Raw genomic sequence first — 230,686 nt, 5'->3', positions numbered from 1 at the left:
CACCGGTGTGGTGGCGGCCGTGGCCGGCTTCCTGGCGTCTCACAATTGTTTGATCACCGAAGCGCAGCATTACGACGATCCGATCTCGGACACCTCGTTCATGCGCACGGTGTTTCACGACAACGGCCAGGGCACGCCGCCGCTGCAGCAACTGGACGAAGACTTCGCCCGCTCGGTCGCGCAGCGTTTCGGAATGCGCTGGAAGTTTCATGAGGCGCGGCGCAAGTGCCGCGCGGTACTGGCGGTGTCCAAACACGGGCACTGTCTCAACAGCATGTTGCATCGGTGGAGCACCGGCACCCTGCCCATCGAGGTGGTGGCCGTGGTCTCCAATCATCAGGACATGCGCAGCCTGAGCGAATGGCACGGTGTGCCTTATCACTATCTGCCGGTGCTCGACGGCCGCAAGGCCGAACAGGAACGGCGCATCATCGAGCTGTTCGAGAAAGTGGATGGCGAGCTGCTGGTGCTGGCGCGTTACATGCAGATTCTCACGCCTACCGCCTGCGAATATTTCGCTGGTCGCGCCATCAACATTCATCATTCATTTCTGCCGGGCTTCAAGGGCGCGAAGGCCTATCACCAGGCGCACGCGCGCGGCGTGAAGCTGATCGGCGCCACGGCGCACTACGTAACCACGGATCTGGACGAAGGTCCGATCATCGAGCAGGAAGTGGCGCGCGTGGATCACACCATGACGCCGGAAGAGCTGGTGAGCATCGGCGCGGATCTCGAAAGCGTCGTGTTGAATCGCGCCGTGAAGTGGCACGCCGAGCGCCGCGTGTTCGCCAACGGCAACAAGACAGTGGTATTGAAGTGACAGCGAAGATCATCGACGGCAAGGCCATCGCCAGAAAGCTGCGAGCCGAATATCACGGTCGCGTCGATGTGCTGCGCTCTCGTCACAACGTCACGCCGGCGCTGGCCGTCATTCTGGTCGGCGACAATCCCGCGTCACAATCCTACGTTCGCAACAAGATTGCCGGCTGCAAGGAAGTCGGCATTCGCTCCGAGCTGATCGAGCTGCCCACGACGGTCGGCGAGACCGAATTGCTGGATCACATCGAGCGCCTCAACAACGACGCGAGCATCCACGGCATCCTGGTGCAGTTGCCGCTGCCCGCGCACATCAAGGTGTCGAGCGTGCTGGAGCGGATCTCGGTGGAGAAAGACGTCGACGGCTTCCATCTCTACAACATGGGCGGCCTGGTCACTGGCAACACCGTGTTCTCGCCATGCACGCCCTATGGTGTGCAGAAGATCCTGGAGCACGAGAACATTCCGGTCGAGGGCCGCAACGTGGTCGTGGTCGGCGCCAGCAACATCGTCGGCAAGCCCACTGCGCTGATGTTGATGCAGCAGGATGCGACCGTGGTCATTTGTCACAAGAAGACGGTGGACCTCGGCAACTTCACGCTGCTGGCCGACATCCTGGTGGTCGCGGCCGGCGTGCCGAATCTGATCGTGCCGCAGATCGTGAAGACCGGCGCGGTGGTCATCGACGTGGGCTTCAATCGTCTGCCGGACGGCCGCATCGTCGGCGACGTCGATTTCGACGGCGTCAAAGAAAAAGCTTCGTACATCACGCCGGTGCCGGGGGGCGTCGGTCAGATGACGGTGACCATGCTCCTGCACAACACGATTCTGTCTGCCGAGCGAGCGGCGAGTGCGACCACATCGCCCTTTCGTCGGCGCGCCTGACCGCGCGCGGTCCGAAATATCACGCTATCAAAGCGACGCGGCGGAATAAGAGTGCCGCGAGTTGCGAGCCCATGGCGCTCGCGACAAAGACCATGCGCCGGTTGTCGGTGAGCTTGCCCAACCAGTCGAACGCGCCGCCGTCGATCAATGGCACGGGGTTGCCGTCCGGTGTTCCCGCATCGAGCATGAATCGCAACCCGTCATAGTAGCGATGCTCGAGTGTTTGCAATGTCGCCGGGATCTCCGGCACTGCGCTGGCGATGCGCTCGGCAATATGTCGGCGCTCGGGGGTGGCGAGCAAGCGAAGAGAGCGATCCGGGAATTGATATCCATGCTTTTCCAACCGGTCGAGCGCCCCGATGTGGGTGCGTATGTGCTCGATCAAAGCTTCAGCGACGAAGCCGTGATCCTTGCGTTCGTGCGCCGCCGAGGCCAGACAAAACATGCGGAAGTGCGCCGCGAATCCCGGACGCTTCGGCACAGGTTGCGCGCGTACGCAACGATGACTGGTGGTGAGTTTCACCACCGCGCCTGGCGCGCTTCGCAGTCGCCGGGCGCATTCCAGTGCGAGCACGTTGGTGGGATCGGAGACGATCTCGCTGCCGCGCGCCGTGGAAACAATCCGATTCTGGCTGGTCAGCGCGACTGAGGAGCATGCGGCCAACGGGGCGAGCGGCGACAGCTCCAGCGCCTCGAAATTCGCGGCAGCCGCGAGCAGATGCGCGTCCAGCGTGTTCAGCGTGCGCTGATCGATTGCGCACGGTTGCACGAAGCGATCGCTCTCCCATTGCTGGCGAACCATCGCTGGGCTGCGCTGTGCAGCCCTGCGCTCGAACACGTCGAGCAACAGCGACCACAGCGCGGTTGGCGCCAGGTCTTCGGCCAACGCCTGACGCACACTGGCGTCGATGTCCACACGGGCGATCGTGCTCATGAGCGCCAGGGTAAGGCTTCGCGACCGCTGGCGCGAGTGGCGCGCATCGCGGACAATCGGCCGATCACAAGCTTCGAGATGGGATATGCGACTCTCAGCCTACGCGATCGCGTTCCTCGCCCTGGCGCTGCCGTTGGGCGCAGCGCATGCGGCCTGCACGCGGCCGGACACCAAGCTGGTCATTCCGGACGGCGCTGCCGCCACCGAAGAGGAGATGAAGACGGCGACCCAGGGCCTGCTGCAGCTCGATAAGGACGTGGGCGAGTATCTGCGCTGTATCAAGGGCGACGCGAGCCAGGCACAGGTGGGCAAGGACGAGCAGACGCGCCAGAAAATCCTCGAGGAATATGTCGCCTCGCATAACTCCGCCGCAGATGAATTGGCGGGGCTGGCGGCCTGCTTCAATGCTCAGCTGGAAACTTATCGCAGCACCAAGGGTGGCGCTGGCGGCAAGACCGCGGATTGCTCCACTCACATGGCGGCAGCGAAGAATCGAACACCTGCGCCGCCTGCACCCGCGGCGGGCGGCACGCCTGCGCCCAGCCCCATCGTGAAGGAGGCCGACGGTCATTCGTTCGAAGTGCAGGGTGGCCGTTGGAGCTACACGTTGATTCGCGACGAGACGCCGCGGTACTGCGGCGCTGACAAGACCGACAAGCCGTGTTTGAAGCGCACGGTGTTCGTCACCAACGGCTCGGAGCAGGAGCTCGAGTGCAAGGCCTATATCCAGTACGAAGGCACGGACGCACAGGGCCGTCAGAAAACCGAAGCGCAGGCCGTGGTGCTCAAGCAGACGCTGCGCGCGGTGGTGTCGAGCATGGCGGAGCAGGGTGTGAATGCTTCGACCTTCGAAGCGGACTGCAAGCCGCGTCCGCCGTTGCCGCCGCTCAATACCAAAGAGGGTTGCAAGTACGAAGTGGTGAAGACCATCAACATTTCGGACTTCTATCCGCAGGAATCGCGTCAGCTGGACGAGCAGGGGCCGGTGGTGGTCGAGTTCACCGTGCCGGGCAAGGCCGGCAATCCCACCGAGGCAAAAGTGGTGGCGAGCAGCCTGTCACCGCGCCTGGACGAAGCCGCGGTCAAAGCAGTGAGCGCCATGGTCATGAGCAGCGCCTGCAGGAACCAGCGCTATCGTCTGCGATTGAATTTCCAGCTGGAAGAATAGCGCTCAACGCAGCGCCAGCAGCCACGCGATCCCGACGATCGCAAGGCTGCATGCGCCGGTGGCCAACTGCAGCGCGCGAGATTCGAAACGTTGCTCGGGAATCTTCCCGAGCAGCAGACCTAGCAAACAGCCGCTCGCGAAGCCAGTCACGTGCGCGACCACGTCGGTGCGCTCGCCGCCCGCGCCAAGAAAGCCGAGCAGGATCACGCCGGCGATCAGCGGTCCGAAACGTTTGGCCCAACGCAGGTGGACGCTGCTTTCGAGCATCCAGGCGTAGGCGCTGAGCATGCCCAGCGCCGCGAACACCGCGGTCGAGGCGCCGATTGAGTTTTGTTCCACCGGCATCCAGAGCGCGTCCAGCGCATTGCCCATCATCGCGCCGAGCAGAATGCCGCCCCACGCGACTCCACCGCCCACGGCGCGGGAGGCGAGGAAGCCAAGCACGACACCGAACAGTAGATTGCTCAACAAATGTCCGACGTCGGCGTGCAACGTCAGGGCGGTCACGACGCGCCACCATTCCTGTGAGCTGGGGATCGCGCCATTCAGCGAGCCCACGGCCAGCCAGTCGAAACCGAACGATTGGCGGCCGGCCACATAAGCCACCGCGATCATCACCAGCGCGTAAAGCACCGAGCCATGCCAGGCGCGCGGTCGGGGCTTCGGGACTTTCATGGGCAGGGCGGGCGCGACGGCCTCCTGAGCTACCTCGCGCAAGTGATGGCGGGCGAGGTCGGCCGAGTCCTCCGGCACCACCACGACGAACATGCCGCCGCGGACTACGGTCCAGGAGTGAATACCCACCGCCGACAGGATCAGCGTCTGCTGGTCGCAGTCGGGCATTCGCAGGGAGCGAAAAACCTCGACGAGGTTCGGAGGCGCGTCTGCTTGCGTCATGCGTGTCGTGGTTTTTCGGGCACAGACGGCAGGGGTGGGGGCGATCCCCGGCGATTCCAAGGCCGGCTGCTCCCCGGCGTCCTGGCACGGAGCCTGAACTAACATAGAGTTGACCAAAATCGCCTAATCGATAAACTCTATGTTATGCCAAGCACCCCTCAAGCCCTGCAGACCCTGCCGCCCGCGGCCGCCCAGGCATTGCGCGCTCTGGGTGAAAACCTGGCCATCGCCCGGGTTCGACGCCGGGAATCGCAACGTGTCTGGGCCAAGCGTCTGGGCATTTCGGTGCCGACCTTGATCCGGATGGAGCGCGGCGACGCCGGCGTCAGCGCGGGCATCTATGTGACCGCACTGTGGCTGATGGGGCGGGTGAATGCACTGCCGGCCATTGCCGCGCCGGCCGAGGATAAGGGCGCGCTGGAAAGCGACGTTCGCGGGGCGCTCAAACGTCGAGCGGTGCGTTCGGCGGCGTCGGTCGAAGCGCGCCTGGCACGTGGCGCGAGCAAAAGCGGGAAGCAGGTGCGCTCGTGAACGCCGCTCGCAAGCCCATCGCTTACAAACCGACCGACCAGTTGTTTCTTTGGCTGGTGACTCAGCCAACGCGGCCGGTGTTCATCGGCGAATTGCATTTGGTGCGAACCACGCGCGGCGTGTCTCTGCGCTATGCGCCGGAATGGCTCCAGCACGGCTTCCCGTTGAGCGAAGATCTGCCGCTGATCGATGACGAGTTGCTGCCGACCGAGTCGGGCATCGCCATCGGCGCGGTCGACGATGCGCGTCCGGATCGTTGGGGCGAGCGCGTCATTCGCTTTCTCGACAAGCCGCCGCGGTTGTCGGTGCTCGAATATTTGTATTTCGCCGGCGACGATCGCTTCGGGGCGCTCGGCGTGTCGACATCCGCCGATGAATATCGCCCGCGCACGCTCGGGCCGCTGCCGGCGCTGGACGATACCGACACCATTCACGATCTGATCCGCAAGGTGCAGGACAACGAGCCGGTGCCCGAAGCGCAGAAGCGTCTGATCTCTCCGGGCGTGACGTTGGGCGGCGCGCGTCCGAAGGCGCTCATCGATATTGCCGGGGAACAGTGGGTGATCAAGTTCGCCGACGGCGAGCCGGCGGATACTCCGCTGGTCGAGCATGCGTCCATGCTGCTCGCGCAGAAAGCAAACATTCGGGTTGCGCCGACTCAGGCGGTGCGGTTGACGGACGGGCACGCTGTCGCGATCAAACGTTTCGATCGTGAGCACGGGAGGCGGTTGCACTGCTTATCGGCATGCGTGGCGTTGCGAGCAGCGGGTGAACGCTTCGGCTACCCCGAGCTGGCGCAACTGCTGCGTCGTCGCGGCGTGGTGGAAGGCGGCCAGAACGAACGTGACATGCACGAATTGTTTCGTCGCATGGTGTTCAACATTCTGATCGATAACACCGACGATCACGAAAAGAACCACGCGTTGATCGCCACCGACGCGCAACAGTATCGGTTGTCCCCGGCCTACGATGTGCTGCCTTCCGGGCAGGCGCTGGGCTTTCAGCAGATGCGGGTGGGCGAGGAGGAGGCCGATTCGACGCTGGCGAATGCGCTGTCGATGGCGGCGATGTTCTCGCTGAAGAAGGATGCTGCGATCAACCAGGTGCGTGAGGTGGTCGCGGTCGTGAATGACTGGCAGAAGCACTACGCGGAGTGTGGCGTCACGCGAGGCGATATCGAGCTGTATGCCGAGCAGATCGATCGGCCGTTCCTGTTGGAGCAGCGGCGCGAGTTCACCTGAGGCGGCTCGACCATTGACGACTTTTCATGACAGCGTCGGCTCGGGCGGGGAACATGCGGTCGCCTCGTTCGTCCAACCAGTACGCCCCCGAGGCAGTCCGGCTCAGGATGTGGAGATTTTCTATGCGTGTCGCAGCCAGTGGATCGAAAGCATCGTTGATCGCCGCTGTGTGCGGCGGCTTGTTGCTGCCGCTCGCGAGCCGTGCGGCCGAGGATTCAGCGCCGGTTCAGGCGACCTGGAAGACGCAGGAGATTCGCTACAACTACACCGGCTTCACCACGGCCTACGATTGCGATGCTTTCGAGTCCAAGCTCGAAAGAATCCTGCGTGCACTGGGCGCGCACGAGCAAACGCGCGTTCTGGCGCAAGGCTGTTTCGCCAACCGCCCGACGCGCAACTTCTTCGTTACCATCACCACCGCATCGCCCGTGACGCTCGCCGATGCTCCCAAAACGGAAGCAAACACCAGCCGCGAGAAGTTGCTCAAGCGCCTGGGCGTGGCTTCTGCCAGGCTCGATGAAACATTCCCGGCCGAATGGAAAACCATCCAGCTGTCACGCGACCGCAAGCTGGACCTGGAGCCCGGCGACTGCGAGCTCATGCAGGGCCTGCGCGACCATGTACTGCCAAAGCTCTCGGTGAAGATCGTCACCGACCGCGTCAGCTGCATCCCCCGTCAACTGACGACCCAAACCCCCGAGCTGACCGTCTCCGCTCTGGTCGCCCTCCCCAAACCCGACGCCCCCGCTGGCAAGCCGCAGAGCTGAGTGACATCCTTCGCAGCGGGGTCATGGGAGGGCTCACATGCGATTGCGCCTTGTCATATTACTTTGCGGCGGCCTGCTGACGCCGCTGGCGAGCGGTGCCGACGACAACCCGGAAGCGATACAGGCGACCTGGAAGGAACAGGAACTGCGCCACCTGTTTACAGTCGTGGAGCGCGGTGTGGCTTACGAGTGTCTCAGCCTGGGGCAGCGCTTGAAGGAGATGCTGATCGATCTGGGGGCTCACCAGAGCACTCAGGTCCGGGTGCAAGGCTGCAGCGGAGGGGCATCGTCGGAACTCATGTTCACGATTGCCACCGCGACACCCGTGCCGCTGGCAGAAGCGCCGCCGAGGAGCGAACGAAGCGAAAAAGTGCTCAAGCGCATGAGAGTGAACGCCGAGCAGCTCGATGAAACATTTCCGGCGGCATGGCGCAGCGTTGAACTGTCGCGCTACGCGAAATTGGGCGCGGGGGATTGCGAGCTGATGCGCGATCTGCGGAACAATTTGCTGCCAAAGCTCGGCGCCAAAATCGAGAGCGGCCAGATCGATTGCAGGCGTACGGACGGCCGCCTGTCGTCTCGCGATCTGACGGTGTCGGTGCTCGCGCCGTTGGAGGCGCCTGATGTCCCGTCGCCCTGATCGGCCGGGCCCGTCCCGACCGATCAGTTCCGAACAGAAGCCTCAGCCAACCAGCTCGATCACTTCCTGTTTCTGAGCGGCCGAGAGCAGTGGGCCGAAGCCGGCCTTGAGGTTGTCGCTCTGGCGGTCGGGCTTGCCGGTGGCGGGAATCACCGCGGTGACGGCGTCGTGGCTCAGGCAGAATTTCAGGAACATCTGCGCCCAGGAAGTCACGCCGACTTCCTTGGCCCAGCCTGGCAGCGCTTTGCCCTTCACCTGGTTGAACAGCTTGCCGTCGTTGAAGTTGCGATTGGCGAGCACGGCGATGCCCAACTCCTTGGCCATCGGGAACAGGCGACGCTCGGCGCCGCGATTGGTGACCGAGTAGTTGATCTGCAGAAAGTCCGGCTTGGTTTCCTGCACGACGTCGGCGAGCTGGTCGTGCGCGGAATCGAGATAGTGAGTGATGCCGGTGTACTTCACCTTGCCTTGTTCCTTGAGCTCGCGCGCCAGCGCCAGCTGGGTTTTCCAGTCCCCGAGATTGTGCACCTGGAGCAGCTCGACTTTGTCCGTGCGCAGAGTCTTGAGCGACTTCTGAAACTGCGCGAGGCCCTTGTCACGGCCGACCACGCCGGACAGCTTGGTGGCGATGAACGCCTTGGGGCGCAGCTTGGCGTCGGCCAGCAGTGGGCCGAGCACTTCTTCGGCATTGCTGTAGGTGGGCGCGGTGTCGATCAGCGTCGCGCCGCCGTCGAAAAAGCGCTTCAACACTTCTTTGAGCGCCTGATATTCCGGACCGCCCGGCGTCACTTCGAAACTGCCCGAGGTGCCCATGCCGATGGCCGGCACGGTTTCGCCGCTGGAGGGAATCGTCCTGTGCAACATCCTGCCCTCGCTTGCCGCCCGAGCCACCGACAGCCAGGTCGACCCCAGCAGCGCCGATCCGGCGAGCGCAGCGGAGGACTGACCGATGAACTGGCGACGTGTAGTCATTGCAATTTCTCCTTGAGGAGTCGACCGGAGTGGGGCCGACACGTTACTGAGCTTGCCGCGCCCGGCGCAACCGCAGCTGCGACGAGTCGGCCTTGCAGTGCGCCGACCGGCGTGTCGCGCCGGTCGGCTCCATACATCTGCCCGGGGATCAGCTGGCGGGTTGCTGCTTCAGAAAGCGCTCCAGCCAGCGATGCACTTCGACAAAGAACTGCCGGCTGTTCTCGCCATTCAGGATCCAGTGGTTCTCGTCGGGGAAGATCAACAGACGGCTCTCGACCTGCTGACGCTGCAGCACGTTCCAATATTCCAGCGTGTTGTTGAGCGGCACGCGGAAGTCACGCTCGCCCACCGTCACCAGCACGGGCGTTTTCCATTGCGACGCATAGCGAATCGGATTTTGTTTGTTCCAGTCCACGCCTTGCTGCCACGGCGGACCGCCCATGTTCTTTTCGCGCGGATAGTTGATATCGCTGGTGGCCCACTGACTTTCCAGATTGACCAGGCCCGCGTGGCTGACCAGGCAGCGATAGCGATCGGTGCTCGCCTGCATCCAGTTGGCAAGGTGGCCGCCGTAGCTGGCGCCGCCGGCGCACTGGCGGGCGCCATCGATGAACGAATAGCGCGCAATCGCTTCGTCCGCGGCCTGGTTGATCTCCAGTGCCGGGCCTTCCAGCGGATCGCCTTGAATGCCGCGGGAGAACTCGGCGCCGAAGCCGGTCGAGCCGGTGTAGTTGGTCAGCAGCACCACATAGCCTGGCGCGGCGAGCAGGTGATAGTTCCAGCGCAGGAAGAAAGTGTCGCGCCACATGGTGTGCGGACCGCCGTGCATCAGCACCAGCAGTGGATATTTCCTGGCAGGATCGAAGCCCGGCGGGCGCACGATCATGTTATGAATGCGCGCGCCGCGTTTGCTGTCGAACCAGAAGTGTTCCAGCGGCGCCATGTCGAGCGCGGCGACTTTGTCGGTGGAGAATCGAGTCAGTGCGCGATGGCTGCCGCCTTGCGGATCGATGCGCACGATTTCCGCCGGGCTGACGGCGCTGTCGTAGCTCGCGATCAGCAGGGGCGAGCCAGCTTTATCCGCGCCGACCAGGTTGCTGTACATGCCAGCCTGCATGTCGAACGCCAGTTTGGCTTCGCCGCCGGAGTTCTTGCCCCGGAACACTTTCACGTGACCGGCGTCCTCGCCGAGCAAATAAACGTCGCGATTGTTGGGCGCGATCACGAAAGCGAGCGCATCTCGATCCGCCGGCAGAGTGATATCGGCGCGAGGCTGCAGCGAAGGCCACTCGAACACGCCCACATGAGTCGGGCTGAATACATATGTGTCGCGCACCTCACGGAACGCATACAGGGTGCGGCCATCGGGGCTGAACTTCGCCTCGCTCCAGCTATCGCCGCCCTTGAGCTCGTCGTTGCCAGTGAGCCGACGCGGCTCGCCGCCATCCACCGACACCTGCCACAGCTCGGTATTGGTGTAATCGAAGGCGCCGCGATGGGCGTTGCGGCTGGCGGTGAAGATCAGGCTGTCGCCATCGGGCGCCCAGACGAGATCCAGCTCGCTGGAGCTCTGTGAGCTGCGGCCTGCAAAACCCGGCTGCTTGATCAGTTGGGTGCCGGCGAACAGATCGCGCGCATCGTTCACGCCCACCGTCTGCACGAATGCATGCGGCTGGCGATTCTCCGGCAGCCAGGTGTCCCAGGCGCGAATCGGAAAACCGTCGTAGGCGCGCATCTTATATTTGCGCGCCTTCTCTTCGCCGACGATGCGTTTGCTGTCCTCGTCGTTGCGCGCCTCCGGCGGCACGTCGCTGGTGAAGGCGATCTTGCGTCCGTCGGGTGAGAACTTCGGCAACCGCGCGCCGGTGCTCAGTGTGGTCGCGCGCAATGCCTCGCCGCCCGCGGCGATATCGAGGACATAAATCTGATTGACTTCATCGCCGTCGCGCTTGGTCGAGAAGGCGATGCGCTTGCTATCCGGGCTCCACGCAACGCCGGATTCCGCGGGGCGGGTTTGGGTCAGGCGCCGCGCCGGCGTCTTGCCGTCCGTCGCCACGATCCATAAATCGCTGTTCTGCTGATCGCTGTTGTATGCGGGCTCGGTCACGCTGAAGACGGCCTGCTTGCCATCGGGACTGACGGCGGGCGCGCCAACTCGTGGCAGCAGCCAGAGGTCCTCGTGCGTGACGACGCGGCGTTCGGCGGCGAACGCGGTCGTTCCGATCATGGACGCAAGCGCGAACGCCGTCATGGCAAGCGCGCGTGAGATAAAAGAAGTGCTCACTAGCAACGGCTCCTTCTCGATGGGTGGCGAAGGTACTCTCGGGTAACTCGAGCTGCCCATGATACCGGTCGTTGCTGCAGTTGCGCAGGAGTTCGTCAATTTCGGCAGGAAGGGTGCGGTGGCAGATACGGCGTTGTCAGATATGCAGGGAATCACGCAATATTCGGCCCGCTGCGCACCGACGCGAACCCGATTGGGAGGTTCGGTGCGAAGTTTCGCGGTAGATATGTTGTTTGCCGCTGGAAGTCACGGGCGCGGGGCAGCTCACAGGGAAGCCGACGCACCGTCGCGTGAGATCGAGGCCCCATCATGGAAGTGCTCCTGAGGCAGCTGCGCAGCCTTAAGAAACTACTACGCCGGCGTGGCGCCACGCCGGACCAGGCGGAAGATCTGGTCCAGGAAGCCGTTCTGCGGCTGCATGCCTATACCCGTCAGGGCGGGCAGATCCAGAATCAGGAAGCCTTTCTCACCCGGACCGCGCTCAACCTTGCGGTCGATCAGCATCGCCACGCCCGGCTCGACAGCTACGAGAGCGAGCCGGTTGAAAATCTCGACCTGCCCGATCTGCAGCCCTCGCCAGATGAGGTTTTCGCCGCCGAGCAACGTCTGATGAAGATGCGGGAGGCGCTCGATCGCGCCAACCCTCGAACCCGAGAAGTATTCTTCATGCATCGTCTCTACGGTTTCAGCCACGCCGAGATCGCGCGCCGCCTGGGGATCAGCGTCAGCGCCGTGGAGAAACATGTTGCGAGCGCCGTCACCCTGCTGGCGATGGAGCGGCAGAGAGAATGACCGCCACCGACTCGCAAAGGGGCAAGCCCGTGCCTGCTGAGCTGTTGGCCGAAGCCGGCGTCTGGATCGCCAAGCTGCATGGCGATTCGCGCGGCCGTGCGCTAGAGAACGGCTTTCGCCGCTGGTTGCTCGCGCACCCGGACAATGCTCGCGCATTCGAGATCGCCACCACGGTCTGGGACGAGGCGGAACACTTGCGTCAGGTGGTGCCGTTCCGACCGGTTGCGCGAGTCGAGCGACGCTCGATGTGGCGTCCAATCGCCGCGACACTGGCCTGCGCGATGCTGTTGGTGATGGTCGGTGTCATCTGGTTCCAATATGCCGGCGTGATCTCCACTCAAGTGGGCGAGCAGCGCCAACTGGTGCTTCAGGATGGCACGCGAGTCTTTCTGAACACCGACACTGCCATCAAGGTGAAGTACGACCAGCGACAGCGGCGGGTCGAGCTGCGTCGGGGCGAGGCGCTGTTCAACGTCGCCAAGCAGAGCGACTGGCCGTTCGTCGTGGTGGCGGGCGATCGGCAGGTAAAAGCGCTTGGCACCCAGTTCGTGGTTCGCAGAGATGCGCAGCGTCTCGCGGTCACTTTGGTGGAAGGCAGCGTCGCGGTTTCGCCGGTGCGGCCCGCCATGGCCGAACTGATGCAACCGATGATTCAGCCGCCCGCGCCGATCGAACAAACACCCACGATGTCGGCGGATCGCAATACTGGCGAAGTCACGTTGACACCGGGCCAGCGCCTCACGTTCACCGCCGGCGCGCCGACACGGCTCGATACGCCTGCCGTGGAGAAGGCCACCGCGTGGCGCCGTGGCCAGGTGATTCTCGACGACACGCCGTTGCGTGCGGCTGCCGCCGAGATGAACAGATATAACGAGTCCAAGCTGGTCATCGAGCAGCCCGAAGCGGCCGAGCTATTGATCAATGGGTTGTTTCAAGCGGGCGACTCCAGCCATTTCGCCAATGCCGTGGCGCAAGCCTATGGGCTCACAGTGATCCAGCGGGGCAATGAAATAGTGATTTCCGGCAAACCGGTTCAGTGAGGATGCAGTGGTGGCTTTTTGCCGCTGTGGTTTTTTCGCACTGAGGTTTTATAAGAGCTACAACGTCGAATAACCGACGTGTGTCAAAAATCCTGACGTTCGATTCCCTCGAATAGCTCGGGAGTATGGGGACCGCGGGGCTAAACTGGTTAGGAGACCACCTTGAGCACCAATAGTCGGAAGGTTCGTGCCGTTTCTCGTTTTTCGCCGGCTGGAACGCTGGCGGCGAGCGTACTGGCCATTCTCGCAACGGCGGCGGACGCGCAGGCAGTGACCCAATGGGACCTGCCCGGCCAACCGCTGGCGAAATCGCTTAGAGATATTGCGGCACAATCAGAAAGTAACATCATCTTCGACAAGAAGCTGGTCAGCGGCCAGCAGGCCCGGCCGCTGAAGATCAAAGCCAGCGCCGAAGAAGCTTTGAGCCAGGTGCTGGAAGGCACCGGCCTGACCTTTCGTCAGCTGGACGACAAGACCGTGACCATCCAGCTGGCGAGCACCGATCCGATGGCCACCACCAGCGCTGCCTATAACAGCGATGGTCGCATCCGTCTGGCGCAAGCGCAGACCTCACCAAGCGGGCAGGGCGAGCGGCAGCCTCGTACGATCGAAGGCCGAACGCTGCTCGACATCGAAGAAATCATCGTCACGGGTACCAACATCCGCGGTATCGAGAACAACACTGCGCCCATCACCGTGCTCTCGCGTGAATACATCAACGCGACCGGTTACAGCACCGTGAGCAAGCTGCTGGAGTCGGTGACCCAGAACTTCGCGCTGGCGAATCAGAGCGGTCAGGTCACGCCGGGCGTGACGGTTACCCGCGAGCAGGGCTCGAGCATCAATCTGCGTGGTATCGGTGAAGGCACCACGTTGGTGTTGTTGAACGGTCGACGCATCGCTCCGGGCTATCGCTCGGCAGCGGTGGATATTTCCGCCCTGCCGTTGTCCGCCATCGAGCGCGTCGAAATTCTGCCGGACGGCGCGTCGGCGCTGTACGGCTCGGACGCAGTCGGCGGTGTGGTGAACTTCATTCTGCGCGAAGATTTCGAAGGCGCCGAGACGCGGCTGCGCGCCGGTGTGGCTGACGGCGTAGACGAGTACCGCGCCAGCCAGGCGCTGGGCAATGCCTGGGAATCGGGCAATGCGCTGGTCTCTGTCGAATATCTGCAACGCGATCGACTCGCCTCCGCCGATCGGGATTTCATCGGGGCCAACTCGCTGATCGATACCCTGCTGCCGGAGACCGAGCAATACTCGGCGATGTTCACGGGTAAACAGCAGATCGGCAGCTCGTTAAGCGTGTTCGCCGATGCCTTGTACACCAGGCGAGACACCGAGGGCACCGGTCGCAGAACCTTCGCGGAATCCGTCTCTAACGAGAACGATCAGATCGCCACCACTCTCGGCGTGGATTGGAGCGTGGCTGGCGATTGGAATATCCAGTTGTCGGCAGGTTACAACGAAAATACTACCGACCAGGTCAGCAACGCCCGGGTGCAGGCGATCCCAACCTTACCGATCAATGTCACGGTCAGCGAGTATTCATTTGATTCGCAAATCGCAGAACTTAAGGCCGACGGCTCGTTGTTCTCCCTGCCGGGAGGCAAGGTAAGCATGGCTATCGGCGCGGCCTACCGCACCGAGAATTATGAAGAGACGATCCGCCGGTTGCCGAACACGCCACTGTCGGCGCAAGACGTCGACCAGGACGTTACCAGCGCTTACGGCGAAGTGTACGTGCCGTTGTTCAGCGAGGCCAACGCTGTGACCGGCGTACAAAGCCTGGAATTGTCGCTGGCGGGTCGCTACGACGATTACTCGACCGCCGGCTCGTCGTTCGATCCGCAGGCTGGTCTCATGTGGGAACCGGTCAAGGGGCTGCGCCTGCGCGCACGCTATGGCACCTCATATAAGGCGCCCAACCTGGTCGACTACAGCCTGGCCAGCAATAGCGCGCTGGCGCTTGCTGGCAATATTCCCGGCCTGGGGCCCACGCGCGTCCTGTCGGTCAACGGCATCGCGGTCGATTCCTTGCGCCCGCAGGAGTCCGAAAGCTCCTCGTTCGGTCTGGAATTCACGCCCGAGGGCGTTGCCGGGCTGTCCGTGTCGCTCAACTACTACAAGATCCGCTACACCGGTTTGATCGCAAACCCTGGGGCGGTACTGACGCTGTTGTCGGATCTGAATGCATTCAGCGACTTGCTCATCTTCAACCCAAGCGTCGATCAAGTGAACCAGTTCATCGCCATTGGCCAGTTGGGACAGGGTTTCGCCTCGCTGATCCCGAACTTCACGCCGGATCAGGTCGACGTAATCGTCGATGGTCGGCGCCGCAACCTAAGCGTAGTGAGCAGCAACGGCATCGACCTCGCGACCGAATATAACTTCAACGTGGGCGCGAACCGATTCTTCATCGGCTTGGGTGGCACTTACGTGCTCAACCGGGACCAGCAGGTCACGGCTAACAGCGCGGAGATCGACACAGCGGACACTATCTACAACCCGCCAAGCTACCGCGCCCGTGGTTTCGTCACCTGGCAGCGACAGGGGGTTGCCGCCAACATGTTCGTCAACCACGTCGACAGTTATGTCGACAACCGGGCCACGACGCCGGTGGCGAACTCGAAGGTCGATTCGCTCACCACGGTCGATCTGCGGCTCTCTTATGACTTTTCCAACAAGTTCAGCAGTGGCTTCCTGTCGGGGTTCAGCGTGGCGTTGAGCGCGCAGAACGTCCTCGATGAGGATCCGCCGTCGGTGTTCATAACGCCGACCAGCTCCACTTTCGATCTGGGCTTCGACCCGGTGAATGCTGATCCACTGGGACGGCTGATTTCGTTGGAGTTCGTCAAGACATGGTGAGTCTGACCTAACTGGTGTATCGGGGTGGGGGCAGTGGGGGCTTTCGTGAGAAGGCCCCCGATTTCTGTCCGAGGTCGAGAATAGATGAAGTTCTCCTTGCGTCGCGTCTTGCTCGTGGCTGCGGCATTGTTTGCAGCCCATACTTCCGCCCATCAGACGCTGACGATTCCCGAGGTGCCAGCAGGCACGCCGCGCACCGTTACGCCCGATGACTTTGCGAAGCTTCGCACCGCGGAGCGATTCAGCCTCTCGCCCGACGGTAAGCGGTTCGCGCTGCTGGTTCGGCAGGGGGATGCAACTGCGAACGAATATCGCAGGGCCTGGTATGTCGGCAGCGTGCAGGGTGGCGCGCTCACCCAGGTGGGCGATGGTGGCGAGACTCGCCTGTCGAGGGCCGGTCTGACCGGCCGATCCACCGGCACGTTCGAACGCCCGGACGCGCGTTGGTCGCCCGACGGCCGCTGGCTGGCGTACACGCGATTGCAAGACGGAGAGATTCAGTTGTGGCGCGGCGCTGTCGATGCCCGCTTCGAGCAACAAGTCACGCACAACGCAGCGGACGTTCGTGAGTTCGAGTGGAGTGAGGACGGTCGATCGCTCTACTTCACCGTTGGGGCTACCCGCGCCGAAGAGCAAGCGATCACGCAAGCCAGGGAACGTGCAGGCTATCGCTACGATCAGGATCTGCATTCCATCGCGGATCTGATGCTGCCCCGGTTGCGGCATGCGCCGCCGAACTCGGCCACGACACTGTGGACTGTGACGTTCGACGGGCATGACGAGCAACTCGCAAGCGACGCGGACCGTGCCGCGTTCGAGCAGGCTCGCGGCCGAGCCGATCCCACGGGGGGTGTCCCAGTGGGTGCGATCAAAGCCGGCACCACGGTGATGCAAACGGAGCGCACTGACGGCGCGCGAGCGTGGTTGGTTCGGTCGGACGAACATTCGCGCTCGCTCCGCGTGCATGCTTCATTACCAAACAAAACATCGGAGGATATCCAGTGCGCGGCGTCGGAATGCTCTGGTTACATCGAAAGGATCTGGTGGGTTGGCAACCGGGTGTTGTTCTGGCGCCGTGAAGGAATCCGTTGGGGAACGCAGGGCATCTATACGTGGGATCCGACGCGTGGCGCCGTGAGGACGGTATTGCGGGCACCGGACGATGTTTATACGCAATGCGAGCTGGGCGCGCACAAGCGTCTTGTCTGCATGCGCGAAACGCCGACGCTGCCGAGCCATCTGGCAGCGATCGACGTTGCCTCCGGGCGCATCGCGGTAGTGGCCGATATCAACCCGGAGTTTCGGAACATTCGCCTGGGCAAGGTGGAACGCGTCGAGTGGGACACGCCGAGCTTCCCCTGGAGCGAGCCCGGTCAGCCGCTGCACGGCTTTTATGAATCGCGCGCCTCCGGCTACATCTTTTATCCCCCCGGCTTCGACGCCAATGAAAAATATCCGGTGTACATCAATCCTTATGCCAGCAACGGCTTCATGAACATCACCAACCAAGAGACGCCGTCGCATGCTCTGGCGGCGCGCGGCATGGTGGTGTTGGGCGCCAGTTTTCCGCTGCAGCTGCCGCTCAATCCCAGGCAGGAAGCGCTCAGATTGGCCAACTCCGCGGAGCTGGATTTCCCTCATACCAGCATGTGCGCGGAATCCACTTTGCGAGCACTCGACAGCGTCATTGCTCGAGGCATCGTCGACGAGCGACGCATAGGCATCGGCGGAGTCAGCCAAGGCGCAATTACCTCGATGTTCATCGCGCACCGGCACGATCGCGTGGCGGCGATCGCCATCTCCGGCGGGATCTGGTCGCAGCTGGACTATTACGTCGCGACCAGCGCTTTGCCAAAGCTCGCTGGCGGCATTGCATGGTGGACCAAGCCGGAAGGAGAGGGCATGAACATGTGGCGCGGGATCGATGCTGCCGACAATGTCGCGAAAATTACGGCGCCTATTCTGATGAACGCGCCGGCGGCCGAGATGCTCAACCTGGTACGCCTGGTCAAACATCTAAATGAGGCCGGCAAACCCTACGACGCTTACGTATTCCGCGACGAGACGCACACCAAGTGGCAGCCCGCGCACCTTCATGCCATCGTGCAGCGGAACCTGGACTGGTTCGACTTCTGGTTGCGCGACCGCGAGGATCCCGATCCCGCCAAGGTCGAGCAATACGAGCGTTGGCGCAAATTGAAAGACCAGCAGCAGCTGAGCCGCGCGAATCGGAGCTCTCAGGAAACGGCGTTGCGATAGCGCGCCGCGGTTGCCGTGCCGACCTGCTTCCACTGCTGCATCCAAATCTCGGCGGCGAGATAGGATAGCAACGTCGATGCGACGATCTGCGTGGAAGGATCGTCCAGGGCGAGGCACTCTTCGAGCTTGCGACGATCCAGATACCCATCGTTCACCAGATGGCCGTCCAGCAATTGATCGCGCAACAACCCTCGGTGCTTATGAACCACGTTCTGATAGAACGCCGATCCCGAACCCTTGGCGGTGCGTTTGCGAATCTCCTCGGGCAGGACGTCTCTGAAGGCATGCCGCGCCAGCCCGCGGCTCGTGGCGCCTTTCAAGGAGGTGTAGCTGGGAATCCGCAACGCGACTTCCCACACCGGCTGAGCGTCGAGGGGATCGATATCGTCGGCGAGGCCGCGGGTGTGAACGACGAATTCGTGGTAGGCAGTCGAAGCGATTGCGTTCGCAAGCATCTGCGTTCCGGGAGGCAGCGCAGCCGTCGCAACATGTTGAGCCTCGCGTAAGGTTTGCTCGCTGTGCGCCATCTGCGTGGCCAGTTCCGAGTTCAGCAGCGTCGTTCGCCAGAACGTATGGAAGCGCGACACGTAGCGGCGGCGTAGTAGCCCGTGCGACACGGTCTTTTGCAGCACCGTCCAAAGCGATTCCTTGCTGAGGGTTGAACTGGCGAGCAGATGCCGCCACAACGCAGGCCTTAGGCCATGCCGGCGCGCGTAGTCGATCGACGCCACGGGCTGGGTGGTGGCCAGGAACACTGTGTCGCCCGACTGCCCGGAGAAGAACGCTTCGGCGCCGTGATTCCGGACCATTTCCATTCGGGTATCGTCCATCTCCATGGACGCGAAGTACATGAGCGGTCTGAGTCGCAGCGGGATGGCGCTCAGTCGCTGCATGTTCAGCTCCGGGCTTCTTTTTCTTTCCACCAGGGGCACACCCCAGCGTTGCGCGACCAGCCGTGCGTAGCGCCGCTCATCGCCATGGCTGACGATGGCGCGGACCTTTTCGATCGTCGCCCGATCCATGCCCAGCAAATGAACCTGCTGTTGAGCGTCGCTGTCTTCGATCGCCAGATTGCAGAATGTCAGCTGTGGCTTGGCGGGCGCGTGCGCCAGGCATCCCGCCACGATCGAAGAATCCAGCCCGCCCGAAAGACGATGCGTAATGTTGCGATAGCAGGATGCCCATGCATTCACGGTGCTTTGTACCGCCGAGCGTAGCGCCAGCTCTGCCTCTTCGGGTCGTTCGAAGTTCGGCGCGCTGGCCACAGCTACTGGGTCCCAAATGCGTGTGCGAGTGCGGGCTTGCTCATGCAGAGTGAGGCATTCGCCTGCGGGCAGTGGCTCGACGTTCTCGATGGCCGTCGCCTCGCGCGCGAGACTGAGCGAATACAGCCAGCGTGACAGATGATCTCGATCGATGGAGAAGGGACCGGGCAGGCAATGCAGCGCATCTTCGATGTCGGCGAAGAACACGTCGACGCCGCGGTAAGTCGTGCTGTAGCACGGCAGGGTGCCGGTCGGGTCGCGAAACACATGATGCTTGCGAGCGGCATCGTCATGAACGATGGCGAGGTAGGTGCCCCAATAGCGCTCGACAACGCGACGTCCGCCGCTGCGGACGACTCGCAGCGCTTCGTCGGCATCGAATTGGGCCTGGCGAGGCACTTCGGCCTCGGTATGACTTTCGAACAGCTTTCCAAAAATCACACCACCATTGCGATCGAGTCGGTAGACGCTAGCGGTCCTGCGCGCATCGGTTCGGAATAGCTTGATGCCAGTGCCTTCGTAAGCGAGGTTCCATGTCGCCGGGGCGGAGGTGCTCAGCGCATTAACCGTGCGGGCGCTTTCGAGGTTCCGCGAATTCCATACGAATGCGAGATAGCGGTACATGGATGTTCCTTATCCGGTGCGGGCTGCGCGCGCGGCGATCAAATCACCATGACCGGCGTGTAAGCGACCGCGTCCTCGGCTTCTTCGTTGAATGTGTATTGCTGATGTTGAACCCAGCAATGCGCGGCCCAGGGCTCCAGGCGGACCGCGAACACCCAGGTTGGATGGATATCGTACTTCGCCAGAAAGTGCAGCAACGCCAGGGAGTCGAACAAGCACAGGTAATTCGCCGGAAACAATCCGCGCAGCTTCAAGAACGCCGCAGTGAGAGCTCTCGCGCGCGTCATGTCGATCGGTCTACTCGCGCGTTTCTCTTTGCGCCGTGCCACGGACATCACGGTGGCTTCGATCGATCGCCAGCGCAGGCTGAGCTTGGCTGCGCTGCAGGCCACGAAGAAGTTCACAATCTGGCCGAGCGTCACCGAGGTATCCAGCAGCGTTTCCTGATCGACTAGATTGTCCACTGCGACTTCGATCTGCGTCGGTGCGATCGCTCTGCCGCTGCCGTCGTTGGTCAGCAGACCGCCTTTCACAAGTTCGTTCAATGCATCGCTCAATTGCTGCTCTGGCAACGATGGTGCATCCGGCCGCGTCGAGGACAGTGCTCGCAAAGCCGTAGCGGCGGCGCCATTCACCAGCATGTAGTCGTCTTGTTTCAGGTCGAGGAACACGAAGGCGTCGCCGCGCTGGCAGAAGTGTACGTGGGGAGGCAGGAAGTATCCGCTCATCGCTGGACTCGTCGGCGTCGGTGGGAAGCAAGAGACGCATGACCCTTGCGGGTCATGCGCCCTTCAACCGAGCATCATCCCGTGACTGAGTCACCGGAACGACGCAAGGCAATTAGAGCGAGAACTGCGGAACATCCGCGATCTCAGTGAAGATAGAGTCCTTGCCGGTACGAGTGGCTTCGGAAACTTTGCCGAGCTTGATCATGTTAGTACTCCTTTGGTTTGTTGAACCGCCATCCGTGACGATGGCGGGGAGGAGGTTGGTCGCAGCGGTAGCCGACCTCAAGCCGAACATGTCCCGCCTGGTGCTTGCGACGCTGTTTGGCGCGACTGTGGTGGAATGGATTGCGTGCTGCGAAACAATCTCGACGGCAGATGCATCTTGGCATCGATTCTCGCGAATATCCAAGTGTCGCCAGCGTGTTGAGCGCGTTGACTTCAGCCTGCTCAAGCGCGGCCCGCGACGGCTCGATGAGCAGCTGCGGGCGGCAGCTTCGACCTGTAGGGAGCTTGCGGTCGAATCGCTATGCAGCGGGTGACAGAGCTGGATTGTTGGATTTGAGCTTGCGCCGGCCGGCTCGACGTCATGTCGTGAACGAACATGCTATCGTCTGACGCGCCTGCCCACAGGAAGTCACGAGCAAGGCAAGCAACACGGAGGAACGCATGTCAGCCGAGCCCGTCACAGCCGATGTCACCGAGCAACTGCCGCCGGGCCTGCGCGATTGGATGACGCTCGAGCGCTTGCATCTATACAAGCCCGATCTTTTTCAGAATTCAAAGCGCGATCCATCGTTCGACATTCGTTATCTGCCGCAGCACTCGCAGGCGTTTCGATTGCCCAGTTACTGGGTTCCCCGCCGTCGTTTGCATGTGCTGGGCGCGCCAGCTTCCGAGGCCATGGCCTTGGTCTCGGGTTCGTCTTCGGACGAGCGGGTGCTGTTTCCTGTTCATCCTTCAGCTCTCGAGGATTTTCATCCGTGGCTGCGCGAAGTCGATGCCCGCGATGCGGCGGCGGAAGGTTTGCGGATCTGGGCGCTGCCGACATCGAGTATCCGCACGCTGCTGGCCTGGCCGGAGGGAGGCGGCGAACGAGCCGTGTTCGTCAAAACTTCGCTGCATACGGCGATGTTTCGCGACCGCCGAATCACTCGTATCGGGGTCGGACGTGCGGTCGGGTTGAACACAGTCGTTGCACAAGCACGCGAGCAACTGCCGAGCAAGCTGCATGTTCTATCCGAGGTATTCGGTTTCTCACCTCGTCATCGACTGGATAGCGGAGCGTTGGTCCGACTGGCGCCGCCGGAAGTCAGCGATGGTCGTACGCGACTCGCGCCGTTGTTTTCATTGCTGGGCGGCCACGACGGGCGCACTCCATTGCTACTGACGATGCTCGAGCGCACGGACGCGACGCCCGTGGAGTTCGTCGATCGTGTGTTGTGCGCCTGGTTCGCGCCGCTGTGGGCAGAGCTGACCTTCGGTCACGGCATCATTCTGGAATCGCATGGCCAGGATTTGATGCTGGCGCTGTCCGCGGATGGCGTTGCCACCGGTGATCTTTATTACCGCGATCTGGAAGGGCTGCAGATCGATTGGGAGTTGCGCCGTCATCTGGGCTGGCCGACGCCGGAGCTGCCGAATGCCTGGGGCTGGCGGGAGACCTACGGCACCTGGAGCCACCGGTACTCCGATTTCCTTTGGTATAAGTGGCGAACCAGTCTGTTCGCCTTCCTTCGTCTGGTGCTGGTCGAGACGGAGGAGACGCTGCGAGGGTGGTACGACCGCGGTCTGGTGCGTGGTCCCAAGTGCGCCGAGGGCGAGCTCACAACGCTCTTTTCACATCACTTATTCACGGCCCTCGAGCGGCAGTTCAATGTGTCTCTGGGCCCGCGCTACGACCTGCTGCCGTCGCTGAATCGCTTTCTGATCACGCTGGTCGAGCTGCGAAAACTCAAGTGCCCAGTGAACTCATCTGTGAACCCATAAGAAAGACCGGTACTCCGGCCGAGTAGCTCCTTTCCTACACTCACGATTTCCCGCGTGCGCTGAGGTTTTTCGCCCGCTGGCACGTCTGAATAAGAGGTCACCCTCACAGGAATGACCCGCGAGCCCAAACTTTGTAGTCAGGATGGCACGCACCCGCAGTGAACCTACAGACACAACGCGCAGCAGCAAGGTCCGGCCCTATGAGCACGGCACGAGCCAGCAGTACTCCTTCTGTATCCATGTCCAGTCTGGCCGGCCGTGTGATCGCGAGTATCTCCAATGCCACTCGACAGGAGCTGTGCCGGCATGCGAGCGCGAATGCCTTACAACTGCGTGAGGCCCTCGAGGCGCTGTTCGTCAGCCGCGTCGGCAGTCAGCCGGGCGTCGAGCGACTGCGCTTCCTTTTCTTCGCGGCGCCGCTGGTGCGACGCCTGGTGATCGGCACGGCCAATCTGAACGGCCGGATCGGCGGCACGGACATCACCTTCGCCGACGTGAAGTCCTGGCTGGAATGGCTGGATTCCATGGATCCCTTGTGCGCCCGGATGATCGACCTGCGTTACTTCGCGGGCGTCAACGTCAAGGAGACGGCCACTTTGCTGGACCTGCCCCCCGAGGCGGTCATACGCGAGCTGCGCTTCGCCCGCGCCTGGCTGCGGATCAAAGTGAGCCCGGACGAGACCGCCTAGCCGGAATCCTCGAGTTTCAACACTGGGCCTCCCGTTCGCGTTGAGGGAGGCCCATTTTTCCGCTTGCAATCGTTCCTGGCGGGAGCATGTAGGGATGCTCCTGGCCGTTTCTTTGGAGTGAGCGCTTGCGACGCGGATTCCTGACGATGCTGGCCGTGCTTGGCCTGCTGCACGTGTATATCGGCCTGAGGCTGTTGCCCGATCTGTCGATCGGCATTACAGGTCAGGCAATCGGTGCGTTGCTGCTGGTGGCTTCGTGGGCACTGATTCCGTCGGTGCTGAGGCGATCCAGGCGCGGTGGCGCGGATGCGCTCCTGTGGACGGCGCTGATCGCCATGGGGCTGTTTTCTTCCCTGTTCGTGTTCACGCTGCTGCGTGATCTTTCATTGCTGATCGCTGCCCTGATCGTTCCGACGGAGCTCACCAACAAGGTTCAGAACGTCACGGCTTGGATCGTTGTCGGCGCCGCGGTCTTTGCCACAGCGATTGGGTATCTCAATGCGAGGCGTGTCGCGCGAGTCGTTCACGTCGATGTGCCAATCCCCGATCTGCCGGCGGCGCTGCATGGATTCTCAATCGCGCAGATCAGTGACATTCACGTCGGGCCGACCATACGACGCAACTACGTCGAAGGCATCGTTGCCGCAGTGAACGGGCTCGAAGCCGATGCCATCGCTATCACTGGCGATCTGGTGGACGGCAGCGTGAGGGAGTTGGCGTCGCACGTGGCACCGCTCGCTCAGCTGCGAGCGAAGTACGGAACGTTCTTTGTCACAGGCAATCACGAGTACTACTCCGGTGAGCGCGCGTGGACGAACGAGCTGCGGCGGCTCGGCATGCGAGTGCTGATGAACGAGCACGTGGTCGTCGATCATGGTGATGCCAGATTGGTGATAGCGGGTGTGACGGACTACAGCGCGCATCACTTCGACCCGGTGAACCGCAGTGATCCAGCGGTTGCGCTTGCCGATGCACCGACAGATGCGGGAGCGAAGATTCTGCTCGCCCATCAGCCGCGTTCTGCGCCGGCAGCGGCAGCGGCCGGTTTCGATCTGCAACTTTCCGGGCACACGCATGGCGGGCAGTTCTGGCCGTGGAATTTCTTCGTGCGTTTTCAGCAGCCGTTTACGGCAGGGCTGGATCGACTGGGCTCGCTGTGGATTTATACGAGCCGAGGGACGGGCTATTGGGGTCCACCGAAACGTTTCGGCGCGCCGTCGGAGATTACTAGAATTCGTTTAGTCTGCGCCTGAGGAAGCCCCGGACTATATACGCACACGGAGGAGGAGAGATTCGGGAAGGGCCTCGGCGAAGCGGCGGCTTTCAACTGCTCATCGTCGACTGTCGGATCGCCAGGCGAGCGGGGATGGTGTGACTTTGCACGGGTTCTTCACGGATGAGGGCGAGCAGACTTTCCACCAGTAACGTTGCGGCTGCTTTTGTATCTTGTTGTACGGTGGTGAGGCTGGGGTTGGTGAAGCTGGCGATGGGAATATCATCGAAGCCAGCGACCGCGACATCCTGCGGAACTCGAAGGCCGCGATCCGCGAGTGCGCGCATGGCGCCGATGGCGATCAAGTCGCTCGCGCAGAACAACGCGTCGAACTCGATACCTCGTTCGATGAGTTCAGTCACCGCGTCATATCCCGACCGCTCGGTTGTGAACGCGTCGATCTGTAACTCCGCTCGCACTGAACAGCCAGCGCCCTCGAGCGTCTGCGAATATCCCTTGTAGCGCTCCAGAAACTCCGGGTAATGCGCCGATGCATGCCCGATGAACGCGATGTTTCTTCGGCCTTGTTCGAGCAGATGCCGGGTCATGTCGCGACCGCCCTGAAGGTTGTCGCAGCCGATGCTGACGCCCGGCTGGCCCGGCAGCACTACGCCCCAGCGCACGAAGTGCGTGCCTTGCTCCACCAACAACTCCAGCCGCGACACATATTCCAGATAGTCGCCGTAGCCGAGCAGGATCAGCCCGTCGGCCTTCTTGCTGTCCTCGTATTCCACGTGCCAGTTGCTCGAGAGCTGCTGAAACGAAATGAGCAGGTCGTAGCCCTGCACCGCGCAGGCACGGGTCAGCGAGCCGAGCATGGACAGAAAGAACGGATTGATCAGCGAGTCGTCCAGGGTCGGATCTTCGAAGAACAGCAGCGCCAGGGTGCCCGACTGCTGGTTGCGCAGGTTGGATGCGTTCTTGTCGACCTTGTAGTTGAGCTCGTGGGCGATCTGCAGGATGCGCTGCCGGGTCTGCTCGTTCACCGTGGGGCTGCCCCGCAGGGCGCGCGACACAGTGGGTTGAGACACGCCGGCCAGGTAGGCGATGTCGAACGAGGTGGCTTTGCCTTTGTTGCGCATCAGGCTCCCCGGCCCTGCTTGCTTCCGGGGAGCAGTTTACTGGTTCCGGCGCCGGGCTGCCGAAACCGCGGCGTTATGTCGCGCGCTGGCCGCCGATCCAGGTTTCGAGCACGTTGATGCCTGCGTCGACCAGCACCAGGTCGGCGCGGTAGCCGGGCTCGATGCGACCCAGTTCGTAATCCAGGCCGAGGAAGGTGGCCGGATACAGGCTGGCCATCCGAGACGCCTGCGGCAGGTCCACCTCGAGCATTTCCAGGGAGTTGCGCACGGCGGTCGCCATGTCGATGTCGGAGCCCGCGAGCCGCCCTTGTTCGTCGACCAGCATGTTGTCGTAAACCGAGATCGGCCGACCCTGCAGCCTGAAGGACTTGTTCGGCGCGCCTACCGTGGGCATTGCATCCGTGACGAGCATGAAACGATCCCGCCGCTTGCTGCGCATGGCGATTCTCAGCACGACCGGATCGACGTGGTGTCCATCGACGATGATGCCGCACCAACTGCCATCGTCATCGAGTGCGGCGCCGACCGCGCCCGGCTCGCGGCCCGTGAGTTGCGACATCGCGTTGAACAGATGCGTGAACCCAGTGAGGCCATGGTCGAGCGCCGTACGGATTTCTTCGTAAGTGCCATTGGTGTGGCCGGCGGAGACGATGACGCCCGAATCGCCGAGTTTGCGAATGATCTGCGGCGTGGTCCGTTCCGGGGCGAGCGTGACCAGCGTCTTGCCGCCCCGTAAAGACGTGAGCAACCCAAGCGCATCTTCATCGAGCCAGCGCAGCTTGGTTTCGTCGTGCACGCCCTTGCGGGCCTCGTTCAAGAACGGCCCTTCGATATGAATGCCAAGCACGCCTGGAACGCCGATTTCGATCGCATCCTGCGCGGCGCGCACGGCGCGCGAGACGACGTGGAGATCGTCGCTGATCAGCGTGGGCAGATAACCGGTCGTGCCGAAACGTCGGTGCGCGCGACCGATCTCTCGAATCGAGTCGACGCTCGGATCGTCGTTGAACAGCACACCCCCGCCGCCGTTGACCTGCACATCGATGAAGCCCGGCAGCAGCGTTTGGCCGAGCATGTCGAAGGTCTCGTCCGCGCTCCAGCGCGAATTGCTTGGAACGATCTGCTGGATCCGCGCGCCCTCGATCAGCACGACTTGATCTTCGACCCATCCCGAGTCGCGGAGAATGCGTCCATTGACCAGCGCCAAGGTCATTACAAAGTCTCGGTCACTTTGTTCAGATGCGGTGGACGATCCGGGTCGAGACCGCGTGCGGGCGCGAGTGACGCAACCATCCGATAGAAACTTTGCACCATCAGCAACGGCTCGATCACCGCGTGCGAGGCGATCGTCGGCAGCGCAATCGCATCCGGCACCTTTGGGCCGGCGAGCAGCACATCCGCGCCGCGCTGAACGAATTCGGTCGCGAGCTTTTCGATGCCGGCGCGGCTCTCATCGTTTTGCGACAGCATCAGCACGGGGAACCCGCGGCCGACCAGCGCCATCGGGCCATGTTTGACTTCGGCCGTACTGAACGCTTCGGCATGCAGGCCGCAGGTTTCTTTGAACTTCAGCGCCGCCTCTTGCGCGACGCCCAGCCCATAGCCGCGGCCGAGCACGAACAGGTTGTTGGCTTGCTGCAAGACGGGCAGCGCTGCGCGCCAATCCAGATCCCAGGCTTGTGCCAGCTGTTCCGGCGCGCGCATCAGCGAGCCGAGCAATGTTTGATCCGTCGTCCAGCAGGCCACCAGATGCACGATGGCGCTGAGCGAAGCGATATAGGACTTGGTCGCGGCGACGCTGGTCTCCGGGCCTGCATGCAGCGGCAGCGAGTGGTCCGCCAATTGCGTGAGCGGCGAGTCAGGCGTGTTGCACAACGCGATGACGCACGCGCCGTTTCGTTTGGCGTTCTCGGCCGAGGCGAGCAGATCGGGGCTCTTGCCCGATTGTGAGATCACCAGAAACACCACGCCGCGCATGTCAGGTTGCGCATCGTAGAGCGAGCTCAGGGAAGGTGCAGCCGATGTAGTCAGTAGCTTGGTGTGCGATTCGATCAGGTACTTGGCGAAGGTGGCCGCATGATCCGAGCTGCCGCGCGCGCAAGTGACAACTGCGCGAGGATTCATTTCTCGCAACAGCGCGCCGATGCGACGGCTGATGTCGGCATTGTTTTCCAACTGACCGCGCACCACCTTGGGTGCCTGCGCGGCTTCAAGGTACATCCGACTGTCCATGCCCGTGGTCATGACGATGCGTTGAGCTCGGCGACGAAATCATAGATATCGCCGCGGTAGAACGATTGTGAGAACTCGACGGCGCGGCCGTCCTTGAGAAAGCCGACGCGCTCGACCAGCAGGCCCGCATCTTTCTCCTGTGCTTTCAACAGCTGCGCCTGCTCGGCAGTCAGCAATACGGCGCGCAATCTCTGCAGCGCTCGCACCGGCCGATTGCCAGTGCGTTCCAAGGCTTCGTACAACGATGTTTCCACCGACTCCACCGAGGGCAGGCAGTCGGCCAGTACGGTCGCGTACTCGAGCGCCATCGGCGCGTCGTCGGCATACCGGATTCGGCTGAAACGATAGACCGGAGTGCCCGGGCTGGAGCGCAAGGTCAGCGACTCGCCAGGAGTCACGGCGCCAGCGGCGCGATCGAGCCAAACGCTGCGAGGCTTGCGTCCGCGTGCGCGCATGTCTTCAGAGAACGAAGTCAACTTGGCGAAATTTTTCTCGACCCGGTTGGTGACGAACGTGCCCGAGCCTTGCTTGCGAATCAGCAAGCCTTCTTCCACCAGGCCGTCGATGGCCTTGCGCACCGTGATGCGGGAAACGTTCAGTTCCTCGGCCAGGTCGCGCTCCGGCGGCAAGGCGTCGTCCGCTCCCAGGACGCGGTTTTCGATGGCCACCCGGAGCTTGCGTTGCAACTGCTGATACAGCGGCAGGGTGCTGGCTTCGTCGAGTGGCTGCAGGTGCTCGGACAGCGGCGTCAATGCCCTCTCCTCAAGGTACGGCGTGCGGGGCTGTTGTGTTCGGTTGTGGGGCAGCAAGATGCCATTGGAATGCTACCAATGCAATACCAATGACCAGACAACAGTTCATCGGATCGTGCTTAACTCACTGGAAATACGGCCGAAAACTCACCTAAACAAAAATGGTATTGACGGGGCTTGGCATTTCGGCCGGACTGGTACTATATTGGACCCATATTGGTCCGATCAAAAACATCACAGGGGTAGGGAGCATGAGCAAGAAACGCACGACTCTGATCGGTGCCGCGGTCTCGCTGGCGTTATTCCAGCACGTCGCGGAGGCGCAAAACCAATCGACGGAGGGCGCCGGCATCGAGGAGGTGGTCGTCTCGGGCATTCGCGGCAGCTTGCGACAGTCGGTGGAGACCAAGCGCGAATCCAGCGCCATTGTCGACGCCATCTCGGCCGAGGACATGGGCAAGTTCCCCGACAAGAACGCCGCCGAATCGTTGTCTCACGTGCCCGGCATCAATATCGATCGTCAGTTCGGCCAGGGCGAGCGCGTCAGCATCCGTGGCACGGACCCGGCGTTGAATCGCACCCTGCTCAATGGCCAGACGGTGGCCTCGGCCGATTGGTTCATCCTGGACTCGCCCGGCCGCACCTTCAATTACACGCTGCTTGCGCCCGAGATCGTCGAACGCATCGAGGTTTATAAGAGCCCCGAGGCGCGCATCGACGAAGGCAGCATCGGCGGCACGGTGATCCTGCATTCTCGCCGGCCGATCGATTTGCCCGCCGGTACGCTGCGCACGTCGCTCGACTATGCATACAACGATCGCGCCGAAGAGGGCGCGCCGAACTACTCGGCGTTGTATAGCTGGAAGAACGACGCCGACACCTTTGGTGTCCTGATCACGGCGCTGCAGTCCGAAGAGGAACTGACCCGCCATGGCATCGAGACGTTCAGTTATCCGACCGCGGGCGCGGCCGGTGTTCCTTCCAGCGTCGTGTCCGATCCCGATGCAGTGTTCCCCAACGCGATCAACTCGGCGCTGTTCGTGCAGGAGCGTAAGCGCACCAGCGGCACGCTTGGCGTGCAGTTGAAGCCGAGCGATAGCTTCGAGCTGAATCTCACCGGTCTGTTCGTCAACGCCGAGTACGACAATTACAACCAGAGCCGCTACGCGTTCTTCGGTCACGGGTTGTCGGCGCCGAACATGACGCGTGCCACGGTCCAGAATGGCTTGATCACGTCCGCCGATTTCTCCAACGGCCTGACGTTGCTGGATGCCATCTCGCGGCGTTCGGAAGTCGAAACATATGCTGTCGACCTCAAGGCCGACTGGCGCGGCGATGGCTGGAGCGGCAGTGCGACCATCGGCACCACCGAAGCGGACGGCGGCACCCAGCAGCAATATTTCTTGGAGTACGAGGCGGTAGGCGGCTTCAGTTACGACATCGGCAACGAGCGCGCCTCGGTCACGTTCGCCAACGATCCGACCAATCCCGCTTCCATGCCGGGCATCGGCTTCGGCCAGTCGCGCCAGCAGCCGACGCACGATGAAGAGCAATACGTGCAGGTCGACTTCACGCGAGAGCTCAACTGGGGCCCAATCAAGCAGTGGCAGTTCGGCGCCAAGTATCGCGAGCACAAGACCGATCAGCAGGCGCGTCTCGGCAACATCGCCGGCAGCGCCCTGGCAGGGCTGGGCCTGGCCGACTTCGCCGGTGGCCTCACCCCAGGAAACATGCTCAGCGGTGCGGATGCGAACTCCGGGTTGGAGCGCTGGCGGACCGTGGATCGCAGCGCCTTGGAGAACTTCGTAGCGGGCGCGCCCCTGGTCAATCCGTTCACCTCGCCGCCGACCCCGCTGGGTGTGGGCGTGTTCACCGAGTTCCCCAACGCCGCGTTCAACGTGGAAGAGGAAATCACCAGCGCTTACACGCAGTTCAACTTCAACGGTGAAGGTTTCCGCGGCAACCTCGGTCTGCGTTACGTGATGACCGATCAGCTCAGCCGCGGCTCGACCGGCATTGGTGGCGGCGTGTTCGTGCCGAACTCGTTCTCGAGCGACTACAACGATTTCCTGCCGAGCTTTAACTTCGCGATGGACGTGGCGGATGACGTGGTGGTGCGCTTGTCGGCTTCACGCACGTTGGCTCGCGCCAACTTCGCCGATCTCGCCTCGTTCCTGGAGCTGGACAACACCACCAACTCCGGCAACGGCGGCAATCCCAACCTCGATCCCTATCGCGCCAGCAACTTCGACGTGTCGGCCGAATGGTATCTGGGCGAAGAAGGCCTGCTCGCGATGACGTTGTTCTATAAGGATGTGCGTTCCTTCATCGTGCGTCAGTCCTCGCCCGAGCAGCAGTTCGACACCAACTCGGGCCAGATCGAAACGTTCGATGTCTCGCGTCCGCGCAACGGCGCCGGTGGCGAGATCCAGGGCTCGGAGCTCACTTATCAGACGCGGCTGTGGGGCGACTTCGGCCTGCAGGCCAACTACACCTATGCCGACGGCAGCACGGATGAAGGTTTGCAGCTTCCGTTCAGCTCCAAGCACACCATCAATCTCACGCCGTACTACGACAACGGCACCATCAACGCCCGTCTCACCTACGGCTGGCGTTCCAAGTACTTCCGTGAGATCGGTCGCAACGGGGTGGCGGTCACAACCGACGAATACGCGCAGCTCGACGGCTCGTTCGGCTGGCGTGTGACCGACAACATCGAGCTGACGGCGCAGGTGCTGAACATGCTGGACGAGACTCACTACGAGTACGCCGGCGAGGAAAGCAGACTGCTGAACCTCTACAAGAACGGCCGCCGGTACTTCGCCGGCGTGCGCTTCGCCCTGTAAGCGACGGCCGGGCCGCGGATCTCCGCGGCCCGGATCCGGGCTCGTGATGGCAAGACCCTCGCGCACGTCCTGCTGCGCGCAGTAAAGTCGTGCCAGTTCATCCCGGTTCATCCATGAGCGGACCGCGTCGGCGCCGCCCCTAGCCGAAGTATTCACGTATGGACCAAACGGCTGCTGCGAAGCGAACTGTCATCGGGCTGCTGGCCGCCCTCATGCTGGCTGGCTGCGGTGACTCTCCGAAGTCGCCTTCACGCGCGTCGGCGCTCGTCTCCGTGATTCCTGCGCCCAGCAAAATCGAGCAGCGCGCCGGTGAGTTCGTCCTCGATGACGAGACGCGCCTGGAGTTTGGCGATGGCGTGGAGGGTGAGCGGCTCGGCGGCTATTTGATCGATCTGGTGCAGCGGACTCATGGCGGCGGTCTGAACGCCGGGGCTGGCGAGGTGGGCAACAATCCTGGCGCCAAAGCCATTCGTTTCGAGCTGTCCGCCGATGGGAGTGGGGGCGAACGATATTCGCTTGTTTCATCTCCCGAGCGAGTCGTGATTTCCGCCGGCGATTCACGTGGCCTGTTCTATGGTGCAGTGACGCTGTGGCAGCTCATGAGCAAGCGCGATGGCGGCCTCGTGTTGCCCGTTGTGACGATCGAGGATTCGCCACGCTTCAGCTGGCGGGGTTTGATGCTCGACTCGGCGCGCCACTACCAGCCGCCGGAGTTCATTCGCAAATTCATCGATGTCATGGCGCTGCATAAGTTCAATGTGCTGCATTGGCATTTGACCGACGATCAAGCCTGGCGACTGGAGATCAAGAAATATCCGCGTCTCACTGAAGTCGGTGCGTGGCGCGTGCCGGCCGGCGCAGCTCCTGCGGCCGATATCGATCCCGGCACCGGCAAGCCTCGCCTGTACGGCGGTTTTTATTCGCAGGAGGAGGTGCGGGAGATCGTCGCCTATGCGAAAGACCGAAATATCACCATCGTTCCAGAAATCGACATGCCGGGACATGCGAGCGCCGCCATCGCGGCGTATCCGCAGCTGGCGGTGATCGATCGACCCTCTACGCAGGTGCCCGCGGATTGGGGTGTCTATCCCAATCTGTTCAACGTCGAAGAAAGCACGTTCCAGTTTCTGCAGGACGTGCTGGCGGAGGTGATCGCGCTGTTCCCGAGTGAATACATTCACGTCGGCGGCGACGAAGCGGTCAAGGATCAATGGAAAGCGTCCGCTCGCGTGCAGGCTCGCATGCGCGAGCTCGGGCTGAAAGACGAGCATGAAATGCAGAGCTATTTCATCAAGCGCATGGAAACGTTTTTGAGCAGCCAGGGCCGCCGCTTGATCGGATGGGATGAGATTCTCGAGGGCGGCCTTCCGCCGAAAGCCACGGTGATGTCGTGGCGAGGCATCGACGGTGCGGTGGCTGCGGCGACGGCGGGGCACGACACAGTGTTGTCGCCTCAGCCGACGTTATATTTCGACCGCCGTCCGGTAGATCTGCCCACGCTGCCAGGTCGCGCGAGCGTAGTGACAACCGAGGAGGTGTACGCCTTCGATCCCGTGCCGGCGGCTTTGAATGAAGAGCAGCGCAAGCACATTCTCGGCGTGCAGGCGAATATTTGGGTCGAGCACATCCGCACGCTCGAGCGGGTTGAACTCATGACTTTCCCGCGCGCTGCCGCGCTCGCCGAGGTGGCGTGGTCGCCGGTGAAGGATTGGGCCAGCTTCTCAGCGCGCTTGCCGGCGCAGCTCGAACGTTATAGAGCGCTCGACGTGCGCTATGCAGAAGCGCTGCCGCCGCGCTCTCTCGATCCTTTCCGACGTAGCAGTCACGAGTTGGCGTTGTGCAGCGACAAGATTCGTTTGTCGCTGGAAGACGATGCGCCGGTGACGGGCGACCGCGCGGTGTTCCTGGTGGATATCCTGGATCCGTGCTGGGTGTTCAAGGACGCGGATCTTTCCAAAGTGCAATCTTTGGTCGCGGCCGTGGGCCAGGTGCCGTTCAATTTCCAGATTGGAGACGCGGTGAAGCAGATCCCGCTGCCTCCGCCCGCGACCGCGGCTGGCGAGCTGGAAGTGCGCATCGGGGATTGCAAAGGCGAGCGCATTGCCGTGTTGCCGTTGGCGCCGGCGGTCGGGAACCATGCGGTGACTACGTTGCCTCCGGCGCAGATCACGCCGCGCGAGGGTAAGCACGATCTGTGTTTCACGTTCACTCGTAAGAGCATCGATCCCACCTGGGTGATCGATTCGATTGCGTTGCAGACCACCACCGCGGCAGCTACCGAATGAACCACAGCGATCTTACCGATATGACTGTCGAGCGGGAGCCCTCCGCATGCTGACGCTGCATTCACCGTTGAGTGGCTGGTGCGCGCCGCTCGATGAAACGCCGGATGAGGTGTTCGCTCAACGATTGCTTGGCGACGGTGTCGCCATCGATCCCACCGGCGACACTCTGCATGCGCCCTGCGATGGCGAGATCGTTTCGGTAGCGGCTTCGAAGCACGCCGTTGCTGTGCGCGCGGATATCGGCGCGGAGATTCTTTTGCACGTCGGTATCGACACCGTAGCGCTGAATGGCGAGGGATTCGAGGCGCTCGTGCAACCCGGCGAGCGCGTGCGGCAAGGTCAGCCGCTGCTGAAGTTCAATCTCGACGTTCTGGCGCGCGGCGCGAAGAGTTTGATCACGCCGATGCTTATCACTAACGGCGACCGGTTCTCCATTGCTGACGCCTGCGTTGGCTTGGCCGTTGAGGTGGGCGATGCGCTGTTCAAGGTGGTGAGTGAGGCTGGTGATACGGCGTCCGCGTCGACCGGCGGCGCAGGTCAGGAGCAGGCGTTGACCTTTGTGGTCCCATTGGCGCATGGGATTCATGCGCGGCCGGCGGCAGTCATCGCCAACTTCGCGAAGGCACAAGCGACTGAGATCAGCGTTTTGGCGCACGGACGGACAGCGAATGCGCGCAGCGCGGTGTCGCTGATGGCCCTCGGCCTCAAGCACGGCGATGAGATGACGCTCATCGCAAACGGCGCGGGCGCTCGCGCTACGCTCGAGCACCTGAAACAACTGGTGCTCGGCATAACCGAAGCCCCGCATGCGGCTGACACCCCACCGGGCGACGGGGCCAAGTCGGCGCGCTCGCCTGCGGCAGGTTATTCCGGCGCGCAGGACCCTGCTCAAGCTCTCGGCAAGCGGGGACAAATGGGCGTGCAGGATCCCAGCCAAACTCGGGCCGCGAAGGAAGGGTTTGCCGGGCGAGAAGCGAACGATTCGCCGCCGGCGACGAGCGGGCGCTTGCGCGGTGTGATCGCCAGTCGCGGACTGGCGGTCGGCCGAGCAGTCACATTGAAGGCAGCGGAGATCGCCGTGGTCGAGGCCGGTCGCGGCATCGGTCACGAGAGCGCCGAGTTCGAGCGCGCGCGCGATGAAGTTCGCGCGCGTCTGAATCAACTCGCACAGCACTCGCAGGGCGCCGCCAAGGACGTCATCACCGCTCATCTCGAGTTCATCGACGACTGGGAACTAGTTGCCTCCGCTCGTCGCACCATCTCTCGCGGCAAGAGCGCTGCCTTCGCCTGGCGTCGCGCCGTGCGCGACAGCGCGGATACACTGCGTTCGCTCGGCGATCCCCGTATGGCCGAGCGCGTCGATGACTTGATCGATCTCGAGTCGCAAGTGCTCCTAGCGCTGAATGGTGAAGCGCCAACCGCCATCCCGGCTCTGCCGGAACGCGCCATCCTGGTGGCCGAAGATCTCAAACCGTCGCAACTCGTTTCGCTGGACGCCACCAAGCTGGCAGGCATTTGCCTCGCCGCAGGCGGCCCCACATCGCACGTGGCGATTCTGGCTGCCGCGATGGGCGTTCCGGCGCTGGTCGCATTGGGGCCAGGCGCGTTGGCGGTTGAAGACGGCGCATGGCTGGTGCTCGATGCCGAGCAAGGCAACTTGAGCATCTCGCCCGATCAAATCGCACTCGCCGCGGCGGAGCAAACATTGGCGCAGCGACGCCAGCGCCAACAGACCGAGCGCGCCGCCGCTCACGTGGATTGTCGAACGGCAGATGGCGTGCGCATCGAAGTGTTCGCCAATCTGGCGTCCATCGCCGAAGCGCAAGTCGCCGTCGCGCACGGCGCGGAAGGATGCGGGCTGCTGCGCACCGAGTTTCTGTTCCTCGAGCGCGATTCGGCGCCCAGCGAGGAAGAACAGCTTCAGCAGTACCAAGGCATCGCTGGCGCACTTGAGGGTCGGCCTTTGGTCATCCGCACGTTGGATATCGGGGGCGACAAACCCATTCCTTATCTGCCGCTGCCCGCAGAAGAGAACCCAGCGCTGGGCCTCCGTGGCGTGCGCACCAGCTTGTGGCGGCCCGATCTGTTACGAGTGCAATTGCGCGCCATCCTGAGAGTGCACCCGGTCGAGCAATGCCGCGTGCTGCTGCCCATGATCACGGACCCGGCAGAAATCCGCGCCGTTCGACGCATGCTCGACGAAGTGCGTCGTGAGTTGAGCATCAACGAGCCAGTGCAGGTCGGTGCGATGGTCGAAACGCCATCATCGGCCGTCATCGCCGCGCGCATCGTGCGCGAGGTGGATTTCCTTTCCATCGGCACCAACGACCTCACGCAGTACACCTTGGCGATGGATCGCGGCCACGCCGAGTTGGCGCATCGAATCGACGGCCTGCACCCCGCGGTCTTGAATCTGATCGCGATGACGGTCGACGCGGCGGACGAGCAGGACAAATTGGTGGCGGTCTGTGGCGGACTCGCGTCCGAGCCCGCGGCGGTTCCGATCCTTATCGGGCTGGGCGTGCGTGAGTTGTCCGTAGTCCCGACGTTGGTGCCACAGCTGAAAAGTTTGATCCGCACGCTCACCGTCGAGGCCTGCCGCTCACTGGCTCAGCGCGCGTTGAGTCTGGATACAGCTGAAGCGGTGCGCGCGTTGGCAAATGAAACCATGACTCCGGCCCGCGGCTTACTACCGGCGCAGTGAAAGCCGCGCGCAGCGCAAGAAACAAACAAGTTTGCAGGGGGCTCGCATGAAAAACGTGATCACCGGCTTGCAGTCGATCGGTCGCGCGCTGATGCTGCCGATCGCGGTACTGCCTGTGGCCGCCTTGCTGCTACGGCTCGGGCAGCAGGACTTGCTCGACATTCCCGCCGTCGCAGCTGCCGGCGACGCCATCTTCTCCAATCTCGGTCTGTTGTTTGCCATCGGCGTGGCCGTGGGCCTTGCGCGTGAGAATCACGGTGCGGCCGGGCTCGCCAGCGTGGTCGGCTATCTGGTGACCACCAAAGGCGCGGAAGTCTTGATTGCCATACCGCCGGAAGTCACCGCCGGGCTCGTAGGGCAGGCTCGCGATTTCGCCATCGATGCGTTTCGCGAACGAGAGTTGGGCAAGTTGAGCGTGCCGGCGGGTCTGCTGTCCGGCCTGATCGCGGGCTGGCTGTACAACCGTTACAGCGATATCCGCTTGCCGAGCTATCTCTCGTTCTTCGGCGGGCGACGCTTCGTGCCTATCGCCAGCGGCACGGCCGGCATCGTGCTCGCGTTGGCATTCGGCTACGGCTGGCCCATCCTCGAGCGGGGCATGGATGCGGCGAGCGGAGCGGTGCTCGCATCCGACTCCATCGGATTGTTTGCCTATGGCGTGTTGAATCGCGTGCTGATCGTGACCGGCCTGCATCACATCCTGAACAACGTCGCATGGTTCTTGATCGGTGACTATCAAGGCGTGACCGGCGATCTGAAACGTTTCTTCGCGGGCGACCCCACCGCGGGTGCGTTCATGTCCGGATTCTTCCCGGTGATGATGTTCGGTCTGCCGGCGGCGTGTCTCGCCATGTATCGAACGGCGTTGCCGGAACGGCGCAAGGCAGTCGGCGGCATGTTGTTTTCCATGGCGCTCACGTCCTTTCTCACCGGCGTGACCGAGCCCATCGAATTCTCTTTCATGTTTCTTGCCCCGGTGCTGTACGCCATACATGCGGTGCTGACCGGCGTGGCCATGGCGGCAATGGATCTGTTCGAGGTGCGGCTCGGCTTCGGCTTTTCGGCCGGCCTGTTCGACTATCTGCTGAACTTTTCCAAGGCGACGCAGCCGCTGTGGCTGGCGCCCATCGGGCTGGCGTACTTCGCGTTGTACTACGGTTTGTTCCGGTTTTTCATTGTGCGCTTCAATCTCGCAACGCCGGGCCGCGAGAGCGAAGAAGCAGGTAGCTCGCGTGTAGACGCCAGCACGCAGGATGATTCCATACAAGGCTGGATTCGTGCGCTTGGTGGCGCGGGCAATCTCGTCGCCGTCGATGCGTGCACCACGCGGCTCAGGCTTTCGATTGCGGATCAGAAGGCGGTGAATGAGTCGGCGCTCAAAGCGCTCGGCGCTCGCGGCTTTGTGCGACCCTCGCAACAAACGTTGCAAGTCGTGGTCGGGCCGATCGCCGATCAATTGGCCTCTTCGATTCGTGCCGGTCTGAGACTGCCGGCGAATGTTCCTGCGTCATCAGCAACGCACGCCGCGACCCCCGCGCCGGTGAGCTCGGCTGGCGCAGTGTCCGCTGCGCAGCTGCTACAAACATTGGGGGGCTTCAAAAATATTCGCGACGTGCGAGCAGCGGCCAGCCGCTTGTGCTTCACGCTGCACGATGATGCAGCCGTGTCCGCTGAGCTTGCGCAACTTGCGGGAATTCGCGGAGTTGCGAGGCCGATGGCCCAAAGTATTCACGTTCTCGTTGGCCCTGCGGCTACGGGTGTGCTCGCTGATTTAGACCGCATGCGAGCGGGATGACTGCGTTGTCGGCGCGCGGCCCGCGAGGGTAGCTTCGGGAGGTCGCCCCGAGGGCAGATTTGCCGCAGTTGCTTTTAGTTCACCGAGCAGGGTAAAAAGCACACCGAAGGCCAACAGGGGAATGACGCCGGGGTCGCAGAACTCCAGTGCGTAATTAAAAATGTGCGTCCGGGACGGCGGCATGGCGCAAGCCATGCCACCGACTCGGATGCTTTTATTTTGCCCGGCTTCCCCTCAGCCCCGCACCTTCCCTTCGCTTTCGTTCGCTCACAGGCAGTTCCCCGCCGCCGCGCTCTCTGGCATGCTGACAACGTTGTCACATCCAACGACAGCAATGCTCATCAATCCGGGGGAATCAAAACGATGAATGCCGATGACGGCCGAGCGCCGAGCTACATGCCTGCACTGGTGGTGCTGACCTCGTTGTTCTTCATGTGGGGCTTCATCACTTCGCTGAACGACATTCTGATCCCGCACCTGAAAGCGATTTTCACGCTCAGTTATGTCCAGGCGATGCTGATCCAGTTCAGTTTTTTCGGGGCCTATTTCGTGATGTCGGTGCCCTCGGGCTATCTGGTGGAAAAGCTCGGCTATCGCAGCGGCATCATCATCGGGCTCGCCACTGCGGGGGTGGGCTGCCTGGGCTTTTATCCGGCCGCCTCGATGCAGTCGTATCCGCTGTTTCTGGCGGCCTTGTTTGTATTGGCTTCGGGCATCACCCTGCTGCAAGTGGCCGCCAATCCCTACGTGACGGTGCTCGGGCCCAGCGCGACGGCGGCGAGTCGGCTCAATCTCACGCAGGCTTTCAATTCGCTGGGCACCACGGTGGGCCCATTTCTGGGCTCGATCTTCATCCTGACGGCGGCGGTGAGCGCGGCCGCGCCGGTCGATACGGCCAAAGAGATCGAAACCGTGCAGGGTCCTTACCTGATCCTCGCCGGCCTGTTGTTCGCCATTGCCATCGTGTTCTCGCGATTCAAGCTGCCCGTGGTCAAGGGCACGGATGCGACCACCGCGAGCGCCGATGAGCACGATGTTCCCAGCGTCTGGAAGCACTCGCACCTGGTGCTCGGGGCGGTCGCCATCTTCATGTATGTGGGCGCGGAAGTTGCGATCGGCAGTTTCCTCGTGAACTTCATGGCGCAGCCCGAGGTGGGTGGCCTGCCGGAGCATGTGGCGGGTGGCTATCTGTCGTTGTACTGGGGTGGCGCCATGGTGGGTCGTTTCATCGGCGCGGCCGTGCTTCGCAAGGTCAAGCCAGGTCATGTGCTGGCGTTCAACTCGGCCTGCGCGATTGCGCTGCTGCTGATTGCGATGGCCACCGCGGGCAAGGTGGCGATGTGGGCGGTGCTGGGCATCGGCCTGTTCAACTCCATCATGTTTCCCACCATCTTCACTCTCGGCGTGGCCAAGCTGGGTCGACACACCGGCGAAGGCTCGGGCGTGCTATGCATGGCCATCGTCGGCGGCGCCATCGTGCCGGTGATCCAGGGTTACTTCGCCGACACCATGAGCCTGCTCTCGTCGTTCTTCGTGCCGGCGCTGTGCTACGCCTACATCGTGTTCTACGGCTTGAAGGGCCACGTGGTCCGCAGCGTGCGCGATGCAGACATTTCGGCAAACAACTCGGCGGATCGGGCGCGCGCCAATATGTGACGGCTTTCTCAGGCTGATTCATCAACAGTCGAGCCACCGAGACATCGGGCGCAGCCAGCGTCCGATCTCGGTGGCGGGATCTACGCCTGCGTGAGAGACTGCCGCCGCGAAGAAAACCCCGCACGGGCAAGTAATGACGGAAGGCAACTGGCAGCGCGTAGCAGGACGCACGCATCAGCGAGGATTCATCGACGGCGCACTGCCGATGCTCGTGAAGCGAGCGGTGGTTGCGCAAGCTGTTCTCATTCTCGTCGCGTTGTGGAGCTATGCCACCTGGCGGGTGTACAGCGACAAGGCCGAGACGCTCGAATCCGCACGCCACGAGCTGCGAGCCCTCGCCGCCGGCATGTACGTTCATTTGCAGGCGGTGCTGAACGACAGCCTCGGCGCGGCGCGCACCGCGGCCCAGAACATCGAGGCCAACGGCGGCATTCATGCGACCCCGCCGGAAACCGCGGCCGAGTTGCTGGCGCGTGAGCTCAGCGTTGGCGAGTATGTGCGCGCGTTGTTCGTGATGACGCCGAATCGATTCGTCGCCGCCGTCCGCAATCGCGACGTGCAGATGCTCGAAGCGCCACCGGCCTGGCTGCAAGCGGCGATAGCAGACAAGCGCAGCGTGTTCATCGGCAACACCATCGAAGATCCCATCCAATCCGATCAGCGCGCCTTCCCCATCGCCGTGCGCACCATCGATCGTTCAGGCGCCACGGTGTGGGCCGGCGCCTTGCTCGGGGTCGACGCACTGGATCAGCTGTACGAAACGATGGCGATCCGCGACGGCGCGCTGAGCGTGACCTCGACCAGCGGCGATCTGTTGTTACGAGTGCCGATGCCGAGCATGGCCCACAACGGTCGGATCAACGTCAGCGACAGCGAGGTCTTCAAGGGCGCCATCGAGCTGGCAGCGGAGGGCGGCTTCCTCGAGGCGCCCAGCCCGTTCGCCAACGGCACCTGGATCTACGCCATCCGTCGCCTCAACGATTATCGCCTCGCCGTCTCGGCCAGCCGCGAAAAGGAAGCGGTGCTGCAGTCCTGGCACGACCGCACGCGCGGGCTCACAGTCGTGCTGGTCGGCATCTCGGTGCTGTTCATCGGCTTGAGCGTGCTGCTACGTCACTTCATCAATCGCCTGGAACGCGCCAACACCAATCTCGGGCAGCTCAATGCCGAACTGGAAAGCCGGGTTGCCGCGCGCACCAACGAGTTGCAGGAAGCCAATCATCAGCTGGCGCTGACCAACGAAGAGCTGGAAGCGTTCACCGCCTCGGCCTCGCACGATCTGCGCTCGCCGCTCGGAACGATCGCAGGCCAGGCCGGACTTCTCAGGGACGATCTGCTCAGGGACGATCTGGCGAGAGCGAAGCCCGATGTGATCGCTCAGCGCATCGATCGCATTCAATCCAATGTCACGCGCTCTTCGGAAATCATCGACGGCCTGCTGTCGCTGGCGCGCGTCTCGCGACAGGAGCTGTTGAACGAACGGGTCGACATTTCGGCGTTGGCGCGCACCCTGGTCGAGGACCTGCGCCAGCAATATCCCAAGCATCGGGTGGACTGCAGCGTCGAGTCGAACCTGGTGGTGAACGCCGATCCGCGCCTGATGAAGATTCTGTTCGGCAATCTGCTGGGCAATGCCTGGAAGTACACCAGCCGCACGCACAACGCTCGCGTCGAAGTGAGCTGCACGCAAGCCACGGGCGGCGTCGTGTTCTCGGTGCGTGACAACGGTGCGGGCTTCGATATGTCCCGCTCGCAGCGGCTGTTCGAACCGTTCCAGCGTCTGCATAGCACGGCCGACTTTCCCGGCGTGGGCATCGGCCTGGCCATCGTGGCGCGCATCGTGCGTCGCTATGGCGGGAAGATCACGGTCGACAGCGAGCCGGGCCGCGGCGCCATCTTCCGCTTCACTCTGCCAGCCGCGGTGGTGAGCTCCAGGGAAGTCGTCACGGCAATGACCAGCCACGACGGCCGGTGCTAAGGTGAGACTCCAAACAACGGAGTCCGCCGCTCGATGCTCAATCCGTCTGCCTCGCCACCGCGCATCGTCGGGATCGGCGGCACGACCAAGCCAGGTTCCTCGACCGAAAAGTGCCTGCTGGCCTGTCTGGCCGCGGCCGAGCGCCTGGGTGCGCAGGTCCAAGTCATCGCCGGCGCGCAGCTCGCAGAGTTGCCGTTGTATTCGCCGGAGGAGCCGGCCCGAACACCCGAGCAGCAGCAGTTCGTGGCTACCGTGCGCGACGCCGATGGGCTGATCCTGGCCACACCCGCCTATCACGCCGGCATGTCCGGGTTGCTGAAGAACGCCATCGATTTGCTCGAGGACCTGCGCGACGAGCCACGACCCTACCTCGATGGTCGCGCGGTCGGCTGCATTGTGACGGCGTATGGATGGCAGGGTGCAGGGACGACACTGACTTCTGTGCGCACCATCGTGCACGCTCTGCGCGGTTGGCCTACCCCACTCGGGGTAACCCTGAACACAGCGCTGCCTCTTTTCGATGCCGCAGGCGTTTGCATCGATGCGCGCAGCCAGACTCAGTTCGAGATGCTGGCCGCGCAAGTTGTTGGCTTCGCACGGCGTTTTGCCGCATAAATTCCGCAAGGCCGGCGCGAGCATTAAAGGTTTATCAGTTACCCCCGCGACTGCGTAAGGGCGGGTACCATGGCGTCTCACTCCTGCGACAAGACAACGGAAGATTCCATGCCCGATCGAGGTTCCCGCCCGCTGCAGTGGGCCCTGTGCGCGATGCTCGTGATCGCCGTCGCAGGTTGCTCGCGTGAACAGGCAGGCGCGGGCCGCGGCGGTGGGCCGGAAGTCATCGATGTCGTCACAGCCGAAGCCCTCATCAAACCGCTCGGCATCGAGATCGAGGCGGTGGGTACGGCCCGCGCCAATGAATCCGTCGAAGTCACATCCAAGGCGTCGAACACCATCAGTGCGATTCGTTTCGAGGAAGGCGATCGTGTGCGCCGGGGCCAGGTGCTGGTGGAACTCGACAACGCCGAGGAGCGCGCGGCGCTGGCTGAAGCGGAGGCCGCGCTCGCCGAAAGCCAGAACAATTTCAAGCGCAGCCGGGATCTCTACACCAGCAAGGCGTTGTCGGTCTCACAGCTCGATCTGATCGAGGCGACGTTGAAAGGCAATCAAGCGCGCGTCGATGTGGCCAAGGCGCGGCTGGCCGACACCATCATTCGCGCCAGCTTCGACGGCAACACCGGTTTCCGTCGGGTCAGTGTCGGCAGTCTGGTGAGCCCGGGCACGGTGATCACCACGCTCGACGACACTTCGGTGATCAAGCTCGACTTCACGGTCCCGGAAACCTATCTGTATGTATTGGACAAAGGCCTGGCGGTCAGGGCAGCGACCGCGGGGCTGCCGGGACGCGAGTTCACTGGCAAAGTCGCCCAGATCGATTCGCGCATCGATCCGGTGAGCCGCTCCATCGCCGTGCGCGCCGAACTGCCGAATCCCAAGGGCGAGCTGCGGCCGGGCATGTTCATGACGGTGAGGATGCAGGGCCAGGAGACGCCGGCGCTGCTGGTGCCCGAAGCGGCCATCGTGCCCGAGCAGGGCCGTACCTTCGTGTTCGTCGTCGAGAATGGCGAGGCGGTGCGCCGGGAGGTGAAGCTCGGCAAGCGTCGGCCAGGCGAAGTGGAAGTCCTCGAAGGTTTGAAGGAACACGAGCGCGTGGTGGTTGAAGGCACCCAGAACCTGCGCGATGGCGGGCCGGTGCGCGAGCAGCAGCAACAGTCGCAAGCCCAGGCCGAACAGACGAGTTCCTGACCATGAAGCTGTCCGAGCTGTCGGTTCGCCGCCCGGTCTTCGCGACCGTCATCAGTCTGTTGCTGATCATCTTCGGCCTGGTGTCGCTGCAACGCCTGGCGGTTCGCGAATATCCCGACATCGATCGGCCGGTGGTGTCGGTCACCACCACCTATACGGGCGCCTCGGCCGCGGTCATCGAGACCAAGATCACCCAGGTGATCGAAGATTCGGTCGCCGGCATCGAGGGCATTCTCAAGATCGAGTCCGACAGCGAGGACGAGCGCTCCTCGGTGCGCATCGAGTTCGACGTGGATCGCGAGATCGACGGCGCGGCCAACGACGTGCGCGATCGAGTGGCGCGAGTGCTGGGCAATCTGCCGGAAGAAGCGGACCCGCCGGAGGTGCTCAAAGCCGATGCGGGCTCGGACCCGGTCATGTACATCCTGTTCAGCTCCGACAACATGTCGGTGCTGGAAGTGACCGACTACGCCGAGCGCAATCTGATCGACCGACTCTCTACGGTGCCCGGCGTGGCGCGCGTTTCCATCAACGGCGCACGGCGCTACTCGATGCGTATCTGGCTGGATCGCCAGGCGCTGGCGGCGCGCCAGTTGACGGTGACCGACGTCGAGGACGCGCTACGACGTGAGAACGTCGAGTTGCCCGCGGGACGTATCGAATCCAAAACGCGCGAGTTCACGCTCCGCACCCTGGTCGGCCTGGACGATGAACAGGACTTTCGCGATCTCGTGATCGCGCGCGGCTCCGACGGTCATTTGATTCGTTTGAGCGAAGTCGCGAAGGTGCAGCTGGCGGCGGAGAACGATCGCGCCACAGCTCGCTTCGATGGCGAGGCCGGCGTTTCGATGGCGGTGGAGGCTCAGTCGAAAGCGAACACGCTGGACATCGTGCGCGGCGTTCGAGCCGAGATCGATCGTTTGCAGGACACCTTGCCGCGCGGCGCGAAGTTGCAGGTCGGCGTGGACAACGGCATTGCCATCGAAGCGGCGCTGCGTGAGGTGATCATCGCGGTCGTGTTCGCACTGTTGTCGGTGCTGCTGGTGATCTATGCGTTCCTGGGCAGCCTGCGCGCGACACTGATCCCGGCCGTGACCATTCCGGTATCCATCATCGCCTCGTTCACGGTGATGTATGCCTTGGGCTACTCGGTGAACGTGCTCACCTTGCTCGGCCTGGTGCTGGCCATCGGTCTGGTGGTGGACGACGCCATCGTGGTGCTCGAGAACGTGCATCGTCGCACCGAGATGGGCGAGCCGCCGCTGGTTGCTGCGGTTACTGGAAGTAGCGAGATCGGTTTCGCGGTTATTGCCACGACCTTGACGCTCGCGGCCGTGTTCATTCCGATCTCATTCCTGCCGGGCGATCTGGGACGTTTGTTCAGCGAATTCGGCTTCACTCTGGCGGCGTCGGTGTTGTTCTCGGCGCTGGTCGCACTGACGCTCACGCCGATGCTGGCCTCCAAGCTGCCCGAGCTGCATCGCAATCGCTTCGCCCAGGGCGTGGATCGCTTCTTCCGCCGGCTCTCCGAAGTTTATGACCGACGCCTGCGCTCGCTGATTCGCCGTCCCTGGCTGATCGTCGGCGCAGTCGGTGGCCTGGTGGTGTTGGGCGCAGTGACATTCCGCTCGGTGCCGTCGGAGTTCACGCCGCTGGCCGATTCGGGTCGCGCCAGCGTCAGCATCGAAGCGCCGGAAGGCACCAGCTTCGATCACATGTATCAGTACGCTCTGAAGCTCGAAGCCATCGCACTCAAGGAACAGCAGACGCACGGCGATATCGAACACATCCTGCTGCGAGTGCCGGGCGCCGGCGGCGGCCAGGTGCGCACGGGCGATGTGAACTCGGCGCGTGTCTTCATGATGCTTACCGACTGGCACGATCGAAAGCGCTCGGCGCGCGAGATTCAGGACGCGATCGTGAGCCAGGCGCAGCAGGCGATGCCCGGCGTGCGCGCCATGGCCAATCAATTCGGCAGCCTCGGTCGGCGCGGTTCGGGTCGCCCATTCGAGGCCGTGCTGGGCGGTCCGGATTATGAGTCGCTGGCGGTCTGGTCGAACAAGATGCTGGACCTGGCGCGCCAGTATCCGGGCCTGCGCAATGTCGACAACAGTTACAAAGAGCGCAAGCCGCAGTTGCGTGTCTCGATCGATCGCAGCCGCGCGGCGGAGTTGGGCGTTTCGTTGCAAGTGGTCGGACGCACCCTCGAGACTGTGCTCGGCTCGCGCATCGTCACGACGTATGTCGATCGCGGTCGCGAGTACAACGTCATCCTGCAAGCCAGCGATGATGCGCGCGAGACCATCACCGATCTAACAAACATTCGTGTGCGTTCGGCGCGCGGCGATACGCTGATTCCATTGTCGAACGTGGTGCAGGTCGAGGAGACGGCCGGCGCCGTGCAGTTGCCGCGTTTCAATCGACTGCGCTCGGTGGAAATCCGCGGCGATCTCGCGCCGGGTTATACCCTGGGTGATGCGATCGAGTGGTTCCAAGAGACTGCCGCGCGCGAGTTGCCTCCCGAAGCGGTGGTGATGTGGGACGGCGAGTCCGAGCAGTACCTGCGCGCCGGCGAGCAAATGTATCTGACGTTCTTCTTCGCGCTGGCCGTTGTGTTCCTGGTGCTGGCGGCGCAGTTCGAAAGCTTCGTGCATCCGGCCATCATCATGGTGACGGTGCCGCTGGCGCTGCTCGGCGCGGTGTTCGGCCTCAAACTGTATGGCCAGAGCATCAACATCTTCAGTCAGATCGCCGTGGTGATGCTGATCGGTATCGCGGCGAAGAACGGTGTGCTCATCGTCGAGTTCGCCAATCAGCTGCGAGATCGCGGCGTGGAGTTCACCGAGGCCGTGGTGAAGGCGGCCGAAACGCGGCTGCGGCCGGTGCTCATGACCAGCTTGTGTACGGCGTTCGGCGCGCTGCCTCTGTTGTTTGCTACGGGCGCCGGCTCCGAGCAGCGCATTCCTATCGGCATCGTGGTGTTCTACGGCACCATCGTTTCGGTGTTCCTGACGTTGTTCGCGGTGCCGGCGGTTTATTCCATTTTTGCCCGGCGCACCAAGTCGCCCGAGCATGTCAGCCGCATGCTGGATCGAATGCTGGGCCAGCACCGGCCGTCGGCCGGGACCGGCTCGGTTCATCCACTGCACAACGAGCCTCATGAGCGCCACTAGCACCGAGTTCTGCCAACACCTCGAGCACGGCATCACGGTCATCGACACCGGCTTCGTCCGGCCTCGCTTCGATGCCGCTTATTTGATCGTAGAGAACGGTCACGCGGCATATATCGATACTGGCCCGAACGCTGCCGTGCCTCGCTTGCTGGCCGCACTGGAGGCGGTGGGCCTGGAGCGAAGCGCCGTGGACTACGTGATTCCGACGCATGTGCATCTGGACCACGCAGGCGGCGCGGGGTTGCTGATGCGAGAGCTGCCGAACGCGAGGATGCTGATTCATCCCCGGGGCGCGCGTCACATGATCGATCCCACGGTGCTCATGGAAGGAGTGCGCGCCGTGTATGGGGTCGAGGTGGCGAATCGTGATTACGGCGAGCTCGTGCCGGTGCCGGAGGAGCGGGTGACCACGACCAGCGATGGGATGGTTGTTTCCTTGGGCGGACGGCCGCTGCGCTTCATGGATACGCCGGGTCACGCGAAACATCACCACTGCATATGGGATGAGGCGAGCCAGGGCTGGTTTACGGGCGACACTTTCGGCCTTGCCTATCCCGAGCTGCACACGCCTCGCGGGCCCTACGTGGTGCCTGCAACCGCGCCAATTCAGTTCGATCCAAAGGCGCTGCATGAGTCGGTGGCACGGCTGCTCGCTCAGCGGCCGGCGTTGATGTATCTGACCCACTACGGCGCGGTGGGCAATCCGGAAGCCCTGGCAGTGCAGTTTCTGGCGCAGGTGGATGCCATGGTCGACGCCGCACGGGAGCTGTCGCGGGTGGCGGATCGGCATGAGCAATTGAGACGGGCGTTCGCCGACATCTATATCGCCGAGCTGCGTCGCTGCGGGTCGACCTTGCCGGAATCTTTCCTACGCGAAGCGCTGGCGACCGATATCGAGCTGAACGCCCAAGGGTTGGGTGCCTGGCTCGACAAACAATGATGTAAGAAAAATACGCTCGACCTGAGCAAACATCGATGTCAGGAAACATCGTTCGCCCATTATTCAGGATCTGCCTGAAGGTAATGCGCGCGGATTCGTGATCCACTGCGCTGATTGTCGCAGAGCGTCTCCCGCATTCTGCGCGTGCCGCCCCTTCGTCGTGGATTCAGCAATGTCTGCAGAATTGATGCCCATTATCGCCTTCCTCTCGGGCGCCATGGTCGCGGCGATTTTGTCGTCGTTGAGCGTGTCGCGCGCCGCCAGGTTGCAGCAGGAGATTTTGAAACGAGGCCAGGTCGCCCATGGCCGCGTCCTGCATGTCTGGCGTCCCAAGCTGTGGGGCGCTTTCACGCGCATCTATTTCGAATTCGAGCCGGTCGGCATCGAAGGCACAGTGCGCGGTTGTCATGTCGACCGTCGCGCGGCCGGCGAATTGCGCGCCTCTTTGCCGGCGGTCGGAGCGACTGTGTCCGTGCGTTATTTACCGGACCAGCCGCAGCAGGCGGTCATCGCACGTCTGGTGTCCCGATTTACTGACTAAATCGACCGGCCGTTACGGAACCAACCCCCAGGCCCCCTCATTTCGTCGCTGACACTGGTTACGACGCCCCGGAGGAGGGTCTTATGGGTATTCTCGTTTGGTTGATCGTCGGCGGCGTGGTTGGCTGGCTGGCCAGCATCATCATGCGCACCGATGCACAGCAAGGTGTGTTGTTGAACGTGATCGTGGGCATCGTCGGCGCGTTGCTGGCGGGGTTCATTGTTTCGCCGATGGTCGGCGTAGGAACCATCAACGAGGGCATCTCGCTCGCGACCTTCCTGGTCTCGTTGCTGGGCGCTGTCATCTTGCTGGCCATCGTCAACTTGTTCCGTCGCGGTAGCGTGCGTTAAGCGCATTCTTCCGGGTCGAAATGCAAACGGGCCGGGCTTGTTAGCCCGGCCTTTTTATTGGGGCGCTGCTTCGTTGACGGGTCTACGGAGTTGGGTGTGCGGCCTCCGCTGCTCTTGGTGGCGTTAAGAGGCGTCGAGGCGAAGAACCGATTCCCCCTTCGGCACGGAGGGACTAGTGAGCACACACATAGTCGGCTTTCCTTTTCCGGAAAGCCCGCCGCAGGCGAAAGATAAAAATATCTATTCCCCCTCCCGAGCACGGGAGGGGGTTAGGGGGTGGGTCTTCGAACGAAAACGAAAATCAGCGAAAGTTCAAGGAGCGGGCTGAGAGCCCGAGGCAGGCTTGGATTTATAACGTTCGAACCACGCCAAAATCGCGCTCGCCTTGGCGGCCGACTGCGAGGGGCGGGCGGTGAAGCCGCCGTGGGAGGCGCCGGGGACTTTGACCAGGCCGGTGGGGACGCCCGCGAGCTGCAACGCTTGATAGTACTGCTCGGAATCGGAGAGCGGCGTGCGGAAGTCCTGATCGCCGACCACCACCAGGGTAGGGGTCTTCACCGAGCCAACCAGAGACAGCGGCGACCGCGACCAGTACGCATCCGGATCCTCCCAAGGCATCTTGTCGAACCAGTACTTGGGCATGAACGTGGCGATGTCCGTGGTCAGCACGGTGGACGCCCAGTTGATCACCGGCTTCTGCGTGGCCGCCGCCTTGAAGCGGTTCGTCTTGCCGACGATCCAGGCGGTGAGCACGCCGCCGCCGGAGCCGCCGGTGACGAACAGATTGTTCGGATCGACGAAGCCCTGCGCGATGGCTGCATCGACGCAGCTGATCAGATCGTCGTAATCGTTGCCGGGATATTTGTGATGGATCAGGTTGGCGAATTCGTCGCCATACGACGTCGAGCCACGCGGATTGGTGTACAACACCACGTAACCCGCCGCGGCGTACAACTGATTGTCGGTGGAGAACACCGGGCCATAAGCCGCGAACGGTCCGCCGTGAATCTCCAGGATCAGCGGATATTTCTTGTTGCGGTCGAAGTTGGGCGGCAACACCAGCCACGCATCGATGTCACGCTGATCGAAGGACGACTTCACCTCCAGCGCCCGCACTTCACCCAGCGTCTTACCGCCCAGCAGCCCTTCATTCAAAGCAGTGAGCTGCTTTGTGCGGCCTCCGCGAGCGATGGAGATATCCGACGGCCGCGCGCCGGTGCCGCTGGTGAACGCGATGGTGCCGTCGTTCGCGACGGTGAATTCACCGCCCGTGTAAGGACGATCGAGCGCGGAGCCGCTCAAGCCCTCTGCAACCGGAGTCACCCGACCGTTGAGCGTCACGCGAGCGACTTTGGTGACGGCCTGATCGTCATATTGAATATAGAGACTGCGGCCATCGGGCGCCCACTCGACGCGATCCACGGAACGGTCCAGTGAAGCAGTCAACGAACGCGCATCGCTGCCGTCGGCATTCATCACGTACAGCTCGAGGTTCTGATAACCCATGAACTTATCGTCGAAGCTGAGATACGCGATGTGCTTGCCGTTCGGCGAAACGCGCGCATTGGTGTCCGGACCGTTGCGCGTGGTGAGCGGCGTGATCGCGCCGTCGGCGATCGAGATGCGATACAGCTCGGAGTTCACCGGCTCGCGGCGCCAGTTTTCGTTTCTATTGCCGCTGGCCACGATGTAGCTGCCGTCCGGCGCCCACGACAACGGCCCGGACTCGTCGAACGCGCCGAATGTCAGCTGCCTCGGAGCGCCGCCGTCCGCGGCGATGACATAGACATGCGTGTAGCCGGGCTTCAGGTAGCCGGAGCTATCCGTGCGGTAGACGATATCAGTGATCACTTCCAGTGGCGGCGCCCACTGCGCGTTCTCCGGCTTGGGCGGAGCCTCGCCCAGCGGCTGTTTGGAATCCGGCGCGAACATGGTGAACGCGATCCATTTGCCGTCCGGCGACCATGTGAGCGATTCCGGTGCGTCCAGCAGCTCGGCGAGCTTGGCGGCCTGGCCATTCTGCATCCAGCGCACGAACAGCTGCGGGCGGCCGTCCTCGGCGGTGGATACATAGGCGAGCCGGTCGCCCTTCGGCGACCAGCGTGGCGAGCTGTGCGAGCCGGCGCCAGTGACCAGCGGGGTCTGCTGGCCCGAGTCAGTGTCGATCAGCCAGATCGAGCTGCGGCCGCGGTCGGTCATGATGTCGAACGAGCGGCGGCTGTAGGCGACCGCGCTGCCATCGGGGCGGATCTGCGGATCAGCCGCATATTGCAGGCCGAACAGATCGCGGCCCTGGAAGATTCGGTTGGGCGCCTCGGCCGGCGCGGCCTGTGCAGCTGGCAGCGGCACAGACAGGGTCATCAACAACGCAACGAGTAGCGGCAACGGGCGCATACATCCCTCGGGCTCGGTGGCGGGAAAAACGGGGCCGGTACGCTAGCGTCCCTGTCTCGCAGCGTCCAGTGCAGCGCCCGATCCGTGCAGCTATTGCGACCGGCATTGGCCAGTGCCACGCTCATGGCAGGCCCGTGGCACGAGGCCGCTTGCCGAGTCCATAGGCCGAATCCAATAGGATGTGGCGGGACGAATCCCCGCCTTGGACATGGGAGGAAGGGCGCGGCGGTGGCATCGAGCCCGGAGACTTTTTTGCCTATATCGACGGCCGAGCTGTCGTGGCGGGTGCTCGGCTTCGTCAATGGGCTGCGGCTGCTCGCCGCGTCTGCGCTCGCGACTTTATTCGTTTCCATCATGCCCGAGACCGTCGGGCAGCTCGACCCCGCGCTGTTCGCCGGGGCCGCGACCGCCTATTTCCTGTACGCGGGCATTTCGGTTGGCAGCATCCGCCGCCGCAACCCCGATATCGTGTTGCAGACATGGACCGGTGTGTTCGCCGATGTCCTGGTGCTATCGCTGCTGACCTACGCCAGCGGCGGCGTGAACGGCGGGATCTCGGCACTGGTGGTGCTGTCCATCGGGGCGGCCAGCTTCATCCTGCGGCGTCGCCTGGCCATGGCCATCGCCGTCAGCGCGGCCATGGCCATGCTCGTTCAGCCAATCATCACACTGCTGGCGAACACCGACGCCACGGGCGATCTCACCACGGCAGGCATCTCGGGCGCACTGACCATCGTCATCTCGCTGGGCATCTCGCAGCTGGCGCGGGTGATGCGTCAGAACGAAGAGATCAGCCGGCTCCGCGAAGCGGCCAACAACGAACTGGTCGACCTGCACCGTGCTCTCACCGTGCACCTGCGGGAAGGCGTGCTGGTGGTCGACGGCGAGAACCGGGTGACGATGATTTCCGATGCCGCCTCCACCTTGCTCCAGGGCGGCAACGCGTCCCAAGGGCTAACCCTCGGCAGTATCTCGCCGCGACTGTTCAACCTGCTCGACGTTTGGCGCCGTTCTTTCTGCGACGAAAGCCGCAGCTCGCCGACCATGATGGGGTTCGACGGCGAGCGTCGCCTGCAGCTGAAGTTCGTGTCGCTCGATAACAGCGTGCAGGGACCGGCGCTGATCTTCGTTGAAGACAAATCGCGCGCGCCGGCGTGGCTGGCGGGCTCGATGGTTCCAGCGTCGGTGCAGGTCAATCAAATGCCGGCGCCTCGCGAGCCTGCGCCCGAACCCCCGCCACCTCCGCCGCGTGCGCCGGCGCCTTCATTTCAAAGCCCGTATGCAGCCGGCGCGGTGCGCGAGCCGTCCTATGAGGGCGGGCCCTACGCTGGCAGCCTGGCGCCCGTCAGCGCTCTGCGCAGCAGTCAGTCACGAAGCAATCCATTCGAGGAGTCGTATCGAGAAGGACCGCGCCGCCCCAGTCCGTCACGTTTCGATTCCGCTCGTCCCGATGTGTATCGAGAAGAAGAGCCTGTGGAGGAGGTTGGCCAGCTCGACGAGGGTTATCGCGCCAACACATTGCGCGAGAATCTGGCGCGACAGAACACATATCGCGCGGCGCTCCAGGAAGTCTCACCATGGGCAAACGCCCCCAGACCGCCGCAGCCACAGGCGCGTCCGCCGACTTCCGCGGCGACTGGAGCACAAACCCGGCGACAGCAACAACAACCTTCGGTTCGACCGCCGACCGGAGCGAATACGGGTGCACAAACGCGCCGGCCACAAGGGCCGCCACCGCAGCCTCCGCGGCCGCCTGGCAATATGCTCACGAATAACGATCCACGCTTGCGCATCATCATCGGCAATGCGCTGCAGTTCGGTCGGCGCGAATCGGTGCGGCTGGAGCGTGTGGATCTCGCGTCGTGGTGCAAGGAATTCCTCACCGAGTTTTGGCAGGCCGAAGACATTGACGCCGATACTTTGCGGCTCAGCGCGCCGCGCGAAAACGTGCCGGTGCGAGCCGATCCTGCTCACCTTCAAAAGCTGTTGTGGACGTTGTGCACCGATCTGCTGATGTACGGTCGCGCCAGTAACTCGACCGATCCGGTCGAGATTCGCGTCGGGCGCAGCGCCACAACCCAGCGCCGCTATCTCGATGTCATCGATCGCGGCTCGGCCATCGGGCCCGCCGATTCCAAGCGCGTATTTGAACCTTTCCTCTCGGTGGGCAAGGCCGGCACCGGCATTTCGATGTTCGTCTCACGCGAGCTGTCGCCCGGCGTTCGCACCGGTGCAAACAACGATCCGCGACCCGGCGGCGGCGTGGTGTTCCGGCTGGTGTTCGCGGACGCGCCGTCACCGAAGCCTGCAGAAGCCGCCGAATAAGGCCGCATCTACAAAAGCATCCGCTGACCCATCCGAGTCGCAGCGCATGGCTATACTGGCTCGCTTCACGCGTCCGGAGGTTTCAATGCGTTACGCTGCGATCGCAGGGATTGGCCTATGCATGGGGCTGCTCGCCAACACGGTCCATGCGCAAACTCACATCGAGCCTGCATGCTCAACGCGTGCATCGAACGATGAGCCAGCCGTGGTGGCTGTGACGCTCGGCGAGACGCCGGCGCTCATTCGCATTCCAGCGCAGATCGACAAAGCACCCATTCTGCTTTGGCATGGCTTCGGTCCACCCGCGAACGAACGCGCGTTGATGGAGGCGCTGCCGCTGGATGAAGTGCCCGCTGTGAAGGTTTATCTCGGCCTGCCGATGTTGGGCGCTCGAATGCCTGCTGCCGGAAGCGATGAATTGATCCGTAGACAGCGCGAGGACCTTGCCACGCTGGTGTTCGAGCCGGTGGTCATGGGCGCCGCCCAGGAGTTGCCGGCGGTCATTCGTGCGTTGGAACAGCATCGCTGTATTTCGCAGGGTGGCCGCGTCGGATTGTTTGGTTTCTCGGCGGGCGGCGCGTCGGTGCTCTATGCCCTGGCTGAAGCGGACGTCCCTGTGGATGTCGCCGTCACTTTGAATGCTTCGACGGGCTTGACCGCGTCCGTCAATGCCTATGAGCGTGCCACTAAAGGGTCATACACCTGGACGGAGGCGGCGCGTAGACTCGCGCGGCGCTCGGATGCAGTGACTCGTGCGAAGGACATCGCTGCCGGCAGCCCGCCGCCGGCATTGCTGCTCATCCACGGTGAGGACGACGCAATGATGCCGGCCGAGATTGCCACGACACTGCACCGGACCTTGCAACCTTTATATCGAGAAGCGAACGCTGCGCAGCGCCTGCAACTCAACGTCGCGCCCGGGTTGGCGCACGTCTGGACGGACACAGGGAACGTCGAAGCATTGCGCAGCTCGATCGCTGCGTGGTTCCATACTTATCTCTCGGCAGCGGGTGTGCTCGCGGGCTGAGAGACCTCAGCTCGGAGTTCTTATGCGTCTTGGTTGTATTTCTGTGGGTTCAGTCGCGGCGATGATGCTGGCGACGCTGGCGGTGCTGCCGCAGCAGTCGTGGGCGGCCGGCGACGTGGTCGACTACATCGAAGCGAAGAACCTGAACAATCCGCCGCCTGCGGCGCCGCTGGATACGTTCGATCGTTTCGAAATCGCCCCCATCGCAATGGGCGCGCCTTATGCCGGGCAGCCGGCGAACGAGCAGGCGAAGCAACGGTTGCAAGCCAACCTCGATGAGCGCGTGCCGCCGGTGCTGACAGAATGGAATGCGAAGGAAGCGAAGAATACCCCGCCGCGCACCTTGAAGATCGAGCCGACCATTCGTCACGTGAAATTCGTCAGCGGCAAGGCGCGCTTCTGGGCCGGCGCTTTCGCGGGCGGCACCGCGGTGTTGATGACCGTCAAGCTGAGCGATGCGGCCACCGGCGAAGTGATCGCCGAGCCCGAGTTCTATCAGCATGCCAATGCGTTCGGCGCGGCTTATTCCATGGGCGGCACCGATAAAGCCATGCTGATCCGCGTGACCGACATGGTCGCGAACTACCTGAAGTCGAATTACATCGCGGCGGTGGGCGGCCCGACCGGCAAGCCCGACAAGGCCGCCGAGAAGGAATCGAAGCGTAAATCCAAGGACGCAGACAAGGACGGAGAGTCCGCCGATCAGTCGACGCCGCAGTAAGTCGCGCGGCTCCGGCAAGCGAGGCCGGAGCTGGCGCCTCTCGAAATTCCTGCCTAGCGCAGCCACGCGCAAGCGTTGGCTGCGCATCCTGCGTACAGCACCGCTCACCTTGCAATTGATGGTGGTGCTGCTGTTGACCGTGTCCTCATGGTTTGCGGTCAACTGGATCTATCAGGTGATCCGCAAACCCTCCGAATTGTTCTTTCCGGTCAGCGGCACGCTCTACAAGACGCCCAGCGAGACCTGGATCTCGTACGAACCCATCTTTCGCAAACATTCCACCGACACCATCAGCCCGGAACTGCTGGCGGCGCTGGCGCAAGTGGAAGGCTCGGGCAATCCCATCGTACGCACCTACTGGCGCTGGTCGCTGACTCACAAGCCGTTCGAGGTGTATCGGCCGGCGTCGAGCGCGGTGGGCATGTACCAGATCACCGATGGAACGTTCGAATATACGCGGCGCCTGTGCATTCACGACCACAAGGTCGCGCAGGACGGGCCGTGGCACGACTTCGATTCGTGCTGGTTCAACAGCCTGTACATGCGCGTGATTCCGTCACATGCCGTGGAGATGACAGCTGCGTATCTGGACCGGCAGATCGCCGCCATCCTCTACAAGAACCGCATCCGCTCGGCGAGCTTGCGCCAGAAGCAGGATCTGGCGGCCGTGATCCACGTGTGCGGCGCTGGGGCGGGCGCCAGCTTCGCCCGCCGCGGCTTTCGGCCGCGACCGGGCCAGCATTGCGGCGATCACTCGGTTCAGGGTTACATCGATCGCGTCAACCGCATGAAACAGGTGTTCGCCGCGCTGTCGCAACGTCCTAAGCCGTCGCTGTGGCAGTAGCCTTCTTGCGCTCGTGCGCGAAGTGCTCGCCGTACTTGCGGTCGATGTGCATGATGTGAGAGCGCAGCCACAGCTCCAGATACTCAAAGAATTCCCTGGTGAACGTGCCGGGCCCATCGAGGAAGGCCTGCTTGTGCTCGGCCAGCCCTTTGAGCAGGCGCGCATGGATGCCTTTGTGAATCTCCAGCTGCGGATAGTGCTGGCGCGCCAGCATCGCTTCTTCCTCGCGGAAGTGGCGCACCGTCAGCCTCTCCAGATGCTGTAACAGCCGGGTCAACTCGGCTTTGCCCGCGCCGGCATGGGCGCGCTGGTGCAACTCGTTCATGGCATCCACCAGGCCGTGGTGCTGCCGGTTCATTTCCTCGACCAGGACGTCGAATTTCTGCGGATCCCAGGGAAGTAAGCTCATGGGGGCTGATCCTTTTAGTTGTCTCGGTTCAGGTATCGCCCAGCGGCGGCCGGGCTGGAGACTGGGGTTCCCCGCAGCGATTGCGGCCATTCCGGATAGTCCGCGCACGAGGGGCCGGCGCGCGGCTGCCGAGACTGGCGATTCATGCGAGAATCCGCGGCCGGATTCTCGAAATCCCATTCTTCTCGAGCCCAATGAGTCAGACGTCGGTGTCAGGCGGCGCAGGCAACTCGCCGCGGCGGGTGCTGTTTGCGAGCCTGATCGGCACCACGATCGAGTATTTCGATTTCTATATCTACGCCACCGCGGCCGTGCTGGTGTTCCCGCAGCTGTTTTTTCCGGCGGGCGACCCGGCCTCGGCCACGTTGCAGTCGCTGGCGACGTTCGCGCTCGCGTTTTTCGCGCGGCCGCTGGGCTCGGCGCTGTTCGGGCATTTCGGCGACCGCATCGGGCGCAAGGCGACACTGGTGGCGGCGCTGCTGACCATGGGATTGTCGACGGTGTTCATTGGCCTGCTGCCGACGTATCAATCGATCGGCGTGCTGGCGCCCTTGCTGCTCGCCTTATGTCGCCTCGGCCAGGGCCTGGGTTTGGGCGGCGAATGGGGTGGGGCGGTGCTGCTGGCCACCGAAAATGCGCCGCCGGGCAAGCAGGCCTGGTATGGCATGTTCCCGCAGCTCGGCGCGCCGCTCGGGTTTCTGTGTTCCACCGGCGTGTTTCTGCTGTTGAGCGAATACCTGAGCGATGCCGAATTCTTTTCCTGGGGCTGGCGCGTGCCGTTCGTGGCGAGCGCGTTGCTGGTGTTCGTCGGTTTGTATGTCCGGTTGCGATTGCACGAAACGCCGGCGTTTCAGCGCGCCATCGACAACAACGAGCGGGTGCGCGTGCCGATGCTAACGGTCTGCACACAGCACACGGGCACGTTGATCTTGGGAACATTCGCCGCAACCGCGACCTTCGTCGTGTTCTATTTGATGACGGTGTTCTCGCTCAGCTGGGGCACCTCGGCGCTGGGCTATTCGCGCCAGGAATTCCTGATTCTGCAGATGATCGGCGTGCTGTTCTTCGCGCTCACCATTCCGCTGTCCGCGGTGATCGCCGACCGGCGCGGCCGCCGGAGCATGTTGATCGCGGCGACGCTCGGGATCATGGCGTTCGGCCTGTTTTTCGCGCCGCTGTTCGGGTCCGACTCGCCGCTGCGCGTGGTGATATTCCTTGCGCTCGGGCTTGGCCTGATGGGCCTGACCTACGGTCCGCTGGGGACGGCACTTTCAGAGTTGTTCCCGACCTCGGTCCGGTACACTGGCGCTTCGTTGACTTTCAATCTCGCTGGCATCCTCGGCGCCTCGCTCGCGCCGTATGTGGCCACGTGGCTCGCCACGAATCACGGCCTGGCGTATGTCGGCTATTACCTCACGGCTGCGGGTGCGATTTCGCTGCTGGCGCTGCTCTTGATCCGCCGGCCGCAGCCACCACTTTGATTCGTCTTTTTGGGTCTTATCGCTTTTCAATTCACAAGGCGCGCAATGCTTCAAACCGCCAACGTTTCCATTCAATTCGGCGCCAAGCCGCTGTTCGAACAGGTCTCGGTCAAGTTCGCCGACGGCAATCGTTACGGTCTGATCGGGGCCAACGGCTGCGGCAAGTCCACGTTCATGAAAATCCTCGGCGGTGAGCTGGAGCCCAGCTCCGGCGAAGTGATGCTCATGAACGGCCTGCGCCTGGGCAAGCTGCGCCAGGACCAGTTCGCGTATGAAGATCAGCGCGTGCTCGACGTGGTCATGCAGGGCCACGTGGAGATGTGGCAGGCGATGGTCGAGCGCGATCGCATCTACGCCGATCCCAACGCGACCGACGACGACTACATGCGCGCGGCCGAGCTCGAAGCGAAGTTCGCCGAATACGGCGGCTACGACGCCGAGGCGCGTGCGGCGAGCATTCTGAAGGACGCGGGCATCGATCCTTCCTATCACAACGGGCCGATGCGTGAAGTCGCGCCGGGCTGGAAATTGCGCGTGCTGCTCGCTCAGGCGCTGTTCTCGCGTCCCGACGTGCTGCTGCTGGACGAGCCCACCAACAACCTGGACATCCATTCCATCGGCTGGCTGGAAGGCGTGCTCAACCAGTACGACGCCACCATGATCATCATCAGCCACGATCGTCACTTCCTGAACCAGGTGTGCACGCACATGGCGGACCTGGACTACGGCCAGATCAAGATCTATCCGGGCAACTACGACGACTTCATGCTCGCCTCGGTGCAGGCGCGCGAGCGTGTGGAAGCGGCCAACGCCAAGGCCAAGGAACGAATCTCCGATCTGCAGGAATTCGTGCGCCGTTTTTCGGCGAACGCTTCCAAGGCGCGCCAGGCCACTTCGCGCTTGCGTCAGATCGACAAGATCAAGATCGAGGAGGTGAAGCCGTCCTCGCGCCAGAATCCATACATTCGTTTCGAGCAGGAAAAGAAGCTGTATCGAAACGCGGTGACGGTGGAGGAATTGAGCTTCACGTATCCCGGCGCGGACACGCCGGTGCTGGACAATGTGAATTTCAACGTCGAGGCCGGCGAGCGCATCGCCATCATCGGTCAGAACGGCGTCGGCAAGACCACGCTGATGCGTCTGCTCGCCGGTGAGCTGCAGCCGAGCAAAGGCACCATCACCTGGGTGGAGAACGCCAAGCTCGGTTACATGCCGCAGGATCCGCAGGCCGAGTTCGCCGAAAAAGTGGATCTGTTCACCTGGATGAGCGAGTGGCGCTCCAAGAGCGACGACGATCAGATCGTGCGCGCCACGCTGGGCCGTTTGCTGTTCTCGGGCGATGAGACCCGCAAGTCGGTGAAGGTGCTGTCCGGTGGCGAGAAGGGCCGCATGATCTACGGCAAGCTCATGCTCACCAAGCCCAACGTGCTGCTGCTGGACGAGCCCACCAACCACATGGACATGGAAACCATCGAGTCGCTGCAGATCGGCGTGGAGAAATATCCGGGCACGGTGCTGTTCGTGTCGCACGATCGTGAGTTCGTCGGCGGTATCGCCAATCGCATCATCGAGCTGAAGCCCGACGGCAAGATGATCGATTTCAAAGGCACCTACGACGAATATCTGCGCGAGCAGGGCCTGGCCGCCTGAGGCTTCGCACGCGGCGGCGCCTGGCCGGGTCAGGCGCCGCCCACAGCAGATTCAGCGAAAATTCCGCTCGCAAGTGTCGCCGATTGTGTATAGTGGCCGCGGCTCGTCACCTTTCTCTTTATCTTTTCTTGGTCCGCGGCGGTTCCAAACCTATCGCCGACGCCGTACTCCGGCGCGACCAACTCAACCTAAACCGAATCGTTGCCGAACCATTGGTGGGTCGTGCGTTTTGCATAACCCTGTTTAGTGTGCGGCCTGTTTGGGCGCCCCCCTGGATGTCTTTGGGGCGCGTTTGAGTGCCGGCCGAAGCCGGCAGGTTCGCGTTTGTTGGAGTATTGAATGAGCAAGATTTACGTGGGCAATCTGCCCTTTTCCGCCGACGAGACCGCGGTTCGCGACCTGTTCGCGCAGCACGGCACCGTCGATTCCGTGGCCCTGATCATGGACCGTGACACCGGTCGTCCTCGCGGCTTTGGCTTTGTCGAAATGCCGCGCGCCGATGCGGCCCGGGCTATCCAGAGCCTGAACGGCCACGACATGGGCGGTCGTCCGCTCAAGGTCAACGAGGCGCAGGACAAGCCTCGTGGCGGTGGCGGCGGTGGTGGCGGCGGCCAGCGTCGCTGGTAATCGCATTTGACACCCGCACGCACGGTGACGTGCGTGCGGGCGTCAGCCCAAGAAATGAAAGCAGCACCGACTGAAGCCTGGCTCGAAACCCCCTTCACATTGCAATCCGTGACGCCTGCGGATGCGCCCACGGGCGCCGACGGCGTCTGGCACAGCTACGTAATCGAGCAGGGCCCCAATCAAATCACCGGGCTTCGCGCCGGCTCGCGGGCCGAAGTCACCCGGCTGGTCGATGAAATGATCGAGCGCCTCAATGAGCGGCGCGTCGGCAAGATAAAAAAGGGTCGATAAGCCGCAGACCCCCGGGCCAGAGGCTCGGCGAAACAGCAGACTCGCTGCCTTGCGAGCTGCACGCGTGCGCGACTACAGTCGCCGCATGCATGCGATGGAGACGCTCAAATACCTGCTGATTCCCCTGCGCGGGGCGGCGCTGGTTCTGGTTGTTTCATTCAGTATCCTGTTATTGCTGGCGGCCCACGGTGGGCTGCTCGGCTTGCCATTGGCGTTGCTGGTGGTTTCCTGGTTCTTCAAATACGGCTTCGCACTGCTCGATCGGGTGGCGGACGGCGTGAACGAGCCTCCCGTGCTTTCGTATGAAATGGTCAATCCCGTGAACGAGTCACGGCCGGCTGGGCTGGTGCTCGTCGTCACGATTTTCTATGTGGTCACCGCTGCAATGGGTGCATGGTTCGGCGAAGAAGCTGTGACCCTTTTGCGTGCGGCTGGCTTGGTGCTCGTGCCCGCGGTGATCATGACTCAAGCGGCGGGCAGCTTTGCTCAAGCGCTGAATCCCCTCGTGTTGTTACAAGTCATCCTGCGTGTGCCCGGAAGCTATGCGCTGGTGCTTGCTGTGCTCGCGGGCGCGTGGTGGCTGGCGACGATGCTCGTCACTTGGCTGCCAGCCGCCGAGCTGCCGCTGTCCATCGAGATCCCGCTGCCGGAGACGGTGCGAATTTTCATCCTGATGTATGCGTGGCTGGCGTCATTCGCCATGCTGGGCGGTGTTTTGTATGTGCGGCGTCACGAGTTGGGGTTCGAGCCGTCGCGTTCGCCCGAGCGCGAGGCTGAGAAAGCTCAGCGGGAACGTGAGCGGCAGATCGATATGCTCGTCGATCGCATCTTCGCCGAGTGGCGCGGCGGCGCGTACGGCAACGCCTGGCGCGCCATTCAAACTCATTTGGAAAGCAGCTCGCTACCGGGCGAGGATCTGAAAGATTTGTTCGAACGCGCCTCGCAGTGGCCAGATCCGAGACTCGCATATCGCTTGGCTCAAGAGTTGATTCCTCGACTGCTCGCATCGCGTCGTACCGGCGATGCTCTGAACATCGCTCGCAGGCAATTGCGCAGCGATGACCAATTCAAACCTCTAGACGGCAGCGACACCATCAAACTGATCGAGCTCGCCCGTGACGCCGGCGATCGCCGCACGGCTCGTATGCTGCTCCAAGGTTTCTCGGATCGTTACAACGATGACGTGGCTCAACGCATCGCCGGCGAGCTGGCGCGCCAGCTGGAGCGCTGAGCTTCACAATGTCCGATTCAGCGCGCCTCAACGTCTATGTCCAACCGCGGGCAAGCAAGACTGCCGTCGTCGGCATGCACGATGGCTGCATCAAAATAAGATTGGCCGCACCTCCCGTCGACGGCGCCGCCAATGCCGCGTTGATCGAATTCGTCGCCGAACAGTTGGATGTCGCAAAGTCCCGGGTGCGTATCACTGCCGGTTTGACGAGCCGACGCAAGACCGTCGAAGTCGATGGCGTCAGCGCCGCGCAACTTGCGGCGGCGTTGTCGGTCGCTTGACGCCGTCGCTGCACGAACGGTGGCGCAAAGTGCGATTGTGACGCCTGGGCATTTACAGGTGTCACAGTACGGCTGTTACACTGGATGCACCGAGTAACGTGGGTGCGGCATGGTTCCGTTCAGGATAAAGCTCGATCCCGGTCAATCGATCTTCGAGCAGGTTTGTTTTGCGGCCACCCGCGCCATTCTGGCCGGCGAGCTGAAGCCGGGTGAGGCATTTCCGTCCGTGCGCGCGCTCGCGGTGGCGCTCAAGATTCATCCAAATACCGCGCACAAGGTCGTTCAGCATCTGATTCAGGATCGCTGGCTGATCGTCAAGCCGGGCCTCGGAACGCTCGTGGCGCAGCCGCCCAAAGCGCGTTCTGGCGATCGCAAGCGCCTGCTGGAACAGGACATCGAACAACTCGTGGTCGAGGCCATACGGGTCGGCGCAACGCTGGACGATGTGCTCGCTGCTGTCACCGAGCAGTGGCGCGGTCTGCAACGGCTCAAGGCTGTGTCACATGGTGATTGAATCGCACGGGCTCGCCAAAACCTATCGAGGTTGCGAGGCAGTTCGCGATGTGAGCGTGCGCGTGCCCGAAGGCTCGGTATTCGCGCTGCTCGGTCCCAACGGCGCCGGCAAGACCACCACCCTCCGCACGATACTGAACATCCTGCAGCCGGATCGGGGCGAGATCTACGTGCTGGGCACGCGCTCCACATTGCTCGCCTCCCGACATTTCGAGCACATCGGCTACGCCTCCGAGAGCCAGCGCTTGCCAGAGCGTCTCGATGTGGCGCGATACCTCGGCTATTTGCGCAGCTTGTATTCGAACTGGGATGTAGCGCTCGAAGAAGCGTTGCTGCGCCAGTTCGATCTGCCCTCGGAGCGTCGCTTGAAGGACCTGTCGCACGGCATGCGCATGAAGCTGCTGCTGGTCGGTGCACTGGCGTTTCGACCGAAGCTGCTGGTGCTCGATGAGCCGCTCAGCGGCCTCGATCCCCTGGTGCGAGACGAAGTGGTGAATGGGCTGCTGCAGCAGGCCCAGGACACCACCATCCTGATTTCATCGCACGAGCTCACGGAGATCGAAAGCTTCACCACGCATGTGGCCTTCATGCAGGACGGCCGGCTGTTGATCCAGGAGCAAATCGAGACGCTGCGAGAACGTTTTCGTAACGTCAACGTGCGACTGGCGGCACAGCAGAGTCTGCCAGCTCCGCTGCCGACAGGTTGGCTGTTACCGCAGGTCGCGGGTCATCAGCTGCAGTTCATTACGAGCGACTACCGCGACGACCAGCAGCTGCACGCATCTGTGAGGGAGCATTTCGGCGCCGTCTCCGTATACGCCGAGCCGATGAATCTACGCAGCATCGCGAACGCACTGATGCAGGATCACAATCGCCGCAAGGCGCAATAACGAGCTCACATGGGAACGAGCAGGACCTTTCGCGGCGTCATCACTGCGATATTGACCAAGGACGCACGGACGCTCGGCCCGGTGCTGCTGCTGACGGCGCTGTTGCAGGCGATGGCCGTCGTTGCGGGCAGAGCCGATCTCTGGCCGGTGCTCACAGCCTGGCTGCCTCTGTTGCTGATCATCGTCAACAGCGTGGCGATCTTCTCGGTGATTCAGACCGATCCACCGGTGAGCCTGACGGACGATTGGCTGTGCCGGCCGGTGTCGCGCGGCGCTTTGCTGATTGCGAAGTTGCTACTGCTGACGCTGGTCATCTATCTGCCCCGGGTGTTGACCACGCTCGCGATCGATCTGCTACGACAGGAGCCCTTGGGAGCGGCGTTGCTCGACGCGCTGCTGTGGCAGAGCTCGTTCGAGCCGCTGTACTTGCCGATCGTGCTGATGGCGGCGGTTTGTACCGCCAGCATGCTTCAGGGCGTCGGCGTACTGCTGGCTGTGTTCGTTGCGGTGTTCGTCGTTCCGACGCCGTTCATCTCGCTGCCAGGCCCCGAAGATCTAACGGTGGGCGAAGCTATGCAGAACAACGGGCTGCAGTGGCTGAGCATGTTTCCGGGCAAGCTGATCTTCATGATCGCGGCCGCAACCTGCCTTTGGTTTGCTTATGCGCGCCGCTCGTCCTATCTGGCCCGCGTGACGTTTGCCGCCGGCCTGGTGGCTGGAATCGCAGCCATCGTTGCCCCGATGTTGTTGCTGCCGTGGCAATTCGGCTTCGGGCTGCAGCAGGCGCTGCATGCCGACTCGGATCGAAACGCCCAGGCGGCCGAGCCTGCAGTACGCCACACGCGTGCGTGTTTTCCAGCTGCGCGCCTGGGTGAGATCGCCGAAGGGGGCGAATCGGAAAATGCCAGGAGCCTGTTCGCCCTGGATCGATGGGGAGATGAGCATTTGAAGGCGGCCGGCAAGGATGCAGTGGCCTTTATCACTCAAGTCAGACCACGCGGACTGCCGGATGAATGGCGTTTACAGGTCGCGTACGCATGGGCCACATATCACGCGCCCGACGAGACGCCGATAGCGCGGCTGCGCCCGGCGTTTCATGCCGCGGGCAGTAGCAACGGCTTCGGAGGTGAGAAAATCGAGACGCTGACGCACGCATGGCTGTTACCCCAAGCCGTACTGCAACGTCTCGATGAGGGCGCCGAACCCACGCTCGACCTTGCCTACTCGGTCGCCGTGCTCGAACCCACTTCCGCACAGCTGAGCGTGAACGGAAAATATCGTCGACTGCCTGGCATCGGTACGTGCCGCGCAATGCGCGATGCGCTCGAGGATCGCATCACAGTGGAATGCCTGGCCGTTGGACGGCTGCCCTCAATGATCGCCGCCGAATTGAACGGCGTGCCCGCAAGCCGTGTCGATTCGAAGAACGTGGACTTCGCACCGTGGCCGCTACGTCTGCTGCAGAGTCGGCGCGTCACGTTGTCCATCGGATCTCCGGACCTGGTCGAATCCGAAGTCGTCAAGGTCAGCGCCTATCGTGCGAACGCCTTCAAAACAGTGCACGTGCGAAGCCCCGGCTGGTTGGGTGACATCCGCGAGAACTGTCCTGCGTCCGTGACTCATTCGGCGGCGCCGCGACTCTCCAGCTGGAACGACCGCTCTGCGCACGATAGCAAGTCCATCGCGGTGGCGAGCAATGTCCAATTGGAAGTACTCGATTGGGGCGGCACTGGCACGGCATTGGTGCTGCTGCCGGGCCTCGGCGCCACGGCGCATTCCTTCGATGAAATCGGGCCGCTGCTCGCCCAACATTTCCGAGTCGTGGGCATCACCCGCCGCGGTATCGGCTACTCCAGTCGCCCGGATCACGGTTACAGCCAGGCGAGACTGGCGCAGGACGTCATTGAAGTGATGGACGCACTTGGAATCGGTCGAGCTGTGTTCGCCGGTCATTCGATTGCGGGTGAAGAGCTCAGCACGCTGGGCGCCCGTCATGCTGGGCGTGTCGCCGGGCTTATTTATTTGGATGCGGCATACGACCGTTCGTTGCCTTTGCCGAAGCGGTATCGAGAATTGAGCGCCGCACTTCCCGATCGACCACGCCCGTTACCCGAGGAGCTGTCGTCTTACACGTCATTGCTGGGATTCTTCGATCGAACCGGGGCCGACCCGCTTCCGGAAGGTGAGCTGATTGCGCTTTGGAATGTCGACAAGCGATATCTCGCGGGACAGCGGTCGGTGGACTCCCGCGTCATACAGGCCATCGAGGCCGGCATCTCCAGTCCCGACTATCGCAGCATCACCGCGCCTGCGCTTGCAATCTATGCGACCTCTGCCGGTCCCGATGGAATGCTCAAGCCGTGGCACGACGCTACGGACATGACTCTGCGCCAAAAGCTGCGTGAGCTGCAGAGTATGAGAGACGCCGTGCAGCGACGCGAGATCGAGAAGTTTCGGGCCGAACTCAAAGGGGCACGTGTATCGGAGCTGCCCGGCGCATCGCATTGGGTGATGTTGTCGCATCGAGACGCTGTATTGCAGGCCATCGTCGATTTCGTTGCAGATCTGCCCGTCACCTAGCCAAGTCGCGGAGCGCTGTTCATCTCCGAGGTTCCTCGAAGCCGGGTCCGTGGCCCGGTCCGAAACGTCCGGGCGCTACCACGAATTTTTCTACCAGTCGCTATGCCTGCGCTGAAGTGCATCGCCTGCTAGCGCTGAAGCCGGTATGTTCCCTAGGAGGATGAGCAGCCCCGCGGGCACTCCTCGATCAGCGTGGTTTTGGTCTTAGGGATACCGAGGCAGAAGCGATGACATTCTTCAGTGCAATCTCTTCCGTAGCGCGCGTCGTTGAGAACCTGGTCGACACGACCTTGACCGCCGATGACTCGCACAGGCCGGAGGTTATGAACGTCGCCGCGCCCGCGGACCGAGCTGCGCAGACTCCGAAAGACCGCACCGATGCGGCGGTCCTGAAGTATCAGCAGTCGCCGACGCCAGAGGCGCTCGCAGAGCTGAAAGCCGCTATTCATGCGGAGATGCAGGCGCGATACGCGGAAGAGTTTCGCGCGCGCCCGACCGGCGCCGTATATGACGCCAGCACCATCAATCACTACGGCAGCAGCATTGCGGGCCGCTATGGCAACGATCCCGCTACGGTGAAGGTCATCAACGGAGCGGTTGACGAACTGAGAGTCGAGCACGAAGTCGATTTCACGCTTCGAGTCGCGGCAGGCGGCGGCGATGCCCAGGCGGTGATCAATATTCTCGACAGCCAGTGGCAGTCGCTCTCCCCGGAAGCTCGCGCACAGCTGTCGACGAGCCCAGAACTCGCGACGTTGATGCGCGAGCGCGTCGAGCCGTGGGTGGCTGAGCCATACGCCAACTTCCAAGACAACGGCGATCCCAAGGCAAAGATCCAGCCGGCCAACGAGGCGTCACGCCGTTTGGCGGAGCTCACGTCCGGACTGCCGCCCGAACTCGCCGCCGCGGTGGTGACGCAGAACCTCGATACGATCATGAAGATCGCCGAGGTCAAACCAATGTACGCCGGCGAGAAGTACGGCGGCAGTTCGTACACGAACATGGCGCGTGTGGTGGGCTCGCTGGGCGATAGTCCCGCGGCCCAGCAGCTCATCAGCGATATCGCGATGACCTATCTTGCGCACTCGAGCGAGTGGCGCGGCCAATGGGTGCCCCTGAGCGAAAACATTTCCAATTCCATCCGCGATGGAGCAAGTCCGGCGCTGGCGTTGGAAATCGCACGGCAGTTGGAAGCGAGCGGGCGCACTGAAGAGTCCGGCATCGTCTTGCGCGGCGTTGTCGAAGGTGCGCAAGCATTGCAGCGACGCACCGAGGCGGATATCGCCGAATACCAGGGCATGCTGGCCGAACTCGGCCGCGTTCTGAAGTACGCCGAAGGCTTGCCGCCGGACGCTATCGCGAAGGCGGTGGAGAAGTATGTCGAGGGCAAAGGTCCGGAGTGGAAGGCGAAGTTCGAACAGCTCGAGCAGCGTCTGATCGGCCACGGTGAGTTGTTCAAAGAGACACTCGCGGGCTTGAACGGGCTGCCTGAGAGCGTGAAGACGACGTACCCCGAGTTGCAGTCGCAGCTCGAGCAGCTGGCGAATAGCGATTCCGTGCTCCAGGCCATCGGTTTGGCTGCCTCCCGCGATCGTGACTTCCTGGTCGGCGCCAAGGCCGACTCGATGCTGAGCCTGTTCGACGTGAACAAGGTTTCGAAGGAGGGCGCGGAATTCCTCAAACGCCTGGCCTCGGACGCGATTCAACAAAACGCGCTGGCGGTGTTCGCTGAGGTCGATCGAAGCGATCCGGCCAGCGTGGCCAACGCCAAGAGCAGGCTGGAACAACTCGGCTCGCGTTACGCCAATCTGCTGGGCAAGGACGCCGCGCAATATCAGCAGGCCATCGATGCGCTCTCCAAGCTCGTGGATGTGCCCGGCGACAATCAGGTTCTGCTGCAGACGCGGCTCAAGCAGTTCGACAGTGCGTTGCGCGGCATCGAAGGATTCAATCCGGATCAGCCGGCGGGCATCACTTTCCGATCCCTGGGCGTGGCGGCCGCGGGCCTGACCTTCGCCAAGTCGACCAGCGATGCCATCAGCGATCAGAGCTGGGCCAACACCATCGGCGCATTCGGCGACGCCGCCGGTCTGACCAAGGACGTGCGCGATCTGATGCACCGGCCTGGCAGCATGCCTGTCGGACCGGACAGCTCCTTCGCCGACACACAACGCTCGATTCGCGCCGACGTGCGGTTCGAAAATTGGAATCGCGCGCTCGGGCTGGTTTCAGCAACCGGCGATGTCGCGAAAATGGTCGATGCTTTGTTATCCGATCGTCCCTACAAACATGTCGAGGCCGGCCTCTACGCGGTCGGCGCCACCGGAACGGTGGTGATGGCCCTGTCCTCCGGGCCGGCGGGTGCGTTGATTGGCTCGGTGATGGTGGGCATCTCGGTGTTTGGCAACAGTTCGCTGGCCGGGCATCGAGACAAGGAGGCGAAGATCGAGTTGTCACAACAGTTCCTGATCGACGCCGGCTTCACGCCCGAAGCGGCTCGAATCATCGGCGACCTGGGCGAAGACAAGTACTACCAGTCCGTGCCGGTGGTGCCTCTGCTGATGGAAGAAGGCCGCCGCGGCGCATTGAGCCCCGACGGCCGTAAGTTGACCCCTGAGGAGTCCATTCAGGCGATCAACAACATGCCACCGGACGAACTGCAGGTCCGGGTCAACCGCTTGCGAATTGCGAATCAATGAAGCGCTGGCACCCGATGATCCGTTTCTTTGCACGTCGCAAACAACGGCGTGGACCTTGGCGATTGTGGTGGACGGCAGGCGCCATGCCGATCAATGCTGCGAGACGAGAATCAATCGGCTAAACGGATCGATACACGAAGCAACTTCTGGCCCTTGTGGGTGCCGCTGGTGGCTCCGCCTGTCTCGGCCGGATAGCCCCTCGGCGCCAGAAGAGACTCGCGCTACGGATCGCTACTCGTTAGGCTGCTTGCCTTCTGCCGCGCGGGTTGCATCCAGTCACCGTTGGGCGCACGCGAGTAAACGACCTGCAATTCCGATCGAGGTGGCGGTCCGACGAGCGCGATCCAGCTGTGCTTTTGGCCACACGCGAGGACTCGCCAATCCTCGTAGAAGCTCAGCGGCCCGAAGGTTTGTCCCGAGGCGAACTGCACATAATCAGTTTCCCGCCCGCGCACGATCTCCGTGAGCACAAGCTCCTGGCAGGGAGGAGCGTCCGTACCACCCTGAGCCTCGAGCGTCGCAATCAGATCGAGAATGCCTTGATGCTCCTTCGGTGCGACTGCCGAGGTGGTTGCAATCGCAGGCGTCTCAGCCGCCCAAGCCGACCGATACTTAGTCAGCTCCTCGTCACTCACATGTCTGCCATTCACGAGATAACCCGACGCACATGCGCTCAATAGGAGCAGAAGTGACCCGGCCAACGATCGTGGCAGAGCTTTGCATGCGCTTGAGGTGACGTTGATCGACATCGACATAGTTCGTACCAGATTGCCAGGAGGTGATGTCATTGAACTTCAGTTCCGTGGGCTTCTGCGCTCAGTTGGCGGCTTCAATTCATCCCACCGCCTGCCGCCCAGAACCAGCCACATCTTCTTTGCCTGCGCGTAACAACGCATGCAGCAGCCTGTGACAATTTGCACACAGACACTGAAGATCTTCTAACGTAGTCACGTGTCCCTCCGCCATCTCCCTGACGTGAGTCGCAGCGTGATGAACCTCGATGCAAGCCTCACCTTCTTCTGTTCCAAAATGCTCAACTGGATCAAGCTTGCAGCGCTCGCAAAACAACCTTCCGTGCAGACGTCGATGCTGAGCCTTCTTGGCTCGGGCAATTCCTTGGCCTCGCTCCCGCTTTACGTGAGCGACGAGCCGCGGCTTGCCTTCGGTCCATCCGGCGTTCGCTTCCACGTCCAGATCGGGCTCGATTCCCGCCGCCCCCTTGGGCACGACCTGGTACCCAGCAGCTCTGAGTAGGCGAAAGCACGCGGACGTATCACCCGCAGTGAAATGCTTCGGTTCGATCTTGGTCCCCGCCAGTGCGATGGACAGCGCCACGCCAAACACTGCCTTTGGTGGCAAGCGACGCCCGTCATCGGCGATCAGATCGTAATCGGTCGAAGGACCGAACGAATGCACAACATCGCCGGCCAGGAGCTGCTGAACTGCGCGCCAGATGTACTCCGGCGTGGCCTTATTGAGAGTCTCGGCGGGCAACCTTTCCGTGCGGGAGGATGCTTCCAATGGCTGCAGGGCATATCCCGCGTCAATCAACCGTTCTGCGGCATGCTGGAGCGCCGATTCTTCGAAAAAGCGGCGCCACTCTGTTTCCAGCACCAGTGCTTCGACTGAAAGGTCCAAGCGCCGGTGTTCCCATAGCTTCACGAAACCAGTTGAAGGCTTCTTATCGGCAATCAACCTGGAGACGGTCGCATAACCGCCGTCAGCGCCCAGCATCTTGAGGAAGTCCGTTGGATTGTAGCCGAGGTCCCTCTTGGCCTCGGCCGCCTTCTCGCGAAGGAACTCGGTAAACCGGATGTTCTCTGACTCGTTCATCTGAGAATAAACTCGGTCAGCTTGCTGCGATGTTCATCGATCGCGTGCACCCGTCAAGTCCGAAGTAACGGATACGGGGCGTCCGGATACAGTACCAGTTTCAGGACGCGACGGTCACCGTGAGCTAGCACTACTTCGCTCGATCGAACAGATCCGTGTTGCGAATCCAATGACCACGATCCGTTTTTGGTGGATCGGTCGCGAGGCGACTGCACGCGGCTAGTACAGCAAGGAATATGAGCACGGCGCGGACGGCAGTTGGGAGAAACCGAGTGCGATGCATAGAAGATCACGGAGACTCCGTTTGATTTAACATTCGACGTTGCTCCAGAAACGTCAAATGTTAAATTGCGACGGGCTTCTACTCGATCGTATCGATGCGGCCTTCTGCTGCTGTGTTGCCGGACGCTCGCCACCTTGCACCTTGGGTCGCCAACCGGAATCGAGGTGAAACCCGAAGACCACCCGGATCAACTTGCAGCGCGAGATCTTCTAACGCGTGTTCGAAATTGCGACCGGCAATCGAGAACACCGAGCGTCGTGAGGAGGGGTTCGTGTAGCGATCAATCCGCCACGGCGCTCACCGGCAGCAGTTCCAGGTTGCTGGCGATCGCCAGCATGATGCGATTGCGTTCGGTGAACGTGAGCGAATCGGAGCGATACACCAGGTCGCTGGTGCCGGCCGCCATCAATTCGATCACGACATCGGCCGAGAGAGGTTCATCCGTTTCAGAGCCGTCATCCCGCAGCAGCGACAGCTCGAGCGGACCGGAGGTTTCGGTGAGCGATAACGTGTCGACATAGTATCGCGAGGTGATGCCGGCCTTCACCGCGGTCACATACACGTCCACCGCCGGCGTGTCCGGCGAAGCGTGAGTGAATTGCAGCACCAGCTTGTCGTCCTCGACGTGCTCGCGTTGATCCAGACCTTCGATGATGAAGGTGCGAAGGTCGTCCATGGTCCCGTAAGCCACCACGGTGTATTCGGTGCCAGCCAGAAATGTGTATGCCGAGGCGCCGCTGACCCGGGTCGCGATTTCATCGTCGTCACGATCGGGCGGCAGAATCGCGCTGAAGCTGAGCGTGTGCTGACCTGGGTCACCGGCAGTGAAGCGGCTGGCGCGGCCGTAACCGTCAGTGAACATGGACGCATCGTCCACATCGACCGCCAGCGTAGGCGACTCCTTCACCAGGTTGAGGCTGCGCACGTGGAACGTGCTCTGGTCCTTATCGAGGGAGTTGTTGCCGCACACCGTCAGCGCGGCAGTGAGAACGACGGCCGCGGCAGTTCGCGCCACCGTAATGAGCATCCAGGCAACAGTTCGCAACATTCGCTGCTGGATGCGCTACGGACGCAAAGGGTCGCAGCTCCATCGGTGCGACGTTTGCCTAATAGTGTTGTATTCGACTCTGAATCCGAGATGAATTGTTACAATTCGCGCTGCGCGGCTGGAGTGAAGCTAGGAATGCTTCGCTCAGGAGCGCTCGGAATGCGGCTCGATGTAGGGTTCGGCCGCGTCAATCTTTGCCAGCACTGAAACCGCGGCTTCATAGCGCGAGCGGGCGGTGCGCAGGCCGATGGATTCGACGTTTTCCTTGCCGGCGCTGGCTGCCGATTGTTTTTCCAACTCGGCGCGCAAGACCGGCAAAACGTCTTTGAGCGTGGCGAGCAGCTCGGGCGCGGCGGCGATCAGGCGGGCGTTGGCTTCGGCGCAGCCCTCGTCGGGACCCGCGGCGTTATGACATAGAGCGACGTGCCAGACCACCCCGTCGACCACCGCATCGATGCAGGGTTCGCTGGGGTAACGCGGATCGAGACTGACGATCCAAGGTCCTTGGGTGTGCTGTCCCATCCTACTTCCTACGCAAACGCGCACGACGCCGTGGCCAAATTGTCCCTCGTCCGTTTGCGTTGTCAACACAATGAGGACCGCTACTGACCGAAATCCGGCGCGGCGCTTCAGGGAATATCTGATGCCCACATGCACGGTTCGACACTTGAGCCAGGCGTGCGCGGTGCCGTTACATAGAGACATTCAGTGGGAGTGTGACGATGGGTCGCATTTCGGCCGCCGCGCAAGGGGCGGCCTTTTTTCTTATAGCGATCGTCAGTTCACCGGCGCAGGCTTGCGAGAATTGCCAGCGCGCCCCCGCCACAGCTCCAAAGACCGTCCGGCTCGATGTCACTGCCGCGGTCGACACCGCCACTTCGTTTGTTATTAAAACGTTGCGTACTCTGAAGCCGTCGTACCAGGTGTTCGTGGTCGAAGGTGACGAGCTCGAAGCGCCGCCAACAGTGGCTGAATATGCTGCGTACTACCACGAACAAGAGGATGACAGCGGCCGTCAGCGCAGCGACGAGCTGCCGGGCTTCCAGCACCGCTCCGCCTGGGAGCTGACCTATCGCGATGAGGGGCTGGAAGTCGCCCGGCCGTTCGAGCCCATGCCCGGCACGGATGTCACATTGGACGATTCGTGGGTGCTCGGGCTGCGCTTCGAGCTGGCTTACGGCTGGAAACGTTGAGCCGGCTTGCGCCCGCTGACGATGGGAATGTGCCACACCGCGTACTGAGCGGGATCGAGAATGGCGCTCACGATCTGATCGAATAGCGCACGAAGCTCATTCTCATTCAGCTTGCTGTGCTCGGCCAGCGCTTCGGTATAACCGTCGCGCCAGGCGCCCAGGATGGCGCCAAAAGTCTGGCGGGGGACGCGCAATGTATCCACCACCACATAGTCGACGCGCAGATCCTGCAAGCCCAGGTGGTTCATGATGGACCAGGTGCGTCGGCCGATGCGCGCGTCGGTGTGGGTGCGACGGGTATATTCGATGACACCTTCATGCCACAGCCGGTCGGGATCCACGCTGCCGGCCGGCATGTGCAACATCCCGTAGTCCTCGCTGAGCACGTGTATCCAACCGTCCGGCCGGACGATGCGGCACAGTTCGCTCAGGACCTTTTCCGGATCGGGCACCGCCTGGGTCATGTGACGACACACCACCAGGTCGAACTCGTCGGCCGGGAATCTCAGCTCGAACGCGTCGCCTTGTTCGAACCGCACGCGTGGGGACAGCGAGGCATGAGCGCGTCGCGCATAGGCCACGGAGCTTTCCAAAATATCGACCCCGACGAGCTGGGCGTCAGGGTAGCGCTCGGCCAGCCGGCAGGTGATTTCGCCGCTACCACAGCCGATGTCAGCGATGCGTGACGGCTGTCCATAACGCTCGAGTAAGCATTGTTCTTGCGGCCAGATGGCCTCGGCCTGGGCACGCAGGTTGCGGATCATAGACTCGTCCGCCATCTGCTCGGCTTGCGGGTTTCGATGCTTGGTCATGCATGAATGATGCGCGCATCGGCGGCTGCCCGCCAGGGAGCCACAGAATGGCGATCACGTCACATATGCGCGGCTCTGTCCGCGTCAAACTACCGCCGCTTAAGGTTTCATCGTACAGCCTGCCAGCCTGCCAGTCGCTAAGATGCAGCGCGCCGAATTTCGGCGGTTGCTGGCCGCTCACCGAGGAAACGCCCGTGGTTTGTCGATTTTTCATCGCCACTGCATTGATTGCCGGGTTGCTCGGCTCGACGGCGCACGCCGAGGGTGAGCAAAGCCTGCGGGTGCATTGGAACAAGTCGTCCGAGACCGATCTGGCGACGGTGGTGATCGGCGATTATGACGCGTCTCCGGAGTCGAACTATCTGATCGGCGCGGTGTACGGCTACCAGTACAGCGATACGTTGTTCACGCTGCCGCTGGAGATGACCGCGAACCTGGGTGTGCAGTACCTGGACGAGCGGGGCTATCAGGACGACGCTTACGGCGTGACGGCGTACATCAAGGCGCACTATCGCTGGAAGCTGCCGTGGACCGACAAGCAGGTCCGGCTCGGGCTGGGTGAAGGGCTCAGCTACGTCACGCGCATCCCGATGAGCGAGGTGCGTGACTTCGCCAAGAAGGGCGCGGAGTCGGAGAAGTTGATGAACTACGTGGAGTGGAGCATCGATCTGCCGCTACGCCAGTTCGGATTGTTCCAGGGCGGCGGCGCCATCGAGGAGGCCTCGCTGGGCTTTCTGGTGTGGCACCGCTCGAGCGTGTTCGGTCTGTTCAGCGAGACCGGCGGCGGCGTGAATTTCATGGGATTCAGCTTCGAAGCGCAGTTCTGAAGGCCGCTCGAAGCTGGCGTTGGATCTGTAATAACAACGGGATGGATTGGGAATGAAGCTGGAAGTGATGTCGATCAGTTTCTTGCGCAGCGGCGCGCTGTCGGTCGAGGTCGGGGCGCAGTCGCAAAAGGACGCGCCGACCGAGCCCTCGCTCGACGTGGTGAAGATGTGGGTCTATCTGCCCTCCTATAACAAGACCGACAGCATGGCCGACATCCTCGAAGCGGCTCTGAATATCGCTCGCCAGTCGCTGCGCTAAAGCGCCCGCCCGACGGGCCGCCCGTCCGGCGATGAGACCGGGCCATCATGACGTTTCTTTGAAAAGGCGGCGGGCCTGAAGCCCGGGCCGCCCGTATAAGATTCCGCCCACCGCGCCGGTCACCCAAGGCGCGGATCCAAAGGGGGAGTCGGTGCGGCCATTCCATGCAGCAGTACAGCGCGCGTTTCTGGGGGCGATGCTCGGCGTCGCGCTCGTTCATTCCATCCCTGCTCCGGCTGCTGAAGTCGACGCGTCACGTCTGCTGGCCGCGCCCGGCAATTCCTCCGACTGGCTGACTCACGGGCGCACTTACGACGAGCAGCGCTTCAGCCCGCTGGCTCGAATCAACCAGAACAACGTAGGCGAGCTCGAGCTCGCCTGGTTTTATGACTTCGACACCACGCGTGGGCAGGAAGCCACGCCGCTGGTGATCGACGGCGTCATGTATGTCACTTCCGCGTGGAGCAAGGTGTTTGCGCTCGATGCGCGTACCGGCCGAGAGTTGTGGCGCTTCGATCCCAAAGTCGATGGCGCGAAGGCGATCGATGCCTGCTGCGACGTGGTCAATCGCGGTGTCGCGGCGTGGGGCAAGCGTGTGTTCGTCGGCACGCTCGACGGACGATTGATCGCGCTCGATCGCGAGACGGGTCAACCGGCCTGGTCGGTGCAGACGACCGATCCCAAGAAGCGCTACACCATCACCGGCGCACCACGCGTCATCGACGGCCGAGTGATCATCGGAAACGGCGGCGGTGAGATGGGCGTGCGCGGTTACGTGTCCGCCTACGACGCTCGCGACGGCAAGATGCTGTGGCGTTTCTATACCGTGCCAGGCAATCCCAAGGATGGCTTCGAGAACGCGGCGATGGAGCGGGCCGCGAAGACGTGGCATGGCGAGTGGTGGAAGTACGGTGGCGGCGGCACCGTGTGGGACTCGATGGCCTACGATCCACAGCTGGATCTGCTGTACATCGGTGTGGGCAATGGCAGCCCCTGGAACCATCGCATCCGTTCCAACGGGGAAGGCGACAATCTTTATCTGTCTTCCATCGTGGCCCTGCGGCCGGCGACGGGCGAATATGTGTGGCATTTCCAGACGACGCCAGCGGAGTCGTGGGACTTCACGGCGACTCAGCACATCATCCTTGCCGATCTCAGCATCGAGGGGCGGGCCCGCAAGGTGCTGATGCAGGCGCCGAAGAACGGTTTTTTCTACGTGATCGATCGCGCTACTGGCGAATTCATTCAAGCCAGGAACTATGTGAACGTTACTTGGACCACCGGGCTCGATCCGAAGACGGGACGGCCTGGGGTCGTTCCCGAGGCGCGTTATCTACGCGAGCCGGCGATGGTGTCGCCGGGGCCGCTTGGCGCGCACAACTGGTATCCGATGACGTTCAGTCCGCAGACCCGGCTGGCGTATATCCCGGCGCTGGAAGCGTCGAGTTATTACAAACATGACGATGCGTTTCAGTTTCGCGATCGTACTTGGAATACCGGAATTGCGTTCTCGCTGTCACGCGAGGGGGCGAATGCTAAGACGGTGGCGGACGCGGCGAAGAGCAAGGGTGGGGCGATGCTGCTCGCGTGGGATCCCGTTGCTCAGCGTGAGGTGTGGCGAGTGAACTATGAGCGTGCTGGGAATGGCGGGTTGCTTTCCACGGGCGGCGGCCTGGTGTTTCAGGGGTCGGTCGACGGCATGTTCAATGCGTACGCTGCGGACACGGGTGCGCGCTTGTGGTCGCGGGATGTGCAGAATGCGATTCACGGTGGGCCGGTGACGTTTGAACTGGATGGCGAGCAGTATGTGGCGGCGCTTGCCGGCATCGGTGGAGTGGCTGTCGCCGGTGGTCGGGGCGGTTCGCAGAGCCGGAGTGCTTTTGGTCGCGTGGTGGCGTTCAAGTTAGGTGGAAAGGCGGAGTTGCCTGCGTTGATCTCCAACGCGGCCCGTCGTCCGCCGGACGTTCGTCGCGCCAACGCTGGTGGCGATATCGAAGCAGGCCGCCGCAATTACGATCGCGTGTGCATGGCCTGCCACGGCATGGATGCTCGGAGCGTCACCGCCATTCCCGATCTGCGTTACTCCAGCGCCATCGTCGATCGCGACACCTTCAAATCCATCGTCATAGACGGCGCTCGCGCCGACAAAGGCATGGTTGGCTTCGGCTCGACTCTCACCGCGGCCCAAGCGGAGGAGATTCGCGCTTATCTCGTTTCTCTCGCTGTCGCGCTTTAGGAGCTGTCGCTGCTGGTTTGAGGCGCCTTTCGGGGGGTTCATAGGGCTAGCTGTCGCGAGCCTCTTATCCCCTGAATGTCGATACTCGTGAAACACGATTATTCCTTTGGCGAAGAGCAAGCGAAGTTGGCAGACTGCGCTCCTGCTCAAAAACCACGGGGCTGGCATGTCACGAGTACTGACCCTGATCGCTCTGCTCATCAGCACTGCCGCGGCGGCTGATACGCGCTACACAGTCATTCTCGGCGGCAACAAGGCCGGTATACAAACATCGAGCGTCACACCGGACGGGGTCCGGGAAATCAACTTCGAGTTCAACGATCGCGGCCGTGGCCCGAAGCTGACGGCGCGGATCAAGGTGAACGACGCCGGCTTGCCCACGCAGTTGCAGACGAGCGGCAACGACTATCTCAAAGTCCCCGTGAAGGAAACCTTCACCCTCGAGCGAGGCGTAGCACGCTGGGAGAACGACGCCGAGAAAGGCGAGAAGCAGCTGAACGCCCCTGCCGTATTACCTCAGCCTGCAAACAACCCCGGAAGAGACCGCACTACTCGCGAACGCCCTGTTGCAAGCAAAAGGTCACACGCTGCCTCTGCTGCCCGAAGGGCAGGCGACGATCCGGCGCGCCGACGAGACGACAGTGCAGTCGGACCAAGGCTCACGCCGCGTGACCAGCTACGAGATCTCCGGCCTGGGCTTCGCGCCTGAGGTCGTCTGGTTGGAGCAGGACGGCAGCTTCTTCGCCACCGTCAGCAGCTGGTTCGTGACGATTCGGGAAGGCTGGGAGTCCAGCATTCCCAAACTGCAGGAACTGCAAAGCGCCCGTGCAAACATTCGCGCCAAGCAACAGGTCGGCGCTTTGACGCGACAGCCGGCCGCGTTCGCCATCGTGAATGCGAACCTGTTCGACTCGCAGACGGGCAAGTCGACCCCACGCAGCACCGTGCTGGTCGAAGGCAATCGCATCAGAGCCGTCGGCGCCGACGGAAAAGTAACCATCCCCGCCAGCGCGGAGCGAATCGACGCGCGGGGTGGGGCGTTGCTGCCGGGCTTGGCGGACATGCACGTGCATCTGGGAGAAGACGAAGGCATCCAGCATCTCGCCGCCGGTGTGACGCTGGTTCGGGACATGGCAGGTGACACTGACGCACTGCTCGCGCTGAAAGGGCCGTATCGAGGCAGGCGACGAGATCGGGCCGCGCATTTTCATGTCCGGCATCCTCGACGGCCCTGGCCCATTCGCCGGCCCCACCAAAGTGTTGGTCGACACCGAACAGGAAATTCGCGACGCCGTCGACAACTACGCAGAGCTGGGTTACCAGGGCGTAAAAATCTACAGCTCCATTCAACCCGAGCTGGTGCCCGCCATCATCAAGCGAGCGCACCAGAAAGGCCTGCGCGTCGGCGGGCACGTGCCTGCATTCATGACCGCGCGACAGTTCATCGAAGCGGGCGCCAATGAGATGCAGCACATCAATTTCGTGTTCCTGAATTTCTTCTTCGACGAGGTGAAAGACACTCGCACCCCGGCTCGCTTCACCACCGTCGCGGAGCGCGCCGCGAAGCTGGATTTCAACTCCAGCGAGGTGCGTGCATTCGTGCAGCTGCTGAAGGACAAGCAGGTAGTCGTCGATCCCACCGTGACCATCTTCTACTCCATGTTCACCGATCGACCCGGCGTTATCGGCTCTGCGTACGCGCCCATCGCGAGCAGGCTACCGCCACAGATTCGCAGAGAATTGCTCGCCGGCGGCTTGCCCATCCCGAAAGGCAGCGAACAGCAGTACCGCGACTCCGCCGACGCCATGCTGCGAATGGTGAAACTGCTTCACGACTCGGGGATCACGCTGGTGGCCGGCACCGACAACCTGCCGGGCTTCACCTTGCATCGTGAACTGGAAATGTATGTTCAGGCCGGAATCCCCGCGCCCGAGGTGCTGCGCATCGCGACGTTGAATGCGGCGAAAGTGCTGAAGCGCGACGCCGACCTGGGTTCGATCACGCCTGGAAAACTGGCGGATATGATTCTGGTGGAAGGCGATCCCGCACGACATATCGGCGATATCAGAAACACCGAGCTGGTGATCAAAGACGGCAAACTTTACGAGGTGCCGAAGCTATATCAAACCATCGGCGTGCTGCCTCGCTGACGGCTGGAACCGACCCTGTGGCCGACTCGTTTCTGTGGCATCTATTTATGGCCGCCGCAGAGGCAGGAGTGGGTCATGACCAGGATGAGAAACAATCTTTTAGTGGCAGCAACGATCGGTTTGATGGCGGTGGGTGGCTGCGCCACCACGGGCGGCAATCTGAGCAGCTCGGCGAATCGCCTCGAACGTAGTGCGTTCGCTCTGGAAGACGAAGCGCGCGATGACGGCGAGCGCTCGGGCTTCCGTCGTGACGCACGTGAGCTCGCCGAAGAGGCCCGCGAATTTCGTCGCGTTGTCGAGGACAGAGACTCGTCCGATGAAGACGTGCGAGATGCGTTCAACGATGTATCGCGGCGCTATCACGCCATGCGCGATGAAGTCGACCGTTCGGACAGCCGGGATGCTTCTGAGGACTTCCAGTCGGTGACGGAGGCCTACCTCGACATCGAACGTGAAATGCAGTCACGCGACGGCCGCCGCGACCGCGACCGTTACGCGCGCGACGAATAAACTGCCGTTGCCTTAACGGCTTTGTCGCAGCGACGGGCCGCCACTCTGTTCTGCTTCCGTCATTCGCCGTAAGCTTCGGCTACGAATGGATGGAGGCAGACATGAGTCGCGGCTCGTTGCGCAATCCCCGCTATTTGATCATCTGCTTGGCGCTCGCAGCCGGCGCGTTCGACGTCGCCCACGCCGACTCCATGCGCTGTGGCAAATGGGTCGTCAGCGAGTCCGTGACGCTGGATGAGCTGGTAAAAAAATGTGGCCAGCCCATCAGTCGCGATGTGACCAAGGACGAGATCTACCTCACCAACGCCAACGGCATGCGCGTGAAGACCGGGAATTTCACGGTCACGGAACGTTGGATCTATCAACCCACGTCCGGAAAGTTGCCGATGGCGGTCGTCATCCGCGACGGCAAAATCGTCAGTCTCACGCGGGCGAGTCGTTGAATCGCGCGTCGAGCAGCGCCTAAGGCGAGGGGTGCACAGCCGCCCTATCTCTCCGCTGCCGCCTTCTCCTCTTCCCTAGCGCCAGAGAGGATGCCAGGCAACGCGTAATTCCCCTCGTGGCACGCGTACTCGTAGATGTTTGCATCGACGGCCTGGAAAGGCAGCTCACCCTTGATAATGGCCGTGAACGTGGACGGATCCTCGATGGTGAACCGATACACGATATTGTCCTTCGCGACCCGAGTGAACCTCTCGGTGACCACCGCATTCTCCGACGACCCGCGGAAGCTCTGCTCCGGCCGAAAGTTGCGCGTCTCGACCACGAGCGTGTCGTCTTCCCAGCGCCCCACAGAATCCCCCATCCACTTGCGCACATTCCCCGGCACATGCCGATCATCGATACGAATGATGCGCGCATCGTGAACCATCTCGACAAGGATCATCACATACCCCGGCGACTGCACGATCTGGTAGTAGCTGTTGTACATGACCGGCAGCATCGGCGGCCCCGACGCCGAGCCGAACGACAACAAACATCGCTCGCCTAACGCCCGCCCCTCCGGTCCATCGTTGGAACGCCCGATCCTGGTCGCCGCTATTCGCCGTTGCCCGGCCTCTGTAAGCGGAGGCATGCGACCATTCAGCGGCTCGATGATCATGGAGGTTCGATACTCCCCATCGATGACCGCCACCTGCATGCCTCGATCCGTCCAGAACAAGTTGTAATTGCCCACCGGCGGCAACGAGCTCGCCGCTTCGATCTTCTTGTCGGGATCGCTGGGTCGCGCATCCGCCTCCACCGCGGCGATCGCCGCTCTGCTGATCGCTGCCGCCTCCGCATCTGTGAATGCTCGTCGCGTCCCCAATTCCACGGCGCGCTCCATCGGTGTCGCCGTGGCATTGGTCCACACGCCCTGCAGATCGGGCGCGCCATCCGCGAGTCGCGGCGGCTGATAACGTGCGCTTCCCTCGGGGTGCGCCGTCATCGAAATCACTGCCAGCAAAACGGCAATACCGCTCAGCAGTCCCTGATTCATCCCCACCTCGCCATTGTAGTGACTCGGAATGCGACGCGAGCTCGAAGTGTAACGACAGGTGAGCGCACCGCCCTTGCCAGCGACATACAAGATTTATCAAGACGCCGTTTAAGCGTGCGTTTTGACCCCGTTCGCGCGTGGACACTAAAGCATGCCCCATCGCACACTAGCTCGTCCCATTCACTTTGTCGGCCGACCAGTCAAACGGATGTCACATGAGTAACCTTCATCGTGCGGGGACCCTGCTTTCCTCGCTGTTGCTGAGCGCGCATGCGTTCGCCGCCGCCGATGTCGCGGACAATTTTCGCCTGACGGATCATCGCGGGGTGTCGCACGAGCTTCATTACTTTTCCGACATGAAGGCGGTGGTGCTGCTCGCTCAGGGCAACGGCTGCGAGGCGTCGCGGCAGGCCGCAACTGCTGTGCAGGCCTTGCAGAGCAAATATGAACCGCAAGGCGTGACCTTCCTCGCAATCAATTCGAATCTGAGCGACTCGTTGCAGACCATTGGCAAGGAAGCGAAGCAGGCAGGTATCAAGCTGCCCATCATGCTGGACACCACCCAGCTGGTCGGCGAGTCGCTGAATCTCACTCACAACGGCGAAGTTCTCGTGGTGAACACCAAGGGCTGGAAAATCGCTTATCGGGGCAGTCCCAGCGGAGTCGCCAGTGCGCTCGATGCTGTCATCGGTGGCAAGCTCTCACTTGCCAGCGCCACTGTGATGGGCTGTGCCATCAAGATGCCTGAACGTGAGAACCGCAGCGCGCACACGCAGATCTCGTACGAGAAACAAATCGCGCCGTTGCTGATGGACAAGTGCGTGGCCTGTCATCGCGAAGGCGGAATCGGCCCCTGGCAGATGAGCAACTACGACATGATTCGCGGCTTCTCACCGATGATTCGTGAAGTCGTACGCACGCAGCGCATGCCGCCGTGGCACGCCGATCCACACTACAACGTGTTCAGCAACGATCGAGGCTTGTCGCCGGAGCAGGCCAGAACGTTGGTGCATTGGATCGAGGCCGGCTCGCCGCGAGGCACGGGTGCGGATCCGCTGCTGACGCAGAAGAAAGATTGGCCGGAGTGGCCGCTGGGCAAACCCGACCTGATCGTGGAGCTGCCGCCATTCACGACGCCGGCGACCGGGACGATTCCTTATCAGAACATCAAGATCGACAATCCGCTCGATCGCGATGTTTGGGTGCGAGCGGTAGACTTTCTGCCCGGGCAGCGCGCGGTGCTTCATCACATCATCGCGTCGGCGGGCGGGGAGACTCGCGGCAACATCAGCTTGAACAATTACGTACCGGGCGCGGAGCCGCTGCAGGTGCCGAAGGACAATGGCATCCTGCTGCCAGCCAAGACCAAGCTGCATTTCCAGGTGCACTACACGCCGAACGGGCGGGTGCTGACGGATGTGACGCGGATGGGGTTGTACTTCATGAAGGAGGCGCCCAAGTACAACTTCAGGAGCATGGTGTTCTTCAATACCAAGCTGAAGATTCCGCCGAACACCAAGGTTCACGTGGAGACGGCCGAACGCAAGTTCGATCAGGACGCAGTCATCTACAGCCTGCATCCACATGCGCACTTTCGAGGCAAGTCCTCGAGCTTCGTGGCTCACTATCCGGATGGTCGCGAGCAGATGCTGATCAATATCCCGGTCTATGACTTCAACTGGCAGTCCACCTATGACCTCGCCCAACCTCTGACGGTGCCCGCCGGCACGCGCATCGTGTACACCCAGGTGTTCGATAACTCCGTTCAGAACAAAGCCAACCCGGACCCGAATCGGGAGGTTACGTGGGGTGAGCAGACTTGGGAGGAGATGGTCTTCGGCGTGATCCGCTATCGGAACGTCAAAGAGGACAAAGCGCCATCCAAGTCATCCGAGCCGTCGCAGACTGAGTTGTTCAGCGCTGGGACTTGAATTCGGGTCGCTGGTGTCTGACGCTGCCGGGAGGACCTCGGGGCCCGACCAGCGCTGCGCGGTTCTTTGATCGCGTGACCCGGAGGGCTGGGGTAAAGTTCGGTTCCGACCGCACCGTCAGCTCTGTTCACTTCCCATGCCAAAGATGCTTCATTTTGTGTTCCAGACCATCGTCATCGCCCTGTGCGCGGCGATGGCAGCGCCAGCGTTTTCGGGCGAAATCGTCACGCGAGAGTTCAAGTCACCTGCACTGGGCCGGAGCTGGGCTTACGAGGTGTATCTTCCCACGGGGTACGAGACGTCGAGACTGAGTTATCCCGTGCTGTATCTCCTTCACGGCAACAACGGCACGCGACGGCATTGGGTAGAGCAAGGGAATATCCAAAGCACGGCGGACGCTTTGATCGAGAGCGGCGAGATCCCGGCGGCGGTAATCGTGATGCCGGATGCGGGAGTGACGTGGTTCGTGGATCGGAAGGAGAAAATGGAGACGGCGGTGATTCGGGATCTCATCCCGGATGTCGAAAGTCACTGGCGGGTGTTGAAGTCGCGGGAAGGTCGGCTGATCGGCGGGCTCTCGATGGGCGGTTACGGTTCGCTGCGTTTCGCGATGAAGTATCCGGAGATGTTCGCTGCGGCGGCGCTGTTGTCGCCGGCGATCTACGATCCGCTGCCGCCGGCGACGTCGAGTGCGCGCTCGGTGGGTACGTTCGGAACGCCGCAGTTCGACGAGCAGGTGTGGAAGGACATGAACTATCCAGCACTGTGGCAAGCGTATCTGGCGAAGCAGACGCCGGTGCCCATGTACATCAACTCCGGCGACGACGATGAGTTCATGATCGAAGTCGAGGCCACCAAGCTGTACTCGCTGCTTCGAGCCAACAAGCAGCCCGCCGAGCTGCGTATCGTCGATGGCGCCCACGCGTGGTCCGTGTGGGCCAGCACCGTGGGCGACGCCATGAAGTATATATTCCGCTACTCGGCGAAGCCCTCATCCGCCGAGTAACGGATAGGCCTCACGCGCGAGCCAGACCGCTCTGGTGCCGGGCGTAGATGAAATACACCGCGATGCCGATCGCGTTCCAGATCAGGAACGTATAGATCGTCACTCGAGGCAGGCTGGAGAACAGATACGCGCAACCGATGATCGCGCCCAGCGCCACTAGCGTCGCCGCCGGGGTGCGGAACGGGCGCGGTGCGTTGGGCGCTTTGTTTCTCAGCACGAGCATGCAGATCGCGACAGCGATGAACGCGACCAGCGTGCCCGCGTTGGCGACCTCGGCGATTCGCTGCAGCGGCAGAAAGCCTGCAATGATGGCGACGATCACGCCAGTGACCATCGTCATCAACACCGGCGTTCCGGAGCTTTCGCTCACCGCGCTCAGTCGTTCGGGTAACAGCCCGTCACGCGCCATCACGAAGAAGATTCGCGACTGGCCATACATGAACGCCATGATCACAGTCGGCAGCGCTACCACCGCGGCAATGCCGATCCACCGGGCGGCGCCGGGGTGCTCGAGTCCACGTAACACCATGGCAAGCGGCTCGGAGCTGGCGGCCAGCACATCCGTGCGAGTGCTGCCGATAGCGGCGGCGGCCACGACCATGTAGATGAGCGTGCAGGCGACCATGGAGCCGACGATGCCGATTTTCAGATCGCGACCGGGATTCTTCGCTTCTTCGGCGGCAGTGGACACCGCATCGAAACCATAGAACGCGAAAAAGATCAGCGCGGCTGCGCCCATCATGCCGTACTTGGCGTCGCCGATTTCCTTGGCGCCGAAGCCATGAGGCGCGAACGGTTCGAAGTTGTTCGCATCGAAGGCCGGAATGGCCAGTGCGATGAAAGTGGCGAGTGCCGCCAACTTCACGAACACGAGGATCATGTTCACCGTCGCGCTTTCGCGCGAGCCCAGGGCGAGCAATGCGGCGACCGCCAGCGCAATCACGATGGCGGGCACATTGATCACGCCGCCCGCGGCCGGGCCGGCGAGCAGCGCTTCTGGGAAGTCCACCCCGACCGAACGGAGGAAGCCGCCGGCATAGCCAGACCAGCCGACGGCGACGACGCTGCACACGACGGTGTACTCGAGAATCAACGTCCAGCCCACGAACCAGGCGGGCAACTCACCGAGCGCCACATAGCTATACGTGTAGGCGCTGCCAGCCATCGGCATCATAGTCGACATCTCTGTGTACGCCAGCGCGGCGCACGCGCACACCAGGCCCGCCACGACGAACGAGAGGATCACGGCAGGTCCGGCCAGCCCCGCGCCCACGCCGATCAAAGTGTAAATGCCAGTGCCAACGATGCCTCCGATCCCCAGACACATCAGATGCGGCCAGCCCAACGTAGGCCGCAGCGCGCTGTGCGACTGCCGGGCGCTGACCGACTCGAGACTCTTGCGGCGATTCCAGAAAGCCATAACGCTCCCCATTGTTCGTGTGCCGCTATTGTACGGCCGTGGCTTTGCCCGCGCGCTATGATGCAGCCACCATGTCGCATCCAACGCTACACGACCTTCCCAATCCATTGCTGGTGATGGCGCTGCCGCTCGAGAGCCAGGGCATATTCGAGCGCGCCAACATTCCAGTGTTGTATACCGGCGTTGGCAAAGTGAACGCGGCTTACGCGTTGACGCGTCGGCTCGCCGCCTATGCGCATGCAGGCGCGCCCATGCCGCAGGTGATCAACTTCGGCACCGTGGGCAGTCGAGTGCATGCGACCGGCACGGTGCTGGAATGTCATGCCTTCGTGCAGCGGGACATGGATGTCAGCGGCCTCGGTTTCGCCCTCGGCGTCACGCCGCTGGAAGATGAGATTCCCGCGCGGCTGGAGTTCCCGCCGATGTTCGAACATTTGCCGCGCGGTGTGTGCGGCAGCGGCGATTCGTTCGTGATCGTGCAAGGCGCAGTCGAATGCGATGTGGTCGACATGGAAGGTTATGCCTTGGCCAAAGTATGCTGGTTCGAGCGCGCTCCATTCACCGCCGTGAAGTATGTGACCGACGGCGCCGATCACGCGGCCGGCGACGACTGGCGCACCAACACCAAACTGGCCGCCGAGCATTTTCTCGGCGTGTACGAGCGTTTCTTGCGAAAGACCTGAGCGCCGCTCAGGGCGAGGGCGTGGCCGGAATCTGTTTTGCTTTGGGCCGGAACGCCAGCAGCACGTTGCCCGGCATCTGACCGAACAAGCCATAGCCCGAGCTGACGAACAACATGCCGTTGGCCGCGACGATGGTCGCGTTGTCGATCGCGCCGCCGCTTGCGGGCACGCCGTTGAAAGTGTCGAAAGCGCGAGCGGTGTCGAATTTGAACAGCAGCTCGCCGGTCTTTGCATCGAATGCGTGGACGAAGCCATCGAGGCTGCCGCTCACAACTGCACCGTCGATCACGGTGGGCGCGCCGGAGAAACCGATGTTCGTTGCGCAGGCCTTCACGAGCTCGGCGCGCTTGCCGCTGCAATCCGGCTTTGCTGTATACGACCACTCCACCGCGCCCGTGTCGACACGCACCGCATGCAATCCAGGTTTTTGCGAGCCCGCCTTGGTGGCGGAGGCGTAGGGGCGATTGATGGGCGCGAACACGCGCGTGCCGTCATAAGCGATGCCCCAATGAATGCCGCCGAGCGGTGAACCCTCGCCGAAGTCCTGCCGCCACACCAGTTTGCCGTCGCGATCCGGGTCGAGCGCCCAGAGGGTGCCTGACTTCTGCCCGGCGAGGAGCACATCGGAACCGTCGGCGCGTTGCGCGATGATCACCGAAGCGCCGAAATCGACATCACGATGCACGGAGTTTTTCGGGCAGTTCAGGCCGTCCCGATTGCGGACGCAGCCGGTGAGAAAGATATCGTTCTCGGTGGCTTGGAACGACCAGCGAATGCGGCCGTCCTTCAGATCGATGGCGAGAATCGCATCGGTGGTCGGCGCTGCAGGTTCGGAAGTCGCCTCACCGGTGCCGACGTAAAGGACGCCGCGCTTCGCATCGATCGCGGGCGAAGTCCAGATCGGCGCGCCTGAAGGGCCGAAGATCATCTTGCCGTCGCCGCGATCGCGCACGGGCCTGGCTTCTTCCATGGTGTGCGCGGTCCAGATCGGCTTGCCGGTCATGGCGTCGAGCGCCGTCACCGCGCCGTGCGTGCGACAACACTCGTGATCGTCGTTGCCGCCGAGGGAAATCTCATATTGAGAGATCGGCACGTACACGCGATCGCCGTGAAGCGCAGGTGTCCCGGTGGTGAGTGACAGCGGGTACAGGCCCACGTGCTGAATCCACAGCGCCTGGCCGGTGGTCGCGTCCAGCATATGAACCTTGGATGCGATGTCGCTGAACACCACGACTTTGCGACCGTTCGGCAACTCCCCGAACGCCGCGCCGGTCCGCAGCGGTGTTGCGTGCCAGTAAACCCATTGCACGCAGGGCTGGGCGGAGATGTCGATGGCGAACAGCCGCTGCGCATCGGCCACCGGCAGAAACAAAGTCGTGCCGACGATGGCCGGTTGCGAACGCATTTGCGTCGCCTTCGGAAAGCCCATGGCCCACGCGAGCTCGAGAGTGCGCATGTCGGCGGTGCGCAGCCCGCTCTGCGCGGCGCTCAGCCGGCGATGATTCTTCGGGTCGAAGCCAAATCCCATGACCGTTGCCGGGTCATCCAGCTTCGGGATGCGACGCTCCGGCGCGCACATCGCGTGGCCGAGCCATTCATCGGAGGTGGCTTCGCGGCCCACCAGAAAATCGATCACTGCCGCCTTCTGAGTGGCGCTCAGCATCGACGCCTGGGCTTTCATTTTGCCTTCATTCAAGGCATACAGAATGGTCTGGTAACGCATGGCCTTGAGCGTGTCCAACGACGGTGCGCGCGTGGCCTCGGGCTGGTTGTGACAAGCGGCGCAGCTGCGTTCGTAGACGGCCTGGCCGGGATGAGGCGCCTCCATGGCGGCCTGCGCCCCGGATAGCGCCACCGCTGCCAGCAATCCCCAGGCTCTCCGTGCGACAGCGCGATGCGCAGCTTTGGCGTGCATTGTTCATCCCCCTTGCTGCCGATATTTAAGTCAAGAGAGGTCCGCGCCGCCACCTAAGAATTGTGAGATCGAGGAGCGGGCATGGCTCCTGCATGTAGCTGGCGAAACAGAACGCTTGCGCACGCGCATGACGTCGGGAGGAAACATAATGACGAGCAGACTGACCGCTGCTTTCTGGGTATTGCTTTGCCTGGCCGCAGGCGCGGGCGCCGCCGAGCGTCCTGCCGAGATTTCCCTCATTCCGTGGCCCGCCAGCGTGACTGCGCAGGGCGGCTCGTTCACCCTCGAAGCGCAGACTCAGATCGTCTGGGAAGGCGGCGAGCCGGCGCGGACGACGGCGCACTATTTTGGTGAATTATTGGAGCGCACGCGCGGCGTACGCCCCGTGATCGTGCCCGGAACCGTCAAGGACGCGCCCAAGCGCTCGGTGGTCTTTGCACTAGGCGGCAGCAGCGCGGACCCCGAAGCGTATCAAATCGATGTGACGTCCAGGCTGGCGCTGGTCTCAGCCGCGGATGCCCGTGGCCTATTCAACGGCGCGGTCACGTTGTGGCAGCTGGCGAGCGTGCACTCGTATGTCGCGCCGGAAGTACGCATCCCGGCAGTTCGCATCGATGACGCACCCCGCCTGCGTTGGCGCGGGCTGCTGCTGGACTCGGCGCGCCAGTATCAGACGGTCGAGTTCATCAAGCGCTACATCGATGTCATGGCGCTTCACAAGCTCAACGTCCTGCACTGGCATCTGGTCGACGATCAGGCCTGGCGCCTGCAGGTGCCGAAATATCCCAAGCTGACCCGCGGCCTGAGCTCATACTCCGAGGCGGACGTGCGCGAGGTGGTGATGCACGCGGCCACTCGCAATGTGATGGTCGTCCCGGGGCTGGAGATGCCGGGACATGCCAAAGCCGCGGTCACGGCGTATCCCTTGTTGCGAGCCGCCGATGCGCCAGGCGGCGCGAGCAGCCTGTATAACATCGAAGAGGAAACGTTCGCTTTCTTCGACGCCGTGTTCGCGCAGGTGGCCGCATTGTTTCCGGCCCCCTACATTCACATCGGCGCGGACGACGTTCCCAAAGACCCGTGGCGGCAGTCGAACAGCGTGCAAGCCCGCATGCGTGAGCTGGGCATCGTCAACGAAGCGGGCGTGCAACGTTACTTCTTCGAGCGCATCGGTCAGCTCACGCAGAAGCACGGCCGGCGCATCGTCGGGTGGGACAGCATATTCGGCGGCGGCGTGCCGGACTCGACGATCATGACCGCGCACGGTCTCGACGGCGCGTTGGGCGCGGTGGCCTCGGGGCACGACGTGATCGTTTCTTCGGCGAGCCTGCTGAGTTTCGATCGTCCGCAGGCGGCGCCGAATCAGTACGCGAAGGCCGGCGATTTTCTCAGCCTCGCCGAGGTGTATCGCTTCGATCCCGCGCCCGCGGCGTTGTCGGCGCAGGATCGCAGCCGCTTGATCGGCGTTCACGCCAACGTCTGGACGCGCACGGATGGCAACGAGCAGGAGATCGAGTCGCTGACTTTTCCGCGCGCCGCTGCTCTGGCCGAGATCGGCTGGACGCCACCCTCCGAGCAGCGCTGGGCGGATTTCCAGCAGCGCCTGGTGACCATGATGGGCCGTTATTCGCGGCTCGGCGTCCGCTTCAGCGACGCGGCGTTTCGCGCGATGGCGATCAAGCGCGGCGAGTCGGGCGATCGCGTTTCGATCGAGCTCGCCAAGCAGGCGCCGTTGGGAGAAATCCGCTACACCGTGAACGGCGCCGAGCCGACCGGCCGATCCACCGTGTATATGGACGTGCTCGAAGTGCCGAAGACAACGGTGATCAAAGCCGCCGTCTTTCACAACGGCGAGCCATTGTCCCGGACCACCTCGATCGACGTTCGCAGCGACTTCGAAGCGGGCCCGATGTAGCGGCGGGCCGGGCGCTCAGCCGGGCTCGCTCTCCTGGTCAGCAGCGGCGACGGACACTGCGGTGTCCGGCGCTACGTCGGTGTTGTACATCACCCGATATAGCTTCCAATCGCCATTGCGATTGCGCCAGACGTGCATGTACTTGCCTTCCTCGACGTCCGAGCCGCGCCGTACGTCGCGAACCTTGTAGTGCCCTTGCTCGATGGCGATATCGTTTCTCACCAGGCTCATGTCGGACTCGGTGTTGAAGGACACCACCGGCGTCATCTGATCCTTCAGAAACGCTTCGATGCCCTCGCGGCCGGCCACGGCCGGGCCCCGCTCGGGCAGGATCTGTGCGTCGTCATCGAACAGATTCACGCACTTGTCCAGATCGTCGGCGTTGAAGCACTGCTCGAACGATTGGACCACCGCCTTGGGCAATCTGTCGTTGCCGTTGCTACCGCAGCCTCCTAGCGTGACGCCGAGCAATGCTCCCAGCGTCAGCATCGTCCTTGAGTAACCAGCCACAGTGTTCATGATCGTTCCCCCCGTGACTCCATGAGATGACGCGAAGCTCGCGTACCTGCGAGTGAGTCGTCAGCTCGCGCCACCCGCAAGCAAAAGAGTATTCCCCGCTGGGCAGCGCAGTCACCACGGATATCCGAGAGCCGCGCTGTTACACAACTGAAAAGATCATCTGCGCTACATCGGTGTCGAGTGGCCCGGCGAGTGAGCGCGGCGATCATTTGGTATGCTCACCGCGAAATGGCTGTGTGAATCCTCCTGCGCATGGAGGACTCGCATCCGGGATGAATCGACATCTGGATGACTCGAACCTGGCAGGAGGCGCGATATGTCTTTGTATGGGCTTCTGGTTTTTTGCGCGGTCTATTGTCTTGCCGTGGCTTCGCCGGGCCCGGGTGTCGCCGCGGTCATCGCACGATCGCTGGCGAACGGTACGCGTGGCGCGCCGGCGTTCATCGCGGGCTTTCTGGTCGGCGATCTCATCTGGTTTGCATTTGCAGCGACCGGGCTCGCCGCCCTGGCGCAGAGTGCGCAGGCCGTGTTCGTCGTGGTGAAGTACGCGGGCGCAGCATACTTGCTGTTTCTGGCCTACAAGCTGTGGACCGCGCCGGCCGTAGCGGCCGATCAGGCGCCCGATCTGGATCGCGGTCAGAAGCCGTTCCAGCTGTTCCTTGGCAGCCTGGCGCTGACGCTCGCCAATCCCAAGACCATGGTGTTTTTCCTGGCGCTGTTGCCCACGGTCGTGTCCTTGGAGCAACTGACGTTGCTGGGCTTTGTCGAAATGGTCGTGGCCATCTCGATTCTGTTGCCGCTGACGCTTGGCGCGTACGTCTTGCTCGCCGCCCGCGCTCGGCAGGTGTTCAAGAGCGCCACGGCGGTACGCAGAATCAATCGCGGCACAGGCGCCGCGATGGCCTGCGCAGCCGTCGCAGTGGCGACCCGTTAGAGCTCCAGTTAGAAGCTGTACGTCAGACGCCCATAAACAAAACGTCCGGAGCGGCCGAACGCCGAGTAGTTGGAGAACGACTGCGTGCCGGTGAGATTGTTCGCCGGCGGCAGCGGATCCGGATACTCGTCGGTGACATTGTCGGCGCCGATCGCCACCTTGATGTGGTCGGTGACTGACAGGCGCGCTTCGACGTCGACCAAAGTAGTGGGCGACAGCACCACGTCCAGAGCCGGATTCGGATCGGGCGACAACACTTCGCCATAGCGCGTCGCGCGCAGCGTGGCGCCCCAGCCACCGAGCGTCCAGTTGATGGCTGCCGCGTATTTATCTTCCGGCGTGCCTTCCTCGTAGCTCAATACGTTGAAGCGGTTGAACAGCACCGGCGGGGTCGGCAGCGCCGACAGCTGGGGCGTTGTCGGTACTCTGGTGACATCCGTGGAGTTGTAGTTTGCCGTCAAGGTGAAGTCGAAGCGACCCAGCGCGTCGGTGGTAAGCGGGTAGGTCAGCACCACGTCCACGCCTTCGGTTTCGGTGTCCACGCCGTTGATGAAAAAGCGGCCGCCGCCGATGCCGATGAAGCCGAGGCTGGTCAGATAGTTGATGACATCGCCGGAGGTGAGGTTTTCCGACAGCACGATGCGGTCGTCGATGTCGATCCGATACGCGTCGATGGTGAGCGTGAGATCGCCGATCCGGGCCACCGCGCCCAGCGAATAGTTCAACGATTCTTCGGCGTCGAGCGGCTGCGCGCCCAGAGCGATGGCGGCCGGATCGTTCACCGGAAAGGTGGCGATATCGAACGGGATGCCGCCGATGAAGTTGGTCGAGGTGGTCGAGAAGTACTGCTGTTGCAACGACGGCGCTTTGAAGCCGTTTTGTACCGACGCGCGCAAGGCGAATTGTTCGGTGAAGTCATAACGCAGCGAGAGCTTGCCGGCGAGATTCTCGCCGAAGTCCGAATAGCTCTCGCCACGCAACGCCACCGATGCGAGCAACTGTTGCGTCAGATTGGCTTCCAGGTCGATGTACGCGCCGACAGCGGTGCGGTCTTCGTCGACTTCGTTCTCGGGACGGAACCCCGGGAAGACCTGCGCGCCCGACTGTGTTGGCGAGCCGTCCGGCAGGCGCACGCCGCCATTGCGATACGAGTCGGGCTCGCCTGCGTCGATGCCGAATGTTTCTCGACGCGCTTCCACGCCGATGGCGATGTTGAGCGGTGAGGCCAGGCCGACATCCACGGTGCGCACGCCGGAAACGTTCAGGGTCAACTGGTCGTAGTCGAAGCCGCCGGAGTCGAAGGTCGTTTTGCTGGCCGGGCCAAGCGAGCGGTTCAGCGTATTGCGGATCCGATAATCCATCTCGTTGCGGCCGTAGCTCAGCGAAGAATCCATGTTCCATTCGCCCAGGCGCCAGGTCGCGCCGAATGCGGCCGACAGGTCGATCACTTCCGGCGCGATCAACGGCAGGAAGCCGTCCGGATAGATTTCGATGGTGTTGCGAACGTCGCTGGCGATGCGATAGAAGCCCGCCGACAGCGCGTCGCGATCCTGATAGCTCGCCCAGCCATACACGGTCGCGCCGCTGGCCACTTCGTATTCGGCGTTGACGAACAGCGTCTTCTGCTCCATCTCCGGCTCGCCGTACCAGGAATTGAAACGATCGAAAGTGAGCTCGCGCGGATCATATTGGCCGTTCACCAGCGGATACTGCTGGCGGGTATCGTAGCCGCCGCGCTCGGTATGCTCCTGATCTTTGTATTCGGCCGCGATCACCACCGAGCCGGTGGAGCCAATGGGCAGGCCCTTCCAGGCCGACACGGTCAATGTTTCGCCGTCGCTCAGATCACGACTGAGTCGCGACGGCGCGGACCACGTGGGATTGGGCGCCGGAATCGGCCGAACCAGCACGTCGTAGCTGGTTTCACGCCAGCCGTAGGTGACCCCGGCGTCACCGCCGTCCGCATCGGTCTTGAGTCGCAGGTTGATGACGCCGGCGATGGCGTCCGAGCCGTACTGCGCCGAGGCGCCGTCGCGTAATACTTCCACGGATTGAATGATGGCATTCGGGATGGTGTTCAAATCGACCGCCGTGGAGCCGCGGCCGATGCTGTTGTTGATGTTGACCAGGGCCGCCTGATGGCGACGTTTGCCATTCACCAGCACCAGCGTCTGATCGGGAGCGAGGCCGCGCAACGTGGCCGGCCGCACGGTGTCGGTGCCGTCGGCCAGGCCCGGCCGCGGAAAGTTGAAGGACGGCACGGTCACCGACAGCGCCTGACTCACTTCGGTGACACCCAGGTTCTCCAACTGTTCGCCGCTGACCACATCGACCGGCACCGCGGTGTCCAGGGCCGAGCGGTTCGCGACGCGAGTGCCGGTGACGATGATCCGTTCCATGTCGGCGGCGTTCTGGCTGCCCTGCTGATTGGCTTCCTGGGCCGGCGCGGTGCTGGCAAGCAACACCGATAACACCGACAGCGAGGCGCGGGAAAAGGTGTGAGAACCGTTGTTGTTGTCCATAACTCACTCCCAAGCGGTGGGCCTGACAAGGGATGTAAACCGCTTCTGATCAAATAGCAACGCCGATGTTGCTTTGCGCAGTGCGCCCTGTGTGTGCACAAATATTTTCGAGCGCAGGGAACGAACCGGCCCGCTCGTGCATTGGGGTCTGTCGCGTATAAATCTTGCAAACGCGTTTCTAACAATATCGGCGGCCATATATGCGGATGTTCGTGACTGGCGCTACCGGATTCATCGGAGCGCACTTCGTCGAGCGTGCCTTGGCGGAGGGGCATGAAGTGCTCGGCCTGTATCGCAGCAACGGACCGAAGCATAGCGACGAGATTTCGCGTTTGAGCGCGCGCGGCGCGCGATTACAGCGCGGTGACATTCTGAAGCCTGAAACATTCGCCGGCGCGATGACTGGCGTGGATTGCGTTTGTCACTTCGCCGCCGCGTTCCGCGAGTCGGGCGCCGACGAGGCATACTTCGAGCGCATGAATGTTCAGGGGACCACCCACGTGGTCGAGGCCGCAGTTGCCGCTGGCGTCAAACGCTTCGTTCACTGTGGCACTGCTGGCATCTACGGTCAGCGCGTGCCGGGCACAATCGACGAGCAAACACCCATCCGACCCTGGAACAGCTACGAGCGCAGCAAGCTTGCGGCCGACGAACGCGTGCGGAAGATCGCCGGTGACGCCGGCATGGAATACGTCATCCTGCGACCCACGGCGGTGTACGGTCCGCGCGACGAGCGCTTGCTGAAACTGTTTCGCTCGGTGGCCAAGGGGCGCTTCCCGTTGTTCGGTCGTGGCGAGGGCCGTCGCCACATGATCTATGTCACCGATCTGGCCGATGCTTTCCTGCGTGCATGCACGGCGCCGCTGGCGGCCAATCGTGAGTTGATCGTCGCGGGACCGAAGGCGGTGCCGCTGCGGGAAATGTTAGAAACCATCGCGCAGGTCGCGAATCGCTCCGCGTTCGGGCCGAGTCTGCCGCTGGGGCCGATGCTGGCGCTGGCCGCGGTGGTCGAGGACACGTGCAAGATGCTGAAGATCAAACCGCCGATTTATCGTCGGCGCATGGATTTTTATTTGAACGACGCAGCGTTCGATTCCAGGCAGGCGCAGGCGCTGCTGGGTTGGCAGCCCAAGGTCGATCTCGCCGAGGGGTTTGCCGCAACGCTGGGCGCGTTGCGGCAGGAAAGAAACCCCGCCACGCTGGCGCAGGCCTGTGTGGCGATTTCGTTGATTGCGCTCTTTCCGAGCGATTACTAGCCTCGAGCGATTATTCGCTGGGCAGCAGCGACTGGTACACCAGGTTCGCGAACTTCTCGCGGAAGTCGGTGCCATTCGGCATGAGCTGAATCATCAACACCACCACCAGACCCGAGGTGGGATCGACGCGATAGCTGGTGCCGTAGGCGCCGCCCCAGCCGAAGCTGCCCGGCGCTTCCAAACCGACCGCGCCGAATTCTTCCACCACTTCGAAGCCGAAGCCAAAGCCCATTCGTGGCTTGTAGATATCGCCAACTTGATCCGTGGTCATGAGAGCGACACTGCGCGGTGACAGGATGCGCGCGTTGCCCAGCGCGCCGCCATTGCGAATGGCTTCAAGAAAACGTGCGTAATCGCGCGCGGTCGATAGCAGGCCCGCGCCGCCCGCGAAGTTCTTGCGTGGGCCATCCACATAGTCACCCTGGCCTTTCGCGTCGTCAGCGGCGCGTGCGATCTTGCCGTTCGCGCCTGTGTAGTAAACAGCTGCGAGCCGGCGCCGCTGTTCTTTGGGCAGGAAGAAGTGCGTGTCTCGCATGCCCAGCGGCTGTGTGATGTGAGTACGGAAATATTCATCCAACGGCATGCCCGAGGCACGCTCGACCACGCAGCCGAGGATATCGGTGTTATAGCCATACACGAATTCGGCGCCGGGTTGCGCGACGAACGGCAACGATGCGAGTCGCGCCATGGTCGTGCAGGTCGCTTCGTTTTTATCGGCGGTGTACCAGCCCATGCCGGCCTTGGGGCCGAGATTTTTTTCCGCATACAGCGATGCGATCTCGGGTTGCGTGCCGTAGGAGATGCCGGCCGAATGTGTCAGCAAGTCGCGCAACGTGATGGCGCGCGTGGCAGGCACGGCTGCGCCTTTGTCCTTGTCGTACACCGTGGTCTTGGCGAACTCGGGGATGTACTTGCTCACCGGATCGGTGACCACCAGCTTGCCTTGCTCCTGCAACTGCAGGACGGCCGCGCTGGTGAGCGCCTTGGTCTGCGAGGCGATCCGAAAGATGGTGTCCGTGGTCATGCGCGTGCCGGCTTCCTTGTCAGCCCAGCCTTCGGCGTGCTCGTACACGGGCTGGCCGTTCTGCAGGATCAAAGCGACGGCGCCTGCGATCAGGTTGTCGTCGACATACTGCTTCATCAGCGCGTCGATGCGGGCCAGTCGCTCTTTGGAAATGCTGGTGGCGGCGGAGATTTGCGCGCCGGCGCCGTTCGAGGCAGTCCAGCTTTCGGGCTGCTGCGGTCTATCGGCGAGGCTTGCAGTGCTGAGCAGGGCCAGCAAGGTGGCGCTCAGCAACCTGGTCGTCAGTGGGGGCGTGCGCATTGAGAGTCCTTTTGTGGCGTCCCGAAGATGAACGGACCCGGGATTCTACTGACCATGCGCAAAAAAAGAGCCACCGCCGCGAGCCCCGCGACGATGGCTTCCGGGAAAGCAAGTTGGGTCAGTGACGACCGGAGTTCGAGTTCGAGATCGATCCCGGATTCACCAGCGCGCGAGGCGCCGTGCTCGGGGCATAAGACAGCCTGGGCTGCATCGCCGTGCTGACGAGATTGCCGGTGGCGGCACTGGGATTCGGAGCGTCGATCAGCGCCACGGCCAGCAAGGTGGTCGTCACCGCGACCGCCGACCATGCCGCCGCTGCTCTCGTCGATCGCCTGTCTTTGGGCATCTGCAATGAATCCTGTCGGTGGGAGAGCGACTGCTCCTTAGCGACGATATTCGGCAATGTGCCTGTCGTCGGATGCAGTCGATTTGATTGGGCTGTTATTGACAGTGCTCGCGCGTGACCGTCATAAACGCGGTCCCGTGCGGGCGTTCAGCTAATGCTCGCGCGTCAGCATGCGGTCAGCTTCCGGTCAGCCAGACGTCAACCGGCTGCCGTATAGGTAGTGAATCGAGATTCCGTGGGGATCGAGTGGAGGTCGGTGTGAGTTCAGTGATCACGCGTCGGACGGTGCTCAAGAGCGGCGTTGCCGCGGGCGTTGGTCTTGCAATGGGCGGCATGGTCGAAGCCGCGGACACGCCTGCGAAGTCGGGCGGCTCCGCCCTCATCACCAGAGCGATCCCGTCCACGGGCGAGAAGTTGCCGGTGGTCGGCCTCGGCACCAATCAGTACAGCGTCACTTCCGATGAAGACATCGCTGCGCGGCGCGAGGTCCTGCAGGGCTTTCCCAAGCTCGGCGCCAAAGTGATCGACACCGCGCGCAGCTACGGCGAGTCCGAAGTGGTCATTGGCAAGCTGCTCAAGGAGCTGGGCAATCGCGATCAGATTTTCCTCGCGACCAAGACCCCGATTCGCGGCGCGCCCGCGTCGGGCGACGGCGAGCTCGAGCTGGCGTTGCAGCGTCTGCAGACCGACCGCCTCGATCTGTTGCAGATTCATAACTTCAACGCCATCGACACGCTGTTCCCGAAACTGCTGCAATGGAAGCAGGCCAAGAAGGTGCGTTACGTCGGCATCACTACGTCCACCGACGATCAGTATCCGCAGATGCTGGAGGCGATGAACAGCCTCGAGCTCGATTTCATCCAGGTCGATTATTCCATCGACAACCGCGGCGCCGAGGAGAAGATTTTGCCGCTCGCGCAACAGAAGGGCATGGCGGTGCTGGTCAATGTGCCGCTCGGCGGCCGGCGCGGCAATGTGCTGTCGAAGGTGAAGGACAAGCCGCTGCCGGCCTGGGCGGCCGACTACGATGTGACCAGCTGGGCGCAGCTCTTTTTGAAATACAACATCTCGCACCCGGCGGTGACGGCGGTGATTCCAGGAACCACCAAGATCACGCACTTGAAAGACAATCAGCTGGCCGGCCGCGGCCGCCTGCCGGATGCCGCCGGTCGCAAGCGCATCGAGGCGTTGTGGGCGAGCCTCTGACCGACGCCGCGCATCAGGAAATTACTGCAGATGGGGCTGCAGCCATTGGAGCAGCCCTCGCAGGTCCATCGCTCCCGATTGGCGGGCAATCTCTTGTCCTTGTTTGAATGCGATCAGGGTCGGGATGCCCCGTATCCCGAAGCGCGCCGACAGCGACGGCTCATCGTCGGAATTCACTTTGGCGAAACGCGCCTTGGTCTGCAGTCGCCGCGTGGCCTCCTCGAAATGCGGAGCCATCATTCGGCAGGGGCCACACCAGGGCGCCCAGAAATCTACGATCAGTGGCAGATCGCCGCGGGTGAGGTGTTTATCGAATGCCGCCGTGGTCAGCTCGATCGGATGCCCTTCGAACAATGCGTGATGACATTTCGGACACTTGGGCCCCTGGTCCAGGCGGTCCGCGGGAATCCGTACCACGGAATTGCAATGTCCGCAGACCAGATGCAGGCCGTTGGCGGCGGCGGTCGATGAGCTCATGAAACGCGGCTTCCTGGCGTCAGTGATAAGACCCCGTCATGGGGTCGATGGAAATCGCATACAAGCCCACGCGGCCGGCGCGATTTCGAGCACAATAGCGGGTCTGCCCACTCCCTTCGGCCGTCGCTCGTAAGGAAAGTCCCGCTCATCCGTCGCGCATGAAAGATCTCACTCAAGGTTCCATCGCCGGGCACCTGATCTCGCTCGCAGTGCCCACGGCGGCGGGCATGTTGTTCCAGACCCTGTACTACTTCGTCGATCTGTACTTCGTGGCCGCCCTGGGCGATGCCGCGGTGGCCGGCGTCAGCGCGGCGGGCAATGTCATGTTCATCGTCATGGCGCTGACCCAGGTGTTGGGCGTCGGCACCATGGCGCTGATTTCCCACGCGGTGGGGCGCAAGGATCAGCAGGACGCCAATCTGATTTTCAACCAGTCGCTGTTGATCGCGGCGCTGGGTGGGCTGCTCGTGCTGCTCGCGGGTTATCTGATCACGGATGTTTATCTGAGCTCGGTTGCTGCCGACGAGGAAACGATCGCGCATGGTCGCGATTATCTGTACTGGTTCCTGCCGGGCATGGCGTTGCAGTTCGCCTTGGTCGCCATGTCCTCTGCCTTGCGCGGCACGGGCATCGTCAAGCCCACCATGGTCGTCCAGGCGCTCACCGTGTTGCTCAACACTGCGCTTGCGCCGATCCTGATCGCAGGGTGGGGCACCGGTTACGCCATGGGCGTCGCCGGCGCAGGGCTGGCGAGCAGTATCGCGATCGCCATCGGCGTGGTGGTGCTGACGATTTATTTCGCGCGCCTGGAAAAATATGTTTCGTTTCATCCCGAGCAGTGGCAGCCCCGCGTCGCCGTGTGGAAGCGCATGCTGACCATCGGCCTGCCGGCGGGTGGCGAGTTCGCGCTGATGTTCTTTTACACGGCCATCACCTACTGGGCGATTCGCGATTTCGGCGCGGCCGCGCAGGCGGGCTTCGGCATCGGATCCCGCATCATGCAAGGCATCTTCCTGCCCGCCATGGCCATCGCATTCGTGGTCGCGCCGGTGGCAGGTCAGAACTTCGGCGCCAAGCAGATGGCGCGCGTTCGCGAAACATTCCGGGTTGCAGCCACTCAATGCGTCGGCGTGATGCTGGTGGTGATGGTGCTGTGCCAGTGGCAGCCGGAAGTCCTGGTCGCGTTCTTCACCGAGGAGCCCGAGGTGATCCGGGTCGGCGCCTTGTTTCTGCACCTGATCTCGTGGAACTTCGTGATGAGCGGGCTGATCTTCACCTGCTCCGGTTTGTTTCAGGCGCTAGGCAACACGGTGCCGGCGCTGGTCAGTTCGGTGACACGACTGGTGGTGTATGCCTTGCCGCTGGTATGGCTCACGTCGCGGCCGGGCTACCAGTTGGAACAGGTGTGGTACCTGTCCATTGCCGCCAGTGCGGTCCAGGCCGTGATCAGCGTGACGTTGCTTCGGAAGCAGATGCGTCTGCAGCTTGGCTCACCCGCGACGCAGCCGGCGTAACGCGCCACACGCAGTTGCCGACATCGTCCGCCACGAGCAACGCGCCATCGCGCCCGACCGCAACTCCCACTGGGCGGCCGCGGGCTTCGCCTTCGGGGCTCAGAAAGCCGGTGAGCACGTCTTCGGGCAAGCCGATGGGCCGGCCGTTGGCGAAAGAAACAAACACGACCTTGTAGCCGCTGCGGGGCTCGCGGTTCCACGAGCCGTGCATCCCGATGAATGCGCCGTTGCGATATTTGTCGGGCAGCATCTCGCCGTCGTAGAACGCCAGGCCCAACGACGCAGTATGTGAGCCCAGCGCGTAGTCGGGCACGATGGCCTTGGCGACCAGGTCAGGGCGTTGCGGCTCGACGCGCTCGTCGACGTGTTGGCCATAGTAGCTGTACGGCCAGCCATAGAAGCCACCTTCCTGCACCGACGTGAGATAGTCGGGCACCAGGTTGTGGCCGATCTCGTCGCGCTCGTTCACCACCGTCCACAGCACGCCGCTCTGAGGTTGCCAATCCATGCCGTTGGGATTGCGCAGGCCGGATGCGAACACGCGCGTCGCGCCCGAGGCGATATCGATCTCCAGTATCGCCGCCCGCTTCTCCTCGGCCTCGATGCCGTTCTCGGCGACGTTGCTGTTCGAGCCGACGGTCGCATACAGCTTGTCGCCGTTGCGGCTCGCGATCAGATTCTTGGTCCAGTGGTGATTGAGTGGGCCGCCGGGCAGGTCGACGAGCTTGGTCCCGGCTTGTTTGATCTGGGTGGCGCCGGCCTGATAGTTGAAGCGCACCACCGCGTCGGTGTTGGCGACGTAGAAGGTGTTCTCCACCAGTGCCATGCCGAAGGGCGAATTCAAGCCCTCTAGAAACCTGGTGCGCACTTCGGGCTGGCCGTCGCCGTTCGCATCGCGCAGCAGGGTGATGCGATTGGCGCTGGGCGTGGCCGCGCCGGCCTTTTCCATGGCCTTGCTCATGAAATAACCCTTGATGCCTTTCTTGTCCTCGGGCCGCTCCGGTGCGTTGGTTTCCGCGACCAGCAGATCGCCATTGGGCAGCACGTACAACCAGCGTGGATGATCCAGATTGCAGGCAAAGCGCGCGACCGAAAGCCCTTTCGCGGGCGTCGGCGTCTCATTGGCCTTCCATGGCTGCGCTTCTGCGATTTTCACCGTCGGGATCAGCGATTTGTCGGGCTCGGGCAGTCGCGGGTTGAGACCGTAGCCCTGGTCCTCGGTCATCTGTGTGGTCACTTCGTCGGCAGCCGAGCAGCCGACGCTAGCGATCAACAATGCGAGGGGGGAGGCGAGAGCAGTTTTTGCAGGAACGCGCATGACGATATCCCGCGAGTGACGGAGGTGTCATTGGAAGGATCGAGATGGCGGGGGAGTTCCGGCGCGGGCGGAGGTTAGAATGCCGGCACCTGATGCGCCTTGTTGGAGTTGCCATGCCTGTGTATCGATACGGCGAACGCGTTCCTTCCTTGCACGACAGCGTGTTCGTCGCGCCCAGCGCGAGTGTGATCGGCAGCGTAGTGCTGTCAGAAAATGTCAGCGTGTGGTTCGGAGCCACCATTCGCGGCGACAACGACATCATCACCCTGGGCAAAAACTCCAACGTGCAGGAAGGCGCGGTGCTGCACACAGATCCAGGGCTGGCGTTGACGGTGGGCGAGAATGTCACGATCGGCCATCAGGCCATGCTGCACGGATGCACCATCGGCGACGGCTCATTGATCGGCATTCAGGCCGTGGTGCTCAACGGCGCGGTGATTGGCAAGGGCTGCCTGGTCGGCGCCGGCGCCATCGTCACCGAGCGCAAGGTGTTCCCGGATCGCTCGTTGATTCTCGGCGCCCCTGCTCGCGTGGTGCGCACGTTGTCGGATGAGGATGCGGCGAACCTGCTGAAATCGGCCGAAAGTTACGTCGATCGACGCGCGCAGTTCCTCGCCAATCTCAAAGAGATGTAGCCGCGCGCGTCGCGAGCTGATGGCGCAGGTGTGAGCGCACGGCCGGCCATTCGCTTTCGATGATGCTGTAAACGCAGGTGTCGCGCAGCGTGCCGTCGCTGGAGCGGCGGTGATTGCGGAGAATGCCGTCGAGCCTGGCGCCCAGGCGCTCGATGGCGCGCCGGCTCTGCTGATTCAAATAGTGCGTGCGGAACTCGACTGCGATGCAGCCGAGCTGCTCGAACGCATGCGAGAGCAGCAGCAGCTTGCATTCGGTGTTGAGCGCCGTGCGCTGGACGCTCTTCCGATACCAGGTCGAGCCGATCTCCACGCGACGCTGCTCGGCATCGACGTTCATATAGGTCGTCATGCCGACCGCTTTGCCGCTGCCGGGCTCGATGACCGCGAACGGCAGCATCGTGCCCTGCTTCTGCTGGGCCAGGCGCTTGTCGATCTCGGCCTGCATCTTGTCCGGCGTGGGAATGAACGTGTACCACAGGTTCCACAATTCCCCGTCGCGCACCGCCTCGACGAATTCGTCGTGACGCGCCTGGGTCAGCGGTTCCAATGTGACATGCGCGCCGCGCAGAGTGACAGGTTCAGGCCAGGGCATGGGCAAGCAGCCAGCAGAGAACACGCTGCTAGCTTAACGCAAGCTCGTCAGCTTGCGTGCAGCAGGTTGGCGGCCGGGGCGAGGATGCCGTTGATGGGCCGGGGCTTGCCGATGGCGTAGCCCTGGCCGAATTCCACCTGCAGCTCGATCAGGCGCATGCAGATTTCCGGCGTCTCCACGTACTCGGCGATGGTTTCCATGCCCATGGCGCTCGCAAGTTGCGCGACCGCGCGCACCAGGGATTGCGAGCGCTCGTTGTGGCGGATGTCGCGGATGAAGGAGCCGTCGATCTTCAACGACGAGAACGGCAGGTCCTTCAGGTGCGTGAGCGAGCTCAAGCCGGTGCCGAAATCATCGAGCGCGAAGCGGCAGCCGCGGGCGCCGAGCTTGCTCATCAGCAATTGGGTTTGCGCCATGTTGCCGACGGCGACGGTCTCGGTGAGATCGAATGTCAGTCGGTCGCCGCCCACGCCGGTTTCGTCGAGCTGAGCCTGCAGCCAGTCGAGGAAAGTGTCGTCAGCGATGGTGGGGCCGGAGAGATTGATGGAGACGTGCAGCGGTTTGACACCGGGCCGCGTCGGGGCGGCGCGCAGGTGATTGAGCACGTCGGAGATCACGCGGCGATCGATCTGCGGCAGCAGTTGGTAGCGCGTGGCGGACGACATGAAGTGCGCTGGCAATACCAACCGGCCTTTCTCGTCGATGATCCGCAGCAGCATCTCGTAGCGATGCACGGAGTCGGGCGTCAGCAGCGAGGCGATCGGCTGGCCCATGATTTGATACCGGCCTTCCTCGAAGGCGCTGCGCAGTCTTCCCACGATGGAGAAGTCGTCGCGGCGGCGGATGATGCTGGTATCCGACACGTGATAGATCTCGACGCGATTGCGGCCGCGATCCTTGGCGGCTTTGCAGGCCACTTCTGCGCCCGCCAGCGAATGCTCGAAGCTGCGCCCGCCGTTGCCGAGCACCGCGGCGCCGAAACAAATCGACAAGGGGATGCTTTCATCGCCGATGGCGAACGGACGCGCCTGCACGGCCTCGCGCAGACGAGCCGCGATGTTCTGTGCACGCTGCAGAGTGCAATCGGGCAAGAACACGGTGAAGCGATCGCCGGAGATGCGGCTGAGCACAGCGTCTTCATTGGCGAGTCCCGCGGCGAGCGCGTGCGCGACGGTGGCGATGGCGCGATCTCCGACTTCAAAGCCGAGCAGATCGTTCACCAGGCGCAGCTGATCGATGTCGCCGTAAAGCACGCTGGATTCGCAGCCGTCGCCGAGCGATTGCAATCGCCAGCTGACCAGCTTCTCCATGCTCTCGCGCGCCATCAGTCCGGTGACCGGATCGGCCGGCAGCGACGACATCGCGGCAAGCTGTCGAGCCAGCTGCGCCGCCTGGCGCAGATGTTCCTCGTTGAAGCCGCCCGACGTCATCAAGCGGAACAGGATCACGATGCTGGAGAAGTCGCCGGATGCGTCCGGGATGGGCGCGACCAGGAAGCGGCCGATCAACGGGCCGCCATTCTCATAGCGCACCTTGTTTCGGATCAGCGGACTGCACGCGTCGTTGCTCGCATGCAAGCGAGCCTGCGCCATGAAGGTGTCGCCGATGCCCCGGAGCATCTCTTCGATCTCCTTGGCGTCGGGCGCGTCACAATGGAAATCGAACTGATCGCGCGAGGGGGCGATGAAAGCCGCAGCGTGGCAGCTCACGCGGCGCTGTGCTTCGATGAGGAACTGTCGAATCGTGCTGCTTGCCAGATCCATAGTCTTGCTCGCCCTTGTTGGCCGGGCTCCGGGCGGCAAATGTAGATGGCTCGCAGCTCGCGCGGTAGGAAGCCGTTCGCAAACAACTCACGGATTGGCAAGGAATTGCGTCGTGCGATGCAACGCCGCCGGCGCGGAATGTGAATTGCATCACGCGGCATGTGCGTCTGTGGTCGAAGCCTGCCGCCCCAGGTACAGGGTGTACCCGCCGCCATCGGCGGCGGGCGAGAGGCAAAAGTCACGCCTTTTGCCAACTCGCCGCGCCGGGCGGGGCAGGAGCCCCGATCCGGCGGCCGAAGATCACTCGCGAATGAAAATGGTCGCGGGCTGCTCGAGCTTTTCTTTCAGGGCCTGGATGGCCTCGGCGGCGTCGTAGCCATCGATGAAGCGATGATCGAACGACGAGGACACGTTCATCATCAAGCGCACCGCCACTTCGCCGTTGACGATGACCGGCCGTTCCACGGCCTTGTTGATACCGATGATGGCGACTTCCGGGGCGTTGATGATGGGCGTGGACACGATGCCGCCGAGCTTGCCGAGGCTGGTGATCGTGATGGTCGAGCCCTGCAGTTCGTTGCGACTGGCCGTGCCATCGCGCGCAGCGGAGGAGACGCGACGAATCTCGGCCGCGATCTCCTTCAGAGACAGCGACTCGGCGTGCCGCACTACCGGCACCTTCAGTCCATCGTTGGTCTGAGTGGCGACGCCGACGTGAATGCCGTCGTAACGGACCAGCACATTGCGCTCGGCGTCGTAGCGGGAGTTGATCTTCGGGAACTGCTCGACCACCCGTACCAGCGCCATCGCCAGGAACGGCAGATAGGTGTACGAAGGCGAGCCCTTGGGCAGTTGCGAATTCAAATGTTTGCGCAGCCGCTCCAGCTCCGTCAGGTCCACTTCCTCGACATAAGCGAAGTGCGGGATGTTGCGCTTGGAGTCGGCGACGCGCTGAGCACTCACGCGACGTACGCCCAGGATGCGGATCTCTTCGGTGCCGGTGCGCGCTTCCGGTCGACCGCCGGACGAGGGCTGCGGCGCAGGCGCGCGACCCACCTGACGTTCCTGGATCGCAGCTTCCAGATCCTGGCGCTGGATGCGGCCGTCGCGGCCAGACCCAGCGATCGTGGTGAGGTCGATGCCCGACTGCTTGGCGCGAGCACGCGTCGCCGGTGACGCCATGACCCGACCGGTCGGCTTGTTCGCAGGCTGCGCAGCGCCGTTGCCGTTGCTAGCAGTCTTCGCGGGCGTGCCCTGCGACGCCGGCTTCTGAGCAGAGGGCGTGCTCTCCGTCGCTGGCTTCTGAGATGAAGCTTGAGAAGCGGCCGCGGCATTCTGTGCTGCCGGCGCGCCTGAGGCGGCCGCACCGCTCGCGTCCGTCTCGAGCACGATCAATTCCGCACCCACGGCGATTTGATCGCCGGGCTCGCCGCCGAGCGAAACCACGCGGCCGCTCACCGGCGCGGGCATCTCGACCACCGCCTTGTCGGTGGACATCTCCACCATCGGCTCGTCTTCGGCGATCTGATCGCCGACCTTGACCTTCCACGCCACGATCTCCGAAGACACCGTGCCTTCGCCGAGATCCGGCAGCTTGACTACATGACGGCTCATGACGCCTCCATCGTGGCTTTGATGGCGGCGATGACGCGCGCCTGGCCAGGAAAGTATTCCCACTCGAATGCGTGCGGATAGGGCGTATCCCAACCGGCCACGCGCAGGATCGGCGCCTCCAGGTGCCAGAAACATTCTTCCTGAACGGTCGAGAGAATCTCGCCGCCGAAACCGCCGAAGCGCGTGGCCTCGTGCGCGACGATGCAGCGACCGGTCTTTTTCACCGAGCTGACGATGGTCTCGATGTCCAGCGGCACGAACGAGCGCAGATCGATCACCTCCGCATCGACGCCGGCCTTTTCCGCCGCCGCCATGCAGACGTGCACCATCGTTCCGTAAGTGATGATGGTGAGTTGAGTGCCCGGCCGCACGATCTCGGCCACGCCGAGATCGACGCGATAGTGCCCTTCGGGCACATCGCCGCGCGGATGCGAGCTCCACGCCACCGCCGGCTTGTTCGGATCGCCATCGAACGGGCCGTTATAAAGCCGCTTGGGCTCGAGGAAGATCACAGGATCGTCTTCCTCGATCGCCGCAATCAGCAGCCCCTTGGCGTCGTACGGATTGGAAGGCATCACCACCTTCAATCCCGACACGTGCGCGAAGATCGCTTCCGGGCTTTGCGAGTGCGTTTGACCGCCGCGAATGCCGCCGCCGCACGGCGTGCGGATCGTCACCGGCGCACAAAAGTCGCCGCCGCTGCGATAGCGAATGCGGGCGAGCTCGCTCACGATCTGGTCATACGCCGGATAGATGTAATCGGCGAACTGGATTTCGGCGACCGGCCGCAAACCGTTCAAGCTCATGCCGATGGCCGTGGCGACGATGCCGCCTTCTGCGATCGGCGAGTCGAGCACGCGATGCTCGCCATACTTGCGCTGCAGACCTTCGGTCGCACGGAACACGCCACCGAAGTAGCCCACGTCTTCGCCCATCAAGACGACGCCGGGATCGCGCGCCATCATGACATCCATGGCGGAGTTCAGCGCCTGGATCATATTCATCTGAGTCATTTCTGCGCTCGCTCCTTCAATTCTTGAGCCAGCTGCATGCGCTGCCGCGCGAGGCTCGGCGTTTGTTCTTTGAAGACGTCCTGGAACATGATTTCCGGATCGAGCTGCGGGCCGTCGGTAAGCGTGCCGTGAGTCACTGCCTCGCGCCACGCCTGGTTGACCTGCTCCTCGCATTGTTTCACCAGGGTCTTCTCATGCTCATCCGACCATTCGCCCAGCGCGATCAGATGCGACTTCAAGCGCTCGATGGGATCGCCCAGCGGCCAATGTTCGTAATCGTCCTTGGGCCGATAGCGCGACGGATCGTCGCTGGTCGAATGCGGCGCGGCGCGATACGTCACATGCTCGATCAGCGTCGGGCCTGCGCCCATGCGCGCACGCTCGGCAGCCCATTGAGTGACGGCGTAGACCGCGAGGAAATCGTTGCCGTCGACGCGAATGCCCGGCATGCCATAGCCCGGGCCGCGCGAGGCGAACGAGCGGCCTTCGCCGCCGGCGAACGTTTGGAAGGTCGAGATCGCCCACTGATTGTTGACGACGTTGAGAATCACGGGCGCTTTGTAGATCTGCGCGAACAGCAGTGCGTAATGGAAGTCCGCTTCAGCGGTGCTGCCATCGCCGAGCCACGACGCTGCGATGTGATCTTCGCCTTTGATGGCCGACGCCATCGCCCAGCCCACCGCTTGCGGAAACTGCGTGGCGAGATTGCCGGAGATCGAAAACAGGTTGCCCTCGACCGAGTGATACATCACCGGCAGCTGCCGGCCTTTGCACATGTCGCGCGTGTTCGACAGCAGCTGGCACATGAGATCGACGATGTTGCGGCCACGCGCGATCTGCAGGCCCTGATTGCGATACGACGGAAACAGCATGTCGCTCGGCCGCATCGCCATGTTCGCCGCCACCGATACCGCTTCCTCGCCGGTCGACTTGATGTAGAAAGTGATCTTGCCCTGGCGCTGAGCGCGGTGCATGCGGTCATCGAACACACGCGTCAGCATCATGTGACGCAGGCCGAGCTCCAGATCGGGCGCCGCCAGATGCGGATCCCACGGGCCGACCGCACGATGGTCGTCATCGAGCACGCGCACCAGCTCGCGTGACAGGAACTCGGTGTCGTTCAGTGGCGCGTTCGGGTCGGGCCGCGCGGCTGCGCCGGCGGGGGACAGCGCAACGTAACTGAAATCCGGTTTCTCGCCGGGCCGCGCCGGTGGTCTCGGAACATGCAAACGCGATCGCATCATCGGGCCTCCGCAATCAGCTGGCGAGCCATCTCGTCGGCCAGCTCGCTGGTCGGACGGTGGGTCGCGCTGGAACGCTCAAAAATCTCGGTGAGTCGCACTGGAATGCGATGAATCTCGGCAGTGATGGACTCGGCCGTCGCCCCGCCCAGATATTCGCGACCGACGCTGATGATGCCACCGGCATTGATCACATAGTCGGGCGCGTACAGTACGCCGGCCGCATGCAGCCTCGCGCCATCTTCAGCCGTCGCGAGCTGATTGTTCGCAGCGCCGGCGATGATCGAGGTTTGCAATTTCGGGATGGTGTTGGCGTCGAAGATGGCGCCCAGCGCGCAGGGCGCGACCACATCGGCGCGCTCGAAAAGAATCTGGTCGGGCGCGGAGACAGCGGCGTCGAATTGATGTGACGCTTTTTGCGTCACGGCCTCGCGCACGTCGGCGACGCGCAATCTGACGCCATCGGCGGCGAGCAGCTTGCACAGCTCGAAGCCGACGCCGCCCAAACCTTGCACGGCCACGGTCAGGCCGCGCAGCTCGTTCTTGTTCAACTTGTACTTCACTGCCGCCTTGATGCCGAGGTAGACGCCGAGGGCTGTCTTCGGGCTGGGATTGCCGTCGGAGCTGACCGCGGTCCGCGGCAGTCCGCTGACGTAACGCGTGCGGGTGGCCACGATTTCCATGTCGGCCACTGAAGCGCCCACGTCTTCGGCCGTGATGTACTGGCCCTGCAGCGAATCGACGAAGCGACCGAAGGCTTCCAGCATCGCCGGAGTCTTCGGTGAACGCGCGTCGATCATCACCACCGCCTTGCCCCCGCCCAGCGGCAGCCCGGCCATGGCGTTCTTGTAGCTCATGCCGCGCGACAATCGGAGCGCATCGGCGAGCGCATCGTGCGTCGAGTTGTATTGCCAGAAGCGGCAGCCGCCGGCGCCGGGTCCACGAGCGGTGGAGTGGATGGCGACGATGGCGCGTAAACCGGTGGCAGCATCGTGCGCATAGACCACGCGCTCGTGCTGATCGAACGAAGGATGGTCGAACATGGTCGGGAACTTGATTGAAACTGGGGCTGATCTTGTAGCTGGAATTGTCGTCGGGGCTGTCGGGTTCGCTCCGCCTGTTGCGGAGCATATTGCGCTACAATATCGAGTCTGCAGCAGCATAGTCTGCTAAACGAGCGTCCTGGAACAGTAATTATTACTACAGCAGTATGAGCAGCACTCCACCCCTGCGTGAGTCGGGCCGCGAGCTGGATCGCGTGGACCGACAGATCCTGTCGTTATTGCAGGCCGACGGCCGTCTCACGGTCGCCGAGCTGGCGCGCACCGTGAACCTCACGCTCACGCCTTGCATCGAGCGCGTCCGGCGTCTCGAGCGCGAAGGCTTCATCGATGGCTACTACGCGCACCTGAATCCCAAGCGCCTCGGGCAAAGCATGCTAGCGTTCACCGAGGTCACGCTCGATCACGCCACGCAGGATGTGTTTCAACGCTTCAAGGAAGCGGTGCAGCTGGTGGAGGAGATTGTCGAGTGCCACATGGTGGCGGGCGGCTTCGACTATCTGATCAAGACGCGCGTGCAGGACATGGACGAGTACCGTCGCGTGCTCGGCGACAAGATCGTCAACGTGCGCGGCGTGCGCCACACGCAAACGTATTTCGTACTCGAGGAAGTGAAGTCCACGCATGCCGTGCGAGTGCGCGTCAGCGAAGCGGGGCGAGCGGGCGGCGCGGGGTCCAAGCGTCCACGCGCTCGAGCTTGATTTGGGCGCCTGCGGACTCAAACAGAGAAGGTCACACCGGAGACACGACCATGGCTCGTACCGACTCACCCTCCTTGCAAGCGTTGAACGAAGCGAGCGGCGCCCTGCGTGCGTTGTTGGGCGTGATCATCTCGGTGGAGCGCCGCTTTGGAGCGCCGCAGTCGCCGCTGGAGCTGCTGCGTCACATCCAGGAACATCCTGAATGGGAATGGCTGCGGCCCTTGTACCAGCTCATCGCCGATATCGATCACGCGTCCGAGGACGAATTGCCGGTGACTGAAGTGGCCGCCATCGGCGGGCATGCATCGGCGCTGTTGTCCGGCGTCGGCGCGCCAGTCGAGCAGGCGTTCCTGGAGCGTTATCGGGCGCTGTTGCAAACCACTCCGGAAGTCGCGATCGCGCATGGCGCCGCTCTGCAGGCAATCCGCAAGTTGCCGCCCGAAACCGACGATGAAGCCGAGCGCCTGCATGCCCGGCATCAATGGGCCATGCGCTGCAAGCACGGTCGCCAGGGGCGCTAACGCAGGGCCTTATGTCTCGCCGGCGTTCAGGATGAGCCCGCTGCGCCTCGCGCTTTGGCGACAGCTCGGCCGTCTACGGCGCCTCTGAGATACTCGATTTTGCGCAACCGATGCGCGCCGCGCGGAATGTGACCTCCGTCTCGGTCTTGCGCGCGAGCTTGCCGAAATTTCGCCGCCCGACGATCGGCCGCGCTCGACCGACAACCGGTCGAAAAGCCGCCCCGCCGCGTTACTCAAGCGGTTGACTATCAGCTTTCCCCTGGCTTGCACAGTGTCTGCTCGTGGAGGCACTTTTCAAGCAGTCAGGCCTCGTGCAATGTTGGCGTCCCGGAATCGATATGCGGGTATAACAGTCCGGGAAGAACACCTTGCCTTTGACTTTTGCACGGAAGTATCGCGAACCACTATGTCCAGCCGTCTGGAGAATGCACTCATGCTGCTCGGGCTGGAGTCAGCGGACGATCCGGCCACGTTATGGCAAAACTATACGGATCGTCTGGCCGTTCTTCAGCACAAGCTCATCAACGCGGAAACGCCGGCCGCTCAGGAAGCGGCCCAGCAGGATCTGGCGCGCCTGGTCGCCGCCTATCAGACCGCTCGTAGCGCCACCGAGCCTGCCACCCGACAGGTGAACCGCGACGCCGTCACCATGATGCGCATGGATGACGAGCCGGAAATGCAGACCCAGACGCATCAGGGCTCCAACGTCGTGATCGGCCCGGGCGTGGTGCTCCAGGGTCGTTACGAAATACAGGCGGTGCTCGGCGACGGCGGCATGGGGCGCGTGTTCGCGGCGCGCGATCGTCTGAAGGACGAAGAAGTCGCGATCAAAGTTCTGCGCAACGAATTGCTGTCGAGCGCGGCCGCGCGCGGACGTTTCCTGTCCGAAGCCAAGGTGTCGTGCAAGCTTGCGCATCCGAACATCGTGCGCGTGTTCGACGTCGGCGTCGCGAGCGGTCGATATTTCTTCACCATGGAGCGCTTGCGCGGCGTCAGTCTGCGTCGTCGCATGCAGGCTCAGCTGGCCACCGGCAAACCGTTCCCGATCGAAGAGGCGACCGCCATCGGCGAACAGCTGCTCGAAGCGCTGCGCCATGCGCATCGCTTCATCGTTCATCGCGATCTGAAGCCCGAGAACGTCTGGATCGACAGCAGCGGCGTGGTGAAGCTGATGGACTTCGGCATCGCCCGCGCCTATCAGCACAACGAATACACTCGCACCGGCATGAATCTCGGCACGGCCTACTACATGGCCCCCGAGCAGCACGTCGATGCGAAGGAAGTCGACTGGCGCGCCGATCAATATGCGTTCGGCGTGCTCATGTATGAATTGCTGACCGGTCGCGTGCCCATGGGCGCCGTGCAGCCCATCGAGAAGGTCCGTCGCGATATTCCGCGTCCGATCGCCCGCGCCATCATGCGTGCGATGTCGCCCCGGCCCGAGGCCCGCTTCGATTCGCTGCGCGAATTGCAGAGTCGCATCGTCGCGCGTCGCGAAGACGACATGCAGGGCGCCATCTTCAACTCGTTCGGTCGCTCGATCGCGTTGGGCACCATCGCCGGCACGCTGTTCGCCTTCTTCGACAGCCTGAGCATCGGACGCATCCATGAATGGATGTACCCATCGGGCATCGCCGTCGGCATAGGCACCGCCTTGATGGTGGAGTTCTGCGAGACTTTCTTCCGCTCCCGGTACCGCAGCCATGTGATCGCAGCGTTCATCGCCACGGTGGTGTGGATCGGGCTGGTGCTGGTCGTGGCGCAGAAACTGAGCGGCCTCAGCAACGGCCTGGTGATGATGTTGTGCGGCTCGGTGTGGGCCAGCAGCATGGATTACGTGACGCGTCGCTGGCGCATCGCCGCGGGTCGGTTCAGGTTGGAGGTGGCGCTGATCGGTGCGGTGTTCGGCACTTTGCTTGGACTGGCGCTGCTGGTGCAGGCGGATCACGTCACCGACAGAAACTATATCTACAGCGCGCTGAGCGGCATCCTGCCGGGCATGATCATCGCGATGGCGTCGTTGCGTCGACGCCTGTGGCGCAAGACGGACTCGCCGTTCTCACGCATGTTATCGCTCGCACGCGATTAGCTCTCACGGCGCTGTCGCGCCCGCTGTTCGATACAACGCGCTTGCAAGTTGCTCGGCGGTCTCGGCGCCGAGGTATCGGATCCTGATTCCCGCCGCCATCGAGCTGGCCCCCGCCGTGTCCACGTAGATGCTTGCCATGCGGCTGCGACGGTCGAACGGCGAGGCCTCGACGGCCAGCGTCTGAACGCGGTCGCGCGGCACGATGGCGAGCCGACGCTTCAGCCATCCCGAACGAAACAGCACCGCATCCGGGGCCAACGCCCAGCGCGTGTGCTTCACATATAAATGCGCGTGCATCCAGGCGAGCGGGACGCAACTCACCACCACGAACGCTGCGCCCTCGCGCAGATACCAGATCGCCGGAAGCGTCAGGATCAACACCGACCAGGCCAGGGTTTTACGGAAGATGCGCCCGCGGGCGCCCGCGGCAAGCGGCTGCCAATCGGGCTGGTGACTCCAGTCGAGGGAAGGCAGGGCCGCGGCGATGAGCTCAGGTGCAGAAACAGCCGGGCACACGGGGGCGAGCCATCTCGTTCTCATGCGGGAACTATCGTTGTCGCCTTCGCCACCGCCGCCGTCGCCGGCAAGATCGACGCTCAGCGACACACGCTTGAACCAGCGATGCAGCAACGACTCCGTTTGATGCACGGCTTGTATGCGCCGCGTACGCAAGGTTAGCGCTACGCGAGTAAACAATCCGTAGCGTGCTCGCAGATCTCCGGCCACGCGCGTGAGCTTGAAGTCGTATAGCGTGACGATGGCCAGAATCACCGACAGCATTCGCACGGCGAGGACCACTGCCAGAATGGTGAGTGCACCTAAGGCGATCTGCATCATCAAGCCGAGCGCCGCGAGACCGGCTGCCGAGGGCGATTCGAGCAGTCGCTCCAATAGCTGCGGATCGAGTACGAAGATCCCGGTTTCGTGCAGCACACCGAAGGCCGCCGCGATCAGGATCATGCCGCGATTGTCGATCAGGCCGTGGCGTACGAGCTCATCGATGGAAAGGTGGAGCAGCGTCTGCTCCGGCGGCGAGTCGGCCGCGACCTGCTCTGCTGGACGGACTTCAGAGAAGACGCGTTCGCGCATCTCCTGCACGGCGGGCAGACCGAGCACGCTGATCGATGCTTCGGGTTTGCCGCCGGTCGATGTTTGCACGCGCACTTCGGCGACGCCGAGCAGTCGATGTAACGGGCCGCGCTCCGTGTCGATGTTTTCGATGCGGGCATATTCGATGTGGCGCACGTTACGGAAGATGGCGCCTTCATGAATCACCAAGCCGGTGAGGCTGAAGCCATAACGGAAGGTCAGCTGCACCCACACGGCGCGAATCAGCAGCGCAGTCACGATGATCGGCACGATCCACGGGCCGAAGGGCCCGGGCGTGTCGTCGCGCACGTTGAAGAACAGCAGCGCGATCAGCGGCACCACCAGCTGCCTGATGGCGCCGGTCAAGCCGAACAGCCAGGACAGCCCGTGCAGTCGCTGGGTGGGCTGGAAGTTGCTGTCAGACGCCACTGGCGCCACCTTGCGCGAGCAACGCGTCGCGCAGCGCGATGGCTTGTTGGTGATTCAGGCCGGGCAGTTCGATCTTGGTGTGTCGGCTGCCGGCGGTGTAGAGCTTCAATGTTCCGATGCCGTAGCGCCGCTCGAGCGGTCCTTGCGACACGTCGGTGTGCTGAATGCGAACCCTGGGCAGCGCGATGCGCGAGCGCCAGATCACGCCGCTCTCGATGGCGATGCCCGTGTCATCGACGCCGAACCTCAAATATCGATAGGAGAGCGGCGGCCAGCGCCAGCTCCAGCATGCGCCGCCGAGCGCAACCAGCAGCGGCGCCAGCGGCCATACGATGCCAGGCGCAGGCACGCTGAATACCGCGACGAGCACGGTGAAGAACAAGGTTGCGATGGCGGCATGCCAGCGCCAGACGCCGATGATCGCGGGGTCGACGTGTGAAAGCTGCAAAGGCGCCATCCTGCCGGGAAGAGGCGCCCAGTTTAAATCATTTGGCTCGCCGTCTTACGGATCGGTTCGGACGCGGACGAAGCGCGCGAACCGAGGGATGCCGCGGGCGGTCAGGCTGTGGTGGCGGTAAGTCACCCAGCTGCCAATCGGCGGCGGGCTGCGGCGCTGTTCATCGGTGAAGCCGGTGCCGATGCGGAACTGCGTGCCGTCCGCGTCGCGCACCAGCAGGGCGCCGAGCATGCCTCGATATTTGCCTTGGCCCTCCAGATGCGCGATCACCTGGGCTTCGGCGTCGTGGTACGGCTTGAGTTTCAATAAGTGGTCGCTGCGCTCGGGGCGATACAGCGAATCATCCCGATGCAACATCAAGCCTTCGCCGCCTTCGGCGGCGATGTGGTCCAGTTGCTGCTGGAGTGTTGCTTCGTCAGCCACTCGGAAGTGAGTCACTGCGCGCAACCAATCGATGCGCAGCTCGGTGAGCATCGTGCGCAAGATTGCAAGTCTGTCGTTGAACACGCCTCGATGCGCGGGCAGATCGAACACCATGAAACGAATCGCGCGCCAGGCGATGTCATCCGGTTCGAGGTCGCGCACCGTCGATGTGACTTGCTGGAACAGGCCCCGGCCTGCCCAGAGCTCGCCATCCAGCGGCGTGGTCGGCCAGCCTTGCGTGAACCATGCTGGCGCATGGATGACGTTGCCGGCGCGCGTGAGCAGACGCTGACCGTCCCAGTAGGCGCGCACGCCGTCATATTTTTCGCTGACCCAGTAGCGCGACAGATCGATGTCCGCGTCTTCGTAATCGTTGGCCAGGAGTAGCGGCGGCGGCTCCGCGGTGGCGAGCGTTGGTGCGGCCAGTGACCCGGCGATGATGGCCGATTCGACGACCAGGCTGATCGCCACTCGCTGCGGGATGCTCATTTTGGATTTGAGTGCGGTGTCCATGGGCGCATGACAGCACCAGAGGGGTGGCCCCGCCGGCGGCATTTCTGGCCGATTGCGCAGAAATTGCCGATAACGTGGCCTGGACATCCGTGCCTCGTGCATTCAAAGCACGGCGATTCTCTTCAAGACCTGCGAACGGCGCTACTATCCAGACGCACCGATCATCCAACCCCGGGAGAACGCATGAATCAGCACCCGCGCGACTTGAGTGTCCCGGTGACCCATATCGACCACATCCTCGGTCCTGAGCACGCAAAGGTCACCGTGGTGGAGTATGGGGACTTCGAATGTCCTACCTGCAAGCAAGCAGCGCCGTCGCTGAAATTGCTGCTGGATCATTTCCCCGGACAGGTGCGCCTTGTCTTCCGCCACTTCCCGCTCGAGGGACTGCATCCGCACGCGCTGGCCGCGGCCGAGGCGGCCGAGGTCGCCGGCGCGCAGGGCAAGTTCTGGGAAATGCACGATCTGCTGTTCGCCCACCAGCTGCACCTGAAGAGTGCACAGATCCGCAGCTATGCCGAGCAGCTGAATCTGGACATGTCACGCTACACGGCCGAAATGGATGACGAAATCTATCGTCAGCGCATCCGCGAGCATATCGAAGGCGGCAAGCGAAGCGGCGTGCGCGCCACGCCCGGCATCTTTCTCAACGGCGTGATCCACGACGTGTCCGCCGGCATGCAATCGTTGTTCGACGAAGTGGAAGCGACGCTCCGCAAGTAGCACGGTATCCGTCATGCCAAACGAACTGTATGAGAAGCGCGCCGAGCAAATGTTTCCTCGGCTCAGCAAGGCGCAGATCGCGCGTCTGGAGCCGCATGGCGTGCATATGGTCACCACCGAAGGTCAGGTGTTGATCGAGCCGGGCGATCACGAGCGCAAGATGATCGTGGTGCTGGCCGGCAGCCTGCAGATCACGGTGCCGGGCGTCGTCGAGCAGGGGATCAGGCCGCTCGGGCCTGGTGATTTCGCCGGCGAGATGAGCACCTTGCGTGGCGTGCCGGGTTTCGTTCGCGTGACGGTGCGTGAGGCTGGCGAGGTGCTGGTCATCACGGACAGCGATCTGCGCGTGGTGGTGCAAACCGACGCGGAGCTCAGCGAGATTTTCATGCGAGCATTCATTCTGCGTCGCATGGGGCTCATCTCCGCGCCCAACAGTGAAATGACTTTGATCGGCTCGCGGTACTGCGGGCATACGCTGTTGCTGCGTGAATTCCTGGCGCGCAATGCGCATCCCCATTTCTATCTCGATGCGGAAGTGGATGAGGAGGCTGAGGGCCTGTTGCAACGGGCCGGTTTGACGGTGGACGATGTTCCTGCGGTGATCGGCCGCAATGGTCGCGCGCTGCGCAAGGCGAGCTTGCGGCAGGTGGCGGAGTTTCTGGAGATCAATCCCGAGATCGATGAAACAGCGGTGCACGATCTGCTGGTGGTCGGCGCCGGGCCGGCGGGGCTCGCCGGTGCGGTGTATGCGGCTTCGGAAGGTCTGGATGTGAGGGTGATCGATAGCTTCGCGCCGGGCGGTCAGGCGGGCACGAGTTCGCGCATCGAGAACTATCTGGGCTTTCCGACGGGAATTTCCGGCCAGGCGCTGGCGGGCCGTGCATTGGTGCAGTCACAGAAGTTTGGCGCGAGGTTCAATGTCGCGTGTGATGCAGTGGCCTTGCATTGTGATAGCTGGCCGTATCGGGTGGAGATGGCGGATGGTCGTTTTGCTCGCGCCCGTACGGTGTTGATCGCGACGGGCGCGCAGTACCGGAAACCGGAGTTGCCGAATTTGCAGAAGTACACCGGGGTCGGCGTGTATTACGCGGCGACGCATCTGGAAGGGAAGATGTGTCAGCAGGAGGAGATCATCGTTGTCGGCGGTGGCAACTCGGCGGGCCAGGCGGCGGTGTTTCTTGCCGGCGGCTGTCGTCATGTGCACATCATGGTGCGGGCGGACGGGCTGGCCGAGACGATGTCGCACTATCTGATTCGACGGATCGAGGAGTCGCCGAATATCACTTTACACACGCGTACGCAGATCAGTGCGCTCGAGGGTGAATGTGATCTCGAGCGAGTGACGTGGACGAATGCCCGCACCGGTGAAAGCGAGACGCGGCCGATTCGTCATGTGTTTCTGATGACGGGGGCGGCGCCGAACACGGAGTGGCTGAAGGAGTGCGTAAATCTTGACGCAAAGGGATTCGTGCGCACGGGCGCCGACCTGACTCGCGAGGAGCTATCGGCGGCCCGGTGGCCGATGAGTCGCTCGCCTTATCTCATGGAGACCAGTTTGCCCGGTGTTTTCGCTGTGGGCGATGTTCGGTCCGGGAGCGTCAAGCGGGTTGCTTCCGGGGTCGGCGAGGGCTCGGTTTGCGTTCAGTTCGTGCATCGGGTGTTGCGGGAGTTGCCGGCGGTCTTCGGCTGACAGACCTCGAGCACATTCCACGCTAGAACCAGTTGTAATTGAAGCTGATGCTGATGCGTTCGCCGGAGACGGGGTTGGCGGGGACTTCGTGGCGGAGCCAGCTTTCGAACAGCACGACTTTGCCGGCTTCGGCAGGGACCACGGACCAGGGGCGGTTGGCGGGGCTGGCGTCGGCGCGGCGAGGAGGGGCGGCCATGAATTTCTCCAAGCGCGGATCTTCGAACTTCAAGCCGGCACAACCGCGGGGAGTTTGCACGTAATAGGTGCCGCTGATCGTCGACAACGGATGCAGATGCATGCTGTGCGCGACTTGCTGGGGCATGATATTCACCCAGCAATCCGTCATCCCGAGCTCGCGCCCCTCCATATCCCACTCCAGCGTCTTCAAAAAAGCATTCACATGCCGATTCAACTGCCGCTCCAACTGCGCGAACGTCGGTGAAATCTGCTGCATGCGATGCGCCGAATGGTACGAGGTGTAGCCGCCAGGATAATTGCTCCTGGACCACCTTCTCCCCGCCTCATCGTCCATCTGCAACTGCAGGCACTCGCGCAGCAGCTGCTTGTTGAGCTTGCGCCAGTCGCCGCGCTGGAGCGGGGCGGCGTAAACGTAGGTGGGGAACAGGGCTTGAATCGTCATGGGCAGGCATTCTACCCGATGGGCTGCAGCACGATCCTTTGATCGCCAATCGCCGTTTCCGACTGGGTTTCTGTATCCTTGGCTTGGGGGTGTCGTTCAGCAGAGTTGCGGACAGTTCGAGACAGGAGTCGTTGTGAAACTTACCGTTCAAAAGAAATCCTGGCCGCTGCGTGAGCCGTTTGTCATCGCGCGCGCCACCTACACCAATAGCGACGTCATCGTCGTCCAGCTGCAGGACGGCTCTTTGATCGGGCGCGGTGAAGCTGCGGGCGTCGATTATCACGGCGAGACGCCGGATGGGATGCTGGCGCAGCTCGAAGCGGTGCGAGCCAGGATCGAAGCAGGGATCACGCGCGCCGAGTTGCTGAAGGTGCTGCCAATCGGCGGTGCGCGCAATGCGGTCGACGCGGCGTTGTGGGATCTGGAGGCGAAGCGCAGTGGGCGGCGCGTGTGGGAGCTGGCCGGCGTCGGTAATGAAAGAGAAATCGCCAGCGCGGTGACGATTGGCATCCGCTCCGTCGAAGAATATGAGAAGACCGCGCGCGAGCTGGCGCAGTACCGTTGGCTCAAGATCAAAGTCAACAAAGAGCAGCCGCTCGAATGTGTTCGCGCCGTACGGCGAGGCGCGCCGAACTCGCGTTTGATCGTGGATGCGAACCAGGCATGGGATGTGAAGACGCTGTATGCGCTGGGACCGAGACTGGCGGAGTTGCGAGTCGACCTGTTGGAGCAGCCGGTGCCGGTCGACGGCGACGATGAGTTGGTGGCCGGGCAGTCGCCGATTCCCGTGTGCGCGGATGAGGCGATCGATACGATCGCCGACCTCGAGCGGCTGAAGAGTCGCTATGAGTTTGTGAATATCAAGCTCGACAAGACCGGTGGGCTCACCGCCGCGCTGGAGCTCGCCAACGCGGCACGCGCCCAAGGGATGCGGTTGATGGTGGGCTGTATGGTGACGGGCTCGATCGGCATGGCGCCTGGCATGGTGCTGGCGCAGCTATGCGAGGTGGTGGATCTCGATGGACCTTTGTTGCAGGCGGCGGACTGGCCGGATGCGATTCAGTATGACAGCACGGGCGTGATGTCGTGGCCCTCGGCGTCGTTGTGGGGCTGAAGGGGCACTAAAGAACGAGTCGGCGGGCGCGGAATGTCGGCGCCCGTCAGCTCAGCGGTTCGACAGCGCGTAACGCACGCTCCAGTTTATCGGCCCAGGTTTCCACGCCGTCGCTGTCGGCGATCAGATCATTGCGGATTTCGATCAGCACCGCCGGGTTGCCCATCTGATCGCCATGCACGACCAACGCATAGTCGGCATCGGCGCTCACGCCATAGGGCACGTTCGCGTCGACATTGAGCAACGGATCTTGCCTCAGCTGCGCGATGAGCGCCTGGCCGAGCGCTTGCGACTTTTCGAACAGCACTCCGGCGTGCCACGAGCGATGTTGGCCCAGGTACACCGGGGTGAAGCTGTGGATCGCGACCAGCACATTGCGCCGGCCCTCGGCGATGCGTTGTTCCAGATGCGATCGCAGCTGGTTCTGAAAGGGATAAAAGATGCGTTGCCGGCGACGTTCCTTCTCGGCGGCATTCAGCGAATGGTTGCCCGGAATGTCGGTGGCCTCCGAGCGCACTGGAATGCTGTCGGCCACGTGCAGCGGCCGATTCAAATCGATCAGCAGCCGTGAATAACGACCGAGAAACGCCGCGGCATCGAGCCGTTCCAACAAGGCGCGTGTGATGTTGGCGGCGCCGATATCCCAGGCGATGTGACGAGCCAGTTGCTGCTCGTCCAGGCCGAGCCGCCGGTATTCGGCCGGGATGTAGTTCGAGGCGTGTTCGCAGATCAGCACGAACGGCGAGCGACCCGATGCGTTTACGACTTCAACCGCCTCGGGCCACGGGTTGGTGCCGGCAATGAGGTGCGACATCAGCAGTTTGCTTGCATTTTCGTCGGCAGAATTACATAGCGCGCCCGCGCATGCAATTCTGGAGAATCATTGACATCGTGCGCGCCGCCGCCTCTAATCTGTCGACGGGTGCCCCATGAATTTATCTGCTAACGATCTGTATGCCATCGAGTCGCGGCTCGGTGCGCGCAACTACAAGCCGTTAGAAGTCACTTTGACACGCGGCGAAGGCGTCTGGGTCTGGGACACCGAAGGCAAGCGCTACCTGGATTGTTTGTCGGCGTACTCGGCGCTCAATCAAGGGCATTGTCATCCGAAGATTCTCGCCGCCATGACCGAGCAGGCGCGGCGGCTCACTCTCACGTCTCGCGCATTTCGCAACGATCAGCTGCCGCTGTTGTATCAGGAGCTGGAGAAGCTCACTGGCGCCAGAATGATTCTGCCGATGAACAGCGGCGCGGAAGCCGTGGAGTCGGCGCTCAAGGTGACGCGCAAGTGGGGTTACGAAGTCAAAGGCGTGGCGCCGAACGCGGCCAACATCATCACCTGCGCCAATAATTTTCACGGGCGCACTCTCGGCGTCATCGGCTTCAGCACCGATCCGCTCGCGCATGGCAATTACGGTCCGTTCGCGCCCGGTTTCAAAACCGTGCCGTTCGGCGACTTCGATGCGCTGGCTGAAGCCATCGATGGCAACACTGTGGCTTTCCTGGTCGAGCCGATACAAGGGGAGGCCGGCGTGCTGATGCCGCCAGCGGGCTACTTCAAGCGTGTGCGCGAGCTGTGTAGCGAAAGAAATGTCGTGCTGGTGCTCGATGAGATTCAGACAGGATTGGGCCGCACCGGCAAGCTGCTTGCGCAGGAGCACGAAGACATCCAGTCGGATCTCACCTTGCTCGGCAAGGCATTGTCGGGCGGCTTCTACCCTGTATCCGCGGTGTTGGCGAACAACGATGTGCTGCGTGTGTTGCAACCGGGCACCCATGGCAGCACCTTCGGCGGCAATCCATTGGCGTGCGCAATTGCTCGCGCGGCGCTGCGTGTGCTGGTGGAAGAGGGAATGATCGAGAACGCGCGCATCCAGGGAGAGTATTTGCTCAAGCAGCTGCGGGCCATCAACAGCGACTTGATCCGCGAGGTGCGTGGTCGCGGTTTGATGATCGCCATGGAACTGCATCCGCACGCGGGCGGTGCTTACAAATATTGCGAACGTTTGCGTGACAAAGGGCTGCTTGCCAAGGACACGCACGTCCATACCTTGCGGATCGCGCCGCCGCTGCTCATCAAACGCTCCGAGATCGACTTCGCCTGCGAGACGCTCGCGAGCGTACTTGCCCGTTAGTCTTGCTGTGCGCAATGGCTAGCGCCGGTTGCCAACGCTGACCAAAGTAGGTGCAGTTGGCGCGTAGACTATGCGCCAATACGCGGGCCGGAACGTCCTTCCGGAACCCCTCGACATCTCGGAGTGTCAGCATGGACCCAAGCGCCCAGGCCTCGGTCGCGCCCGAATTCGTCAGCCCGCGCGACGCTGCATTGACCCGCACGCATCACGCCGCGCTCACGCGTGCCGGTGCATTGCGTCTGGATGCGATTGATCTGCTGCGCGGTCTCGTGATCGTGCTCATGGTGCTGGATCACGTTCGTGACTACGTGCACGAGCCCGCGTTCGTATTCAGCCCGACGGATCTGACACAGACCAGCCCGATCTTGTTCATGACGCGCTGGATCACACACCTGTGCGCGCCCACGTTCGTGTTTCTGGCGGGCGTGTCCATCTTCATGCAGCGGGCCAATGGCAAGGCGCCGGCCGATCTCAGCACCTTTCTGTTGACCCGCGGCCTGTGGCTGATCGTGCTCGAATTTTCGCTGATCGGCTTCGGCTTCAACTGGGGACCGCCGCTCGCGTTCATGCAAGTGATCTGGGCGATCGGCGCCAGCATGATTCTGATGGCGGCGGTGGTGCGTTTGCCTGCACATGCCGTGCTCGCGTTGGGCGTCGCCATCGTCGTCGGACATCAATGGCTCGCATCATTGGTCGACGCCGCGCAGCTCGGTATGTGGACGCAGGCGTGGTTCATGACCATGCAGCCGGGCCCGACGTTGTTCTTGCGAGGTTTCATTCCGTATCCAGTGATCCCCTGGTTCGGCGTGATGTGTCTCGGCTACGGGCTCGGATTCATCTTTCGCCAGGCGCCCGGGCCGCGCAGGCGCAGTGTGCTCACGCTCGCGCTGGGCTTTCTAGCGGCCTTCATCGCGCTACGTGCAATCAACGGTTATGGCGATCCGGCGCCGTGGTCGGTGCAGTCGAGCGCCATCATGACCGTGCTGTCGTTCATCAACGTTTCCAAGTATCCGCCTTCGCTGATGTACGTGCTGGTGACGCTCGGCGTGTCGATGCTGCTGTTCCTCGCACTGGAGCGGGTGGCCGGGCCGTTGCGAAACGTTCTGCTGGCGTTTGGCCGCACCCCGCTGTTCACCTATGTGCTGCACATCTACGTGGCGCACAGCGTCGCGCTGATCATAGGTGTGCTCGGCGGACTGCCGGCGTTCTGGTACTTCGACTTCCTGTCGAGATTCTCCGGCGCGACGCGAGGCTATGGATACACGCTGCCGGTGGTCTATCTCACCTGGGTGGCCGTGTTGCTGATGCTGTATCCACTTTCTTCGTGGTTCGCGCGCGTGAAACGCGAGCGACGCGATTGGTGGCTCAGTTATCTGTGACGCTCTGAACGTTCACCGGCGCCACGCGAGCGACCCCCAGCATCGGGGGCGCTCGTTTCGTCTCGGTCTCATGAATACGTATGCAGGCCGTCGAATCCGGCGGGGTCCTTTGAGTAATCTTTGCGCGTCGAAACGCAGGACTCGAGGGGACGCGGAAGGATGACCATACAGCCGTGGTGGCGTGGCGGGGTGATTTACGAGATCTATCCGCGCAGCTTCGTTGACAGCAACGGCGATGGCGTCGGCGATCTGCCTGGCATCGTGCAGCGACTCGACTATGTGGCGGAGCTCGGCGTGGATGCCATCTGGATCGCGCCATTCTTTCGCTCGCCCATGGCCGACTTCGGCTACGACGTCGCCGATTATCGCGCCGTCGATCCCTTGTTCGGCGACATGGCCGATTTCGATCGGCTGCTCGGCCGAGCCCACGAGCTCGGCTTGAAAGTGATGATCGACCAGGTGCTCAGTCACACCTCCATCGAGCACCCCTGGTTTCGCGAAAGCCGGCAGAGCCGTGACAATCCCAAAGCCGACTGGTACGTGTGGGCCGATCCCAAGCCCGACGGCACGCCGCCCAACAATTGGCTCTCGATCTTCGGCGGCGTCGCCTGGCGCTGGGAGCCGCGCCGCCGTCAGTACTACCTGCATAACTTCCTGGCGTCACAGCCCGACCTGAATTTCCATCAGCCCGAGTTGCGCCGCGCGGTGCTGGCGAATGTGCGTTTCTGGCTGGACAAGGGCGTGGACGGGCTGCGCCTGGATGCGGTGAACTTTTGTTTCCACGACCGGCTGCTGCGCGACAATCCGCCCAAGCCGGCGTCTGAACGCCGCACCGGCGGCTTCAGTCCGGAGAATCCGTACGCCTATCAATATCACCGCTACGACAACACGCAGCCGGAGAATCTGCAGTTTCTTGCCGAGCTGCGCGAGCTGCTGGATGAGTATCCGCACACGGCATCGCTCGCTGAAATCTCATCCGAGGACTCGATCGCGACCACCGCCGAGTACACGACAGGCAATCGCCTGCACATGGGCTATAGCTTCGAGCTGCTGTCCGAACAGTATTCGGCCCGACATATTCGTTCGGTGGTCGAAGGTTTCGAGGCCAGGCTGTCGGAGGGCTGGCCGTGCTGGGCGTTCTCCAATCACGACGTCCGGCGTGTCGTGACGCGTTGGGGCGGCGCCCGTCCAACGCCATGCCTTGCCAACCAATTGATCGCATTGCTTTGCTCGCTGCGCGGTTCGGTGTGTCTATATCAGGGCGAGGAGCTGGGACTCTCCGAAGCGGACCTGCCGTTCGAGTCGCTGCGCGATCCGTACGGCATCGCGTTCTGGCCGAACTTCCGAGGCCGCGATGGATGTCGAACGCCGATGCCGTGGAACGACAGCGAGCATGCAGGTTTCAGCTCGGTGGCACCGTGGTTGCCCGTGCCTGCCGAGCATCGTCGGGTGAATGTCGAGAAGCAGCGGGCTGACCGGCATTCGGTGCTCAATAACACCCGCGCATTCCTGCATTGGCGCAAGCGTCATCCAGCCTTGCGATGGGGCGACATCAATTTCATCGATGTGCCGGAGCCGCTGCTGGCGTTCACCCGATGCAGCGGCGACTCCCGCGTGTTCGCCGCCTTCAATCTGTCGCCCGAGCCGACGCAAACAGCCATTGCCGTACCGGCCGGCACGCAGCAGATCGAAAGCGTCGGAATAGCGGCGGGCGTGCTGCAGGGGCAGCGGCTGACGTTTCCGGGCCACGGGGTCGTGTTCGCCAGCTTCTGATCCGCGACACGCAGGTTCCATCATGAATACGTATGCATAGCGTTGTTCCGCGAGCAGTTGCGGTCCTACGATGCTCCACGGCTTAGGTCGCGGGGCACTGACAGAACGAACGCAGATGCCGGCGCGGCCGGCAGGCACATGGGGGATGGAAAATGAACGCAATTTCTAATCGGCCGTTGGCGCGCGCCGTGACGCGCACTCTGGGCAGCAGCGCAGCCATTGGTGTGGCGCTACTGTGCGTCACGAATGTACAAGCACAGCAGGACACGCAAGCGAATACGGATCAGCTCGAGACCGTCGTGGTCACGGGCATCCGGGCCGGCATCGAGGAGGCCATCGAGCTCAAGCGCGGCTCGGGCAGCATCGTTGAAGCGATCTCCGCCGAAGACATCGGCAAGCTGCCGGACACCAGCATCGCCGATTCGCTGTCGCGCCTGCCGGGCTTGACTTCACAACGCGCGGAAGGTCGCGCATCGGCCATCAGCTTGCGAGGCACCGATCCTGGCTTCACCACCGCGCTCTTGAACGGGCGTGAGCAGGTGAGCACCGGTGACAATCGCAGCATCGAGTTCGATCAGTACCCCTCGGAGCTATTGAGTGCCGTCGTGGTGTACAAGACGCCGGATGCGCAACTCGTCGGTCAGGGCCTCGCGGGCACCATCGACCTGCGCACCACGCGACCGTTGGATGTGAGCCAACGCGCGATCGTCATGAACGTGCGTGGCGAAATGAACTCGCAAGACGATATGGGCGCGGACGCCGACGAAATGGGCTATCGCGCGAGCTTCTCATACATCGATCAGTTTCTGGACAACACCCTCGGCGTGACTTTCGGCTTCGCGCATCTCGAGTCGCCGCTTGCGATTCAGGGCGCGGGCACCTATGAGCCATGGCACGCGAACGATCCGGAGGTCGACGAGTTCAACTATCACCCGGAAGTCGCCAACGGATTGTTTGTCACCAATGGCATGAAGATTCGCGCCGACATGGGCGAGAACCGCCGTGACGGCGCGATGGCTGCGATCCAGTGGCGACCCAGCGAGTCCTATGAAACCGTGCTGGATCTGTACTACACCAGGCGCAAGCAGATCGACAATGCGCGCAGCCTCGAAGTCAATCTGGGCAACTATCCCATCGAGGGCGTCGGCTTCGCCAATCCCATCATCGCGGACAACACCGTGGTGGGCGGCGATCTGCTCAACCGTGTGCCGCTGGCTCGCAACTTCCTGTTCAAGACCGAAGATGAGATTTTCGCCACCGGCTGGAACCACAAATGGTTCGCAGGCGTGTGGACCTTCATCGCCGATGCGAGCTATTCCAAGGCCGAGCGCGACGAGGAGCAGTACGAGACCAACGGCCAGTACGTGCTCGGCGGCACCTCCAACATTCCGGACTCCGGCTTCTTCAGCCTGTCGCGGCATGACATGCCGACCTTGAATTTCAATCTCGACTACGCCGACCCCAACGCGGTCCGGCTCGGCCCGACCATCTATGGCGCGGGCTATACCAAGATCCCGCATGTCGAAGATGAGCTGAAGTCGGCGCGCTTCGACGTGGTGCGCGAGCTGGGCGGCTTTCTGTCCGATGTGTCGGTAGGCTTCAACTATTCGGATCGCACCAAGGACAAGGTGCAGCCGGAAGCCAATCTGTCCACGCGGGACGGTGCGTACTACCAGGTGGGGGGAGAACATTTGCTCGCGCCCACCAACCTCGGCTATGCCAATGCCAATCGCACCCTGGCCTGGGACGTACTGGGGGTGCTCGGCGCCTACTACAATCCCATCGTGTATGGCCGGCCGGACGATCCTGACTTCGCCTACCTGGTGGGCAAGAACTGGAAGGTCAGCGAGGAAGTCACCACCGCTTACGTGAAGGGCAATCTGGATCACGACCTGTCCTCGAGCGTGACTTTGCGCGGCAACCTGGGTGTGCAGGTGGTGCAGACCGATCAAAGCTCCGATGCTTTACGCCTGCGCAACGGCGTGGCCACGCCCTACAGCGACGGCAAGGACTACACCGATGTGCTGCCGGCGATCAATCTCGCCTTCATGCTGCCGGCGGAGCAGGCGATTCGAGTCGGCGTCGCGAAAGAGATCGCGCGTGCCCGCATGGATCAACTCAAGGCGTCGAGCGAGATCGGCTATGACGCCGCCACCGGCCAGCCCGGCGGCTCTGGAGGCAACCCGCGTCTGGACCCGTGGCGGGCGTACGCGTATGACATTTCGTATGAGAGATATTTCGGGCCGAATGCGTATGTGTCCCTGGCGGGCTTCTACAAGGATCTGAGAACGTATATCTACGCCCAGACCACCGCCGACTTCGACTTCTCGGAATTGCTGGCGAGTCTGCCGCCGGAGTATTTCGAGAATGTCCCACCGGGCACGTCCATTCCGACCACGGGGCGCTTCACCGAGCCGGTGAACGGCGAGGGCGGCAATCTCAAAGGCTTGGAATTGTCGGTGGCGCTGACCGGTGAGTTGTTCACCGAGGCGCTCACCGGCTTCGGCACCCTCCTGAGCGTGTCGCGCACCGAGAGCAGCATCACCATCGAGGATCCGCCGAACAATCAGTTCACCGGCGGCAACGGGCTCGGCACGATTCCGCTGCCGGGTCTGTCGAAGACGGTGTGGAACGCCACGGTGTACTACGAGAACGCCGGTTTCTCGGCGCGCGTCGCGACCCGCTCGCGCTCCGAGTACATCGGCGAGGTGACCAATTTCGCCAACGATCGCGCCTTCAAGTACGTGCAGGGCGATCAGATCACCGATGCGCAGCTCGGTTACGAGTTCGGCGCCGGCGCGTTGCAGGGATTGTCCATCCTTCTGCAGGTCAACAATCTCACCAACGAGCCTTACATCGCCTATTCGGTGGTCGAGTCGCGCCAGCAGGACTTCCAGCAGTACGGCAGACAATATCTGCTCGGCATCAACTATCGGTTGTGATGATGACGACTCGATGGTTGCTGACGCTTGGGCTGCTCGCATTCGCGGCCCAAGCGGCCGATTCCGGCGATTTCCGCGCGCGGCTGCCGCAAGATGAGATCGTTTATTTCCTGTTGCCGGATCGCTTCGAGAATGGCGATCCGAGCAACGATCGCGGCGGTCTGCGCGGGGACCGGCTCAAGACCGGCTTCGATCCCTCGCACAAAGGCTTCTATCACGGCGGCGATCTGAAGGGCCTGATCGCACGGCTCGATTACATTGAGCAATTGGGCGCCACCGCCATCTGGCTCGGTCCGATCTACAAGAACAAGCCGGTGCAAGGCCCTCCGGGCAACGAGTCCGCCGGCTATCACGGATACTGGATCACCGACTTCACGCGGGTCGATCCTCATTTCGGCACTCAGAAAGAAATGAAGGCGTTCGTCGATGCGGCCCACGCGCGCGGCATGAAGGTGTATCTGGACATCATCACCAATCACACCGCGGATGTGATTTCCTATCGACAGTGCGCAGCCTCTGCCTGCGTGTATCGCTCGCCTGCCGACTATCCGTATAGCCGCGCCGGCGGCACCGATGGCTCGCCGATCAACGAAGGCTTTCTGGGCGAGCGCGTGCAGACGGAAGCCAACTTCGCCCGGCTCAGCCGCGTCGACTACGCCTACGACGTGTTCGTGCGCCCGCACGAAGCCAAGGTGAAGGTGCCGGAGTGGCTCAACGATCCCGTCTATTATCACAATCGCGGCGAGACCACGTTCAGCGGCGAGAGCGCCACCATGGGCGACTTCGTCGGTCTCGACGATGTCATGACCGAGCACCCGCGCGTGCTGCAGGGCTTCATCGACATCTACGGGAAGTGGATCGACGAGTTTGGCGTCGACGGCTTTCGCATCGACACCGCCAAACATGTGAACCCGGAGTTCTGGCAGGCCTTCGTGCCGGCGATGCAGGCAAGAGCGCGAGCACGCGGCATCGACAACTTCCACATTTTCGGGGAAGTGTTCGTATCGAACGCCGATGTCGCCATGCTGGCCCGACACACGCGTGTCGATCGGCTGCCCTCGGTGCTCGACTTCGCATTTCGCGCCACCGTCATCGACACACTCACGCAAGGCGCCGGGTCGGACAAGCTCACGACTCTGTTCAGCAGCGATGTATTGTATGAAGGCGGCGAGGTCACCGCGCTCCAGTTGCCGACGTTCATCAGCAATCATGACGTCGGACGTTTTGCGCACTACGCTCGCGTGAATCTGCCAGGCGTCAGCGATGCCGAGGTGCTGCAACGGACCATGCTGGCGCACGCGATGATGTTCTTGCTACGCGGCGTCCCCGTCATCTATTCGGGCGACGAGCAGGGCTTCGCGGGCGATGGCACGGATCAGGACGCCCGCGAGGATATGTTCCCCAGCCAGGTGGCCGTTTATAACGACAACGTGCTGCTGGGTACCCAGGCGGCCACCGCTCAAAGCAATTTCGACCGCAATCATCCGCTGTATCGGACGATCCAGGAGCTGGCGGCGCTTCGCAAACAACACGCAGCCCTGCGCCAGGGCAAACAGATCGTGCGTAACTACGCGGAGAAGCCGGGCCTGTTCGCCGTCTCACGCATCGACCCGCAGACACAGCGTGAGATCGTAATCGCGTTCAATACATCGACTCAGCCGCTGCTGGCGAACGTTGAGATCGATGTTCGCACCCGCGCCTTCACATCGCTGAAAGGAGCATGCGGGCCGCAGCCGTCCGCGCCGGGCAGCTATCGCGTGATGATCGAGCCCTTGAGCTACGTGGTCTGCGCAGCGCAAGATGCGACATGACTCGTATGCAAAAGCCCGCGCTGTCGTTCTGGCAGATCTGGAACATGTGTTTCGGATTCCTGGGCATCCAGTTCGGCTTCGCGCTCCAGAACGCCAATGTGAGTCGCATCTTCCAGACGCTCGGCGCGGATCTGGATCAGATTCCGATGCTGTGGGTGGCCGCGCCGCTGACCGGGCTGATCGTGCAGCCCATCGTCGGTTACTACTCCGATCGCACCTGGACCCGGCTCGGTCGCCGCCGGCCGTATTTTTTGTTCGGCGCGCTCGCGGCGAGCCTGGCGCTGCTGTTCATGCCGAATTCGCCCACGCTGTGGATCGCCGCCGGCCTGCTGTGGATCCTGGATGCATCCATCAATGTATCCATGGAGCCATTTCGGGCGTATGTCGGCGATCAGTTGCCGCCGCCGCAACGGCCGACCGGTTACGCCATGCAGAGTTTTTTCATCGGTGTGAGCTCGGTCATCGCCAGCCTGTTGCCCTGGATCCTGACCCGGCTCGGGGTGGAGAACAGCGCCGGGCCCGGTGAGATCCCGGACACGGTGAAATATTCCTTCTACTTCGGCGGCGCGATGTTGCTGGGGGCGGTGAGCTGGACGGTGTTCAGCACGCGCGAGTATCCGCCCGAGCAACTGAAGAATTTCGACGATGCGGGCATGGTGCGGCATCGGCCGCTGGATGTTTCTCGAACGCGGCGGGGCGGCGCGATCTGGTTCGGCGCCGGCGTCCTCGGGTTGCTCGCGGTCTATCTATTCGGTTGGGACCGGCAGCTGTATCTGCTCGGGGGCGGCATCGCCGTCTATGGCGTGGCCTTGCTGGTGCTCAGCCGCTCGCGATCGAGCAATATGTTCACGGCCATCATGGCCGACGTGCACGACATGCCCGAGGCCATGCGCAAGCTCGCAGTCGTGCAGTTCTTTTCGTGGTTCGCGCTGTTCGCCATGTGGATCTATACGACAGCCGCCGTGACTCAGGTGCACTTCGGCTCGACCGATGTGCAATCCGCGGCATACAACGACGGCGCGAACTGGGTCGGTGTGTTGTTTGGCGCCTATAACGGCTTCGCCGCACTCGCGGCGCTGATCATTCCGGTGATGGTGCGCCGGTGGGGTCTGCGCGTCAGTCACATGATCAACGTGTGGCTGGGCGCGGCCGGGCTGCTTGCGTTCCTGGTGATTCGCGATCCTCAGTGGCTGCTGGTCGCGATGATCGGCGTGGGATTCGCCTGGGCCTCGATCTTGTCGCTGCCTTACGCGCTGCTATCCGACAACCTGCCCGCCGAGAAGATGGGTGTGTACATGGGCATCTTCAATTTTTTCATTGTGATTCCGCAACTGCTGGCGGCCAGCGTGCTCGGCTTTGTATTGCGGACGTTCATGGGCGGCGCGCCCGTGTATGCCCTGGCCGTGGGCGGGGCCAGTCTGTTCCTCGCCGGCGTCGCGGTGTTGCGTGTTCGGGAGCCGGCGCAAGCGGCCGCGCCGCTTACGCCAAGCTCGGTGCCGAATCGCTGATCAACCGAAGGTGAGCTTGCCCTTCATCACCGACCAATGGCCGGGGAAGGAGCAGAAAAAGGTGTAATCGCCGCCTTTTTTCAAGCTCGAGGTCGGGAAGGTGATGCTGGTAGTCTCACCGCCGCCGATCACCTTGGTGTGCGCGAGCACGCGCTTGTCGTCCTTGGGCACATAGTTGTTCGGCAGGCCCGCGCTCATGCCGGCGTTCGCGACCGGCTGGAACGCCGAGGTTTCCGTCAGCACCCAGTTGTGACCCATCGCGGCCGCCGGCAGCTTGCCGGTATGCTTCAAGGTCAGCTTCACTTCAGTGCAGTCGGCCGCGACCGCGAGCGTCTGCTTGTTGAACTGCATGGCGTCGTTGCCTTCGATGGCCAGCTCGCAGGTCTTGGCGTGGGTGAGCGGGGCGAACACGCTCAGCGCGGCGAGCACGAGGGTGGAGGCGAGAATTCTGGAGATTGTCATCGGATTACCTGCTGAAGAGGTTAAGATCGCGGGGACGGATTGTCCGGTGCGGCGCGCCCGCTTTCAAGTTCCGCTCGTGTCGCCCCGGTGCATCCATGGAACAACAGGGGCACCAAAACGTCCCTACTGAATGAAATCCGACCGCCATCCGCGACTTTCCGGCCCATGACGCATGTGTGGATCTGCTGTGGCTTCGAGCTCGGACGGCGCTGGATGCGGATGGGCGTGCTCGCGGTGCTGCTGGCCGGTCTGTCGTGCGTCGCAACTGCCTCGGCCGAGCGCGTCACCGTCACCATCAACGGTATCGAAGACGACGTTCTCGAATCGGCGCGCGCCAATCTCGAACTGAAACAATACGAAGAGCGCGAGGTGTCGGCGGCCCAGACGCGCCGGCTGTTCGATCGTGGCAAGGAACAGATCGCCCGCTCGCTGGAGCCCTTCGGTTATTACAATCCGCGCATCGAGAGCCGGCTGGAGCGGCCCGAGCCCGGTAAGTTTCACGCCATTTTCGAGGTCGACGAGGGCGAGCCGGTCATCGTTCAGCAAGCCCGCATCGAGGTGACGCCGGAGGCCGCCGAGCTCGAGCCGGTGAAGCTTGCGCTGGAGAAGTTCGAGCCCAAGCACGGTGCGCGTCTCGACCATGGCGCATACGAGCGCAGTAAACAGTTGATCGCCGCGGCCCTGGCCAACGACGGCTATCTGGCCGCGCAACTGGTGCGCCATAAAGTCTCGGTGGTGCGCAGTGCCAACACCGCGGATATCGATCTGGCCTGGGATGCAGGCCCGCGCCATCGCCTGGGCGAATTGCGCTTTTCGGAATCGCAGTTTCCCGATTCGTTTCTGCAGCGATACAAGCCTTGGGAACAGGGCGAGTATTACTCGGCCGACAAGTTGCTCCAGTTGCAGCAGGCGCTGGTGGATGCGGACTACTTCGCCTCGGTCGCGGTCGCGCCGGATCTGGAACACGCCGCCGATGGCGTCGTGCCGGTGGATGTGATGCTGATTCGCGCCAAGCGCACCGTGTACACCGCCAATCTTTATTTCAGCACCGATTCCGGGCCCGGCGTGAAGTTGGGCGCGCAACGTCGCTGGCTCAACGACCGCGGCCACAAGCTTGGCGGATCGATCGAATATTCCTCGCGCCTGCAAGAGATCAGCACCACGTATCAAATCCCGAAGCCCGGCCTGCGGCCTCGCAATTACACCATCGGCGCCGGCTATCGCGACGAGGAGACCGACACCAGCCGGTCGCGCATGGCGCGCATCGCTGCCAACGAAGTGGTCCAGCGCTGGAAAGGCTTCACGCGCACGCTCGGGCTGCAGTATCTGAATGGCGACTTCGAGATCGCCGATCAGCGCGGCTCGACCAGCCTGCTGTATGCCGAAGGGCTGCTGACGCGCAAACAAGCCGACGACAATTACTTTCCCACCTCGGGCTACTCATTGTTATACGGCCTGCGCTTCGCGTTCGAATCGTTGCTGTCGGACACGAGCTTCACGCAGCTGCGCGCCGAGGGAAAGTGGTTGCGCAAGGTCGGCGACGATGGCCGGGTCATTGCGCGCGCTGCGTTGGGCGCCATGGCGGTGGACAACTTCGAGGCCCTGCCGCCGGAGTTGCGTTTCTTCGCCGGCGGCGACCGCTCGGTGCGCGGCTTCGATTATCAGCAGATCGGCGAGACCAATGCGACGGGCGGCGTCATCGGCGGCGAGTACCTCGTGGTGGGCAGCGCCGAGTACGAACATTTCTTTCTGGACAACTGGGGCGCCGCGGTCTTCGTCGATGCGGGCGATGCGTTCAAATCCCGTTTCGACGCCAATGTCGGCACCGGCATCGGCCTGCGCTGGAAGTCGCCGATTGGCCTGGTGCGCGTCGATATCGCCAAGCCCGTGGTGACCGAGCTCGACGACGCCTGGCGCGTCCATCTGGTGATCGGGCCTGACTTATGAATCGTGGTTTGAAAAGGGGCCTGGCCTGGACCGGCATCGTGATCGCCGTGCTGATCGTCGCCATCGTGGGCACGGTTGCGTGGGTGTTGAGCACCGAATCGGGCACGCGCTTCGCCGCGGCTCGCGCGGGCGCGGCGCTCGGGGACAAGCTCGCGATCGGGACCATCGAAGGCTCGATTGCGGGGCCATTGCGCATCACCAATCTACGCTATCGCGATCCCGCGGCGGGCATCGACGCCCGTGTCGAAGCGATCGAGCTCGATTTGGTGATGATGGATCTCTGGCATTCGTTGGTGCACGTGGGCAACCTGGATATCCGCGGCGTCGACGTCCTGACGCACGAGCCGACCGAGCCGCCGCCCCCTGAAGAACCTTCCAAGCCGTTCAGCCTGAAACCGCCGATCGACATCGCGGTGGATTCGCTTCTCGCGCAGCACGTGAAGGTGCGCAATCCCGAGGCGACGGTCGTTGAGGTGACCCGCGCCCAGTTCGCCGGTCGGTGGACCCACGAAGCGCTCGAAGTCACCACCTTGGACGTGCAATCGCCGCAGGGCTTCGTGAAGTTCGATGGCCGGGTGGCGCAACAGAATACTTATGTCGGCAAAGGCACGGGCCGCTTTCGTTGGACGGCGGGCGAGCAGACGGTGGCCGGCGCTCTGGTGCTCTCTGGAAACGACACCGACGCATTCGCCGCGGCCAACCTCACTTCGCCGTTGCAGGCGCAATTGAATGCGAAGATGACCCAGGATCGCGCGCGGCGCTGGCAGCTGCAGCTCGAAGTGCCACGCTTCGATCCGCGCGAAGAACTGATGCCCGGCTCGAGTCTGCAGAGTCTTGCAGCCTCATTGCACGGTGAGGGCACGTTGAATCAAGGCGTGGTTGCCGGTCGCCTGATCATCAATGACGAGCCGATCGAGTTGGAGTCGGTGCGCTTCAATCGTCGCGAAGAGCGGCTCACGCTGGAAAGTCTGCTGCGCATCGGCGCCACCGCTGGTGAGTTGATGGCCAATGCCGACATCCAATTCTCGGAAGAGTCCTGGACCAGCAAAGCGAGCGCGCGCTGGCGCGACGTGATCGTGCCGCCGGCATGGGCCGGGCAGGAGCTGCACACGAACGGCGAGCTCGCTTTCGACGGCAACCCGCAGCTGTACAACGCCAATGGCCAGCTCGCGCTGGGCCCGCCGAAGCAGCAGGCCGACATCGCCCTGCAAGTGCGCGGCACGCCCGAGCAGGTGGACTTGCAGCAGTTCGACATCGTGCAGAAACAGGGCCGCCTCGCCGCGACCGGCAAGGTGATCTTGAAGCCGGAGCTCGCCTGGGATGTCGATGCGCGTGGCGAGAACTTCGATCCCGGCGCGTTTGCAGTCGAATGGCCCGGGAGCCTGCGGTTCCAGTTGGCCACGCAGGGCAAGATGACCGAGCAGGGGCCGGACGCGACTTTGAAGCTGAGCGAGCTTCGCGGGCGCTTGCGGGGTCGCCCCATCTCCGGCGATGCCGATATGACGCTCACGGCGCCGTACTTGCCTGCAGGCACGCTGGCGTTGAATTCCGGCGAGAGCCGGCTTCGCGTGCAAGCGGCGAAGAGCGAGCAGATCGACGCCACGATCGCGGTGGACGTCGCATCGTTGAACGATTGGATGCCGAGTGCCGGCGGCGAGCTGGCCGCGAATTTTCGCGTGTTGGGCACGTGGCCGGAGGTCTCCATCAAAGGTGACGCGCGGGGCCGCGAGCTACACATGGATGAGATGCGGCTCAATGAATTGACGCTCGATGCCGACGTGAACAAGCCGCTCGATCCGGAAGGCGCAGTGAAGCTCACGCTGGCGGGCCTGTCCGCGGCGGGCTTCGAGTTCGCAACGTTACAGGCCAATGCCTCTGGGAACTCCGCGGCGCATCGAGCGGAGGTGAATACGACCGGGCAGCCGCTCGCGTTCTCCATCGCGATGGAAGGCGGTCGCGAGGACGATGGCTGGTCGGGCGCCGTGCAGCGCCTGGTGCTGGAGGTGAAAGATGCGGCGCGCCTGAGCCTGCGAGAGCCCGCGAACATCGTGCTGAAAGGCAAGGCGGTGGATGTCTCGCGCGCCTGTTTCGTCGATCGCGATATCGAGCTGTGCATGCAAGGCGGCATGCAGCCGGACGGCTCCATGCAAGGGAGTTATTCGCTTGCCAATGTGCCGCTCGGCCTGGCGAACTCGTTCTCGAGCGATGAGTTGCCGCTGCGGTTCAAAGGCTTGATCGAAGGGCAGGGCGGTATCCGGCGGGATGCCGAAGGCAATCTGTTCGGCAGCGCCTCGATACGCTCGCCATCCGGCAGCATGTCGCGCACCCTGGAGGTCGATGAGGGCGAGGAGCCCGTTGAAGAAGAAACATTGCTTTCGTACCGGGATTTCAGGTTGGAAGCGAACCTGTCGGGCCCGGATGCGCGCGCTTCGATCAGCGCCGGCTTGCAAGAGAACGGATCCTTGCAAGGCGAGGGCGAGGTGCGCGGGCTCGATCAACCGGACGCGCAGATCAATGCTCGAATGAATGCGAGTCTGCCCGATCTCGCGCCCTTTGCCGTCTTCGCGCCTCAGCTTGCGAATGTGCACGGACGACTCGACGCTCAAGGCAGCGTGACCGGCTCGATGCAGGAGCCTGCGATCACCGGCACGGTGTCCGCAGCCGAACTCGCGGCCGATATTCCCGCGATCGGACTGCGTTTGAAGAACGGTCGCGTGGATGTGCGGCCCAGCTCGCCGACGGAGTTCCAGGTGACCGGCGGCATCGAGTCGGGTGAGGGCGCGCTGAAGTTTGCAGGCACGGCGAGTCCGAGCGGCGCCGTGAATATGCAAATCGACGGCGATAAGTTTCTCGCCGCCGATATTCCGGGCGCCAAAGTGGTGGTCTCGCCGGATCTGGACCTGGTGCGCAACGAAGAGCGCATGACGCTGTCGGGCAAGGTCACGCTGCCCGAGGCGGATGTGAATTTGCAGAAGCTGCCGCGCGGTGGCGACAAAGCGCAGGCAGCCTCGCCCGATGTCGTAGTCGTCGATGCGGAAACGCAGGAAGAGGCCGCGGAGCAGGCCATTCCGTTGTACGCCAACATCACCGTGGCGCTCGGTGACGAAGTGAATCTCACCGGCTTTGGCCTGGTGGCTAAAGTGGCGGGACAGCTCGATGTGCGCGAGCGGCCCGGCACGGATACGGTGGGATCCGGCACCGTGAATGTCACCGGCACGTATAAAGCGTACGGGCAGGATCTGGTGATTGAGGAAGGCCAGCTGCTCTATGCTTCGACGCCGCTCGACAACCCGCAACTGCGTATCGAAGCCACGCGCACCGTGGAAGAGGTCGTGGCGGGCCTGCGCATTCGGGGCACTGCGCAGAGCCCTGAGCTCACGGTGTTTTCAAATCCGCCGATGGGACAGGCGAATGCGCTTTCATACATCGTCGCCGGCAAGCCGCTCGATGACATTGGATCCGGAGAAGGTGAAGGCGACGCCGTGCAGGCGGCCACTCGTTCGCTCGGCGCTGCGGCCGGCGGATTGCTGGCCAAGAATGTGGGTCGCCGCCTGGGCGCGGACGAGCTCGCCGTGAAGGACGACGAGATGATCGGCGGCGCGGCGTTGACGGTGGGCCAGTATCTCTCGCCGCGTGTCTATTTGAGTTACGGCGTCGGGCTGTTCGAGCCTGGCGAGGTCATCACGTTGCGCTACAAGCTTTCCAAAGATCTGTCGGTACAGGCGCAGCGGGGGCCGGAAGATACTCGCGCCGGCATCGAGTATCGGACCCAGAAGTAACTCGCTGTGCGTTCATCCAGTTCATCGAGGCGGGCCGGGTGACGGTCCCGCGCCCGGGTCTTATGATGCTGCTAACGCTATCATCGGTCACAGAGAGGACCGTGATGAACGACTCAGCGGAGCCCACCCGGGTGGTCGCCAAGACCATCGCCGATCAGACCTACCAGCAGCTGCGGCGGGACATCCTGTCCGGTGCGCTGCCGCCCGGGAGCAAGCTGGCGATGGAGCTGCTGACCAAACGTTACAAGGTGGGCCTGAGCCCGCTGCGCGAGGCGCTGGTGAAATTGACCGGCGATGCGCTCGCCGTGGCCGAAGGTCAGCGCGGCTTCTGGGTATCGCAGATTTCTCCGGAAGAACTGCAGGACACGATGAGCACGCGCGTGCTGATCGAGACTCAGGCGCTGTCGCTGGCCATCGAAAAGGGCGGTCCGGAATGGGAGCGCGCCGTCAAACAGGCGTTGCAGGAGCTGTGCGCGCTGGAAGATCGGCTCGAGCCGGGCGATGCGGAAGCGATGGCGCGCTGGCAGGGCGCCAATCGTCGCTTCCACGAAGCGTTGATATCAGCATGCGGATCCAAGTGGCTGATCCGTCTCCGTGGCATGCTCCACTGTCACTGCGATCGTTATCGGATGATCTCGATGCAGGAAACCGGCATCGAGCGCGAAGAGCAGCAAGCCATCGTCGAGGCTGCGCTTGCGCGCAAGACACAGCGCGCCTGTCGCTTGATGGAGCTGCATTTGCAACGAGTCGCCGAGGGTATAAGGGTCGCGCTGGAAAATCGTGACCCCGCCTCGATGAGCAAGAGCAAAGGCCGCGGCAACGGAGCGCGCGGCGCGAACAAACGATCCTGATTTCAACCCCAACAAAGGACCGCCATGCTGTATCTGCTCGCGTTGTCGATCGGGATCGTGGCGGGCCTGCGAGCCATGACGGCGCCGGCGGCCATTTCATTTGCCGCACATTACGGGCTGCTGGATCTGAGCGGCACCTGGCTGGGATTCCTCGGCTATCGCTGGACGCCCTGGATTCTGTTGCTGCTGGCCATCGGTGAGCTGATCACCGACCAGCTGCCGTCCACGCCGAGTCGCAAAGTGCCGGTGCAGTTCGGCACTCGCATCCTGATGGGAGCAGCCACCGGTGGCGCCATCGGCGTTGCGTCCGGGGCGCCGTCGCTGGGCGCGCTCGTCGGTGTGATCGGCGCCATCATAGGCACCCTGGGCGGCGCCGCTGTGCGCGCCAGAATGGCTGCCGCCTTCGGTAAGGATCCACCGGCAGCATTCATCGAAGACGCCGTCGCCATCGCAGCCGCGGTTCTCATCGTGCTAGCTTTGCGCTGACTCTCCCGCATCACTTTTCGCCGGCGGGCTGCCATGACACAGAACTTCGACGCCATCATCATCGGCGCCGGCCAGGCGGGGCCGTCGCTCGCGGGCCGCCTGACGAGCGCAGGCATGAAGGTCGCGCTGATCGAGCGCAAGCTGTTCGGTGGAACCTGCGTCAACACCGGGTGCATGCCGACCAAAACATTGGTGGCCAGCGCGTATGCGGCGCACGTCGCAAGGCGCGCCGCTGACTACGGCGTGATCACCAACAGTCCCATCGGCATCGATATGAAACGAGTGCAGGCGCGCGCCGCCGAGGTGACGCTCAATGCACGCACCGGTCTCGAAAACTGGTTGCGCTCCATGGATGGATGCACGGTGATCGAGGGGCACGCGCGCTTCGAGTCCGCCCACACCGTGCGCGTCGGTGAGCAATCACTCAGTGCGCCGCGCATCTTCATCAACGTGGGCGGGCGCGCCAATGTGCCGAACCTGCCCGGCGTCAAGGACGTGCCCTTCCTCACCAACACCAGCATCCTGCAGATCGACTTCGTCCCGAAGCACCTGGTGGTGGTGGGCGGCAGTTACATCGGCCTCGAATTCGCGCAGATGTTTCGGCGCTTCGGCTCGCAGGTCACGGTGGTGGAGCAGAGCGAGCGGCTGATCGGACGCGAGGACGAGGATGTGTCGCTCGCCATCGCTTCAATCTTCGAAAACGAAGGGATCGCGCTACGAACGCACGCCGAATGTATCAGCCTCGCGCCGCATGCCGAAGGCGTCGAGGTCCATGTGAGTTGCCAGCAAGGGGCGCCGACAGTGGTGGGCACTCACGTGCTGCTGGCAGTCGGTCGGGCGCCCAATACGCACGATCTCAACCTCGATCGCGCCGGCATCGAAGTCGATGCGCGCGGCTACATCAAAGTCGACGAGCAGTTGCAGACAAACGTCGCCGGCGTGTTCGCGCTTGGCGACTGCAACGGCCGGGGCGCGTTCACGCACACTTCCTACAATGATTTCGAGATCGTCGCGGCGAACCTGCTCGATGGCGAAGCGCGCCGGGTGAGTCAACGCATCCTGGCCTACGCGCTGTACATCGATCCGCCCTTGGGAAGAGTCGGCCTCACCGAGAAACAGGCCCGCGCCAGCGGCAAGTCTCTGCTGATCGGCACGCGACCCATGAGCAAGGTAGGTCGGGCCATCGAAAAGGGCGAGACCCAGGGCTTCATGAAAGTCATCGTCGATGCCGACTCCAAGCGCATTCTCGGCGCGTCCATCCTGGGCGTGGGGGGTGACGAAGCAATTCACGGCGTCATCGATGTGATGAACGCCGACGTGCCCTACACGAGACTGCAGCAGGCAGTGCCCATCCATCCGACGGTCTCGGAGCTGATTCCGACCGTGCTCGGCGACCTGCAGCCGGCGAGATAGTCGGCTCGAACCCCTCACAGGGAGGTGTGTCCGGCGCACCGGTCGCGTCCTTGATGGCAGCGCCCGCTCCTGGGCGCGTGTGTTTCAATGCTCCGATCGTCCTCGTGCTAAATGCCCGGAGCTGCATCTCGATGCGAACACTGCGCCCCTCTGTGGCGGCCCTGCTGCTGGCCACCATCACCGCCTGCCCCTGTGTTGTCCACGCCTCCGGAACCGCCTCGCAAGAATCGCTGCAGCCGCTGCTCAATGTGGGCGACAAGAAGCTCCAGTTCGATTGGCCCATGCTCAGGATCGGCACCGGCGAATATGCCGAGGGGCCGACCGGCGTCACGGTGTTTCGCTTCGGCCGCAAAGTGATGGGCGCAGTCGATGTTCGCGGCGGCGGCCCCGGCACCGTGAACACCGATTTTCTGCGCCTCGGATACAACTATCCGGACCTCGATACCGTGGTGTTCTCGGGCGGCTCCTGGTACGGCCTCGAGGCGACCACCGCCGCGGCCACGGCCTTGAAAGATGACGGCGAGCGCGGCGGCCATTGGGACAACGTCGCGTTGTCGGTGGGCGCGATCATTTATGACTTCGGCGATCGTCGCTTGAACGAAATCTATCCCGACAAGAAATTGGCGCAGGCCGCGTTGCGCGCAGCGCAGCCCGGTGTCTTCCCGTTGGGCGCGCAGGGCGCGGGGCGCTCGGCTCGCAGCGGCCAGTTCTTCGGTTGCAACGCGCACTCCGGACAAGGCGGCGCGTTTCGTCAGGTCGGTCCGGTGAAGATCGCGGCCTTCACCGTGGTGAATGCGTTCGGCGTGGTGACCGATCGCAATGGTCACGTGGTCGCCTGCAATCCAGGCGAGGGGTGGCCGAAGCCGTTGCGTCCTACCGATCTGCTCGCGGGCATGCCCGACAGCCGCAAGCCTGGCTGGCAGCCGTCCAAGGAAGCGGGCAAGAACACGACCGTCAGCCTCGTGGTGGTGAATCAAACATTGGAGCCTGCATTGCTGCAACGGATCGCCGTGCAGGTTCACACGGCCATGGCGCGCGGCATTCAGCCTTTCGCCACCGAGTATGACGGCGATGTGCTCTATGCCGTGTCGACCGGCGAGCTCGACGAGAAAGATCCGGGCGCGCTCACGTCGGTGGATCTCGGCGTGATTGCCTCCGAAGTGATGTGGGATGCGATTCTCTCGTCGGTGCCGGAGCAGCCGCGCGCTCTGCAGCCGAACAAGCGCTTCAAAGTCGCGGCGGCCGATCTGGCGAAGTATCAGGGCGAGTATCGCTTCAGCGAGTTGGTGAGCGTGCGCATCTCCGAGCAAGCGGGCAAGCTCGTTGCGCAAGCCACAGGCGCTCGCGATGCCTTTGCGATCAAGAAACCAGCGCCGGTGGAGCTGCTGCCAGTGGCGCAAGGCGAGTTCATGGTCCCCGGACGTTATCCACTGAACCTGCGCTTCGCCGACGACAGACTGACGCTCAATCCGGGGCACTGGCAGCAGATCGGCGCAAAGGCTGCGCAGTGACGATGTGAGTGAGCGGCGATCACCACGGGAGCGCTCCGTGGTGATCGCAGCTCACCGATGCGGTCGGCATTGGCAACTGTGTGGCTGGGGACCTGACGATATAACAGCGTCAACGCTGTAATTCAGGAAGGTCACCCTTGCATCGCGACGCCGAAGTGCGCAGCCGACGTGCGGATCAATCCGAGCTCGCCCCTTCCGAGGCCCGCGACGCTTACGCGGGCAAGCTGCTTCCCAACGTCCAGCTCAAACTGTTCCGTGAGTCGCAATGGGGATTCGCGACGCGCGTGATCGCTCGCGGCGGCACGGTGCAAGAGCTGCCTCGCGCCGACATTCAACTCCAGGACATGGTCGTGCACTCCAGAGGCATGGAGCTCGACCTGGTCGATTATCTGTCGCGCAATCGCGTCGCCGGGCTGTTGCTGATGAAGCGCGGCCGCATCGCCTTCGAGCACTACGATCTGGGAATCGATGCCAGCACCCGCTGGATCTCGATGTCGATGGCGAAGTCGGTGAGCACCACGCTGGTGGGCGCGGCGATCCAGGACAAGCTGATCGGCAGCGTCGACGATCAGCTCACGCGCTATCTGCCGGAGCTGCGCGGCACCAGCTACGACGGCGTCTCGATCCGTCACCTGCTGCAAATGACGTCGGGCGTGCATTGGGACGACACGCACACCGATCCGCAATCCGAGCGCCGTCGCATGCTGGAGATGCAGATCGCGCAGCAGCCGGGCGCCATCATGAAATTCCTCGCCAGCCAGCGGCGCGTCGCTGCGCCCGGCAGCATCTGGAACTACAGCACGGGTGAGACGCATGTGGTCGGCGCGTTGGTGCGCGCCGCGACCGGTCTGTGGTGCGCCGACTACTTGTCACAAAAAATCTGGGCCCGCGTCGGCATGGAGCGCGACGCCACGTGGTGGCTCGAAGCGGCCGACGGACTGGAGGTCGCCGGCAGCGGCATCAATGCCACGCTGCGCGACTACGCGCGTTTCGGCTTGTTCATGATGAATGGCGGCGTGATCGGCAACGAGCGCGTGCTGCCCGAAAGCTGGATCGTTGAAGCAACTCAGCCCCGGCAGGTCGGCAATGCGCGGGTGGACTACGGCTACATGTGGTGGCCGGTGCCGAGCCCCAATGGTTCTTTCGCCGACGGCGCTTTCAGTGCACGCGGCATCTTCGGTCAGTACATCTACATCAACCCGCGTAAGCAGGTGATCGTGACGGTGCTGAGCTCCCGCTCGAAACCGAAGGGCGCCGAGGCGATTCCCGACAACGACTTCTTCAACAGTGCGGTAAGCGCGCTGGAGTAGCCAACAGCGCGGCGCGCGCGCGGCAGTCAGGTATTGGACAACTAACACAACGGCTTCACCCTGGGGATCAAAGTTTGGGAGGCAACATGACGACGCGAATGAAGTACATCACGGTCGTGGCGGTGGTCGGCGCCACCACCTCGGCCAGCACACTGGCGCAGGAACTGGCGGTCGAAGAGGTCATCGTGACCGCGCAGAAGCGCGAGCAGCGCCTGGTCGATGTGCCTGTCGCGATCGCCGCCATCGGCGGCGAGGAGCTCGAGCAGAAGGGGCTCACCAATATCCAGGACATCGCATTCACGGTGCCCGGCATGGCGCTGCGCGAGGACGGCCCCGGCAGCTATCAGATCTTCATGCGCGGTCTGAGCAACCAGTACGGCGCCGATGCGCTGGTCGGCGTGTATCTCGACGAAGCGCCGATGACCTTGAGCGGCGCCGATCAGCTCGATGTGCGCCCGCTGGATCTGGAGCGCGTCGAAGTGCTCAAAGGCCCGCAAGGCACGCTGTACGGCCAGGGCTCGGTGGCCGGCGCCATTCGTTACATCACCAAGTCGCCCGACCTGTCGAAGCTGGGCGGCGCCATCGAGGCGCAGGAATCGTTCATCAGCGGCGGCGACTCGCGCGAAGTCATCACCGGCGTGTTGAACGCGCCCATCGTCACCGACAAGTTCGGCATTCGCATCGCCGCCCAGGCGCAGGAGGGCGGCGGCTGGCAGGATCAGCCCCAGGCGGGCATCAAGGATGGCAACAACCAGGACCTGCGCAACGTGCGCCTGAAGGCGCTGTGGAAGCCCACCGATGCACTCGCGGTGCAAGGCATGGTGGTGGTCCATCGCAACGAAAGCGAGCTCGGCCTGGGTTTCGAGAATCCCGATCGCACCGTGACGGTGGCGGTCGATCGCTCGCGACGGCTGGTGCCCAAGGAGTTCGATTACGATCTGTACAACCTCGATGTGAAATACGATCTGGGCTTCGGCGAGCTGCTCAGCTCGAGCACCTACATCGATCACACGCACCGCTATCCGTTCTCTTATATCGCCGGCCCCGCGACCAACTACGGCGAGGGCGTGCCGGGCGCGCCGCTGGCGGTGGAAGGCACCGACGATCGTCAACAGGCCATCCATCAGTTCTCGCAGGAACTGCGCCTGAGCTCCTCCGGCGACGGCTTCTTCAACTATACGTTCGGCGGCTTCTATCGCTCGCTCGGCTCGCACTTCACCGCGGTGTACGACACCATCTACGACTACATCGATCCTGCGATCCCGACCTTCAACTTCGGCTACTTCGACTATCTGGAGAAGGAGCAGAACGAGTCGTTCGCGGTGTTCGGGGACGTGTCGTTCCGGGTCACCGACTGGTTCGAGCTCGGCGGCGGCGTGCGCTACTTCGAGGACGATCAGGAGACGTTCGACGGCTTCAGCAGCGAGAAGGATTCGTTCGACTCGACCGATCCGCGCGTGTACGCCTCCTTCAAGCTGAGCGACGATATCAACATCTACGCAAGCGCCGGCAGCGGCTTCCGCAGCGGCGGCTTCAACCGCGGCGATCTGCCGAACTACCAGCCCGAAACGTTGTGGAGCTACGAGGTAGGCAGCAAGGGTCTGCTGGCCGGCGGCGTGCTGGCTTACGAAGTCGCGGTGTTCTACAGCGACTACAAGGACATGCTCCGTCGCGGTCTGATCCTGAACCCGGACGGCACCACCATTCAGAACACCACCAACATCGGCAAGGCCGAAGTGAAGGGCGCGGAAATCGGCCTCACCTGGCGGCCGTTCGATCAGCTCACGCTCAACGCCACCGCGGCTTACATGGATAGCGAGATCGTCGAGGTGAAATCCGCCGACGCGACCAACAACGCGGGCGATCCGATCGACTACGTACCGGAGTTCAGCTACACGCTGGGCGCGAACTACGAGTTCGACCTGAGCGCGACTCTTCCGGCCTTCTTCCGCGTCGACTACACCTATCGCGACAAGGTCAGCTACATCGATCGCAGCGTGTTCTACGATCAGTTCCTGCCGTTCTACTCGGACGACATCTCGCTGCTCTCGGCGCGACTGGGGGTGACGGTGGGCCGGGCGAACATCGAGCTGTTCGGCACCAATCTCACCAACCAGAACCAGTGGATCGATCCGTACCACTACTGGACCAACGCCAACCGGACGCGCCCGCGCGAGCTGGGCGTGAAGGTCGGGTACTCGTTTTGAAGCGTTGGCGGTTGGGGGCCGTGCGCCCCTGACTGCCGGTTTTGGAGTGGCAATGGCGCAGATTTCTCGAAGCACTCAGGAATATCGGGCGTTGGACGTGGCTCACCACGTTCATCCTTTCACCGATCAGAAGGCGCTCGCCGGCAAGGGCGTGCGTGTCATCACGCGCGCCGAAGGCGCCTACGTGTGGGACAGCGACGGCAACAAGATCCTGGACGGCATGGCCGGCTTGTGGTGCGTGAACGTCGGCTACGGGCGCAAGGAGCTGGTGGACGCGGCGACTCAGCAGCTGCAGACGCTGCCGTACTACAACAGCTTCTTCCAGAGCTCGACGCCCTCGCAGATCGAGCTGGGCCGGGTGCTGGCGGAAGTGACGCCGCCGGGCCTGAAACGTTTCTTCTATACCAACTCCGGCTCGGAGGCGAACGACACGGTGATTCGCCTGGCGCGTCACTACTGGCGCGTGAAAGGCAAGCCGACCAAGCGCACATTCATCGCGCGTACGTTGGGATATCACGGCAGCACGCTCGCGGCCGTGAGTCTCGGCGGCATGCCGCACATGCATGCGCTCGATGGCGAGTTGCTGCCGGGCTTCGCTCACATTCCGCACCATCATCACTACACGCAGGGCGGCGAGCTGAGCCTCGAGGAATATGGCCTCAGGACCGCGGCGGCGTTGGAGAAAAGGATTCTCGAGCTGGGCGCCGATAACGTCGCTGCCTTCATCGGCGAGCCGGTGCAGGGCGCAGGCGGTGTGTACGAGCCGCCGCCGGGCTACTGGGCCGAGATCCAGCGCATCTGTCGCAAGTACGATGTGCTGGTGGTGGCCGACGAGGTCATCTGCGGCTTCGGTCGCACCGGTCAGTGGTTCGGTTCGCAGACCTACGGCATCGATCCGGACCTGATGCCCATGGCCAAAGGCCTCTCGTCGGGTTATCTCCCCATCGCCGGGGTCGCGATCCACGACCGCATCTGGAATGAAATCAACGAAGGCGGCGCGCTCGCGCACGGCTACACGTACTCGGGCCACCCCGCGGCATGCGCCGTTGCGATCGCGAACATTCAGTTGATGCGCTCGGAAGGGCTGGTCGAGCGCGTACGAGAAGAGATCGCGCCGTATTTCCGGGAATGTTTGCAGCAGCTCGCGGCCTCGCATCCCATCGTCGGTGAGATTCGTGGCGTGGGCTTGATCGCGGCCATTCAGCTGGTCAAGAACAAGCAGGCGCGCGAAATATTCACTGCGCAGGATGACGCCGCGAATTTTTGTCGCGACGTGGCCGCCGATCACGGCTTGATCATGCGGGCGGTCTATCAGTCCATGGTGCTGAGCCCGCCGTTGATCATCACGCGGGCGCAGGTCGATGAGATCATCCAGAAGGCGCGCCGGGCGCTGGATGAGACTGCGAGAAAGTTCGGCATTGGGTAATGCTGCTTTCGGGGGCGGCCGAGTTCGTCGACCGCCCCCTTTTTATCTCAGGCCGTGCCCACTTCAAGGTGCGGGTGCTGCGCCTTGAGCTTGGCGATCATCCACTGCCGGAACTTGCGGATCACCGGCGAATCCCAGCGCTTGTCCCGAGCGATGAAGTAATAGATGCCCATGGCCTGGGGCTGGAACGCGGGCTTGCCTTCGCCGACATCCACCAGCCGGCCGCTCTGCAGGTCGTCGGCCACGATCACATAATTGGTGAGCGAGATGCCGCGGCCGTGACGGGCCGCATCCAACGTGAGATGGCCCTGCCACAAGCGCGTGCCGGTCAGCTCCACGTCCTCGTGAATGCCGTGCACGCTGAGCCAGTTGCGCCAACGATTGAAGTTTTCTTCATGCAACAGCTGATGCGCGAGCAGATCTCTCGGTTCGTTGATCGGCGCGGAGCGGGCGAGGTAATCACGGTTCGCAACAGCCAGCACCGGCGTATGCACGATCTCGGCGCTGCGTAGCTCTGCGGCGAGCTCGACGCGGTCTGCATACGGCGCGACCAGACGGATTTCGACATCGGTGTGGTGCGCCAGCACGTCGGGCAGCCGATCCAGCGGGCGCACTTCGATGTCGATGCCGGGATTGGCCTGTTCGAACTCGCCGAGGCGGCTGGACAGCCATTGCAGCGCGAAGCCCGGCATGCAGCGGATGTGCAGGCGATGATCGTCGCCGCGTTTCATCAGATCCACGGTCGCGCCGGCGATCATGTCGATCGCGGCGGCCACCTGCTTGTGATATCGGATGCCGTCCTCGGTCAGCACCGCGCCGCCAGGCGTGCGCTGGATCAGTTTGGTGCCGGTCCAGTCCTCGATGGCGCGCAGATGGCGGCTCACCACCGCGTGATCGCGGCACAAATATTGGGCGGCTTTGCGAACCCCGCCCAATCGAGCCACGGCATCGAAGGCGCGCAGCGCTTCGAAGGGTGGCAAGGCTTTTCGCGAAGGCAGAGTGGCTGCCGGCCGGGCTGCGATTTTTTCCTCGCTCATGGTTACCTTGTACCCAATCTTTCAGGATGGTGTCACGCGCGGTGCCAAAACTGCACCAACGGGCCTGGCTTTGGCACTGCTCGCCCGCGCGGTTACGCTGACAACATCGGAAACGGGGGAGTCGCCGTCAAGTCATGCCGCAGGGGTGCCGTTGAATATCATCGCCGAGGCCAATCAAGGCATCGCATCGCCTGTGTCCAGTGCCGAATTCCTGGGTCATCCACGCGGCCTGGCGTATATCGCGTTCACAGAAGCGTGGGAACGGTTTTCGTTCTACGGCATGCAGGCGCTGCTGGTGCTGTACATGTCGGGTTATCTGCTGCAGCCGGGCGTGGTCGAGCAGGTGGCCGGTTTCGCAGGCTTGCGGGCCGCTGTCGAAGCGGTGTTTGGCACGTTGTCCACACAGGCGCTCGCCGGTCAGATCTTCGGCCTGTACATCGGTCTGGTTTATTTCATGCCGATCTTTGGCGGACTGCTCGGCGATCGCCTCCTCGGTCGCAAGCGCGCGGTGCTGATCGGCGCGGCCGCCATGGCCGTCGGCCATTTCTTGATGGCCTTCGAAGCCTCCTTCCTGCCCGCGCTTGCCGCCCTGATCATCGGCTCGGGCTTGCTCAAAGGAAATCTCGCCGCTCAGGTGGGCGCGCTGTATTCCAAAGACGATCGCCGCCGCGACAGCGCCTACACGACTTATTGCACGGCCATCAACGTCGGCGCCTTCATTGCCCCATTGGTGTGCGGCACGCTCGGTGAGTTCTACGGCTGGCACTATGGCTTCGGCGCCGCTGGCATCGGCATGTTGATCGGCATCGTCATTTATCTATCCGGCGCCCGATATCTGCCCGATGACCGGCCGAGCACGGCGGTGGGCGAGCGCCCGAAGCTGCAACCCGGCGATCTGCGCAAAGTGATTGTCATTTTGGTGTTGCTGTCCATCACTGCACTGTTCTGGACCGTGCAGACGCAGGTGTGGAACACCTATCCGGTGTGGTTGCGCGACGAGGTCGATCGCTCCCTGCCGTTCGGCCTGATGTTGCCCGTGACCTGGTTCCAGGCACTCGATTCACTCTCGGTTCTGCTGTTCGCGCCGCTGGTGATGTTGTTGTGGCGGCGTCAGGCGCAGCGCGGCGCCGAGCCAAGCGATCTGGGTAAGATCGCGCTCGGTTGTGGTTTCTTCGCCGTCGCCTGTTTGCTGTTGAGCGCCGGCCAGGCGCTGTCGGGCGAGCGTGCGGTGCCGGTGTATTGGCCGATCGCGTTTCATTTCATCTGCGCTGCTTCATATCTCTATGTTGCACCGATTGCGCTCGCGCTGGTCTCACGCGCCGCGCCCGCGGCCGTGAACGCCATGATGGTGGGCTCGTACTATCTGGGTCTGTTCGTCGGCGGCATCGCAAGCGGCTGGCTCGCGCGCTTCTATGAGCCGGCGGGCCCGGCGTTCTTCTGGCTGATCCATATGGCGATCGCGCTGGCCGGCGCGCTGAGCGTGCTCGCGCTCCGAAAAATGTTTATCCGCGTGCTTGATCTGAAGGAGCAGCAGGAAGCCTGAGATCAGGCCGCCTGCGCCCCACCAACTTCTAGAACGGCAGCGGTTTCAGATCCGGATCGATCCACGCGCGCCGCGCCATCACCGAGAACAGCACCGGCTTCGACCAGTACTCGAGCAGCCAATCGGAGCGTCCGAAACGGCTCGCCATGAGCTCGTTCAGCGCTTCGTGCAGCGGCTTTTCGGGCCGTTCCGCCAGAAATCTCCTCGCGGCGCGCACCGAGGCCAGCGTGATGGTCTCGTGATAACCGCTGGTGTCCGTGTTGGCCACGCCGGTGGCGAGGTTATAAGCACGGATCAGCTTGGGCATGTCGCGCTCGGCGTTCATGCCCGGCCGGCGTAACACCCAGAATGCAGCGGCAAAGTGCGCCGCGTGGGTCCACTCGGGTTTGGGCAGGGTTCGTTCGAAAACGCCCACACCGATGCGCTCGATCTCGGCGTCGCAACTGTAATAAATCATGGTCAAGCTCCTGCAAGGTGGTGAACCAGCGAAGCTCGCCAAAGCCCCGCCGATGAGCGGGGTCGCGGGACAAACGACTCGGGGGGGTTAGATCCGGGGCTGGAGACAGCCCGGGAGGCTCCGAACGCACGCACGCGCAACCGCCGCGAACAGGCGCGGTTGTTGTTGCAATTTGCGTTTGGAGATATGAGACATGGCGCGGACTATAAGCGCGCCGCTGTCAAGGGTCAAATGGAAAACTATGAAATCCGCATGAAACAGACGCATCAAACCCACATCTGACTCACATCTAAGGAAGGGCGGCCGGTCGCCCGGCCGCCCTTCCGGATGTCACAACCTGCTGCGGATTACTTGCGGCGGGCGGCTTTTTTCTTGGAGGAGCGCAGCGACAGACCCAGCTTGTGGATGCGCTGACGGACGGCCGCCTCGGTGCGCTTCAGTTTGCTGGCGATGGCGCGAGCCGGGGTGCCTTCCTTGATCAGGCCCTTCATCTCACGATCGTTCTGGCTCGTCCAACGGACGCGCGAGGTCGCTTTGCTGCTGCTCTTCTTCTTGGCGGGAGTCTTGGATCGTTTTGCTTTAGTTGCCATGGTTAGTCCTCTGGGTAACGCCGCTTGAAATCCGCGGCCGCCTTGACAAGTTCCGCGGTCGTGAACTCGCCTGGTCATCGGCCAGGGGCGATATCGGGTATCGGCCTGGCGTTTGACGGCCGCTTGATGAAAAACGTGTCCGTGCTAGCTGTGGACCGTCGACGAATGGTTCAACAGGCGCGCCATCCGGTTAAGAAACGTCACCGGCTGGCCGTATGGGGGATTCGAGACGGACAGATGCTCACGAAAGTGCTCGGAATGTGCCCTGAATGTGCCAAGGGAGGCGTGTGCAATGCTGCTTATCACTTCGCTATCGTACCAAATCAGCGCGCAATAGTTGTATATAACATGTCGCCGGGCCCAGAACATATGTCGGACGGCGCTTGCTACTACCGAAATATTCCCTGCAGAGCAAGCATCTAAACTGATTTTCGCGTACTGGCGACGGATAAATCCCAAAAGGAATGTCGCTGCGCGGGTCGCAACAGATGTTGTCTGGCTGTTTCATGCGCGCGCGGGCCGCGACGCGGCGAGAAATATTCGCCGACCGAGCCCTCGAGTGTCGCTGCTCGCCGTCGTTCAGCATCCGTCACGGCCGGCCGCCTCGAGCTCGCCGCGGGGTGGGCGGGCGTTGGAAATCGGAAATCACAATCGGACTACGAGGTAATGCGGGGAGGCGAGGTGACGGTCATTCGCAGCTTCGCCCCAGATGGATGTCCGGATCGGATGTCCGGATGGATGCCCCAAATGGATGACCAGAGGGATGCCACGAGTCGGACGCCAAGCGACCCACGCCTGAAGCCGGCGTCATAAATAAGAAACGGCAGCCATCCGCCCCGCTCGCTCGGCCCGCCTCGAGACCGCGGCGGGCCGCCCTGGCCTCGAGACGGGCTGTAAGGAGATCACGCGCAGCGCGATCTGGCGGGCATCGCACCCGAGCCGGGCCGCTCGCCCTGCATGAAACAATGCGAAACAAACGGCGGCGGGGAGGAACATCTGTTCCGGCCAGCGCGCCAGTGGAGTCGTTTTGCAAAGAATGCGGGCAAGCCTGCGGTGGCGGTCCGCACCGCAATGATCCTTATGTCGCGCGGGAACCTTCATGCGCGAGTGCCGGTTGAGAGACCGTCTGGCGACGATGAAAGCTCAACGGGGGCAAGGTATGAACGAATCCACCGACAGCACTACCACTTCAGGAGTGCGCAGCCGAGCGTCGAATTTGAAGCGACGCTTGCAACAGGACGGCAAAGACAAGCTCGAGAGCGGCAAACGTGCGGCGGCGGATCAGATCGCGGAAATCGCGGACGCCATCGACATGGCTGGCGCGCAGCTCGATCAGTCGCAGCCGACACTGGCGAACTATGCATCCAGGCTCGCCGACGGTGTGGCCGGTATTGCGACGCGCCTGCGCGAGGACAGCATCGAAGATCTGTATCGCGACATACGACAGGTGGCGACCCGCCATCCGGGAATGTTTCTGCTGGGCAGCGCCGCGCTGGGGCTGGTGATCTCACGGTTCATGAAAGCGACCGCCGAGGAGGAGGCGTATGCCGCCGAAACCGAAGCGTATGCGACTGAGGATCTGGGCGTGAGCGCCGAGACCGAAGCCCAGCAATGGGGCGAGAGCGCCATGCCGCCGGAGAGCACCGAGAGCCAGCCGTTTTACGACCATAGCGCCGGCGTCGAGTCTCCGGGAACCACGCAAAGAGGAGTGTGAGCCATGGCTTCCTCGCCTGTCTCCGGCGTCACCGACTCCGGATCGGTGACCAGTCTGCTGACGCGTTTGATGGATGACGCGCTCGCGCTTGCGAAAAACGAGATCGCGCTCGCCAAGACCGAAGCCCGCAACGCGCTGCGCGACGTGAAGCAGAGCATCGCGCCGTTCGCGATTGCAGCCGGCGTGCTGCTCGCCGGCATGCTCACACTGGTTGCAACTGCCGTGCTCGCGCTATCCGAAGTCATGCGGCCCTGGCAGGCGGCGTTGATCGTCAGCGTCGTCTTGCTGATTGCCGGATGGCTCCTGCTCAAGGCTGGCCAGCGCAAGTTTGCCCATCTGGGCGAGGACTTCGATCGTACTCAGGAATCGTTACAGAAAGATGCGACGCTGGTCGCGCGGAGGACTCCATGAATGCCACGACTGATGACCGCAGCGCTGCGGACCTGGAGCGCGAAGGCGAGCAGATTCGCGCCAACCTGGATCGCACGCTCGATGAGATTCAACAGCGCCTGTCGCCCGCCGAGCTGATGGATCGTTCCATGGAATTCGTGCGGGAAAATGGCATGGACCTGTTGCAAGAAGCGGCCGATACCGTGCGCCGCAATCCAGTGCCGGTGGTGCTTACCGCAGCAGGGCTGGTCTGGCTGGTGGCGTCGGTCGCGAGGTCGCGCTCCAGCGGCGACGAACAGGATCTCTCCAGCTACCGCGCCGGATCCGATCGCAGCTATTCGAGCTACGGCGGCGATTACCGTGCCGATTATCGCAGCGAGTCCGAGCGCGACGATTGGGACTCCTCTGCACACGGACGCATGGGCAATGCGGCGCATGGCGTTCGTCGAGCCGCGAATCAGATGGGACGCAAGGTGAAGGGCCGGCTGTCGAGCTCCATGCAAACCGTGCAGGGCTATACCCAGAACGGGGGCTCGCATATGGCGGATCTGGTGCGAGAGCAGCCCATTGCGCTCGGCGCGCTGGCGCTCGCGGCAGGCGCGCTGCTCGGCGCAGCGCTACCCATGACTCGCTACGAGAACAGATATGTAGGCCCGGTGCACGATCGCACCATGGCCCGCGCCAAGGAGATGGGCAAACGCGAGTACGAAAACTTGCGTGAGGCCGTGAAGTCCTCGCAGGCCCGAATGCAACGAGGCTCGGATGGGTCGCGCGAAACGCACTGATCGGGACTTCACTGACGCACGAGGAAAACAAACATGGCCGCATCTTTTGCTCCACGCCCGACCCTGGACCGCTCGCTGGGATGGTTCAGTCTCGGTCTCGGCGTGGCAGAGCTCCTTGCGCCCAAGACCGTAGGCAGGATGATCGGTGTGGGCGATCAAAGCACCATGCTGCGAATGTGCGGCATGCGTGAGATTGTCAGCGGGGTGGGATTGCTCTCGGGCCGCGCGCCCGCGACATTCGCGATGTCGCGCGTCGTGGGCGATGTGATGGATCTCGCATTGCTGGGCGCCTCGTTGCGCTCGCCGGATGCGAATCCGACGCGCGTGGCCGCTGCGGCCACGGCGGTCGCAGGCGTTGCGGCGCTGGACTTATATGCAAGCAAGGCGGACCTGCAGTCCTCCCTGGCCGAGGCGCCACAGGATGTGCCGGTCACGACCAGTCTGACGGTCAACAGCCCGCCCGAAGAGGTTTATCAGTTCTGGCGCAAGCTGGAGAACCTGCCGCGCTTCATGACCTATCTGGATTCGGTGCGGCAGGTCGATGAGCGCACCTCGGAATGGGTGGCGCGCGCGCCAGGCGGCGTGAAGCTGCAGTGGCGCTCGGAGATCGTCGAGGACGAGCCGAACCGGTTCATTTCCTGGCGCACCTGTCCGGGTTCGGAAATCAACCACGTCGGCAGCGTGCGCTTCGAAAGCGCGCCCAATGGCAGGGGCACGATCCTGAGGGTCGAGATGTACTACGGATTGCCGGGCGGCCCGATGGCCGCGCGGGTCGGGCAACTCATATCCAACGGGCCGGAAGCCATGGTGCTCGAGGACCTGCGGCGTTTGAAACAATTGATCGAGACCGGCGAAATCGCGACCACGCGCGGCCAGCCGTCAGGCGCTCGCAGCCTCGTGGGTCGCGCGTTCAGCAGGGGTGAATCATGAAAGCAGTGTGCTGGCAGGGCGTTCACAAGGTCGGCGTCGAGGAAGTGCCCGATCCGCGGCTGATCAATCCGCGCGACGCCATCATCAAAGTGCGCAAGGCGGCGATCTGCGGTTCGGATGTGCACCTGTACGATGGCTACATCCCTACCATGATGCGTGGTGACATCCTCGGCCACGAGTTCATGGGCGAGGTGATCGAGACCGGGCCCGGCGTGACCAACCTGTCGCCTGGCGATCGGGTGGTGGTGCCGTTCCCCATTTCCTGCGGCAATTGTTTCTTTTGCGAGCAGGAGTTGTACTCGCTGTGCGAGAACTCCAATCCGAATGCGCGGCTGGCCGAGAAATTCTGGGGCCATTCGCCGTGCGGCATTTTCGGTTACTCGCATCTGCTGGGTGGCTATGCGGGAGGGCAGGCCGAGTACGTGCGCGTGCCGTTCGCGGACGTGGGCCCGTTGAAAATCCCCGATGCGGTCAGCGATGAGCAGGCGCTGTTTCTGGGTGACATCCTGCCCACCGGCTACATGGCGGCGGAGAATTGCAACATCAAGCAGGGCGACACTGTGGCAGTGTGGGGCTGTGGCCCGGTCGGTTTGTTCGCGATCATGAGCGCGAAGGTGCTGGGCGCAGCCCGGGTGATTGGCATCGATCGCTTTCCCGAGCGGCTGAATCTGGCGCGCCGCGCCGGCGCCGAGACCATCAATTACGAGGAAGAGAGCACGCTCGAGGCTTTGAACGAGCTGACCGGCGGGCTCGGGCCGGATGCGTGCATCGACGCGGTCGGCATGGAAGCGCACATGCATGGCGTCCAGCATGCTTACGACAAAGTCAAGCAGGCGTTTCGCATGGAGACGGAACGGCCGGGCGTGGTGCGTGAATGCATTCAGGCCTGTCGCAAGGGCGGCACGGTGTCGGTGCCCGGTGTGTATGGCGGTCTTGCCGACAAAATTCCACTGGGTGCGATCGTCAACAAGGCGCTGACCATCAAGTCGGGTCAGACCCATGTGCAGCGTTATATGAAGCCGCTGCTGGCGCGCATCGAGGCAGGCGAGATCGATCCCACCATGATCATCACGCATCGGGTGGGCATCGAAGAGGTGCCAGACGCGTTTCAGATGTTCCGTGACAAGCAGGACGACTGCGTCAAGGTCGTGGTGAACATGGCGTCTTGAATTGTAGGGCCTCGTTGACGAGGCCGGCGGCGCGCCGGACGCGACCGGATCTGCTTGTCTGGTCGCGCCGGCGCGATGGGATCAAAGGTTTCTCACAACAGCGGCTTGCCGCCCGTGACGGCGACCGTGGCGCCAGAAACGTAGCTCGCCTCATCGCTCGCCAGCATGACATACACCGCCGCCAGCTCGCAGGGCTGGGCCGGACGTTTCATCGGCACCTGCGAACCGAAGTTCGACACTTTCTCTTCGTCCATCGAGGCGGGAATCAGTGGTGTCCACACCGGCCCTGGGGCCACGGTGTTGGCCCGAATGCCTTTCTCGGCGAGCAACTGCGCCAGGCCCGCAGTGAAGTTCTGGATGGCGCCCTTGGTCGTCGCATAGGCGAGCAGGGTCGGGTTGGGAACATCGGCATTGATCGATGCGGTGTTGATGATGCTGCTGCCAGGCTTCATGTGCGGCAGCGCCGCTTTGGTGATGTAGAACATCGCCGAAAGATTGGTGGCGAGGGTCTTGTCCCATTCCTCGTCAGGGATTTTCTCCAGCGCATCGTATGTCATCTGATGCGCGGCGTTGTTCACCAGAATGTCGATGCGGCCCAGCGCATCGACAGTCTTCTTCACCAGCGTGCGGCAATGTTCGGCCTGCGAGATATCGCCTGGCAAGAGCAGACACTTGCGACCGGCCGCTTCGACCAGGCGCTGGGTTTCCTTGGCGTCTTCGTGCTCGTCCAGATAGCTCACCGCCACATCGGCGCCTTCCCGCGCGTACGCGAGCGCGACGGCGCGGCCGATGCCGGAATCGGCGCCGGTGATCAGCGCTTTCTTATCCGTCAGACGATTCGCACCTTTGTAGCTGTCCTCGCCGTAATCCGGCTGCGGCTTCATGGCCGAGCTCGAGCCCGGCAGGGACTGGGTCTGTTTGGGAAACGGCGGTTTGGGAAACTCTTTCTGCGGACTCATGGCGACTCCCGGGCGGCTCCTGCCCAACGGACGTTGAGTCCTGCAGAAGCGCAGAGTGAAAGCCAAAGTTCCTTGATCCAAGTCGCGGGCTCACGCGTTCGCGGGCGGGATGGGAATGGTCAGCCCTTGTTTCACCAGGCCCAGCACCACGTTGGTGGTGAAACGGTGCACGTTGGGGTTCTCCTGCATCAGCTGTGACATCATTGCGTCGAAGGCTTCTGTGTCAGGGGCGGTGACAATGAGCACGAAGTCGTTCTGGCCGGTCACATAAAATACCTGTTGGATCTCGGCGCGTTTCGTCAGCCACTCGCGTAGCTGCGCCAGCAACTCCGGGCGCTCGCGCTCGATCTCGAGCGACACGACGAAGAATGTCGGTCGCCCCACCGCGCGCGGATCCACCACGGCGACGTCACGGACGATGACGCCTTGCTCGCGCATCCGTTTCAGGCGTCGCTGAATGGCGGAGGGGGAGAGGCCCACGTGCTCGGCCAGCTGCTCGGCGGTCTGCATGGAGTCCTGCTGTACCAGATTCAGAAGCAGGCGGTCGAAGCGGTCCAGGTCCATGTCGGGCTTGTCGTAATGAGGGGCGCGGAAAAAACGCATCGCGCCGGCGAGAATCGCGGCGGTTGCGCGCGGTGGTGCTTTTACCATCGTAGCTTACGTGGCTATCGCGGTGAATCTGCCCAATGAAACTGCTCTATCAAACGCACTCTCCCTATGCTCGCAAGGCGCTCGTGTTCGCGTACGAGGTCGGGTTGGCCGATCGCATCGAGGTCGTTCATCACGAGACCAGTCCGCTGCGGCGGAATGAAGAAGTGTTCGCCGCGAATCCTTTGGGCAAGGTGCCTGTGCTGCTGCGGTCGGGGCTGCCGGCGATTTTCGATTCGGATGTGATATGCGCATATCTCGATACCCTGCATGCGGGGGCGCGGTTGATCCCGTTGGAAGGGGAGGGCCGATGGCAGGCGCTTCAGATGCAAGCGGTCGCGCAGGGGATCGCGGATGCAGGCATTGCGATTCGCTGGGAGACGCAGCGTCGGCCCAAGGAGCTGCGTTATGCGCCGCTGCGTGATGGTTATGTCACCAAGTTACTCGCCAGCTACGATTGGCTGGAGCAGTCGCTCGACACCTCGGCGCCGCTCCATGTTGGCCACATCGCCCTCGCCACTGCCCTGAGCTGGCTGGAATTCCGCGAGCTCCCCACCTTCCGACCTCGCCCCCGCCTGACGCGGTGGTTCGACGAATTCAGCAGCCGCCCCTCCATGCTCGCCACCCCTCTGTGGGGCCAGACCCAGGACTGACACAGCAAACAAAACACTTCCCCCTCCCGGCAGGTCGCCACGGGAGGGGGCTAGCGAAAAAGAAAGGCGCCGCGCCTCAGCGGGGATAGTCCAGGCTCGGGTACCAATCGGGACGGCGACCCTCGGGGGTGCAATCGAGCACCGTCCAGATCGGCATGAGATCGGGCGCGCCGCGCGGGTCCTGGCCCGGGTCGGCTTGTTCGAAGCCCATCTCGCCCGCCCAGAAATGCCTGATCACACCATCCCGCCGCGTGAACACATTGATCGCGGCCGTGTCTTCGAACTCCGGTGTGTTGGCGTAATAGTCCTTGCTGTACTCGCCGTCCGTATCCGAATACAACTTGAGATTGCGCCACCCCCGCGCCCGGGTGAACTCGAGCACTTTCTCGAGCGGCGACTGCGCAATCACCGCCAGCGCCACATTCTGTTCGATGTCCTGCGCCTCGCCCTCCCAGGCGCTCAACAGCGACGTGCACATCGGACACGGCTTCTGCCGCTGCGGGCCGAACATGTAGCTGTAGACCACCAGCGTCTGCTTGTCGCCGAACAGGTCGGCGAAGCTCACGGGCCCGCGCTCGCTCTGAAAGCGATAGGCTTTTTTCACTTCACCGCCCGGCGGCAGCGCCCGACGCATCTCGGCGACGCGTTCGATGTGACGGCGTAGCTCGATCTCCTCCGCCAGCAAGGCAGTGCGAGCCCGCCGATACTCGGCGCTCTCGTTGGGAAAGCGGATGTTGCCCCGGGCGGCGAGCTCCGCCGCCGGGATCAGCGTGTCGTTCTGTGCCATGTCGCGTCTCCTTGGAGCCTGGGACGAGGATCGACGTCGAGCCCACCCCGCGCGCTCATCCTCAATCTTCATGCCCCAAGGACGCTTGGCGCCCGGCCCAATCGACAGGCGTCGCAAAATATTGCGGGTCGAGCTGATATATTATTGTCACGCTCTGATATGCGCCCAGCGAGCCCAGGGTCGTGCGGTCCAACGCCGGAACCGGCGGCCGGCGAATACAATCCCGGGACTCTGGCCCGCGACGAGCGCAAGGTACGCGGAGGAAAGGTTCATTGATTCTCGCTTCGTCCAAAGATTTTCGCCGGGCTGCGCAACGTCGTCTGCCGCGTTTTCTGTTCGACTACATCGATGGCGGCGCTTACGACGAGCGCACCATGCACACCAATGTCAGCGACCTTACCGAGATCGCGCTCAAGCAGCGGGTGTTGCGCGATGTTTCCAAGATCGATCTGAGCACCACCTTGTTCGGCCGCAAGCTGTCCATGCCGGTGGCGCTCGGCCCCGTCGGCATTTCCGGCATGTGCGCGCGGCGTGGCGAGACGCAGGCCGCGCTGGCCGCCTGCAATGCGGGCGTGCCGTTCACGTTGTCCACAGTGTCGATCTGCTCGCTCGAAGAAGTCGCGAAGGGTTGCCCGGCGCCGATCTGGTTTCAGCTGTATGTGATTCGCGATCGCGGCTTCATGCGAGACATGTTGGCGCGAGCCAAGGCGGTCGGCGTGCAGGCGCTGGTGTTCACGGTCGATATGCCGGTTCCCGGCGCTCGCTATCGTGATGCGCACTCCGGCATGTCCGGTCGCTACGCGCCGCTACAGCGAGTGTTGCAGGCGATGGGCAAGCCGGGCTGGGCGTGGGATGTGGGCCTGCATGGTCGGCCGCATTCGCTCGGCAACCTGGCCTCGGTGCTGGGCGCGAAGAGTGGCTTGGGCGACTACATGGGTTGGCTGGGCGCGAACTTCGATCCCGCCATTCGCTGGGAAGATCTGGATTGGTTGCGCCAGGCGTGGGACGGGCCGCTGATCATCAAGGGCATTCTGGATCCCGACGATGCGAAATCCGCCGCCAAACTGGGCGCGGACGGCATCGTTGTTTCCAATCACGGCGGCCGTCAGCTCGACGGCGTTCTGTCCTCGGCGCGCGCCTTGCCGGCCATCGCCGATGCAGTGAAAGGCAAGCTCACCATTCTTGCGGACTCGGGTGTCCGATCCGGCCTGGATGTGGTGCGGCTGATGGCATTGGGCGCCGAGGGCGTGATGCTGGGGCGCGCGTGGGCGTTCGCGCTCGCCGCCAACGGCGGCGCGGGCGTCAGCCAGATGCTGGATATTTTTGCGAAGGAAATGCGCGTGGCGATGGCGTTGACCAGTGTGTGCAACGTGAGTGAGATCGATCGCTCCATCCTCGCCTGAGAATCTGTCAGGAATCATCTCTTCATGCCCCGTCCAAGCCTGCTCATCACGCGTCGATTGCCCGCTGCGGTGCTGGAGCGTCTGCGCGCCAGCTATGAAGTGACCGTCAATCCCGACGACCGGCCGCTCGGCCCCGAAGCGTTGTTGATGGCGCTGCGAAGCTACGATGCGTTGTCGCCCACCATCACCGATAAGCTCGACGCGGCGCTGTTGCTGAGCGCCGGCTTGAGGACGCGCATCATCGCGAACTTCGGTGCAGGCTTCGAGCACATCGACCTGGCCGCGGCGAAGAGCGCAAATCTGGTGGTGACCAACACGCCCGATGCGCTCACGGATGCCACCGCCGAGCTCACCCTTCTGTTGATCCTGATGACGAGCCGACGCGCAGGCGAGGGCGAGCGTCTGGTGCGCACCGGCAAATGGACCGGCTGGGCCCCGACGCAATTGCTTGGCATGGATGTGAAAGGAAAAACACTGGGCCTGATCGGCTTCGGCCGCATCGCCAAGGAGGCTGCGCGACGGGCGCGAGCGGCACTCGGAATGCGCATCGCATATCACTCGCGTACTCGCGCGACTGCCGAAGAAGAGCGCGCGCTCGCCGCCGAACATCATGCGACGCTGGAAAGCCTGTTGGCCGCCTCCGATATCGTGTCGTTACATTGCCCCGGCGGCGCGGCCACGCGTCACTTGATCAATGCGCAAACCCTTTCTCGCATGAAACCTTCGGCGATTCTCATCAACACCGCGCGCGGCAGCGTGGTGGACGAAGAGGCGCTGGCCACGGCGCTCGCGCAACGACAGATCGCTGCTGCCGGGCTGGATGTTTACGAGCGCGAGCCGGCGGTGTCGGCGGCGTTGCAGGAGCTCGAGAACGTGGTCCTGCTGCCGCACCTGGGCAGCGCCACGCTGGAAGCGCGTACTGCGATGGGCATGCAAATGGCCGATAATCTCGACAGCTTCTTCGCCGGCCGAACGCCTCCCAACCGTGTCGCCTGAACCAACCTCCGCTGCGGCCCTGATCGAACGCGCCATCCGGGCTCGATTGCCGGAGCGAGGCAAGCGGCCGTTGGTGGTCGGCATCTGTGGCAGTCAGGGCAGCGGCAAGAGCACGGTTTGCAAAACGCTCACCGCGCAGTTCAGCCAGGCCGGGCTCAGCGTTGCAAACCTTTCTCTCGACGATCTGTATCTATCGCTCGCGGATCGAGTAACGCTTGCGAAGCATGTGCATCCACTGCTTCGCACGCGCGGCGTGCCCGGAACGCACGACACGAAGCTTGGAGTTCACACGTTGAACGCGCTCGCGCACAGCGGGCGAGTGCCGCTGCCGCGCTTCGACAAAGCCATCGACGATCGCCGCCCCGCTTCCCAGTGGGATTCGGTTCAAGGGCCTGCGCAACTGGTGTTGTTCGAAGGCTGGTGCGTCGGCGCGCGCCCGCAGGGGCTCGAAGCGCTGGATCAACCGGTGAATCAGCTCGAAGCCAATGAGGATGTCGACGGTCGTTGGCGCCGCTACGTCAACGATGCGTTGGGTGGCGAATACCAACGTCTGTTCGCCAAGATCGATCTGCTGGTGCTGCTCGCGGCGCCTTCGTTCGATGTGGTGCTCAAATGGCGCACTCAACAGGAGCAGGAGCTGCGCGCGCAAACCACTGGGAGCGTTTCAGGCGTGATGAATGACGCCGCGCTCGCGCGCTTCGTCCAGCACTACGAGCGACTGACCCGACACATCCTGATCGAGATGCCTGGCCGCGCGGATCTGGTGATCCGGCTGGGGGCGGATCGCTCGGTGATTGGCTGAGCCGCGCCGCTCGTTCGAGACGATCAAAACATCCCGAGAATGCGTTGGAGCGCCGCCTGGAAATGGCGGCCCAGCGCCGCTTCGGCCTGATCGGCATCGCGCCGCAGACAGGCGTCCAGGATCTCCATGTGCTCGCGCAAGGTGCGCAAGGCCAGCGGCGCTGTGATGCGCCGATCCAGCTTGATCAACGTCAGATAGTTCTTGAGCCGCCGCGCCGTGGTCTCGATCAGCGGATTGCGCAGGCTCGCCACCATCTCGCCATGCAATCGTTCTTCCAGTACTTGCAGCAGCTCGGAATGCTCGGCGAGGAAGCCATCGGCGCCAATCCGTTCGAGCAACGACTGATGATCCTGCATCAGTTGCGTAATCGCGGCTGCGTCTGCGGTTTCCGCATAGGTCCGGACCGCTGCGCGCTCCATGATGGAACGGAATTGATAAGTGCTGCGCGCCAGCTCCAGATCCGGCTTCAGGAACTCGATGCCGGCGCGCGGATGAATAGTGAGCACGCCTTCTGCTTCCAGAATGCGCAGCGCATCGCGCAGCGGCTGCACCGGCACGCCGAACATGCGGACCAGGTCGTTTTGCGAAAGAAACGCGCCGGCGGCGATTTTGCGAGTAAACAGGCCTTCGAGAATGGCCTGATACGCCACTTCGCTCAGTCGACGACCCTCGGCCGCGGGTTCCGCGTCGCGGGCGGGAGCAGGGCGCATGTCCTGTTGCGGGCTTCGTCGGCTGGGCATGCTTGCAATGGTATATCAGTGAGTTGGATTTGTTCGCATGGTCCGGCGCGCACGCCCCCGCATGAAAACGCCCAGCGCACGCCGCGCAGGCGAGCTGGGGGTCAACAGCGGCAGCCGGCGACGCGCGGCTGCATCTATACTTTCGGCCGCACGGCCTCGATGGCGTGCAACTCGTCCACTTCACGAGGGAAGCCATGAAATTACTTCGCTTCGGCCCGCCCGGACAGGAGCGGCCAGGACTGCTGGATGCCACTGGCAAGATTCGCGATCTCAGCAGCGTGGTGACGGACATCGCTGGAGACGCGTTGACGCCTGCGGGACTGGACCGGCTGGCGTCGATCGATCCGTCGACGCTGCCCCGGGTCGAGGACGGCGTGCGTCTCGGCGCATGCGTGGGTCGGATCGGCAAATTCATTTGTATCGGCCTGAACTTCTCCGATCACGCCGCCGAGTCGAACCTGCCGATTCCCAGCGAGCCGGTGGTGTTCGGCAAATGGACCAGCGCGGTGGTCGGGCCGAACGACGACATCGAGATTCCTCGCGGCTCGCTCAAGACGGATTGGGAAGTCGAGCTCGGCGTGGTGATCGGCCAGGGCGGTCGTTACATCGAGGAGGCGCATGCGATGTCACATGTTGCCGGGTACTGCGTGATCAACGACGTTTCCGAGCGCGAGTATCAGCTCGAGCGCGGCGGCACCTGGGACAAGGGCAAAGGCTGCGACACATTCGGCCCGACCGGTCCGTGGCTGGTCACCAGGGACGAAGTCCCGGATCCGCACGCGCTGCGCATGTGGCTGGAAGTGGACGGCAAGCGCTATCAGGACGGCAGCAGCGCCAACATGATCTTTCGCATTCCATTCCTCATCAGCTATCTGAGCCGCATGATGAGCCTGCACCCCGGCGATTTGATTTCCACCGGGACGCCTGCAGGTGTGGGCCTGGGGCAGAAGCCGCCCGTCTATCTGCGCGCCGGAAACGTCGTGCGTCTGGGCATCGATAAACTGGGCGAGCAGCGACAGCTGGTCAAAGCGTACGCGGGCTGAGGCTTTTCAAGGCAGCGGCCGCAATCCTTCCACGCGCACTTGCCAGCCTTCTTTCGGGAAGCCGGGCAAGTGCGCAAGCTCGCCATCCCAGCCGGCAGCCATCAGCCCGACGGCGAGCAGCAAGCCGCCGTTCGATGGGAAATACGTTTCAGCAAGGCGACGATAACCTGCGTCCGCATTCGGAGTGCTGGCAGCGGAGGGCGCCAGATCGGCCGCGTGCTCATTCAAATGCACGCGCGGCGTCATGCCACTGACACCGAATTGGAAATTCCTCGAGGCATGCAGCAAGTAATCGACGGCCTTGTCCGGCTCGTGGAGCCGGGCGGCCGTCATGGCGAGCAGAGGGAAGTCCCAACCCCACGTCTGCCGCAGATCCCAATGTGACTCGACCGCGCGCAGCGTTCGACGCATCGTTTCGCGATCGACGCTGGCGCCGGGTAGCAGACCGAGCGCGCCGACGAACGAGGGATGATCGCGATTCCAACACTGCCCGGCCGTCTTGCCGTTCGAGCATGAAGGGCTGCGCGCCTGCTGCCACTGCTCTGGAAACGACTCGACGGCCAGATACAGCCCGTCCCGCTGCGGCAACGGCGAGAGTTTCTGGAGCACCTGATCCCACTCCGGCTTGCGCGGCATCTTCAGACGCTCACGCCAGCTCTGCGCCGTTGCAAGACCGAAGCGGAAATACTCGAGCTCGAACGTCGGATTGAACGTGCTCAACGGCGGAAACACTTCCTGCGCGGGAATCAGCGGCGGTCCCAGCACGTAGCGATCGCGTTGCCCATCATAGTGCGCGAACGAGGCGAGCAGCTCGGCCGTTTCGAACACCAGCTCCTGGTACTGCGCCAACGTCACCGGATTCGGCCGGTCGCGATAGATCAGCTCGGCCAGAAAAATAGGATGAGGCTGCTGCCACATCAGGAAGGGCGTGATGGTGCTCGGGCTTTCAAGACCGTCGGGGCCGACCATCTTGGGCCACCACGCGCCCTTCACGCCATGAGCAGCCGCCCGCGCCCTGGCTTGCGGCAGATGCTGCTGATACCAGGGCATGCTGCGTTCGAGAAGCTCCGTCCGGCCCCACAGCGCAAAGTGCGCGGCGTGCCAGGGATGCATCTCCAGATGAAACTTTCCGTTCCAGCTGTTGGAGAACAGGCCTTCCTCCTGCGGCGGCATCGTGCCGGCCGCGTTGAGCGCCATCAGATATTGAGACAGCACGACCCGGCGCTCCAGCTCCTTGGCACGAGGATCGGTGCTGCCGGAGAAATCGATGACGCCGCCGTTGTTCCAATGCGTATCCCAATGCGTGGTTACTGCCGCGCGCGTGGTCGCTGCAGAGGGCAGCGGCTGCTGATGTCGCTCTGGCGTAAACAGCACGCTGAAGGTGAAGCTGCCGTCGTTGTCCTTCGGCAGAACGCGGATGGTGTGAGGCGCCACGGAGTCGAATGTCACATCTTCATCGCTCGCGGCTTCGACGAAGTAGCGCGTGTCATCGAGGCGCCGCTCGATCGAGAGCTGTCGCGCCGTGCGCGCCAGCACTTCGGTGCTGTGGCGCTCCGGATGCTGCCAGTCCGCGGGATTCGGATTGAGCTGCGCGGCGACGCCAGGAAACTTCAGATCGATGCCCAGTCGCGAGCGATCGAAGGAAGGCGCGTTGATGCGGACCAGGAGCAGATCGAGTCGTGGATGCACGCTGGTCTCCACGTCCACCGGGCGGCCTTCGAACTCGAAACGACTCTGCAACGTGCCGCGCCACAAGTCCAAGGTTTGCGAGGTCTGTTTCAGATCCCTGAACTTCGCAGGATGGCCGTCGCTCGACAGCAGATGCAGTGACAGACGGCCCAACGAGAATCGGTGCGGGTTCTCGCGCAGCCATTGAATCTCCGGGCGCTTTGCCTCCGACCAATCCTCGAGCCAAGGATATTGTCGCGCCTGCCCGCGAACGTCGACGGAAACGAGGCTGTCTTCGTACTGATATCCTTTGGGATTGGGGAAGCTGTGCCACGCCCATTGCGCTTGGGTGAGCAGCGGCGACAGCGGCGAGTACTGCTCCTGAAATGTCTGCAGCCCCGTGATGTCGGCGGTGAAAGCGATGTTGCCATTGCCCACCATCAGCGGCGCCGACGGATCGACGCGCGTCAGCGTCGGATTGTGCCGGGTCACGAGCGCTTGCCGATCGATGCGCGTGTCTTTGACGCGCACCCAGTCGAAGTCGGCGATGCCGCCGCCGGCTTTGTGGGAGGTGTAGGTGAACAGGGCAGGGCGGGCGCCCTTCCACCAGCTGAACATCAGTTTGGCGCGTGTGCCAAAGGGCTTGAAGGTCTTGCCGTCGTCCAGACTGTAGGAGTAGCGCGCGAACTCGTCATCGACATTGACCCGAAGCAGCAGCGACTCTGTGGTGATGACATCGCCGGTGGTCTCGTTGCCCGCATAAGAGAAGGTGAGGCGACGCTGGCCGGACTGCTGGGTCAGTCCGATCCAGCTGGGCCGCTTGCCGAACATCGCCAGCCCCGCCTTCTGTCCATCGTGCATCTGCCTCACCACGATGCGCGTCGTAATCTGCGACGATCGACCGTGCAGAACCTGGGTGAGTGTGTTCTTCGCGCTGACGAAGTTCGGCGCGGGCATCGCTTTCAAGCGCAGATAGCCGCGACGCTCGCTCAGGCTCCAGTGTGAGTTCGCGGGATTGTGATTCCACTCCCACTGCACGCCCAGCTGCGCGCTGTCGAACTCGTCCGATGTTTGTATCGAGACCGGATCGAACGTGCCGCCCACGTCCGGAACGGCATGCGACAGCACGGGCTGGCCGTTCGGCGCGCCCGGCAGCAGCTCGCCCATCACAGGCCAGCCGTCCTCCCAGCGCACGGGCTGCATGTGCACGATGCGGCCGTAGGCGCCGGTGCTGTTGAAGTGCAGGAACCAGCCCTGGGCCGACGGCGTCTCGACGTATCCACCCTGATGAGGCGCCTGCACGTGAGTCGTGCCTTTGGAAAGCACGGTGCGAACGTCATAGGGACCATAGATATCCCGCGAGCGAAGCACGGCTTGCGGGCCCTCGCCCACGCCGCCGTACGGCGCGAAGATGTAGTAATAGCCGTCACGCTTGAGCAGCTTCGGGCCTTCGAGGATGGGCAGGCGCTCTTTGTCTTCGACGATCACTGTGCCGGCGTCGAGCACCTTGGTGCCATCGGCGGTCATCTTGCGCAGGATCAATGGCCCGGCGCCGACGCGCGAATGAATCAGATAAGCGTTGCCATCGTCGTCCCAGAGCGGGCAGGGATCTTCCAGGTTCGGCTCGTCGATGACTTTGACCGGCGCGCTCCACGGGCCTTCGGCGCGAGCCGCACTCGCCATGAACACGCCTTCGGTGGGCGTTGCGAAGTACACATAGAAGCGCCCGTCATGAAAGCGGATTGCAGGCGCCCACACGCCGGCGGCGTAGCGATGGCCCATCCTGGTGTTGAACGGGATGCGCTCGGTGGTGTCGTCGAACTCCACCGGGCCGGGCAAGTCATAGCTGGGATGAAAGTCGAGCCGCGACAGCACGTGGCCGATCAGCTGCCAGTGCACCAGGTCCTTGGATTTCAACACCGGCAGGCCCGGCGAGAAATGAAACGTCGAGGCCACCATGTAGTAGCTGTCCCCGACGCGAATCACATCCGGATCGGAATAGTCCGAATGCAGCACCGGATTGCGATAGATGCGCGGCGGATCGGCGGCGCCGGCGGGGGTGGTTACAAAAGAGGCAGCCAGCGCCAGCGCGCCGGCCAGAGCAAACGCAATCGGTTTCATGTTCGATCCCTGTGGCGGCGTGACAGCATGGGGGTGACCATCACGCCGCCACCTTTCAATCACAACGTGCGGACCGTCAATCCGATGAACATCGTGCGGCCATTGTAGTCGTAGGTCGCAGGCCAGGTGTTGGCGCGGATCTGCGCACTGCCGACCAGCGGCGGATCGTCGTCGAGCAGATTGTTCATGCCGCCGAAGATCTCCACCGCTCGACCGAGGTCGAACGAGAACGACATGTCCAGATAGTTCATCGCGTCCAGCTTCGGGTTCACCAGATCGCCGTACGCCGGCGGCGTCGCGCCCGCGCGCTTCGGCAGCAGATAACGATCGACGGTCACATCGTCGATATACCGATGCCGCAGGCTCAGGCTCAATGGACCGCTGGTCCAGGTGAAGCGCGTGACCCCTTTGTACTCCGGGATGGGCTCGCCGCAAGTGGTCCCGTAAGAGCCCACGCAGCGATTCTTCACGCTCGGCAGCGCCTGTACCGGTGTCAACGTGAACTCATCGGTGCGAGTCCAGGCCGTGTTGATGTTGAGCGAGCTGCCGTTGCCGAACAGGCCCCAGCCGAAATCGAAGCCGTAGCGCGCCTGCAGATCGAAGCCCGATGTTTCCAGCCCGCCGGTGTTGGCCTGGCGGATCTCGGCATAGAACGGGATGCTGATCTCGCCGCTCACCGGATTGCGATTGATGGCCTGGCAGAACTCGCTGTCGATGTCCTGGATGACGTTGTAACAAAGGTTCAAGGTGTTGTTCAGCCCGCCGCCCAGCTGCGCGATCGCGCCGTCGAGCGTGATGTTGAAATAGTCGAGCGTCACGGCCAGTTTCGGCAACGCCTGCGGGGTCAGCACGACGCCGAAGGTGCGGGTGTCCGACTCTTCTTCGCCGACGTTGGGATTGCCGCCGAACAATGCCGGGATGATATTGTTCGACTGCACGCCGCCCGAGAACACGGCGCCCTCCGGCACGCCACTTGCGATACACAGCGCGCGCACGGTTTCGGTCTGCCCGGCGAGGGGTTGCCGGTCAGAGCAGGGATCGGTGGCGGGCTCGACGCTCTGACGCAGGCCACCGTACAGATCGGCGACGTTCGGCGCACGGATGGCGCGCTGGAATTGACCGCGCAACGCGACATTTTCGTTCAAGCGCCAGTCGAGGCCATAGAGATACGTCCACACCTCGCCGACTCCTTTCAGATCGTAGTCGGAGCGACGGAACGCCGCGTTGGCGGCCAACGTGTCGACGAACGGCAGGCCGCCCAGCAACGGGATGCGCAACTCGCCAAAGATCTCCCTGGCGGTGACATCGCCTGCGGTGGGCAGGCCGGGATTGAAGCCGACCACATCGCCCGAGCGCAGGAACTCATCCGGCACGAACTCCGAGGCGGCATAGCGCCACTCGGCGCCGAATGAAAACGCCAGGGGACCGGCCGGCAGATCGAACAGCTGACCCGATAAGGTCGCGGCCGCCACTTGCAACTCCGCCTCGGTGACGTTGGTCGCGCCGATGGCGATGGCGTCGACGGCCTCGGGCGAGATGTTCTGGCCGAAGATATTCAACAGCGGATCCGCGCCGCCGCTCGACAGCAATGCCGATGCGAAGCGGCTACGGGAAACATTGCCCGATTGCCGACTCGTCTCCTCGGTGCGCGCGAACGTGTAGTAAACATCGTAGGCAAGATTGCGCAGCCACGCATCCGAAACGTCGCCCAGATCGCCTCGCATGCCCAACGCCATGCGCCAGACGTTGCGATCGGAAATGTTCTCGCGCAGGCCCACTTCGACCAGCCGTCGACCGACGTTCAACACCGCGAAGCCGTCGTTCGGATTGTTGATGCGAGAGCTGGTGCCCGTGGTCACCGTCGTCGGGCCCGTTTCGAGCATGTCCAGCTGCCGCAGCACCTCCTGCATCGGCGACAGCACGTTGGGATCCTGATTCGGCGGTGCGAGGTAGGGATTGTTCACATCGAACAGAAACGGTCCGCTGATGTTGGTCGGCGCGAGCTGCTGATCGACGCGGTTGTTGCTGAAATGAAATTCCAGATAGCCGGTCGCCTTCTCGGTGAAGTCGTAATGACTGAACGCGTTCACCATCCAGCGTTCCTGGGGCACCTGCAGATAATTGTCCGGCCCGAGATTGAAATCATCCTGGGGTGTGCGAGCGGGGCGCGCCATCGTGCCAGCGTCGTCGAAAGTGAAGCCGCGCGTGGTCATGCCGCCAAGACCCGCCGCAGCCAGCGCGGCATTCAGATCTGCGTTCGGCGTCGATGGCATGGAGAGGGTGAAGCGCCCGTTGGGAATGTCGCCGCTGCCGCCTGCAATCAGGCCGGGCACGCCGCCGGCTGCGCGACAGTTCGAGCCGCTCGGAACGCTCACTGGCACGCCGGCGCGCTCGCGACTGAAGGATTCCGGCGTCACACAACCGTCGGAGAGCGAGTCGAACGCCCACTCACCGCGCTCGCCGCGAGTGATGGCGCCGCGATTCAAATAGTTCACCGAGACAACAGCGTTGCCGCGGCCTTCGGCGAAGTTGCCGCCGATGGTGAGATCGATGTTGTAAGTGGGGGTGGTCGTCGGGCTGTCGTAACTGGTTTGCGCGGTCGCTTCGACGCCTTCGAAGTCATCGCGCATGATGAAGTTGACGACGCCCGTGATCGCATCCGAGCCGTACACGGCGGAGGAGCCGCCGGTGACCACTTCGGTGCGCTCGATCAGCGCCGTGGGAATCGTGTTGAGGTCGGTGACCTGCTCGGGACCGTAGATGGCAAAGCGCCGGCCGTTCACCAGCACGAGATTGCGGGATGGACCGAAGCCGCGCAGGTTCACATCGGCGGTGCCGCCCGGCACGGTGTTCGCTGAAGCGCCACCGTTGGTGGAGGCGACGAACTGAGGCGCATCGCTCAAGATCTTTTCGACGTTGGGCGCGCCCGAGAGTTTTATTTCTTCGGTGCTGATGACGTTGACCGGTGTGGAGGTGTCGAGCCCTTCGCGCGCAATACGCGATCCGGTCACCAGCACTTCTTCCACTTCGGTTTCTTGAGCCAGCGCCTGCACGCCGAAGGTGGAACCCGCGAATACCACACCGCAGCCGAGCGCAGCCACGCGCCGGCGATGTTTGCATCTCCTGACCATTTCATAGCCCCCTATGACGACAATTTTTTGAGCGCCCGCGCTTACGGTTGCTGCGCCGTGCGTGAGCGGTTTTGAATCATTTTGATGGTGGTCGGCCGCCAAGCCGCCGGTATCGCGCCCCTCCGCCAGCTGATATCGCTACCATTTGTTGCCGTCGTGACCGGCAATGAGCGAGAATTATCATAGTTGATCGAAGTTAGCTAGAGGTCGACCCACGGGTCTGGCTCGCACCTGTGGCTCACGACGTTTGACAGCGGCGCTGGAATAAAGCAGACAAATATCTCTGCCGAGCTCCTCGCCACGCTCCACGGGCCCGCGGCGTGGGGCGCGCCAAAACGCTTATTTTCCAGGGGGTTTATGCATGAACGACAAAGATCCTGCCGGCCTCGATCGACGCACGCTGATCAAGTCGGCTGGGGTGGCGGCACTGGGCCTCGCCACCACCGCCTATGCCGCTACGCCGAGGAAACGATTTGCGGTGGTCGGGTTGGGCTCGCGCGCACGGATGTTCACTTCCGCAATCACCGGGAAGTTTCGCGAAGCGAACGAGCTGGTTGCAGTGAGCGATAACAATGCCGGCCGATTGGCGCTGGCGGTGAAGACCGTCTCGGCGACCGGCGCGAGCAAGCCCAAAGGCTACCAGGCGGCCGAGTTCGATCGCATGATCAGGGAGACCAAGCCGGACACGGTCATCGTCACGACGCCGGACGCGACGCATGACGACTACATCGTTCGTGCGCTGGATGCCGGCTGCAATGTCATCACCGAAAAGCCGATGACCACCACGGCCGAAAAAGCTCAGCGCATCCTGGATGCGTGCAAGCGCAACGACCGGCACGTGCGTGTGACATTCAATTACCGGTATTCGCCGCCGCGCACCCAGATCAAAGACATGCTGATGAACAACGACATCGGCGAAGTGCTGTCGGTGGATTTCAACTGGTTGCTGAACACCGTGCACGGCGCCGACTACTTCCGCCGCTGGCACAGTCACAAGGCGACCTCCGGCGGGCTGATGATCCACAAAGCCACGCATCATTTCGATCTCGTGAACTGGTGGTTGGGGGCGCAGCCACAATCTGTGGTGGCCGTGGGCGAGCGGCAGTTCTACACGCCCACCATGGCCAGGCGCATGGGCTTGAAGAGTCATCACCAACGTTGCCGGACCTGCCCGGAGAAGAGCGCCTGCAATTTCTATTTCGATCTGGCCGGCGATCCGGGCCTGAAAGCGCTGTACCTGGACAACGAGCAGCATGACGGCTATTTCCGCGATCAATGCGTGTGGCGACCGGAGATCGATATCGAGGACACCATGAACGTGGTGGTCCGCTACGATACCGGCACCACGCTCAGCTACTCGCTGAACGCCTTCAATTCCTGGGAGGGCTATCACATCGCGTTCAACGGCACCAAGGGCCGCATCGAACACACGGTGGTCGAGCAGGCCGGCGTCGCGGGCGCCGATGAGACGCAAGGCAAGATCAAGGATGACGGCGTGAGCACGCGAATCATTCCTTTGCGGGGCGCGCCGCGCGAGATCGAGCCATGGACCGGGACGGGCGGACACGGCGGCGGTGACGATGTGATGCTCACCGAAATCTTCGGTGACGCGCCGGCGGATAAATACAAGCGTGCCTCGGATGAGCGGGGCGGGGCGTATTCGATTCTGATCGGCGTCGCGGCCAATCAGTGTTTCAAGACCGGCCAGTCGGTGCGCATCGATGAGCTGGTCACCGGGCTCACGCCCCCGGAGCGCGCGCCGATGCCGAGCCGGACGGCGTCGCTGCCCATGCCGATGCGAGTGAAGATGCCCTAGTCGTCCAACGAGCGATCCAACAGGGCATTCAATGACAAGCGGGCGCTCGTTTTCGAGCGAGCGCCCGGTTTGCTTCAGCGCCCGCTCGCTTTGCTCGCGAGCACGCCGTCGCCATGCAGCCGGGTTCTGAGTCCGCTGCGTTTCAAACGCTCGGCGACTTCCGTGGGCACATCGCGACCCGTGGTGAGCTTGTTGGGCGTGCCGGTGTAATGAAACATTCGCCCGCCGCGCTTGAGCACGCGCGCGAGCTGATCGTAGAACGTTTGCGAGTACAGCTCGCCCGCGATGCCGAATCGCGGCGGATCATGCAGGATGGCGTCGACCGATGCGTCGGGCATCTCGACCACCTTCGATGTGATATCCCCTTCAGTGAGCGTGAGCGCGCCGCCGACGGGCGGCGACCATGGGTTCAAGCTGCGCAACCATATGACATCGGGGTTTTTCTCGAAGGAATGAATTTGCGCTGCTCCGCCTGCCAGGCACCACGCAGCGAAGTAGCCCAGCCCGCCGCAAGTATCGAGCACGACTTTGCCGCGCGGCTCGATCAACGCCACCTTGGCTTCGGCATCCCGATACGGTGACACCTTCTCGCTCGGTAGCATTTTGATGCCGTCGATCTCGAAGGTGGGCGGCCCCCAGTCGGTGGGCACCAGCTTGATCAGCGCCGAGGTGTAACGGGAGGCGACCGCGAACTCGCTGCCGCTCCAATAGTAGATCGTGCGCTCCTTGCACTTCTCCAAGAACGGAAAGCGCTGGCCGTTCCATGTCCAGCCTTGCTGAGCGACGCTCACCGTCGTAGTGGTGCGGTCCAGATCCAGCGAGCATTCGAGCTCGGTGACGCCCGAGCGCAACGCGCGTGCGAGTTGCTCGTGCACTTTCAATGTCAGCAGCGGTCCTGTCATGCCGACATGATACCGAGTTTCACTACAACGCCTGGAACAACGCGCCTCAAGGCGGATCTGTGGATCCCGCTCGCTCACGATGCGTTAGAGCCACACGTGAGTCTCATCGAGGAGCGTCATCATGTCAGCAGCTAAGGCCACAGTGGATCACGACACCATTCGTCGCTGGGTGGAGCAGCACGGCGGTTGCCCGGCGCATGTGAAGAGCACCGGCAGTAAGAAAGATCCCGGCATCCTGCGTATCGATTTCACCGGCTTCTCGGGTCAGGAGTCGCTGGAAAAAATCTCCTGGGACGAGTTTTTCGAGAGCTTCGACGCCAACGAACTGGCGTTTCTGTACCAGGACGAGAATCGCTTCAACAAACTGGTCCGGCGCGACACCGTCCGCGACCAGCTGGACAGCTAAACGCCAACGTCGAAGCTGCGCGCCGAGCGCCAGCGTTTTGCGCAAACGACTCTCGCGGGTACACGGGGGATACACATAATAAGTGTCACACCTGTGTACCACGCGGGGCCGCCCTGGCCCGTGATCGACAGTATCTGACTCATCCGCACACGGCAGGCAGGCCGAGCGCGGCGATTGCTGACGGAATAACCATGTAGGCGCGCCCGGCGTGGTCCATTCCGCACATCGGTGTCACAATCCCCTATGATTTTCGAGTCCTCGCGCGAGGACCGGCCGAGAGGGGCGGGCGTATGAATGCAGATCGGGCTTTGCGAGATCCCCATGACGACGGTTTGAACGATCACGCACGCGAGCAGATCGAAGCGTCGCTCGCAGCCCATGCGGGGCGTCCCGGTCCGTTGCTTCAGGTGTTGCACGAGGTTCAGGATCGGCTCGGCTACGTGCCCGCGGCCGCCGTGCCCGTCATCGCCGAGGCGTTGAATGTGTCACGCGCCGAAGTCCACGGCGTGGTCACTTTCTATCATCACTTCCGCCAGTCGCCGGCCGGCCGACACGTCATTCAGCTGTGCCAGGCCGAAGCGTGCCGCGCCATGCATTGCGAGCAGCTGACCCAGCACGCTCAACGCAAGCTGGGCATCGGGCTGCACGAGACGACGGCCGACGGTCGCTACACGCTCGAGCCGGTGTATTGCCTTGGCAACTGCGCCTGCAGCCCGGCCATGATGATCGACGGTCGACTCTATGGCCGCGTCACGCCCGAATCCTTCGACGATCTGATCGCGCCTCTTTCATGACCATGAGGTGACATGAGTATCAAAGTCTATGTACCCCGAGACGCCACGGCGCTCTCGCTCGGCGCAGGCCCGGTGGCGACCGCGATTCAAGACGAGGCGCAGCGGCGCGGCCTCGACATTCAACTGATCCGTAACGGCTCGCGAGGCTTGTTCTGGCTCGAGCCGCTGGTCGAAGTCGAGACCGAAGGCGGTCGACATGCCTACGGCCCGGTGACCGCCGCCGATGTCACGAGCCTGTTCGAAAGCCGGTTCTTCGAAGGCCGCGGCCATCGCTTGCACCAGGGGCTCACTGAAGAGATCAAGGAGCTGCGCAGTCAGCAACGCCTGACATTTGCTCGCGTGGGCGTCACCGATCCAGTCTCGGTCGAGGACTACGTCGCGCACGGCGGTTACGAAGGCCTCACTCGCGCGCTGGCGATGCCGCCGGCCGCTATCGTGCAGGCGGTGACAGACTCGGGGCTGCGAGGTCGCGGCGGGGCTGCCTTTCCGACCGGCATCAAATGGAAGACGGTGCTCGATCAGCCGCCCCAGCAGAAGTATGTGACGTGCAACGCCGATGAAGGCGACTCCGGCACGTTCGCCGATCGCATGTTGATGGAAGGCGATCCGCTGATGCTGATCGAGGGCATGACCATCGCCGGCATCGCGGTGGGCGCAACCCAGGGATATATCTATTTGCGAGTGGAGTATCCGCACGCACATCGCGCCTTGAACGAGGCGATCGCCGCGGCCCGCGCCGCAGGTTATCTGGGTCCCAATATCCTGGGCAGCGGCCGGCAGTTCGAGCTGGAAGTGCGGCTCGGCGCCGGCGCCTACATCTGCGGCGAGGAAACTTCCATGCTGGAGAGCCTGGAAGGCCGGCGCGGCGAGGTCCGTGTCCGGCCGCCGTTGCCGGCCATCAAGGGCTTGTTCGGCCAGCCGACCGTCGTCAACAACGTGATTTCGCTGGCGTCGGTGCCGGTGATCCTCGCCAGGGGCGCGGAGTTCTACAAGAACTTCGGCACCGGCCGCTCGCGCGGCACGATTCCCCTGCAGCTGGCGGGGAACATTAAACGCGGTGGGCTGATCGAAAGAGCATTCGGGCTCACTTTGCGTGAGCTCATCTACGACTACGGCGGAGGCTCGGCCTCCGGCCGGCCGATTCGCGCCGTCCAGGTGGGTGGGCCCTTGGGCGCCTACATTCCGGCCTCGCAGTTCGATACGGCAATCGACTACGAAGCCTTATCCAACATCGGCGCGTTACTGGGGCATGGTGGCGTGGTGGCGTTCGACGATACCGTGGACATGGCCGGCATGGCGCGCTACGCGATGGAGTTCTGCGCCAAGGAATCCTGCGGCAAATGCACGCCATGCCGGATCGGCTCGACGCGTGGTGTGGAGTTGATGGATCGGGTGATCGCCAACATCGATCGCGAGCGCAACCTGCAGCTCGTCGAGGAGTTGTGCGACACCCTGTTGCACGGATCGCTGTGCGGCCTGGGCGGGATGACACCGTTCCCCGTGCAGAGCGCACTCAAATATTTTCCTGAAGATTTTCGCAAGTCGGTGCAGTAGCCGAGGTTCCAAGCCATGCACGCGCTCGATTACATCGATCCAGGCACGCCCGCCGCTCCGGAGAGCGAGGCGGCCAGGCCAGTCACCGTCGAGATCGACGGATTCTCGGTCACGGTGCCCGAGGGCACGTCCATCATGCGTGCGGCCTCCATGCTCGGAAATCAGATTCCGAAGCTGTGCGCCACCAGTTCGTTGAAGGCGTTCGGCTCCTGCCGGCTGTGCCTGGTGGAGATCGAAGGCCGCAAAGGCTATCCCGCCTCGTGCACCACCACGGTGGCTGACGGCATGAAGATCCGCACCCAGAGCGACAAGCTCGGGCAGCTGCGTCACAACGTGCTGGAGCTGTATCTGTCGGATCACCCTTCCGAAGCCGAATGCGCCGCTTCGAACAATCGCTGTGAGCTGCACGAGATGGCCGCCGCCGCCGGCGTCACCGAATCGCGCTATTCGTTGCCGCGCGTCGATGGTGTGCCCGCGGGCTGCAATCATCAGCACTCGGTCAAGGACGACAGCAATCCGTATTTCGTTTTCAATCAGGACGCCTGCATCGTCTGCTCGCGCTGCGTGCGGGCGTGCGATGAGATTCAGGGAACGTTCGCGCTCACCATCGAAGGGCGCGGCTTTGGCTCCAAAGTGTCGGCGAGCCAGTCCGAGCCGTTCCTCGAGTCCGAGTGCGTCTCCTGCGGCGCCTGTGTCGAGGCGTGTCCGACCACAGCGCTGACTGAAAAATCGGTGCTCGCCCTGGGCAAGCCGGATCGCACCGTCATCACGACCTGCGCCTACTGCGGCGTCGGCTGCACCTTCAAGGCGGAGGTCAAGGGCGAGCAGGTGATTCGCATGGTGCCCGACCGTGAAGGTCACGCCAATCATGGCCATGCCTGCGTCAAAGGCCGCTTCGCCTACGGCTATGCGACTCACAAGGATCGCATCACCAAGCCGATGATCCGCGCCAAGATCACCGATCCGTGGCGTGAAGTCAGCTGGGATGAAGCCGTCAATTATGCGGCGTCCGAGTTCAAGCGCATCCAGGCGCAGTACGGGCGCGATGCGGTCGGCGGCATCACCTCGTCCCGTTGCACCAACGAGGAAACATTCCTGGTGCAGAAGCTGGTGCGCGCGGCATTCGGCAACAACAACGTCGACACCTGCGCACGCGTCTGCCATTCCCCGACCGGTTATGGCTTGAAGCACACGTTGGGCGAGTCGGCGGGCACGCAGGAGTTCGACTCGGTGATGCACGCCGATGTAATCATGCTGATCGGCGCGAACCCCACCGAGGGCCATCCGGTGTTCGCCTCGCAGATGAAGCGTCGGCTGCGTCAGGGCGCGAAGTTGATCATCGTGGATCCGCGGCAGATCTCGCTGGTCCGCACGCCGCACATTCAGGCCGACTATCACCTGCAATTGAGGCCCGGCACCAACGTCGCGTTGATGAACTCCATCGCACACGTCGTGGTCACCGAAGGCTACGCGCGCGGCGAGTACGTCACCGGGCGCTGCGAGCAGGACTCCTGGAATAAATGGAAGGCGTTCGTCAGCGATCCGAAGAATTCCCCCGAAGCGATGGAAGCGGTGACCGGCGTGCCGGCCATGGCGGTGCGCGGCGCCGCCCGGATGTATGCCTCCGCGCCGAATGGCGCGATCTACTACGGCCTCGGCGTGACCGAGCATAGCCAGGGCACGACCATGGTGATGGCGATTGCCAATCTCGCCATGGCGACGGGCAATCTGGGTCGCATCGGCGTCGGCGTGAATCCGCTGCGCGGACAGAACAACGTGCAGGGCTCGTGCGATATGGGCTCGTTCCCGCACGAGTTCAGCGGCTATCGGCACGTCTCCGACGATGCCGTGCGTGCGCTGTTCGAATCGGCGTGGAATGTGCCTTTGCAGTCCGAGCCCGGCCTGCGCATTCCGAACATGTTCGAAGCCGCGCTCGATGGCAGCTTCCGCGCGCTCTACATTCAGGGCGAGGACATCGCGCAGTCCGATCCGAACACGCAGCACGTCACCGCCGCCTTGAGCGCGATGGAATGCATCGTGATCCAGGATCTGTTCCTGAACGAGACGGCGAAGTTCGCGCATGTGTTCTTCCCGGGCTCCTCGTTCCTGGAAAAGAACGGCACGTTCACCAACGCCGAGCGTCGCATCGGGCGGGTGCGCAAGGTGATGCAGCCGCTGGGCGGCTTGGAAGATTGGGAAGCCACGGTGCGCTTTGCGAATGCTCTGGGCTATCCCATGAACTACACGCATCCCTCGCAGATCATGGATGAGATCGCGGCGCTCACGCCGACCTTCGCCGGCGTCACTTACGAGAAGCTCGATGAGCTTGGCAGCATTCAGTGGCCCTGCAATCAGCATGCGCCCGAAGGCACGCCGACCATGCATATCGGTGAGTTCGTGCGCGGCAAGGGCAAGTTCTTTGTCACGGAGTACGTGCCGACGCGCGAGAAGACGACGAGCCGCTTCCCGCTGCTGCTCACGACGGGCCGCATCCTCACGCAGTACAACGTGGGCGCGCAGACGCGTCGTACTCACAACGTCGTGTGGCATGACGAGGATCGCCTCGAGATCCACCCGCACGATGCCGACGTTCGCGGCATCCTCGATGGCGACTGGGTCGGCATTGCGAGCCGCGCCGGAGAGACTGTATTGCGTGCGCAGGTGACCGAGCGCGTACAGCCGGGCGTCGTCTATACGACCTTCCATTTCCCGGAGTCCGGCGCCAACGTGGTCACCACTGACAACTCGGATTGGGCGACCAACTGTCCGGAGTACAAAGTGACCGCGGTTCAGGTGGTGAAGGTCAATCAGCCCTCGGAGTGGCAGAAGCGCTATCGCGAGTTGACCGAGCGCAACACGCGCATCCGGCGGGGCTCTGACGTGCATGCTTGAGCGCAGTCCGACGCCGGCGACCCACTGTGAAGTCACAGTGCAGCGCTGGCGTGATGGAGAGATCGAGCAGGTTGCAGACGACGTCGCTGAAGAAGTGCCGGTGGCGCTGACCTATCAGGGCGTCCCGCACGTGGTCATGCTGGCCACGCCGGCGAACCTGGAGGATCTGGCGGTCGGCTTCACGCTGAGCGAAATGATCGTGGATTCGCCGAGCGAGATTCAGTCCGTGGAGGCGGGCGCGCGCGAGGATGGCGCCTTGGAAGTGCGCATCGGCATCGCGGCGGCGAAGTTCTCCGAGTTGCTGCGTCGGCAACGCAATCTAACAGGTCGCACCGGTTGCGGCTTGTGTGGCGCGCAGACGGTGGAAGACGCCATTCGACAGCCCAAGCCCGTGAGCGGCGGCGTCCGGGTCGATACAAAATCGTTGCATGCGGCGTTGCTGGCGATCCGGGAGCAACAGCAGATCAATCTGCGCACGGGGAGCGTTCACGCGGCGGCGTGGGTGCTGCCAGATGCGGGGATTCAACTGGTGCGCGAGGACGTTGGGCGGCACAACGCGCTGGATAAAGTCATCGGCGCGGTCACGAGGGCCGGCGGCGATTTCACGTCCGGTTACTTCGTAGTGACGAGTCGCGCCAGCTATGAAATGGTGCAGAAGGCCGTCACGGTCGGCGGCACGTTGCTTGCGGCGGTGTCCGCGCCGACGGCATTTGCCGTTCGGCTGGCCGAGGCGACAGGACTCACCTTGATCGGCTTCGCGCGCGAGCGCCAGCACGTGGTTTACGCTCATCCTTCGCGGCTCCTATGCACACCGACTACTTAGTTCGCATGGCCAACGACATCGGCTCGTTTTTCGCGAGCGAGCCGGACCCGAGCGTGGCGGCGGAAAGCATCCGCCAGCACATCCATCGTTTCTGGGATCCACGCATGCGGGCGCGCATCGTGGAATATTTCAAAGAGACCGGCGGCGTGGAGCTCGAAGGGCCGGTGCGAGCCGCGATCCAGCGGCTGGCGGAGGAGACAGCCGCGAAGGCCTGACGCAGCTGCGTTCAGGAAATCAGGCCGAACTCCCGCATGGCCGGCACGAAGTTCTCGTTGCTGTGGCCGGGGCGGGTGAGTTTGAAAATCGAGAAACGTTGCAGCGGCGTCAACGCGGCCCACTGGGCGGCGGTGGGTGGAGTCACGTCACGTTCGATCGAATAATCGATTACCCGCTGCGGCACGCTTGCGACATCGTTCCATTCCGCGCCGGCGTCCCGCTGGATCAGTTGCGCAGGTTCGTGGGTCCGGTTTTGAATCACGCCGGTGACGTAGAGCGCGTACGCATCGATCTCTTCAGGGGTTTCGCAGCGCTGCGAGACCATTCGCTCGCGCTCTTCCAGCTCGAAACGATTCCACTGCTTCAGCGACACCTTCACGCCGCTCAGGTCTAGCTTGCGACGCACGACCATGGGAATGCAGTACAGCGCGCCGGCAAAATCCTTCTCGAACTGGAAGATCTCGGGGGAGGTGCTCATGGCGGCATTCTAACGCCGCCACGGCTTTTCTTATAACGGTATTTGAAACAGCGGGACCGCTCAGGAGCGGCCCAGCGCTTTGCGCAAGATTTCTTCGCCGCGGGCGAGCGTGGCGGTGGCGCTCGCGTCGCCTTGAGCTTGTTGGGCGCGGCCGAGAGCCAGGAGAGCGTCCGCGATGTCGGCGCTGCGGGTAGGGTCGCGAGCGACGCGTTCGGCCAGGGCCAAGGCTTCCCTCGCGAGGGACAAGGAACGGGCGGCGTCGCCGAGTTGTAAATAGATAATGCTGGCGGACGTGAGTGCGGCACTCGCGCCGGGCGATAGCTCCGCGCCGCGCGCGTAACTCATCTTACTCAGGGCTGCATCGATCGCCTGACGGGCGAGCTCGGGTTGACCGCGCGCAATGGCGAGTTCCGCGCGCGTGCGAAGCAGTTCGCCGAGACGATCCCGATTGGCCGTCTCGTTCACCGTCCAGATCTGCTCCGCGTCGGCAAGCTTCTCTTCCACGGCATCGAGCTGCCCCGCTGTCAGCAGTGCGCGCGCGAGCTGGTGTTGTGCATTGGCCTTCAAGAGATCGCTCTCGAGCAGTCCGGCCTGCTCGCTCGCTTCTTGTAGCACGGCCACCGCCTGCTGCCACTCGCCCAGTCGCTGCAAAGTGGTGCCATAAGAAACACCGAACGCAATCGGAATGGGCTGCCCGCCGCGCAGCGATCGAATGCGCTTGAGGGCTTGCTCCGCAACCTCGCGGGCGTTCTCGATCTCGCCCATGCGATACAGCAGGGACGACTGGTTCATCATCAGGATCGCCTTGGCCAGGGTGCCGCCTCGGCCATTGCGATCCAGGGCCTCGCGAGTGAGCTGATTGATCTGCAGCGACTCCTTGTACCGGGCGGTGTTGTAGTAGATGCCGCCGATGTCGGTGAGCACGGCGTTGTACTGCAAGCCGCGAGTTTCATCCGAGCGCTCCAGCAGATCCTGCGCCTGCTTCAAATGGGCAAGGGCCTGCTCGCGATCACGATTCATGTTGGCGATATCGGCTTCGGCGCGCAGGCAATCGACGCGCGTCGAAACAGGTGCGTGCCCCAGCCGCTGCAAGGCGTTCCGAGCCAATTGCATGCGCCGCTCGGCCTCGCCGTAGTTGTTGGCGTTGAGCTCGGTTTCCACCGCCGCGCACTGAACGGAGGCGATCAGCTCGTGGTCCTGCAGATCGCGGGCGATGACTTCGGCCCGATGGATGACAGCGAGCTGCTTGCTGGTGTTGTGCAGATCCATGTAGCGGCGAGCCATCTGTAACAACATGCGCGCAGCGAAACGCGGATCATCGCCATATTGTTTGTCGAGCAGCTCGACGCCTGTATCGACGAGCTCGATGGGCGTGAGCGGGCGGCCTTCAGGGCCGACCGCCTCCAGCATCAGACTCATGAACTCGTTGGACGCCTCCGCGCGCTGCGCCTGATAGCGCGCCTCGTCACGTTGATGCGCGAGTTCCTTGGCTTGGTACGCCATCAGGCCTCCGAACGCCAGCACAGCCATGAATGCGCCCGACACCAGCGCGAGCGCCAGCGCATGGCGCGCGGCGAACTTGCGCATCCGATATGTCACCGAAGGTGGGCCAGCCAAGACAGCCTCATCCGCCAGATGCCGACGCACGTCCGCGGCCAGCTCTGCCGGCGAGCCATAGCGATTGTTTCGATCCTTCTGCAGCGCCTTGAGCACGATCCAGTCCAGATCCCCGCGCAATCGCTGTGACAGCTGGCGCCTCGTGAGTTGCCGATGTTCGGCCGCGTCGTCGTGGGCGGCTGCGCTCGCCTTCACTCGCGTGCTCGGCGCCTGGGGATCGAACGTCAGCAGCTCGTGAACCAGCTGCGCCGGTGTCGAGTCATGGTTGGCCGTTTTGAACGGCAGCTCGCCGGTCAACAGCTCGTGCAGCACCACACCGAGCGAGTACACATCCGAGCGTGTATCGACATCGAGGGGCGAGAGCTGCGCCTGCTCGGGACTCATATATTCGGGGGTGCCGATGAGATGACCGATGCGCGTGTGTGCGCGGCTTGGCTGAGCGCCGGGCGCAACGGCCTTGGCGATGCCGAAGTCGATGATCTTGGGAACCGGTCGGCCATCCAGCTCGCTCACCAGCAGATTGCTCGGCTTGAGGTCTCGATGGATGACGCCTTTCTGATGCGCATGCTGGACGGCGTCGCAGATCTGCAGAAACAGCCGCAGTCGCGCGTCGATGTCGAGCCGATGCTGATCGCAGTACCGATTGAGCGGAATGCCTGGCACGTACTCCATCGCGAAGTATGGCTGGCCCGACTCGGTCGCGCCAGCCTCGATGATGTGAGCGATGCTCGGGTGACTCATCAGCGCCAGCGTCTGCCGCTCGAGCTCGAAGCGGGCGATGACATCGCGCGAGTCCATCCCGGGTTTGATGACTTTGAGCGCCACGCGGCGCACGACCGGCGCGGTTTGCTCGGCGAGATAAACCTCGCCCATGGCGCCTTCACCGACGCGTTCGAGCAATCGATACGAACCGATGCGCCGTTCACTCAGGACGGGCAGCGGAGGCAGGCGACGTTCGAGTGCGTTGTTGCGCTCGGCCGCATCATGCGCGGCGAGCAAACGGGTGATTCGATCGCGTGTCAGTGGATCCGGGCAATGCGCGTCCAGCCACGACGTCCGCTCGCTGCTCGGCAGCTCGACACAGGCTTCGAACAGCGCACGTTCGGATTGAAAACTCATGCGTTGAACCTGCTGGTACGACTATCGGCGTCAGCGATGTTGTTGTATGTGCTCGCACAGCCAGGCGCGAGCAAAGGTCCAATCGCGCTTGACGGTCGCGGGGGAGAGATCCATGGCGCGTGCCGTGTCCTCGATGCTCATGTTGGCGAAGAAGCGCAGGGACACGACTTCGGCCAGGCGCGCATCTTCGGTGGCGAGTCGATCGAGCGCCTCGTTGACCGCGAGCACATCCATATCCTGCTCCGGCGCGCTGATGTCCAGATCCGACAGGGTGACGCGCTCATGGCCGGCGCCGCGCTTCTCGGCTCGCTTGCGTCGCGCATGATCGACGAGGATCCGGCGCATCGCCTGGGCCGCCGCGCCAAAGAAATGCCGCCGGTTTTGCCAGTCGCCCGAGCCGGGATCGAGCCTCAAGTACACCTCGTTGACCAGAGCGGTGGGCTGCAGCGTATGGCCAGGGCGCTCCTTGCGCATGCTGGATTCGGCAAGCAGGCGCAATTCGTCGTAGACCGCTGAATACAGTCGTTCCAGGGCGCCCTGTTCGCCGCCACCTGCCGCATCGAGCAGGCGTGTCACATCACTGCCGGCCATGTCGCGTACTTTTTTTGTTTCCCGTGAGCCAGTCCGGCGGACCACTGCGCATGGGTCAGCAGGAGCAGGAGCGAGCCATCGGCTCCGGCGACATCTTAGTACGACTCATATCAGTGGAGATACGACTGTGACTTTCGATACAAATCTCAAGGGACGTTTATTGGCCACGACGGTGGCCGCGCTGTTGCTCACGGCTTGCGGAGGCGGTGGTGGCGGATCAGGTCCGCAGAACGTTCCATCGGGCGGCGGCTCGGGCGATACAGGCACGGGCGGCGGCAACCCGGGCCCCAGCCAGGGCGGCGGTGGCGATACCGGTCCCGGCTCGTCCTCGCCGAATCCCGTCATCTATATCGCCGACCAGGACACCGACGACATCTGGGAGCTGTATCTGACCGACGCCGCTCATCCGAGCGGCTCGATCAGGTTGAATGGTCCGCTGGTGGCCGGCGGCAGCGTGGATCGCTGGGCGGCCTCGCCGAATGGCCAGCAAGCGATTTACATCGCGGATGCGGCCATCTCCGGACGATACGAGCTGTATGTGGTCGATCTCGCCAACCCCGGCGCGGCGACCCGGCTGAGTGCTCCACTGCAGGCGAACCGCGACGTGCTCGACTTCGCCATCAGCCCGGACGGCGCCAAAGTCGCGTATCGCGCCGACGTGGCGGACGACGTGTTCGAGTTGTTCATTGTCGATATTGCAAATCCTGGCGTGGCGACCAAGCTCAACGCGCCGCTGGCCCCCGGCGGATGGGTTCGTGACAACTACGAGTTCAGCCCGGATGGGGCTCGCGTGCTCTACCGCGCCGATCAAAACACGGCGGATGCGTTCGAGCTTTTCATCGTCGATATCGCCTCGCCCGGCGTCGCGCAACGAGTGAACCCGGCGCTCGGAGCGGATCGTGATGTGTACGATGAGTTCACTTTCAGCCCGGACGGTCAACATATCGGTTACGTCGCGGATCAGGATGCAAATGACGTGCTGGAGCTGTACACCGTCCCGCTGACCGATCTGGGCTCCAGCCAGAAGCTCAACGGCGCCATGGTGAGCGGCGGCGACGTGTGTCGCTTCCAGTTCGCGCCGGATTCGATGCGCGTTGCCTACTGCGCCGATCAAACGACCGATGGTGTCGTCGAGCTGTACACCGCTGCGCTCGACGCACCGGGCGTGTCGAGCAGGATCAATCCACCGCTGGTTGCCAATGGCCGTGTCACGACCCTGTATGAGTTCGGCCCGCAGAGCGACTTCATCGTCTACATCGCCGAGCAGGAGACGGTCGGTCAGCCCGAACTGTATCGCGTGGAGCTCTCGATGCCCGGTGTTTCAACCAAGCTGAATGCGCCGCTGGTCTCGGGCGGCGGCGTGGTGGGCTTCGACATGCGTCCGGATGGAGCCCGGATTGCGTACAACGCCAATCAGGAATCGATCAGCGTTTACGAGTTATATGAAGTGGATTTCGCCAGCGCGGGCGTGGCCACCCGGTTGAGTGCGCCCATGGCCTCCTCTGGCGTCATGTGGTTCGAGTACACCCACGCGGGCGATCGCATGATCTACACGGCGGATCAGGAAAGTGCGGCCGCCGAGCTGTATCGGGTGGAGATCGATTCTCCGGGCGTCGCTGTCCAGATGAATGGCGCGTTGGTCGCCGGCGGTGAGGTGGACGATTTCGCGATCGTTCCCTGATCCGGGTGGAGGCGGCGCCGGCCCACGGCGCCGCTCGCCTCACGCGGTCACGCAGCGATTGCGCCCCGATTGCTTGGCCCGATAAAGCGCCTGATCGGCGCGATCGAAAGCTACCTCGGCGGAGTCTTCCGGCAACAGCGCGGTCACGCCGCTCGACACCGTGATCGACACGGGCGAGCCGCGAAAGTGAAAGCCGATCTCCGCGATGGCAAGGCGCATCTTCTCGCTGAGTTGCGTGGCGTCGGCAAGCTGGGTGCCGGGCAGGATCATCACGAATTCCTCACCGCCATAGCGCGCGACGAAATCGGTATTGCGGATCCGACCGGCGAAACATTCGGCCACCACTTGCAGCACGCGGTCGCCGGCGCGATGACCATAGGTATCGTTGATGCGCTTGAAATGATCCACGTCCCACACCGCAAGACAGGTGGGTTGTTTGAAGCGGCGCCAACGATGCAGCTCTTCTTCGATGCGCTTCTCGTACGCGAGGCGGTTGGGAATACGGGTGAGCGCGTCGATGGTGGAAAGGCGTCGCTCGTCCTGCAGCTGAGTGTGTAGTCGCTTGGCCTCGGCTTCCAGTTCGAAGATGCGCGAGCGCATCTGTTCGCTGCGCGCGCGGTTGGCCGCGACAAACGTGGCTTCGCGCTGCCGGAACTCCTGCAGATGCCGATCGATGGTGTCCAGTCGCCGACGCACCTGCTGACGAATCTGCTGCAGGTCGCCGCTCGACTCCACGGTCTCGCCCATGGCCTTGATCTCACCGACCAGCTGCGTGTTCAAGGTGTCGCTGTTCGCCTGCGACTGACTCTGGCTGTGGTGCTGTTCGGCGACGAACTTTCCGATCTCATCCAGCTTGCCGACCATGTGACTGAGCAGGCTTTCGATTTCCTGCTTGGCGCCTTCGATGCGCTGGATGCGTTGCCCGACCAGCTCCGTCAGCAACGCCAGCACGTCAGGCAACTGCGCGCTGCTCAGAGGGCCCGCGAGCTTCGACTCGAGCGTGTCCACCTGCTGCGCCAGTTCGCCGTCGCGTCGTAGCTCCGCCAGCAAGGTAATGAGTATCGGACGAAGGCGCGAGTCTTCGACAGTTGCTTCATGCGCGGTGTCGATCGGCTCATGAGCGGCCCCGGGCGCGGCGCCGATCGGCGGGTCGAGTGCGCCGATGGCTTCGGTGAGCGCGGGAGTGAGCCTCTCCAGTTCTTCGGCGGTAGCTTCGCGCCGAATGAGGGCCTGCAGGTTCCTGATCTGCTGATCCAGCTGCGGCGCCAGCCCGATCGCGGCCGTGCACAGGCGACCCACCAGCCGCTTGAGCGCCGTTTCGATGGCGCGGAACTGCAGCTTCTCGCTTTCCAGCTTGTCCAGGCTGTCGAAGTATTTTTTGCGCCAGTGATCGGGATCGGTGGCAGTCGTCACAACACGTTACTCGGGCAGGTTCAGCCCTATGTCGGCAGCGGTCGCTGGCAGCAGCGGGTCGCGCGCGTGAACTGGTTCGCAAAAAACGAATATTAAGGGGAGGGGTGGCGCGATGCTTCAGGGATCCCCTGGCTTCGGCTCGCTCCGGAGAGCCTCACGCACGGTCGGTTGCACGGGCAGGCGCGTGGGCTCGGTCCGCTCCGGACAGGCGTAGAGCGCCACCGCGGCGATAGATGGTCCGCAGTGACACGTTCATCTCCTCGGCCAGCACCGCGGCAGGGACCGCGCGGCGCTGGCCGCGGAAGGCGTCGGTAAGCGCGCCGCCCGCCACCTGAGTCCTCTCCCGAGCGACGCCTCAGTCGCTTGCTGCCTGCGGCGATTGCGGGAACCCCTACGAGGAAAACACTCATCGCGGCGACCGCTGCGATCGAAGCACTTGAGATGCAATTCGCGAATTGCAGATACCAAGCGCCTATTCTTTCCGTATTGTTGCTGCATCAACGTCATCGCTCAGGTAAATGCCGACACCGGCCGACACCCATGCCCGGGACTCGTTCCTTCCAGCGCCGCGCCGCCCGATCGATATTGGGCTTCACCCTGGTGGAGCTCATGGTCACGATCGCTATCGCCGGAATTCTGCTGGCGGTCGCGGTGCCCTCGTTCAATCAGCTGATGGTCACGAATCGACTGACCGCGCAGGCGAATGAAATGGTGGCGGCGATGAACTTCGCGCGCTCCGAGGCGATCAAGCGCAACACCCGTATTTCCTTTTGTCGCGCCAGTTCATCGACCGCGACCAACTGCGCCGCCACGGCTGCCAGCTGGCGCAATTGGATCGTCACGCAGGGCGATGGCACCGTGGTTCGCCGCGGCGTCGTGAATACCTTCGAAGGCGGCATCTCGGTGCAGTCCACCTTGACGGGCGATCGTGTGACGTTCGGCGCCGACGGGTTGGCTCGCACGGGAACGGCGATCATCACCAATCAACGCATCAGTATCTGTGCGCCGCGCGATCGCGCCGGCCGACGCGTCGTGCTCGGCGCGGGTAGTCGATTGTCCACGGAGTCGTACACAGGAAGTTGCGGGGCATGAGCATGAAGGATCGATCCGCTCACGGGCGTCGCGCACAGCGCGGCGTCGGTCTCATCGAAGTGCTGATCTCGGTGCTGGTGCTGTCGTTCGGCATGCTGGGCCTCGCCGGCTTGCAGTTATGGAGCCTGAGAAACAATCAAAGCTCCATGGAGCGCAGCCTCGCCGTGGTCCAGACGCACTCCATCGTGGACGCCATGCGCGCCGATCGCTCGAATGCGATCGCGGGCAACTTCAACACCGATGCGACGGAAAGCGAGAGCGAAGGAAGCACCTTTGCGCTGGAGTCTCTGGCGAACTGGCGCGAGAGCCTCATCGACGCACTCGGCCCGGGCGCGACCGGCGATGTGTTGTGCGACGAAGAGCTGTGCACGATCACCGTGCGTTGGAACGATGAGCGCGCCGCGGCCGCCCTCGAAGGGTCGACCGATACTCAGCTGGAAATCACCACCCAGGTGCGGCTGTGAGATCGCGCGGCTTCACCCTGATCGAGTTGATGATCTCCATGCTGCTGGGCCTGGTGGTCATCGGCGGCGCAATGGGCGTGATCCTCGCCAATCGTCAGAGTTACCGCACCAACGAAGGTCTGTCGCAGGTTCAGGAGAGTGCGCGCACAGCGTTCGAACTTTTGGCGCGCGATGTGCGGCAGGCGGGCGTCACAGGTTGTAACAACGACGGTCGAGTCGCCAATGTGCTCAACGATGAGGGCGTATGGTGGCAAACCTGGTTCGGTCTGCGCGGGTTCGACGGAACGCAAGCCGATGGCGCGGCCGGCTTTGGCGGCGCCCTGCCGAACAATCGCGTGCAGGGCACCGATTCGATCCAGCTGCAAGGGATCGAGGGCACCGGGCATGCAGTCGCCCAGCATGTGCCCCACTCGGCGATGTTTCACATCACCGCCCCGACCACCGAGATCGCCCAGGGCGACATCCTGATGGTGTGCGACTTCGATCACGCAGCCATCTTCCAGGTCAGCAACTACAACAGCAACAACGTCGCGGTGGTGCATAACACCGGTTTCGCTGTCAGCCCGGGCAACTGCGCGCAGGAGCTCGGCTATCCCACGGTCTGCGGCCCGCACGGCGCCCCGTATGAATACGGGCTCAACTCGCAGCTCGCACGCCTGTCCGCCGTGTCCTGGTACATCGGTGACAACGGCCGGCCGGCCGAAGGCGGACGCTCGCTGTATCGACGCAGACTCGGCGCCGCCGGGGCTGAAGAAATCGTGACCGGCGTGACGGATATGCAGATCCGCTATCGCGCAGCGGGCGGCGAGGAGTTCTTCGATGCGATCGACGTCGACAGCTGGACCGACGTGAATGCGGTGATGTTCACACTCACACTGCAGAGTGCGGACCGACGCGTCACGACGGATCCGACGGTCGATGCCGGTCGATTGGAGCGTGAGTTCAGCCACATCGTCACCCTGAGGAATCGCGTGCCATGAAGGCCCGTCGTGGTCAACGTGGCGTCGCGCTGGTCGTCTCGCTCATTCTGCTGGTGATGGCGACGCTCATTGGCTTGGCTGGCGTGCGCGGCACAACCCTGCAGGAGCGCATGAGCGCCAACATGTACGACCGCTCGCTTGCCTTTCAGCGCGCCGAGTCGGCACTGCGCGCGGCCGAGGAGGCCATCACCTCGAGTGGACTCATCACCGATCTGGGCGGCGTGGATTGTTCCACCGGCGCCGCCGTGCCATGCCCGGTGCTGCCACAGAACACATTCTCCGGCACCAATGCCAACTGGATCGCCGTCGACGCCGAGCACGACGTGAATGACGAGAGAACGCCGGGCACCCCGGAATATTTCATACAGTTCATCGGCACGGGCAGCGCCGACGGCGACCTGGGTCTGAATGCGAATGCCGGCTATGGCTCCTACGGCAATCTGGACTCCGAAGGGAACGTCGCCTTCTATCGCGTCACCGCACGCAGCAGCGCGCCTGCCGACGCGGTCGATCGATCCATTGTCGTGCTGCAGACCACCGTCAAACGTGCCATCTGATTCTGGCGCAACAGTCGAGGACGTGATGTCGATGAGCAATCCAACGCCGCGGAGTCGGCGCCGTAAGCTCGCCGGGCTGGGTTACGCTTGCATCGGCGCCTTGCTGACGATTCTGGCCGGCGCGGCGAGCGGACAGGACGCGAACACGAGGGTGTCGCAGTCGCCGCTTGCTGTGGCGGGCAATGTGCCGGGCAACTTGTTGCTGGTGCCCTCGGTCGAGTGGCCGACGCTCGATAGCATGGCGAACCTGGGCGCATACGATGTGGCGCGCGTGTATGTGGGTTATTTCGATCCCGGCAAATGCTATCGATATTCGTACAGCGTCACCGAGACGGATCGTCACTTTGCGCCCGTCAGCACGACGGCCACTCGGACCTGCAGCCACGCGGCCGGGCTGTGGAGCGGCAACTTCCTCAATTGGGCCGCAACCCAGACGATCGATCCGTTTCGCAAGGCGCTGACCGGCGGCTATCGAGTGCGCGACACGAGCACAGTCACTTGGTTGGAGAAGGCCCGGTTCGACGGCAATGGCGGCACGAGCGTGTATCCGAATCGGCGCGTTCCGGCGAGCGGCAACAGTTCCTCACTGGTGCGCGGCGCGACGCCGGCGAGTTGGAACGATCTGACGGTGCGCATCGCCCAGCTCGGCAACCGAATGCGCTTCACTCGCACCGGCGATCTCAATGGCAGCGGCATCGTGGCGTATGACCCTTCCGTGCATACCTCGCCCAGCGAAGCGGTGGTGTACGAAGTCAGCATCCGAGTGAAGGTCTGCGACGCCGCGATCGGCGTCGAGTCGAACTGCGTGCAATACACGCAGGGCGGCGGCTGGAAGCCGGAAGGCTTGATCCAGAAATATTCCGATCGCATGCGTTACAGCGTGTTCGGGTATCTCAACGACAGCAGCATGCTGCGCGATGGCGGCGTGCTACGGGCCCGACAGAAGTTCGTCGGCCCGAACAAACTGGATCCGGACAGCAATCTGCTCGTGAACAACGCGAACCGCGAGTGGGATCCCGCCAACGGCGTGCTGGTGAGGAATCCGGACCCGGCGGACGCCGCCGCCACCGCCGCCAATGTCGGCCAGGCCATCAACGACAGCGGCGTGATCAACTACATCAACAAGTTCGGTCAGATGACCACGGGCAATCACAAGAGCCACGATCCGGTGAGCGAGCTGTATTACACGGCCATTCGTTACCTGAAGCGGCAGGGCAATGTCGCCGCGTACACCGCTCTGAGCGGTACTACGACGGAGCGCTACAACTACGCTGACGGCTTTCCGGTCATCACCGATTGGGACGATCCGATGCAGTACAGCTGTCAGAGCAATGCGCTGCTCGGCATCGGCGATGTGAACTCGCATCGTGACAAGAACCTGCCCGGCAACAGCGTGGCCACCGATGAGCCGACGCGGCCGGGCGCGGTGTCTTCCGACAGCACCGTCAACGTCGTAACCGCAACCCAGAAAGTCGCGCAGCTCGAGGGCATCTCGATTCCGACGCCCTTCACCGGTCGCGAGAACTCGGCCTACATCGCCGGCCTGGCCTACGACTCGCACACCAAGGATCTGCGCGAGGATCTGGACGACATGCAGACGGTGTCGACGTACTGGGTGGACGTGCGAGAGAACCAGGTGCTCGAGCCGCGGGCCAGAAATCAGTATTGGCTGGCTGCCAAGTACGGCGGGTTCACCGTGCCCGAGAACTACAATCCGTACACCAACACCACGCCCTTGGATGCCTCCACCTGGAGCAGCGGCGAAACATTGTCCAATGGCGATCCTCGCCCGGAGAATTTCTATGTGGCGAGCGAAGCGGACCGGATGGTGGACAGCCTGAATCGCGCCTTCGCACGGATCGCCGCTGAGACAGTGGGCTCCGGAAGCTCGCTCGCGGCGAGCTCGACCCGCGTCGACACCAGCACGCGAACGTTTCAGGCGCAGTTCTTCAGCGGCACCTGGCGAGGCGAGTTGCGGGCCTTCAACGTGCGAAGCGATGGATCCTTGTCCAGCAGCCCCGCCTGGCGCGCCGGCGTGTTGCTGGCGGCCAGAGACTGGGCGACGCGACCGATCTATTTTCACAATCCTCAAGGCGGCAACGGCAACGCCCGATATCGTGCCTTCGAATATGGCAACCTGGGCTCCAGCCAGCAGACAGCGTTGGGCTCGCAGGACATAGTGGACTACCTGCGCGGCAATCGCAGCAAGGAGCAGTCGCAGGCCAATGGAACGTTGCGAACCCGCACCGGCGTGCTCGGTGACATCGTCAACTCCACACCGTTATTCGTCGGTGCGCCGAACCCCAGGTTGTATGAGGGGGCGACATTCACGGGCGCCTCCAGCTACGCGCAATTCGTCACCCGACAAGCCAATCGAACCGCGGTGGTCTACGTCGGCGCCAACGACGGCATGCTCCATGGATTCAACGCGGCGAACGGCACGGAGATGTATGCATTTGTGCCGGCGGCCGCGATCGCCAACAACCTGCGCTCCTACAGCGATCCGGCGTATCAGCATCGTTATTTCGTCGACGGCGAGCTGGCCGTCGCCGATGTCTACGACACCACCGATCGTGCGTGGAAGACCGTGCTCGTCGGCAGCATGGGACGTGGCGGCCCCGGCGTATTCGCGCTCGATGTGACCGATCCGACGCGCGTGGAGTTTCTTTGGGAGAAGACCGGCGCCGATCTCGCCGCGCTGGGCAAGAACATCGGTCGACCCGTGATCGCGCAGGTGGCCGACGGCGATTGGCGCGTGCTGATCGGCAACGGCCTGGAAACAACTGCCGGGGCGGCGCAACTGGTGATGATCGGCGTGCGCACCGGTACGGTCACCACCGTGAACACGGGCGTCGCAGGCAGCAACGCGTTGTCTGCTGTGCTCGCGCGCGATTCGAACGACGATGGTTTCGCCGATACCGCCTATGCGGGCGATCTGCACGGCAATCTCTGGAAGTTCAGCGAACTCGGCGCAACGCCGAGCGTCACGAGGCTGTTTGAAGCAAGCGATCCGAGCGGCGCCGAGCAGCCCATCACCGCGGCGCCTCTGGCTGGCCGGGATCCAGACACCGGCTCGGTGTGGGTGTTCTTCGGCACAGGACGTTATCTGAGCAGCGCCGATCTCAACGACCGGCAAGTGCAAACCTGGTACGGCGTGAAAGACGCCGGCGCGGGCGTGGCCCGACGCGGCGATCTGGTGCAAAGACGCATCCTGCTCGAGACCGAACAACGCTCGCTCGAGGTGCGTGTGATCGAGGACGGCGCCGTCGGCGATCTCGTCGGGCGTCGAGGTTGGTATATGGATCTGCTGTCGCCGGAACGTGCGCCGCGTGGCGAGCGCATCGTCGTGCCGAATCGTTTCCAGGGCGCGGCGCTGATGGCGACCACGCGCATTCCGGAAGTGACCGACGTGTGTCACCCCTCGGGCGCCGGCTTCATCATGGCCATCAATCCGTTTACCGGCGCGCGACTGGGCAACTCGTTCTTCGACGTGAGTCGCGATGGCCGTTTCTCGGACGAGGATCTGATGTCATTGAACGGCGAGGATGTGCCGGCTTCCGGGGTGGGCTTCGGCGACAGTCTGCACGATCCCACCATCACCGGCGACACCCTGCACGCGAACATGGATACCAGCGATCTCAACAGCATCAAGATTCGCAGGCCGGCCGCGGGCGCCGGCCGGATGAGCTGGCGTGAGATCGTGAACTGACGAGATGCAAGCTATGAGACTCAAGACCCCCATGCGCGGGCCGCGCCGGACCGCCGGTGTGACACTGATCGAACTGATGATTGCGGTGGCCATCGTCGGCATCATCGCGGCGGTCGCATACCCGTCCTATCAGCGTTACGTTGCGCGCACTCATCGGAATGCAGCGGCGGCGTGTCTGTCGCAGTACGCGCAGTTCATGGAGCGCTTCTATACGACCAATCTCACCTACGCCGATGCCGAAGCTACCCTGGGCTGCGCGACTGAGAACGACATGAATCGTCACTACACGTTTGCGGTCACAGTGAGTGAGGACGGGCGAGGCTACGTCGCGCGCGCAACCCCTCAAGGGTCGCAGGCAACGCTCGATGCCGAGTGCGGCGAACTCACGCTCAATCAGACTGGCGCCCGCACGCCGGACACGAACGCCTGCTGGTGAGCGCACGCATGGTCACGGTATAGTCGTGACTCATGAAAACTCGTGTGACTGCCGGCGATGAGACGAAGCATGTTGGCTCGACCTCCTGGCGAGCCGCGCTGGTGGATCGTCAGAACGAGCAGTGGCTGCGCCTGCGCGAGCATGGTGAGCAGCGTCGCCAACACCTATCCGAGCGCGCTACCGGCGTGCTGGCCGATGCGATTCAGTGGCTCGCTGAGTTGCCCGAGCATTCCATCCATGCGGTCGTCACCGATCCGCCCTATGGCATCGTCGAATACGAGACCAAGAATCATGTGAAGCTTCGCGCCGGCCGCGGTGGGGTATGGCGCATTCCTCCCTCATTCGATGGCGCCAAACGCCAGCCCTTGCCGAGATTCACGGTGCTGTCGCAGGAGGAAATCAGCGCGCTGTACAACTTCTTCGGTGCGCTCGCCTATGGGCTCAATCGCGCGCTCGTGCCGGGCGGCCACGTGTTTCTGGCATCCAATCCGCTGCTCTCGACCATGACTTTTCATGCCTTCCAGCGCGCCGGCTTCGAGAAGCGTGGCGAGCTGATCCGGCTCGTACAAACATTGCGCGGCGGCGATCGCCCCAAGGGCGCCGAGCGGGAGTTCTCCGAGGTGTCGATGATGGCGCGCTCTTGCTGGGAGCCCTGGGGAATCTTCCGCAAGCCTTTCAAAGGCACGGCGGCCGATAACCTGCGCACCTGGGGAACCGGTGGGCTGCGCAGGATTTCAGACGATGAGCCGTTCAAGGACGTGATCACGTGCTCGCCGACTCGCGGCGTCGAGCGGCAGATCGCGCCTCATCCATCGTTGAAGCCGCAGCGCTTCCTGCGGCAGGTGGTGCGCGCCGCGCTGCCGCTCGGCATCGGCATCGTGTACGACCCGTTTGCAGGCAGCCATTCGACCCTGGCCGCTGCCGATCGATTGGGGTATTTGTCGATTGGCACCGAGCGCGACGCGAAGTACTTCGCGTTGGGATGCAAGGCGTTTGCACGCCTGAGAGCGCTCGATGCGCGATCGTGACTATTCCGTTTCGACACGCACGCCGATGACATAACCTTCCCCGTAGATGGTTTTGATGATGGCGGGCGCGCGCGCATCTTCGCCCAGGATGCGGCGCAATCGGCTGATTTGCACATCGATGCTCCGATCGAAGGCGACCGATTCACGGCCTTTGGTCAATTCCATCAGCTCATCACGACTCAATACGCGATTGGCCCTCGATGCGAGCGCCTGGAGCAGGCGATATTCGCTGCCGGCGAGCGGCCGACGATGGCCGCTCGGATCGATCAACGTTCGAGAGATCGTATCGAGCGTCCAGCGCGCGAAGCGATAACGCACGGGCTTGTTCGGCACGCGCTTCGCGGCCTGATCCCATCGGCTCAGCACGTTCTTGATTCGCGCCAGCAACTCGCGCGGACTGAATGGCTTGCCGACGTAATCCTCTGCAAATTCCAGCCCGTGAACGCGATCGAGCTCGCCGCGCTTTGCGGTGAGAATGATCACCGGCACGCGATCCTCCGCGCGTAGCCGCTTGCAGATCGCAAGGCCGTTCTCCGCAGGAAGCATCGGATCGATCACGATCAAGTCCACGCCGCCGTTTTCCAGCAGCCGATCCAGCGCCTTGCCGTTGCTCACCGCGGTGGCCTGGAAGCCATTGCTTTGCAAGTAGCTCGACAGCAGCCCGCGAGCCTGGAGATCGCTGTCCACGATGACGATGTGCGCAAGCTCGGGCATGAAAGTGACAACCGCGGCGAATGATTGGCGAGTTGCGAAGTTTTGCGTTCCAGACTGAACGGCTGCTGAAGCAGTGACGAGGCTTGTCGTCTCTACAGTTGCGCAATGTGAGTCGACCGGCGCTCCTGAAACAGTTGATTACAAGTTCGCAAACAATCGAAAGGTTTCGCGGACGCCGCCATCGCTAATCTGCCGGCCGCTGTGTTGTGGCGTGGGCTGCGGTCGTATGCGATGCGTGGGCAGAAAGATTTGGGCGTGCTGAGAGCGATGTTTCTTTGCGGACTGGCGGTGCTGCGCGCCGCATCGGCGCGTGCAGCTTCGGATGACGCCGCGGCGTTCGCGGTGCAGGAGATTCGCCTGGAAGGCCTGCAGCGCATTTCCGAGGGCACGGTCTACAACTATCTGCCGGTCAATATCGGCGATCGGCTCGATGGACGACGCGTCGCCGAAGCGATTCGTACGCTCTATTCCACGGGGTTCTTCCAGGACGTGGAGCTGCGTCGCGAAGGCGACGCGCTCATCGTCGTGGTCAGGGAGCGACCGGTGATCGCAAGTTTCGACATCAAGGGCAACAAGGACATCAAAACAGAGGATCTGCAGAAGTCCCTGCGTGGCGTGGGGCTTGCCACCGGCAAGAGTTTCGATGAGTCCGTGCTCGATGAGGTCAAGCAATATCTCACCGACCAATACTTCTCACGCGGCAAGTACGGCGTGCGGATCGATACCACCGCGGAGGAGATGCCGGACAACCGCGTGCGCGTGGCCATCGACATTCACGAGGGCGGCCGGGCGCGCATCCAGAACATCAATATCGTGGGAAATCGCAGCTTCGAGGAACAGGAGTTGCTCGATCAGTTACAGCTGCGCGAGCCGAACTGGCTGTCGTGGTATCGCCAGGACGACCGTTACGCCAAGGAGTCGCTCACGGGCGATCTGGAGACGCTGCGCTCCTACTACATGGATCGCGGCTACGCCGACTTCGCGATCACCTCGAGCCAGGTGTCGATTGCCCCGGAGAAGGACGAGATCTTCATTACCGTGAATGTCGAGGAGGGCGAGGTGTATCAGCTCTCCGAAGTCAAGCTCGCGGGCGACATGCAGGTGTCGGAGAACGAACTTCGCCAGTTGCTGTCGATTGCGCCCGGGCAGGTGTACTCGCAACGGCTCATCTCGCAATCGAGCGAAGCGATCAAGTTGCGCCTGGGGCTCGACGGCTATGCCTTCGCCAAGGTCGACGCCGTGCCCCAGCTGGATAAGGACAAAAAACAAGTGGCGCTGGCCATGGTGGTCGACGCCGGTCATCGAGTGTATGTGCGGCGGATCAATTTCCTCGGCACCACCGATGTGAATGACGACGTGCTCCGGCGCGAAATGCGTCAGCTGGAAGGCGCCTACTTGTCCAATCGCGCGGTGGATCGCTCCAAGATCCGTCTGCAGCGACTGCCCTTCATCAAGGACGTGGAGATCGAGACGCATCCGGTGCCGGGCACGCCGGATCTGGTCGACGTCGACGTGACGGTCGAGCCGGGACTGCCTGGGCAGTTCGGCGGCGGCATCGGCTACTCCGAGTCTCAATCATTCATCTTGAACGGCAACATCACGCACGCCAATTTCATGGGCACCGGCCAGCGCATCAGCGCCGAGTTCAATGGCGGTGAATATGCAAAGGCGTACAGCTTCGCGCACACCGATCCTTACATCACGATCGATGGCGTCACTCGAACCGCGAGCTTCACCTATCGGGATGTGAAACAGCTCACCTCGAGCTTCTCGGCGTTCTCGACCCAGACCTACGCAAGCGGCGTCGACTTCTCGTATCCGATCACGGAGCTGCAGCACGTGAGCTTCGGCTCGTCACTGTTGCACACGGAACTTGCGACTTACGACAGCAGCTCGGAGCAGCTGAAGGATTGGGTGACCGATAACGGTAGCTCGTACCTGCGTCGTATCGACGGCGATTTCCTGCTCGGCACCGAATATGACGTGGTGGAGCTCTCCGCCGGCTGGCTGCGCGACAGTCGCAATCGTGTGCTGTTCCCGACGCAAGGCTCCCTGCATCGTTTCAACGTGTCGACCTCGGTGCCGACCAGCGACAACTCCATCGAGTATCTGCGCAGCTCCTATCAGTACCAGCAGTACTTCCGCTTCGGCTTCGTGCCTTTGCTGCGCGATGTGACTTTCAGTCTGAACACGCGGCTGCAGTACGCACGCGCGCTCGGCGACACCAGCGCGCTGCCGCCCAATCTGCACTTCTTCACCGGCGGCCCGGACACGGTGCGCGGCTTCAGCGAATCGACGCTCGGACCACGGGATTCTCTCCAAAACCCGTACGGCGGCGACGTTGCGCTGTCCGGACAACTGGAGATGTTGCTGCCCATGCCGAAGAAATTCGCGCAGAGCGCACGCGCCAGTCTGTTCTTCGACTTCGGCAACTCGTTCTACCTCGGCGACACCGAGTTCGAGGACAAGCTCGGCCAACCGAAGGAGTACGACTTCGACATGCGCGAGCTGCGCGCCTCGGTGGGCGTCGGTGTGCAGTGGCTCGCACCTCTTGGCTTGTTCCGTTTCAGCTACGCCATCCCGATCAGATACCAGCGCGAGACCTATCGACACTGGGGCGACGACCTCGAGCGCTTCCAGTTTTCGATCGGCAACGCGTTCTGACCCTCGAGCTTCATCTGGAGATATGTCATGCGATATTCATTGCGACTGCTGGGCCTGCTGCTGTCCGCCGCGGTGGGACTGAGTGGCTGCAGCAGCGGCGGCGACAGCGCCGATGCGAACGTGCGCTTGTTGAACGTGAGCACGGGCTATCCAGCGCTCGATCTGTACGTCACCGAGGAAGACGCCGACACCGATGCGTTGAGGAGCTCGAATGTCGTGTTCGGCGCGCTCGGCGATTACGCGACGGTCGCTTCCGGCACGTACGACATCAAGTTCAAGAGAACCGGATTGTCGAGCACGCTGCGCACGGCGGGCGAAGTGCAGCTCGCGGACGATTCCCATGTGACCTATGTGGCCTTCGGCCCGGTCGGACCACGCTTTGATGTCACGGCGATCCTGGAGGATGTGGAGGAGCCCGAGGACAACGGTCGCTCCAAGATCGCGCTGGTGAATGTCGCGCAGGCGGGCGGCGTGGATGTCTTTCTGACGGAGCCGGACGTGCCGCTCGAGGATGACTCGCCGATGTTTCCTTCCGGCTCCGGTGCAATGATCACCGAGGAGAGTGGCACCTATCGCCTGCGCGTCACCGGCCCCAACAACATCTCCGATTTGCGCCTGGATGTGCCGAGCATCACGCTCGAGGAGAACCAGGTGGCGACGTTGATCCTGACCGAAACGACCGGTGGCGTGCTGGTCGACGCCATCCTGCTGCCACAGCAGGGGGCCCCGATCACTTACAAGAACACCAAGGCGCGCGTGCGTGGCGCAGTCGGTTTGCTGCCCGGCGCGACGGCGACGCTCACCGTCGGTGGCGTGCGGCTGCTGAACAATCGCGGCGTCGGCGTCATCGACAACTATGTCGACGTGGAGGCGGGCGAGGTGGCCGTGACCTTGGGCGTGAGCGGCGTGCCCGTTTCGGTGCCCAATCAGACGCTGGTCGCCGGCAACGACTACACCATGCTGTTGTGGAATGATGCGAGCGGCGTGCGCGTCACGCTGATCGCTGATGACAACCATCAGCCGACCGCGACCGACGACATGAAGATCCGGCTGTTGAATGGATTCTCCACGCAGAGCGATCCTCACCACTTCTCGCTCGCCTATGCGCCGGTCTCCGAAGGAACACCCGTGGGTCAGGCCTCGAGCTACGCGGTTGATGATGGCGGCGCCGACCAGCGACTCGACGTACAGAACACCACCACCGCGGCCACCGTAGCAACGGCCGCTCAGCCCGACGTGGATCTGGATGCCGGCAGCGTCTACACGTTGTTCCTGATCGCCGATAACAACGGCAATGGCATCACCATCGTGCGCAAGGATCGGTAAGAACTACTTATTGGATGTGAGCGGCGCGCGCCGATGTTCGGCGCGCTGCTGCCGATCGGGAAATTCAGTTCGGAGATCGAGCATTCCGACGAAGCTGCGCCGCGGCCCGCTCGCTAGATGCGAAGCTCATTGGTGCCTCTAGGGCACGCGCAGACCGCGCTCGATCAAGAGGCGCCAGATCTCCTCGGCGGAATCGGCGTAATCAAACAACTTCAGATCGTCCGGACTGATCAGCGATTCTCGAGTAGCACATCGAGATTCAATACTCGCTGCCAGTAGCTGCGATCGAACATCACGATGGGCACCACCGGCGCCTTGCCTGTCTGTCGCAAGGTCAGCAATTCGAACAACTCATCCATCGTCCCGAAGCCGCCTGGGAACACCACCAGCGCGTTGGCTCGCATGGCGAGGTGCATCTTACGCATTGCGAAGTAGTGGAACCGAAATGTGAGCTCCGGGGTGGTGTAGCGATTCGGCAGCTGCTCGTGCGGCAGCGTGATGTTGAAGCCGATCGACGGCGCGTTCGCTTCATGCGCACCGCGATTCGCCGCTTCCATGATGCCAGGGCCACCGCCGGTCGCAATGACGTTGTCCCGCCATCTTTCCTTCGGCGCCTTCGCGCCTCCACGCTCGCTCGCAATCCGCCCAAACTCTCTCGCCGCCTCGTACCAACGCAGTTGCCGCTCGATCCGCTGGATTTCCTTTTCATCAGGCGTCGTCGCGGCCTCTTTCCACGCCGCCGCCCGCTCCGGCGAGGGCACCCTTGCGCTTCCGAAAACAATGATGGTCGATCGCACGCCCCAGTCCCGCAGTAGCAGATCCGCCTTCGCGTATTCGAGCGCGAAGCGGACTGCTCGCATTTCATCGTGTAACAGGAAGTTTGTATCTTCGACCGGGAGGAGGTAGCTGGGGGAGTTGAGTTGGTCGGGGAGATCGGGGGGAGGAGTGGGCATGGGCGGGTGGCTGTCTGTCTATGGGCAAAAGCGATGGATCTGAGAGATGGGAAACGTCAGAAAGGTGAGTGCTATGGCGACCTGCTGGCTTCTATGGAGCACACCGCGCCCGCCTCAGTACATCCGCGTCACGCTGCCGCCATCGACCGGCAGAACGACTCCATTGACATACGAGGCCGTATCCGAGCAAAGCCAAGTGATCGCATTGGCGGTTTCCTCGGCGTGGCCCAGTCGCTTCATGCTCGAATGGCGTTCAACCAGTGCCTGGTACTTCTCCGCGGCGCCCGGCCGAGTGGGATCGACCATTTCAGATAGCGTGAATCCCGGGGCGATGGCGTTGATGCGAATCGACATCTGGCCATAGTCGGCGGCCGCCGACCGGGTGAGGCCGACCACACCATGCTTGCTGGTGCAGTAGGGACCATGGCCGATGTCGCTCGGCTTGAGCCCGTAGATGGATGCGATGTTGACGATCGCCCCGCCGCCATTGGCGAGCATCGCGGGAATCTCGTACTTCATGCACAGCCAGACGCCCTTCAGGTTGCTGCCCATGACTTGATCCCACTGCGCCTCGGTGACTTCGGCGATGGGCGTGAAGCGCGGGCCGGCGATGCCGGCATTGTTCACCGCATAATCCAGCCGGCCGAACTTGTCGACGGCTGTCTTCACCATGCGTTCCACATCAGCGGCACGGCTTACATCCGTCGACACGAACAAGGCTTCACTGCCCAGTTCGACGATGCGCTCGACGACCCGGGCGCTCTGCTCGGCGCGCCGAGCGGCAACGACCACCTTGGCGCCTTCTCGGGCGAACTTCAGTGCCGCGGCCTCACCCAGCCCCGAGCTGGCGCCAGTCACCAGCGCCACCTTGCCTGCGAACATTCCCACGTGCGTATCCTCAGCGATCATGGTTGGTTGTTCCGGGGATTCTATATGCGCACCGCGACTCGCCACTTCCATTGTGCCTGGGCCACCGCCAGTCGCGATGACATTGTCTCGCCATCGTTCCTTCGGCGCCTTCGGGCCCGCTCGCAAGTCTCCCGAACTCTCGCGCCGCCTCTACCAACGCAGCTGCCGCTCGATCCGCCGCTTTGCCTTTTCATCAGGCGCAGTCGCCGCCTCTTTCCACGCCGCCGCCCGCTCCGGTGAGGGAACCCTCGCGCTTCCGAAGACAATGATGGTCGATCGCACACCCCAGTCCCGAAGCAGCAGATCCGCCTTCGCGTATTCGAGCGCGAAGCGGACTGCTCGCATTTCATCGCGTAAGAGGAAGTTTGTGTGTTCGACGAGGATGAGGTAGCTCGGGGAGCTGAGTTGGTCGGAGGGATGGGAAGGAGAGGTGGGCATGGGCGGTGGCTGACCATCGGCGAGAGGGGTGGATTGTGGAAGATGCAGGCAGTGGGTGGAAGACCAATCGGCGTCCCACGGCTCGCGCGCGCATCTAGAAGGATGTCTGTCAAGGGGGAGTATCGCGCAAAAAACGGCGTAACTCGGGCTGTTTCTGAGCCCTCCATTGACCAACACTGTGGAGCATGATCGCCACACATCGAATTTCAGTGCATGTCTCTCAAGGCATCAAAGCCCGATTCCGCAGTCTTGCGGAACATCAGGACATGACCCAGGCTGGGTTGTTGAAGCAGCTCATCGATTCGGCGGTGCGTAACGCCGGCGACATTCGTGCGGACGCGGTGCAGCGCTCAGGGCGTCGGGTGGGAGGAGCGCGCACGTATGCGCTGCTACATCCGGATGACAAGCGATTACTGGTGGAGCGGGCGGCCTGCCGCCATATGGGTGCGGCCACCTACATATCGGTTCTGGTGCGCGCCCATCTCCGTAATCTCGCGCCGCTGCCCAAGGCGGAGTTGATGGCGCTCAAGCAATCGGTGGCCGAGCTCGGCGCGATCGCCCGAGGCCTGAACCAGCTGATTCGCCTGGCCGAGCAACGCGCCGGCATGACCGGACCCACCCGGGCGGATCTGCTGGCGACCATCACCGTGTGCGAGGCGCTGCGCGATCACACCAAGGCGCTGCTGAAAGCCAATGCGCTTTCGTGGAGAGCAGGAAATGAAGCCATTTCGGATTAGGGGCGACGCGCCGCTGTTTGACATCGGAGGTTATGCCCGGCGAGGGCCGGGCGGGCGCTCCTCGTTCAGCGCGGCTGAGATCGAGCAGATCAGCCGGACCGTCAGGCGGGCGCCGGAAGTGATGGTGAAAGTCACGGGCGGCGCAAGCGTGAGAACGAGCCGCGGGGTGAAGACTCATTTCAGCTATATCAGCCGAGCAGGCGAGCTCGAAATCGAGACAGATCATGGGGAGCGGCTGCTCGGTCACGACGCGCCTCAGCGGCTGTTCGAGGACTGGGATCTGGATCTGGAGAAACATCGGCCGCGAGCTGGGCTGTATGTGTCCTATCCACGCAAGCCGCCCAAGCTGGTCCGTAACATCACTTTCTCCATGCCGGCCGGCACGCCGCCGGCGAAGGTGCACGCCGCCGTCCGGGATTTCGCTCGCGATCAGCTCGGGCGCCGGCATCGATACGCGATGGTGCTGCATACCAACGAGCCCCATCCCCACGTGCATCTGACGGTGAAGGCGGTCAGTGAAGGGGGGGTGCGGCTCGACATTCGCAGGGCGACGCTGCGCCAATGGCGTCAGCAGTTTGCGCGCCAGCTTCGAGCCCAGGGCGTTGAAGCGAATGCCACGGAGCGACGGATTCGTGGGCAGAGTCGTGCGCCAAAGCTGGATGGCATCTTCCGAGCGGCGCGCCGGGGCGAGTCATCGCACATGGCCGCACGGGTGCGCGAGGTGGTGCGCGAGCTCAAGGCTGGCGCGCTCGATGAGTCAGGCGCCGAGAGGTTGCGGCGGAGCCGATTGGAGGTGGTGAGAGGGTGGACGGCGGTGCGCGATCTTCTGATCGCCGAAGGAAGGCATGAGCTCGCGGATCAGGTTTCCAGGTTCATCCAACAGATGCCGCCGCCTCGCACTGAGAAGCAGTGGTTGGCGGCAGAGTTGCTGGCTCGAGCCCGTGGGCCGCGCGCCAAAGAACAAACGCTTGTTCGCTGAGAGTGGGATCGGTTGGATGCGGAACTTCCGCAGAAGCAGTCCTTGGAGTTACGCGCGCGGCGGAACTCTGGGAGGAGCGGATCGCGCTGGGCCTGCAAGGGTTCGACTTCATTCTGTCGCTGGCTTTGCTGCTGACGGCATCTCCGAGTGTGTCCGCGTGTTCGTATTGGCCGGAGACAGCAAGGCCGCCGCCGAGCTACTGAGCAGCGAGCTTGAATTTAGTGCGCGACGGTGAGCGAGACAGAGATTACCGCTACCGGAAAGGTGCAGGGCATGTGGAGCGTGCCGACCGCTGTCCAGATGCCGTGGAGCGGTGCGTGCTTTTGCGCGACCCAAAAGCAGCGCTGCAACTGCTCGCGAGATTCATGGATAGTATCGAGCAGATTTCGGAGCATTGCTGGGACGACGATTTCGGATCGTCGCAGCTTTCTGACCGCGCTTGGACGATGGTCGAGAAACTGGCGGCGACTCTGCCAGCTGAGGACGGCGGTCCCGCGATCGAGCGCCTGCGTGGCGAATTTGCGGCGAGGGCTGCAGGCTCAGGCCGATGAGGATGAAGAAGCGAATCAAACTGTCCACTCGATCCGATCACCCGACAGCGGTGAAGCTCAAGCTCGACAAGGGCTTTCAGCCGTGTTCCGCAGAGCTAGGCGACGAGCTTTATCCGAATGGCGCCTTTGAATTCAATATCACGCGGGTTCTGCCTTTTGTCGAAGCCAATGTTGATCGATTTCCCATCGAGAGCATTGGGGTTGTGGACATTCCGAACTACGGAAGTGAGAATCTGGACGAACAAGCTATCAGGACAGCTGATCTGATTCGGCCGATTCTATTGGCGGAGAAACTTGATCGATGGCCGCCACCGCGCTGCTAGGGCAACGAGAAAAGGGGTGGCGACTTTGCCCGCTCATCGCGTCGCTTGCCCTTTCCATGTCCCATTCCTTGCCTCGACTCATGCGTACGAGCGATATGTCGAGTATTGGAATGGAAGGTGGCATCGGGGGCGTGCCGATAGTCCCACTCGCCCGATGCCCCTGACACGTAGCCATCGGAGGAGCCTCCCTGTTGGCCAGCTAGGCCTCCGTTTACGGAGCGGCCCCGATGAAAACGTGAACAGGACCTCGCCTCCTGTGTGCGCTTTCATCGCTATTGACCCCTTCGGGACAACGGGGCGCCGGCTCGATCGGTGCGCGAACCCAGAATAAATCGAAGAGTTACGGAGGAGCGGACGATCTGGCTGCATGCGAACGCTCCGCGCATGGGATCGCTTCGGGTTGCCGCCCATAATTGAAATTCTGCAATTGGATCGTTCTATAATCGATTTTATGCGCCCATAATCAGGTGGCGGCTTTCTAGCAGCCCGCATCTGCGTTTTTATGCCGAAGCAAAGCGTTCGGGAGACCCCGTGAACGACTTACCCGCTGATTCAATCGGCGCTGCGTGGCTGGCTCGAGCCTATAACGTTCTGCCCCTCGGGCAGTTGCCAGTATTGAGCCAGATCGGTGGTCGACGAGCGACCGAGATCAACGATGGACTCCGGCTCGAAACGTACCAAGAACTCATGAGACCCGCGCAGGAGCCGGCCGCCCAGTTGCAATTTCACCTGCGCCACGAAGTTCCCCATCTCGAATTTCTGGCTCGGCTTTTCGGAAAAACGGGGCCAGCCTTCATTCGATCGTGGGTGGCAGCAGAGCCCACGGGGCAATACGCACGCCGCGCGGCGTTCCTCTATGAGTGGCTGACCGGCGATGTGCTGGACCTGCCGGCCAAGCTTGGAGGCGACTATGTCGATGTGGTCGATGATGCCAAACTGGTCGCCGCTTCGCCGGGCCGCGTGATCAAGATTCAGCGATGGCGAGTGAATGACAACCTCCCCGGTACGAGACATTTCTGTCCTATCGTCGTGAAGACCGATGCTGTCGCTCGGGCGTCGAACGTCAATGTAACTGAGTTATTCGAGAAACTGACCGCGGAGTTTGGCGAGGATCTGCTGCTGCGTGCAGCGTCGTGGATGACGCTCCGTGAGAGCCGAGCCAGTTTCGCGATCGAAGGAGAAGCCGACCAGGCCAATCGCATCGAGCGATTCGCAGACGTGATGGCTAGACGCACCGGTCAAGGTGATCCGCCGCTCACCTCCGCAATACTCGCTGAATTACAGCGTGAGATCCTGGGAAAGATCACCCTGACTCAGTTCGGTATCCGGCAATCTCCCGTGTTTGTCGGCGAGATGATTCGACAACAAGAGATCGTTCATTACGTAGCGCCTCCTGCGGCGGAAGTTCCTGCGATGCTCGAGGGGTTGCACGTTTTCCTGCAGCGGACGGAAGGGCAGTCGCCAGTGATGCGCAGCGCCGTAGCGGCGTTCGGTTTCGTCTACATCCATCCGCTAGCTGATGGCAATGCCGGCTGCACCGGTTCCTCATCAATGATGTGATACGCCGAGACGACGCGATTCCCGATCCGGTGATTCTGCCCGTGTCCGCCGTTATTACCGATGATGCCGGAGAACGGCGCAGCTACGACCGAATCCTGGATCGAGTTTCCAAACCGCTGATGCAGTCGGTACGGGAGTACGTGGTGTTCGACTCTAAGCAAACTGTCTACCCTGACGGAGTGGCATCCAATTTCACTTTCAGCGGCGATGATCTAGCGAAGCCAATGTGGCGCTATCCGGACTTGGGGTCACATGTGATCTATCTGTCAGACATCATCAGCCGCACACTCACAGAACAGACGCGCGAGGAATCGATTTACCTGAGACGCCATGCGCAGGCGCGTGCGGCGGTGAAAGAAATAGTGGAGATGCCCGACCATCAGATCGATCCAGTCTCGCGTTCGATCGAGCAGAACGAAGGTAAGCTCAGCAACGTGCTGGCGAAGGAAATGCTGGTACTTCGAGAGGCCGGCGTGTGGGAGGCCGTCGTTGACGCCGCGTCACGAGTTTTGGGTGAGACAGCGGTGGTCGATGAAAGTGTCATCGAGCGGTATCGGCCGGAGCGGACACCGGGACGATGATATGTGAGCTTCGATGTAGTTTGTCGGACGGCCAGTGCCGTGACGTTGATGTGCGACGCTTTGACGATGCGTGGAGCACTTAGCGCTCACGCGCGGACAGATTGTTCCTGACATCTAGTATCGTCGCGGTTGATTGCCTCGGTCACCGGACCAACTTGCGCACCAATCTTAGTATTCGCCTCATAGTCATGCCTCCAAAAGCACAACCCGTTGCAATACGAATCGAACTGCAGGGGATCTCACCGCTCGTGTGGCGGCGGATCGTTGTCTCCAATCAGTGGACGTTTGGATCTCTGCATGATTATCTACAGTGGGTAATGGGCTGGCAGGATTCGCATGCGCACGAGTTTCGCGTCGGCGAACGCTGCATCGGTCCTGATTGGTGGATTCAAGAGATCGAACTTGATGGCGGGGCGCAGAACTATCAAGACGAGCGTCGTGTTTCGGTCGCGACAGTAGTTCGCGAACTCGGTGGTGTTGGTGGAGAGTTCGGATATCACTACGACATGGGTGACAGTTGGGTACACCGTTGCGTCATCGAGATGACTCCTGCCGCTTGGCCAGAGTTCGAGCTACCTACCCCAGCTTGCACTGGGGGTGAGAACGCCTGTCCGACGGAGGACGTCGGCGGCTCTCATGGCTATGCGCATTTCCTGGAATGCATCGGCGATCGATTGCACCCGGAGTATGCGGACACGCTGCGATGGATCCGCGGCGTGTTCGATCCGAAGGGGTTCGACCTCAATCGTCTCAATCGGGATTGGAAGCCGGGGCGGCGAGGCGTTCGATAACCTGTGGACCCCGAGCCTAGATATCCCGGCGATCGACTGTGAGGGAGTGCTTGTTGTGGCGGCGCAAGTCGGCCTTTCTTACGACCCCGCTCGGACGGGAGTGCTTCGCAGGCTGAGATTTGCGGACATCCGCGGCGCATCCGGGACCACGCGTTCACTCTTCATGAGCGGGTATTGAAGCCCTCCACCAGGTCTATTGCCACTCGTTGCCGATGCAACGGTGGGATGAAGTGACTTAGGTCCGCGTAGTGCTCTCTTCGAGCGCCGTCGTCATCGTGGAGCGACACATTCATAAGACTTGAACCTTAGATCGATACGAAAATAGAAACATCGTCAGGCATTTAGATCAGGATGTAGATGTCCCGAATTTTGTTCCGGAGTTTCTATGGGAAACTGAGGAGGTGCCGCAAAGACTATAAAAATAGGCATTTCGCGTCTTTCGTAGTTCACGGAGGTGCTCGCTTTCTCAGGCAGAGACGAGCAAAGTATCACCCTGTGGTGGCACCCCGGAGCGACGTTGAGAAACCGCGATTTTGGGGCTGGCACCCACGAATTTGGAGTGACACCCCAGGAGCGAGGTGGCTTATGAACAAGCTCACAGACGTAGGGATACGCGCAGTATTGGCGAAACCACGGACCGGTCGCGTCGAGTTGCCTGACGGCGCAGTGCCCGGACTCACGCTGCGAATTGGAAAAACGCGTGGCGCGACATGGTCGTTGATGATCCGCGTATTCGGCGAGGAAGGCATCACCGATCGAGGACATGGGCTGATGGGCCCGAAGCGACGTCTAACGCTCGGCTCATACCCGCAGGTCTCTTTGCACGCCGCACGAGCAAAGGCCAACGCATACATCGATCAGGCGAGGCGCGGTGAGAGTCCGGTTGAAGCGCTCGAGCGGGTAGCGACTGGGCGCCTCACTGTCGAAGGGTTGGCTGAGAAATTTCTCACCGACTATGTCCACCTAAAGCAACTGCGCGCGGGGGCCAGATACGAGATGGCCATTCGAGCTCATATCATAGGCGGCGTAGGTCGGGTGGTAGCCGACATGCTCACTCGCGACCAGGTGCGCAGCCTCATGAAAGAGGTCATGGTTAAGGCGCCTTCAACTCGTGAAGGAAAGATGCGCCGTCGCGGCGGCATCGAAGCTGCGAGGAGCGTAGTTGCCGTACTTCGCAAAATGATCAATTGGGGCATTCGTGAGCGGCTGCTGAAGCGCGCGGACAATCCAGTCTCGGGAATGGAGGACAACCTTCCTAAGAAGAGGAAGAAGGAGCGTGTGCTGTCTCTGGAGGAGGCGCAGGTCGTTTGGCATGCGGCCGGGACGCTTGGCTATCCGTTCGGTCCGCTCTATCGACTGATCCTGCTGACTGGCTGCCGACCCGGCGAGTGGGCGCGATGTCGCCAGCCCTATATCGACCTCAAGCAATCGCTGCTGGTCATCCCGGCACAGGCGTACAAAAGCGATCACGTACACGTGGTGCCGCTCGTGCCGGTCGCGGTCCAAATACTCGAACACACTTTGGCGAACTACGCTGGACGACAGGGTGACTACGTCTTCAGCGGCACCGACGGTCTAGCACCGGTATCAGGTTGGTCGAAGGGGCACAGCAGAATGATGCAGGCCATGACGGCTGTGTCCGGCGAACGAGGCGTGGTGCCGTGGACGCCGCATGACTTGCGACGAACCGTCGCGACTCGGATCGCGGAGCAGTTGGGTGTCGGCGGTGAGCATCTGATCAAGCGAGTGCTGGGGCACGCCGATGGCAGCGTCACGGCGATCTACAACCGATATGGCTATGTGAAGGAGATGCGCGAAGTGCTCGAGCGCTGGGCGGAGGATCTTATCGGTGCTGAGTTTGATGCTGCGAGCCTATGGCGGGAGTCAGACACGGAGGCGTATGTGATCGTGGAGCCGACCGAAGCGGCGTAGGAGGGCGTGCTCGCTCCGCTGATGGCCAGAGCGGTATTCTGCCGAGCGTCAGCGGCGCACGCGGATCGGGCGTTAAAGACCGCTCGGAGTGCCGCAACGGCGCGGCGCTGCCGAGCGCTGTAACTGAAAGGTCATGACGGAGGGACAGTCAGCGTTCAATCAGAGGCGTGCTGGATGTGATGCGTGCAGCGAGCCAGGCCTGCACCTCCGACTCCACCCAGGCGACACGTCTGGGAGATAGCTGCACTCGCATCGGAAAGTCGCCTTGAATTTGCAGCTGATAGATCTTTGTTTTGCTCAAGCCGGTGATCGCTGCGACTTGCGAGAGCCGGAGCATGCGGATCGGTGTGGCGCGCGGTGCATCCTGCTGTACTTCCGGTTGTGCCGGAGTGATTGAAGCGCTCGGACGGCCAGCAAGCGCCCGCGCCTCGTCTTGCCCGGTCATGCGGGCCGGGCGCGTAGCTGCAGGTGAGGTGGGTATCGAACGAAGCGTTCGGGATGGATACGAGTTCATGATCGTTACTCCTGATGTGACTCCGATGGTTGAGCGGATGAAGGTCCGCTCCATGCAGACAGCATCCCTCGGCGGCGAGGAAATGTCAGCGGGGAGTTTCGCCGAAAATTCGGCGAATTAGATCCCCATATATGTGTCGAGTTTCGGCCCATTTACGTGTGGCTTTACTCAACTGTCGGGACGGTATTCCTCGATAAAGATCATTCCCGACCGGCAGGGAAATGTCAGGTGGAGAAATTGACGAGAATCGATAAAAACAGAGGGTGTGTTAGCTCTGTTCGGAGAGGGATTGAAAGGGGCTCGCGGCACCTGCGCGTGCGGGGCGGGCGACGAGATAGTGCAGAGGCGAACGCAGTAGCCCATGGGGTCAGCGCAATACAGTGGGTTTCGCCCCAAAATGCGGCGAAACTTAGTACGGGTTGATTGCGCGGCCGCGGGTTTGCTGTCGTCCACCCCATGAGAGCATGGCCATCTGGGCAATATGCAAACGTTATGGTGTGTACCGGCGCCTGGCGCTCACCTGATAAGATGCCTGCTCTCGACAGCCAGCTGTCGGAGAACTACAAGCAGCTAGCGTCACCACATATGTACAAAGATCTCTATACGAAGCTTTCTGCAGCGTGCGGCTACATCACCGTGTGGGAGGCTGGGGAGCGAGTTAGCCAGGGCACAGGCTTCTGCTTTCGCGCGGATGGTCAAATCATCACGGCTGCACATGTGGTCACGGGTCGGTTTCCGATTCGAGAGAGTGACTACACAGGTCCTGACACCAAAATACTCGTGAAGCTTGTTGGCCAAGCGACAGCTGAGTACCGGGTTGGGTTCTGTGGCTTAACGATCCAAGTCCCCGGCTTTCAAGCTCCTGTGCAGATCGACCTTGCTCTCCTCATCCCCCGGGTTCCTCCGGAGCGACCATTGTCCTTTATTCCCGCGTCAACGACGCCACCGCAACTTGGAGAAGAGGTGTTCTGTGCAGGCTATTCAGACGAACTGGACACTGCTTTCGGAGTAGAACGTATGTTAGACCGAGGCGCTTCCGGAGCCGCGGAGTTTCTCACGGCGATGACACAAGGATACGCCGCCGATATGACAGGACCTCTGATCAAGCGAGCCGTCGTTGGAAACTCTCGACGAGTAATCGCCGAAAGCACATCGACCAACATTCGAATCGAATGCGACCTGATTTACGTAGACAACGGGATGCATTCGGGTGCGAGCGGCGGTCCTGTTGTGAATGGCCAGGGTGACGCGGTCGCAGTTATCGCTCAGCGTCCAATGACCACTGTTTCATCGAAAGAGTATCCGGGGTTGCGTGTTCCTTCAGGTTCGACGTTTGCATTGTCGCTGCAGCCTGTGGAATTCATTTGCAGGAGATTCGGATAAGACCAATACGTCGAGTCGCTGGTTCGGAAGGGAGACTGAGTGAACGAAGGCATTCACAACATAGTGGAGCATTTGCCAAGGTCGTTGCGAGACCAGGTCTTGAGCTATGTGGCTGCAGTAGAGGCCGCGGCGGATGCCATCTTTGATGATGCGCACGTGGAGCAGAATGCGCAACTTAGGCAGCAGTTGCTCCTCGTCGCTGCGCTAAGAAAGGCTATAGGTATAGTTTCGTCATGCTACTGGGCGGTTGATAACTCCTTGGCCGTGTCGCGTGGTAGTGGCGCGTCAGCGGTTAGAGTTGGCGGAGCGATCTACAGCAAGGAGTCGGAGCGATATTTAGAACTGCGGCAGTTACACAAAGACCTAAATGCAGTGATCGATGAACTCGGGCTTCGACAGGTTTTTGAGGCAGATAACTATACCGACGTCTTGACAGAGCTAGCTCATGGACGTGAGTAAGGTCGCATCGTATGTCGGAAGGGTTCTGCAGAAGCACGATAGGGCCCTCAGCGACATTGCGGTCCATCAGACGGCGTTTCTGGAGCTCGCGGCGTTCGTTGCGTCGTATGAACACTACAGAATAAATGGAGCAAACGTACGTCTCGTACATCCAGCGGGAGACGTCCTTACAGTCAAGACATCAACACGCGGGCACCCTTCAAAGTTCTCGCGCGCAGAAGTGGTGAGCAAGACGGCTGAGTTCGAGATTCACATGAATCTCCCGGTGCGCGGTGCGCACAGTGGAGGTGTCTTCTGTGTGGATGTCGGCGTAGTCGCATCAGGGTCGATACCGATAAAGCCGAAAGTGATAAGGGGCAAAGAGGTTTGGCGGGCTTGTGAGAACAGAGATTTGATCTCTTTCGCAGAGGTCAAGAAGTTGGTTGTCTATCCCATGCTGCTAGCGCACTTTGTGGGAATTGTTCATGAGTTGCTACCCCGGTTTCTTGTTGGTAGGCGTCCAAGAGGGTTCAAGGCGGCGGCGCATTTTGATCCGCTTCTGTTGACGCTCGGTTCATTCTCCGGGACGTCGCAGGAAGTAATGAAGTCCTTTGCTAAGCGACGGTTTGCCCTAACCGTTGTCCCCGCATTTGATGTTCGTCTAGGGAGGTTGCGTGCGGGCCGAAACAAAAAATCGCCATTTGATGTCCGTGGCGATCTATCGATTCCCAGAGCTGGCAGAAGGGCTGGTGCAAAGTAGCACGCGTGCCGCTGGCTGCGTTTGTCTATGAGCTGCTGTGTTGAAGAGCCGATCTGCTTTATTCGCGCCAGGCCAAAGGGGGGGGGGCACACAGATGGCACTGCTACGCCCCAAACGAGGCGGTTACGGTGGGCAACTGGCGAAGTCTTGATCGCGTCCAAAACGTGGTGTACGAGTCCTGAGCTCTGGTTCGTTTGGGCTCGTGCGCAGTTGGCAACGGTCGACAGTCTGGCAGCTTGATACTCAGGCTGCGTGATCGTCGTTGCAGTGATCGCTCGTCGTTCTGCTCCAGCGGCGGCGCCCCAGACGAGCCGAGTAATCGCGGATTCATTCGGGAAGATGCCGACGACATCGGTGAGGCATTTGATCTCCGCGTGATCGCTGCCTCCTGCGTTTCCTGCGCGAAGACCGTTTTTTTTTCAGCGCGAGCACGACCTGGGGCGGGCCCTTGTTGGCATGCGCCAGGGCGTTGCGCGGAAAGTCCACTCGGCAGCGTCGCCATGTCGACTTCAGCACCTTCGCTGCTGCCGCCTTTAGGCGTTCGTGGGCATCTGAGATGACCAGCCCCACCCCCAGGCAGACCGCGACGTGTGAGCGAGCGCAGGAAGTGGCTCCGCACCTAGGGCCAATCGCCGTGCCCGGCAATTTCTTGGCGACAAGTCGAATCGATCATCGGTGAGGCGTTCCGCCGTCGCGGATACGCGGCCATGGGGAATGCAGTGGACAGGGCGGATTGCTCCGTCGATCTGGTGCTTCGGAAGAACGGAGCGAAGTTCTCAGCTCGACGCCTCCCGGCGTCCTTTCCGGCGCCGGTGCGACCACATTGCAGCGACAAGCGCGAGCAATAATACCTCATGGGACTGGCAGAAGTGCTCAAACCCTCCCGACAAAGACCCGCCAAATACCGAGCTTTCGGGTCCTTCACGCGCCAGTGAGGGATGGCCGCTCAAGCCCGAGATCTCGCGTCTCTCGCAGTGCGAACTTTGCGCTAGCACCGGTGCAAAAAGCTTTGCAATAATGCGTAACCTAAGGCTAGTAAGGCCGACGGAGCAGGAGGGGCTAAGCCTGCTCAAGCTCTTCGGGATGACGGAATAGTGCTGCGAGAAGCGCATGACTACTACAGCTAGAAAAGTCAGGAACGATGAGTGCTCAATCATCGCTCTCGACAGGTTTATCCAGGCGACACGAGATTCCGGCTACAAGGGCACTGCGAGTGCAATCTCAGAGCTTGTCGACAACTCGATTCAGGCCGGCGCAAACCGGATTGGCATCTCCATAAACGCAAAAGCGGGTGAGGACGACTCGAAGGTCATCGAGGTTTCAGTAGTCGACAACGGGTCAGGAATGGATCCATTCACTTTGCGCCAAGCTCTTAGGTTCGGTGGAAGCACACGGTTCGGTGACCGCAGCGGACTTGGGCGCTATGGAATGGGACTTCCGAATGCGTCGTTGAGCCAGGCTCGCCGCGTAACTGTGTTCACTTGGCAATCCGCGCGAGGCCAAAAGATAGGAATTGCTGGTTCTCGTAGGGCAAGCAATTCAGCGCCCCCGCAGGTCTACATGTCGTATCTTGATGTTGACGAGATAGTCCGATGCGAGATGGTGGAGGTGCCTCGTCCTAGCATTGTTAGAAAACTGCCGGGTGCGTGCGCAAGTCCTTCGGGAACGATTGTTCAGTGGACTCAGTGCGATCGACTCGATGCAAGACGGATCTCAACCATCGTTCGAAAACTCGAAAGTGAACTCGGCCGGCGGTTCCGGCATTTCCTCTGGAATGGACTCCGTCTCACGATCAACGGTGATGCCATTACTCCTATCGATCCCCTCTTCGTACATTCGGAGGCTCAGATATCAGGCGCGCAGTTGTTTGGAGATGAAATGCGCTACGAGGTCCGTGCCGACCCGGCAGACGCAAGCAAGACTGGATGGGTGCGCGTGAGGTTCTCTGAGTTGCCGGTACACCAGTGGCACAAGTTATCCAATGAAGACAAACGCAGAATTGGAGTGTCGAAAGGCGCGGGTGTTTCGATAGTTCGCGGAGGTCGCGAGGTTGACTACGGCTGGTTCTTTATGGGGAGCAAGCACCGCGAGAACTACGATGACTGGTGGCGCTGCGAAATCCAATTTGACCCGGTTCTTGACGAGGCGTTTGGCGTCACCCACACGAAGCAGCAGGTGCGACCACAGTCCCACCTACTTGAAGCTCTCACGCCTGACCTTGAGGCCACTGCTCGGGCACTGAGTGCGAGAGCGAGGAAGGCGCATCTGGCGGTCAAGACAGCAGAACGCTTTTCTGCGGCGGAACGAATTGCCAACGAGCGCGATCACTTGCTTCGCAGACTCCCGAAGAACGCCGAGCAAAGAGCTACGGCGCTCATGAAGGAACTAATCAAGCAACATCCTGCCTTGCGACAGGCTTTAGGCGAGGGGCGTTCTCGCTATACCATCATCGAAGCGACCGTGAAAGACACGAGCTTTTTTACTTACGCACATGACGGTGAGCGTTTGGTTTTGGTGCTCAACCCTGACCATCCGTTCAATCGAGAAATCTACAAGCCGTTGGCAGATGTGGACAGTCCACATGATCAACAGTTGCGGGCGAAACTGGAATTGCTTCTTCTCGCTGCTGCAAGAGCTGAGGCTATGGCCACAGGAAAAAGTGGAGCCCTCTCACGACATCGACTTGAGTGGAGCGACACGTTGGCAGCCTTCTTGAACGACAAGTGATCATTGCTGTGGAATCGGACTGGACAAAGATTGAACCGGACCTGAAGTCGAAATACTCGAGGGACGCATTTGTTTCGTATGCACGCGTGCTATCGAGAGCGGTGCGCGCCGACGCTCGCGAGAGCGCAGTAGAGGACGCTCGAGATGCATTCGTCGAGGCAACCACGGCCGCGCGGCGAATTGACAATCAGGCATTGCTCGCGTCCGGCTTGGTCCTTACAGATCTCGTAATTCAGGGTTGGGGTCTTCGGGTTCGTGGCGATCTCGTTGCCGTGCGCCCGCCATCGCCTGTTACAAGTGATCGAGATGCTGAGAAAGCGCGAATTCGAAAACAAGAGTTGGTGAAGCGTGATGCTCAACTCGTTCGACCCTCAGTCCAGAAGTTTATTCGATCGATGGAACGAACGCGTTCACACAACGGCGCGTTTGTATCAATCTTCTCACTGATGCGTGATGGCCGAGACCTCGCGGAAAAGCTGAACAAGGCTCGGGCGCATCTGACGAATGGATGGATGCAATGCTTGGCTGAAGCAATCGATCCATACCTTCAGTTTGTCGATACAAGAGAAGCTACCTGCTCGTTTACCGGTCTGCGTCTCATGGATATCTGGCGGTACTTCAGGCACACGTGGACAAATCAGTATACGAATGTTCCAGGGCGCACAATGCTATTTCTTGTGCGTGATCGTGCAGCGATGAACCATCCAATTATTGGGATCGGCGCGCTTAACAGCCCAGTAATGCAGATACGCGAGCGCGACGCGTGGATCGGATGGCATCCTGATGTGTTCCTAGAGAGAATCAGATCTGCCCCCACGCTTGAAATCGCTCGTTGGCTCGTCGGCGTGGTTGATGACGCGATTAATGAGATATATGTCGCGGATCTATTAGAGGATAACGTGATCTCGGCTCGAAGCCTGAGAAACCCTACTGAGGAAGTCATAGAACGGCTGATCGAGGAGGCTTCAACACAACGACGTCGTCATCACCGATACGCGCGTTCAAGAGATTACAGGCGCAAACGATCCGATATCGTTGACGATGGCTACTGGGTTACTCGTGCCCGGACGCACCTGTTTCGAAGCAAACGGGCATTGGCACTGGCGACATACCTTCGGGTGCGCAAGACTTTTCAGCAGGCTTTCGATACTCGACCCACGCGCGATAAGTTGTCCGGACTGGCAAAGACTGCTCAAGGCAGCGATGCGATCCGCCGAGTGCTTAAAAAGGCGAAAGGCGATCGAGTGGGGATTGCAGTTGCAGATATCGCTGTTTGCGGAGCGGTGCAGCCATATAACGCTGTGCTCGGAGGGAAGTTGGTTGCGATGCTGGCTGCGAGTCCCGAAGTGGTGGTTGAGTACCGTCGCAGATACTCTAGCGCCGAAAGTGAGATTGCGTCGTCAATGGCTGGTCGCGCGGTTGTTCGGCCCGCGAATCTGGTCTTTCTTGGGACTACTTCGTTGTATGGCATCGGTTCGAGCCAATACAACCGCATCAAAATTCCTTGCGAGCGTATCGATGGCCTTCCGGGCGAAGTTATCTGCTACAAGGAACTCGGCCGATCTGAGGCGTATGGTACCTCTCATTATTCCGATGAGACTGTTCAGGCGCTCGTTGACGTGGTTCAGCAGGCTGATGCTCAGCGTGTAAATAGCATCTTCGGTGAAGGGGGCAGTCCGAAGCTTCGTAAAGTACGGCAAGCTCTCGACATGCTCAACTTGCCTAGTTCGTTACTCCTCAGGCACCACCGTCCCCGCGTCATATACGGCGTCAGTCTCGTGCGGAATCTTTGCGAGACTTTGTTAGGACTCGCCTCCAAGCCGCGCTACTTGATGTCTCTAGACGATAGCCGCGCGTCAACGGCAAAGATCAGTGAGTGGTGGCGTGAGAGATGGCTGCGCAACAGGATCCGCTCAGATGACGTCCTCGGTCAGGTTGCTCGCCATTCCCTCGTCCATCCAATCGCACATGGCGCTCGTGTCATTGCGCCGAATTCAAATGGCCAAGAGGACTTCTTTATTGACGGGCCCTGAGCGTTCGACGGCACTTCGCGTGACATAGGTATCAGTTCGCGAATACCAAGGACTTGTGTGCCTCTGAAGTGTGACCCAGCCCTACCCAGACTGATGGTGTGGTGTGTGTAATTTGTGCGTTGTGTAATATAAAGCGTTCTGACAGCAATGGAGCGGTTTTGGTTGCCAGCCTCTTGGCGGACTGGCCTTCTAACTTCTGGATCGACCGTTGAGTGGGCATCGGCTTGCTCGCCTAATGGCGAAGGACAATAAAGAGCCGTGGAGTACGGTTTCAACAAGAAGCTGGGGAAGCTCGTCCACGCCGCGGAGGCGGTCCGCTGGGCGGACTACACATGCCCGACTTGTGGACATCCCGTCGAACTTCGCCGCGGACCAAACCTTGAATACTTCGCACATTGGCGTGGCATCGATGGAACTGAAGAGTGCGAACTTTTCGTGCCAGGTCATGGCGGTGCTAGTCACGGCTCGCACATAGAAAAAGCAGCTGAGACACAAGTAGAGGATGATCCCGCCGAGTTGGGGCTGATTCTCGACCACCTTGATGGAGATTGGGCCTTAGCTCTGAGAGTTCCTGAAATTCCGCGAGACGACATCGGCGATGAGTCCCTCGTTGCTCTCCGGACCGCAATCGTGGAGATCGTTACGGGGGCTGGTGTTGTTTCGCGCCTAAGCGGTCTCGATCTACGTCCGGGAGTTGGCGTCGGTCGTGTCTTCGTGCCGCCTAGCTTGCAAGAGTACCGAGCGCGTCCGATCGGGATCTGGCCACGCGCCGTTAAGAGCGAACGATGGAATCTTCGGTGCCCCCCACTTCAAGCTACCGGCGTCTTGTTTCGGCTCCGTAGGGGAGAGTGGACAAGGCTTGTCGCAGACTCCGCTGTCCATGCTGGCGAGACCATACTTGTGCTCGCCGAGGAGCGGTGTGCTCCACCCGACCGGACTGGGAGGCTAGAGCACGCACGGATTGCGAGCGGAGGCCTAACGTGGACGATCTGGGAAATAGCTCTTCCCGACAACTATGATCACGCCCTGTCCAATTGGTTGGCTCGGATCGGCCATCATTTTGTCTCTCGACCGTGGAGGTTGAGACTTGCCAATCCGCCGCGTGCCTACAGTGATCGAGGTGAGCCCATCTTCTGGCTTGGCGACTCCGCGGTATTCGAGGTCGAAGCGCCGAGCAATGATGCGGAGACGCTCGCCACCTTTGCCTTCGGTTCAAATTCTCAAGGCGCAAGCGTCAGAAGTGGTGAGGGAGATTTATCCCACATTGCTATCACGTCGCACACTACGGGGCAGACCCGTCTCTCTCTGGCAGACGAAAGAAGCGCAAGTATCGGCGTGATGTTCGCGCCGCGCCCACGAGACGCAACGGTTGCAGAGTTGCTTGCTCGCACACCGCGACTGCGCGTTCGCCTCGGCAAACTGTGCTTTGACGCTTGGCGGGCTTCAACGCACGTCATACGTGTTGATTCGAAAGCGCCTCCCGAGGTTGAGGTAGACCTTGGTCACGAAAACGCCCGGGCGCGCGTAGTGCTGTGGGAGCGAGGCCGACTGCGAAGCCAACGCAGCCTGTCAGGTCGAGAAGTTGCTGCAATCTTGCAACGTAGTCTCCAGTCTGCATCGCGCATTGAAATAGACGCAGAAAACTTCGGGCGTGTCGAGTTCACGCTAGCGCGAGCGTCTGTAAGTGATCGACATAAAGCTAACGATCGATTGGCTTGGCGTGAGCACGTTCTGAATGTGACCAACGACGTGTCTACAGGTGCGGTACACACAGTGTCGGGCCGTCCTCGACTGATTTCCGCGCTGGTCTGTCAGCCAGTAAGTGCCGCCGGATTAGTGCAATCTAGAATTGCGTTGAGGCGGCGCCGGCAGCCAAATGGCGGGCCACAATGAGAATCATTGGAGTAGTTCAATGGGCGGCGCGAGACAAGATTGGTGATCCCGTCGCGGGCGTCGTGCCAATTGTCGAAATCCAAGTCCCTGAATGGCGGCCTATCAACGCGGCTAAGGAGTTTCCATCGCAAGGCCAAGTGTTCTGGCATAACTCACACGCGGCAAACCAAGGCGCACTCATCAGCTTTCGACCGGAGCCGAATCCGGGCCAACGAGATGAGTTTAGGGTTATCGATGTGAAGCCAGCGATGGAGGTCATTGACCTGCGACTGCTTGGCGGCCCTGTCGAGGTCCGGGCTGCGCTCGTCGCTGGCGTGCACGTGACTGGCCCTGTCGGAACTTTGCGTGCGTTAGTCTGGTGCCAACCAGATGTGCTCGTGGGACCTGTTGAGATGATTCGGTCCCCCATGGGCATGCTTAGTCTTACTGGGTCCAATCTCGCGCGAGTGTCGACGTTCACGCATGGTCGCCCGCACAGCCTCCATATCAATGGAGTCGAGCGACTAGTTTGTATGGACGAGAGTACCCCGTCTGGCTACGTGGACTGGGACGAGGACGAGACTGTTCTGCGGCGCGGATTGGAGACGGCGGTCCGTTTGGCCAAGCAAGGTGGTCATGAAGGCGCGCAGACAAAGAAGCAGATTGAAGCTGCTGCGAGAGCGCTTGCTGCGCAAGGGATCGGGGTAGAGGCGCAACTCGATAAGTATCGCCTCGAACGCGCGCTGGCTCTTTGCGTGGACACAGAAGCGGTCGCCGGTCTTGCTCCGGAACTCGTCGGCGTGCTTTATGAACATCCGGCGATCAGATCTGGGATCGAGGAGTTGAATGTCACGATGCGCGCGCAGGTCGAGCGCAGCATTCGTGCTGAGATCGAAGGGCAACTTGAGGGAGAGAGAGTTGCTTTGCAGAAAATGGTTGACGCTCGCGCGTGTACATCATGCGAATTGGAAGCGGCGCTTCGTCAACTTGAGGCAGTGAGAAAGGAGCTTGAGACTCTTGAAGGTCGCCGTGACGAAGCATTGGCGGAGACTGAAGGCGCAGTACGACAACTGACACACCGCCAAGAAGAACTTGATGAGCTTCGGGGCAGGGCGGAAGCGGCGGCGCTCGATGCAGACGCAGCAGAGAATCGGGCGAAGCAAATCAGGGCTGAGCTTAGTGCGCTGAGCGCTGAGCAAGCCAAGGCAGTGGCCCGCACACAGGATCTGAGCGGCGTGAGCGGTGTTGAGCGAGATCGAGCATTTCTCGTTCATTCGGCTGGCGGGCGAGGTGAGGCGCTGAGAGACAAGGTTTCGCTTCAGCGCGCGTTGACGACTGCCGCGCGGGCATCGGGAATTGACCCAGCTGTAATGTTGCCACTGCATGCCGCCGTGGTTGCTCGCCTAATGCCTGTTGCCCTTGGTTCCTCTGCGCTCTCGCTGATGAGTACGTATGCGAAGGCGGTCTGCGGTGGGCGCATCGCGGTGATTCATGTATCTCCTAGTGTCATTCAGCTACGTGACATTGACGTAGCTTCCGGCAACGGAATTTTCGCCATCGCCGGGGCGGATCGAGAGGTCGACGGCCTGTCGATACTTTTATTAGAAGGGGCGAATCGGTCTCCGCTCGAAGCGTCCGTCATACCCATGCTGCAGTTGGACGAGATTGCGCCTATGCGTATCTCAAGGACGCCAGGGATTCGCGTAGCAGCGACCTTCATTGCTGGCGCAACAACAGTACCTGTCTCACCGCAGGTATGGAGCCATGCGGTTGCTATTTATCCAGATCCGACGATCCCCTTTCAGGGGGAATCGGCTGCCGGCGATGTGGGTCTGTCTAGCGAACTTTTGACATTCGGCGATGTGCCGACGGCGGAAATCGAGGAAATTCTCAACACATGGCCAGATTGCCAAGATCTGAAGCCTGCGCTTACACGCTACGGATCAGCGCTTTCCCGGTTCTTCCCTGCCGAAAGGGTAATGGAGGATCTCATTCAGGGTTTAGTTCTCCCCTATGTAGTTACGGCACTCAGCCCTGATGACCAGGCGCGCGCACTCGATGGCGCAGGAACGCTGAATGAGCCCGCGGTAGCTGCTATTCGACGTCTGCGAAGGACTATCTGCTAGTGGGCTTGGAAATATACGACCCGCGGCAGGGTGCTCAGGCAGTCCGGCGTGAGTTGCGCCTAGATCAGGAATGCCCTCCGTTCGAAGCATGCTTCGAGCTAATCCGGGCAACAATTTGGAGTCTGGCAAAGCCACCCGAAGCGGTTCACATCGGCAGAATACTGAGTGTTGCACTTCCGGCGTGGCGCCTGCTGTCGAAACAACCACGAGGTACCAGTGAGGCTCTTCGTGCGGAACTAAGAGAGGCTCTCTCAACACTTGAAGTTGCGGGTGACCTTGTCGAGTTAGCCGGAGGCTACTGGGCGTCCGCTACAGCACGGTTTGTTAAACTTCCTGAAGGCGCCGGCTATTTGCTTGTTGGCGGCGTTCCGACCAGTGCGCTCCCTCCTCTCCAAAATCCCATCGAGTATCACGGACCGCATCGTCACTTCTCGGGACTGCCAAGCCAGCTCAACGGGTTGCTGCCGGTAGAAGACCTATTCTCATGGGCTCGATTACCTCAATCTACGCTCGAGGCGTGGGCCGCAGAGCTTATCGCTTCGCTTGAGTGGCAGTCGTTCATGCCCACGAGTACTGATGCATTTGAGTTCTACGTTCCAACTGCGTCGAGTGCCGGCACTCCTCAATTCAAACGCTGGTCGAATGCAATGCCGCGTAATGAACACAGGCTGCTTGCCCGGCGCGTTCGGATCTATGGTGCAAGAGAGTTTCGGATGATCGAAACTTCTGGGGGACGAATAGCAAAAGTGTGTGACCTCCAAGGTCTCGACGTCCGACGCCTCATGTATGCACTCGATCATTCGTCGCACAACCAAGTTCGCGCGCGCACCTGCAGAATCGGCTCTCGCGCAGAGTGGCACTTTACTAGTGAGTTACCGCGCGCAGAACGTCGGGTACTCGCTGCAATTGGGACGCTAAGCATTCCAGACGAACGACCTTACGAGCGCGTATGGACTATCACCCGCAATCAGGATCTCGCAACAAGGATGGTGCAAGACCTAGGAATTAGGATTATCTCGACAGCGGAGAAGAACTAGACCATGGACATTCAGGTTGAACTTGGCGTCAATGAAGTAGCCAAAAGAATTCACCTGCGGCTGCGGCGGTATCTTGAGGCTCAATATCACATTCGCAACTCCGCTCTGATCGAGGAGCGGCGAATGCTGTTGGAAGAGCCCGGCGGCATCTCTCAAAGGCCGTACGTTGAGGTCACCCCATCGTATTCCGTCCTTGATAGTTTCTCGGGTCTGAACGCTCCCGCGCCGGTTGTCGAACTACTCCAAGAGTTGGCGAGTTGGAAGCCGAGCATCGGCGTCTATCCACCATATCGACATCAAGCCGATGCAATCGAGCAGTTCTTTTCGAAAGGATCTGACGGTGACGACTTGGTTGTCGCCACGGGCACAGGCTCCGGAAAGACTGAAACGTTTCTCTACTCGATTCTTGGTGCGCTCGCACTGGAGGGCATTGAGCGCCCTGATTCCTTTAAGCGCCACGGCGTTCGCGCACTGCTCCTTTATCCAATGAATGCGCTAGTCAGTGACCAGACTGCCCGTCTTCGGCGACTGGTCGGTGATGAACGACTCGCGAACCTGATGGAGACGCGCTGGGGAAGGCGTCCGCGTTTTGGGATGTACACCAGTCGCACCCCTTATCCCGGTGTGCGTGCCGGCACAAAAGACCAGCGTCATCTTGACACTCTGCTCGGGTACTACGAGCAACTTCAAACATCAACAGACGCAGAGGACCAGGTGCTAGTTGCGGAGTTGAAGTCCCGTGGCAGATGGCCTGCGAAGGACGTGGTCCGCTTCTACGCACGTGAACTCGAAGAGAAGGTGCTGGTGAAGAGCGGAAAGCGCGCTGGGCAGGAACAGACGCGACACCACTGGGATCGCCGCTTTCGAACTCAGCCTCAAGATCGCGAGCTGTTGACGCGTCATGAGATGCAAGTGCAGGCGCCTGACATCCTCATCACGAACTACTCGATGCTCGAGTACATGTTGCTACGACCTATTGAGCGCCCGCTGTTCGAGCAAACGAGGGCCTGGTTGAGTGCCGATCCGGACAACCAATTCGTGTTGATCCTCGACGAGGCTCATATGTACCGTGGCGTAGGCGGTGCTGAAGTCGGCCTTCTCATTCGGCGTCTTCTGTCGCGGCTGGGCATAGGGCGCGAAAGGCTTCGCTGTATCCTCACAAGCGCGAGTTTGGGCTCTGGTGCGGCAGCGGAAAAGGCGGGCCGAGACTTTGCGAATGAACTGACGGGGAGGGCTGCCGCGAAAAGTTTTGCCATCGTAAGAGGCACCCGAGAGGCAAGGTCCGGTGCTCGTCCGGGTACTTTTACGGAGGCGAAAGCCTTGGCAGTGGTCAGCCCGGCAATCCTTGCGGCAGCTGGATTCGTCCCTGGAGAAGCCACTGCCAACTTGAGGGACGTTGCTGTTCGCCTAGGTTGGAAGGAGCCGCCTGCATTCGATGGAAAGAATGGCCTCGCAACGCGGCAACATATATGCGGCAGCCTCACGGGATTCGGACCGCTCGAATTGCTTCTCGAGGAAGCATCTGGGAATGCAACTGAGTTCGCAGCACTCGCGCGAACGCTGTTCCCAGAAAGCCCGGAACACGCGGAGCGTGCCACGGACGGGCTTTTGGCGCTCGGAACATTTTCCCGCCGAACAGAACGAGGTCGGGAGGAGCAGCCGCTCTTGCCAACTCGCGTTCACTTGCTGTTTCGCGGATTGCCGCCGCTGTATGCATGCATAAATCCAGATTGCACAGTGCGCCGCATTCCAACGGAAGAAGCCTTATTGGGTCGTTTATATACAGAACCGCTGACCCAGTGCGAGTGTGGAGGGCGCGTATTTGAACTTTTGACTCATAGAGACTGCGGAGCGGCTTACTTACGTGCTTTCGGCACCAGCGCCCACCCCGACTTCTTGTGGCACGAACGAGGCGGAAAGCTACTAGACTTTGGTGCTCCTCTACACGAACTGCATTTGTATCTTGAGGAGCCCCATCCTGAGCAAAATGACGCAGTAGCTCCGATGGTGATCGATGTGCAGACGGGACGCGTGCTCCCAACTACGACCCAGGACACACGCGGGACGCGGCTGTGCTATCAGGCATCGACGCCGGCCGAAAAGATTCCCAACACGAGTACGTTCGCTTCATGCCCAGCCTGTACTCGCCGGACGCAGTCTGGCGGCTCATCACTGAAGATTATGGATCTTGCGACCAAAGGTGAGCAGCCATTCGCAAATCTCGTCCGTGAGCAGTTTGTCTCCCAGTATGCTACGAAGGCCGCCAGCGAGAAGCATCCAAACGAGGGCCGTAAGACGTTGCTGTTTAGTGATGGTCGGCAGAAGGCGGCACGGCTTGCGCGCGATCTACCGCGCGAAGTGGAGCGCGATTCATTCCGAGAAGCATTGACTCTTGCTTGCAATGCTCTGTCGACTCTCCCGAGTCCACAGATGGCAACTCTCGACGAGACGCTATACGGCGCGTTTGTTGCCGTTTGTGCGCGCTATCATCTTCATTTCTTCGATGGAGCCGACCAAAAGGCACTACTAGAAGAGATATCACGGTTTCGCAAGGACTATGACGATCTTGATGTAGCTCTTGCGAATCATTGGCGCCCGACACCGCCCACGCGATTTCGAACGGCCTTGCTGCGGCAGATCGGAGATCCTTACTACTCGCTAGTTGCAGCCTGTGCTGCGGTTGTCGAAGCGGCGCCGCCAAAGCTTCGATTGTTGCATAAGCGGATGGCAGGAATCTCAACGCCAGCTGTCATTGATGAAGTGGCGAATGCCTGGTTGGGAGAAATGATCGGTGCCTACGCTTTCGATCCAGCTCTTAGCAAGGACGGACGCTTAGATGAGTTTCACTGGTTCAATCCTATTCGGCCAGCGGATGGACACAAGCGTTTCTTTGAGCCTATCCGCACGCGCCTAGGGCTGTCGTTACCTGATGTCGCCCGGTTTCGAGAGGAACTCTTCGACGTATTCACTCGCGAGTCCATTGCTGGAGATGATTCCGGGCGTTTGGTCGTGACCGATGGCGTGATAATGCGCTTAGCCCTTGAAGAAACGTGGCTCCAATGCGTCGTGTGCGGCCATTTGCAATTGAAGCCAGTGTTCGAGGCATGTGGGGTTTGCGGGCTCAAACGGTTAGAGGCGAGGCCGCCAGAGCACGAGTATATGCGCGCCAGAAAGGGCTTTTTTCGCGAGCCTCTTCGCGCGGTTTTGCGTGGAGATCGCCCGGTCCACATCACCGCGGAAGAGCATACCGCGCAACTTTCTCAGCGCGATGCAGGCGTCGTGTACGCCACAACCGAGGAATTCGAGCTGCGTTTCCAAGATGTGCCGCTGGGGCCGGAGAAGCCTCCGGTGGACGTCCTCAGTTGTACGACCACAATGGAAGTGGGCATCGATATCGGCTCTCTTTCAGCAGTTGGGCTTCGAACGGTCCCTCCCCAGCGTGAGAATTACCAGCAGCGCGCCGGGCGTGCGGGACGGCGAGGAACTTCAGTGTCGTCTGTTCTAACGTTTGCTCAAGGCGGTGCGCATGACGCACACTACTTTGCGCACCCGCAGGCGATAATTAGCGGTGCGCCGCGTGAGCCAAGACTGAAGACCGACAATCCTCGACTCGCGATTCGGCACGTCAACTCGCACCTACTCCAAACGTTCTTCCATTCTCGGCTCGACGCGCTCAGTAAAGAGGAGCAGGAAAAAATTGCCGCGAGTCGACCTGGCATCATGAGCGCATTTGGCTCGGCCAGTGAATTCTTCGAAGGTGCGAGCGAGTTCTCGTTTCCCGATTTTGATCTCTGGATGAGAACCGCAGTACTCACGCCAAGAAGCCGCATAGTTGAAGAGGTGGCAAGTTGGTTGCCACCGGCCATCTTTGGAGACGATGATGCCGACAAAAGGCGAAAGTTTGTCCGTGAGGTCGCAGATTCACTGCTCCGTGATTTGAGTGCGATTCGGGACGGGCGGACCCAGTCGCCTGCGCCGGACGACGCGAATGATGCGTCGCGCGACGATGAGGACGGTGGGCTTCTCGATCTGTTCTTCGATCGGAGCCTCTTGCCTTCCTATGCATTCCCAACAGACTTGTGCGCGTTCACGATTCAGCAATGGGATAAGAGCAGATCGCCGTGGCGCGTAAGCGTCGCCGAGCGACCGCAACTAGCAAAAGGGCAGGCACTCAGCGAGTACGCTCCAGGGCGTCTGCTAGTTGTAAAGAAGGAGACTTATCGTGTCGGCGGAATCTTCATCGATGGGCCCCCTTCAGCCAGTCCAGCGACTGCACTGTTCGAAAAGCAACTGAGCCGCTATGTCGGTTGTCCGCGTTGCTCTTTTGTTTCGATCGAGCTTGGAAATGCGGTTAACAGGACAATTGAAGGGTCGCCTTGCCAAGTCTGCAAGACGCCGCTGTTCGTGCGCGAGTATCTTGATCCGCCAGGGTTCTCGCCGGAGAAAGGAACTGCACTTCGAGAGGGTGATCGCGAACAAGACATCACCTTTGCCTCTTCGGCTCAGCTTCCTGAAATAGCCGGCCGCGATGAGTTCGACTGGAGGCAGGGTGCGGGCGTAAACCTCAGTCACGCCTACGGCGAAGACGTCCTTCTCGTGGTCGCGAACAAGGGAAAGGATGCGGCCGGCTTCAGTGTCTGCGAGAGCTGCGGAGCTGCGTGGATTGATGGCGATGAGCCTGACAGCACGCATGATCGCCCGTTTCTCGTGCCGCGACACATCCTGGAGCGTGACAAAGCCGCAAGCAAGTGCAATGGCGACGTGAGACGTGGACTGTTTCTGGTACACGACTTTCGAACCGACCTGATGCTGCTCCGAGGTGTGTTTCGCAAGCCGCTCGATTTCATTCCGGATCGGCCTTGGCTGCACGATGCCCTTGCGACATTCGCTGAGGCGTTATCGCTTGGAGCGAGCTTGCATCTCGATATTGATCCCGGTGAGTTATCTGCCGGATATCGACTCCTTCCTCCGCTTTCGGACGGAGAGCAAGGCGTCGCCGAGGTGTACTTGTTCGATACTGCGTCAGGTGGAGCGGGTTACGCCGCCGATGCGGGAAAGCAACTGCAGAGTGTGCTTGATAAGACTGAAGAACTATTGCGTGAGTGCCCAGGTAAGTGCGTGCGTTCCTGCACAAAGTGCCTTCGTCACTATGGCAATAGATTTCTACACGGACGACTCGATAGACGGTTGGCACTGCAGTTGCTGCGTTTTTTTCGAACAGGTGTATCCCCTACTTTCGCTTCGGCGGATGACCAAGCTCGCGCGTTGCGGCCGCTTGCACGCTTTCTCGAACTCGAAGGCTGGGTTACTGAAACGGACGCGAGCGGAGCTCTACGCTGTACTGGTGGAGCACGGGCGGTGACCGTAGGCATCTATCCTGCTTTCCTTGCATGCGAACAGGCGGAGATCGATCATCCGACCAAGTCGTCACCGAATGCACCTAGGATGCTTTTACCGGACTACCTTGTTGAACAAGATCTTCCGTCCGCTTACCAAATAGCAACGGGACTTACGAGCGCACCGCGCACCGCTCGACATGCGGCGGCCGATCAGCCGATCGACGGTCACCCCGTAAGCTTGCCGGTGAAGGATTTGCGACGGGCTGCTGCCTCTACAACTAACGGTACGGTTCGTCTGATCTCGAACGTCTCCCTGGATGGTAGTGCCTTCGCAGTTCGTGTTCCCAGCCCAGGGTTGGACAAGGTGGGATACGCGGCCGGTAGCTGGATCGTTGTTCGTCCAGTTTCAAGTTCCGATCTACGGCCCGACGCATGGGTAATCGTTCTTCGTTCGCGCGGAAAATTTAACGCGACGGGGGCGGAATGGACGATAGCGCACATTAAGGAGTTGTCTACCGAAGACAGCGGGAAACGGTTGCAGATTTCTTACGGGAGCGCGGTCGACAAGAAGTTCAGGCCAGAGCGGCTTGATCAGGCAGAGTTGACGCTCGCGGCCACTATTGTGTGCCATGCGGTCGAGGCGCCCTGATGGCCCGGTTCATTCCGGATGTCAGATCGGAAGATATTGCGCACGACTCGGAAAGGATCGTGTATGACGCACTGCGAGGCTTGCCAGCAGGATTTGTCGTACTCCACTCCTTCCCGTGGCTGCGACCCAAACGCGACATTGCGACTGAGCCGTTGCGCGAAGGTGAAGCTGACTTCGTCATCCTTCATCCCGAGCGAGGCCTTCTTATCTTAGAAGTCAAAGGCGGGAGTCCTGAGCTAAAGGGCCGCAGTTGGTTCCGAGCAGGAAAGGAGCTACGCGATCCCTTTGAACAGGCGAAGCGCAGTCGTTACGCGCTTCTGGACGCGATTGAGGAGCGCACTCGAAAGCGAATACATCGCGGACTTTTTGCTCACGGTGATGTGGTTGTCTTTCCGCACATAACCTACAAAGGGATGCTTCCGACAAATGCCAGCCCGAGAATTCTGATTGATGCGCTTCAAATTCCGTCGATGGTTACCAAAATCGAGGAGGCCTTTACTGCATGGGCCCATAGGGCAACACATCTGACTACCTCGCAGTTTTCGGAGCTGATCGAGGCTCTAATGCCGAGGTTGCGCCTAATGCGTTGCGCCGCCGCGGAGATCCGTGCCGAGCACCAACGCATCGTTCAGATCACGCTCGACCAGCGAGAAACTCTGCTTGGACTCCTTGAAAATGAGCGCGTGCTTGTCGAGGGAACCGCCGGCTCAGGTAAGACCTTGCTCGCACTTGAATTCGCTTTGTCACTCGTTGAGCGAGGGGAGCGAGTATTGCTGCTTTGCTACAACCGCCACCTGAGCGCCTGGCTTCAGGAGCAGGCGAAGCACGATCGTCGCGCTCAGGGCGCAAATTCTCTGCTTCATGTTTCTACGTTCCATGCACGCGCCCGCCTACTTGCTCAGAGGGCACGCGTGGACTTCGATGTTCCGAATGAACGAGAGCAGGACTTCTGGGATAACGAGGTTCCCCTGATCATGGAGCAGGCTGTAGAAGTGCTAAAGGCTCGTGGACAACCGGAGGCGTTTGACGCGGTGATTGTTGACGAGGCGCAGGACTTTGCTCCCGATTGGTGGGTCTCAATCGAGTCGCTGTGTCGAATGGCACAACCCGGAAGGCTTTATGCCTTCCTGGACTTGAAGCAGAGCCTTCGAGCCGTATCCAGGCTTCCTCCTGTGCAATTTCCGGCGCGCTTCAAGCTCAGCACAAATTGCCGTAACACAAAGGCAATAGCGCGAAGTGGCGCCTCGCTCGCGAATGTGGAAGTGCGCCTCCTCCCTGGCTCACCTACAGGAGATTCTCCTGCTGTTCGTCGTCCACCATCGCAATCGGCTGACGCTGGATTGGTCCTTGCCGAGGTAAGGCAGCTGATGCAGCAGGGCGTCGAACCGCATCAGATCGCACTGATTGGTCCCGCGGCTCAGGCAAAGAGTTCACTCGCTCGTCACACGGAGGTTGAAGGTGTACCGTTAATTGACGATCCAATTGAGTGGCGTCGCGGAGCGGGCATTCTCGTTACCACTGCGCGAGCGTTCAAGGGACTCGAGACGGATATCGTTGTGATCTACGGCGTATGCGATTTCGCGCCGCTCTTTACGAAGTCAGATCTGTACGTCGCCTGGACACGTGCTCGCCACCGGCTTGTTGTGATCTGTCAGTCGGGAGAGATCCGCTTGAGTGTTGAGGCGGCACTCGCCGATGCTGAGCGTGTGCTTGCGATCGACGGTCAGCAGTTGCCAATTGTTAGCGAATCGTAGATTCGTAGCGACTAAACTGCAGATCGATCAGGAGGACTCGATCAGCCATTGCTGTGCAACTCCAGATTTCATTTTAGTTGTCGTTTGCTTGTTCTGGTCTAACGATACGAAGGAAGAAGAGTAAGCGTCCGCCCATCACCCTCTAGCCTGACGCAAGTGGTCACGCATCATGTCGCTTGAAGCGGCAAGAGTGTACGTGTCCGCTTGAGGTTCAGATGGACATTACAGCCAAGCGTGACGAAGAGACGACCGGCGAGCGTGCGTGGCGCCGGATGCGCACCCTGCAAGAGAAGCAGGCCATGGTGCTGGAGGCACTCCAGCCCGGCAGCTCAGTGGCTGCCGTGGCCCGCAAGCACGGCGTGAACGCGAACCTGCTGTTTGGCTGGTTGCGCCTGCACCGAAGCGGACTGCTGAGCGAACAGCGACATGCCAAGCCACCGCCGCTGCTGCCGGTGAAGATCGCTACGCCGACGTTAACGCCGACTGAGCCGGCGGCAACTCGCGGTGAGGGCAAGCGCACCAGGCGCCCGACAGATG

At 62.3% G+C, this 230,686-nt stretch carries 177 protein-coding genes and 4 pseudogenes (1 of these 181 cut by a window edge); 122 read left to right on the top strand and 59 right to left on the bottom strand.

Going from position 1 to position 230,686, the window contains the following annotated elements:
* On the top strand, positions 1–820 hold the 3' portion of the coding sequence (purU, locus tag JM946_RS21405) for a formyltetrahydrofolate deformylase (protein WP_203169857.1). The gene continues 29 nt to the left of window position 1, outside the view; the window shows 820 of its 849 coding nt (coding positions 30–849); its start codon lies beyond the left edge, outside the window; it ends in the stop codon at positions 818–820.
* Positions 817–1,701, top strand: a complete 885-nt coding sequence (gene folD / locus JM946_RS31350; RefSeq protein ID WP_203169413.1) for a bifunctional methylenetetrahydrofolate dehydrogenase/methenyltetrahydrofolate cyclohydrolase FolD — start codon at positions 817–819, stop codon at positions 1,699–1,701. The genes purU and folD overlap by 4 nt, the downstream gene beginning before the upstream one ends.
* Positions 1,702–1,720: 19 nt before the next feature.
* Here the strand turns inward: folD and JM946_RS21395 are convergent, their stop codons facing one another.
* Entirely contained in the window at positions 1,721–2,635 is a 915-nt protein-coding gene (locus tag JM946_RS21395) for a hypothetical protein (RefSeq protein WP_203169412.1), read from the bottom strand.
* Positions 2,636–2,720: 85 nt separating this feature from the next.
* Between JM946_RS21395 and JM946_RS21390 the strand changes: the two genes are divergently transcribed.
* Positions 2,721–3,803 (top strand): energy transducer TonB, encoded by a 1,083-nt coding sequence (locus JM946_RS21390; RefSeq protein WP_203169411.1) that lies wholly within the window; start codon positions 2,721–2,723, stop codon positions 3,801–3,803.
* Between the two features lie 3 nt (positions 3,804–3,806).
* On the opposite strand, the gene JM946_RS21385 is transcribed toward JM946_RS21390, so the two are convergent.
* A complete protein-coding gene (locus JM946_RS21385) occupies positions 3,807–4,700 on the bottom strand; it encodes a rhomboid family intramembrane serine protease (protein WP_203169410.1) in 894 nt (297 codons plus the stop codon).
* Positions 4,701–4,844: 144 nt separating this feature from the next.
* On the opposite strand from JM946_RS21385, the gene JM946_RS21380 reads away from it, so the two are divergent.
* The 4 genes from JM946_RS21380 to JM946_RS21365 all read left to right on the top strand — a co-directional run bounded on the left by JM946_RS21380 (position 4,845) and on the right by JM946_RS21365 (position 7,879).
* Entirely contained in the window at positions 4,845–5,231 is a 387-nt protein-coding gene (locus tag JM946_RS21380; protein WP_203169409.1) for a helix-turn-helix domain-containing protein, read from the top strand.
* Complete coding sequence (locus tag JM946_RS21375) at positions 5,228–6,472, top strand: type II toxin-antitoxin system HipA family toxin (RefSeq protein WP_203169408.1); 1,245 nt, start codon at positions 5,228–5,230, stop codon at positions 6,470–6,472. Before JM946_RS21380 ends, JM946_RS21375 begins: the two co-directional genes overlap by 4 nt.
* 122 nt (positions 6,473–6,594) lie before the next feature.
* Positions 6,595–7,239, top strand: coding sequence for a hypothetical protein (locus JM946_RS21370; RefSeq protein ID WP_203169407.1), 645 nt, complete (start codon positions 6,595–6,597; stop codon positions 7,237–7,239).
* 37 nt (positions 7,240–7,276) lie between these two features.
* On the top strand, positions 7,277–7,879 hold the full coding sequence (locus tag JM946_RS21365; RefSeq protein ID WP_203169406.1) for a hypothetical protein: 603 nt from the start codon (positions 7,277–7,279) through the stop codon (positions 7,877–7,879).
* Positions 7,880–7,921: 42 nt separating this feature from the next.
* Here JM946_RS21365 and JM946_RS21360 read toward each other — a convergent pair whose 3' ends face one another.
* Both JM946_RS21360 and JM946_RS31345 read right to left on the bottom strand, forming a co-directional pair.
* Positions 7,922–8,851 carry an aldo/keto reductase gene (locus JM946_RS21360; protein ID WP_203169405.1) on the bottom strand — a complete coding sequence of 310 codons (930 nt, stop codon included), beginning with the start codon at positions 8,849–8,851 and terminating at the stop codon, positions 7,922–7,924.
* Positions 8,852–8,999: 148 nt separating this feature from the next.
* Positions 9,000–11,135 (bottom strand): S9 family peptidase, encoded by a 2,136-nt coding sequence (locus JM946_RS31345; RefSeq protein WP_203169404.1) that lies wholly within the window; start codon positions 11,133–11,135, stop codon positions 9,000–9,002.
* 309 nt (positions 11,136–11,444) lie between these two features.
* On the opposite strand from JM946_RS31345, the gene JM946_RS21350 reads away from it, so the two are divergent.
* From JM946_RS21350 to JM946_RS21335, 4 genes are all read left to right on the top strand, one after another.
* Entirely contained in the window at positions 11,445–11,927 is a 483-nt protein-coding gene (locus JM946_RS21350) for an RNA polymerase sigma factor (RefSeq protein WP_203169403.1), read from the top strand.
* Positions 11,924–12,967, top strand: a complete 1,044-nt coding sequence (locus tag JM946_RS21345; RefSeq protein ID WP_203169402.1) for a FecR family protein — start codon at positions 11,924–11,926, stop codon at positions 12,965–12,967. The genes JM946_RS21350 and JM946_RS21345 overlap by 4 nt, the downstream gene beginning before the upstream one ends.
* A gap of 162 nt (positions 12,968–13,129) precedes the next feature.
* Positions 13,130–15,832, top strand: a complete 2,703-nt coding sequence (locus JM946_RS21340; protein WP_203169401.1) for a TonB-dependent receptor — start codon at positions 13,130–13,132, stop codon at positions 15,830–15,832.
* An 84-nt stretch (positions 15,833–15,916) separates the two neighbouring features.
* Positions 15,917–18,091, top strand: coding sequence for an Atxe2 family lasso peptide isopeptidase (locus JM946_RS21335; protein WP_203169400.1), 2,175 nt, complete (start codon positions 15,917–15,919; stop codon positions 18,089–18,091).
* On the opposite strand, the gene JM946_RS21330 is transcribed toward JM946_RS21335, so the two are convergent.
* A complete protein-coding gene (locus tag JM946_RS21330) occupies positions 18,070–19,980 on the bottom strand; it encodes an asparagine synthase-related protein (protein ID WP_203169399.1) in 1,911 nt (636 codons plus the stop codon). The genes JM946_RS21335 and JM946_RS21330 overlap by 22 nt on opposite strands.
* A 38-nt stretch (positions 19,981–20,018) precedes the next feature.
* Positions 20,019–20,708, bottom strand: coding sequence for a lasso peptide biosynthesis B2 protein (locus tag JM946_RS21325; RefSeq protein WP_203169398.1), 690 nt, complete (start codon positions 20,706–20,708; stop codon positions 20,019–20,021).
* Between the two features lie 666 nt (positions 20,709–21,374).
* Between JM946_RS21325 and JM946_RS21320 the strand changes: the two genes are divergently transcribed.
* From JM946_RS21320 to JM946_RS21310, 3 genes are all read left to right on the top strand, one after another.
* On the top strand, positions 21,375–22,694 hold the full coding sequence (locus JM946_RS21320) for an IucA/IucC family protein (protein WP_203169397.1): 1,320 nt from the start codon (positions 21,375–21,377) through the stop codon (positions 22,692–22,694).
* A 239-nt stretch (positions 22,695–22,933) separates the two neighbouring features.
* Entirely contained in the window at positions 22,934–23,383 is a 450-nt protein-coding gene (locus JM946_RS21315; RefSeq protein ID WP_203169396.1) for an ECF-type sigma factor, read from the top strand.
* A gap of 146 nt (positions 23,384–23,529) precedes the next feature.
* Complete coding sequence (locus tag JM946_RS21310; protein WP_203169856.1) at positions 23,530–24,636, top strand: metallophosphoesterase; 1,107 nt, start codon at positions 23,530–23,532, stop codon at positions 24,634–24,636.
* Positions 24,637–24,706: 70 nt separating this feature from the next.
* Here the strand turns inward: JM946_RS21310 and JM946_RS21305 are convergent, their stop codons facing one another.
* The 4 genes from JM946_RS21305 to JM946_RS21290 all read right to left on the bottom strand — a co-directional run bounded on the left by JM946_RS21305 (position 24,707) and on the right by JM946_RS21290 (position 28,722).
* Positions 24,707–25,738, bottom strand: a complete 1,032-nt coding sequence (locus JM946_RS21305) for a LacI family DNA-binding transcriptional regulator (protein ID WP_203169395.1) — start codon at positions 25,736–25,738, stop codon at positions 24,707–24,709.
* A 73-nt stretch (positions 25,739–25,811) separates the two neighbouring features.
* A complete protein-coding gene (gene nagA, locus JM946_RS21300; RefSeq protein WP_203169394.1) occupies positions 25,812–26,951 on the bottom strand; it encodes an N-acetylglucosamine-6-phosphate deacetylase in 1,140 nt (379 codons plus the stop codon).
* A complete protein-coding gene (locus tag JM946_RS21295) occupies positions 26,951–27,982 on the bottom strand; it encodes an SIS domain-containing protein (RefSeq protein WP_203169393.1) in 1,032 nt (343 codons plus the stop codon). The genes nagA and JM946_RS21295 overlap by 1 nt, the downstream gene beginning before the upstream one ends.
* Entirely contained in the window at positions 27,979–28,722 is a 744-nt protein-coding gene (locus JM946_RS21290; RefSeq protein ID WP_203169392.1) for a GntR family transcriptional regulator, read from the bottom strand. The genes JM946_RS21295 and JM946_RS21290 overlap by 4 nt, the downstream gene beginning before the upstream one ends.
* Before the next feature lie 251 nt (positions 28,723–28,973).
* Between JM946_RS21290 and JM946_RS21285 the strand changes: the two genes are divergently transcribed.
* The 12 genes from JM946_RS21285 (at position 28,974) to JM946_RS21230 (ending at position 48,796) form a co-directional block, all read left to right on the top strand.
* Positions 28,974–31,568 (top strand): TonB-dependent receptor, encoded by a 2,595-nt coding sequence (locus tag JM946_RS21285; protein ID WP_203169391.1) that lies wholly within the window; start codon positions 28,974–28,976, stop codon positions 31,566–31,568.
* A 158-nt stretch (positions 31,569–31,726) separates the two neighbouring features.
* Complete coding sequence (locus JM946_RS21280) at positions 31,727–33,853, top strand: family 20 glycosylhydrolase (RefSeq protein ID WP_203169390.1); 2,127 nt, start codon at positions 31,727–31,729, stop codon at positions 33,851–33,853.
* Between the two features lie 46 nt (positions 33,854–33,899).
* A complete protein-coding gene (ptsP, locus tag JM946_RS21275) occupies positions 33,900–36,557 on the top strand; it encodes a phosphoenolpyruvate--protein phosphotransferase (RefSeq protein WP_203169389.1) in 2,658 nt (885 codons plus the stop codon).
* A 46-nt stretch (positions 36,558–36,603) separates the two neighbouring features.
* The gene (gene nagE, locus JM946_RS21270; protein WP_203169388.1) at positions 36,604–38,352 is read left to right on the top strand and encodes an N-acetylglucosamine-specific PTS transporter subunit IIBC; all 1,749 of its coding nucleotides are present in this window, start codon (positions 36,604–36,606) and stop codon (positions 38,350–38,352) included.
* Positions 38,353–38,715: 363 nt separating this feature from the next.
* Positions 38,716–40,008: a sugar MFS transporter gene (locus tag JM946_RS21265; protein ID WP_203169387.1), complete on the top strand. Its 1,293-nt coding sequence runs from the start codon at positions 38,716–38,718 to the stop codon at positions 40,006–40,008.
* Positions 40,009–40,141: 133 nt separating this feature from the next.
* Complete coding sequence (locus JM946_RS21260; RefSeq protein WP_203169386.1) at positions 40,142–41,986, top strand: sensor histidine kinase; 1,845 nt, start codon at positions 40,142–40,144, stop codon at positions 41,984–41,986.
* A 33-nt stretch (positions 41,987–42,019) separates the two neighbouring features.
* Entirely contained in the window at positions 42,020–42,601 is a 582-nt protein-coding gene (locus JM946_RS21255) for an NADPH-dependent FMN reductase (RefSeq protein ID WP_203169385.1), read from the top strand.
* Between the two features lie 108 nt (positions 42,602–42,709).
* On the top strand, positions 42,710–43,792 hold the full coding sequence (locus tag JM946_RS21250) for an efflux RND transporter periplasmic adaptor subunit (protein ID WP_203169384.1): 1,083 nt from the start codon (positions 42,710–42,712) through the stop codon (positions 43,790–43,792).
* A gap of 2 nt (positions 43,793–43,794) precedes the next feature.
* On the top strand, positions 43,795–46,965 hold the full coding sequence (locus JM946_RS21245) for an efflux RND transporter permease subunit (protein ID WP_203169383.1): 3,171 nt from the start codon (positions 43,795–43,797) through the stop codon (positions 46,963–46,965).
* Positions 46,952–47,905 carry an MBL fold metallo-hydrolase gene (locus JM946_RS21240; RefSeq protein ID WP_203169382.1) on the top strand — a complete coding sequence of 318 codons (954 nt, stop codon included), beginning with the start codon at positions 46,952–46,954 and terminating at the stop codon, positions 47,903–47,905. The genes JM946_RS21245 and JM946_RS21240 overlap by 14 nt, the downstream gene beginning before the upstream one ends.
* Positions 47,906–48,077: 172 nt before the next feature.
* A complete protein-coding gene (locus JM946_RS21235) occupies positions 48,078–48,446 on the top strand; it encodes a DUF3592 domain-containing protein (protein WP_203169381.1) in 369 nt (122 codons plus the stop codon).
* 83 nt (positions 48,447–48,529) lie between these two features.
* Positions 48,530–48,796 carry a GlsB/YeaQ/YmgE family stress response membrane protein gene (locus JM946_RS21230; RefSeq protein WP_203169380.1) on the top strand — a complete coding sequence of 89 codons (267 nt, stop codon included), beginning with the start codon at positions 48,530–48,532 and terminating at the stop codon, positions 48,794–48,796.
* A gap of 312 nt (positions 48,797–49,108) precedes the next feature.
* Here JM946_RS21230 and JM946_RS21225 read toward each other — a convergent pair whose 3' ends face one another.
* Positions 49,109–51,157: an alpha/beta hydrolase family protein gene (locus tag JM946_RS21225; RefSeq protein ID WP_218043041.1), complete on the bottom strand. Its 2,049-nt coding sequence runs from the start codon at positions 51,155–51,157 to the stop codon at positions 49,109–49,111.
* Between the two features lie 285 nt (positions 51,158–51,442).
* Here JM946_RS21225 and JM946_RS21220 point away from each other — a divergent pair, with 285 nt between their 5' ends.
* The 4 genes from JM946_RS21220 (at position 51,443) to JM946_RS21205 (ending at position 56,107) form a co-directional block, all read left to right on the top strand.
* The gene (locus JM946_RS21220) at positions 51,443–53,515 is read left to right on the top strand and encodes an ATP-binding protein (protein WP_203169378.1); all 2,073 of its coding nucleotides are present in this window, start codon (positions 51,443–51,445) and stop codon (positions 53,513–53,515) included.
* A gap of 85 nt (positions 53,516–53,600) precedes the next feature.
* A complete protein-coding gene (locus JM946_RS21215; protein ID WP_203169377.1) occupies positions 53,601–54,542 on the top strand; it encodes an alpha/beta hydrolase family protein in 942 nt (313 codons plus the stop codon).
* Between the two features lie 43 nt (positions 54,543–54,585).
* Positions 54,586–55,263 (top strand): hypothetical protein, encoded by a 678-nt coding sequence (locus tag JM946_RS21210; protein WP_203169376.1) that lies wholly within the window; start codon positions 54,586–54,588, stop codon positions 55,261–55,263.
* 118 nt (positions 55,264–55,381) lie between these two features.
* Positions 55,382–56,107 carry a transglycosylase SLT domain-containing protein gene (locus JM946_RS21205; RefSeq protein ID WP_230979923.1) on the top strand — a complete coding sequence of 242 codons (726 nt, stop codon included), beginning with the start codon at positions 55,382–55,384 and terminating at the stop codon, positions 56,105–56,107.
* Here the strand turns inward: JM946_RS21205 and JM946_RS21200 are convergent.
* The gene (locus JM946_RS21200) at positions 56,085–56,516 is read right to left on the bottom strand and encodes a bacteriohemerythrin (RefSeq protein WP_203169374.1); all 432 of its coding nucleotides are present in this window, start codon (positions 56,514–56,516) and stop codon (positions 56,085–56,087) included. The two genes, JM946_RS21205 and JM946_RS21200, sit on opposite strands and share 23 nt — an antisense overlap.
* Before the next feature lie 194 nt (positions 56,517–56,710).
* Here JM946_RS21200 and JM946_RS21195 point away from each other — a divergent pair, with 194 nt between their 5' ends.
* From JM946_RS21195 to JM946_RS21150, 10 genes are all read left to right on the top strand, one after another.
* The gene (locus tag JM946_RS21195) at positions 56,711–57,997 is read left to right on the top strand and encodes an MFS transporter (protein WP_203169373.1); all 1,287 of its coding nucleotides are present in this window, start codon (positions 56,711–56,713) and stop codon (positions 57,995–57,997) included.
* 45 nt (positions 57,998–58,042) lie between these two features.
* Positions 58,043–59,647 carry an ABC-F family ATPase gene (locus JM946_RS21190; protein ID WP_203169372.1) on the top strand — a complete coding sequence of 535 codons (1,605 nt, stop codon included), beginning with the start codon at positions 58,043–58,045 and terminating at the stop codon, positions 59,645–59,647.
* Between the two features lie 339 nt (positions 59,648–59,986).
* Positions 59,987–60,274 carry an RNA recognition motif domain-containing protein gene (locus JM946_RS21185; protein ID WP_203169371.1) on the top strand — a complete coding sequence of 96 codons (288 nt, stop codon included), beginning with the start codon at positions 59,987–59,989 and terminating at the stop codon, positions 60,272–60,274.
* 54 nt (positions 60,275–60,328) lie between these two features.
* Positions 60,329–60,565 carry a hypothetical protein gene (locus JM946_RS21180; protein ID WP_203169370.1) on the top strand — a complete coding sequence of 79 codons (237 nt, stop codon included), beginning with the start codon at positions 60,329–60,331 and terminating at the stop codon, positions 60,563–60,565.
* Positions 60,566–60,614: 49 nt separating this feature from the next.
* Entirely contained in the window at positions 60,615–61,796 is a 1,182-nt protein-coding gene (locus tag JM946_RS21175) for a hypothetical protein (protein WP_218043040.1), read from the top strand.
* Between the two features lie 8 nt (positions 61,797–61,804).
* Positions 61,805–62,077: a DUF167 domain-containing protein gene (locus JM946_RS21170; RefSeq protein ID WP_203169368.1), complete on the top strand. Its 273-nt coding sequence runs from the start codon at positions 61,805–61,807 to the stop codon at positions 62,075–62,077.
* A gap of 109 nt (positions 62,078–62,186) precedes the next feature.
* Positions 62,187–62,591, top strand: coding sequence for a GntR family transcriptional regulator (locus JM946_RS21165; protein ID WP_203169367.1), 405 nt, complete (start codon positions 62,187–62,189; stop codon positions 62,589–62,591).
* The gene (locus JM946_RS21160) at positions 62,581–63,480 is read left to right on the top strand and encodes an ABC transporter ATP-binding protein (RefSeq protein ID WP_203169366.1); all 900 of its coding nucleotides are present in this window, start codon (positions 62,581–62,583) and stop codon (positions 63,478–63,480) included. Before JM946_RS21165 ends, JM946_RS21160 begins: the two co-directional genes overlap by 11 nt.
* Before the next feature lie 9 nt (positions 63,481–63,489).
* Positions 63,490–66,060 carry an alpha/beta fold hydrolase gene (locus JM946_RS21155; RefSeq protein WP_203169365.1) on the top strand — a complete coding sequence of 857 codons (2,571 nt, stop codon included), beginning with the start codon at positions 63,490–63,492 and terminating at the stop codon, positions 66,058–66,060.
* 227 nt (positions 66,061–66,287) lie between these two features.
* Positions 66,288–68,759, top strand: a complete 2,472-nt coding sequence (locus JM946_RS21150; RefSeq protein WP_203169364.1) for a hypothetical protein — start codon at positions 66,288–66,290, stop codon at positions 68,757–68,759.
* Positions 68,760–68,980: 221 nt separating this feature from the next.
* Here the strand turns inward: JM946_RS21150 and JM946_RS21145 are convergent, their stop codons facing one another.
* From JM946_RS21145 to JM946_RS21130, 4 genes are all read right to left on the bottom strand, one after another.
* On the bottom strand, positions 68,981–69,514 hold the full coding sequence (locus tag JM946_RS21145; RefSeq protein ID WP_218043039.1) for a hypothetical protein: 534 nt from the start codon (positions 69,512–69,514) through the stop codon (positions 68,981–68,983).
* A gap of 79 nt (positions 69,515–69,593) precedes the next feature.
* Positions 69,594–70,592 carry an HNH endonuclease gene (locus JM946_RS21140; protein ID WP_203169362.1) on the bottom strand — a complete coding sequence of 333 codons (999 nt, stop codon included), beginning with the start codon at positions 70,590–70,592 and terminating at the stop codon, positions 69,594–69,596.
* A gap of 563 nt (positions 70,593–71,155) precedes the next feature.
* The gene (locus JM946_RS21135; RefSeq protein WP_203169361.1) at positions 71,156–71,923 is read right to left on the bottom strand and encodes a DUF4397 domain-containing protein; all 768 of its coding nucleotides are present in this window, start codon (positions 71,921–71,923) and stop codon (positions 71,156–71,158) included.
* Positions 71,924–72,067: 144 nt separating this feature from the next.
* A complete protein-coding gene (locus tag JM946_RS21130; RefSeq protein WP_203169360.1) occupies positions 72,068–72,445 on the bottom strand; it encodes a hypothetical protein in 378 nt (125 codons plus the stop codon).
* A 200-nt stretch (positions 72,446–72,645) separates the two neighbouring features.
* Here JM946_RS21130 and JM946_RS21125 point away from each other — a divergent pair, with 200 nt between their 5' ends.
* Positions 72,646–73,116, top strand: coding sequence for a hypothetical protein (locus JM946_RS21125; protein ID WP_203169359.1), 471 nt, complete (start codon positions 72,646–72,648; stop codon positions 73,114–73,116).
* Here JM946_RS21125 and JM946_RS21120 read toward each other — a convergent pair.
* Complete coding sequence (locus JM946_RS21120) at positions 73,098–73,928, bottom strand: class I SAM-dependent methyltransferase (protein WP_203169358.1); 831 nt, start codon at positions 73,926–73,928, stop codon at positions 73,098–73,100. The two genes, JM946_RS21125 and JM946_RS21120, sit on opposite strands and share 19 nt — an antisense overlap.
* 194 nt (positions 73,929–74,122) lie before the next feature.
* On the opposite strand from JM946_RS21120, the gene JM946_RS21115 reads away from it, so the two are divergent.
* From JM946_RS21115 to JM946_RS21100, 4 genes are all read left to right on the top strand, one after another.
* Entirely contained in the window at positions 74,123–74,755 is a 633-nt protein-coding gene (locus JM946_RS21115; protein WP_203169357.1) for a hypothetical protein, read from the top strand.
* A gap of 52 nt (positions 74,756–74,807) precedes the next feature.
* The gene (locus JM946_RS21110) at positions 74,808–75,014 is read left to right on the top strand and encodes a hypothetical protein (protein WP_203169356.1); all 207 of its coding nucleotides are present in this window, start codon (positions 74,808–74,810) and stop codon (positions 75,012–75,014) included.
* Positions 75,015–75,210: 196 nt separating this feature from the next.
* On the top strand, positions 75,211–77,250 hold the full coding sequence (locus tag JM946_RS21105; protein ID WP_230979922.1) for a PQQ-dependent dehydrogenase, methanol/ethanol family: 2,040 nt from the start codon (positions 75,211–75,213) through the stop codon (positions 77,248–77,250).
* Positions 77,251–77,416: 166 nt separating this feature from the next.
* A complete protein-coding gene (locus JM946_RS21100; protein ID WP_203169354.1) occupies positions 77,417–77,959 on the top strand; it encodes a hypothetical protein in 543 nt (180 codons plus the stop codon).
* On the opposite strand, the gene JM946_RS30050 is transcribed toward JM946_RS21100, so the two are convergent.
* On the bottom strand, positions 77,910–78,461 hold the full coding sequence (locus JM946_RS30050; RefSeq protein WP_218043038.1) for a hypothetical protein: 552 nt from the start codon (positions 78,459–78,461) through the stop codon (positions 77,910–77,912). The genes JM946_RS21100 and JM946_RS30050 overlap by 50 nt on opposite strands.
* On the opposite strand from JM946_RS30050, the gene JM946_RS21095 reads away from it, so the two are divergent.
* The 3 genes from JM946_RS21095 (at position 78,460) to JM946_RS21085 (ending at position 80,354) form a co-directional block, all read left to right on the top strand.
* The gene (locus JM946_RS21095) at positions 78,460–79,401 is read left to right on the top strand and encodes an amidohydrolase family protein (protein ID WP_203169353.1); all 942 of its coding nucleotides are present in this window, start codon (positions 78,460–78,462) and stop codon (positions 79,399–79,401) included. The genes JM946_RS30050 and JM946_RS21095 overlap by 2 nt on opposite strands.
* A gap of 75 nt (positions 79,402–79,476) precedes the next feature.
* Positions 79,477–79,911, top strand: coding sequence for a hypothetical protein (locus tag JM946_RS21090; RefSeq protein WP_203169352.1), 435 nt, complete (start codon positions 79,477–79,479; stop codon positions 79,909–79,911).
* 101 nt (positions 79,912–80,012) lie between these two features.
* Positions 80,013–80,354 carry a DUF2845 domain-containing protein gene (locus JM946_RS21085; RefSeq protein ID WP_203169351.1) on the top strand — a complete coding sequence of 114 codons (342 nt, stop codon included), beginning with the start codon at positions 80,013–80,015 and terminating at the stop codon, positions 80,352–80,354.
* A gap of 44 nt (positions 80,355–80,398) precedes the next feature.
* Here JM946_RS21085 and JM946_RS21080 read toward each other — a convergent pair whose 3' ends face one another.
* On the bottom strand, positions 80,399–81,391 hold the full coding sequence (locus tag JM946_RS21080; RefSeq protein WP_203169350.1) for a hypothetical protein: 993 nt from the start codon (positions 81,389–81,391) through the stop codon (positions 80,399–80,401).
* Between the two features lie 215 nt (positions 81,392–81,606).
* On the opposite strand from JM946_RS21080, the gene JM946_RS21075 reads away from it, so the two are divergent.
* On the top strand, positions 81,607–83,322 hold the full coding sequence (locus tag JM946_RS21075) for a redoxin domain-containing protein (RefSeq protein WP_203169349.1): 1,716 nt from the start codon (positions 81,607–81,609) through the stop codon (positions 83,320–83,322).
* Between the two features lie 145 nt (positions 83,323–83,467).
* The gene (locus JM946_RS21070) at positions 83,468–84,328 is read left to right on the top strand and encodes an alpha/beta hydrolase (RefSeq protein ID WP_203169348.1); all 861 of its coding nucleotides are present in this window, start codon (positions 83,468–83,470) and stop codon (positions 84,326–84,328) included.
* A gap of 10 nt (positions 84,329–84,338) precedes the next feature.
* Here the strand turns inward: JM946_RS21070 and JM946_RS21065 are convergent, their stop codons facing one another.
* The gene (locus JM946_RS21065) at positions 84,339–85,748 is read right to left on the bottom strand and encodes an amino acid permease (protein WP_203169347.1); all 1,410 of its coding nucleotides are present in this window, start codon (positions 85,746–85,748) and stop codon (positions 84,339–84,341) included.
* A 38-nt stretch (positions 85,749–85,786) separates the two neighbouring features.
* On the opposite strand from JM946_RS21065, the gene JM946_RS21060 reads away from it, so the two are divergent.
* Complete coding sequence (locus JM946_RS21060) at positions 85,787–86,431, top strand: phosphorylase family protein (protein WP_218043037.1); 645 nt, start codon at positions 85,787–85,789, stop codon at positions 86,429–86,431.
* Positions 86,432–86,438: 7 nt separating this feature from the next.
* On the opposite strand, the gene JM946_RS21055 is transcribed toward JM946_RS21060, so the two are convergent.
* Entirely contained in the window at positions 86,439–88,346 is a 1,908-nt protein-coding gene (locus JM946_RS21055) for an outer membrane protein assembly factor BamB family protein (protein WP_203169345.1), read from the bottom strand.
* A gap of 148 nt (positions 88,347–88,494) precedes the next feature.
* On the opposite strand from JM946_RS21055, the gene JM946_RS21050 reads away from it, so the two are divergent.
* A complete protein-coding gene (locus JM946_RS21050; RefSeq protein ID WP_203169344.1) occupies positions 88,495–90,261 on the top strand; it encodes a beta-N-acetylhexosaminidase in 1,767 nt (588 codons plus the stop codon).
* 15 nt (positions 90,262–90,276) lie between these two features.
* Here JM946_RS21050 and JM946_RS21045 read toward each other — a convergent pair whose 3' ends face one another.
* On the bottom strand, positions 90,277–90,780 hold the full coding sequence (locus JM946_RS21045) for a YybH family protein (protein ID WP_203169343.1): 504 nt from the start codon (positions 90,778–90,780) through the stop codon (positions 90,277–90,279).
* A gap of 316 nt (positions 90,781–91,096) precedes the next feature.
* Here JM946_RS21045 and JM946_RS21040 point away from each other — a divergent pair, with 316 nt between their 5' ends.
* Positions 91,097–91,714 carry a LysE family translocator gene (locus JM946_RS21040; protein WP_203169342.1) on the top strand — a complete coding sequence of 206 codons (618 nt, stop codon included), beginning with the start codon at positions 91,097–91,099 and terminating at the stop codon, positions 91,712–91,714.
* An 8-nt stretch (positions 91,715–91,722) separates the two neighbouring features.
* Here JM946_RS21040 and JM946_RS21035 read toward each other — a convergent pair whose 3' ends face one another.
* Positions 91,723–94,236 (bottom strand): TonB-dependent receptor plug domain-containing protein, encoded by a 2,514-nt coding sequence (locus JM946_RS21035; protein WP_203169341.1) that lies wholly within the window; start codon positions 94,234–94,236, stop codon positions 91,723–91,725.
* Between the two features lie 200 nt (positions 94,237–94,436).
* Between JM946_RS21035 and JM946_RS21030 the strand changes: the two genes are divergently transcribed.
* Positions 94,437–95,492: an NAD-dependent epimerase/dehydratase family protein gene (locus JM946_RS21030; protein ID WP_203169340.1), complete on the top strand. Its 1,056-nt coding sequence runs from the start codon at positions 94,437–94,439 to the stop codon at positions 95,490–95,492.
* Positions 95,493–95,502: 10 nt separating this feature from the next.
* Here the strand turns inward: JM946_RS21030 and JM946_RS21025 are convergent, their stop codons facing one another.
* Positions 95,503–96,816, bottom strand: coding sequence for a serine hydrolase domain-containing protein (locus JM946_RS21025; protein WP_203169339.1), 1,314 nt, complete (start codon positions 96,814–96,816; stop codon positions 95,503–95,505).
* 118 nt (positions 96,817–96,934) lie between these two features.
* Positions 96,935–97,162, bottom strand: coding sequence for a hypothetical protein (locus JM946_RS21020; RefSeq protein WP_203169338.1), 228 nt, complete (start codon positions 97,160–97,162; stop codon positions 96,935–96,937).
* Positions 97,163–97,420: 258 nt separating this feature from the next.
* Here JM946_RS21020 and JM946_RS21015 point away from each other — a divergent pair, with 258 nt between their 5' ends.
* Positions 97,421–98,368: an aldo/keto reductase gene (locus JM946_RS21015; RefSeq protein ID WP_203169337.1), complete on the top strand. Its 948-nt coding sequence runs from the start codon at positions 97,421–97,423 to the stop codon at positions 98,366–98,368.
* Positions 98,369–98,389: 21 nt separating this feature from the next.
* Here JM946_RS21015 and trxC read toward each other — a convergent pair whose 3' ends face one another.
* Positions 98,390–98,845, bottom strand: a complete 456-nt coding sequence (gene trxC, locus JM946_RS21010; protein ID WP_203169336.1) for a thioredoxin TrxC — start codon at positions 98,843–98,845, stop codon at positions 98,390–98,392.
* Positions 98,846–99,003: 158 nt separating this feature from the next.
* Here trxC and JM946_RS21005 point away from each other — a divergent pair, with 158 nt between their 5' ends.
* On the top strand, positions 99,004–100,359 hold the full coding sequence (locus JM946_RS21005) for an MATE family efflux transporter (RefSeq protein WP_203169335.1): 1,356 nt from the start codon (positions 99,004–99,006) through the stop codon (positions 100,357–100,359).
* On the opposite strand, the gene JM946_RS21000 is transcribed toward JM946_RS21005, so the two are convergent.
* The gene (locus JM946_RS21000; protein WP_203169334.1) at positions 100,292–101,677 is read right to left on the bottom strand and encodes a PQQ-dependent sugar dehydrogenase; all 1,386 of its coding nucleotides are present in this window, start codon (positions 101,675–101,677) and stop codon (positions 100,292–100,294) included. The genes JM946_RS21005 and JM946_RS21000 overlap by 68 nt on opposite strands.
* 113 nt (positions 101,678–101,790) lie before the next feature.
* Here JM946_RS21000 and JM946_RS20995 point away from each other — a divergent pair, with 113 nt between their 5' ends.
* The gene (locus tag JM946_RS20995; RefSeq protein ID WP_203169333.1) at positions 101,791–102,312 is read left to right on the top strand and encodes a gamma carbonic anhydrase family protein; all 522 of its coding nucleotides are present in this window, start codon (positions 101,791–101,793) and stop codon (positions 102,310–102,312) included.
* Here JM946_RS20995 and JM946_RS20990 read toward each other — a convergent pair.
* From JM946_RS20990 to JM946_RS20965, 6 genes are all read right to left on the bottom strand, one after another.
* The gene (locus JM946_RS20990) at positions 102,299–102,904 is read right to left on the bottom strand and encodes a GNAT family N-acetyltransferase (RefSeq protein WP_203169332.1); all 606 of its coding nucleotides are present in this window, start codon (positions 102,902–102,904) and stop codon (positions 102,299–102,301) included. The genes JM946_RS20995 and JM946_RS20990 overlap by 14 nt on opposite strands.
* 47 nt (positions 102,905–102,951) lie before the next feature.
* Complete coding sequence (locus JM946_RS20985; protein WP_203169331.1) at positions 102,952–104,667, bottom strand: putative bifunctional diguanylate cyclase/phosphodiesterase; 1,716 nt, start codon at positions 104,665–104,667, stop codon at positions 102,952–102,954.
* A 300-nt stretch (positions 104,668–104,967) separates the two neighbouring features.
* Positions 104,968–106,281 carry a dihydrolipoamide acetyltransferase family protein gene (locus JM946_RS20980; RefSeq protein WP_203169330.1) on the bottom strand — a complete coding sequence of 438 codons (1,314 nt, stop codon included), beginning with the start codon at positions 106,279–106,281 and terminating at the stop codon, positions 104,968–104,970.
* Positions 106,278–107,294, bottom strand: a complete 1,017-nt coding sequence (locus JM946_RS20975) for an alpha-ketoacid dehydrogenase subunit beta (RefSeq protein WP_203169329.1) — start codon at positions 107,292–107,294, stop codon at positions 106,278–106,280. The genes JM946_RS20980 and JM946_RS20975 overlap by 4 nt, the downstream gene beginning before the upstream one ends.
* Positions 107,291–108,538 (bottom strand): thiamine pyrophosphate-dependent enzyme, encoded by a 1,248-nt coding sequence (locus JM946_RS20970; RefSeq protein WP_230979897.1) that lies wholly within the window; start codon positions 108,536–108,538, stop codon positions 107,291–107,293. Before JM946_RS20970 ends, JM946_RS20975 begins: the two co-directional genes overlap by 4 nt.
* Positions 108,535–109,578, bottom strand: coding sequence for a Leu/Phe/Val dehydrogenase (locus tag JM946_RS20965; RefSeq protein ID WP_203169328.1), 1,044 nt, complete (start codon positions 109,576–109,578; stop codon positions 108,535–108,537). Before JM946_RS20965 ends, JM946_RS20970 begins: the two co-directional genes overlap by 4 nt.
* Before the next feature lie 167 nt (positions 109,579–109,745).
* On the opposite strand from JM946_RS20965, the gene JM946_RS20960 reads away from it, so the two are divergent.
* The 3 genes from JM946_RS20960 to JM946_RS20950 all read left to right on the top strand — a co-directional run bounded on the left by JM946_RS20960 (position 109,746) and on the right by JM946_RS20950 (position 112,907).
* On the top strand, positions 109,746–110,297 hold the full coding sequence (locus tag JM946_RS20960) for an Lrp/AsnC ligand binding domain-containing protein (protein ID WP_203169327.1): 552 nt from the start codon (positions 109,746–109,748) through the stop codon (positions 110,295–110,297).
* Positions 110,298–110,347: 50 nt separating this feature from the next.
* Positions 110,348–110,818, top strand: a complete 471-nt coding sequence (locus JM946_RS20955) for a hypothetical protein (RefSeq protein ID WP_203169326.1) — start codon at positions 110,348–110,350, stop codon at positions 110,816–110,818.
* Positions 110,819–111,224: 406 nt separating this feature from the next.
* Complete coding sequence (locus tag JM946_RS20950; RefSeq protein WP_203169325.1) at positions 111,225–112,907, top strand: serine/threonine-protein kinase; 1,683 nt, start codon at positions 111,225–111,227, stop codon at positions 112,905–112,907.
* A gap of 3 nt (positions 112,908–112,910) precedes the next feature.
* On the opposite strand, the gene JM946_RS20945 is transcribed toward JM946_RS20950, so the two are convergent.
* From JM946_RS20945 to JM946_RS20935, 3 genes are read right to left on the bottom strand one after another with little or no spacing between them, the layout of a single operon-like run.
* Complete coding sequence (locus JM946_RS20945; RefSeq protein ID WP_203169324.1) at positions 112,911–114,425, bottom strand: PH domain-containing protein; 1,515 nt, start codon at positions 114,423–114,425, stop codon at positions 112,911–112,913.
* Positions 114,415–114,873 carry a PH domain-containing protein gene (locus JM946_RS20940; protein WP_203169323.1) on the bottom strand — a complete coding sequence of 153 codons (459 nt, stop codon included), beginning with the start codon at positions 114,871–114,873 and terminating at the stop codon, positions 114,415–114,417. The genes JM946_RS20945 and JM946_RS20940 overlap by 11 nt, the downstream gene beginning before the upstream one ends.
* 54 nt (positions 114,874–114,927) lie before the next feature.
* Positions 114,928–115,905 (bottom strand): DNA ligase, encoded by a 978-nt coding sequence (locus JM946_RS20935; RefSeq protein WP_230979896.1) that lies wholly within the window; start codon positions 115,903–115,905, stop codon positions 114,928–114,930.
* Positions 115,906–116,001: 96 nt separating this feature from the next.
* Here JM946_RS20935 and JM946_RS20930 point away from each other — a divergent pair, with 96 nt between their 5' ends.
* Complete coding sequence (locus JM946_RS20930) at positions 116,002–116,541, top strand: DsbA family protein (RefSeq protein WP_203169322.1); 540 nt, start codon at positions 116,002–116,004, stop codon at positions 116,539–116,541.
* 13 nt (positions 116,542–116,554) lie between these two features.
* A complete protein-coding gene (locus JM946_RS20925; RefSeq protein WP_203169321.1) occupies positions 116,555–118,231 on the top strand; it encodes an FAD-dependent oxidoreductase in 1,677 nt (558 codons plus the stop codon).
* Between the two features lie 22 nt (positions 118,232–118,253).
* On the opposite strand, the gene JM946_RS20920 is transcribed toward JM946_RS20925, so the two are convergent.
* Positions 118,254–118,871, bottom strand: coding sequence for a TIGR02466 family protein (locus JM946_RS20920; protein ID WP_218043035.1), 618 nt, complete (start codon positions 118,869–118,871; stop codon positions 118,254–118,256).
* Between the two features lie 133 nt (positions 118,872–119,004).
* On the opposite strand from JM946_RS20920, the gene dgcA reads away from it, so the two are divergent.
* The gene (gene dgcA, locus JM946_RS20915) at positions 119,005–119,985 is read left to right on the top strand and encodes an N-acetyl-D-Glu racemase DgcA (RefSeq protein WP_203169320.1); all 981 of its coding nucleotides are present in this window, start codon (positions 119,005–119,007) and stop codon (positions 119,983–119,985) included.
* A gap of 46 nt (positions 119,986–120,031) precedes the next feature.
* On the opposite strand, the gene JM946_RS20910 is transcribed toward dgcA, so the two are convergent.
* Entirely contained in the window at positions 120,032–120,799 is a 768-nt protein-coding gene (locus JM946_RS20910; protein ID WP_203169319.1) for an N-formylglutamate amidohydrolase, read from the bottom strand.
* Positions 120,800–120,914: 115 nt separating this feature from the next.
* Here JM946_RS20910 and rocD point away from each other — a divergent pair, with 115 nt between their 5' ends.
* From rocD to JM946_RS20880, 6 genes are all read left to right on the top strand, one after another.
* Positions 120,915–122,120, top strand: coding sequence for an ornithine--oxo-acid transaminase (gene rocD / locus JM946_RS20905; RefSeq protein WP_203169318.1), 1,206 nt, complete (start codon positions 120,915–120,917; stop codon positions 122,118–122,120).
* A 131-nt stretch (positions 122,121–122,251) separates the two neighbouring features.
* The gene (locus JM946_RS20900; protein WP_203169317.1) at positions 122,252–123,499 is read left to right on the top strand and encodes a DUF1624 domain-containing protein; all 1,248 of its coding nucleotides are present in this window, start codon (positions 122,252–122,254) and stop codon (positions 123,497–123,499) included.
* 159 nt (positions 123,500–123,658) lie between these two features.
* Complete coding sequence (locus tag JM946_RS20895) at positions 123,659–125,272, top strand: alpha-glucosidase (protein ID WP_203169316.1); 1,614 nt, start codon at positions 123,659–123,661, stop codon at positions 125,270–125,272.
* Between the two features lie 152 nt (positions 125,273–125,424).
* Complete coding sequence (locus JM946_RS20890) at positions 125,425–128,214, top strand: TonB-dependent receptor (RefSeq protein WP_203169315.1); 2,790 nt, start codon at positions 125,425–125,427, stop codon at positions 128,212–128,214.
* Between the two features lie 2 nt (positions 128,215–128,216).
* Positions 128,217–130,025, top strand: a complete 1,809-nt coding sequence (locus JM946_RS20885) for an alpha-amylase family glycosyl hydrolase (RefSeq protein ID WP_203169314.1) — start codon at positions 128,217–128,219, stop codon at positions 130,023–130,025.
* On the top strand, positions 130,022–131,533 hold the full coding sequence (locus JM946_RS20880) for an MFS transporter (protein WP_203169313.1): 1,512 nt from the start codon (positions 130,022–130,024) through the stop codon (positions 131,531–131,533). Before JM946_RS20885 ends, JM946_RS20880 begins: the two co-directional genes overlap by 4 nt.
* Here the strand turns inward: JM946_RS20880 and azu are convergent, their stop codons facing one another.
* Positions 131,534–131,995, bottom strand: a complete 462-nt coding sequence (azu, locus tag JM946_RS20875; protein ID WP_203169312.1) for an azurin — start codon at positions 131,993–131,995, stop codon at positions 131,534–131,536.
* A gap of 165 nt (positions 131,996–132,160) precedes the next feature.
* Between azu and JM946_RS20870 the strand changes: the two genes are divergently transcribed.
* The 9 genes from JM946_RS20870 to JM946_RS20830 all read left to right on the top strand — a co-directional run bounded on the left by JM946_RS20870 (position 132,161) and on the right by JM946_RS20830 (position 146,925).
* Positions 132,161–133,942, top strand: coding sequence for an autotransporter assembly complex protein TamA (locus JM946_RS20870; RefSeq protein ID WP_203169311.1), 1,782 nt, complete (start codon positions 132,161–132,163; stop codon positions 133,940–133,942).
* Complete coding sequence (locus JM946_RS20865; RefSeq protein ID WP_218043033.1) at positions 133,939–137,721, top strand: translocation/assembly module TamB domain-containing protein; 3,783 nt, start codon at positions 133,939–133,941, stop codon at positions 137,719–137,721. The genes JM946_RS20870 and JM946_RS20865 overlap by 4 nt, the downstream gene beginning before the upstream one ends.
* A gap of 104 nt (positions 137,722–137,825) precedes the next feature.
* Complete coding sequence (locus tag JM946_RS20860; protein WP_203169309.1) at positions 137,826–138,572, top strand: GntR family transcriptional regulator; 747 nt, start codon at positions 137,826–137,828, stop codon at positions 138,570–138,572.
* A gap of 24 nt (positions 138,573–138,596) precedes the next feature.
* Positions 138,597–139,058 (top strand): DUF4126 family protein, encoded by a 462-nt coding sequence (locus JM946_RS20855; protein ID WP_203169308.1) that lies wholly within the window; start codon positions 138,597–138,599, stop codon positions 139,056–139,058.
* Positions 139,059–139,091: 33 nt separating this feature from the next.
* The gene (locus JM946_RS20850) at positions 139,092–140,471 is read left to right on the top strand and encodes an FAD-containing oxidoreductase (protein ID WP_203169307.1); all 1,380 of its coding nucleotides are present in this window, start codon (positions 139,092–139,094) and stop codon (positions 140,469–140,471) included.
* Between the two features lie 131 nt (positions 140,472–140,602).
* On the top strand, positions 140,603–141,982 hold the full coding sequence (locus JM946_RS20845; protein ID WP_203169306.1) for a P1 family peptidase: 1,380 nt from the start codon (positions 140,603–140,605) through the stop codon (positions 141,980–141,982).
* A 137-nt stretch (positions 141,983–142,119) separates the two neighbouring features.
* A complete protein-coding gene (locus JM946_RS20840; protein ID WP_203169305.1) occupies positions 142,120–143,292 on the top strand; it encodes a serine hydrolase domain-containing protein in 1,173 nt (390 codons plus the stop codon).
* Positions 143,293–143,378: 86 nt separating this feature from the next.
* On the top strand, positions 143,379–145,499 hold the full coding sequence (locus tag JM946_RS20835) for a TonB-dependent receptor (protein ID WP_203169304.1): 2,121 nt from the start codon (positions 143,379–143,381) through the stop codon (positions 145,497–145,499).
* A gap of 52 nt (positions 145,500–145,551) precedes the next feature.
* On the top strand, positions 145,552–146,925 hold the full coding sequence (locus tag JM946_RS20830; RefSeq protein ID WP_203169303.1) for an aspartate aminotransferase family protein: 1,374 nt from the start codon (positions 145,552–145,554) through the stop codon (positions 146,923–146,925).
* Positions 146,926–146,972: 47 nt separating this feature from the next.
* On the opposite strand, the gene JM946_RS20825 is transcribed toward JM946_RS20830, so the two are convergent.
* Positions 146,973–147,962: a LysR substrate-binding domain-containing protein gene (locus JM946_RS20825; protein ID WP_203169302.1), complete on the bottom strand. Its 990-nt coding sequence runs from the start codon at positions 147,960–147,962 to the stop codon at positions 146,973–146,975.
* A 151-nt stretch (positions 147,963–148,113) separates the two neighbouring features.
* Between JM946_RS20825 and JM946_RS20820 the strand changes: the two genes are divergently transcribed.
* On the top strand, positions 148,114–149,505 hold the full coding sequence (locus JM946_RS20820; RefSeq protein ID WP_203169301.1) for a peptide MFS transporter: 1,392 nt from the start codon (positions 148,114–148,116) through the stop codon (positions 149,503–149,505).
* Positions 149,506–149,533: 28 nt separating this feature from the next.
* Here the strand turns inward: JM946_RS20820 and JM946_RS20815 are convergent, their stop codons facing one another.
* Positions 149,534–149,962, bottom strand: a complete 429-nt coding sequence (locus JM946_RS20815; protein WP_203169300.1) for a hypothetical protein — start codon at positions 149,960–149,962, stop codon at positions 149,534–149,536.
* Positions 149,963–150,309: 347 nt separating this feature from the next.
* Complete coding sequence (locus JM946_RS20810) at positions 150,310–150,552, bottom strand: hypothetical protein (RefSeq protein WP_203169299.1); 243 nt, start codon at positions 150,550–150,552, stop codon at positions 150,310–150,312.
* A 1,159-nt stretch (positions 150,553–151,711) separates the two neighbouring features.
* Between JM946_RS20810 and JM946_RS20805 the strand changes: the two genes are divergently transcribed.
* Genes JM946_RS20805 through JM946_RS20785 form a run of 5 tightly spaced genes read left to right on the top strand, consistent with a single transcriptional unit; the run spans position 151,712 to position 155,540 of the window.
* Positions 151,712–152,266 (top strand): hypothetical protein, encoded by a 555-nt coding sequence (locus JM946_RS20805; RefSeq protein WP_203169298.1) that lies wholly within the window; start codon positions 151,712–151,714, stop codon positions 152,264–152,266.
* 3 nt (positions 152,267–152,269) lie between these two features.
* Positions 152,270–152,677, top strand: coding sequence for a phage holin family protein (locus tag JM946_RS20800; protein ID WP_203169297.1), 408 nt, complete (start codon positions 152,270–152,272; stop codon positions 152,675–152,677).
* Entirely contained in the window at positions 152,674–153,441 is a 768-nt protein-coding gene (locus JM946_RS20795) for a DUF3618 domain-containing protein (protein ID WP_203169296.1), read from the top strand. Before JM946_RS20800 ends, JM946_RS20795 begins: the two co-directional genes overlap by 4 nt.
* A gap of 33 nt (positions 153,442–153,474) precedes the next feature.
* Positions 153,475–154,371 carry an SRPBCC family protein gene (locus JM946_RS20790; protein WP_203169295.1) on the top strand — a complete coding sequence of 299 codons (897 nt, stop codon included), beginning with the start codon at positions 153,475–153,477 and terminating at the stop codon, positions 154,369–154,371.
* Positions 154,368–155,540, top strand: a complete 1,173-nt coding sequence (locus JM946_RS20785) for a zinc-dependent alcohol dehydrogenase (protein WP_203169294.1) — start codon at positions 154,368–154,370, stop codon at positions 155,538–155,540. Before JM946_RS20790 ends, JM946_RS20785 begins: the two co-directional genes overlap by 4 nt.
* Positions 155,541–155,632: 92 nt before the next feature.
* Here the strand turns inward: JM946_RS20785 and JM946_RS20780 are convergent, their stop codons facing one another.
* Together JM946_RS20780 and JM946_RS20775 are read right to left on the bottom strand one after the other, a co-directional pair.
* Positions 155,633–156,499 carry an SDR family oxidoreductase gene (locus JM946_RS20780; RefSeq protein ID WP_203169293.1) on the bottom strand — a complete coding sequence of 289 codons (867 nt, stop codon included), beginning with the start codon at positions 156,497–156,499 and terminating at the stop codon, positions 155,633–155,635.
* A gap of 90 nt (positions 156,500–156,589) precedes the next feature.
* Entirely contained in the window at positions 156,590–157,150 is a 561-nt protein-coding gene (locus JM946_RS20775) for an Lrp/AsnC family transcriptional regulator (protein WP_203169292.1), read from the bottom strand.
* A gap of 35 nt (positions 157,151–157,185) precedes the next feature.
* On the opposite strand from JM946_RS20775, the gene JM946_RS20770 reads away from it, so the two are divergent.
* Positions 157,186–157,800, top strand: a complete 615-nt coding sequence (locus JM946_RS20770; protein ID WP_203169291.1) for a glutathione S-transferase family protein — start codon at positions 157,186–157,188, stop codon at positions 157,798–157,800.
* A gap of 76 nt (positions 157,801–157,876) precedes the next feature.
* Here the strand turns inward: JM946_RS20770 and JM946_RS20765 are convergent, their stop codons facing one another.
* The gene (locus tag JM946_RS20765) at positions 157,877–158,587 is read right to left on the bottom strand and encodes a DUF899 family protein (protein ID WP_203169290.1); all 711 of its coding nucleotides are present in this window, start codon (positions 158,585–158,587) and stop codon (positions 157,877–157,879) included.
* Between the two features lie 272 nt (positions 158,588–158,859).
* Between JM946_RS20765 and lldD the strand changes: the two genes are divergently transcribed.
* From lldD to JM946_RS20750, 3 genes are read left to right on the top strand one after another with little or no spacing between them, the layout of a single operon-like run.
* Positions 158,860–159,990 carry an FMN-dependent L-lactate dehydrogenase LldD gene (gene lldD / locus JM946_RS20760; protein ID WP_203169289.1) on the top strand — a complete coding sequence of 377 codons (1,131 nt, stop codon included), beginning with the start codon at positions 158,860–158,862 and terminating at the stop codon, positions 159,988–159,990.
* 24 nt (positions 159,991–160,014) lie between these two features.
* A complete protein-coding gene (locus tag JM946_RS20755; protein WP_203169288.1) occupies positions 160,015–160,986 on the top strand; it encodes a 2-hydroxyacid dehydrogenase in 972 nt (323 codons plus the stop codon).
* Positions 160,976–161,788, top strand: a complete 813-nt coding sequence (locus JM946_RS20750; RefSeq protein ID WP_203169287.1) for a hypothetical protein — start codon at positions 160,976–160,978, stop codon at positions 161,786–161,788. Before JM946_RS20755 ends, JM946_RS20750 begins: the two co-directional genes overlap by 11 nt.
* A 23-nt stretch (positions 161,789–161,811) precedes the next feature.
* Here JM946_RS20750 and JM946_RS20745 read toward each other — a convergent pair whose 3' ends face one another.
* On the bottom strand, positions 161,812–162,528 hold the full coding sequence (locus JM946_RS20745) for a GntR family transcriptional regulator (protein WP_218043031.1): 717 nt from the start codon (positions 162,526–162,528) through the stop codon (positions 161,812–161,814).
* Positions 162,529–162,722: 194 nt separating this feature from the next.
* Here JM946_RS20745 and JM946_RS20740 point away from each other — a divergent pair, with 194 nt between their 5' ends.
* Entirely contained in the window at positions 162,723–163,571 is an 849-nt protein-coding gene (locus JM946_RS20740; protein WP_203169285.1) for a fumarylacetoacetate hydrolase family protein, read from the top strand.
* A 6-nt stretch (positions 163,572–163,577) separates the two neighbouring features.
* On the opposite strand, the gene JM946_RS20735 is transcribed toward JM946_RS20740, so the two are convergent.
* Both JM946_RS20735 and JM946_RS20730 read right to left on the bottom strand, forming a co-directional pair.
* Positions 163,578–167,360 carry a glycoside hydrolase family 43 protein gene (locus tag JM946_RS20735; protein WP_203169284.1) on the bottom strand — a complete coding sequence of 1,261 codons (3,783 nt, stop codon included), beginning with the start codon at positions 167,358–167,360 and terminating at the stop codon, positions 163,578–163,580.
* A gap of 59 nt (positions 167,361–167,419) precedes the next feature.
* Positions 167,420–170,491, bottom strand: a complete 3,072-nt coding sequence (locus tag JM946_RS20730) for a TonB-dependent receptor domain-containing protein (protein ID WP_203169283.1) — start codon at positions 170,489–170,491, stop codon at positions 167,420–167,422.
* A gap of 361 nt (positions 170,492–170,852) precedes the next feature.
* On the opposite strand from JM946_RS20730, the gene JM946_RS20725 reads away from it, so the two are divergent.
* Positions 170,853–172,307 carry a Gfo/Idh/MocA family protein gene (locus JM946_RS20725; RefSeq protein ID WP_203169282.1) on the top strand — a complete coding sequence of 485 codons (1,455 nt, stop codon included), beginning with the start codon at positions 170,853–170,855 and terminating at the stop codon, positions 172,305–172,307.
* 74 nt (positions 172,308–172,381) lie between these two features.
* On the opposite strand, the gene JM946_RS20720 is transcribed toward JM946_RS20725, so the two are convergent.
* Positions 172,382–173,209: a class I SAM-dependent methyltransferase gene (locus JM946_RS20720; protein ID WP_203169281.1), complete on the bottom strand. Its 828-nt coding sequence runs from the start codon at positions 173,207–173,209 to the stop codon at positions 172,382–172,384.
* Between the two features lie 121 nt (positions 173,210–173,330).
* Between JM946_RS20720 and JM946_RS20715 the strand changes: the two genes are divergently transcribed.
* The 6 genes from JM946_RS20715 to JM946_RS20690 all read left to right on the top strand — a co-directional run bounded on the left by JM946_RS20715 (position 173,331) and on the right by JM946_RS20690 (position 179,893).
* Positions 173,331–173,615 carry a hypothetical protein gene (locus tag JM946_RS20715; protein WP_203169280.1) on the top strand — a complete coding sequence of 95 codons (285 nt, stop codon included), beginning with the start codon at positions 173,331–173,333 and terminating at the stop codon, positions 173,613–173,615.
* Positions 173,616–173,905: 290 nt separating this feature from the next.
* Positions 173,906–174,409 (top strand): formate dehydrogenase subunit gamma, encoded by a 504-nt coding sequence (locus JM946_RS20710; protein ID WP_203169279.1) that lies wholly within the window; start codon positions 173,906–173,908, stop codon positions 174,407–174,409.
* A gap of 12 nt (positions 174,410–174,421) precedes the next feature.
* The gene (locus JM946_RS20705) at positions 174,422–175,963 is read left to right on the top strand and encodes a formate dehydrogenase beta subunit (protein WP_203169278.1); all 1,542 of its coding nucleotides are present in this window, start codon (positions 174,422–174,424) and stop codon (positions 175,961–175,963) included.
* A gap of 15 nt (positions 175,964–175,978) precedes the next feature.
* The gene (fdhF, locus tag JM946_RS20700) at positions 175,979–178,855 is read left to right on the top strand and encodes a formate dehydrogenase subunit alpha (protein WP_203169277.1); all 2,877 of its coding nucleotides are present in this window, start codon (positions 175,979–175,981) and stop codon (positions 178,853–178,855) included.
* The gene (fdhD, locus tag JM946_RS20695) at positions 178,848–179,678 is read left to right on the top strand and encodes a formate dehydrogenase accessory sulfurtransferase FdhD (protein ID WP_203169276.1); all 831 of its coding nucleotides are present in this window, start codon (positions 178,848–178,850) and stop codon (positions 179,676–179,678) included. The genes fdhF and fdhD overlap by 8 nt, the downstream gene beginning before the upstream one ends.
* A gap of 5 nt (positions 179,679–179,683) precedes the next feature.
* Positions 179,684–179,893, top strand: a complete 210-nt coding sequence (locus JM946_RS20690) for a formate dehydrogenase subunit delta (protein WP_203169275.1) — start codon at positions 179,684–179,686, stop codon at positions 179,891–179,893.
* Between the two features lie 11 nt (positions 179,894–179,904).
* Here JM946_RS20690 and JM946_RS20685 read toward each other — a convergent pair whose 3' ends face one another.
* The 3 genes from JM946_RS20685 to JM946_RS20675 are packed head-to-tail and all read right to left on the bottom strand — an operon-like array spanning position 179,905 to position 183,699.
* The gene (locus JM946_RS20685; protein ID WP_203169274.1) at positions 179,905–180,372 is read right to left on the bottom strand and encodes a nitrate reductase associated protein; all 468 of its coding nucleotides are present in this window, start codon (positions 180,370–180,372) and stop codon (positions 179,905–179,907) included.
* A 60-nt stretch (positions 180,373–180,432) separates the two neighbouring features.
* A complete protein-coding gene (locus JM946_RS20680) occupies positions 180,433–183,108 on the bottom strand; it encodes a serine/threonine-protein kinase (RefSeq protein WP_203169273.1) in 2,676 nt (891 codons plus the stop codon).
* Positions 183,109–183,138: 30 nt separating this feature from the next.
* The gene (locus JM946_RS20675) at positions 183,139–183,699 is read right to left on the bottom strand and encodes a sigma-70 family RNA polymerase sigma factor (RefSeq protein WP_203169272.1); all 561 of its coding nucleotides are present in this window, start codon (positions 183,697–183,699) and stop codon (positions 183,139–183,141) included.
* Between the two features lie 127 nt (positions 183,700–183,826).
* Between JM946_RS20675 and JM946_RS20670 the strand changes: the two genes are divergently transcribed.
* A complete protein-coding gene (locus JM946_RS20670) occupies positions 183,827–185,380 on the top strand; it encodes a hypothetical protein (RefSeq protein WP_203169271.1) in 1,554 nt (517 codons plus the stop codon).
* 39 nt (positions 185,381–185,419) lie between these two features.
* Here JM946_RS20670 and JM946_RS31340 read toward each other — a convergent pair whose 3' ends face one another.
* Positions 185,420–186,793: a GGDEF domain-containing protein gene (locus tag JM946_RS31340; protein ID WP_203169270.1), complete on the bottom strand. Its 1,374-nt coding sequence runs from the start codon at positions 186,791–186,793 to the stop codon at positions 185,420–185,422.
* 540 nt (positions 186,794–187,333) lie between these two features.
* On the opposite strand from JM946_RS31340, the gene JM946_RS20655 reads away from it, so the two are divergent.
* The 7 genes from JM946_RS20655 to JM946_RS20625 are packed head-to-tail and all read left to right on the top strand — an operon-like array spanning position 187,334 to position 195,059.
* Complete coding sequence (locus tag JM946_RS20655) at positions 187,334–187,885, top strand: GspH/FimT family pseudopilin (RefSeq protein WP_269141066.1); 552 nt, start codon at positions 187,334–187,336, stop codon at positions 187,883–187,885.
* 2 nt (positions 187,886–187,887) lie between these two features.
* On the top strand, positions 187,888–188,349 hold the full coding sequence (gene pilV, locus JM946_RS20650; protein WP_203169267.1) for a type IV pilus modification protein PilV: 462 nt from the start codon (positions 187,888–187,890) through the stop codon (positions 188,347–188,349).
* Complete coding sequence (locus tag JM946_RS20645) at positions 188,346–189,329, top strand: prepilin-type N-terminal cleavage/methylation domain-containing protein (RefSeq protein ID WP_203169266.1); 984 nt, start codon at positions 188,346–188,348, stop codon at positions 189,327–189,329. The genes pilV and JM946_RS20645 overlap by 4 nt, the downstream gene beginning before the upstream one ends.
* Positions 189,326–189,886, top strand: coding sequence for a pilus assembly PilX family protein (locus JM946_RS20640; RefSeq protein ID WP_203169265.1), 561 nt, complete (start codon positions 189,326–189,328; stop codon positions 189,884–189,886). Before JM946_RS20645 ends, JM946_RS20640 begins: the two co-directional genes overlap by 4 nt.
* Positions 189,887–189,917: 31 nt before the next feature.
* A complete protein-coding gene (locus JM946_RS20635) occupies positions 189,918–193,595 on the top strand; it encodes a pilus assembly protein (protein ID WP_203169264.1) in 3,678 nt (1,225 codons plus the stop codon).
* A 13-nt stretch (positions 193,596–193,608) separates the two neighbouring features.
* Positions 193,609–194,031 (top strand): type IV pilin protein, encoded by a 423-nt coding sequence (locus JM946_RS30595; RefSeq protein ID WP_322110961.1) that lies wholly within the window; start codon positions 193,609–193,611, stop codon positions 194,029–194,031.
* Between the two features lie 32 nt (positions 194,032–194,063).
* A complete protein-coding gene (locus JM946_RS20625; protein WP_203169263.1) occupies positions 194,064–195,059 on the top strand; it encodes a DNA-methyltransferase in 996 nt (331 codons plus the stop codon).
* Here the strand turns inward: JM946_RS20625 and JM946_RS20620 are convergent, their stop codons facing one another.
* A complete protein-coding gene (locus JM946_RS20620) occupies positions 195,060–195,773 on the bottom strand; it encodes a response regulator (protein WP_203169262.1) in 714 nt (237 codons plus the stop codon).
* 255 nt (positions 195,774–196,028) lie between these two features.
* Between JM946_RS20620 and bamA the strand changes: the two genes are divergently transcribed.
* Together bamA and JM946_RS20610 are read left to right on the top strand one after the other, a co-directional pair.
* Complete coding sequence (gene bamA, locus JM946_RS20615; RefSeq protein WP_203169261.1) at positions 196,029–198,437, top strand: outer membrane protein assembly factor BamA; 2,409 nt, start codon at positions 196,029–196,031, stop codon at positions 198,435–198,437.
* Positions 198,438–198,464: 27 nt separating this feature from the next.
* Positions 198,465–199,763: a DUF4397 domain-containing protein gene (locus JM946_RS20610; RefSeq protein ID WP_203169260.1), complete on the top strand. Its 1,299-nt coding sequence runs from the start codon at positions 198,465–198,467 to the stop codon at positions 199,761–199,763.
* Positions 199,764–199,901: 138 nt separating this feature from the next.
* Here the strand turns inward: JM946_RS20610 and JM946_RS20605 are convergent.
* From JM946_RS20605 to JM946_RS30045, 3 genes and pseudogenes are all read right to left on the bottom strand, one after another.
* A pseudogene (locus JM946_RS20605) lies at positions 199,902–200,716 on the bottom strand (LOG family protein).
* Between the two features lie 114 nt (positions 200,717–200,830).
* Positions 200,831–201,625: an SDR family NAD(P)-dependent oxidoreductase gene (locus JM946_RS20600; protein ID WP_203169259.1), complete on the bottom strand. Its 795-nt coding sequence runs from the start codon at positions 201,623–201,625 to the stop codon at positions 200,831–200,833.
* 150 nt (positions 201,626–201,775) lie between these two features.
* A complete protein-coding gene (locus JM946_RS30045) occupies positions 201,776–202,063 on the bottom strand; it encodes a hypothetical protein (RefSeq protein WP_218043029.1) in 288 nt (95 codons plus the stop codon).
* Between the two features lie 185 nt (positions 202,064–202,248).
* Between JM946_RS30045 and JM946_RS20595 the strand changes: the two genes are divergently transcribed.
* The 7 genes and pseudogenes from JM946_RS20595 to JM946_RS20560 all read left to right on the top strand — a co-directional run bounded on the left by JM946_RS20595 (position 202,249) and on the right by JM946_RS20560 (position 209,517).
* Positions 202,249–202,800, top strand: a complete 552-nt coding sequence (locus JM946_RS20595; RefSeq protein ID WP_218043028.1) for a hypothetical protein — start codon at positions 202,249–202,251, stop codon at positions 202,798–202,800.
* Positions 202,781–203,779, top strand: coding sequence for a relaxase/mobilization nuclease domain-containing protein (locus tag JM946_RS20590; protein ID WP_203169257.1), 999 nt, complete (start codon positions 202,781–202,783; stop codon positions 203,777–203,779). The genes JM946_RS20595 and JM946_RS20590 overlap by 20 nt, the downstream gene beginning before the upstream one ends.
* A gap of 212 nt (positions 203,780–203,991) precedes the next feature.
* Complete coding sequence (locus JM946_RS20585; RefSeq protein ID WP_203169256.1) at positions 203,992–204,330, top strand: hypothetical protein; 339 nt, start codon at positions 203,992–203,994, stop codon at positions 204,328–204,330.
* 2 nt (positions 204,331–204,332) lie between these two features.
* Positions 204,333–204,653, top strand: a complete 321-nt coding sequence (locus JM946_RS20580) for a hypothetical protein (protein WP_203169255.1) — start codon at positions 204,333–204,335, stop codon at positions 204,651–204,653.
* Positions 204,654–205,184: 531 nt separating this feature from the next.
* A pseudogene (locus JM946_RS31790) lies at positions 205,185–206,794 on the top strand (Fic family protein).
* A gap of 155 nt (positions 206,795–206,949) precedes the next feature.
* A complete protein-coding gene (locus tag JM946_RS20565) occupies positions 206,950–207,585 on the top strand; it encodes a plasmid pRiA4b ORF-3 family protein (RefSeq protein ID WP_203169252.1) in 636 nt (211 codons plus the stop codon).
* 357 nt (positions 207,586–207,942) lie between these two features.
* Positions 207,943–209,517: a tyrosine-type recombinase/integrase gene (locus JM946_RS20560; RefSeq protein ID WP_322110960.1), complete on the top strand. Its 1,575-nt coding sequence runs from the start codon at positions 207,943–207,945 to the stop codon at positions 209,515–209,517.
* 148 nt (positions 209,518–209,665) lie between these two features.
* Here the strand turns inward: JM946_RS20560 and JM946_RS20555 are convergent, their stop codons facing one another.
* Positions 209,666–210,031 (bottom strand): helix-turn-helix transcriptional regulator, encoded by a 366-nt coding sequence (locus JM946_RS20555; protein WP_218043026.1) that lies wholly within the window; start codon positions 210,029–210,031, stop codon positions 209,666–209,668.
* Between the two features lie 528 nt (positions 210,032–210,559).
* On the opposite strand from JM946_RS20555, the gene JM946_RS20550 reads away from it, so the two are divergent.
* The 3 genes from JM946_RS20550 to JM946_RS20540 are packed head-to-tail and all read left to right on the top strand — an operon-like array spanning position 210,560 to position 212,612.
* Positions 210,560–211,414, top strand: a complete 855-nt coding sequence (locus tag JM946_RS20550; protein ID WP_203169250.1) for a S1 family peptidase — start codon at positions 210,560–210,562, stop codon at positions 211,412–211,414.
* 39 nt (positions 211,415–211,453) lie between these two features.
* Positions 211,454–211,873, top strand: a complete 420-nt coding sequence (locus tag JM946_RS20545; RefSeq protein WP_203169249.1) for a hypothetical protein — start codon at positions 211,454–211,456, stop codon at positions 211,871–211,873.
* Positions 211,860–212,612: a hypothetical protein gene (locus JM946_RS20540; RefSeq protein ID WP_203169248.1), complete on the top strand. Its 753-nt coding sequence runs from the start codon at positions 211,860–211,862 to the stop codon at positions 212,610–212,612. Before JM946_RS20545 ends, JM946_RS20540 begins: the two co-directional genes overlap by 14 nt.
* Positions 212,613–212,715: 103 nt before the next feature.
* Here the strand turns inward: JM946_RS20540 and JM946_RS31785 are convergent.
* Positions 212,716–213,219 (bottom strand): annotated as a pseudogene (locus tag JM946_RS31785) (transposase); the annotation flags it as partial.
* Positions 213,220–213,722: 503 nt separating this feature from the next.
* Here JM946_RS31785 and JM946_RS20530 point away from each other — a divergent pair.
* The 6 genes and pseudogenes from JM946_RS20530 to JM946_RS31780 form a co-directional block, all read left to right on the top strand.
* Complete coding sequence (locus JM946_RS20530; RefSeq protein ID WP_203169246.1) at positions 213,723–215,339, top strand: ATP-binding protein; 1,617 nt, start codon at positions 213,723–213,725, stop codon at positions 215,337–215,339.
* Positions 215,336–217,372, top strand: a complete 2,037-nt coding sequence (locus JM946_RS20525; RefSeq protein WP_203169245.1) for a Druantia anti-phage system protein DruA — start codon at positions 215,336–215,338, stop codon at positions 217,370–217,372. The genes JM946_RS20530 and JM946_RS20525 overlap by 4 nt, the downstream gene beginning before the upstream one ends.
* 2,405 nt (positions 217,373–219,777) lie before the next feature.
* A complete protein-coding gene (locus JM946_RS20520; protein ID WP_203169244.1) occupies positions 219,778–221,370 on the top strand; it encodes a coiled-coil domain-containing protein in 1,593 nt (530 codons plus the stop codon).
* Positions 221,371–222,410: 1,040 nt separating this feature from the next.
* The gene (locus JM946_RS20515; RefSeq protein WP_203169243.1) at positions 222,411–228,395 is read left to right on the top strand and encodes a DEAD/DEAH box helicase; all 5,985 of its coding nucleotides are present in this window, start codon (positions 222,411–222,413) and stop codon (positions 228,393–228,395) included.
* Positions 228,395–230,149 (top strand): DNA/RNA helicase domain-containing protein, encoded by a 1,755-nt coding sequence (locus JM946_RS20510; RefSeq protein WP_203169242.1) that lies wholly within the window; start codon positions 228,395–228,397, stop codon positions 230,147–230,149. The genes JM946_RS20515 and JM946_RS20510 overlap by 1 nt, the downstream gene beginning before the upstream one ends.
* Before the next feature lie 266 nt (positions 230,150–230,415).
* Positions 230,416–230,565: pseudogene (locus JM946_RS31780) on the top strand (transposase); the annotation flags it as partial.
* Positions 230,566–230,686 lie beyond the last annotated feature (121 nt).

This window comes from Steroidobacter gossypii (genome assembly GCF_016801985.1).
GTDB classification, from domain to species: domain Bacteria; phylum Pseudomonadota; class Gammaproteobacteria; order Steroidobacterales; family Steroidobacteraceae; genus Steroidobacter; species Steroidobacter gossypii.
This window is presented reverse-complemented; position numbering and strand designations above follow the sequence as displayed.

Coding starts and splice junctions, on each gene's coding strand:
- JM946_RS21395 (WP_203169412.1), bottom strand. CDS start 2,635: ATGAGCACGATCGCCCGTGTGGACATCGACGCCAGTGTGCGTCAGGCG.
- JM946_RS21390 (WP_203169411.1), top strand. CDS start 2,721: ATGCGACTCTCAGCCTACGCGATCGCGTTCCTCGCCCTGGCGCTGCCG.
- JM946_RS21385 (WP_203169410.1), bottom strand. CDS start 4,700: ATGACGCAAGCAGACGCGCCTCCGAACCTCGTCGAGGTTTTTCGCTCC.
- JM946_RS21380 (WP_203169409.1), top strand. CDS start 4,845: ATGCCAAGCACCCCTCAAGCCCTGCAGACCCTGCCGCCCGCGGCCGCC.
- JM946_RS21370 (WP_203169407.1), top strand. CDS start 6,595: ATGCGTGTCGCAGCCAGTGGATCGAAAGCATCGTTGATCGCCGCTGTG.
- JM946_RS21365 (WP_203169406.1), top strand. CDS start 7,277: ATGCGATTGCGCCTTGTCATATTACTTTGCGGCGGCCTGCTGACGCCG.
- JM946_RS21360 (WP_203169405.1), bottom strand. CDS start 8,851: ATGACTACACGTCGCCAGTTCATCGGTCAGTCCTCCGCTGCGCTCGCC.
- JM946_RS21350 (WP_203169403.1), top strand. CDS start 11,445: ATGGAAGTGCTCCTGAGGCAGCTGCGCAGCCTTAAGAAACTACTACGC.
- JM946_RS21345 (WP_203169402.1), top strand. CDS start 11,924: ATGACCGCCACCGACTCGCAAAGGGGCAAGCCCGTGCCTGCTGAGCTG.
- JM946_RS21335 (WP_203169400.1), top strand. CDS start 15,917: ATGAAGTTCTCCTTGCGTCGCGTCTTGCTCGTGGCTGCGGCATTGTTT.
- JM946_RS21330 (WP_203169399.1), bottom strand. CDS start 19,980: ATGTACCGCTATCTCGCATTCGTATGGAATTCGCGGAACCTCGAAAGC.
- JM946_RS21325 (WP_203169398.1), bottom strand. CDS start 20,708: ATGAGCGGATACTTCCTGCCTCCCCACGTACACTTCTGCCAGCGCGGC.
- JM946_RS21320 (WP_203169397.1), top strand. CDS start 21,375: ATGTCAGCCGAGCCCGTCACAGCCGATGTCACCGAGCAACTGCCGCCG.
- JM946_RS21315 (WP_203169396.1), top strand. CDS start 22,934: ATGTCCAGTCTGGCCGGCCGTGTGATCGCGAGTATCTCCAATGCCACT.
- JM946_RS21310 (WP_203169856.1), top strand. CDS start 23,530: ATGCTGGCCGTGCTTGGCCTGCTGCACGTGTATATCGGCCTGAGGCTG.
- JM946_RS21305 (WP_203169395.1), bottom strand. CDS start 25,738: ATGCGCAACAAAGGCAAAGCCACCTCGTTCGACATCGCCTACCTGGCC.
- nagA (WP_203169394.1), bottom strand. CDS start 26,951: ATGACCTTGGCGCTGGTCAATGGACGCATTCTCCGCGACTCGGGATGG.
- JM946_RS21295 (WP_203169393.1), bottom strand. CDS start 27,982: ATGACCACGGGCATGGACAGTCGGATGTACCTTGAAGCCGCGCAGGCA.
- JM946_RS21285 (WP_203169391.1), top strand. CDS start 28,974: ATGAGCAAGAAACGCACGACTCTGATCGGTGCCGCGGTCTCGCTGGCG.
- JM946_RS21280 (WP_203169390.1), top strand. CDS start 31,727: ATGGACCAAACGGCTGCTGCGAAGCGAACTGTCATCGGGCTGCTGGCC.
- ptsP (WP_203169389.1), top strand. CDS start 33,900: ATGCTGACGCTGCATTCACCGTTGAGTGGCTGGTGCGCGCCGCTCGAT.
- nagE (WP_203169388.1), top strand. CDS start 36,604: ATGAAAAACGTGATCACCGGCTTGCAGTCGATCGGTCGCGCGCTGATG.
- JM946_RS21265 (WP_203169387.1), top strand. CDS start 38,716: ATGAATGCCGATGACGGCCGAGCGCCGAGCTACATGCCTGCACTGGTG.
- JM946_RS21260 (WP_203169386.1), top strand. CDS start 40,142: ATGACGGAAGGCAACTGGCAGCGCGTAGCAGGACGCACGCATCAGCGA.
- JM946_RS21255 (WP_203169385.1), top strand. CDS start 42,020: ATGCTCAATCCGTCTGCCTCGCCACCGCGCATCGTCGGGATCGGCGGC.
- JM946_RS21250 (WP_203169384.1), top strand. CDS start 42,710: ATGCCCGATCGAGGTTCCCGCCCGCTGCAGTGGGCCCTGTGCGCGATG.
- JM946_RS21245 (WP_203169383.1), top strand. CDS start 43,795: ATGAAGCTGTCCGAGCTGTCGGTTCGCCGCCCGGTCTTCGCGACCGTC.
- JM946_RS21240 (WP_203169382.1), top strand. CDS start 46,952: ATGAGCGCCACTAGCACCGAGTTCTGCCAACACCTCGAGCACGGCATC.
- JM946_RS21235 (WP_203169381.1), top strand. CDS start 48,078: ATGTCTGCAGAATTGATGCCCATTATCGCCTTCCTCTCGGGCGCCATG.
- JM946_RS21230 (WP_203169380.1), top strand. CDS start 48,530: ATGGGTATTCTCGTTTGGTTGATCGTCGGCGGCGTGGTTGGCTGGCTG.
- JM946_RS21225 (WP_218043041.1), bottom strand. CDS start 51,157: ATGACCCTGTCTGTGCCGCTGCCAGCTGCACAGGCCGCGCCGGCCGAG.
- JM946_RS21215 (WP_203169377.1), top strand. CDS start 53,601: ATGCGTTACGCTGCGATCGCAGGGATTGGCCTATGCATGGGGCTGCTC.
- JM946_RS21205 (WP_230979923.1), top strand. CDS start 55,382: ATGGTGGTGCTGCTGTTGACCGTGTCCTCATGGTTTGCGGTCAACTGG.
- JM946_RS21200 (WP_203169374.1), bottom strand. CDS start 56,516: ATGAGCTTACTTCCCTGGGATCCGCAGAAATTCGACGTCCTGGTCGAG.
- JM946_RS21195 (WP_203169373.1), top strand. CDS start 56,711: ATGAGTCAGACGTCGGTGTCAGGCGGCGCAGGCAACTCGCCGCGGCGG.
- JM946_RS21190 (WP_203169372.1), top strand. CDS start 58,043: ATGCTTCAAACCGCCAACGTTTCCATTCAATTCGGCGCCAAGCCGCTG.
- JM946_RS21185 (WP_203169371.1), top strand. CDS start 59,987: ATGAGCAAGATTTACGTGGGCAATCTGCCCTTTTCCGCCGACGAGACC.
- JM946_RS21180 (WP_203169370.1), top strand. CDS start 60,329: ATGAAAGCAGCACCGACTGAAGCCTGGCTCGAAACCCCCTTCACATTG.
- JM946_RS21170 (WP_203169368.1), top strand. CDS start 61,805: ATGTCCGATTCAGCGCGCCTCAACGTCTATGTCCAACCGCGGGCAAGC.
- JM946_RS21165 (WP_203169367.1), top strand. CDS start 62,187: ATGGTTCCGTTCAGGATAAAGCTCGATCCCGGTCAATCGATCTTCGAG.
- JM946_RS21160 (WP_203169366.1), top strand. CDS start 62,581: ATGGTGATTGAATCGCACGGGCTCGCCAAAACCTATCGAGGTTGCGAG.
- JM946_RS21155 (WP_203169365.1), top strand. CDS start 63,490: ATGGGAACGAGCAGGACCTTTCGCGGCGTCATCACTGCGATATTGACC.
- JM946_RS21150 (WP_203169364.1), top strand. CDS start 66,288: ATGACATTCTTCAGTGCAATCTCTTCCGTAGCGCGCGTCGTTGAGAAC.
- JM946_RS21145 (WP_218043039.1), bottom strand. CDS start 69,514: ATGTCGATGTCGATCAACGTCACCTCAAGCGCATGCAAAGCTCTGCCA.
- JM946_RS21140 (WP_203169362.1), bottom strand. CDS start 70,592: ATGAACGAGTCAGAGAACATCCGGTTTACCGAGTTCCTTCGCGAGAAG.
- JM946_RS21135 (WP_203169361.1), bottom strand. CDS start 71,923: ATGTTGCGAACTGTTGCCTGGATGCTCATTACGGTGGCGCGAACTGCC.
- JM946_RS21130 (WP_203169360.1), bottom strand. CDS start 72,445: ATGGGACAGCACACCCAAGGACCTTGGATCGTCAGTCTCGATCCGCGT.
- JM946_RS21125 (WP_203169359.1), top strand. CDS start 72,646: ATGGGTCGCATTTCGGCCGCCGCGCAAGGGGCGGCCTTTTTTCTTATA.
- JM946_RS21120 (WP_203169358.1), bottom strand. CDS start 73,928: ATGACCAAGCATCGAAACCCGCAAGCCGAGCAGATGGCGGACGAGTCT.
- JM946_RS21110 (WP_203169356.1), top strand. CDS start 74,808: ATGAAGCTGGAAGTGATGTCGATCAGTTTCTTGCGCAGCGGCGCGCTG.
- JM946_RS21105 (WP_230979922.1), top strand. CDS start 75,211: ATGCTCGGCGTCGCGCTCGTTCATTCCATCCCTGCTCCGGCTGCTGAA.
- JM946_RS21100 (WP_203169354.1), top strand. CDS start 77,417: ATGTCACGAGTACTGACCCTGATCGCTCTGCTCATCAGCACTGCCGCG.
- JM946_RS21095 (WP_203169353.1), top strand. CDS start 78,460: ATGTCCGGCATCCTCGACGGCCCTGGCCCATTCGCCGGCCCCACCAAA.
- JM946_RS30050 (WP_218043038.1), bottom strand. CDS start 78,461: ATGAAAATGCGCGGCCCGATCTCGTCGCCTGCCTCGATACGGCCCTTT.
- JM946_RS21090 (WP_203169352.1), top strand. CDS start 79,477: ATGACCAGGATGAGAAACAATCTTTTAGTGGCAGCAACGATCGGTTTG.
- JM946_RS21085 (WP_203169351.1), top strand. CDS start 80,013: ATGAGTCGCGGCTCGTTGCGCAATCCCCGCTATTTGATCATCTGCTTG.
- JM946_RS21080 (WP_203169350.1), bottom strand. CDS start 81,391: ATGAATCAGGGACTGCTGAGCGGTATTGCCGTTTTGCTGGCAGTGATT.
- JM946_RS21075 (WP_203169349.1), top strand. CDS start 81,607: ATGAGTAACCTTCATCGTGCGGGGACCCTGCTTTCCTCGCTGTTGCTG.
- JM946_RS21070 (WP_203169348.1), top strand. CDS start 83,468: ATGCTTCATTTTGTGTTCCAGACCATCGTCATCGCCCTGTGCGCGGCG.
- JM946_RS21065 (WP_203169347.1), bottom strand. CDS start 85,748: ATGGCTTTCTGGAATCGCCGCAAGAGTCTCGAGTCGGTCAGCGCCCGG.
- JM946_RS21055 (WP_203169345.1), bottom strand. CDS start 88,346: ATGCACGCCAAAGCTGCGCATCGCGCTGTCGCACGGAGAGCCTGGGGA.
- JM946_RS21050 (WP_203169344.1), top strand. CDS start 88,495: ATGACGAGCAGACTGACCGCTGCTTTCTGGGTATTGCTTTGCCTGGCC.
- JM946_RS21045 (WP_203169343.1), bottom strand. CDS start 90,780: ATGAACACTGTGGCTGGTTACTCAAGGACGATGCTGACGCTGGGAGCA.
- JM946_RS21040 (WP_203169342.1), top strand. CDS start 91,097: ATGTCTTTGTATGGGCTTCTGGTTTTTTGCGCGGTCTATTGTCTTGCC.
- JM946_RS21035 (WP_203169341.1), bottom strand. CDS start 94,236: ATGGACAACAACAACGGTTCTCACACCTTTTCCCGCGCCTCGCTGTCG.
- JM946_RS21030 (WP_203169340.1), top strand. CDS start 94,437: ATGCGGATGTTCGTGACTGGCGCTACCGGATTCATCGGAGCGCACTTC.
- JM946_RS21025 (WP_203169339.1), bottom strand. CDS start 96,816: ATGCGCACGCCCCCACTGACGACCAGGTTGCTGAGCGCCACCTTGCTG.
- JM946_RS21020 (WP_203169338.1), bottom strand. CDS start 97,162: ATGCCCAAAGACAGGCGATCGACGAGAGCAGCGGCGGCATGGTCGGCG.
- trxC (WP_203169336.1), bottom strand. CDS start 98,845: ATGAGCTCATCGACCGCCGCCGCCAACGGCCTGCATCTGGTCTGCGGA.
- JM946_RS21005 (WP_203169335.1), top strand. CDS start 99,004: ATGAAAGATCTCACTCAAGGTTCCATCGCCGGGCACCTGATCTCGCTC.
- JM946_RS21000 (WP_203169334.1), bottom strand. CDS start 101,677: ATGCGCGTTCCTGCAAAAACTGCTCTCGCCTCCCCCCTCGCATTGTTG.
- JM946_RS20995 (WP_203169333.1), top strand. CDS start 101,791: ATGCCTGTGTATCGATACGGCGAACGCGTTCCTTCCTTGCACGACAGC.
- JM946_RS20990 (WP_203169332.1), bottom strand. CDS start 102,904: ATGCCCTGGCCTGAACCTGTCACTCTGCGCGGCGCGCATGTCACATTG.
- JM946_RS20985 (WP_203169331.1), bottom strand. CDS start 104,667: ATGGATCTGGCAAGCAGCACGATTCGACAGTTCCTCATCGAAGCACAG.
- JM946_RS20980 (WP_203169330.1), bottom strand. CDS start 106,281: ATGAGCCGTCATGTAGTCAAGCTGCCGGATCTCGGCGAAGGCACGGTG.
- JM946_RS20975 (WP_203169329.1), bottom strand. CDS start 107,294: ATGACTCAGATGAATATGATCCAGGCGCTGAACTCCGCCATGGATGTC.
- JM946_RS20970 (WP_230979897.1), bottom strand. CDS start 108,538: ATGATGCGATCGCGTTTGCATGTTCCGAGACCACCGGCGCGGCCCGGC.
- JM946_RS20965 (WP_203169328.1), bottom strand. CDS start 109,578: ATGTTCGACCATCCTTCGTTCGATCAGCACGAGCGCGTGGTCTATGCG.
- JM946_RS20960 (WP_203169327.1), top strand. CDS start 109,746: ATGAGCAGCACTCCACCCCTGCGTGAGTCGGGCCGCGAGCTGGATCGC.
- JM946_RS20955 (WP_203169326.1), top strand. CDS start 110,348: ATGGCTCGTACCGACTCACCCTCCTTGCAAGCGTTGAACGAAGCGAGC.
- JM946_RS20950 (WP_203169325.1), top strand. CDS start 111,225: ATGTCCAGCCGTCTGGAGAATGCACTCATGCTGCTCGGGCTGGAGTCA.
- JM946_RS20935 (WP_230979896.1), bottom strand. CDS start 115,905: ATGTCCAGGCCACGTTATCGGCAATTTCTGCGCAATCGGCCAGAAATG.
- JM946_RS20930 (WP_203169322.1), top strand. CDS start 116,002: ATGAATCAGCACCCGCGCGACTTGAGTGTCCCGGTGACCCATATCGAC.
- JM946_RS20925 (WP_203169321.1), top strand. CDS start 116,555: ATGCCAAACGAACTGTATGAGAAGCGCGCCGAGCAAATGTTTCCTCGG.
- JM946_RS20920 (WP_218043035.1), bottom strand. CDS start 118,871: ATGACGATTCAAGCCCTGTTCCCCACCTACGTTTACGCCGCCCCGCTC.
- JM946_RS20910 (WP_203169319.1), bottom strand. CDS start 120,799: ATGTCGCACCTCATTGCCGGCACCAACCCGTGGCCCGAGGCGGTTGAA.
- rocD (WP_203169318.1), top strand. CDS start 120,915: ATGAATTTATCTGCTAACGATCTGTATGCCATCGAGTCGCGGCTCGGT.
- JM946_RS20900 (WP_203169317.1), top strand. CDS start 122,252: ATGGACCCAAGCGCCCAGGCCTCGGTCGCGCCCGAATTCGTCAGCCCG.
- JM946_RS20895 (WP_203169316.1), top strand. CDS start 123,659: ATGACCATACAGCCGTGGTGGCGTGGCGGGGTGATTTACGAGATCTAT.
- JM946_RS20890 (WP_203169315.1), top strand. CDS start 125,425: ATGAACGCAATTTCTAATCGGCCGTTGGCGCGCGCCGTGACGCGCACT.
- JM946_RS20885 (WP_203169314.1), top strand. CDS start 128,217: ATGACGACTCGATGGTTGCTGACGCTTGGGCTGCTCGCATTCGCGGCC.
- JM946_RS20880 (WP_203169313.1), top strand. CDS start 130,022: ATGACTCGTATGCAAAAGCCCGCGCTGTCGTTCTGGCAGATCTGGAAC.
- azu (WP_203169312.1), bottom strand. CDS start 131,995: ATGACAATCTCCAGAATTCTCGCCTCCACCCTCGTGCTCGCCGCGCTG.
- JM946_RS20870 (WP_203169311.1), top strand. CDS start 132,161: ATGACGCATGTGTGGATCTGCTGTGGCTTCGAGCTCGGACGGCGCTGG.
- JM946_RS20865 (WP_218043033.1), top strand. CDS start 133,939: ATGAATCGTGGTTTGAAAAGGGGCCTGGCCTGGACCGGCATCGTGATC.
- JM946_RS20860 (WP_203169309.1), top strand. CDS start 137,826: ATGAACGACTCAGCGGAGCCCACCCGGGTGGTCGCCAAGACCATCGCC.
- JM946_RS20855 (WP_203169308.1), top strand. CDS start 138,597: ATGCTGTATCTGCTCGCGTTGTCGATCGGGATCGTGGCGGGCCTGCGA.
- JM946_RS20850 (WP_203169307.1), top strand. CDS start 139,092: ATGACACAGAACTTCGACGCCATCATCATCGGCGCCGGCCAGGCGGGG.
- JM946_RS20845 (WP_203169306.1), top strand. CDS start 140,603: ATGCGAACACTGCGCCCCTCTGTGGCGGCCCTGCTGCTGGCCACCATC.
- JM946_RS20835 (WP_203169304.1), top strand. CDS start 143,379: ATGACGACGCGAATGAAGTACATCACGGTCGTGGCGGTGGTCGGCGCC.
- JM946_RS20830 (WP_203169303.1), top strand. CDS start 145,552: ATGGCGCAGATTTCTCGAAGCACTCAGGAATATCGGGCGTTGGACGTG.
- JM946_RS20825 (WP_203169302.1), bottom strand. CDS start 147,962: ATGAGCGAGGAAAAAATCGCAGCCCGGCCGGCAGCCACTCTGCCTTCG.
- JM946_RS20815 (WP_203169300.1), bottom strand. CDS start 149,962: ATGATTTATTACAGTTGCGACGCCGAGATCGAGCGCATCGGTGTGGGC.
- JM946_RS20810 (WP_203169299.1), bottom strand. CDS start 150,552: ATGGCAACTAAAGCAAAACGATCCAAGACTCCCGCCAAGAAGAAGAGC.
- JM946_RS20805 (WP_203169298.1), top strand. CDS start 151,712: ATGAACGAATCCACCGACAGCACTACCACTTCAGGAGTGCGCAGCCGA.
- JM946_RS20800 (WP_203169297.1), top strand. CDS start 152,270: ATGGCTTCCTCGCCTGTCTCCGGCGTCACCGACTCCGGATCGGTGACC.
- JM946_RS20795 (WP_203169296.1), top strand. CDS start 152,674: ATGAATGCCACGACTGATGACCGCAGCGCTGCGGACCTGGAGCGCGAA.
- JM946_RS20790 (WP_203169295.1), top strand. CDS start 153,475: ATGGCCGCATCTTTTGCTCCACGCCCGACCCTGGACCGCTCGCTGGGA.
- JM946_RS20785 (WP_203169294.1), top strand. CDS start 154,368: ATGAAAGCAGTGTGCTGGCAGGGCGTTCACAAGGTCGGCGTCGAGGAA.
- JM946_RS20780 (WP_203169293.1), bottom strand. CDS start 156,499: ATGAGTCCGCAGAAAGAGTTTCCCAAACCGCCGTTTCCCAAACAGACC.
- JM946_RS20775 (WP_203169292.1), bottom strand. CDS start 157,150: ATGGTAAAAGCACCACCGCGCGCAACCGCCGCGATTCTCGCCGGCGCG.
- JM946_RS20770 (WP_203169291.1), top strand. CDS start 157,186: ATGAAACTGCTCTATCAAACGCACTCTCCCTATGCTCGCAAGGCGCTC.
- JM946_RS20765 (WP_203169290.1), bottom strand. CDS start 158,587: ATGGCACAGAACGACACGCTGATCCCGGCGGCGGAGCTCGCCGCCCGG.
- JM946_RS20755 (WP_203169288.1), top strand. CDS start 160,015: ATGCCCCGTCCAAGCCTGCTCATCACGCGTCGATTGCCCGCTGCGGTG.
- JM946_RS20745 (WP_218043031.1), bottom strand. CDS start 162,528: ATGCCCAGCCGACGAAGCCCGCAACAGGACATGCGCCCTGCTCCCGCC.
- JM946_RS20740 (WP_203169285.1), top strand. CDS start 162,723: ATGAAATTACTTCGCTTCGGCCCGCCCGGACAGGAGCGGCCAGGACTG.
- JM946_RS20735 (WP_203169284.1), bottom strand. CDS start 167,360: ATGAAACCGATTGCGTTTGCTCTGGCCGGCGCGCTGGCGCTGGCTGCC.
- JM946_RS20730 (WP_203169283.1), bottom strand. CDS start 170,491: ATGGTCAGGAGATGCAAACATCGCCGGCGCGTGGCTGCGCTCGGCTGC.
- JM946_RS20725 (WP_203169282.1), top strand. CDS start 170,853: ATGAACGACAAAGATCCTGCCGGCCTCGATCGACGCACGCTGATCAAG.
- JM946_RS20720 (WP_203169281.1), bottom strand. CDS start 173,209: ATGACAGGACCGCTGCTGACATTGAAAGTGCACGAGCAACTCGCACGC.
- JM946_RS20715 (WP_203169280.1), top strand. CDS start 173,331: ATGTCAGCAGCTAAGGCCACAGTGGATCACGACACCATTCGTCGCTGG.
- JM946_RS20710 (WP_203169279.1), top strand. CDS start 173,906: ATGAATGCAGATCGGGCTTTGCGAGATCCCCATGACGACGGTTTGAAC.
- JM946_RS20705 (WP_203169278.1), top strand. CDS start 174,422: ATGAGTATCAAAGTCTATGTACCCCGAGACGCCACGGCGCTCTCGCTC.
- fdhF (WP_203169277.1), top strand. CDS start 175,979: ATGCACGCGCTCGATTACATCGATCCAGGCACGCCCGCCGCTCCGGAG.
- fdhD (WP_203169276.1), top strand. CDS start 178,848: ATGCTTGAGCGCAGTCCGACGCCGGCGACCCACTGTGAAGTCACAGTG.
- JM946_RS20690 (WP_203169275.1), top strand. CDS start 179,684: ATGGCCAACGACATCGGCTCGTTTTTCGCGAGCGAGCCGGACCCGAGC.
- JM946_RS20685 (WP_203169274.1), bottom strand. CDS start 180,372: ATGAGCACCTCCCCCGAGATCTTCCAGTTCGAGAAGGATTTTGCCGGC.
- JM946_RS20680 (WP_203169273.1), bottom strand. CDS start 183,108: ATGAGTTTTCAATCCGAACGTGCGCTGTTCGAAGCCTGTGTCGAGCTG.
- JM946_RS20675 (WP_203169272.1), bottom strand. CDS start 183,699: ATGGCCGGCAGTGATGTGACACGCCTGCTCGATGCGGCAGGTGGCGGC.
- JM946_RS20655 (WP_269141066.1), top strand. CDS start 187,334: ATGCCCGGGACTCGTTCCTTCCAGCGCCGCGCCGCCCGATCGATATTG.
- pilV (WP_203169267.1), top strand. CDS start 187,888: ATGAAGGATCGATCCGCTCACGGGCGTCGCGCACAGCGCGGCGTCGGT.
- JM946_RS20640 (WP_203169265.1), top strand. CDS start 189,326: ATGAAGGCCCGTCGTGGTCAACGTGGCGTCGCGCTGGTCGTCTCGCTC.
- JM946_RS20635 (WP_203169264.1), top strand. CDS start 189,918: ATGAGCAATCCAACGCCGCGGAGTCGGCGCCGTAAGCTCGCCGGGCTG.
- JM946_RS30595 (WP_322110961.1), top strand. CDS start 193,609: ATGAGACTCAAGACCCCCATGCGCGGGCCGCGCCGGACCGCCGGTGTG.
- JM946_RS20625 (WP_203169263.1), top strand. CDS start 194,064: ATGAAAACTCGTGTGACTGCCGGCGATGAGACGAAGCATGTTGGCTCG.
- JM946_RS20620 (WP_203169262.1), bottom strand. CDS start 195,773: ATGCCCGAGCTTGCGCACATCGTCATCGTGGACAGCGATCTCCAGGCT.
- JM946_RS20610 (WP_203169260.1), top strand. CDS start 198,465: ATGCGATATTCATTGCGACTGCTGGGCCTGCTGCTGTCCGCCGCGGTG.
- JM946_RS20600 (WP_203169259.1), bottom strand. CDS start 201,625: ATGATCGCTGAGGATACGCACGTGGGAATGTTCGCAGGCAAGGTGGCG.
- JM946_RS30045 (WP_218043029.1), bottom strand. CDS start 202,063: ATGCCCACCTCTCCTTCCCATCCCTCCGACCAACTCAGCTCCCCGAGC.
- JM946_RS20595 (WP_218043028.1), top strand. CDS start 202,249: ATGATCGCCACACATCGAATTTCAGTGCATGTCTCTCAAGGCATCAAA.
- JM946_RS20590 (WP_203169257.1), top strand. CDS start 202,781: ATGAAGCCATTTCGGATTAGGGGCGACGCGCCGCTGTTTGACATCGGA.
- JM946_RS20580 (WP_203169255.1), top strand. CDS start 204,333: ATGAAGAAGCGAATCAAACTGTCCACTCGATCCGATCACCCGACAGCG.
- JM946_RS20560 (WP_322110960.1), top strand. CDS start 207,943: ATGTCCCGAATTTTGTTCCGGAGTTTCTATGGGAAACTGAGGAGGTGC.
- JM946_RS20555 (WP_218043026.1), bottom strand. CDS start 210,031: ATGAACTCGTATCCATCCCGAACGCTTCGTTCGATACCCACCTCACCT.
- JM946_RS20550 (WP_203169250.1), top strand. CDS start 210,560: ATGCCTGCTCTCGACAGCCAGCTGTCGGAGAACTACAAGCAGCTAGCG.
- JM946_RS20540 (WP_203169248.1), top strand. CDS start 211,860: ATGGACGTGAGTAAGGTCGCATCGTATGTCGGAAGGGTTCTGCAGAAG.
- JM946_RS20530 (WP_203169246.1), top strand. CDS start 213,723: ATGACTACTACAGCTAGAAAAGTCAGGAACGATGAGTGCTCAATCATC.
- JM946_RS20520 (WP_203169244.1), top strand. CDS start 219,778: ATGGACGAGAGTACCCCGTCTGGCTACGTGGACTGGGACGAGGACGAG.
- JM946_RS20515 (WP_203169243.1), top strand. CDS start 222,411: ATGGACATTCAGGTTGAACTTGGCGTCAATGAAGTAGCCAAAAGAATT.
- JM946_RS20510 (WP_203169242.1), top strand. CDS start 228,395: ATGGCCCGGTTCATTCCGGATGTCAGATCGGAAGATATTGCGCACGAC.